Annotated in this window: 190 protein-coding genes and 4 pseudogenes (2 of these 194 cut by a window edge); 112 read left to right on the plus strand and 82 right to left on the minus strand. The window is 72.9% G+C overall.

Annotated elements, in window-relative coordinates; all coding sequences use genetic code 11:
- The 6 genes from SCWH03_RS03900 to SCWH03_RS03925 all read left to right on the plus strand — a co-directional run.
- Nucleotides 1-1,365 carry the 3' portion of a glycoside hydrolase family 13 protein gene (locus SCWH03_RS03900; RefSeq protein ID WP_173261820.1) on the plus strand. It extends 306 nt beyond the left edge of the window, so 1,365 of the gene's 1,671 nt are visible here — the last part of the coding sequence; its start codon lies off the left edge, out of view; the stop codon is at nt 1,363-1,365.
- 235 nt (nt 1,366-1,600) lie between these two features.
- Nucleotides 1,601-2,926: an ABC transporter substrate-binding protein gene (locus SCWH03_RS03905; RefSeq protein WP_173261822.1), complete on the plus strand. Its 1,326-nt coding sequence runs from the start codon at nt 1,601-1,603 to the stop codon at nt 2,924-2,926.
- Nucleotides 2,927-2,932: 6 nt separating this feature from the next.
- Nucleotides 2,933-4,294 (plus strand): carbohydrate ABC transporter permease, encoded by a 1,362-nt coding sequence (locus SCWH03_RS03910; protein ID WP_173261825.1) that lies wholly within the window; start codon nt 2,933-2,935, stop codon nt 4,292-4,294.
- Nucleotides 4,291-5,226, plus strand: a complete 936-nt coding sequence (locus SCWH03_RS03915) for a carbohydrate ABC transporter permease (RefSeq protein WP_254076544.1) — start codon at nt 4,291-4,293, stop codon at nt 5,224-5,226. The genes SCWH03_RS03910 and SCWH03_RS03915 overlap by 4 nt, the downstream gene beginning before the upstream one ends.
- A gap of 255 nt (nt 5,227-5,481) precedes the next feature.
- On the plus strand, nt 5,482-6,483 hold the full coding sequence (locus SCWH03_RS03920) for a glycosyltransferase family 2 protein (protein WP_173261828.1): 1,002 nt from the start codon (nt 5,482-5,484) through the stop codon (nt 6,481-6,483).
- On the plus strand, nt 6,480-6,896 hold the full coding sequence (locus SCWH03_RS03925) for a GtrA family protein (protein WP_173261832.1): 417 nt from the start codon (nt 6,480-6,482) through the stop codon (nt 6,894-6,896). The genes SCWH03_RS03920 and SCWH03_RS03925 overlap by 4 nt, the downstream gene beginning before the upstream one ends.
- Here the strand turns inward: SCWH03_RS03925 and SCWH03_RS03930 are convergent.
- From SCWH03_RS03930 to SCWH03_RS03950, 5 genes are all read right to left on the minus strand, one after another.
- Nucleotides 6,871-8,388 (minus strand): DUF6056 family protein, encoded by a 1,518-nt coding sequence (locus SCWH03_RS03930; RefSeq protein WP_173261834.1) that lies wholly within the window; start codon nt 8,386-8,388, stop codon nt 6,871-6,873. The two genes, SCWH03_RS03925 and SCWH03_RS03930, sit on opposite strands and share 26 nt — an antisense overlap.
- A 379-nt stretch (nt 8,389-8,767) precedes the next feature.
- Nucleotides 8,768-9,682: an amino acid ABC transporter permease gene (locus SCWH03_RS03935; protein WP_173261837.1), complete on the minus strand. Its 915-nt coding sequence runs from the start codon at nt 9,680-9,682 to the stop codon at nt 8,768-8,770.
- Nucleotides 9,679-10,344, minus strand: a complete 666-nt coding sequence (locus tag SCWH03_RS03940) for an amino acid ABC transporter permease (protein ID WP_173261840.1) — start codon at nt 10,342-10,344, stop codon at nt 9,679-9,681. Before SCWH03_RS03940 ends, SCWH03_RS03935 begins: the two co-directional genes overlap by 4 nt.
- Before the next feature lie 97 nt (nt 10,345-10,441).
- Nucleotides 10,442-11,284, minus strand: coding sequence for a glutamate ABC transporter substrate-binding protein (locus SCWH03_RS03945; RefSeq protein ID WP_173261843.1), 843 nt, complete (start codon nt 11,282-11,284; stop codon nt 10,442-10,444).
- Nucleotides 11,285-11,359: 75 nt separating this feature from the next.
- On the minus strand, nt 11,360-12,154 hold the full coding sequence (locus tag SCWH03_RS03950) for an amino acid ABC transporter ATP-binding protein (protein WP_272491040.1): 795 nt from the start codon (nt 12,152-12,154) through the stop codon (nt 11,360-11,362).
- A 336-nt stretch (nt 12,155-12,490) separates the two neighbouring features.
- Here SCWH03_RS03950 and SCWH03_RS03955 point away from each other — a divergent pair, with 336 nt between their 5' ends.
- The 9 genes from SCWH03_RS03955 (at nt 12,491) to SCWH03_RS03995 (ending at nt 23,414) form a co-directional block, all read left to right on the plus strand.
- Complete coding sequence (locus tag SCWH03_RS03955) at nt 12,491-13,030, plus strand: hypothetical protein (protein ID WP_173261846.1); 540 nt, start codon at nt 12,491-12,493, stop codon at nt 13,028-13,030.
- Nucleotides 13,031-13,788: 758 nt separating this feature from the next.
- On the plus strand, nt 13,789-15,969 hold the full coding sequence (locus tag SCWH03_RS03960; RefSeq protein ID WP_173261849.1) for a hypothetical protein: 2,181 nt from the start codon (nt 13,789-13,791) through the stop codon (nt 15,967-15,969).
- Between the two features lie 129 nt (nt 15,970-16,098).
- Nucleotides 16,099-17,610: a GT4 family glycosyltransferase PelF gene (gene pelF, locus SCWH03_RS03965; protein WP_173261851.1), complete on the plus strand. Its 1,512-nt coding sequence runs from the start codon at nt 16,099-16,101 to the stop codon at nt 17,608-17,610.
- Between the two features lie 8 nt (nt 17,611-17,618).
- Entirely contained in the window at nt 17,619-18,989 is a 1,371-nt protein-coding gene (locus SCWH03_RS03970) for a hypothetical protein (RefSeq protein ID WP_254076545.1), read from the plus strand.
- Nucleotides 18,990-19,292: 303 nt separating this feature from the next.
- Entirely contained in the window at nt 19,293-20,294 is a 1,002-nt protein-coding gene (locus SCWH03_RS03975; RefSeq protein ID WP_173261858.1) for an SDR family NAD(P)-dependent oxidoreductase, read from the plus strand.
- Nucleotides 20,295-20,334: 40 nt separating this feature from the next.
- Nucleotides 20,335-21,048 (plus strand): sugar phosphate nucleotidyltransferase, encoded by a 714-nt coding sequence (locus SCWH03_RS03980; protein ID WP_173261861.1) that lies wholly within the window; start codon nt 20,335-20,337, stop codon nt 21,046-21,048.
- Nucleotides 21,049-21,055: 7 nt separating this feature from the next.
- Nucleotides 21,056-21,967 (plus strand): NAD-dependent epimerase/dehydratase family protein, encoded by a 912-nt coding sequence (locus SCWH03_RS03985; RefSeq protein ID WP_173261864.1) that lies wholly within the window; start codon nt 21,056-21,058, stop codon nt 21,965-21,967.
- Nucleotides 21,964-22,626, plus strand: coding sequence for a spherulation-specific family 4 protein (locus SCWH03_RS03990; RefSeq protein WP_173261867.1), 663 nt, complete (start codon nt 21,964-21,966; stop codon nt 22,624-22,626). Before SCWH03_RS03985 ends, SCWH03_RS03990 begins: the two co-directional genes overlap by 4 nt.
- Nucleotides 22,623-23,414 (plus strand): endo alpha-1,4 polygalactosaminidase, encoded by a 792-nt coding sequence (locus tag SCWH03_RS03995; RefSeq protein ID WP_173261869.1) that lies wholly within the window; start codon nt 22,623-22,625, stop codon nt 23,412-23,414. The genes SCWH03_RS03990 and SCWH03_RS03995 overlap by 4 nt, the downstream gene beginning before the upstream one ends.
- A gap of 81 nt (nt 23,415-23,495) precedes the next feature.
- Here the strand turns inward: SCWH03_RS03995 and SCWH03_RS04000 are convergent, their stop codons facing one another.
- Nucleotides 23,496-24,851, minus strand: coding sequence for a hypothetical protein (locus SCWH03_RS04000; RefSeq protein WP_254076546.1), 1,356 nt, complete (start codon nt 24,849-24,851; stop codon nt 23,496-23,498).
- A 251-nt stretch (nt 24,852-25,102) separates the two neighbouring features.
- Here SCWH03_RS04000 and SCWH03_RS04005 point away from each other — a divergent pair, with 251 nt between their 5' ends.
- A complete protein-coding gene (locus tag SCWH03_RS04005; protein ID WP_173261871.1) occupies nt 25,103-27,175 on the plus strand; it encodes an ATP-binding SpoIIE family protein phosphatase in 2,073 nt (690 codons plus the stop codon).
- A gap of 70 nt (nt 27,176-27,245) precedes the next feature.
- Nucleotides 27,246-27,610, plus strand: a pseudogene (locus SCWH03_RS04010) (PP2C family protein-serine/threonine phosphatase); the annotation flags it as partial.
- Between the two features lie 128 nt (nt 27,611-27,738).
- On the opposite strand, the gene SCWH03_RS04015 reads toward SCWH03_RS04010, so the two are convergent.
- The 6 genes from SCWH03_RS04015 to SCWH03_RS04040 form a co-directional block, all read right to left on the minus strand.
- Nucleotides 27,739-30,774, minus strand: coding sequence for an alpha-mannosidase (locus SCWH03_RS04015; protein ID WP_173261874.1), 3,036 nt, complete (start codon nt 30,772-30,774; stop codon nt 27,739-27,741).
- Between the two features lie 45 nt (nt 30,775-30,819).
- On the minus strand, nt 30,820-32,880 hold the full coding sequence (locus tag SCWH03_RS04020) for an endo-beta-N-acetylglucosaminidase (RefSeq protein ID WP_173261876.1): 2,061 nt from the start codon (nt 32,878-32,880) through the stop codon (nt 30,820-30,822).
- Nucleotides 32,881-33,092: 212 nt separating this feature from the next.
- Complete coding sequence (locus SCWH03_RS04025) at nt 33,093-34,343, minus strand: glycoside hydrolase 5 family protein (protein ID WP_173261879.1); 1,251 nt, start codon at nt 34,341-34,343, stop codon at nt 33,093-33,095.
- A gap of 71 nt (nt 34,344-34,414) precedes the next feature.
- The gene (locus SCWH03_RS04030) at nt 34,415-35,323 is read right to left on the minus strand and encodes a carbohydrate ABC transporter permease (protein WP_173261882.1); all 909 of its coding nucleotides are present in this window, start codon (nt 35,321-35,323) and stop codon (nt 34,415-34,417) included.
- Entirely contained in the window at nt 35,320-36,297 is a 978-nt protein-coding gene (locus SCWH03_RS04035; protein ID WP_173261885.1) for a carbohydrate ABC transporter permease, read from the minus strand. The genes SCWH03_RS04030 and SCWH03_RS04035 overlap by 4 nt, the downstream gene beginning before the upstream one ends.
- A 25-nt stretch (nt 36,298-36,322) precedes the next feature.
- On the minus strand, nt 36,323-37,624 hold the full coding sequence (locus SCWH03_RS04040) for an ABC transporter substrate-binding protein (RefSeq protein ID WP_173261888.1): 1,302 nt from the start codon (nt 37,622-37,624) through the stop codon (nt 36,323-36,325).
- A 256-nt stretch (nt 37,625-37,880) separates the two neighbouring features.
- On the opposite strand from SCWH03_RS04040, the gene SCWH03_RS04045 reads away from it, so the two are divergent.
- Entirely contained in the window at nt 37,881-38,975 is a 1,095-nt protein-coding gene (locus tag SCWH03_RS04045) for a LacI family DNA-binding transcriptional regulator (RefSeq protein ID WP_254076547.1), read from the plus strand.
- A 108-nt stretch (nt 38,976-39,083) separates the two neighbouring features.
- On the opposite strand, the gene SCWH03_RS04050 is transcribed toward SCWH03_RS04045, so the two are convergent.
- Nucleotides 39,084-40,721, minus strand: coding sequence for an FAD-dependent oxidoreductase (locus tag SCWH03_RS04050; RefSeq protein WP_173261891.1), 1,638 nt, complete (start codon nt 40,719-40,721; stop codon nt 39,084-39,086).
- A gap of 202 nt (nt 40,722-40,923) precedes the next feature.
- On the opposite strand from SCWH03_RS04050, the gene SCWH03_RS04055 reads away from it, so the two are divergent.
- The 7 genes from SCWH03_RS04055 to SCWH03_RS04085 all read left to right on the plus strand — a co-directional run bounded on the left by SCWH03_RS04055 (nt 40,924) and on the right by SCWH03_RS04085 (nt 46,209).
- Complete coding sequence (locus tag SCWH03_RS04055) at nt 40,924-42,045, plus strand: SchA/CurD-like domain-containing protein (protein WP_173261893.1); 1,122 nt, start codon at nt 40,924-40,926, stop codon at nt 42,043-42,045.
- 79 nt (nt 42,046-42,124) lie between these two features.
- The gene (locus SCWH03_RS04060; protein ID WP_173261896.1) at nt 42,125-42,565 is read left to right on the plus strand and encodes a cupin domain-containing protein; all 441 of its coding nucleotides are present in this window, start codon (nt 42,125-42,127) and stop codon (nt 42,563-42,565) included.
- Nucleotides 42,562-43,830: a beta-ketoacyl-[acyl-carrier-protein] synthase family protein gene (locus tag SCWH03_RS04065; protein ID WP_173261898.1), complete on the plus strand. Its 1,269-nt coding sequence runs from the start codon at nt 42,562-42,564 to the stop codon at nt 43,828-43,830. Before SCWH03_RS04060 ends, SCWH03_RS04065 begins: the two co-directional genes overlap by 4 nt.
- Nucleotides 43,827-45,074 (plus strand): beta-ketoacyl synthase N-terminal-like domain-containing protein, encoded by a 1,248-nt coding sequence (locus SCWH03_RS04070; RefSeq protein WP_173261901.1) that lies wholly within the window; start codon nt 43,827-43,829, stop codon nt 45,072-45,074. The genes SCWH03_RS04065 and SCWH03_RS04070 overlap by 4 nt, the downstream gene beginning before the upstream one ends.
- Before the next feature lie 23 nt (nt 45,075-45,097).
- Nucleotides 45,098-45,364: an acyl carrier protein gene (locus SCWH03_RS04075; RefSeq protein ID WP_017948995.1), complete on the plus strand. Its 267-nt coding sequence runs from the start codon at nt 45,098-45,100 to the stop codon at nt 45,362-45,364.
- A 1-nt stretch (nt 45,365) separates the two neighbouring features.
- The gene (locus SCWH03_RS04080) at nt 45,366-45,848 is read left to right on the plus strand and encodes an SRPBCC family protein (protein WP_173261904.1); all 483 of its coding nucleotides are present in this window, start codon (nt 45,366-45,368) and stop codon (nt 45,846-45,848) included.
- 25 nt (nt 45,849-45,873) lie between these two features.
- Nucleotides 45,874-46,209, plus strand: coding sequence for a TcmI family type II polyketide cyclase (locus tag SCWH03_RS04085; RefSeq protein ID WP_173261907.1), 336 nt, complete (start codon nt 45,874-45,876; stop codon nt 46,207-46,209).
- Between the two features lie 110 nt (nt 46,210-46,319).
- Here the strand turns inward: SCWH03_RS04085 and SCWH03_RS04090 are convergent, their stop codons facing one another.
- The 3 genes from SCWH03_RS04090 to SCWH03_RS04100 form a co-directional block, all read right to left on the minus strand.
- On the minus strand, nt 46,320-47,399 hold the full coding sequence (locus tag SCWH03_RS04090) for a methyltransferase (protein WP_173261910.1): 1,080 nt from the start codon (nt 47,397-47,399) through the stop codon (nt 46,320-46,322).
- Nucleotides 47,396-48,457 (minus strand): right-handed parallel beta-helix repeat-containing protein, encoded by a 1,062-nt coding sequence (locus tag SCWH03_RS04095; RefSeq protein WP_173261913.1) that lies wholly within the window; start codon nt 48,455-48,457, stop codon nt 47,396-47,398. The genes SCWH03_RS04090 and SCWH03_RS04095 overlap by 4 nt, the downstream gene beginning before the upstream one ends.
- Before the next feature lie 154 nt (nt 48,458-48,611).
- The gene (locus tag SCWH03_RS04100; protein WP_371872606.1) at nt 48,612-49,502 is read right to left on the minus strand and encodes a (2Fe-2S)-binding protein; all 891 of its coding nucleotides are present in this window, start codon (nt 49,500-49,502) and stop codon (nt 48,612-48,614) included.
- A 189-nt stretch (nt 49,503-49,691) separates the two neighbouring features.
- On the opposite strand from SCWH03_RS04100, the gene SCWH03_RS04105 reads away from it, so the two are divergent.
- From SCWH03_RS04105 to SCWH03_RS04120, 4 genes are read left to right on the plus strand one after another with little or no spacing between them, the layout of a single operon-like run.
- Nucleotides 49,692-50,879, plus strand: a complete 1,188-nt coding sequence (locus SCWH03_RS04105) for an ATP-grasp domain-containing protein (RefSeq protein WP_173261916.1) — start codon at nt 49,692-49,694, stop codon at nt 50,877-50,879.
- Complete coding sequence (locus tag SCWH03_RS04110) at nt 50,876-52,654, plus strand: IucA/IucC family protein (protein WP_173261919.1); 1,779 nt, start codon at nt 50,876-50,878, stop codon at nt 52,652-52,654. The genes SCWH03_RS04105 and SCWH03_RS04110 overlap by 4 nt, the downstream gene beginning before the upstream one ends.
- A 6-nt stretch (nt 52,655-52,660) precedes the next feature.
- Complete coding sequence (locus SCWH03_RS04115; protein ID WP_173261922.1) at nt 52,661-54,463, plus strand: IucA/IucC family protein; 1,803 nt, start codon at nt 52,661-52,663, stop codon at nt 54,461-54,463.
- On the plus strand, nt 54,460-55,728 hold the full coding sequence (locus SCWH03_RS04120; protein WP_254076548.1) for a type III PLP-dependent enzyme: 1,269 nt from the start codon (nt 54,460-54,462) through the stop codon (nt 55,726-55,728). Before SCWH03_RS04115 ends, SCWH03_RS04120 begins: the two co-directional genes overlap by 4 nt.
- A gap of 558 nt (nt 55,729-56,286) precedes the next feature.
- Here the strand turns inward: SCWH03_RS04120 and SCWH03_RS04125 are convergent.
- Entirely contained in the window at nt 56,287-57,030 is a 744-nt protein-coding gene (locus SCWH03_RS04125) for a DUF2470 domain-containing protein (RefSeq protein WP_173261925.1), read from the minus strand.
- Between the two features lie 386 nt (nt 57,031-57,416).
- On the opposite strand from SCWH03_RS04125, the gene SCWH03_RS04130 reads away from it, so the two are divergent.
- Complete coding sequence (locus SCWH03_RS04130; RefSeq protein ID WP_173261928.1) at nt 57,417-58,886, plus strand: aldehyde dehydrogenase family protein; 1,470 nt, start codon at nt 57,417-57,419, stop codon at nt 58,884-58,886.
- A gap of 299 nt (nt 58,887-59,185) precedes the next feature.
- Complete coding sequence (locus SCWH03_RS04135; RefSeq protein WP_173261931.1) at nt 59,186-60,766, plus strand: GMC family oxidoreductase; 1,581 nt, start codon at nt 59,186-59,188, stop codon at nt 60,764-60,766.
- Nucleotides 60,767-60,888: 122 nt separating this feature from the next.
- On the opposite strand, the gene SCWH03_RS04140 is transcribed toward SCWH03_RS04135, so the two are convergent.
- On the minus strand, nt 60,889-63,108 hold the full coding sequence (locus SCWH03_RS04140) for an NADP-dependent isocitrate dehydrogenase (RefSeq protein WP_173261934.1): 2,220 nt from the start codon (nt 63,106-63,108) through the stop codon (nt 60,889-60,891).
- 385 nt (nt 63,109-63,493) lie between these two features.
- Nucleotides 63,494-64,471, minus strand: coding sequence for an SAM-dependent methyltransferase (locus tag SCWH03_RS04145; protein WP_173261937.1), 978 nt, complete (start codon nt 64,469-64,471; stop codon nt 63,494-63,496).
- Between the two features lie 649 nt (nt 64,472-65,120).
- Here SCWH03_RS04145 and SCWH03_RS04150 point away from each other — a divergent pair.
- From SCWH03_RS04150 to SCWH03_RS04160, 3 genes are all read left to right on the plus strand, one after another.
- Nucleotides 65,121-66,239 (plus strand): NAD(P)/FAD-dependent oxidoreductase, encoded by a 1,119-nt coding sequence (locus tag SCWH03_RS04150; protein ID WP_254076549.1) that lies wholly within the window; start codon nt 65,121-65,123, stop codon nt 66,237-66,239.
- Nucleotides 66,240-66,586: 347 nt separating this feature from the next.
- Nucleotides 66,587-67,084, plus strand: coding sequence for a peptidylprolyl isomerase (locus SCWH03_RS04155; RefSeq protein WP_173261940.1), 498 nt, complete (start codon nt 66,587-66,589; stop codon nt 67,082-67,084).
- A 520-nt stretch (nt 67,085-67,604) separates the two neighbouring features.
- Nucleotides 67,605-68,351 (plus strand): VOC family protein, encoded by a 747-nt coding sequence (locus SCWH03_RS04160; RefSeq protein ID WP_173261943.1) that lies wholly within the window; start codon nt 67,605-67,607, stop codon nt 68,349-68,351.
- Between the two features lie 111 nt (nt 68,352-68,462).
- On the opposite strand, the gene SCWH03_RS04165 is transcribed toward SCWH03_RS04160, so the two are convergent.
- Both SCWH03_RS04165 and SCWH03_RS04170 read right to left on the minus strand, forming a co-directional pair.
- Entirely contained in the window at nt 68,463-70,622 is a 2,160-nt protein-coding gene (locus SCWH03_RS04165) for a DUF1996 domain-containing protein (RefSeq protein ID WP_173262514.1), read from the minus strand.
- A gap of 288 nt (nt 70,623-70,910) precedes the next feature.
- The gene (locus tag SCWH03_RS04170) at nt 70,911-71,798 is read right to left on the minus strand and encodes a universal stress protein (protein ID WP_173261946.1); all 888 of its coding nucleotides are present in this window, start codon (nt 71,796-71,798) and stop codon (nt 70,911-70,913) included.
- 352 nt (nt 71,799-72,150) lie between these two features.
- Between SCWH03_RS04170 and SCWH03_RS04175 the strand changes: the two genes are divergently transcribed.
- Nucleotides 72,151-72,792, plus strand: a complete 642-nt coding sequence (locus tag SCWH03_RS04175; protein WP_173261949.1) for an LAETG motif-containing sortase-dependent surface protein — start codon at nt 72,151-72,153, stop codon at nt 72,790-72,792.
- A 100-nt stretch (nt 72,793-72,892) separates the two neighbouring features.
- Here the strand turns inward: SCWH03_RS04175 and SCWH03_RS04180 are convergent, their stop codons facing one another.
- Nucleotides 72,893-73,294, minus strand: a complete 402-nt coding sequence (locus SCWH03_RS04180) for a DUF5997 family protein (RefSeq protein ID WP_173261952.1) — start codon at nt 73,292-73,294, stop codon at nt 72,893-72,895.
- Between the two features lie 57 nt (nt 73,295-73,351).
- On the opposite strand from SCWH03_RS04180, the gene SCWH03_RS04185 reads away from it, so the two are divergent.
- Nucleotides 73,352-74,149, plus strand: coding sequence for a LysR substrate-binding domain-containing protein (locus tag SCWH03_RS04185; protein ID WP_173261955.1), 798 nt, complete (start codon nt 73,352-73,354; stop codon nt 74,147-74,149).
- A gap of 33 nt (nt 74,150-74,182) precedes the next feature.
- Here SCWH03_RS04185 and SCWH03_RS04190 read toward each other — a convergent pair whose 3' ends face one another.
- Nucleotides 74,183-74,353 carry a hydrophobic protein gene (locus tag SCWH03_RS04190; protein ID WP_173261957.1) on the minus strand — a complete coding sequence of 57 codons (171 nt, stop codon included), beginning with the start codon at nt 74,351-74,353 and terminating at the stop codon, nt 74,183-74,185.
- Between the two features lie 166 nt (nt 74,354-74,519).
- Between SCWH03_RS04190 and SCWH03_RS04195 the strand changes: the two genes are divergently transcribed.
- Entirely contained in the window at nt 74,520-74,693 is a 174-nt protein-coding gene (locus tag SCWH03_RS04195; protein ID WP_173261960.1) for a CsbD family protein, read from the plus strand.
- A gap of 329 nt (nt 74,694-75,022) precedes the next feature.
- On the opposite strand, the gene SCWH03_RS04200 is transcribed toward SCWH03_RS04195, so the two are convergent.
- The 4 genes from SCWH03_RS04200 to SCWH03_RS04215 form a co-directional block, all read right to left on the minus strand.
- Nucleotides 75,023-75,505, minus strand: coding sequence for an NUDIX hydrolase (locus SCWH03_RS04200; RefSeq protein WP_173261963.1), 483 nt, complete (start codon nt 75,503-75,505; stop codon nt 75,023-75,025).
- A 9-nt stretch (nt 75,506-75,514) separates the two neighbouring features.
- On the minus strand, nt 75,515-77,119 hold the full coding sequence (gene lnt, locus SCWH03_RS04205) for an apolipoprotein N-acyltransferase (RefSeq protein ID WP_173261966.1): 1,605 nt from the start codon (nt 77,117-77,119) through the stop codon (nt 75,515-75,517).
- 401 nt (nt 77,120-77,520) lie between these two features.
- Nucleotides 77,521-78,084, minus strand: coding sequence for a hypothetical protein (locus SCWH03_RS04210; protein ID WP_173261969.1), 564 nt, complete (start codon nt 78,082-78,084; stop codon nt 77,521-77,523).
- A gap of 154 nt (nt 78,085-78,238) precedes the next feature.
- Nucleotides 78,239-79,042, minus strand: coding sequence for a glutamate racemase (locus tag SCWH03_RS04215; protein ID WP_173261972.1), 804 nt, complete (start codon nt 79,040-79,042; stop codon nt 78,239-78,241).
- A gap of 58 nt (nt 79,043-79,100) precedes the next feature.
- Here SCWH03_RS04215 and SCWH03_RS04220 point away from each other — a divergent pair, with 58 nt between their 5' ends.
- Nucleotides 79,101-80,291: a glycosyltransferase gene (locus tag SCWH03_RS04220; RefSeq protein WP_173261975.1), complete on the plus strand. Its 1,191-nt coding sequence runs from the start codon at nt 79,101-79,103 to the stop codon at nt 80,289-80,291.
- 13 nt (nt 80,292-80,304) lie between these two features.
- Here the strand turns inward: SCWH03_RS04220 and SCWH03_RS04225 are convergent, their stop codons facing one another.
- Complete coding sequence (locus SCWH03_RS04225) at nt 80,305-81,597, minus strand: TerD family protein (protein ID WP_254076550.1); 1,293 nt, start codon at nt 81,595-81,597, stop codon at nt 80,305-80,307.
- Between the two features lie 297 nt (nt 81,598-81,894).
- On the opposite strand from SCWH03_RS04225, the gene SCWH03_RS04230 reads away from it, so the two are divergent.
- From SCWH03_RS04230 to SCWH03_RS04240, 3 genes are all read left to right on the plus strand, one after another.
- Entirely contained in the window at nt 81,895-82,347 is a 453-nt protein-coding gene (locus tag SCWH03_RS04230) for a DUF6643 family protein (protein ID WP_173261977.1), read from the plus strand.
- A 57-nt stretch (nt 82,348-82,404) separates the two neighbouring features.
- Entirely contained in the window at nt 82,405-83,229 is an 825-nt protein-coding gene (locus SCWH03_RS04235; RefSeq protein WP_173261980.1) for an MOSC domain-containing protein, read from the plus strand.
- 400 nt (nt 83,230-83,629) lie between these two features.
- Nucleotides 83,630-86,074, plus strand: coding sequence for a right-handed parallel beta-helix repeat-containing protein (locus tag SCWH03_RS04240; protein WP_173261983.1), 2,445 nt, complete (start codon nt 83,630-83,632; stop codon nt 86,072-86,074).
- Here SCWH03_RS04240 and SCWH03_RS28770 read toward each other — a convergent pair.
- Nucleotides 86,050-88,737 (minus strand): hypothetical protein, encoded by a 2,688-nt coding sequence (locus tag SCWH03_RS28770; RefSeq protein ID WP_443098653.1) that lies wholly within the window; start codon nt 88,735-88,737, stop codon nt 86,050-86,052. The genes SCWH03_RS04240 and SCWH03_RS28770 overlap by 25 nt on opposite strands.
- A 198-nt stretch (nt 88,738-88,935) precedes the next feature.
- Here SCWH03_RS28770 and SCWH03_RS04255 point away from each other — a divergent pair, with 198 nt between their 5' ends.
- Nucleotides 88,936-89,781, plus strand: coding sequence for a DeoR/GlpR family DNA-binding transcription regulator (locus SCWH03_RS04255; protein WP_173261985.1), 846 nt, complete (start codon nt 88,936-88,938; stop codon nt 89,779-89,781).
- Nucleotides 89,778-90,248 (plus strand): SRPBCC family protein, encoded by a 471-nt coding sequence (locus tag SCWH03_RS04260; RefSeq protein WP_173261987.1) that lies wholly within the window; start codon nt 89,778-89,780, stop codon nt 90,246-90,248. The genes SCWH03_RS04255 and SCWH03_RS04260 overlap by 4 nt, the downstream gene beginning before the upstream one ends.
- Before the next feature lie 197 nt (nt 90,249-90,445).
- Here SCWH03_RS04260 and cds1 read toward each other — a convergent pair whose 3' ends face one another.
- Nucleotides 90,446-91,561, minus strand: coding sequence for an L-cysteine desulfhydrase Cds1 (cds1, locus tag SCWH03_RS04265; protein WP_173261990.1), 1,116 nt, complete (start codon nt 91,559-91,561; stop codon nt 90,446-90,448).
- Nucleotides 91,562-91,743: 182 nt separating this feature from the next.
- Here cds1 and SCWH03_RS04270 point away from each other — a divergent pair, with 182 nt between their 5' ends.
- Nucleotides 91,744-92,091 carry a hypothetical protein gene (locus tag SCWH03_RS04270; RefSeq protein WP_173261993.1) on the plus strand — a complete coding sequence of 116 codons (348 nt, stop codon included), beginning with the start codon at nt 91,744-91,746 and terminating at the stop codon, nt 92,089-92,091.
- Nucleotides 92,092-92,289: 198 nt separating this feature from the next.
- Nucleotides 92,290-92,811: an ATP-binding protein gene (locus SCWH03_RS04275; protein WP_173261998.1), complete on the plus strand. Its 522-nt coding sequence runs from the start codon at nt 92,290-92,292 to the stop codon at nt 92,809-92,811.
- A 271-nt stretch (nt 92,812-93,082) separates the two neighbouring features.
- On the opposite strand, the gene SCWH03_RS04280 is transcribed toward SCWH03_RS04275, so the two are convergent.
- On the minus strand, nt 93,083-94,309 hold the full coding sequence (locus SCWH03_RS04280) for an ROK family protein (RefSeq protein ID WP_173262001.1): 1,227 nt from the start codon (nt 94,307-94,309) through the stop codon (nt 93,083-93,085).
- A 339-nt stretch (nt 94,310-94,648) separates the two neighbouring features.
- The gene (locus SCWH03_RS04285; RefSeq protein WP_254076552.1) at nt 94,649-95,944 is read right to left on the minus strand and encodes a geranylgeranyl reductase family protein; all 1,296 of its coding nucleotides are present in this window, start codon (nt 95,942-95,944) and stop codon (nt 94,649-94,651) included.
- Nucleotides 95,945-96,083: 139 nt separating this feature from the next.
- Between SCWH03_RS04285 and SCWH03_RS04290 the strand changes: the two genes are divergently transcribed.
- Together SCWH03_RS04290 and SCWH03_RS04295 are read left to right on the plus strand one after the other, a co-directional pair.
- Nucleotides 96,084-97,448: a dipeptidase gene (locus tag SCWH03_RS04290; RefSeq protein WP_173262007.1), complete on the plus strand. Its 1,365-nt coding sequence runs from the start codon at nt 96,084-96,086 to the stop codon at nt 97,446-97,448.
- 96 nt (nt 97,449-97,544) lie between these two features.
- On the plus strand, nt 97,545-98,237 hold the full coding sequence (locus tag SCWH03_RS04295) for an MBL fold metallo-hydrolase (RefSeq protein ID WP_173262010.1): 693 nt from the start codon (nt 97,545-97,547) through the stop codon (nt 98,235-98,237).
- Between the two features lie 161 nt (nt 98,238-98,398).
- Here SCWH03_RS04295 and SCWH03_RS04300 read toward each other — a convergent pair whose 3' ends face one another.
- Nucleotides 98,399-99,430 (minus strand): NUDIX hydrolase, encoded by a 1,032-nt coding sequence (locus SCWH03_RS04300; protein WP_173262014.1) that lies wholly within the window; start codon nt 99,428-99,430, stop codon nt 98,399-98,401.
- A gap of 152 nt (nt 99,431-99,582) precedes the next feature.
- Between SCWH03_RS04300 and SCWH03_RS30095 the strand changes: the two are divergent.
- Nucleotides 99,583-99,753 (plus strand): annotated as a pseudogene (locus SCWH03_RS30095) (DUF8839 family protein); the annotation flags it as partial.
- Nucleotides 99,754-99,770: 17 nt separating this feature from the next.
- On the opposite strand, the gene SCWH03_RS04305 reads toward SCWH03_RS30095, so the two are convergent.
- Both SCWH03_RS04305 and SCWH03_RS04310 read right to left on the minus strand, forming a co-directional pair.
- Nucleotides 99,771-100,700 (minus strand): peptidoglycan recognition protein family protein, encoded by a 930-nt coding sequence (locus tag SCWH03_RS04305; protein ID WP_173262017.1) that lies wholly within the window; start codon nt 100,698-100,700, stop codon nt 99,771-99,773.
- A gap of 752 nt (nt 100,701-101,452) precedes the next feature.
- A complete protein-coding gene (locus tag SCWH03_RS04310; protein ID WP_173262020.1) occupies nt 101,453-102,412 on the minus strand; it encodes an ROK family protein in 960 nt (319 codons plus the stop codon).
- A gap of 230 nt (nt 102,413-102,642) precedes the next feature.
- Between SCWH03_RS04310 and SCWH03_RS04315 the strand changes: the two genes are divergently transcribed.
- The gene (locus SCWH03_RS04315) at nt 102,643-103,626 is read left to right on the plus strand and encodes a LacI family DNA-binding transcriptional regulator (protein ID WP_173262518.1); all 984 of its coding nucleotides are present in this window, start codon (nt 102,643-102,645) and stop codon (nt 103,624-103,626) included.
- A gap of 139 nt (nt 103,627-103,765) precedes the next feature.
- Here SCWH03_RS04315 and SCWH03_RS04320 read toward each other — a convergent pair whose 3' ends face one another.
- The 6 genes from SCWH03_RS04320 to SCWH03_RS04345 all read right to left on the minus strand — a co-directional run bounded on the left by SCWH03_RS04320 (nt 103,766) and on the right by SCWH03_RS04345 (nt 108,678).
- Nucleotides 103,766-103,891, minus strand: coding sequence for a hypothetical protein (locus tag SCWH03_RS04320; protein ID WP_371872608.1), 126 nt, complete (start codon nt 103,889-103,891; stop codon nt 103,766-103,768).
- Nucleotides 103,892-104,001: 110 nt separating this feature from the next.
- A complete protein-coding gene (locus tag SCWH03_RS04325; RefSeq protein WP_173262023.1) occupies nt 104,002-105,291 on the minus strand; it encodes a DUF6986 family protein in 1,290 nt (429 codons plus the stop codon).
- A 159-nt stretch (nt 105,292-105,450) separates the two neighbouring features.
- Nucleotides 105,451-106,425, minus strand: coding sequence for an electron transfer flavoprotein subunit alpha/FixB family protein (locus tag SCWH03_RS04330; RefSeq protein ID WP_173262026.1), 975 nt, complete (start codon nt 106,423-106,425; stop codon nt 105,451-105,453).
- A gap of 58 nt (nt 106,426-106,483) precedes the next feature.
- A complete protein-coding gene (locus tag SCWH03_RS04335; RefSeq protein WP_173262029.1) occupies nt 106,484-107,269 on the minus strand; it encodes an electron transfer flavoprotein subunit beta/FixA family protein in 786 nt (261 codons plus the stop codon).
- A 238-nt stretch (nt 107,270-107,507) separates the two neighbouring features.
- A complete protein-coding gene (locus SCWH03_RS04340) occupies nt 107,508-108,014 on the minus strand; it encodes a flavin reductase family protein (RefSeq protein WP_173262032.1) in 507 nt (168 codons plus the stop codon).
- Nucleotides 108,015-108,282: 268 nt separating this feature from the next.
- Nucleotides 108,283-108,678 (minus strand): thioredoxin family protein, encoded by a 396-nt coding sequence (locus SCWH03_RS04345; protein ID WP_254076553.1) that lies wholly within the window; start codon nt 108,676-108,678, stop codon nt 108,283-108,285.
- Between the two features lie 661 nt (nt 108,679-109,339).
- On the opposite strand from SCWH03_RS04345, the gene SCWH03_RS04350 reads away from it, so the two are divergent.
- The gene (locus SCWH03_RS04350) at nt 109,340-110,062 is read left to right on the plus strand and encodes a lysophospholipid acyltransferase family protein (protein ID WP_173262035.1); all 723 of its coding nucleotides are present in this window, start codon (nt 109,340-109,342) and stop codon (nt 110,060-110,062) included.
- A 20-nt stretch (nt 110,063-110,082) separates the two neighbouring features.
- Here the strand turns inward: SCWH03_RS04350 and SCWH03_RS04355 are convergent, their stop codons facing one another.
- The 5 genes from SCWH03_RS04355 to SCWH03_RS04375 form a co-directional block, all read right to left on the minus strand.
- Complete coding sequence (locus tag SCWH03_RS04355; RefSeq protein WP_173262037.1) at nt 110,083-111,279, minus strand: cation:proton antiporter; 1,197 nt, start codon at nt 111,277-111,279, stop codon at nt 110,083-110,085.
- Between the two features lie 3 nt (nt 111,280-111,282).
- The gene (locus SCWH03_RS04360) at nt 111,283-111,762 is read right to left on the minus strand and encodes a cation:proton antiporter regulatory subunit (RefSeq protein WP_173262040.1); all 480 of its coding nucleotides are present in this window, start codon (nt 111,760-111,762) and stop codon (nt 111,283-111,285) included.
- 230 nt (nt 111,763-111,992) lie between these two features.
- Nucleotides 111,993-113,063 carry a threonine aldolase family protein gene (locus SCWH03_RS04365; protein ID WP_371872611.1) on the minus strand — a complete coding sequence of 357 codons (1,071 nt, stop codon included), beginning with the start codon at nt 113,061-113,063 and terminating at the stop codon, nt 111,993-111,995.
- Entirely contained in the window at nt 113,060-113,815 is a 756-nt protein-coding gene (locus SCWH03_RS04370) for an SDR family NAD(P)-dependent oxidoreductase (RefSeq protein WP_173262524.1), read from the minus strand. The genes SCWH03_RS04365 and SCWH03_RS04370 overlap by 4 nt, the downstream gene beginning before the upstream one ends.
- Before the next feature lie 26 nt (nt 113,816-113,841).
- A complete protein-coding gene (locus SCWH03_RS04375; protein ID WP_173262046.1) occupies nt 113,842-115,236 on the minus strand; it encodes a DUF6421 family protein in 1,395 nt (464 codons plus the stop codon).
- 470 nt (nt 115,237-115,706) lie between these two features.
- Here SCWH03_RS04375 and SCWH03_RS04380 point away from each other — a divergent pair, with 470 nt between their 5' ends.
- Complete coding sequence (locus SCWH03_RS04380) at nt 115,707-116,390, plus strand: glycerophosphodiester phosphodiesterase (protein ID WP_173262049.1); 684 nt, start codon at nt 115,707-115,709, stop codon at nt 116,388-116,390.
- A 76-nt stretch (nt 116,391-116,466) separates the two neighbouring features.
- On the opposite strand, the gene SCWH03_RS04385 is transcribed toward SCWH03_RS04380, so the two are convergent.
- A complete protein-coding gene (locus SCWH03_RS04385) occupies nt 116,467-117,042 on the minus strand; it encodes a GNAT family N-acetyltransferase (RefSeq protein WP_173262052.1) in 576 nt (191 codons plus the stop codon).
- Between the two features lie 189 nt (nt 117,043-117,231).
- Between SCWH03_RS04385 and SCWH03_RS04390 the strand changes: the two genes are divergently transcribed.
- The 5 genes from SCWH03_RS04390 to SCWH03_RS04410 all read left to right on the plus strand — a co-directional run bounded on the left by SCWH03_RS04390 (nt 117,232) and on the right by SCWH03_RS04410 (nt 121,499).
- Nucleotides 117,232-117,618, plus strand: coding sequence for a VOC family protein (locus SCWH03_RS04390; RefSeq protein WP_173262055.1), 387 nt, complete (start codon nt 117,232-117,234; stop codon nt 117,616-117,618).
- Nucleotides 117,619-117,829: 211 nt separating this feature from the next.
- Entirely contained in the window at nt 117,830-118,765 is a 936-nt protein-coding gene (locus SCWH03_RS04395; RefSeq protein WP_173262059.1) for a M56 family metallopeptidase, read from the plus strand.
- Between the two features lie 33 nt (nt 118,766-118,798).
- Complete coding sequence (locus SCWH03_RS04400) at nt 118,799-119,509, plus strand: phosphatase PAP2 family protein (RefSeq protein WP_173262063.1); 711 nt, start codon at nt 118,799-118,801, stop codon at nt 119,507-119,509.
- 194 nt (nt 119,510-119,703) lie between these two features.
- Entirely contained in the window at nt 119,704-120,402 is a 699-nt protein-coding gene (locus SCWH03_RS04405; protein WP_173262066.1) for an HAD family hydrolase, read from the plus strand.
- A gap of 269 nt (nt 120,403-120,671) precedes the next feature.
- Complete coding sequence (locus SCWH03_RS04410; protein WP_254076554.1) at nt 120,672-121,499, plus strand: TetR/AcrR family transcriptional regulator; 828 nt, start codon at nt 120,672-120,674, stop codon at nt 121,497-121,499.
- Here the strand turns inward: SCWH03_RS04410 and SCWH03_RS04415 are convergent.
- Nucleotides 121,493-123,004 (minus strand): LVIVD repeat-containing protein, encoded by a 1,512-nt coding sequence (locus SCWH03_RS04415; protein ID WP_173262069.1) that lies wholly within the window; start codon nt 123,002-123,004, stop codon nt 121,493-121,495. The two genes, SCWH03_RS04410 and SCWH03_RS04415, sit on opposite strands and share 7 nt — an antisense overlap.
- Nucleotides 123,005-123,064: 60 nt before the next feature.
- On the opposite strand from SCWH03_RS04415, the gene SCWH03_RS04420 reads away from it, so the two are divergent.
- Together SCWH03_RS04420 and SCWH03_RS04425 are read left to right on the plus strand one after the other, a co-directional pair.
- Nucleotides 123,065-123,736, plus strand: coding sequence for a DUF305 domain-containing protein (locus tag SCWH03_RS04420; RefSeq protein ID WP_173262071.1), 672 nt, complete (start codon nt 123,065-123,067; stop codon nt 123,734-123,736).
- 61 nt (nt 123,737-123,797) lie between these two features.
- On the plus strand, nt 123,798-125,174 hold the full coding sequence (locus tag SCWH03_RS04425; protein WP_173262074.1) for an FAD-dependent oxidoreductase: 1,377 nt from the start codon (nt 123,798-123,800) through the stop codon (nt 125,172-125,174).
- 68 nt (nt 125,175-125,242) lie between these two features.
- Here SCWH03_RS04425 and SCWH03_RS04430 read toward each other — a convergent pair whose 3' ends face one another.
- Complete coding sequence (locus SCWH03_RS04430; RefSeq protein ID WP_173262078.1) at nt 125,243-125,593, minus strand: ArsR/SmtB family transcription factor; 351 nt, start codon at nt 125,591-125,593, stop codon at nt 125,243-125,245.
- A gap of 260 nt (nt 125,594-125,853) precedes the next feature.
- Nucleotides 125,854-126,267 carry an organic hydroperoxide resistance protein gene (locus SCWH03_RS04435; protein WP_173262082.1) on the minus strand — a complete coding sequence of 138 codons (414 nt, stop codon included), beginning with the start codon at nt 126,265-126,267 and terminating at the stop codon, nt 125,854-125,856.
- Between the two features lie 114 nt (nt 126,268-126,381).
- Between SCWH03_RS04435 and SCWH03_RS04440 the strand changes: the two genes are divergently transcribed.
- From SCWH03_RS04440 to SCWH03_RS04465, 6 genes are all read left to right on the plus strand, one after another.
- On the plus strand, nt 126,382-126,876 hold the full coding sequence (locus tag SCWH03_RS04440; protein ID WP_173262085.1) for a MarR family winged helix-turn-helix transcriptional regulator: 495 nt from the start codon (nt 126,382-126,384) through the stop codon (nt 126,874-126,876).
- A gap of 452 nt (nt 126,877-127,328) precedes the next feature.
- Complete coding sequence (locus SCWH03_RS04445; protein ID WP_173262087.1) at nt 127,329-128,408, plus strand: NADH:flavin oxidoreductase/NADH oxidase; 1,080 nt, start codon at nt 127,329-127,331, stop codon at nt 128,406-128,408.
- Between the two features lie 194 nt (nt 128,409-128,602).
- Complete coding sequence (locus SCWH03_RS04450; protein WP_173262090.1) at nt 128,603-129,715, plus strand: WD40/YVTN/BNR-like repeat-containing protein; 1,113 nt, start codon at nt 128,603-128,605, stop codon at nt 129,713-129,715.
- Nucleotides 129,716-129,725: 10 nt separating this feature from the next.
- Nucleotides 129,726-130,403 (plus strand): uracil-DNA glycosylase, encoded by a 678-nt coding sequence (locus tag SCWH03_RS04455; protein WP_173262092.1) that lies wholly within the window; start codon nt 129,726-129,728, stop codon nt 130,401-130,403.
- Complete coding sequence (locus tag SCWH03_RS04460; RefSeq protein ID WP_173262095.1) at nt 130,400-131,413, plus strand: N-acetylglucosamine kinase; 1,014 nt, start codon at nt 130,400-130,402, stop codon at nt 131,411-131,413. Before SCWH03_RS04455 ends, SCWH03_RS04460 begins: the two co-directional genes overlap by 4 nt.
- Nucleotides 131,414-131,501: 88 nt before the next feature.
- Nucleotides 131,502-132,422: a sirohydrochlorin chelatase gene (locus SCWH03_RS04465; protein ID WP_173262098.1), complete on the plus strand. Its 921-nt coding sequence runs from the start codon at nt 131,502-131,504 to the stop codon at nt 132,420-132,422.
- A gap of 232 nt (nt 132,423-132,654) precedes the next feature.
- On the opposite strand, the gene SCWH03_RS04470 is transcribed toward SCWH03_RS04465, so the two are convergent.
- Together SCWH03_RS04470 and SCWH03_RS04475 are read right to left on the minus strand one after the other, a co-directional pair.
- Entirely contained in the window at nt 132,655-133,947 is a 1,293-nt protein-coding gene (locus tag SCWH03_RS04470) for a nitric oxide synthase oxygenase (RefSeq protein ID WP_254076555.1), read from the minus strand.
- 398 nt (nt 133,948-134,345) lie between these two features.
- On the minus strand, nt 134,346-135,860 hold the full coding sequence (locus SCWH03_RS04475) for an FUSC family protein (protein ID WP_173262530.1): 1,515 nt from the start codon (nt 135,858-135,860) through the stop codon (nt 134,346-134,348).
- Between the two features lie 906 nt (nt 135,861-136,766).
- Between SCWH03_RS04475 and SCWH03_RS04480 the strand changes: the two genes are divergently transcribed.
- On the plus strand, nt 136,767-137,249 hold the full coding sequence (locus SCWH03_RS04480) for an Lrp/AsnC family transcriptional regulator (protein ID WP_173262533.1): 483 nt from the start codon (nt 136,767-136,769) through the stop codon (nt 137,247-137,249).
- Between the two features lie 175 nt (nt 137,250-137,424).
- Here the strand turns inward: SCWH03_RS04480 and car are convergent, their stop codons facing one another.
- Nucleotides 137,425-140,910, minus strand: a complete 3,486-nt coding sequence (gene car, locus SCWH03_RS04485) for a carboxylic acid reductase (protein ID WP_308788856.1) — start codon at nt 140,908-140,910, stop codon at nt 137,425-137,427.
- A gap of 686 nt (nt 140,911-141,596) precedes the next feature.
- On the opposite strand from car, the gene SCWH03_RS04490 reads away from it, so the two are divergent.
- On the plus strand, nt 141,597-142,346 hold the full coding sequence (locus SCWH03_RS04490; RefSeq protein WP_173262101.1) for a ScbR family autoregulator-binding transcription factor: 750 nt from the start codon (nt 141,597-141,599) through the stop codon (nt 142,344-142,346).
- Between the two features lie 121 nt (nt 142,347-142,467).
- On the opposite strand, the gene SCWH03_RS04495 is transcribed toward SCWH03_RS04490, so the two are convergent.
- Complete coding sequence (locus SCWH03_RS04495; RefSeq protein WP_173262104.1) at nt 142,468-143,280, minus strand: aminotransferase class IV family protein; 813 nt, start codon at nt 143,278-143,280, stop codon at nt 142,468-142,470.
- Nucleotides 143,281-143,339: 59 nt separating this feature from the next.
- Complete coding sequence (locus SCWH03_RS04500; protein ID WP_173262106.1) at nt 143,340-143,993, minus strand: TetR/AcrR family transcriptional regulator; 654 nt, start codon at nt 143,991-143,993, stop codon at nt 143,340-143,342.
- A gap of 197 nt (nt 143,994-144,190) precedes the next feature.
- Between SCWH03_RS04500 and SCWH03_RS04505 the strand changes: the two genes are divergently transcribed.
- The 6 genes from SCWH03_RS04505 to SCWH03_RS04530 all read left to right on the plus strand — a co-directional run bounded on the left by SCWH03_RS04505 (nt 144,191) and on the right by SCWH03_RS04530 (nt 153,364).
- A complete protein-coding gene (locus tag SCWH03_RS04505; RefSeq protein ID WP_173262109.1) occupies nt 144,191-145,687 on the plus strand; it encodes an MFS transporter in 1,497 nt (498 codons plus the stop codon).
- Nucleotides 145,688-146,531: 844 nt separating this feature from the next.
- The gene (locus SCWH03_RS04510; RefSeq protein WP_443098654.1) at nt 146,532-147,650 is read left to right on the plus strand and encodes an IS701 family transposase; all 1,119 of its coding nucleotides are present in this window, start codon (nt 146,532-146,534) and stop codon (nt 147,648-147,650) included.
- A 172-nt stretch (nt 147,651-147,822) separates the two neighbouring features.
- Entirely contained in the window at nt 147,823-149,037 is a 1,215-nt protein-coding gene (locus tag SCWH03_RS04515; RefSeq protein ID WP_254076557.1) for an IS701 family transposase, read from the plus strand.
- A gap of 482 nt (nt 149,038-149,519) precedes the next feature.
- Nucleotides 149,520-150,722 carry a 3-deoxy-7-phosphoheptulonate synthase gene (locus SCWH03_RS04520; protein WP_173262115.1) on the plus strand — a complete coding sequence of 401 codons (1,203 nt, stop codon included), beginning with the start codon at nt 149,520-149,522 and terminating at the stop codon, nt 150,720-150,722.
- 72 nt (nt 150,723-150,794) lie between these two features.
- A complete protein-coding gene (locus tag SCWH03_RS04525) occupies nt 150,795-151,460 on the plus strand; it encodes an isochorismatase family protein (RefSeq protein ID WP_173262118.1) in 666 nt (221 codons plus the stop codon).
- Nucleotides 151,457-153,364: an anthranilate synthase family protein gene (locus SCWH03_RS04530; RefSeq protein ID WP_173262121.1), complete on the plus strand. Its 1,908-nt coding sequence runs from the start codon at nt 151,457-151,459 to the stop codon at nt 153,362-153,364. The genes SCWH03_RS04525 and SCWH03_RS04530 overlap by 4 nt, the downstream gene beginning before the upstream one ends.
- Before the next feature lie 154 nt (nt 153,365-153,518).
- Here SCWH03_RS04530 and SCWH03_RS04535 read toward each other — a convergent pair whose 3' ends face one another.
- From SCWH03_RS04535 to SCWH03_RS04545, 3 genes are all read right to left on the minus strand, one after another.
- Entirely contained in the window at nt 153,519-155,039 is a 1,521-nt protein-coding gene (locus SCWH03_RS04535) for an aminopeptidase P family protein (RefSeq protein WP_173262124.1), read from the minus strand.
- A 166-nt stretch (nt 155,040-155,205) separates the two neighbouring features.
- Nucleotides 155,206-155,640, minus strand: a complete 435-nt coding sequence (locus SCWH03_RS04540) for a YjbQ family protein (RefSeq protein ID WP_173262127.1) — start codon at nt 155,638-155,640, stop codon at nt 155,206-155,208.
- Between the two features lie 184 nt (nt 155,641-155,824).
- Complete coding sequence (locus SCWH03_RS04545; protein ID WP_173262130.1) at nt 155,825-157,654, minus strand: ABC transporter ATP-binding protein; 1,830 nt, start codon at nt 157,652-157,654, stop codon at nt 155,825-155,827.
- 95 nt (nt 157,655-157,749) lie between these two features.
- Here SCWH03_RS04545 and SCWH03_RS04550 point away from each other — a divergent pair, with 95 nt between their 5' ends.
- On the plus strand, nt 157,750-158,214 hold the full coding sequence (locus tag SCWH03_RS04550) for a MarR family winged helix-turn-helix transcriptional regulator (RefSeq protein WP_173262133.1): 465 nt from the start codon (nt 157,750-157,752) through the stop codon (nt 158,212-158,214).
- A 217-nt stretch (nt 158,215-158,431) separates the two neighbouring features.
- Here the strand turns inward: SCWH03_RS04550 and SCWH03_RS04555 are convergent, their stop codons facing one another.
- Together SCWH03_RS04555 and SCWH03_RS04560 are read right to left on the minus strand one after the other, a co-directional pair.
- A complete protein-coding gene (locus tag SCWH03_RS04555; protein WP_173262136.1) occupies nt 158,432-158,935 on the minus strand; it encodes a tetratricopeptide repeat protein in 504 nt (167 codons plus the stop codon).
- A 115-nt stretch (nt 158,936-159,050) separates the two neighbouring features.
- Nucleotides 159,051-159,842: a metal-dependent hydrolase gene (locus SCWH03_RS04560; protein WP_173262139.1), complete on the minus strand. Its 792-nt coding sequence runs from the start codon at nt 159,840-159,842 to the stop codon at nt 159,051-159,053.
- Between the two features lie 208 nt (nt 159,843-160,050).
- Here SCWH03_RS04560 and SCWH03_RS04565 point away from each other — a divergent pair, with 208 nt between their 5' ends.
- Entirely contained in the window at nt 160,051-162,564 is a 2,514-nt protein-coding gene (locus SCWH03_RS04565) for a DEAD/DEAH box helicase (protein WP_173262142.1), read from the plus strand.
- 140 nt (nt 162,565-162,704) lie between these two features.
- Here SCWH03_RS04565 and SCWH03_RS04570 read toward each other — a convergent pair whose 3' ends face one another.
- Nucleotides 162,705-163,118, minus strand: coding sequence for an LppU/SCO3897 family protein (locus SCWH03_RS04570; RefSeq protein ID WP_173262145.1), 414 nt, complete (start codon nt 163,116-163,118; stop codon nt 162,705-162,707).
- 91 nt (nt 163,119-163,209) lie between these two features.
- On the opposite strand from SCWH03_RS04570, the gene SCWH03_RS04575 reads away from it, so the two are divergent.
- Nucleotides 163,210-163,698: a glutathione peroxidase gene (locus SCWH03_RS04575; RefSeq protein WP_173262147.1), complete on the plus strand. Its 489-nt coding sequence runs from the start codon at nt 163,210-163,212 to the stop codon at nt 163,696-163,698.
- 72 nt (nt 163,699-163,770) lie between these two features.
- Here the strand turns inward: SCWH03_RS04575 and SCWH03_RS04580 are convergent, their stop codons facing one another.
- Nucleotides 163,771-164,997 (minus strand): acyl-CoA dehydrogenase family protein, encoded by a 1,227-nt coding sequence (locus tag SCWH03_RS04580; protein ID WP_173262148.1) that lies wholly within the window; start codon nt 164,995-164,997, stop codon nt 163,771-163,773.
- Nucleotides 164,998-165,157: 160 nt separating this feature from the next.
- Between SCWH03_RS04580 and SCWH03_RS04585 the strand changes: the two genes are divergently transcribed.
- On the plus strand, nt 165,158-165,832 hold the full coding sequence (locus tag SCWH03_RS04585; protein WP_173262150.1) for a TetR/AcrR family transcriptional regulator: 675 nt from the start codon (nt 165,158-165,160) through the stop codon (nt 165,830-165,832).
- Nucleotides 165,833-166,085: 253 nt separating this feature from the next.
- Here the strand turns inward: SCWH03_RS04585 and def are convergent, their stop codons facing one another.
- Nucleotides 166,086-166,631: a peptide deformylase gene (def, locus tag SCWH03_RS04590; RefSeq protein ID WP_173262152.1), complete on the minus strand. Its 546-nt coding sequence runs from the start codon at nt 166,629-166,631 to the stop codon at nt 166,086-166,088.
- Nucleotides 166,632-166,756: 125 nt separating this feature from the next.
- On the opposite strand from def, the gene SCWH03_RS04595 reads away from it, so the two are divergent.
- The 5 genes from SCWH03_RS04595 to SCWH03_RS04615 all read left to right on the plus strand — a co-directional run bounded on the left by SCWH03_RS04595 (nt 166,757) and on the right by SCWH03_RS04615 (nt 171,502).
- Nucleotides 166,757-168,004 carry a MurT ligase domain-containing protein gene (locus tag SCWH03_RS04595; protein ID WP_173262154.1) on the plus strand — a complete coding sequence of 416 codons (1,248 nt, stop codon included), beginning with the start codon at nt 166,757-166,759 and terminating at the stop codon, nt 168,002-168,004.
- An 82-nt stretch (nt 168,005-168,086) separates the two neighbouring features.
- Complete coding sequence (locus SCWH03_RS04600) at nt 168,087-168,815, plus strand: type 1 glutamine amidotransferase (RefSeq protein ID WP_173262156.1); 729 nt, start codon at nt 168,087-168,089, stop codon at nt 168,813-168,815.
- 260 nt (nt 168,816-169,075) lie between these two features.
- Nucleotides 169,076-170,101, plus strand: a complete 1,026-nt coding sequence (locus SCWH03_RS04605) for a 6-phosphofructokinase (protein WP_173262158.1) — start codon at nt 169,076-169,078, stop codon at nt 170,099-170,101.
- A 108-nt stretch (nt 170,102-170,209) separates the two neighbouring features.
- Entirely contained in the window at nt 170,210-171,169 is a 960-nt protein-coding gene (locus tag SCWH03_RS04610) for a cytochrome c oxidase assembly protein (RefSeq protein WP_173262160.1), read from the plus strand.
- 174 nt (nt 171,170-171,343) lie between these two features.
- Entirely contained in the window at nt 171,344-171,502 is a 159-nt protein-coding gene (locus SCWH03_RS04615; RefSeq protein ID WP_173262162.1) for a hypothetical protein, read from the plus strand.
- A gap of 356 nt (nt 171,503-171,858) precedes the next feature.
- Here the strand turns inward: SCWH03_RS04615 and SCWH03_RS04620 are convergent, their stop codons facing one another.
- Entirely contained in the window at nt 171,859-172,149 is a 291-nt protein-coding gene (locus SCWH03_RS04620; RefSeq protein ID WP_173262164.1) for a type II toxin-antitoxin system Phd/YefM family antitoxin, read from the minus strand.
- Between the two features lie 109 nt (nt 172,150-172,258).
- Between SCWH03_RS04620 and SCWH03_RS04625 the strand changes: the two genes are divergently transcribed.
- The 3 genes from SCWH03_RS04625 to SCWH03_RS04635 all read left to right on the plus strand — a co-directional run bounded on the left by SCWH03_RS04625 (nt 172,259) and on the right by SCWH03_RS04635 (nt 174,212).
- Nucleotides 172,259-172,894 (plus strand): ATP-dependent Clp protease proteolytic subunit, encoded by a 636-nt coding sequence (locus tag SCWH03_RS04625; protein WP_173262167.1) that lies wholly within the window; start codon nt 172,259-172,261, stop codon nt 172,892-172,894.
- A 7-nt stretch (nt 172,895-172,901) separates the two neighbouring features.
- On the plus strand, nt 172,902-173,210 hold the full coding sequence (locus tag SCWH03_RS04630) for a hypothetical protein (protein WP_173262541.1): 309 nt from the start codon (nt 172,902-172,904) through the stop codon (nt 173,208-173,210).
- 525 nt (nt 173,211-173,735) lie between these two features.
- Nucleotides 173,736-174,212, plus strand: coding sequence for a C40 family peptidase (locus SCWH03_RS04635; protein ID WP_173262170.1), 477 nt, complete (start codon nt 173,736-173,738; stop codon nt 174,210-174,212).
- A 222-nt stretch (nt 174,213-174,434) separates the two neighbouring features.
- On the opposite strand, the gene SCWH03_RS04640 is transcribed toward SCWH03_RS04635, so the two are convergent.
- Entirely contained in the window at nt 174,435-174,875 is a 441-nt protein-coding gene (locus SCWH03_RS04640) for an ATP-binding protein (RefSeq protein ID WP_173262173.1), read from the minus strand.
- A 346-nt stretch (nt 174,876-175,221) separates the two neighbouring features.
- Between SCWH03_RS04640 and SCWH03_RS04645 the strand changes: the two genes are divergently transcribed.
- Together SCWH03_RS04645 and SCWH03_RS04650 are read left to right on the plus strand one after the other, a co-directional pair.
- Nucleotides 175,222-176,079 (plus strand): helix-turn-helix domain-containing protein, encoded by an 858-nt coding sequence (locus SCWH03_RS04645; RefSeq protein ID WP_173262176.1) that lies wholly within the window; start codon nt 175,222-175,224, stop codon nt 176,077-176,079.
- A 15-nt stretch (nt 176,080-176,094) separates the two neighbouring features.
- Entirely contained in the window at nt 176,095-176,310 is a 216-nt protein-coding gene (locus SCWH03_RS04650; RefSeq protein WP_173262179.1) for a DUF397 domain-containing protein, read from the plus strand.
- A gap of 158 nt (nt 176,311-176,468) precedes the next feature.
- Here the strand turns inward: SCWH03_RS04650 and SCWH03_RS04655 are convergent, their stop codons facing one another.
- Nucleotides 176,469-177,623, minus strand: a complete 1,155-nt coding sequence (locus SCWH03_RS04655) for an 8-amino-7-oxononanoate synthase (protein WP_173262182.1) — start codon at nt 177,621-177,623, stop codon at nt 176,469-176,471.
- A gap of 143 nt (nt 177,624-177,766) precedes the next feature.
- On the opposite strand from SCWH03_RS04655, the gene bioB reads away from it, so the two are divergent.
- The 9 genes from bioB to purB all read left to right on the plus strand — a co-directional run bounded on the left by bioB (nt 177,767) and on the right by purB (nt 187,376).
- Entirely contained in the window at nt 177,767-178,948 is a 1,182-nt protein-coding gene (gene bioB / locus SCWH03_RS04660) for a biotin synthase BioB (protein ID WP_173262185.1), read from the plus strand.
- Nucleotides 178,941-180,242 (plus strand): adenosylmethionine--8-amino-7-oxononanoate transaminase, encoded by a 1,302-nt coding sequence (locus SCWH03_RS04665; RefSeq protein WP_173262188.1) that lies wholly within the window; start codon nt 178,941-178,943, stop codon nt 180,240-180,242. Before bioB ends, SCWH03_RS04665 begins: the two co-directional genes overlap by 8 nt.
- Before the next feature lie 117 nt (nt 180,243-180,359).
- Nucleotides 180,360-181,136, plus strand: coding sequence for a dethiobiotin synthase (gene bioD, locus SCWH03_RS04670; RefSeq protein ID WP_173262191.1), 777 nt, complete (start codon nt 180,360-180,362; stop codon nt 181,134-181,136).
- Between the two features lie 124 nt (nt 181,137-181,260).
- On the plus strand, nt 181,261-182,076 hold the full coding sequence (locus SCWH03_RS04675; protein ID WP_173262193.1) for an SGNH/GDSL hydrolase family protein: 816 nt from the start codon (nt 181,261-181,263) through the stop codon (nt 182,074-182,076).
- A gap of 819 nt (nt 182,077-182,895) precedes the next feature.
- Nucleotides 182,896-183,357 (plus strand): hypothetical protein, encoded by a 462-nt coding sequence (locus SCWH03_RS04680; RefSeq protein WP_254076558.1) that lies wholly within the window; start codon nt 182,896-182,898, stop codon nt 183,355-183,357.
- Nucleotides 183,354-183,941 carry a toxin gene (locus SCWH03_RS04685; protein ID WP_173262196.1) on the plus strand — a complete coding sequence of 196 codons (588 nt, stop codon included), beginning with the start codon at nt 183,354-183,356 and terminating at the stop codon, nt 183,939-183,941. The genes SCWH03_RS04680 and SCWH03_RS04685 overlap by 4 nt, the downstream gene beginning before the upstream one ends.
- A gap of 49 nt (nt 183,942-183,990) precedes the next feature.
- A complete protein-coding gene (locus SCWH03_RS04690; RefSeq protein ID WP_173262547.1) occupies nt 183,991-185,157 on the plus strand; it encodes an MAB_1171c family putative transporter in 1,167 nt (388 codons plus the stop codon).
- The gene (locus SCWH03_RS04695; RefSeq protein ID WP_173262199.1) at nt 185,154-185,729 is read left to right on the plus strand and encodes a phosphatase PAP2 family protein; all 576 of its coding nucleotides are present in this window, start codon (nt 185,154-185,156) and stop codon (nt 185,727-185,729) included. The genes SCWH03_RS04690 and SCWH03_RS04695 overlap by 4 nt, the downstream gene beginning before the upstream one ends.
- 213 nt (nt 185,730-185,942) lie before the next feature.
- On the plus strand, nt 185,943-187,376 hold the full coding sequence (purB, locus tag SCWH03_RS04700) for an adenylosuccinate lyase (protein ID WP_173262202.1): 1,434 nt from the start codon (nt 185,943-185,945) through the stop codon (nt 187,374-187,376).
- A 294-nt stretch (nt 187,377-187,670) separates the two neighbouring features.
- Here purB and SCWH03_RS04705 read toward each other — a convergent pair whose 3' ends face one another.
- Nucleotides 187,671-188,105 carry a hypothetical protein gene (locus tag SCWH03_RS04705; protein WP_173262205.1) on the minus strand — a complete coding sequence of 145 codons (435 nt, stop codon included), beginning with the start codon at nt 188,103-188,105 and terminating at the stop codon, nt 187,671-187,673.
- 345 nt (nt 188,106-188,450) lie between these two features.
- Between SCWH03_RS04705 and SCWH03_RS04710 the strand changes: the two genes are divergently transcribed.
- Together SCWH03_RS04710 and SCWH03_RS04715 are read left to right on the plus strand one after the other, a co-directional pair.
- Nucleotides 188,451-189,281: an alpha/beta fold hydrolase gene (locus SCWH03_RS04710; RefSeq protein WP_173262208.1), complete on the plus strand. Its 831-nt coding sequence runs from the start codon at nt 188,451-188,453 to the stop codon at nt 189,279-189,281.
- 626 nt (nt 189,282-189,907) lie between these two features.
- Nucleotides 189,908-191,374 (plus strand): GNAT family N-acetyltransferase, encoded by a 1,467-nt coding sequence (locus SCWH03_RS04715; protein ID WP_173262211.1) that lies wholly within the window; start codon nt 189,908-189,910, stop codon nt 191,372-191,374.
- Here SCWH03_RS04715 and SCWH03_RS04720 read toward each other — a convergent pair.
- Nucleotides 191,265-192,512 (minus strand): trans-sulfuration enzyme family protein, encoded by a 1,248-nt coding sequence (locus tag SCWH03_RS04720; protein WP_173262214.1) that lies wholly within the window; start codon nt 192,510-192,512, stop codon nt 191,265-191,267. The two genes, SCWH03_RS04715 and SCWH03_RS04720, sit on opposite strands and share 110 nt — an antisense overlap.
- Nucleotides 192,513-192,572: 60 nt before the next feature.
- On the opposite strand from SCWH03_RS04720, the gene SCWH03_RS04725 reads away from it, so the two are divergent.
- The gene (locus tag SCWH03_RS04725) at nt 192,573-193,136 is read left to right on the plus strand and encodes an Lrp/AsnC family transcriptional regulator (RefSeq protein WP_254076559.1); all 564 of its coding nucleotides are present in this window, start codon (nt 192,573-192,575) and stop codon (nt 193,134-193,136) included.
- Between the two features lie 4 nt (nt 193,137-193,140).
- Entirely contained in the window at nt 193,141-194,838 is a 1,698-nt protein-coding gene (locus tag SCWH03_RS04730) for a DUF885 domain-containing protein (RefSeq protein WP_173262217.1), read from the plus strand.
- A 316-nt stretch (nt 194,839-195,154) separates the two neighbouring features.
- On the opposite strand, the gene SCWH03_RS04735 is transcribed toward SCWH03_RS04730, so the two are convergent.
- From SCWH03_RS04735 to SCWH03_RS04750, 4 genes are all read right to left on the minus strand, one after another.
- Nucleotides 195,155-198,610, minus strand: a complete 3,456-nt coding sequence (locus SCWH03_RS04735; RefSeq protein WP_173262220.1) for an AAA family ATPase — start codon at nt 198,608-198,610, stop codon at nt 195,155-195,157.
- Nucleotides 198,607-199,767 (minus strand): exonuclease SbcCD subunit D, encoded by a 1,161-nt coding sequence (locus SCWH03_RS04740; RefSeq protein ID WP_173262223.1) that lies wholly within the window; start codon nt 199,765-199,767, stop codon nt 198,607-198,609. Before SCWH03_RS04740 ends, SCWH03_RS04735 begins: the two co-directional genes overlap by 4 nt.
- A gap of 243 nt (nt 199,768-200,010) precedes the next feature.
- Nucleotides 200,011-200,637 (minus strand): YigZ family protein, encoded by a 627-nt coding sequence (locus SCWH03_RS04745; protein ID WP_173262225.1) that lies wholly within the window; start codon nt 200,635-200,637, stop codon nt 200,011-200,013.
- A 104-nt stretch (nt 200,638-200,741) separates the two neighbouring features.
- Complete coding sequence (locus SCWH03_RS04750) at nt 200,742-201,314, minus strand: helix-turn-helix domain-containing protein (protein ID WP_173262228.1); 573 nt, start codon at nt 201,312-201,314, stop codon at nt 200,742-200,744.
- Between the two features lie 91 nt (nt 201,315-201,405).
- Between SCWH03_RS04750 and SCWH03_RS04755 the strand changes: the two genes are divergently transcribed.
- A complete protein-coding gene (locus SCWH03_RS04755) occupies nt 201,406-202,272 on the plus strand; it encodes a DMT family transporter (protein ID WP_173262231.1) in 867 nt (288 codons plus the stop codon).
- 37 nt (nt 202,273-202,309) lie between these two features.
- Here SCWH03_RS04755 and SCWH03_RS04760 read toward each other — a convergent pair whose 3' ends face one another.
- Nucleotides 202,310-203,092 (minus strand): acyltransferase, encoded by a 783-nt coding sequence (locus SCWH03_RS04760; RefSeq protein ID WP_173262234.1) that lies wholly within the window; start codon nt 203,090-203,092, stop codon nt 202,310-202,312.
- A 509-nt stretch (nt 203,093-203,601) separates the two neighbouring features.
- On the opposite strand from SCWH03_RS04760, the gene SCWH03_RS04765 reads away from it, so the two are divergent.
- Nucleotides 203,602-204,819, plus strand: coding sequence for an FUSC family protein (locus SCWH03_RS04765; protein WP_173262237.1), 1,218 nt, complete (start codon nt 203,602-203,604; stop codon nt 204,817-204,819).
- Between the two features lie 80 nt (nt 204,820-204,899).
- Here SCWH03_RS04765 and SCWH03_RS04770 read toward each other — a convergent pair whose 3' ends face one another.
- From SCWH03_RS04770 to SCWH03_RS28775, 7 genes and pseudogenes are all read right to left on the minus strand, one after another.
- A complete protein-coding gene (locus SCWH03_RS04770; RefSeq protein ID WP_173262554.1) occupies nt 204,900-205,436 on the minus strand; it encodes a gamma carbonic anhydrase family protein in 537 nt (178 codons plus the stop codon).
- 337 nt (nt 205,437-205,773) lie between these two features.
- On the minus strand, nt 205,774-206,229 hold the full coding sequence (locus SCWH03_RS04775; protein WP_173262240.1) for a DUF4442 domain-containing protein: 456 nt from the start codon (nt 206,227-206,229) through the stop codon (nt 205,774-205,776).
- A gap of 124 nt (nt 206,230-206,353) precedes the next feature.
- Nucleotides 206,354-207,199 carry a spermidine synthase gene (locus tag SCWH03_RS04780; protein ID WP_173262243.1) on the minus strand — a complete coding sequence of 282 codons (846 nt, stop codon included), beginning with the start codon at nt 207,197-207,199 and terminating at the stop codon, nt 206,354-206,356.
- 209 nt (nt 207,200-207,408) lie between these two features.
- A complete protein-coding gene (locus SCWH03_RS04785) occupies nt 207,409-208,350 on the minus strand; it encodes a patatin-like phospholipase family protein (protein ID WP_173262246.1) in 942 nt (313 codons plus the stop codon).
- A gap of 66 nt (nt 208,351-208,416) precedes the next feature.
- Entirely contained in the window at nt 208,417-209,586 is a 1,170-nt protein-coding gene (tuf, locus tag SCWH03_RS04790) for an elongation factor Tu (protein ID WP_173262250.1), read from the minus strand.
- 110 nt (nt 209,587-209,696) lie between these two features.
- Nucleotides 209,697-209,930, minus strand: coding sequence for a hypothetical protein (locus SCWH03_RS04795; protein WP_173262253.1), 234 nt, complete (start codon nt 209,928-209,930; stop codon nt 209,697-209,699).
- Nucleotides 209,931-210,085: 155 nt separating this feature from the next.
- A pseudogene (locus SCWH03_RS28775) lies at nt 210,086-210,301 on the minus strand (DNA alkylation repair protein); the annotation flags it as partial.
- A gap of 92 nt (nt 210,302-210,393) precedes the next feature.
- Here SCWH03_RS28775 and SCWH03_RS04805 point away from each other — a divergent pair.
- The 3 genes from SCWH03_RS04805 (at nt 210,394) to SCWH03_RS04815 (ending at nt 213,954) form a co-directional block, all read left to right on the plus strand.
- A complete protein-coding gene (locus SCWH03_RS04805) occupies nt 210,394-211,137 on the plus strand; it encodes a TVP38/TMEM64 family protein (protein ID WP_173262558.1) in 744 nt (247 codons plus the stop codon).
- 504 nt (nt 211,138-211,641) lie between these two features.
- Nucleotides 211,642-212,514: an undecaprenyl-diphosphate phosphatase gene (locus tag SCWH03_RS04810; protein ID WP_173262257.1), complete on the plus strand. Its 873-nt coding sequence runs from the start codon at nt 211,642-211,644 to the stop codon at nt 212,512-212,514.
- Between the two features lie 282 nt (nt 212,515-212,796).
- Complete coding sequence (locus tag SCWH03_RS04815; protein ID WP_254076573.1) at nt 212,797-213,954, plus strand: IS701 family transposase; 1,158 nt, start codon at nt 212,797-212,799, stop codon at nt 213,952-213,954.
- 13 nt (nt 213,955-213,967) lie between these two features.
- On the opposite strand, the gene SCWH03_RS04820 is transcribed toward SCWH03_RS04815, so the two are convergent.
- Complete coding sequence (locus SCWH03_RS04820; protein ID WP_254076561.1) at nt 213,968-215,551, minus strand: ATP-binding protein; 1,584 nt, start codon at nt 215,549-215,551, stop codon at nt 213,968-213,970.
- A 699-nt stretch (nt 215,552-216,250) separates the two neighbouring features.
- Between SCWH03_RS04820 and SCWH03_RS04825 the strand changes: the two are divergent.
- A pseudogene (locus SCWH03_RS04825) lies at nt 216,251-216,388 on the plus strand (undecaprenyl-diphosphatase); the annotation flags it as partial.
- A gap of 279 nt (nt 216,389-216,667) precedes the next feature.
- Here the strand turns inward: SCWH03_RS04825 and SCWH03_RS04830 are convergent.
- Nucleotides 216,668-217,948 (minus strand): cytochrome P450 family protein, encoded by a 1,281-nt coding sequence (locus SCWH03_RS04830; protein ID WP_308788858.1) that lies wholly within the window; start codon nt 217,946-217,948, stop codon nt 216,668-216,670.
- A 518-nt stretch (nt 217,949-218,466) separates the two neighbouring features.
- On the opposite strand from SCWH03_RS04830, the gene SCWH03_RS04835 reads away from it, so the two are divergent.
- From SCWH03_RS04835 to SCWH03_RS04865, 7 genes are all read left to right on the plus strand, one after another.
- Nucleotides 218,467-219,060, plus strand: a complete 594-nt coding sequence (locus SCWH03_RS04835) for an ATP-dependent Clp protease proteolytic subunit (protein ID WP_371872612.1) — start codon at nt 218,467-218,469, stop codon at nt 219,058-219,060.
- Between the two features lie 56 nt (nt 219,061-219,116).
- Nucleotides 219,117-219,785, plus strand: a complete 669-nt coding sequence (locus tag SCWH03_RS04840) for an ATP-dependent Clp protease proteolytic subunit (protein WP_371872609.1) — start codon at nt 219,117-219,119, stop codon at nt 219,783-219,785.
- 376 nt (nt 219,786-220,161) lie between these two features.
- Nucleotides 220,162-220,887, plus strand: coding sequence for a dienelactone hydrolase family protein (locus SCWH03_RS04845; RefSeq protein WP_173262260.1), 726 nt, complete (start codon nt 220,162-220,164; stop codon nt 220,885-220,887).
- A 457-nt stretch (nt 220,888-221,344) separates the two neighbouring features.
- Complete coding sequence (locus SCWH03_RS04850; RefSeq protein WP_173262263.1) at nt 221,345-222,397, plus strand: methyltransferase; 1,053 nt, start codon at nt 221,345-221,347, stop codon at nt 222,395-222,397.
- A gap of 234 nt (nt 222,398-222,631) precedes the next feature.
- Nucleotides 222,632-223,378: an SDR family NAD(P)-dependent oxidoreductase gene (locus SCWH03_RS04855; protein ID WP_173262268.1), complete on the plus strand. Its 747-nt coding sequence runs from the start codon at nt 222,632-222,634 to the stop codon at nt 223,376-223,378.
- A 70-nt stretch (nt 223,379-223,448) separates the two neighbouring features.
- A complete protein-coding gene (locus SCWH03_RS04860) occupies nt 223,449-224,549 on the plus strand; it encodes an SIS domain-containing protein (RefSeq protein ID WP_173262271.1) in 1,101 nt (366 codons plus the stop codon).
- 54 nt (nt 224,550-224,603) lie between these two features.
- Nucleotides 224,604-230,686 carry the 5' portion of a non-ribosomal peptide synthetase gene (locus SCWH03_RS04865; RefSeq protein WP_254076562.1) on the plus strand. 1,168 nt of this gene lie beyond the right edge of the window, so 6,083 of the gene's 7,251 nt are visible here — the first part of the coding sequence; it begins with the start codon at nt 224,604-224,606; its stop codon lies off the right edge, out of view.

Raw genomic sequence — 230,686 nt, forward strand, 5'->3', positions numbered from 1 at the left:
CACCGGCTCGGGATCAAGGTGCTGCTCGACATCGTCCCCAACCACTGCTCCAGCGAGCACACATGGTTCCGCGAGGCCCTCGCCGCCGGGCCGGAAAGCGCGGCCCGCGCCCGGTTCCACTTCGCCGAGGGCCGCGGCCCCGGCGGTGACGTGCCCCCCAACAACTGGCACGCGATGTTCGGCGGCCCGGCGTGGAGCCGGGTGACCGAGCCGGACGGCAGCCCCGGCCAGTGGTACCTGCACATGTTCACGCCCGAGCAGCCCGATCTGAACTGGCGCACGCCCGAGACCGGCGCCCACTTCGAGCAGGTGCTGCGCTTCTGGCTCGACCGGGGCGTCGACGGCTTCCGCATCGATGTCGCCGCCGGCCTGTTCAAGCACCCGGAACTGCCCGACTCCCCCGACCCGGAGGCCGACGCGCGCACCCGCGACTCCGTCAACCCCCTCGCCTGGAACCAGCCCGAGGTGCACGACGTGTGGCGCCACTGGCGGTCGCTGTGCGAGGAGTACACCGCGCGCGACGGCAGGGAGCGTCTGCTGGTCGGCGAGGTGTCCGTGCCCACCGCGCGCGAGCACGCCCGCTACGTCCGGCCGGACGAACTCCACCAGGCCTTCTTCTTCGACCTGCTGAGCGCGCCCTGGGACGCCGCCGCGTTCCGCAAGGCCGTCTCCGAGGCGATGCAGGACATCGCGGGCACGGGTTCCACCGTCACCTGGGTGCTGAACAACCACGACCAGGTCCGTACCGTGACCCGGTACGGGGAGTGCGGCACCGAGTCCAGCGGGCTCGGCTCGGCCCGCGCCCGGGCCGCCGCGCTGCTGATGCTGGCGCTCCCCGGCGCCGCCTACATCTACCAGGGCGAGGAACTGGGCCTTCCCGAGGTCGTCGACCTGCCCGACGAGGTGCTCACCGACCCGATCTTCCGCCGCACCGGCAGCCGGGCGCGGATCCGCGACGGATGCCGGGTCCCGCTGCCGTGGTCCGGCCACGCTTCGCCGTTCGGATTCACCTCCGGCGCCGAGGGCGCCAAGCCCTGGCTGCCGCAACCCGGCTGGTTCGCCCGGCACGCCACCGACCGCGCGCTCGCCGACACCCGCTCGTTCTGGCACCTCTACCGCGACGGGCTCCAGCTGCGCCGCGGTCTGCCGCAGCTCGGCGAAGGCAGCCTGCGCTGGCTCGAGTCCCCGCCCGACGTGCTCGCCTTCGTCCGGGGGGACGGGCTGGTGTGTGCCGTCAACTTCGGCACCGCGCCCGTACCGGCTCCCGTCTCCGGGGCTCCGCTGCTGGCCAGCGGCCCCTGCCCGGCCGGTGCGCTGCCGGGTTCGACCGCCGCCTGGTGGATCGGCGACGGGAGAGCCGAGTGAACCCCCGCCCTGCCGCACCCCTGACCGCGTCCCTCATCCGTGGCCCGGTTCCCCATCCTCCCGCCCTGCCGCACCCGCAGCTCCCCGCCCCGCCCTGCCGCACCTGTCCCCCGGCTCCGCTCCCGCCCTTCCCCTCCCGCAGCGCCGCACCCGCGCCCCCTCCGCGGCGGCCCCGGCCGCCGCGGCCCTTCAACGACGCTCCGCCCGTTTCCCCGACCGGTAAGGAAGCCCAGCCATGAACCCACGACGCACGATGCTCGCCGGATGCACCGCCCTGGCCCTCGCCCTCGGCGCGACCGCCTGCGGCGGCGACCCCGCCGCCCCGGCCGGCGGTGACGGCGGGGCCCTCGACGGCCAGACGATCACGGTTGCCGCCGTCTGGTCCGGCGCCGAGCAGAAGAACTTCCAGAAGGTGCTGGACGCCTTCACCGAGAAGACCGGCGCCACGACGCAGTTCGTCTCCACCGGCGACAACGTCTCCACCGTCGTCGGCAGCAAGATCGAGGGCGGCAACGCCCCCGACGTGGTGATGGTCCCCCAGGTCGGCGTGCTCCAGCAGTTCGCGAAGAGCGGCTGGCTCACCCCGCTGTCGGAGACCGCCGAGAAGTCCGTCGACGCCGACTTCGCCCCGGTGTGGAAGAACTACGGCAGCGTCGACGGGTCGCTGTACGGCCTCTACTTCAAGGCCGCCCACAAGTCGACGGTCTGGTACAGCCCGGACGCACTGGACCAGGCGGGCGTCAAGCCGCCGAGCACCTACGCGGACATGCTGAAGGCCGGCCGGGCCGTCTCCGACTCGGGTCTGCCCGCCTTCGCCGTCGCAGGCGAGGACGGCTGGACGCTCACCGACTGGTTCGAGAACATCTACCTCTCCCAGGCAGGCCCGGAGAAGTACGACCAGCTCGCCGCCCACACGCTGAAGTGGACCGACCCCAGCGTGGTGAACGCGCTGACCACCCTCGGCGACCTGCTCTCCGACGAGGAACTGATCGCCGGCGGCCGCAAGGGCGCCCTCGCCACCGACTTCCCCGGCTCCGTCGAGAAGGTCTTCGGCCCCGACCCCGAGGCGGGCATGGTCTACGAGGGCGACTTCGTCGCCGGTGTCGCCAAGGACCAGTTCGGCAGGAAGATCGGCGAGGACGCCGACTTCTTCCCCTTCCCCGCCGTCGACGGCGGCAAGGCCCCCGTCGTCAGCGGCGGCGACGCGGCGGTCGTCCTGAAGGACGGCAAGAACCAGAAGGCCGCGATGGCGTTCCTGGAGTACCTGGCGACCCCGGAGGCGGCCGCGGTCTGGGCCGGGGCCGGCGGCTTCCTCTCCCCCAACACCAAGCTCGACCTGGCCGCCTACGGCGACGACACCACCCGGGAGACGGCCGAGTCGCTGATCGGTGCCGGTGACTCCGTCCGCTTCGACATGTCCGACCAGGCCCCCGCGGCCTTCGGCGGCACCAAGGGCGCCGGCGAGTGGAAGCTGCTGCAGGACTTCCTGCGCGACCCGTCCGACCCGAAGGCCACCGCGGCCCGTCTCGAGGACGCCGCGGCCAAGGCGTACAAGGACTGACGGCCCATGACCGCAGTCTCCGCACCCGGCGCCGCCCCCTCCGCGGGGCGGCCCGGGGCCGCCGATCCACGGCACCGCGCCAGGCGGCGCCGTCGTCTGGCCGCCCTGGCCTTCGTCCTGCCGGCGCTGCTGCTGCTCGGCGCCCTGGTGGTCTATCCGGTGCTGTTCTCGGTGGGGCGCAGCCTCTTCGACGCCTCCGGCACCCGGTTCGTCGGCGCCGGCAACTACACCGAGATGTTCCGTGACCCGGTCACCCTCACGGCCGTGCGCAACAGCGCCATCTGGGTCGTCGTCGCGCCGACGCTGCTGACCGGACTGGGGCTGGTCCTGGCCGTCCTGGTGGAGAAGGTCCGCTGGGCCACGGCGTTCAAGCTGCTGCTGTTCATGCCGATGGCCGTCTCCTTCCTCGCCGCCGGCATCATCTTCCGACTCGCCTACGAGGAGGACCCGGACAGGGGCGTGCTCAACGCGGCCGTGGTCGGGGTGCACGACGTGTTCGCGGACTCGTCGCCGTACCCGACCGCACGCGCCCGGGAAGGCAAGGGCCTGGCCAAGGCGCCCGACGCGTCCTACACCACGGTTGGGTCCGCCTCACCGGGGGACACCCTCGCGCTCGGACTCGTGGGGGTGAAGCCCGCCGACCTCCCCGCGGAAGCCCGCCCGGCGTACGGGGCGGCATCGAAGAAGGACGCCGACGCCCTGTCCGGCGTGGTCTACCTGGACTTCACCCCGGGCGGCGGCGGTGAGCCGGGCAAGGTCGACCCGGCCGAGAGCGGGCTGCCCGGGATAACCGTGGAGGCGGTCCGGGACGGCAGGACCGCCGCCACCGCCACCACCGCTGCGGACGGCTCCTTCGCCTTCCGGGGCCTGGAGGCCGGCTCCTACTCGGTGCGGCTGCCCGCGGAGAACTTCGCCCCACCCCCCGAGGGGATCTCCTGGCTCGGGCCGGCGCTGATCACCCCGGCCATCATCGGCGCGTACCTGTGGATCTGGACCGGGTTCGCGATGGTGCTGATCGGGGCGGGACTGTCCGCGCTGCCGCGCGACGCGCTCGAGGCGGCCCGGATGGACGGGGCCAACGAGTGGCAGGTGTTCCGCAGCATCACCGTCCCGCTGCTCGCGCCCATCCTGACCGTGGTCTTCGTGACCCTGGTGATCAATGTGATGAAGGTCTTCGACCTCGTCTACATCATCGCGCCCGGGCCGGTGCAGCAGGACGCCACGGTGCTGGCGACCCAGATGTGGCTGGTGTCCTTCGGCGGCGGCAACGACCAGGGGCTGGGCAGCGCGCTCGGCGTCCTGCTGCTGCTGCTGGTGGTCCCCGCCATGGTCTTCAACGTCCGCCGCTTCCGCAGGAGCCAGTCATGAGCGCCGCCACCGAACCCGCCGTCGGCCGAGCCGCCGGCCAGGCCACGGGGAAGGGCCCGGCCGCCACCGGCGGGACGGCGCGGAACAGGTCCGGCGGCCGGCTGGGCCGCTGGCTCGGCAACGGCGCGGTGCAGGCACTCCTGGTGGTGGTCGGCCTGGTCTGGATCACGCCGCTCGCGGGTCTGCTGCTGTCCTCGCTCCGCTCCGCCCAGGACACGGCGAGCAGCGGCTGGTGGACCGCGCTGGCCCGCCCCGGGCAACTGTCGTTCGACAACTACACGCAACTGCTGGGAGACGCCGGGATCACCCAGGCGTTCTGGAACACCGTGCTGATCTCGGTGCCGGCGACCGTGCTGGTCATCGTCCTCGCGGCGCTCGCCGGATACGCCTTCGCCTGGCTGGAGTTCCCAGGCCGGGACTGGATCTTCCTGCTCGTGGTGGCGCTGCTGGTGGTGCCGGTCCAGGTGGGGCTGCTGCCGGTGGCCAAGCTCTTCGGCCAGCTCGGGCTGTTCGGCACGATTCCGGGTGTGGTGCTCTTCCACGTGGCCTACGGGCTGCCCTTCGCCATCTTCCTGCTGCGCAACTACTTCGCGGACATCCCCCGCGAGATGCTGGAGGCGGCGCGGATGGACGGGGGCAGCGAGTGGCGCATCTTCACCCGGCTGGTGCTGCCGGTGGGCCGTCCGGCGATCGCGAGTCTGGCGATCTTCCAGTTCCTGTGGGTGTGGAACGACATGCTCGTGGCGCTGCTCTTCGCGGACAGCTCCTCGCAGCCGCTCACGGTGGCCCTGCAGTCCGAGGTACGGCAGTTCGGCAGCAGCATCGACGTGCTGGCGCCGGGTGCCTTCCTGTCGCTCATCGTGCCGGTGGTGGTGTTCTTCGCCTTCCAGCGGCACTTCGTCCAGGGGGTGATGGCCGGTTCGGTCAAGTGAGCGCCCGCTCGGGTCCGGCCGGGCCCGCCGGTCTGCTCACGACCGGAAGGCGCGCGCCGCACGCCAGGACGCCATGACGCCCGCGGGGCCGCGGCCCCGCGGGCGTCATGGGGCCGCGGCCCCGCCGGAGGACATCGGCACCCGGGCCCACGACACCGGCGGCCCCGCCCGGGGACACCGGGACCGGTCGCCCCGACACACTCGTGCGGAGTAGGTACCGCGGCCTGCCGCCCCCTCCCGCGTTCCACTGGGGGGATGCCGCACCCCCAGCTGACGGTCGTCGTCCCCTGCTTCGACGAGAGCGAGGTGATCGACGCCTTCCACGCGGCGCTGGTCGCCGCACTGGAGCCCACCGGCACGCGCTTCGAGATCTGCTACGTCGACGACGGCAGCGGCGACGGCACGGCGGACCGGCTCAGAGCGCTGGCGGCGGGTTCCCCACGCGTCCGCTACACGTCCTTCAGCCGCAACTTCGGCAAGGAGGCCGCCCTGCTCGCCGGGATGCGGATGGCCCGGGGCGAGGCGGTGGTGCTGATGGACGCCGATCTGCAGCATCCCCCCGAACTGGTCCCCCGCATGCTGGAGCTGCACCGCAACGGCTACGACCAGGTCGTCGCCCGGCGCGACCGCGCGGGCGAGGGCGCCCTGCGTACCGCGGTGAGCCGCGCGTACTACCGGCTGGTGCGGCACTTCATGGACGTGGAGGTCACCGACGGGGAGGGCGACTTCCGGCTGCTGTCGCGCCGGGCCGTCGACGCCGTGCTGTCGCTCCCGGAGAGCAACCGCTTCTCCAAGGGGCTGTTCTCCTGGATCGGCTTCCCGACGGCCGGCTTCGCGTACCGGAACGCCGAACGGGCCGCGGGCGGCTCCAAGTGGGGCGGCCGCCGGCTGGTGGACTACGGCATCGACGGGCTGCTGTCGTTCAACACCCGCCCGCTGCGCCTGGCGATCCACACCGGCCTCTGGCTGTTCCTCTCTGCCCTGGGCTACGCCGGGTGGATCGTCGTGAACACGGTGGTCGACGGTGTCGACACACCCGGGTATGCGACGCTCATCACCGCCGTCGTCGGCCTGGGCGGCGTCCAGCTCGCGACCCTCGGTGTGATCGGCGAGTACGTCGGCCGGATCTACCACGAGGCGAAACGGCGGCCGCACTACGTCGTGGCCGAGACCGACGCCCCTGCCCCCGGTCACCCGGACGGCGTCCCCTCGGCGGCCGCGGCGCGGCCCCGGTCCCGGTCCCGGTCCCGCCGGTGAACGCCGCCGGTCTGCGGCAGTTCGCCGTCTTCGCGCTGGTCGGGGTGGTGAACACCGGTGTGTACTACGGCGTGTACGCGCTGCTGCTGAGGTGGCTGCCGTACCTGGCCGCGCACGCCCTGGCCTACGGCGTGGGAGTGACGGGATCGTTCCTGCTCAACTCCTGCGTCACCCTGCGCACCCGGCCGACCTGGCGCGCGTTCGTGCGCTATCCGCTGTCGGGGGCGGCCGGTCTCGTGGGCAGCGGGGTGCTGCTCCATCTGGCCGTGACCCGGCTGGGCATGGACGAGCATCTCGCGGCGATCGCCGCCGGGGTCCTCGCCACCCCCCTGACGTTCCTGGTCGCACGCTGGGCGATCATGTCCGGGGCCCGGCGGACGCCGACGGTCACGGAACCCGCGTCGAGCGAGTGACCGCGTCCAGCCGGTAGTACTCGGCGACGCACCGGGCGGGCCAGGCGCGGCGGCCCCCGTCGCGGAACGGTTCGAGCATCCCGGCGACCGGGGTCGGGGTGTACGGCGCCGCCTCGGCGCCGCGGGCGGCCGCCGCGCGCAGCGACGCGTCCTGGCGGTCCCACTGCCCGGCCCGCAGCCGCATCTCCTGGCCCAGGCGCTGCAGTGGGGGTGCCAGACCCACCACGGACACGGTGCAGAGCGCCGCGGCGGTGGCGGCCGCCACCGCCGTCCACCGCCGGGCGGCGCGGCGGCGCAGCGCCCGGCCCAGCAGGGCTCCGAGGCCGGCGAGCAACAGGACGTACAGCAGCAGGTAGTCGTTCCAGGTCCGGGCCGCGGTGACGACGCGCGGGCCGAAGACCGGATAGGTGATGACGGTGCACAGATAGCCCGAGACCAGGACGGCGAGCAGGCCGGCGCAGGCGAGCGGCAGCGGGCGGCAGGGGCGCAGCACGGCAGGGCCCGCGCGGTGGGGGCGGACGAGCAGGCCGAGCAGGATCCCGGCGGCGAGGACTCCTCCGTACTGCCAGGTCGTCAGGACGGTCTCCGCGATCCCGGCGAAGCCTCGGGCCGCGGCTGCCAGGGAGTCCGGGGCCAGGACCGATGCGGGCCCGGCGCCGAAGCGTTCGCGCCGGTGGCGGGACCCGGGCGAGGTGACGAGCACGGCGGTGCCGACGGCGACCCCGGCGGCGCCGGTCAGCGCCCAGGTCCGCAGGAACGGCCAGGCCCGGTCCGTGACCAGCCGGCGGCCGGACAGCAGAAGTCCCCCGAGGACCACGAGTGCCACGACCGAGGTCTCCTCGGACAGGGTGCCGGTGAAGGCACCGGCGGCCGCCGCCGCGGCGAGGGCCCCGGCCCGGCCCCGGCGCGTCCCGGCCGCCAGCGCGGGGAGGACGGCGGAGCAGGCCAGTACCGGGGCCAGGGTGTGCGAGACGGACCCCGCGGGCCAGTAGAGGGTCTTGTAGGTGTTGGGGGTGGCCAGGAGGAACACCGCGGTGGCCGTCGCGGCGACGAGCAGCGGGAGCCCGGGCGGGGACGACTGGCGGGCCCGGCGCAGTACGAGGGCCACCAGGGCCCAGAGCACGGCCAGTACGAGCAGCGCGCTCAAGGCCGCGTACCACTGGTGGCCCGCCACGGGGAACCTGGCGTACAGGCCCACGAGCAGGCCGTTGCCGACCCGGCCGTTGTCGGTGACGTAGAACTTCCCGATGATTGCGCCGATGCCCTGGTCGCGGACCACGGGAAGGAAGCACCATTCGTCGGCGCTGGGCCGCACATGGCGGCCGAGCGCGGCGGCGGCCGCCAGCAGCGCCAGCGGCAGCGCGGCGAGGAACAGGGCGACGGCGGTCGGTGGCGCGGGGCGACGCCACCGGCCGCCTCCGCTCCGGCCCTGCTGCCCTGAGGAGTCGCCCGGCTCCCGCGGAGCGGTCGTATGAGATGCACCGATGGCCATGTCCCTGACTCGTTGCACGGCATCGGGCCGCTCAACCGCCCCGCGGCCATCCGGAGCAGCAGGAAGCCCCGGGGGGATTCGGCCGGCCGGGCACGGTCGCGCGTCGCCGTGCCCGTGCCTGGGCGCGGACGCGGACGCGGCGCGGCTCGGCGGTTCCGGTGACCGGGCGGCACAGGCGGAGCGCACCGGGACGCGGTCGTTACCGCCACACGGACGGCGGAGCTACCGCCGCTCGGCGGCCGTACGACGGTGGCACGCGCGGCGTCTCCGGCCCGCGCGGCTCGGCGGACGGCGGGCCGGCGCCCCGCGGGCGGCTCCGGCGGACGGCGGGTCAGGACCGCGCGGGCGGCTCCGGCGGACGGCTCCGGCGGACGGCGGGTCAGGACCGCGCGGGCGGCTCCGGCTTGTGCCCGACGTGCTCGCCCGGCGTCGCCAGTTCCTCGACCGCGTCCGCGGCCACCACCGCGCCCGTGGACCTCCGGCCGCGCCGCAGCCGGCCCTCCAGCCGGGCGGCGAACGAGGTGAGCACGAAGTTCAGCACGATGAAGATCACGGCGACGACGGTGAAGCTGGCGATGGTGTTGGCGCCGTAGTTGGCGCTGATCGGCCGGACCGACGCCAGCAGCTCGGAGAAGCCGAGCATCGCGCCGCCGAGCGCGGTGTCCTTCACGATGACCACCATCTGGCTGACGATCGCCGGGAGCATGGCCGTCACCGACTGCGGCAGCAGTACGTACCGCATCGTCTGGCCCTTGCGCATGCCGATCGCCCTGGCCGCGTCCGACTGCCCCCGGGGGAGCGCCAGGATGCCGGCCCGTACGACCTCGGCCAGTACCGAGGCGTTGTACAGCACCAGACCGGTGACCACGGCGTACAGCGGCCGGCGTTCGGGGCTGACGTCGAAGAACGCGGCGTAGGCTGCGTTGGCGAACAGCATCAGGATCAGCACGGGGATGGCGCGGAAGAACTCCACCACCGTGCCCGCCGCGCCGCGCACCCACCAGTGGTCCGACATCCGGGCGATGCCGAGGACCGCGCCGAGCGGCAGCGCGATGACCAGCGCGAGTGCGGCGGCGATCAGGGTGTTCTCCAGGCCCGGCAGGAGAAACGTCGTCCACACCCGGGAGTCGGTGAAGAACGGCGCCCATCTGGACCACTCCAGCTGCCCCTTCTCGGCGAGGCCCGTGACCACCCACCAGGCCGCGGCGGCGAGGACCAGGAGAAAGCCCGCCGTGTACAGGATGCTGCGCCGCCTGGCCCGGGGCCCGGGAGTGTCGTACAGGACGGAACTCATCGCCTCACCGCCGCCTTTCTGCTCACCCAGCCCAGGAAGAGGCCGGTGGGGAGGGTGAGGACGAGGAAACCGGCGGCGAAGACGGCGGAGATGAGGATGAGCTGGGCCTCGTTCTCGATCATCTCCCGCATCAGCAGGGCGGCTTCGGGGACGCCGATGGCCGCGGCCACCGTGGTGTTCTTGGTGAGGGCGATCAGCACGTTGGCCAGCGGGCCCACCACCGAGCGGAACGCCTGGGGCAGGACGATGAGCCCGAGCACCTGGGTGAAGCCCAGCCCGAGGGCGCGGGCCGCCTCCACCTGGCCCAGGGGCACGGTGTTGATGCCGGACCGCAGTGCCTCGCAGACGAACGCGGACGTGTAGGCGATCAGCCCGAGCACGGCCAGCCGGAAGTTGATCACTGTGAAGGTGCCGGCGCCGAGGCTGACGCCCAGGGTCTGGAACAGGCCGAGCGACGTGAAGATGATGATCACGGTGAGCGGGATGTTCCGCACCACGTTGACGTACCAGGTGCCGAAGCCGCGCATCACGGGCACCGGGCTGACCCGCATCGCGGCCAGCGCGGTGCCCCAGAGCAAGGATCCGATGGCGGACCAGAGGGTGAGCTGGACGGTCGTCCAGAACGCCCCCAGCACGTCGTAACCCTGAAGGAAGTCGAACACGGTTGCGCCTCTTGAGGTGGTCTCGGGCTCGGCCGGCGGGGGGCTCGGCCGGCGGGGGGCTCGGCGGGCGGGGTGCCGGCCGGCAGGGGCGGCGGTGTCAGCCGGCCGGGGTCTCGGCCGCGGGGGCGCCGATGCCCGGCGGGGGCTCGCTGCGGTAGCCGGCCGGCCCGAAGTTGGCCTCGACGGCCCTCTGCCACGCGCTGTCCAGGACCATCTTCCGCAGCGCCGTGTCGATGTCGCTCCGCAGTTCGGTGTCGCCCTTCTTCACACCGATCCCGTACAGCTCGTCGCTCAGTTCGAAGCCGCCCAGCCGGAACTTCCCCTTGAAGTGGTCCTGCGCCGCATAGCCGGCGAGGATGGCGTCATCGGTGGTCACGGCGTCGATCGTGCCGTTCTCCAGGCCGGTCAGGCATTCGGAGTAGCCGCCGTACTCCTGCAGCTGGGCCCGCGGCGCGAGCTCGTTCTTGACGTTCTGCGCCGAAGTGGAGCCGGTGACCGAGCAGAGCTTCCTGCCGTTCAGGTCCGCCGGTGACGTGATGGAGTCGTCGCCGGCGCGGACGAGCACGTCCTGGTGGGCGAGGAAGTACGGCCCGGCGAAGTCGACCTTCGTGCGGCGCTCGTCGTTGATCGAGTACGAGGCGACGATGAAGTCGACGTCGCCGCGCTGGAGCAGCGTCTCGCGGTCGGCGCTCTTGGCCTCCTTGAAGACGATGTCGGAGGGGGCGTAGCCGAGCTGCCCGGCCACGTACCGGGCCACGTCGACGTCGAACCCCTCGTAGTCGCCGTCCGGCGTCTTCAGGCCGACGCCGGGCTGGTCGAACTTGATGCCGACGGTGACCTTCTTCCCGTCGTCCGACCCGCCGCCCGATCCGCAGGCCGTGGCGGCGAGTGCGAGCATGAGCACCGCGGTGGCCGCGGCGGGGACCTTGCGAGGCTTCATGGTGATCATCCCTGGGGATCGCTGGCGGGTGCGGGGCCCCGGGGCGGCGCACGGGGGCGACGCGGGCGCCGGGCGTCAGTGGTGGAGGATCTTCGAGAGGAAGTCCCTGGCGCGGTCGGTGCGGGGGGCGGTGAAGAACTCGTCGGGTGTCGTCTCCTCCACGATCCTGCCGTCGGCCATGAACACCACGTGGTTGGCGGCCGAACGGGCGAATCCCATCTCATGGGTGACGACCACCATGGTCATGCCGTCCCGGGCGAGCTGCCGCATGACCTCGAGCACCTCGTTGATCATCTCCGGGTCGAGGGCGGAGGTCGGCTCGTCGAACAGCATGATCTTGGGGTCCATGGCGAGCGCCCTGGCGATCGCCACCCGCTGCTGCTGGCCGCCGGAGAGCTGGGCGGGGTACTTGTCCGCCTGGGTGCCCACGCCCACCCGGTCGAGGAGGCCGCGTGCCCGCTCCTCGGCGGCCTTCCGGCCCTTCCTGCGGACCTTGATCTGGCCGAGGGTCACGTTCTGCAGGACGGTCTTGTGCGCGAAGAGGTTGAAGGACTGGAAGACCATGCCGACGTCGGCGCGCAGCCGGGCGAGTTCCCTGCCCTCGGCGGGCAGCGGCCTGCCGTCGATGGCGATCTCGCCGGAGTCGATGACCTCCAGGCGGTTGATGGCGCGGCAGAGCGTGGACTTGCCTCCGCCGGACGGGCCGATGACGACGACCACCTCACCGCGGTCCACGGTCAGACTGACGTCCCTGAGGACGTGCAGCGGACCGAAGTGCTTGTCCACATGGCGCAGCTCGACCAGCGCACGGCTGCTCGTGCCCGGGGTGAAGGTCTGCTCGCTCACGGCGGCTCCGCTCGTCGGCTCCATCGTCCATCCGGTCCGCACCGTCCGCACTCCGGGAGCCGTTGGCGTTCGCCCACCCGGACCGCCCACCCGGACCGCCGGTGCCCGGGCGAGGCGCGGGCCGTCCCCGGGCGCGGAACCGGCCATTGTCGCGCTCCCGCTGCGTGACGCCCCACGCACGGTGAGCGACCGGATCCGGAGTGCGCCGGCACCGGCTGTGTCCGGCGCATATGCGCCCAGGCGGACGGCGGCCCGGATCCGCAGTCCCGCCCGCGGCCGCGGCGGTTTCGGGCCGGGCGGTGCGCGAAGCTCCCGGAGCGGGGCAGACGCGGACACCGGCGTCTCCTAGCCTCCCGGCCCATGCGCATCACACATCTGACACGCCTCCTCCGGCCGGCCGCCCTCGCCACGGCCCTCGCCACGGCCCTCCTCTGCTTCGGACCGGCGCAGCCCGCCGCCGCCGACGCACCGGACTTGGCCTTCACCGTCGACCAGCCGGTGACCACTCCCGGGTCGGCCGTGTCACTGACGATGACCCTGACCAACAACCAGTCCACGGACATCTGGTTCGTGTACCAGTCGGTCCAGCCGACCTGGGCGACGACCCAGCGCAAGGACCTCGTGTACAGCTTCGTGTCCTGCACCGCCGAGGGCGCCGCGTGCTCGGGCATCGGTTCGACCGCGCTCGGCGTCGACTACGAGATCCCACTGGCCCCCGGCACGTCCCGGACCGTCACCCTCACGTACCAGGTCGCCGCCGACTCCGGCTGCAACGGCACCATCGGCTTCTACTCGTACCTGTACTACGAGTACGACAACGGGCAGAGCACCAAGGACGGCATCCACGCCATGCCGGAGACCCGGGTGGCCTGCGCGCCCACGGAACCGGCCGGCTCCTGACCGGCGGAACCGGTTTCGCCCGCCCCTGCGGGCACTGCCTCCGGGGAACCGGGAAACCCCGGAGACCCGGAGACCCGACCGGGGAACCGGAGAACCGGAGAACCGGGAAACCGGGAAACCGGGAAACCGGGAAACCGGAGAACCGGGAAACCGGGGAACCGGGGAACCGGGGAACGCGGCGGGCCGAACGCCGGGGTACTCCGCCGGACCGGCCCTGCCCTCCCCCGGACCCTCCGGCGGACGCCGGCGCGGGCCCGCGCCGGCGTCCGCCGGGGCGGGCCCGCACACCCCGGAGCGGACGGCACGCGGCCGACGGCGGAACCCGGCGGGCGCCGGGCACGCCATCGGCACTTTCCGGCCACCCACACCACATGCACCATCCACACCACACGCACCAGAAGAACCGCTCGCACCGTGCGGCACCCTCGGCACTTCAGGCCACCCGACCCCCCGGCTACCGCCTGCACCACCGGCATGACCGGCGCCGCTGGCCGAAAATGCACGTCCCCCTCGCCCCGGGCCTTGTCCGTCCTCCCGGCCGCTGCCAGCCTCTGGCTCCGTACCGGACGGGCTCCCGGGCCTACGGCCCCAGCCGCTGCGCCCGCAGAGCGCCTGCACTTTTCCGTCAACTTTCACCGTAGCCGCACGGAACCCACACGCAGCCTCCACTATGTCTCGGGACAGGGCATAGCAGCACGGCGTTCCGGGGGGAGCAGCCGCGCCGCTGTGCCGGGGGTCATGGGGAGGGACACCACCGCATGAAGCGGATCCGCGTCCGGCGGACCTTACGCACGACCGCGCTCGCCGCGGGAGCACTCGCCATCGCGCTCGGCGGACTGCCGGCGTCGCCGGTGCAGGCGGCCGAACCGGCGCCGAGAATCGACCTCAGGGTGCTCGTGGTCTTCGACGGGGGCCCGGCCACGGCCGCGATCGCCGCGGAGCTGGATGGCGCGGGCACCCCGTACACCGTGGTCGATCTCGAGGACGCGGGGCGGCCCGTCATCGACGCCGCCTTCCTCGCCGACGAGATCGACGGCCGGCCCCGCGCGAAGTACCAGGCCGTGGTCCTGCCCAACGACAACCCGTTCCCCGCCGGTTCACCGGAGATGGCCGCCCTCGCCGCGTACGAGCGGACCTACGCGATCCCGCAGGTCGACGCGTACACCTACGCGCGGCCCCAGGCGGGCCTGGAGTACCCGGTGAACGGCGGGTACGCGGGGCCGGTCGACGGCATCACGGCACAGGTGACCGCGGCGGGCGAGGACGGGCCCTTCGGCTATCTCGAGGGTGCCTTCACCTTCGAGGACAACGACCCCGCGGTCGACGAGAGCTGGGGCTTCCTCTCCAGGCCGCGGGCGGGCGCCGACTTCACCACCTATGTCGACGCCCCGCTCCCCTCGGGGACCGGCCGGGGCTCGCTCGTCGGGGAGTACCGGCACGACGGCCGCCGCGAACTGGTGGTCACCTTCGTGGCCAACCAGTACCAGCAGCAGTTCCGGCTGCTCGCCCGGGGGATCGTCGACTGGATGACGCAGGAAGTCCGGCTGGGCACCTCGCGCAACTGGTTCTCGGTCCATGTCGACGACGTGTTCGCGAGCGACGACCGCTGGGACACCGAACTCGACTGCACACCGGGGGACGTGGACTGCCGGCCCGGCGAGGGCACACCCGACCCGATCAGGATGACCCCCGGCGACGCCGCGCACGCGGTCGAGTGGTCGCGGTCCCGCGACTTCACCCTCGACCTCGCGTACAACGGCGGCGGCAGCGTGGAGTACCGGGAGGAGCACGGCGGCGCCGACCCGCTGGCGGACCGGCTGACCGAGGAGCCCGAGGCGTTCCGCTGGATCAACCACACCTACGACCACCCCTATCTGGGCTGCGAGCAGGACGTCAGTGTCGTGCCCTGGAAGTGCGCCGTGAACGCGGACGGCACCGTCCGCTACGTCGGACGGGACGAGATATCCCGGCAGATCGCCGACAACCGCCGGTGGGCGGAGGACGCGGGACTGCCGCTGGACAGCGGCGAGCTGGTCACGGGCGAGCACTCGGGGCTCAAGCTGCTGCCGCAGCAGCCCGAGGACAATCCGCACCTCGCCCCCGCGCTCGCGGACAACGCCGTCGGCTGGCTCGCCTCCGACAACTCCCGCGACCCGGTGCAGCGCCAGGTCGGTCCCGCGCTCACCGTCTCGCGCCACCCGATGAACGTGTTCTACAACGCGGGCCGCGAGGCGGAGCAGGTCGACGAGTACAACTGGATCTACACCAGCCGGGCCCAGGGCGGCAGCGGCATCTGCGAGGACTCTGCCACGACCACCTGTCTCGACGCCCCGCTCGACCCCGCGACCGGCTACCCGGACCACATCGTCCCCCTCGAGGCGCGGATCGCCATGGGGCACGTCCTGGCCAACGACCCCCGCCCGCACTTCATCCACCAGTCGAACCTCGCCGAGGACCGCATCGCGTACCCGGTCCTGGACCGGATCCTCGACCGGTACGCGGAGCTGTACGCGGACGACACCCCACTGGTGAACCCCCGGATGAGCGACGTCGGGGAAGAACTGCGCGAACGGGCCGCGTGGGACGGCGCGATGCAGGCCGGGCGGATCACGGCGTACCGGATCGGCGACACGGTGACCGTCACGGCCCCGCCCGGTACCGCCGTCCGCGCCACCATGCCGGCGGGCACCACCCGGGTCCTCCAGGACGGCGCGGCGGCCTTCGGCGAGCCCTACGCGGGCACCGTCTCCGGAAGTGCGCCGTCCAGACCCGGCCAGGACGGCGTGACCCTGTCACTGCCGTCGGCCCCCGCGGCGGGCGCCCCTTCCTCCGGTCCCGCCCGTGCCACGGCCCCCGCTCCGGACGGCCCGTTGCCGGCCGGCGCCGAACGGCCCGTGCCCCCCGGCGCAGAGCGCCGACCCGCCGGCGCCGAGCGCTGACCCGAACGACCCGGCCGCACCAGCTCGCCCCGCGAGGAAGCGGGTTCCGGACGCCGCACGCCGTCACCAGACCGGCTCGGCGTCCGGAACCCGCCGCAGACTCGCGCCCTCCTGCCGTGGAGCCCATCCATGCACGTATCGCCTCGTGCGCCGCGCCGAGACGCGGCGCACGTCACCCTGCTCACCGAAGGCACCTACCCGCACAGTCACGGCGGGGTGAGCGTCTGGTGCGACCAGCTCGTCCGCGGCATACCCGACATGGACTTCGACGTCATCGCGGTGACCGGCACCGGACGGGAGTCCGTCGCCTGGGAGCTGCCCCCGCACGTCGCCGAGCCGGTCACGATACCCATGTGGGGCCCCACGCCCCCCGGTTCGGCCCCGCGCGGCCGGCGTGAGCGCCTGCTGATGTCCGCCTACGAGCGGTTCCTGACGGCACTGCTGGACCCTGCGGCCGAGGACGGCTTCCCGCCCGCCCTGTACGAACTGGCGCACGCCGCCCGGGACGGGGTGCTCGGAGCGGCGCTGCGCGGGGACCGCGCCCTGCGCGTGCTGACCGCCGTGTGGAACCGCCGCGGTCTGACCGTCCGCGAGGCGCGACCCAGCCTCCATGACGCCGTCACCGCGACCGCGCTGCTCGAGCACGCCCTGCGGCCGCTCGCCGCCCGGCCGCCGGAGCGCGGAGTGGCGCACGCCGTCAGCGGCGGTGTCGCGGTGCTGCCGGGGCTGGCCGCCCTCGAACTCCACGGGGTCCCGCTGCTGCTGACCGAGCACGGGGTCTATCTGCGTGAACGCTATCTCGGCTACCGGACCGCTCCCTACCGCTGGCCGGTGAAGGCGCTGCTGCTCGGCTTCTTCCGGCTGCTGGCCGAGGAGAGCTACCGCCGGGCGGCCCTCATCACGCCGGGCAACCGCTACAACCGGCTGTGGGAGGAGCAGGGCGGCGCCGACCCCCGGCTCATCCGCACCGTCTACAACGGAGTCGATCCCGCGGCCTTTCCCGAGGCCGGCCCGGAGCCGGAGCAGCCGACGCTCAGCTGGGCCGGGCGCGTCGACCCCATCAAGGACCTGGAGACCCTTATCCGGGCGTTCGCCGAGGTCCGAAAGGCCGTTCCCGGTGCCGTGCTGCGGCTGTTCGGCGGCACACCGCGCGGCGGCGAGGCGTACCGGGAGCGATGCGAGGCGCTCGCCGCGTCGCTCGGCCACGGCGACGCCGTCACCTTCGAGGGCCGGGTGGACGACATCAGGGACGCGTACGCCGCGGGCAACGTCGTGATGCTCTCCAGCATCAGCGAGGGATTCCCCTTCACCCTCATCGAGGCCATGTCGTGCGGCAGGGCCACCGTCTCCACCGACGTCGGCGGCGTCCGGGAGGCGGTGGGCGGCGCCGGCCTGGTCGTCCCGCCCCGCGACCCGGGGGCCATGGCCGAGGCCGCGCTGGAACTGCTGGCCGATCCCCCGCGCCGGGCGGCCATGGGCCAGGCGGCGAGGCTGCGGGTGATCGAGCAGTTCACGCTCCGCCAGACCATCGACACCTTCCGCGCCATCTATCTGGAGCTGACCGTCCGCGGGACCAGACTCGCCGACCCCTGGGGCACCCCCCTCAGCGACGAGGTACCGCTGGGGAGCGTGGCCGGATGAGCGGGCCGATGGCGCTCGAACCCGACGGCGGGCAGGGCGACACCCTGGCCCTGCGGCTCGCCGCGCCCGACACCACCCTGTCGCTGCGCCTGCCCCGGCGCCGAAGGACGCCGGACGACCCGGTGGACGTACTGGCCGCCGAACTCGCCGACCGCATCGGCCCCGCGGTGCACGCCTACGAGGTGGCGGCCCTGCTGGAGTCCGAGGGCCTGACGGGCGAGCAGACCCGGGAGCGCTACGGGCACCCCGACCTGTTCTCGCTCGCGGCCGACCTGTACCGGCGGGTGCCGCGCAGCTTCCCCGAGCCGCCGCCCGGACCGGATCCCTGGGCGCCGGACCATGTCCGGTGCGCCCTGCGCGGGGCGCTGTTCGCCCTGCCGGGGCTGGCCTACCTGCTCACCGGCGGGCTGTGGAACTCGCCCCGGGGGGTGTACGCCCTGGTGGCCGCGGGCCTGCTGTCCTGGGCGTGGGGGCAGGCGCTCAGCCACCGCGCGTACCTCCGGCTGGCCGCGGGGCCCCGCGAGGCGGGCCGGACACTGCTCCTGGGTGCCCCTCCGGGCGCGCTGCTCGCCTCGACGGCCGCTCTCGCGGTCGCCGGGCCGGGGCCGGCGGCTCTGTTCGGCGCGGGGCAGTCGCTGTACCTCGCGGCGGCCGGGGTGCTCCTGGTCCGCGGCCGGGAACCGCTGCTGCTCGGCGCGCTCGCACCGATGGCCGCGGGCGCGGCGACACTGCCGTGGTGGGACCCGGGTGCGCCGGCGCGCATCGCGCTGCCGGTGCTGACGGTGGTGCTCGCCGTCACCGCCGCCTGCCGCGAGATCCGGGGGATGCTGGCCGCGCCCGCGGAAGGCGGCTCCACCCGGCCGCCGCTGGCGGCCTCGGTACCGTACGGGCTGTTCGGGCTGGCCGCGGGCACGCTGGTGGTGTCGGTGGGCCGGCACCAGCCCTGGGCCGTCATCGCGCTGACCCTGAGCATGGGCCCCGCGGAATGGCTGCTGTACCGCTACCGGGGACTGTCGGTCGCGGCGCTGCGGGCCTCGGCGAACGAGGCCGTCTTCCGGCTGCGGTCCGCCCGGACACTGGCCCTGTGCCTGGGCGGCTATCTGCTGCCGCTCGTCCTGGCGACGCTGCTCACCGGCGCCGAACCCGCGCCCCTGCTGACCCTCGCCGCGCTGCTCTGGACCGCCCTGCTGCTCCAGGCGTTCGGCCTCGCCTGGTTCCCGGCCCTGGTCGCGCTCACCGCGGCCGCCGCGGTGGCCGCCGTGACCCTGCTCGGCGGCCCACCCGGCACCGCCTGGCCGCTGGTCTGCTGCGGCACCGCCACCGCGGTGCTCGTCATAGGCGCCGTGCGGTGCCTGGGCCGGCCCACCGCGCACTCCTGACCCCGATGCCCGCCAGTCCCGTGCCACTCGCGGCGACCGCCGCGCCGGGGCCGCGGGCCCGCACAGCCGCGGGCGGCCCCGTCCTCACCAGCCGTCCTCACCAGCCGTCCTCACCAGCCGTCGCCATCAGCCGGACGCGACTGCCCGTCCGCCGCGCTCCCACCACCGCTCCCGGTCCGACGCGCCCCTACCACTGCCTCCGGTCACCACCACACAACCCCTCACCACCGCAGGACCGCACACCACACCGCCGCACACCACCCGCTGCTCCCTCCGGGGAGCCCCTTTCGAAAGGAAGACCACGTGACAACCGCACCGCTCGCCGCCGTCACCGGAGCCGAAGGCTTCATCGGCTCCCACCTCACCGAGGCCCTCGTCGCCTCCGGTCACCGGGTCCGGGCCATGGCGCAGTACAACTCCTTCTCCTCCTACGGCTGGCTGGAGACCCTCCCGCAGGACGTCCTCGACCAGGTCGAGATCGTGCTGGGCGACGTCCGCGACCCCGGCTCGGTACGCGCGCTCGCCGAAGGAGCCGACACCGTCTACCACCTGGCGGCGCTCATCGCGATCCCCTACTCCTACCGCGCTCCGCACAGCTATGTGGACACCAACGTCACGGGCACGCTCAACGTGCTGGAGGCCGTGCGGGCACTGGAGACCCCGCGGCTGGTGCACACCTCCACCAGCGAGACCTACGGGACCGCGCAGACCGTGCCCATCACCGAGGACCACCCCATCAACACCCAGTCCCCGTACGCCGCGTCGAAGGCCGGCGGGGACCGGCTGGCGGACAGCTACCACGCGAGTTTCGCCACCCCCGTGGTCACCCTGCGGCCCTTCAACACCTTCGGCCCCCGCCAGTCGATGCGCGCCGTCATCCCGACCGTCATCGGACAGGTCGCCGCCGGCAAGCACACCATCACCCTCGGCGACCTGCGCCCCACCCGTGACTTCACCTACGCCACGGACACGGCGGCGGCGTTCCTCGCCGTCGGTACGGCACCGGCCGAGGCGGTCGTCGGCCGGACCCTCAACGCCGGTACCGGCGGCGAGATCTCCATCGGGGACCTGGTGGGGCTGATCGGCAAGGTGATGGGCACCGACCTGGACATCCGGGAGGACGAACAGCGCATCAGGCCCGCGGACTCCGAGGTGATGCGACTCGTCGCGGACGCGACCCGGCTGCGGGAGGCGACCGGCTGGGCTCCGGCACTCGACCTGGAGCAGGGCCTCGCCAGGACGGTGGAGTTCTTCCGCGACCCCGCCAACCTCGCCCGCTACAAGACCGGCATCTACAACGTCTGATCCGGCGGACCACCGACCACCGTACTCACAGGGGGCTACCGTGCACGCAGTGATTCTCGCCGGAGGCAAGGGCATCCGGCTGCGCCCGTACACCACCGCGCTGCCCAAACCGCTCGTCCCGATCGGCGACCGGCACGCGATCCTGGAGATCGTGCTGCGCCAGCTGGCGGCGAGCGGCTTCACCAGCTGCACCATCGCCGTCGGCCATCTCGGCCACATCATCCGCGCCTACGTCGGGAGCGGTTCCCGATGGGGGCTGAGCGTCGACTACGCGACCGAGGAGAACCCACTGGGCACCATGGGGCCCCTGCTGACGATGCGGGACCGGCTGCCCGAATCGTTCCTGGTGATGAACGGGGACATCCTCACCGACCTCGACTTCGCCGACGTGCTGACCCGGCACCGGACGGGCGGTTCGGCGCTGACCATCGCCACCTACGCCCGGAAGGTGCACATCGACTTCGGGGTCCTCACCACGGACGCCGGGAAGGTGGTCGGCTTCGCCGAGAAGCCGTCCATGGACTACCGCGTCTCGATGGGCGTGTACGGGCTGTCCCTGGACACGCTCGACGGCTACACCGCCGGGCTGCCGCTCGGCTTCGACGAACTCGTGCTCGACCTGCTGAAGGCCGGCAAACCTCCGCAGGCCTACGAGTTCGACGGCTACTGGCTGGACATCGGGCGGCCGGACGACTACGACCGGGCCAACGCCGAGTTCACCACGCACCAGTCACTGCTGCTCAAGGGAGCCTGAACCCGCCATGCGCATCCTCGTCCTGGGCCACACCGGGTACCTCGGCCGCCATATCGCCGCACAGCTCGGCGCGCTGCAAGGCGTGCGGCTGTTCGGCGGCGGCCGGTCCCCGGACGCCGACCTCCACGTCGACCTCGCCACGGCCGACGCGGAGCGGCTGGCCGAGAACCTCTCGGACCTCTCCCCCGACGCAGTGGTCAACTGCGCGGGCTCCCTCGGCGCCGACCCGGTGACCGACGCCGAGGTCAACGCCCGCGGCCCGGCCGTGCTGTGCGCGGCGCTGCTGCGGGCCGCACCGACGGCCCGGCTGGTGCACCTCGGCTCGGCCGCCGAGTACGGGGCCTGCGAGCCCGGCGTACCGGTGGCGGAGGACGCGCCGACCCGGCCGGCGGCCTCGTACGGCGCCACCAAGCTGGCCGGCACCGTGGCCGTCGCCTCGTCGGGACTGGACGCGGTCGTGCTGCGCGTGGGCAACCCGGTCGGGCCGGGCGCCGCCCCGATGAGCCTGCCGGGCGGCACCGCTCTGCGGCTGCGCCGGGCCGGCGGGGACCGGGACGCGGTCGTGCGCTTCGGCGACCTCTCCGCGCATCGCGACTTCGTCGACGTGCGGGACCTGGCCCGGGCCGTCGCGGCGGCCGCAACGGCCGGGCCGCTGCCGCGGATCCTCAACATCGGCGGCGGCCGGGCGGTCCCCATCCGGGAGCTGGTGCGGGGGCTGGTGGCCGTGGCGGGGTTCCGCGGCCGGATCGAGGAGGCCGGCGCCGGGTCGTCCCGCTCCGCGGGCGTGGCCTGGCAGTGCTCGGACATCACAGCCGCGCGGGAGGCGCTCGGCTGGGAGCCGCGGTTCACCCTGGCGGACTCCCTCGCCGCGCTGTGGGCCTCGGTCGGCGCCCCCGGGAAGGCGGATCCGGTGGCATGACGCTGCTCGTCCCCCTCTATGTGCATCCCGCGACGGACCCCGAGGCCTGGCAGCTGGTCACGGCCTCGGGGGAACGGGTATACGGGGTGGTGCTCAACCCGGGCGACGGTCCCGGTGCGGCGCCCGACCCCGCGTTCGTCTCCGCCGCCCGCGCCCTGCGGGCGGCGGGCACACCGGTCTTCGGCTACGTCGACCTGGACTACGGGATGCGGCCCGACCCGGCGGTGACCGGCGACCTGGACCGCTACCGCGACTGGTACGGCCCCGACGGGTGCTTCTTCGACCAGGTGCCGGCCGACCGGTCCGCGCTGCCCCGCTGCCGCCGGCTCGTCCGCGCCGCGCGGCAGCGGGGCGCGGGCACGGTCGTCCTCAACCACGGGGTGCACCCCGCACCCGGATACGCCAGGGTCGCGGACCTGCTGGTGACGTTCGAGGGCCCGTGGCCGGTCTATCTCTCCTCCTTCACCCGGCCGCGGTGGACGGCCCGCCATCCAGCGGAGCGGTTCTGCCACCTGGTGTACGAGGTGCCGACGGCGCTGGCCGGGGTCGCCGCCCGGGCCGCAGTGGAGCGCGGGGCTGCGGTGTCCTGCGCGGTCACCGGCTCGCTGCCCAACCCCTGGGGCTCACCGCCGCCCGCACTGTACGGGGAGGCTCGGTGAACCGCCTCCGTGTCGCCCGGCTGTGCCTGGTGGCGGCCGTGCTGCTGCTCGCGGGCTGCGCGGGCGGTGCGCCGGTGCCGGACGGGGCCCGCTGGCAGCCGCGGCCCGGCACCGCGTGGCAGTGGCAGCTCGACGGCCGCGCGGATCCCTCGTCCGCCGACGTGCCCGTGTACGACATCGACGGCTTCGAGAACAGCGCGCGCGACGTCGCGCGGCTGCACCGGGACGGACGCAAGGTCATCTGCTACATCAACGCCGGTGCCTGGGAGCGTTTCCGCCCCGACCAGGGGGACTTCCCGGTCTCCGTGCGCGGGCGGCCGAACGGCTGGGAGGGCGAGCGCTGGCTCGACATCCGCCGGCTGGACGTGCTGCGCCCGCTGATGGAGAGGCGCTTCGACATGTGCCGGGAGAAGGGCTTCGACGCGGTCGAACCCGATCTGCTGGACGCCTATCTCAACGACACCGGCTTCCCCCTCACCGCCGCCGATCAGCTCGCCTACAACCGCATGATCGCCCGAATCGCCCATGACCGCGGCCTGTCCGTCGGGTTGAAGAACGACCTGCCCCAGGTGGCGGAGCTGGTCGGGGACTTCGACTTCGCGGTCAACGAGGAGTGCGCCCAGTACGGCGAGTGCGCGAAGCTCACGCCGTTCATCGCGGCGGGGAAGGCCGTTTTCCACGTCGAGTACGCGCTGGCCAACCAGGACTTCTGCGCCGAGTCCCGGCGGCTCGGGCTGTCCTCCATGCGCAAGCGGCTGGAGCTGGACGCGTGGCGCCGGCCGTGCTGAGCGGGCCACCGGGGCGGACCGGGTGCCCGGCGGACCGGGCGGACCGGGCGGACGGCCCCCGCCCGCAGGGCGGGCGGGCGCTCAGCGGGAGTCCGGGGAGCGGGGGGCGCCCGGCGGGCCTCCGCCTGCCGCGGGCTCCCGGTCCGCCGGCCCGGGGGCCCGGTCGGTGTCCTGGGCCAGGAACTCCACGACGGCGAGCGCGAGGAGCAGCGCGAGGGCCAGCCCGACGACGACCCAGGCGGTGGGGTACGGCCACAGGAGGTACGCCAGCACGGCGGCGGCGACCAGCACCCAGGTGATCCACGTCCGGTAGCGGCGGACCCAGGGGCCCACGGGGCCGGTGCGCAGGCCCGCGCGGTGCGCCGTGGCCCGGGTGGCGGTGATGCCCGAGGTCCACAGCTGGCGGACGAGACCCGCGTACCTGCCCGGCCCCGTGAGCCAGGCGGCGAGGGCGACGACGACACCGAGCATCACGATGTTGCGGATCGTGCTGCGCAGGAAGCGGACGAGCGTGTCGTACACGGCCTCCGCCGCGGGCTGGGACACGCCCTGGGGGAGGGAGTTCAGATAGGTCACCCGGAAGACCGTCAGCGCCGCGCCCAGCAGCGCGGTCGCGACCGCGACCCCGAGCGCCGCCGCCACCAGGGCCTTGCGGCGGTGGGCGGCCAGGAGCACCCCGGCGGCGATCAGCACCACGCCGACGACCGGCAGCCAGGCGCCCGCGAGCTGGAGCAGCCGGAACCCGGTCTTGACCCGGCCGATGTCCTCGGACTGCAGGACGGTGAAGTCGGTGTGGACCTCGGGGATGTTCTGGGCGATGGTGAGCCCCCCGTTCACCAGTTGCTGCTTGACCTCCTCGATCACGGGCGCGAGGTCGATCTGCACCGCGTTGTCGGTGAGCCTGATGGCGCCGTCGCCGCCCCCGGTGAGCGCCTTGACCACCGCTGCGTGGATCTCCCGGTTCGCCTCGGTCCAGATCCTGCGGAAGACATCGGAGGCGACGACGTCCTGGACGCGGGCCTTCACGAAGCTGCGGACGGCGTTCTCCAGGGCGCCGCCGACCCCGCCGATCAGGGCGTCCAGACGGGGGCGATCGGCCGGGGCCACCTGCTGAAGGAGCTCGGGGATGTCGATGTTCTCCATCACGACGTCCGTGACCCGGGCCGCGACGGCGGCCTGCACGGCGGGGTCGGAGGCGAGGGGGGCGACGGTGGCGACATAGCGGTCGGTGTCGGCCACCTCGCTGTCGGCCCAGGCCGCGACGGCGCTCAGCGGGGCCAGCAGGCAGCCGAGGACGATCAGCACCGCGGCGAGGGCCGAGCGCGCCCGGTGCCGCGGCGGCCGGGGCGGCGGCGGCTCCCGCGACTCCAGGGCCGCGATCCGGGCCCGCAGCTGCTCCAGGTCGCGGCCCTCGGAGCCGGTGGTTCCGTCCGGCATGCGCACTCCTCCGCTGTCGGCAGGCTGACCACAGCAGACCCCGGGAGGCGGTGGGGCGCGAGCCGGGAGGGCCGCTCAGGTGAGGCCCGCAACGGCCGCTGCCGCGGGTGGGGGGGCCGCAGGCGACGGGGGCCCCACCGGGCACGGGGGCGCTGCGGGGGCGGCCGCGGCCGCCCCCGGCTCGGGGCACCCGTTGCGGGCCGTGGGACGCGCCGACTTGCCCCCGGCTCATCAGGGGCGATCGTGGGTATGTGGACGGAGACGACGCGCGGCGGGAATCGGCCATCCTCGACGCCCTCTTCACACAGGCACCGTTCGGCCTGTACCTGTGTGACGCCGAGCTGCGGGTCGTCCGCTTCAACAGTGCCGCGCCCGGGGTGCACGGCATCCCCCCCGAGCGGATCCTGGGCAGGACCGTCGCCGAGCTCGTGGAGGGCCGCACGGACGAACCGGTCGCCGCGCTGGCGGAGGAGGCGCTGCGCACGGGCGCGGTCGTCCGCGACCGGCTGTTCACCGGCAGGTCCCCGGCCCACCCCGACCGGGACATGACCGTCTCGCTGTCGCTGTTCCGCCTTGAGGAGGCCGACGGCGAGCCGCTCGGCCTTGCGGTCGTCGTCGAGAACGTCACGGAGCGCGAGGCGGCCCTCGGGCGGCTCGCGCTGCTGAACTCGGCCCGGGAGTCCATCGGCACCAGTCTCGACGCGTACCGCACGGCCGGGGAGCTCGTGGACGTGCTCGTCCCCGGGCTCGCCGACGCCGCGGCGGTGGACCTCCTGGACGACGCGCTGCGCGGGCGCCCGCTGCGGCCCGGTGCCGTACCCGCGGACACGCCGCTGCGCCGGGCCGCGTTCCGGAGCGTCCTCGGCGACGAGCGGGGGCCGCCGAAGGGCGGGCTGAACACGTTCGGCCCCCACACCCCGTACTCGCAGGTGCTGAACGACCTGGCACCGCGCCTGATCACCGGCGTCGACGCGGGCGACGCCTGGCTGGGCGCCGACCCCTCGCGGGGGGATCCCATCGTGTCGGCGGGTGTCCACTCCCTCGTGGTGGTGCCGCTGGCGCTGCGGGAGACGGTGCTGGGAGTCGCTGCCCTGTACCGCTTCTCGCGTCCCGAGCCGTTCGAGGACACGGATCTCGCGCTGGCGGCGGAACTGATGGCCAAGGCGGCCGTGCACCTCGACAACGCCTGCAGTTTCGCCCGGGAGCGCACCGTGGCCAGAGCGCTGCAGCAGGGGCTGATGCCGGGGCGGCCGCCCGAGCTGACCGCGGTGGACACGGCCTGCGTGTATCTCCCCGAGAGCGCCGGAGGCGACTGGTACGACGTCATCCCGCTGTCCGGTGCCAGGGTCGCCCTGGTCGTGGGCGATGTCGCCGGGCACGGCATCGAGGCCGCCGCCACCATGGGGCAGCTGCGCACCGCCCTGCGGACGCTCGCGCTGCAGGACCTGGAGCCCGGTGAACTGCTCGGCCGGCTCGACGAGACGGCCGGTTTCCTCACCCGGACGCGTGCGCCCGTCGGCCAGGACGACGAGACGACCCACGACCACCTCGCCACCTGCGTCTGCGTGGTCTACGACCCGGTGTCCCGGGCGTGCACCGCCGCCCGGGCCGGCCATCCCCTCCCCGTGATGCTGGGGCCGGACGGCTCGGCGCTGGACTTCGGCGTACCCGACGGGCCGCCGCTCGGCGCGGGAGGCGGCGGCTACGCGTCCGCGACCACCGTGCTCGAGGAGTCCACCCTGCTGGCGCTCTACACCAACGGGCTGGTGAACACCGGTGGCCGGGACGGGCCGACGCCCCAGGAACGGCTGCACCGGATCCTCGCCCGGCCCGAGGAGTGCCTCGCCCGGCTCTGCGACTCCGCGGTCTACGAGCTGGTGCCGCGACTGCCGCGGGAGGACGCGGTACTGCTGCTCGCCCGGACCCGTGCCCTGCCCGCCGACCGGGTCACCAGCTGGACCCTGCCCCGGGACGCCTCGGTCGTCTCCACCGCCCGCCGACTGATCGAGCACCAGCTCCAGGCGTGGGACATGCCGGACGCCGTCTCCACCACCGAACTGATCGTCAGCGAGCTGCTGTCCAACGCGATCCGCTACGGGCGAGGCCCGATCAGGCTGCGGGTGATCCTCGACCGCTCGCTGATCTGCGAGGTCTCCGACACCAGCAGTACCTCACCGCATATGCGCCATGCCACCGAGACGGACGAAGGGGGCCGTGGACTGTTCATCATCATGCAGCTCAGCGACCGGTGGGGCACCCGGACCACCGGAGACGGCAAGACCATCTGGTCGGAACAGGTGATCCGGCACGGCCCCGCCCGGTAGGGTCCCACGCACACCGGAGCGGCCGAGGGCGTGTCCCGCCCTGCGCCCCCACTCTCCCGGGCTCGACAGCATGGAGGAGGGCACCGCCCGGCTGGTGCGGGCGGGCCCTCTGCATCCGGTGATCCGCCACCCCGACGGCAGCACCGGGGAACTGCCGGTGGGGGGCGGGCCGCCACTGGGTGTTCCGGCCGGCCAGGAGTACCCGATGACGGAGGCGGGTCTGGTGCCCGGCACCCTGCCGGCGCTGGTGACGGACGGTCTGGTGGAGTCGGCGGCCCTGCCCGTGGAGGAGGGGTGCGCCGGCTGTGCGACCCGCTCGCCGCGGCCGACCCCTCCGACGCCGGGCGGGTGGCCGACGAACTCGTCGCGGACGTGAACCGGCGCGACGACGACGTGGCCTTGCTGCTGCTCCGCTACGACGGCACCCGGGCCCGGCTGGACCGGAGGGGCCGGCGAAGGGCCGCGGCCCGAGCGGGCAGGGGCCCGAGTGGGCAGGGGCCGGCGCGCCGGATGCGCACCGGCCCTCCCCTCGCGGTGTCCTTCGTCCCCTCGCCGGACCCCGCTCAGGCCCTGGTCAGCCGGAGCGTCACGAGCTCGAACGGGCGCAGGGCCAGGGACACCGCGTCGCCGGCGCGCTCCACCGCGCCGCCCTCGGCCAGCGGACGCTCGAGCAGGTCCGTGGCCACCGCCGCGGCGAGCGGGAAGCCCGCCGTCAGCGTCGCGCGGGCGCGCCCGCCCCGGGACTCGTGGAAGCGGACCACCACATCGCCGCTTCCGTCGTCCGCGAGCTTGACCGCGGTCACCACCACGGCGTCGTCGTCCACCTCGACCAGCGGTGCGACGGCGGCGTCCGCGCCCGTCACCCGCCGCTCCGGGAGGTTCACGCGGTACCCCTCGCGTACCGCGTCGCCGATCGCCGCACCCGGCGCGAGAGCGTGGCGGAAGCGGTGGACGCCCTGGTCGGTCTGCGGATCGGGGAAGCGCGGGGCGCGCAGCAGGGACGCCCGGAACGTGGTCGTCGTCCCGGAGTCGGCGGCACGGACGGTACGGGTCACGTCGTGGCCGTACGTGGAGTCGTTGACCAGTGCGACGCCCCAGTCGGGCTCGCCGATGTGGACGAAGCGGTGGTTGCAGGCCTCGAACTTGGCCGCCTCCCAGCTGGTGTTGGTGTGCGTCGCCCGGTGGAAGTGGCCGAACTGGGTCTCGGAGGCGTAGCGCTCGGCGTGCACATCGAGCGGGAAGGCCAGCTTGAGGAACTTCTCGGTCTCGTGCCAGTCGACTTCGGTGTCGATGTCGAGCCGCTTGGCGCCCGGGGCGAGCGACAGCACCTGGGTCGCCCTGGACGACCCGAAGGAGCGCACGATCCGCACCGCGGCCGCGCCGGCGCCCGCCTCCTCTCCGGCGGGCTCCACCAGGTCGGCCTCCACCAGGTCCGTGCCGGTGTTGCGGTAGAACTCGTCCACGTCCCAGGCATCCCACATGTTCGGGAAGTCGGGGTGCAGCTGGAGCAGGTTGGCGGCGGCACCGGGCGCGACCGCCTCGCGTTCGGCACCGATGTCGTACGCCGAGACGACGAGGCCGCGTTCGTCGATCTCCACCCTGAGCAGCCCGTTGCCGAGGACGTACCCGCCGCCCTCGCGCGGCCGCAGGTGCGCCTCGCCGCCGCCGGCCGGCCGTCCGGCGCCGCCCGCGGGGACGCCGTGGCGGGCGTGCGGGGCCGGGTTGAAGACGAGTTCGGCGGTTCCGTGGCCGGCGAGTGCCCGCTGGGCGGCGTCGACGACGGCGTTCAGCTCGCCGGCGACCGCCGCGTACGTCTTCTCGGCCTCGCGGTGCACCCAGGCGATGGAGGAACCGGGGAGGATGTCGTGGAACTGGTGCAGCAGCACCGTCTTCCAGATCCGGTCCAGCTGCTCGTACGGGTAGCGGAACCCGGTGCGCACCGCGGCCGTCGCGGCCCACAGCTCGGCCTCGCGCAGCAGGTGCTCGGAGCGGCGGTTGCCCTGCTTGGTCCTCGCCTGGCTGGTGAGCGTCGCCCGGTGCAGTTCGAGGTACAGCTCCCCCACCCATACCGGCGGATCGGCGTACTCGGCCTCGGCCTTGGTGAAGAACGCCTCCGGGGTCTCCCAGACCACCGTCGCCGCGCCCTCCAGGTCCCGCATCCGGGCCGCCTTGGCCACCATCTCCCGGGTGGTGCCGCCTCCTCCGTCGCCCCAGCCGGTCGGCGCCAGCGAGTGCCGGGCGACTCCCTTGTCCTTGAAGTTCCGCGCGGCGTGCGCGATCTCGCTGCCCTTCATGGAGCAGTTGTAGGTGTCCACCGGCGGGAAGTGGGTGAAGATCCGGGTCCCGTCGATGCCCTCCCAACGGAAGGTGTGGTGGGGGAACTTGTTCGTCTGCGACCACGAGATCTTCTGGGTGAGCAGCCACTTGGAGCCGGCCGCCTTGATGATCTGGGGCAGTCCCGCGGCGAACCCGAAGGTGTCGGGGAGCCAGGCCTCGTCGTTCTCGATGCCGAACTCGTCCAGGAAGAACCGCTTGCCGTGCACGAACTGACGGGCCATCGCCTCCGAGCCGGGCATGTTGGTGTCGGACTCCACCCACATGCCGCCCGCCGGCACGAACCGGCCGTCGGCGACGGCCTTCTTCACCCTGGCCCACACCTCGGGCCGGTGCTCCTTGACCCAGGCCCACTGCTGCGCCTGCGACATGGCGAAGACGAAGTCCGGTTCGTCCTCCAGGAGGGCCGTCATGTTGGAGGTGGTGCGGGCGACCTTGCGTACGGTCTCCCGGAGCGGCCACAGCCAGGCGGAGTCGATGTGCGCGTGCCCGACGGCGCTGATGCGGTGCGCCGAGGGCTCGGCGGGGGTGGCCAGCACCTGCTCCAGGCAGGCCCGGGCGGCGGCGGCCGTGCCGGGGACGTCCTGGAGGTCGACGGCGTCCAGGGCCCGGTCCACCGCCCGCAGGATCTCGAAGCGCCGGGCGGAGTCCGCGGGGAGCTCCGCCATCAGCTCGCCCAGCACCTCGAGGTCCATCACCAGCTGCCAGACGCTCTCCTCGAAGACGGCGAGGTCCATCCGGGCCAGCCGGTACTGCGGCTCGCTGCCGGCGGTCTCCTTGTCGCCCAGCGGGGTGGGGAGGAAGGGGTGGTAGTCGAGGATGACCGGGTTGGACGCCGCCTCGATGTGCAGCCGCACCTCCTCGCCGCCTTCGACGGGCGCCCCGATCCGGACCCACTGGTTGCGCGGGTTCAGCCCCTTCACCGGGGTGCCGTCGGGCCGGTAGACGAGCCCTTCGCACTGGAACCCCGGCATGTTCTCGTCGAAGCCGAGGTCGAGGACCGCCTCGACGGTCCGGCCTGCCCAGGCCGCGGGGACGGTCCCGGTGACCCGGAACCAGCTGGTCCCCCACGGCGCGCCCCATCTCGTGCCGACCGCGATCGGCGACGGGTCGGCGGCCAGCCCCTCCTCGACCGGTACGGGCTCACCGGGGGCGTTCCACACGGCCACGTCCAGCGGGACGGACGCGGAGTACACGGCGGGTCGGATGCGCTCGTCGAGGACGCGCTTGAGTCGGGCCTCGACCAGGCTGCGGTCGTCATGCATGGGGTTCTGCTCCGTAAGGGGTCGGGGTGCGGGGGGTGCGGGCCGTCACCAGGGGTGGACGGCGGATGCGGCGGCGGAGGCCGTGTAGAGCTCGCCGACGGCGCGGACCTCGATGCGCAGGGCCGGTTCGCCCGGCTCCGGGCGCAGCCCGGCGACGTGGAACGCGGTCTGGCAGGTGCCGCCGAGGAAGCGCCGGGTGCCGTCGGGGAGGACGCGGTGCAGTTCGTAGTGGCGCAGGGGGCCGGGTGCCGCGGTCCAGCGCAGCCGCAGCCCGGTGCCCTCGTCGTCGGTGGCGCTGCCGGTGACGAGGAGCTCGGCCGGGGAGGCGGGCGATGCGGTTTCGTTCCGCACCGCCAGTCCGCCGAGCCGGTAGGCCACGGTGCCGTCGCCGGTGAGCCGGACCCCGAGGGCGTGCAGCTCGCCCGAGAGGCCGTTCAGCCGCAGGGCCGCGGTCGTCCAGCCGCTGCCGCCGGGCAGGGTCCCGGCGGGCACGTAGGTGTACGGGACCGGGTCGCCGGGCTGGTCCGGCTCCCGGGTGGCGACGGCGAGTTCGACGGTGACGGGGCCCTCGTCCGCCCGGTGGGCGAGCTCGACGACGGTGCCGGGGCCGAGCGGCAGCCGGGTCGCGTAGAGCTCGACCGTCGCCGGGGCGTCGAGCGGGCCGGCGACCAGGACGCTGCTGCCGCCGCGCCAGGCGTCGGCGAAGTCGAAGGAGACGGCCGGGCGGCGGCCTTCGGTCCGTACGACCCATCGGCGGCCCGGCAGCCTGTCCTGGAGGCCGAGGTGGTTCCACTCGCTGCCGGAGGTGACGGTGCCCTCCTCGTACCAGCGCAGTCCGTGTCCGGTGTTGAAGGTCGTGGCGAACGGCAGTGCGGTGACGGTGGAGCGGTCGGCGACGGCGGTCGCCGGGGCGCGCCATCCGCTGTCGCCGTCCGGGACGGACGGGTCGAGCGACTGCCCGGTCCAGAAGCGGTCGTCGGCGGCGTGGAACTGGCCCGGGGTACGGCCCGCGGGGAGGTGGTTGCGGGTCCACTCGGGGCGGTAGAAGCCGTAGGAGACGACGTGGTCCCGGTCGCGGGGGATGATCGCGTCCCAGTCGACGGCCTTGTTCCAGCCGTTCGCCTCGACGTCGACCCCGGCCCACAACGCGTAGCGGCTGCGGTCGAGCGCGGCCGCGCGGGTGGCGGAGGACGCGAGCCGGGACGGTGTCCAGCGGAAGTCCACGAACATCGAGTCGGCGGTCCGGAAGAAGTCCTGGTTGCGCTCGTTGAGCGCGCCCTGCCAGGACACCGTGCCGCCGGCCGTCATCGCGTCGTACCAGGTGACGCGCAGCCCGGCGGACTCGCCGCGGGCTTTGAGGTCCCGCACGAAGGCGAGCATCTCGGCGCCGAGGGCCGCGTCGCCGCCCTCCGTCTCCGCGTTGACGAACCAGCCGTCGAAGCCGTGGGCGGTGGCGACCTCGACCAGCTTCGCGGCGAGGGGGAAGCGGCCCAGGGAGTCGCGCTGCACCAGGTCGCGCGTCCACCGCAGGTCGCCGCCCCAGTGCACGGGCGGCAGGAACACGGTGCCGAGGACGGGGACGCCGTGGCGGTGGGCGGCGTCCACGACGGGAGCGTTCGGGGCCAGGATCAGGCCCTCCCCCGCCGAGCCGCCCCAGAAGACGAGTTCGTCGAGGTACGCCCAGTGCGTCAGTGCGTAGTGGTCGGCGGTCGGCGCGCCCTGGGAGGGGTTGCTTGAGGTGTGCCCGAAGGACACCAGCGACTGGACGCGGGCCTGGCCGGTGCGTGCCGTGCGGTTCGGCGGGACGGGTGTGAAGCGCGGGGCCAGCGGCACGGCCGCGGTGTTGAAGGGCAGGTCCGGGTCGTCCTCGGCCCGCCAGGTGCTGAGGCTGCGCCAGGTGACGCCCTCGCCGGGGGTCCCGGCGGGCAGCGAGTCGGGGAACCAGTAGGAGGCGTGCGGCCGGAGGTCCCCGGTCGCCGCGGCCTCGGCGGTGCTGCCGGCGCGCGGCGCGGCGGCGGCCCGCCCCAGGGGGAGGAGGGCGGCCGCGGCACCCGCCGCTCCCGCGATGACCACGCTGCGGCGGCGGGGGGCGATGGGCTGGGTCATGGTGTGCTCCGTGTCGGTGGCTGACGAGGGACGGTGCGGTGCGGGAGCGGTCTCCGCGCTGCGGGTCGGCTGCTCAGGGACGGTACGGGACGGCGCCGGGCCCGGGCACGTCCCCCCTCCCGTGATCGGGCGCCGGGCGGCCGGCCGGCCGCTGCCCCCGGGGGTCGGCGGCCGGCGGCCGGCACCACGGCCGCCGCCGGTGGCCGGGGGCGTCACCGGACCTCCTCCGGGGTGACCACCTCGGTGATGCCCCGGGCGGCGAGGTGCCCGGGGTCGGCGGCCCGTCCTGCCAGGACGGCGGCGGGCCTGGCCCCCTCCGCGGTGAGCCGGGCGAAGGCCTCGAAGACGGCGCCGCCCGGGGCGCAGACCGAGCGCCGCCGGGGGCCGTCCTCCTCGCCCGCGTCGACGACGAGCGCGGTGGTCCGGGGGGCCGGCCGGTGCGGGTGCTCCCGCTGCTCGCGGACGATGCGGGCGATGGCCCGCCCGATCGGCTTGACCTCGCGGTCGCTGGTCATCAGGCCCAGGCTGTACTCGAGTTCGGGGAAGTCCGCCAGCGAGCGCGACACGTCGTGCGAGCACCACCAGGTGACGCCCCACAGGTCCTCGCAGTCGAGGACGTTGGCGACGGTCGCCTCGGTGAAGGCGGCCGCGTGCTCGGCGGGGACCAGCGGTGCGGGCGCGCCGACCTCCTGCAGCCACACCGGGCGGTGCGGCTCGTCCGCCCACGCCTTGGAGAGTTCGACGAGGTACGCGGCGTGCTGCTCGGTCGCCGTCCCGGTGCGGCCGTGGCGCTGCGCCGTGCCGTTGAAGACCCAGGAGTGCACGGCGGTGACGGCGCCCAGCCGGGCCGAGTGCGCGGGCGTGAACGGCTGGTCGTCCTGGTACCAGGCGGCGTCGTACTCGGCGTGCAGGTGCAGTCTCCCGGGCGCGCCCTCCTCGCAGGCGGCCAGCAGGGCGCCGAGCCACTGCTCCGCCTGCGCCGGTGTGATCCGGTCGGGGTCGGGGTGCGGTCCTGCGGAGAACTGGTTGACCTCGTTGCCGACGGTCATGCCGATGAAGTTGGGCCGGTCGGCGAGGGCCTGGGCGAGGGTGCGCAGATACGCGGCCTGGCCCGCCACCACGTCGGGGTCGGTGAAGATGTTGCGGCGGTGCCAGGTCTGCGTCCACGACGGCAGGAAGTCGAAGCTCGACAGGTGCCCCTGGAGCCCGTCGACGTTGACGTCGAGCCCGCGCTCCGCGGCGGCGTCGGCGAGCTGGACGAGCTGTTCCACGGCCCGCGGGCGGATCAGGGTGCGGTTGGGCTGGAAGACGGGCCAGAGCGGGAAGACCCGGACGTGGTCCAGACCCAGTGCCGCGACGGAGTCCAGGTCGGCCCGTACGGTGTCGAGGTCGAAGTCGAGCCAGTGGTGGAACCATCCCCGGCTCGGGGTGTAGTTGGCGCCGAAGCGCACGCGTGAGGACATGGACGTCCGAGGCTCCTCGGAGGGTCGGGGCAGGGCCGCCGCTGCGGCGGCCCTGTCGTGTTGACGGTGCATCAGCCCTTGACGGCTCCCTCTCCCACGCCGCGGAAGAAGTAGCGCTGGAGGCAGGCGAACAGGACGACCAGCGGCAGTACGGCGATGATCGTGCCGGCCGCGACGAGGCGTTCGTCGTCGGCGAAGGTGCCGTGCAGGTAGTTGAGCCCGATGGTGAGGGTGAAGTTCTGCGGGTCGCTGAGCACGATCAGCGGCCAGAGGAAGTCGTCCCAGGCGCCCATGAAGGAGAGGATGGCGACGACCGCCAGGGTGCCCTTGACCGAGGGCAGCGCGATCCGGACGAACCGCTGCCAGACGTTCGCGCCGTCGACGAACGCCGCCTCTTCCACCTCGTAGGGCAGGTTGAGGAAGGCGTTGCGCATCAGCAGCACGTTCAGCGCGGAGATCGACAGCGGCAGCACCACACCGGCGAGGGTGTCGTTGAGTCCGAGCCCGCGCATGGTCGTGAACAGGGCGATGATGATGCCCTCGACGGGCACGAGCATCGCCAGGATGAACACGAGCGTGGCGGCCCTGCGGCCCCGGTAGCGCAGCCGGGCGAGGGCGTAGCCGGCGAGGGCGGCGCCCGCGCAGTTGGCCACGACGTTGACGACCGCGACGGTGAGCGAGTTGAGGGCGTAGTCCCACACGGGGATGGTCTCGGCGACGCGGGCGTAGTTGTCGAACGTGGGCTGTTCGGGAAGGAAGGACGGCGGGGAGGCGAAGATGTCCTCGTGCGGCCCCTTGAGCGAGGTGGACAGCTGCCACAGGAACGGTCCGACGGTCAGCGCGAGGACCGCCAGCAGCAGCGCGTACCTCAGCGCGATCTCCCACCCGGGCATCCGGCGGCCGGTGTCCCGGCTCCGGCGCCGGCCCGGGGCGGCCGCGCCCGCCTCCCGCCGCTCCGCGCGGTCCTTGAGCCGGCTCATGCGTCCTCCTTGCGGTCGGCGCGCAGCACCAGCAGCATCAGGGCGACGGTGACGACGAAGACGACCACCGATATCGCCGCGGAGTAGCCGACCCGGCCGGAGAGCCCGGTGCCGGTGCGCTGGACGAGCATGACGAGGGTGGTGTCCTCGCCCGCGGGGCCTCCGTCGGGGCCCGCCATCAGGTACACCTCGGAGAAGACCTTGAAGGCGGCCACCGAGGAGAGGGCACCCACCAGCACCATGGTGGAGCGGACCGCGGGCACCGTGACGGTGAGGAACCGGCGTACGGCTCCCGCGCCGTCCACGGACGCCGCCTCGTGGAGCTCGCGGGGGACGTTCCCCAGTGCGGCCAGATAGATGATCATGTAGTAGCCGAGGCCCTTCCAGACCGTGACCGCCATGGCGCTCAGCAGGAGCAGCCACTGGTCGCTGAGGAAGCCGACCGGGCCGGCCCCCACCACCTCCAGCATCGAGTTCACCAGGCCGCGTTCGTCCAGCAGCCACACCCAGATCAGGCCGACGACCACGATGGAGGCGACGACCGGGGTGTAGAACGCGGAGCGGAAGAACGTGATGCCCGGGATCTGCTTCTCCACGAGCAGCGCCAGCAGCAGCGGCAGGATGACCAGCGCCGGCACGACGCCCAGCACGTACAGCGTGCTGTTGCGCAGACCGATCCAGAACATCTCGTCGCCGAGCATCTCCCGGTAGTTGTCCAGTCCGACGAAGCTGCCGGGCAGCAGCGCCCGTCGGTCCGTGAAGGAGTTGGCCACCGTGGAGAGGAACGGGTAGAGGCTGAACGCGCCGGCGACCAGCATTCCCGGGGCCGCGAACAGCCAGGGACTCGTGGGCAGTTGCCGTCTGATCCGGCTCCTTCCGCCCCGCGGGCGGCCGGCGGGCGGCCGGCCGCCCGGGGCGCGCCTCTTCGCCGTCTTGCCGGGGGTCGAAACCGGTGAGGTGGTGGGGGTCGTCATGGCCGGGTCCTTGCTCGTCCGGGTCTCAGCTCTGCTTCAGCAGCCGGTTGCAGGCGTTGACAGCGTTGTCAAGCGCTTCCTTGGGGCTCTCCTTGCCCTGGAGCGCCCTGGCGACGGCGTTGCGCAACTCGGTCTTCATCTGCTCGCTCAGCAGCACCGGGGTGTAGTTGACCGCGGTCTTCAGGGACTTGGCCGCGGCGATGCGCACCCTGGTGGCGTCGGTGCCGTCCTCCTTGGTGAAGTACGGGTCGTCGAGGGAGCCCGCGGTGCTCGGGAAGATGGCGACCTGCTTGGCGAACTCCATCTGGCGCTGCGCGTCGGTGACGAAGTGCGCGAAGGCGACGGCGGCGGGCGTCTGCTTGGTCCTGGCGTTCACCATGACGCCCATCACGTACATGTTGTCCTTGCCGGTGTTGCTGATCTGCTCGGTGATCCCGATGTTGTCGTACAGCGTCGGGGCCTGCTTCCGGAACTTCTCCAGGTCCAGCGCGGAGCCCGGGTTCATCGCCACCGCCTCGGTGAGGAACTTCTTGCCCGCCGATTCGGGCGTCGCGGTGAGCGCCTGCGGGTCGAGCGCCTTGGCGTCGTACAACTCCTTGTACTTGGTCAGGAGTTCGACCCCCTTGGCGTCGTTGAAGGTGAAGGCCGTGCCCTCCTCGTTCATCAGCTGCACGCCGTAGCGGCCGAAGTCCTCGATGGTGGGGATGTTGGCCAGGGTGGCGATCTCGCCCTTGCTCTTCTCGGCGATCCGCAGCGACTGCTCGAAGAGCTCGTCGTACGTCGTGGGGGGCTTCTCCGCGTCGAGTCCGGCCTCCTCGAAGAGGCGCTTGTTGTAGAACAGCGGACCGGTGTTGAGGTACCACGGGAAGGCGTACGTGCCCTCCAGGCCCGGGACCCGGTGGCCGGCCCAGGCGCCCGGCAGGTACTCCTTCTCGTACTTCGCGGCCGCCTGGTCGAGGTCGAGCGCGAGGCCGGCCTTGGCGAGCGGGGCCAGCAGATCGGGGGAGACGTTCACGACGTCCGGGAGGGTGCCGCCGGCGGCGTCGGCGCTGAGCTTGTCGGCGTAGCCCTCGGCGGGCTGGTCGACCCACTTGACCTCGGTGCCGGGGTACTCCTTCTCGAAGTCGGCGATGAGATCGGTGAAGTAGGGCTTGAAGCCGGCCCGCAGGTTCCAGGTCTGGAAGGTGATGCTGCCCTCGACCTTGCCGGAGGCGTCCGCCTCGCCCCCGGTGTCGGACGCGCCCTGGCAGGCGCTGAGCGGGAGGACGACGGCGAGGAAGGCGGCGGTGGCGGCGGTTCTGCGGGCGGTACGGCGGGGGATAGGCACGGTGGATCGGCTCCTTTGCTCGGCCCGGCGTGGGCTGCATCCGGTGCACGGGATGCCGCGGACGCTGGGAGCAGACCCTGCATCGCGTTCCGGCAGAAAGTCAATGCACTGAGCGAAGAAAATTCCACCTCCCTGACATCTTCGCAGCTCAGAGAAGCTTGAACGCAGGGTTGCGTGATCGACTAATGCGCTTTAGAGTTCAGCCACTCAAGCGCTTTAGTGCACTGGACTGATCGAGGCCGGGAAGGGAGCACGGGTGGCAGCGAATCCTCCGTCCGCCGAGGACGCGCCGCAGCGGGGGCGCTCCCCCGCCCGCCGGCCGAGGATGAAGGACATCGCCCGCCGCGCCGGGGTCTCCGAGACCGCCGTGTCCTTCGCGCTCAACGACCGGCCGGGAGTCTCCGAGGCCACCCGCGACCGGGTGCGCCGGGTCGCCGACGAGCTGGGCTGGCGGCCGAGCACCGCCGCCCGCGCACTGTCCGGCGAGGGCGCGGCGACGGTGGGTCTGGTGGTCGCACGGCCCGCGGGGACACTCGGCGTCGACTCGTTCTTCCTCCAGCTGATCTCCGGAGTCCAGGAGGTGCTGTCCGAACGGCACCTCGGCCTGCTGTTCCAGGTGGTGGAGGATCTGGACGCCGAGTGCGCGGTCTACCGCCGCTGGTGGGCCGAGCACCGGGTGGACGGCGTCCTCGTCGTCGACCCGCGCTCCGACGACCCGCGGCCGGTGCTGCTCGCCGAGCTGGGACTGCCGGGTGTGGTGATCGGCGGCGCCCCCGAGGAGGGCGGCCCGGGGCTGTCCGCCCTCTGGGCGGACGACACCGCTGCGATGGCCTGCGTCGTCGGCAGGCTCCATGCGCTGGGACACCGCCGCATCGTACACATCGCCGGACTGCCCGGCCTCGCCCACACCGAGCGCCGCATCCGCTCGCTGCGGGCCCAGGCCGAACGGCTGGGGCTGACCCAGGTCCGCTCCGTCACCACCGACTACTCGGACGCGGAGGGCGCCGCGGTCACCCGCGGAGTGCTCTCGGACGAGGCACCGCCGACCGCTTTGGTGTACGACAACGACGTGATGGCCGTGGCCGGGGTCGCCGTGGCGACGAGTCTCGGCTGCGCCGTGCCCGATGACGTGTCGATCATCGCCTGGGAGGACTCGGCGCTGTGCCGTCTGGTCGACCCCTGGCTGGCGGCCCTCTCACGGGACACCGTCTCCTTCGGCCGCAGCGCGGCGGGGGAGCTCGTGGGCCTGCTCGACGGAGCCCCCGCACGGACGGTCCGGGCACCGGTCCCCGGGCTGATCGAGCGGGCGAGCATCGGACCGGCCCGCCGGCCGGTGGCCGGGCGGGGATGACCGCCGTGGCGGAGCGCGGGCGGCCGACCGGGGTCGGACCGCACCGGCTGCCGCCACGGCGGCCCCCAGGGCGGGGCCCCGCCGGCAGCGCCGGGAGGGCCCCGCCGGTCAGGGGCGGTGGAGCAGGGCCTTCATCGTGTCGAGCAGGACCGTCTCCGGGTCGCGCACCGCACCGGCCGCGCGCCAGGCCACAAAGCCGTCGGGGCGCACCACCACGGCGCCCTCGTCCGTCGTGCCGTGCAGTTCGGCCCAGTCACCCGACTCGGGGACGAGCTCCGCATGCGGTTCCGTGCCGATCCGGTAGGCGTCCAGGGTGATGGACAGCTTCTCGGCGACCGTGGCGGCCGCCGTGTGCCACGGTGTGCCGCCGGAGCCGGTGAGCAGCACGAAGTTGCGCTCGTACAGGTCCAGCGTGGACACCGTCCGCGTCGTGTCGTGCGGGTGCAGCCACATGTGCGGGGCACGGGTGCCGGGGTCCCCCGAGAGATCCATCCGATCGGGTACGACGGCCATGCCGGGATCGGCGCCGACGACGGCACCGCGCGGGTAGCGGTAGCCCATGGCGACCGTGAGCATGCCCCGCTGGCGTCCGCCGACCATCTCGGGGCCGGGGGTGTAGCCGGGATGGCTGTGCTCCGCCGAGCGTGCCGACGCGCGCTCGCTGGTGGCCTCCGCCACGGGGCGGCGCTCGGCCTCGTAACTGGACAGCAGGCCGGGGCCGGCCGAGCCGTCGAGGACGAGGGCGAGCTTCCAGGCGAGGTTGTGGGCGTCCTGGATGCCGGTGTTGGAGCCGAAGGCGCCGGTGGGTGACATCTCGTGGGCGGAGTCCCCGGCGAGGAAGACCCGGCCCCCGCCGTACCGCTCCGCGACCCGCTCGGCGGCGTGCCAGGGGGCCCTTCCGGTGATCTCCACGTCGATGTCCGGGGCGCCGACGGCCCGGCGGATGTGGGCGGCGCAGCGCTCGTCGGTGAAGTCCTCCAGCGTCTCGCCGGTGTCCGGCTGCCAGGGTGCGTGGAAGACCCAGTTCTCGGTGTTGTCCACCGGCAGCAGGGCCCCGTCCGCGCCCTCGGCTGTGAGGTAGCAGACGATGAAGCGCCGGTCGCCGACGACGTCCGCGAGCCCGCGCGAGCGGAACGTGATGCTGACGTTGTGGAACAGGTCGCCGTGCCCCGTCTGGCCGATGCCGAGCTGCCGGCGGATCGGGCTGCGGGGCCCGTCGGCCGCGATCAGGTAGCCGGCGCGCACGGTCCTGTGCCGCCCGGAGCCGCGGTCCCGCACCACGGCGGTGACGCCGTCCCCGTCCTGCTCGAACGACATCAGCTCGGTGGAGTAGCGCAGGTCGCCGCCGAGCTTGCGGGCGCAGTCGAGCAGCACGGGCTCGAGGTCGTTCTGACTGCACACGCACCACCCGGACGGGCTGAACCGGGCGATCCCGTTGCCGGGGTCGATCTCCTTCAGCAGCCACTCGCCGGCGTCGCCGCGGAGCGAGGGGGTCTGGAAGATGCCGTGGTTGCCCGCGAGGAGCGACGCGGCCCGGTGGATGAGCGGTTCCGCCCCGGCCACCCGGAACAGCTCCATGGTGCGGACGTTGTTGCCCCGGCCGCGCGGATGCCTCGACGTGCCCGCGTGTCTCTCCACCAGCATGTGCGCGACGCCGAGCCTGCCGAGGAACAGCGAGGAGGACAGCCCCACCAGGGAGCCGCCCACGATGAGTACCGGTACGCGCTCGTCGATGTGTTCTTCCATCAGTAGCTCCAGCTCCAGCCGCCGGTAGGGGGAATGGAGTTTCCATGCCCTGGCGGGGAGGGCTCGATCGCCCGGTTCACCCACCTGGTTCACACATCTCGCGCCACCCGTGGTACCGGCACAGGATCGAAGCCTGACGCCCCTGGCCGGCTTCGTGCACCGCACGCGGCGGCCCCACCGTCTCGAAGGAGATGCGTGCATCATGACAACGGTTTCCGAACGTATATCCCAGTCGGCCTTTGACGGGTCCAGGCTGCGTGTCGTACTGCTGCTGGACCTTCAGGACGGTGCTCAGCAGAACTTCCTCAAGGCCTACGAGCACATGCGCAACCAGGTCGCGTCGGTGCCGGGCCACATCAGCGACCAGCTGTGCCAGTCCATCGAGAACCCTTCCCAGTGGCTGATCACCAGCGAGTGGGAGAGCGCGCCGCCCTTCCTCGCCTGGGTGAACAGCGAGGAGCACGTCGAGACGGTACGGCCGCTGCACAACTGCGTCCGGGACACCCGTTCACTGCGCTTCAGCGTGCTGCGCGAGACGGGCAGGCTGCACACCCCGCCGGCCGCCGACGCCGCACAGGGCGGACTGCAACCGTTCCCCCGAGTGGGTGACAACGTGGTGCGCCACGCCCTCACCTTCACGGTCAAGCCGGGCAGCGAGGCCCTCGTGGCGGACATCCTCGCGGGCTACCGCTCGCCCCGGTCGAAGGTCGACGAGCACACCCGGCTCCGCAGGACCTCGCTGTTCATGCACGGCAACCGCGTGGTGCGGGCCGTCGAGGTGGAGGGCGACCTGATGGCGGCGCTGCGCCATGTGGCCAGGCAGCCCGAGGTGCGGGCCGTCGAGGAGGCCATCAACCCGTATCTGGAGCAGGACCGGGACCTCAACGACCCGGACTCCGCGCGGGTGTTCTTCACCCGGGCGGCGCTTCCCGCGGTGCACCACCTGGCCTCCGCGGGCACCGACGACGAGGCCGTCAGGCGGCATGCGCTGTACTACCCGGCCAAGCCCGGCTGCGGCATGGCGCTGGCCCGGCTGCTCGCCGGGCAGGACGAGGCGGCGGCGGGCGACCCGTCGACCCCGATCGACAGCAGCACGATCTTCCAGCGGGACGACATCGTCGTACGCCTGGTCGACGTGCGCGGTTCCGGTGACGCGGCGCCGCTGCAGGTGATCGGGGCGCACGGCCCGCGCAAGGCGGCCATGCTGTCCCGCCTGCTGGACAGCGAGGCGCTGGGCATCGACGCCCCGGCGACTCAGGAGGACATGTCCAAGCTGCTGTCGTCCGCGGACATGCGCCCGATCACCGACCGCCACGCCCCCTGACCCCTGCGGCCTGCCGCTCCGGTACCCGCACACCCCGAACCGCCGGCGCCACAGGCACGGCCATGTGGAGGAACCCGTCATGACCACACCCCATCGCATCGTCGACCTCGGCGAGACCCAGCACAACACCAAACGCGGCGGCGACCTGCGCGCCATGCTCACGCCCACGGCGGTGGGCGCCACGAGCGGCTTCATGGGCCTGGCGACCGTCGAGCCCGGCGACCGCATCGGCGAGCACTACCACCCGTACTCCGAGGAGTTCGTGTACGTCGTGTGCGGGGAGATGGAAGTCGACCTCGACGACGAGACGCTGCCGATCCGGCCGGACCAGGGTCTGTTCATCCCGCCCTATGTACGGCACCGGTTCCGCAACGTCGGCAGCACGCAGGCCCGGATGGTCTTCCATCTCGGGCCGCTGGCCCCGCGGCCGGAGCTGGGCCACGTCGACACCGAGGAGGCGCCGGGAGCGGGGGCAGGGGCCGCCCACCGGCCGCCGGAACGCACCGGGACGGCTTCATGACCCGGCGTGTGGCGGTCACCGGTGTCGGCATAGTCGCGCCGGGAGGTGTCGGGATACCGGCGTTCTGGGACCTCCTGGCCGGCGGCCGCACGGCGACGCGCGGCATCACCCTCTTCGACCCGGCCGGCTTCCGTTCGCGGATCGCCGCGGAGTGCGACTTCGACCCGCAGGAGCACGGACTGGGCCCGGAGGAGGTGCAGCGCGCCGACAGGTACGTCCAGTTCGCCATGGTCGCCGCCCGGGAGGCGCTCCGGGACGCCGGTCTCGACCCGGAGAAGGAGGACCCGTGGCGGATCGGGGTGTCGCTCGGCACCGCCGTGGGCGGCACCACCCGTCTGGAGCACGACTACGTCAGGGTCAGCGGTTCGGGCCGGCGCTGGGACGTGGAGCCGAGCGAGGCGGAGCCCCATCTGCACCGGGCGTTCTCGCCCAGCGCCCTCGCCTCCGAGGTCGCCGAGCAGACGGGCGCCCACGGTCCGGTGCAGACCGTGTCCACGGGCTGCACCTCGGGCCTGGACGCGATCGGGTACGCCTTCCACGCGATAGAGGAGGGCAGGGTCGACGTCTGCATCGCCGGGGCCTCGGACTCGCCCATCTCCCCCATCACCGTGGCGTGCTTCGACGCGATCAAGGCCACCTCGCCCAACAACGACGATCCGGCCCATGCCTCCCGCCCCTTCGACGCGCGCCGTGACGGGTTCGTGATGGGCGAGGGCGGAGCCGTACTCGTCCTGGAGGAGCTCGAGCACGCACGGGCCCGCGGTGCCACGGTGTACTGCGAGGTCGGCGGCTACGCCACGTTCGGCAACGCCTACCACATGACGGGTCTCACCCGCGAGGGTCTGGAGATGGCGCGGGCCATCGACAGCGCCCTGGACCACGCGCGGCTGGACGGGTCGGACATCGACTACGTCAACGCGCACGGCTCCGGTACGCAGCAGAACGACCGGCACGAGACGGCCGCCGTGAAGCAGTCGCTCGGGTCCCACGCGTACCAGACCCCGATGAGTTCCATCAAGTCCATGGTGGGCCACTCGCTCGGGGCGATCGGGGCGATCGAGGTCGTCGCCTGCGTGCTGGCGATGGCCCACCAGGTGGTGCCGCCGACGGCGAACTACGAGGCCCCCGACCCCGAGTGCGATCTCGACTATGTGCCGCGCACGGCGCGCGCCCTCAGGCTGCGCAACGTGCTCTCGGTCGGCAGCGGATTCGGCGGGTTCCAGTCCGCCGTGGTCCTGACCCGGCCAGGAGGGAGGACACCATGAGTCCTCGGCAGGACCGGCGACCGGTCGTCACCGGAATCGGTGTCGTCGCCCCCAACGGGGTCGGTACCGATGCCTTCTGGAAGTCCACCCGGGAGGGCGTCAGCGTCCTCGACCACATCACGCGTGAAGGCTGCGACCACATGCCGGTCCGGGTCGCGGGAGAGGTCCGCGGCTTCGACCCCGAATCCCTGGTCGAGGAGCGCTACCTCGTCCAGACCGACCGGTTCACGCACTTCGCGATGGCCGCGGCCGACATGGCGCTGGCCGACGCGCGGATCTCCGCGGGCGACTGCGGCGGGTCGCCGTTCGCCGTGGGCGTGGTCACCGCCGCCGGGTCCGGCGGCGGCGAGTTCGGCCAGCGGGAGCTGCAGCGGCTGTGGGGACAGGGCTCCCGCTATGTGGGCCCGTACCAGTCCATCGCGTGGTTCTACGCGGCGAGCACCGGTCAGATCTCCATCCGCGGCGGGTTCAAGGGCCCCTGCGGTGTGGTCGCCAGTGACGAGGCGGGCGGTCTCGACGCCCTCGCGCACGCGGCCCGGGCCATCGGCCGGGGCACGGACGCGGTCGTGATCGGGGCGGCGGAGGCGCCGCTCGCGCCGTACTCGCTGGTCTGCCAGCTCGGCTACCGGGAACTCAGCACGAGCGAGGACCCGGAGCGGGCCTACCGGCCCTTCACCGCGGGCGCGGGCGGCTTCGTGCCCGCGGAGGGCGGGGCCATGCTCGTCGTGGAGGCGGAGTCGGCGGCCCGCCGCCGCGAAGCCCCGGTCCGCGCCGTGGTGGCCGGTCACGCGGCGACGTTCACCGGGGCCTCCCGGTGGGAGGCCTCGCGCGAGGGGCTTGCCCGGGCGATCCGGGGAGCCCTGGCGGAGGCCGGGTGCGCGCCCGAGGAGGTCGACGTCGTCTTCGCGGACGCGCTCGGCGTCCCGGAGGCGGACCGCGCCGAGGCCCTGGCGCTCGCCGACGCGCTGGGGACGCACGGCCGGCGGGTGCCGGTGACGGCGCCCAAGACCGGTACGGGCCGGGCGTACTGCGGTGCGCCCGTGCTGGACACGGCCGCCGCCGTGCTCGCCCTGCAGGAGGGCGTCGTCCCGCCCACGCCGGGCGTCTTCGACGTGTGCCACGAACTGGAGGTGGTCACCGGCAGGCCGCGCCCTGCCGAACTGCGCACGGCCCTGGTGCTGAGCCGGGGACTCATGGGCTCGAACGCGGCGCTCGTGCTGCGGCACGGCGCCGACGCCCGGTGAAGAACCCTGAGAAGGAGGACCTCATGACCATGCAGATCTCCAAGCTGACCATCGAAGAGCTCGCCGCCCTGATGAAGAAGGGTGCCGGCGTCACCGTCGACCCCGCGGAGATGGGCGGCCGCCCCGAGGCGCGGTTCGACGAGTACGGCCTCGACTCCCTCGGCCTCCTCGGCATCGTCGGGGAGCTCGAGAACCGCTACGGCCGCGCGCTCCCCCAGGACGCCGACCGCTGCAAGACCCCGCGCGAATTCCTCGACCTCGTCAACAACTCCCTCATGGCAGGAGCCTGAAGTGTCCGGGCACACCGAGAACAAGATCGTCATCAACGCTCCCATGGACCTCGTCTGGGAGGTCACCAACGACATCGAGAACTGGCCCCGCCTGTTCAGCGAGTACGCCTCCGTCGAGATCCTGGAGCGCGAGGGCAACCGGACGAGGTTCCGGCTGACCATGCACCCGGACGAGAACGGCACGGTGTGGAGCTGGGTGTCGGAGCGCGTCGTCGACCCCGGTGCGAGGACCGTTCACGCCCGCCGGGTCGAGACGGGCCCCTTCCGGCACATGGACATCCGCTGGACGTACGACCGGACGCCCGACGGCGTCCTCATGCACTGGACCCAGGACTTCGCGATGAAGCCGGACGCCCCGGTCGACGACGACTGGATGACCGACAACATCAACAGGAACTCCAAGGTCCAGATGGCCCTCATCAAGGACAAGATCGAGCAGCGGGCGCGGGAACACGGCGCACCGGTCTCGGTCCACTCCGACTGACCGCCCACCGAAGGGAACGCCCTCGATGCACCACGCCCTCATCGTCGCCCGTATGGCACCGGACTCGGCCCCCGACATCGCCGAGGTGTTCGCGGCCTCCGACCGGGGTGAACTGCCCGACCTGGTCGGGGTGACCCGGCGCAGCCTCTTCCAGTTCGGCGATGTCTACCTGCATCTGATCGAAGCCGACCGGCCGCCGGGGCCGGCGGTGGCCAAGGTGGCGGACCACCCCGAGTTCCGCGACATCAGCGACCGGCTCTCCGCCTACGTCAGCGCGTACGACCCCGAGACCTGGCGCGGTCCCAAGGACGCCATGGCCCGCGAGTTCTACCGCTGGGAGCGTGCGGCGAAGGGACGCTGAAGGACGAAGGGATGAGCGCGTGAAAGGGAGCACGCGTGACGGGATGACACGGCTCGCCGGCTCCGCGTCCGGTCGCGGAGCCGGCGAGAGGGGGTGCGGCGGTCCGGTGGTCAGCCGCCGGGTGTGACGCTGTCGAACGCGTGGAGGTACGCGTTGACCGGACGGACGTCGCCGACGACGAGGCCGGCGTCCGCCATCCTGCCCGCCATGCTCTCCCGGGTGTGCTTCGCACCGCCCACGTTGAGAAGCAGCAGCAGGTCCATCGAGGTGGTGAACTTCATCGACGGGGTGTCGTCGACGAGGTTCTCGATGACCACCACCCTGGCCCCCGGGCGGGCGGCCGAGACGACGTTGGCCAGGGTCCTTCGGGTGCTGTCGTCGTCCCATTCCAGGATGTTCTTGATGATGTAGACATCCGCCTCGACGGGGATGGCCTCCCGGCAGTCGCCGGGGACGATGGTCACCCGGCCGGCGAGGGACCCGCCGTCCCGCAGCCGGGGATCGGCGCCCGCCACGACGCGCGGCAGGTCCAGCAGCGTTCCCCGCAGGCCGGGGTTCTTCTCCAGCAGGCTCGCCAGGACGTGGCCCTGGCCGCCGCCGATGTCCGCGACGGTGGCCGCTCCACCGAGGTCGAGCAGTTCCGCCACGTCCAGCGCCGACTGCATGCTGGAGGTCGTCATGGCCTGGTTGAAGACGTGCGCGGACTCGTGCGCGTCCTCGTGGAGGTAGTCGAAGAAGCCCTTCCCGTACAGGCCGTCGAACACGCTCCGGCCCGTGCGCACCGCCTCGTCGAGGCGCGGCCAGGCGTCCCAGGTCCACGGCTCGGTGCACCACAGGGAGATGTACTTCAGGCTGTGCGGGTCGTCCTCCCGCAGCAGCCGCGACATCTCGGTGTGTGCGAAGGTGCCGTCGGCCCGCTCGGCGAAGATGCCGTGGCAGGTCAGCGCCCGCAGCATCCGCCGCAGAGCCCGGGGGTCCGCCCCGGCGGCCGCCGCCAGTTCCTCGGCGGTGGCCGGGGACTCCCCCAGTGCGTCGGCGACACCGAGCCGGGCGGCGGCCCGGACCGATGCCGCGAGGGCGGCGCCGAAGACGAGCTCCCTCAGCCGCATCGACGGCGGGGTCGCGGTGCGGACGGCGCTCCCCGGGGTGTCCGCGCCGTGCGTGGCCGCGCCGGTGGTGCCGGTCGTCATGCGCAGGTCCCCGCGTTCTGGGAGATGCGGCAGTAGTTGCCGGAGAAGACGTTGCCGGTGCCGGTGTCCCGGTTGGCCAGGTCCGCGGGGCGGTTGGCCAGCAGCATGTTCGACTGGATCATGTTGCCGGTGTTGGGGGCGCCCACGATGCTCTTGAAGAGCACGATCCCGCCGGAGAACGGGGAGGTGCCGACGTTGCTCCAGACGGCGTTGGACGCGACGGTCGCGCCCTCGACGCCGGTGAGGACGATGCCCGCGCCCTGGATCCTCGGCAGCCGTGCGGTCTTGGCGCAGGCCTTGTTGTTGTGGTGCACGCGGTTGCCGCGCACGGTCAGGTCGCCCGTCCGCGGAACGCCCTCGTCGCCCACGATGAACATGCCCGCGCAGTTGCCGGTGACGACGTTGTTGTTCACGTACAGGTTGCGCAGGCGCCGGACGGTGACGCCGATGCGGTTGCCGGCCAGCAGGTTGTCCATGACCACGGTACGCCGGGTGTTGACGGCTCCGGCCTCGGTGTCGATGGTGTTCGACACGAAGATGCCCGCGTCCGCGTTGTCACGGGCCGCGTTCCCCCGGATCTCGGACCGCAGGGACCGCTCCTGGGCGATGCCCCAGTTGCCGTTGGCCACCGCGGTGACCTCACGGATGCTCAGCTTGTTGGTGCGCGAGGCCCAGATGCCGTTCTTCTTGAACTTCGACACCGTCAGCGAGTGGACCCGGACGTTGGTGGCGGGCTTCGCGTCGGTGCCGAGGACGCAGATGCCGTTGCCGCCCAGGCCGCAGACGTGTGTCGGCTTGGCCGTGGACGGCATGAGGACGGTGCGGTCGCCCGCGCCGCGCAGCGTCAGGTCGGACTTCCTGATGAGGACGCTCTCCCGGTAGACCCCGGGGGCGATGTCGATGGTGTCCCCGGGCCGGGCCCGGTCGACCGCGAGCTGGATCGACTGACCGGGCACCACGTCGTAGGTGGTGCGGGCGCCTGCCGGCGCCGCCGCGCCCAGACCCGAGGTCACCATGAGAGCCACACAGCCGAGGTACATGAACTGTCGTTTCGTCATGAGCTCAAATTATGTGGCGAATCGGACACGTCGCCACATGGCTCGCCCATCAGAAGCGTGTCGTGGAAACCGCCCCGGGACGGCCGGTTCGGTGGAGGTCGCCGTCCGCGAGCCGGCGCGGCCGCTCCGCTTCACCCTTCCGGGGGAATCCGGTTCAGCCGGAGGGATCGCCCTCCAGCCGGCGCAGGCGCTCCGCATCACCCGTCCGGGGGCAGGTGCCGCACGCCTCGGCCGGGCGGATCGTGTAGTGCAGGCAGCAGCCGGTCCGGGTGCGGGTCGGGTACGTCCGGCCCTCGCGACCGGCGAGGCGGCGGAAGTCCGCACCGCAGGGGAACGGGGGGACGGGCCCCGGCAGCAGTTCGGAGGCGGCCCGCACACCCCGCTCCTCCTCCCCCAGCATCCGGCCGAGGTACCAGACTCCCGAGACCAGATCGTCGCCCGCCATGCCCCACAGCGCGCGAGGCCCCCGGCGCACCAGCGGGGCGATCGCGGTCAGCAGCGGGCGCACATGGCCGGCGAAGCCGGCGCGCAACTCCGCACGCAGAGCCTCCTCGTGCGGCAGCACCCGCACGCCCGGCAGAGCGGCGGCCGGATCGCCGGGAAGGCAGGCGAAACCGCCGGGCACGACGGAGAACGCCCCCGTGGTGAGGCTGACGCGGACGTCCCGGGGCCGAAGCCGCGGGACGCGGCGCTCCAGGCACCAGGGACCGCTCATCAGCAGGCCGACGGACCAGAGGTAGTCGTGCAGCACGCGGGAGGCCGCGACGTCGGGACGCGGGGTGCGGCCATGGCCGTGCTCGACCCTCAGGGCCTCGGCGTCGAGCAGGGCGTCCAGGAAGCGGGGACTGCCGGCCAGTTCGGCGCCGTCGGCCCAGCCCTGCGGGGTCCGCGAACCGGGCTCCGCGATCCGCGCGTCGAGCGCGGGGCAGCGGGCGGCGAGCCCACCGAGCGCCGAGCCGGTCAGCGCGGAGGCGGTCGGGGCGGAACCGGTCAGGGCGGAGCTTCCCGCGGCGGGGGCAGAAGGGTACACCGGAGCCAGAGTCACGGGCGCTCCTCGACACGACGACGACACGAATGAGGTAAGGAAAGGCTCACCTTAACCACAGAGAAGATCTTTCCTGCCAACCGGAGCCGTGTCGACGCGAATTGACAGGGTTAGGTGTGCCTAACCTAGGCTCTCGCCCGGCGATCCGGAACCGTCGGATCACCGGATCCGAGCGCGGAGTGACCCCTCATGCGGTTGTACCTGCTTGCCCTGAACCCGACGGACTCCGTCACCGAGGGATTCCTCCCGGCCTCCCGCCGGCTGGGACTGGACGTCACCCTGCTCACCGACCGGCCCGCGGCCCACCGCGCCGCGTACCCGGACGTCGAGGTGCTGGACTGCGACGTACGCGACTTCCGCGCCGTGGTCTCCCGGGTGTCCGCCCACGGCGCCCCGGAGGCGGTCTTCACCAACAGCGACCATCTGCAGACCCAGGCCGCGCTCGCCGCGGACTACTTCGGGCTGCCCGCCAAGGACTGGCGGGCAGCGCTCCGGACGAAGGACAAGGCCGAGATGCGCCGCCGGCTGGCCGCCGCGGGCGCCGACGCCGTCCGGTCCGTGGAACTCGCCGCCTGGCAGGAACCGTCGACCGCCGCCGCGGGGATTCCGTACCCCTGTGTGGTCAAGCCGCGCGAGGGGGTGGCCAGCGAGGACGTCGTCATGGCCGGGAACCCGGCCGAACTCGTACGGCGCTGCGAGGAGATCCGGGCGCGGCGGCCCGGGGCCGCGCTGGTCGCCGAGGAGTACCTGCCCGGAGAGCTGTTCACCCTGGAGACCCTCGGCGACGGGCGGGTACGCCATGTGCTGGGGGGGTTCCGCACCGAACTGTCCTCTCCCCCGTACTTCGTCGAGGAGCGGCTCACCTACGTCCCCGGGCATCCGCCGGACGTCGAGAGGCAGGTGCTCGCCCAGCTCGACGCGCTCGGCGTCGGGTTCGGCGCCTGCCACACGGAGTTCGTCCTGCACCGGGGGCGCGCGCGCATCGTCGAGGTCAACTACCGTGCCATCGGGGACCAGTGCGACCTGCTGCTCGCCGGGCTGCTGGACATACCGTTCTTCGAGCACGTCCTGCGCACCCACCTCGGCGAGCCGCTCCCGCCCGAACTGGGGGCGCGGACCGGCGGAGCGGCCAGGCTCGACTACCCGTGCGCGGACCGGGCCGGGACCCTGACATCGGCGCCGGGTGCCAGCGAAGTGGAGGCGGACGGGGTGAAGCTGACATACCGGCCGCTGCGCGGCATCGGTGAACGCCACCCGGTGTACCGCACCAACCGCGACTTCCTCGGCGTGGTGCGGGCCACCGGAACCGACGCATCGGCCGTGGACCGGGCCGTGACCGGGTTCCTTGCCGCACAGCGCTGGGAGATCACCCCGTGACGCTCTCCCCCGCGGACCCCGGCGGCCCGGCCGGGGGAACGGGACCGGCGGGCGCCGGAGCCGAACTGCTGCTGCGGGTGCTGAGCGCGCTGCTGCGCGAGGACGTGGTGGGGCTGCGCAGCCGCGGCCGCCCGGTCCAGCGTCCCGACGGGACCTGGCTGCGGCTCGCGGCCCCCGGACCCGACGCGCTGCTGCTGCCCGTACGCGAGGACGGCTTCCAGTGCGCATGGGCGGCCAGGGAGCCGCTGCTGCGCCGGGAGTCCGACGGGGCCGAACTGACCGACCCCGACGCGGTCCTGGCCGCACTCCGCTCCCTCGCACCGCCGGTGGACCGCGCCGGCTTCGACGCGTTCGCCGAGGAGTGCCGCCAGGCCCTCGCCGCCGCGGCGCTGCACGACGCCACGGAGGAGGAGGTGCTGCGGACGCTCGGGGAGCACCACGGCGCCGATCCGGCCCACTGGACGGGACTGTCCGGCGGCCTCGCGCTGGACGCCCTCGCCGCCCGCCTGGACCATCCGGTCTACCCCACCGGGCGCGGCAGGTCGGGCCTCGGCAGCGCGGCGCTGCGGGCGTACGCACCCGAGTTCCACCCCCGCTTCGCGCTGCACTGGATCGCCCTGCCCCGCGAGGCCGTGACCGCCACGGGCCCGCTCGACGGCCCGGCGCCCTCGGCCCTCGGCCTGCCCGGGCTCGACGCCAGCCATGTGGCGCTGCCCGTCCACCCGCTCACGGCGGCGGGCCCGCTCGGCGAAGCGGTGCGCGCCGCGGGGCTCGGGGGCCGCGCGGTCCCGGCACCGCAGGCCTGCCTGGACGTCGTCCCCACCCTTTCCATGCGGACCGTCGCACTCGCCGGCCGGCCGGGAACCCACCTGAAACTGCCGCTGGCCACCTCCACCCTCGGCCGGCTCAACCGGCGCACCATCAAGCCGGGAACGCTCTTCGACGGAGCCGCCGTGCAGCGTCTGCTGCAGGCAGTGACCGACCGCGAACCGCGGTTCCGGGACACCGTCCTGCACGCCGACGAGACCCGTTTCGCGCACGCAGGGCACGAACTGCTCGCCGTACTGCTGCGCCGCCAGCCTGCGGGCCTCGACCGCTGCGTGGTGGTGCCGATGGCGGCCCTGCTCGCCCGGGCACCCGGCGGGCGACTGGTCGTCGACCACCTGGCCGACCGCTTCCACGGCGGCGACCCGCTCGCCCTGCTGGACGCGGTACTGGCCCTGCTGCTGGACTTCCAGGCCACCCTCTTCGGGTACGGGATCGCCCTGGAGTCCCACCAGCAGAACGTCTCGCTGGTCCTGGACCCGACCGGCCGCGGCCCCCGGCTGCGGCTGCTCCTGAAGGACAACGACGGCCCGCGCATCAACGGCGAACGGCTGCGCGCCGCGCTGGGCACCGGCGCACCCGGGCCCGGGGACTTCCACGACCCCCGCATACTCGGCGACGGCGACGGCCCGCCGGCCGATCTCTTCACCACCGTCACCGTCCATCTGTGCGCCGGGGCCTACGCCTTCGGACTCGCCCGGCACGGCCGCGCCCCGCTCGACCGGCTGCTGCGGCTCGTCCGCGACCGGCTGGCCGAGGCGGTGGAGCGGCTGGGGACCGGGCCCGGCGAGCCGGGGGCCGTGCTGCGGGCACGGGTGCTCGACGCGCCGACGCTGCCCGTCAAGGCGATGGTGACCGCGGGAACCCTGCTGGCCAAGGAACGTTCGGGAGCGTCCGACATCAACAAGTACTACACCACCGGCCCCAACTACCTGCTGCGGGGAGTGTGACCCGGGTTGGCCTCGACACCTCCTTCCGCGCACCGCTCGGCCCCGGCCGCCGCGCCCACCACGCCCACCGCCGGCGAGGCGGTGGCCCACACCCTCCTCAACTGCCTCCTGCGCGAGCTGTGCGGACCGGGGCACCAGAGCGCCGTCGCCGACGGGCACCTGCTGCTGCGGCTGCCCCACCGCGGGGTGCTGCTGCGCGTCGCGCTGCGCCGGACGTCGCTGCTCGGTGCCCACCGGTTCACCGGGCCCGTCACCGAGGAGGCGGCGGGCGGCTGGTCACCGGTCGGCTGGCGGCGGCTCGCCGAGCACATCCACGCGGAGCTGACCCTGCGCACGGGCGTGCGCAACGAGGAGTTCCTGGAGCAGGTCGCCTCCAGCCACCGGGGCGTCGCCGCCGCGCTCGCCGCCCGGCGCCCGGCCGCCGGGGGCCCCGGTCCACGCGGGCAGTCCCCCGACGGCGGCTCCGGCCCACACGGCGCATCCGCCGCATATCTGGCCTCCGAGCAGTCCCTCGCCCTGGGGCACCGCTTCCACCCCACGCCCAAGGCCCGCGGCGGGGACCCCTCGACCTGGGCGGCCTACGCCCCCGAGGCCGGAGCTTCGTTCCCGCTTCGGCTGCTCGCGGTGCGGGAGGATCTGGCCGCCGGGGACTCCGCGGGCCCGGGCGCCGGTACGGAGCTGGACCGGCTGGACCGGCTGGGCCGTACGCCGGACGGCTACCGGCTGCTGCCCGCGCATCCCTGGCAGTACAAGCTGCTGCGCGACCACCCCCGGCTGAGGACCGCCCTCGCCCGCGGCGAGGTGCTCGACCTCGGCCCGGGCCCGGCGGCGTTCGCGGCGACGGCCTCCGTCCGCACCCTGTTCGACGGCGACGCCTTCCTGAAGTTCAGCCTCAACGTCCGCATCACCAACTGCCTCCGCAAGAACGCGGCGTACGAGCTCGCCGGCGCCGTGGCGCTCACCCGGCTGCTGGAGCCGGTGCTCACCGAATTGACCGGCCGCTTCCCCGGCAGCGACATGCTGCGCGAACCCGCCTACCGCAGCCTCGCCCTGCCCGGCCCGGACGGGGTACCGGTGCGGGGGCTGCTGGAGGGCTTCGGGGTGATCGTCCGCGAAGGGCTCGGCAGGCGGCTGCGGCCCGGGCTCACCGCGCTGCTCGCCGCGGCGGTCGCCGACGAGTACCCCACCGGGCCCGCCCATGTCTCCCGGCTCCTCGCGGACACCGACCCGGGCACGGCCCTGTCCTGGTGGCACGCCTACCTCGCACTGCTGGTGCCTCCGGTCCTCGCCGCGTACTTCGACCACGGCCTCGTCCTTGAGCCGCATCTGCAGAACGTCCTCGTCTGCGTGGACGGCGGGGGCCGGCCCCGCCAGGTGCTGTTCCGCGACCTGGAGGGCACCAAGCTGCTCCCGGACCGGCACGCCGCCGCGCTCACCGCGCTGCCCCCGGACGTGGCCGGCCCCATGACGTACGACGCCGGACGCGGGTGGGACCGGGTGGTCTACTGCCTTCTGGTGAACAACGTGGCCGAGATGCTGGCGGCACTGGCCGATCTGCACCCCGGCACGGAGGCCGCCCTGTGGGCGGAGGTGCGGGCCGCGCTCCGCCGCCACACCGAGGAGCACGGGCGGCAGCCGCGGCTCGACGCGCTGCTGTCGGGCGCGCCGCTGCCCGCCAAGGCCAATCTGCTGACCCGCTGGGCGCGTACCGCCGACCGTGACGCGGGCTATGTGCGGCTGCCCTCCCCGCTCGCCGAGGACGTGCTGTCCGGGGCGGGCCGCACCGACGACACAGGGAGCACACGATGAGCCTCTCCCCGACGGCCCCGACGGCCCCGACCGCCCCCGGCGCCACCGCCGTCACCGCCCCCGCCGTCACGGCACCGGTGCGCGCGCTGGCGCTCTCCCTCCCGGCCGGCCGGCTCCCCGCCTATCTGTACGACCTGGGCGCACTGCGCGAGCACGCCGATGCGGTGCGCAGGGCGCTGCCGCCGCGGGTCGAGTTGTACTACGCGGCCAAGGCCAATCCCGAACCGGAGATCCTGACGGCCCTTTCCCCGTACGTGGACGGCTTCGAGGTGTCCTCGGGGGGCGAACTGGCCCATGTGGCAGCGGCCGTACCGGGGCGTCCGCTGGCGTTCGGCGGGCCCGGGAAGACACCGGCCGAGACGGCGGCCGCGCTGGCGGCGGGAGTGGCCCGCTTCCATGTCGAGAGCGCCCACGAGTTGCGGGTGCTGGCCGCTCTCGCGGCAGAGCGGCCGGCGCCCGGGCCGCCGGTCGAGGTGCTGCCGCGGTTCAACCTGCCGCTGTCCGCGGGCGCGTTGCACACCAGTGCGCTGTCCATGGGCGGCAGACCGACACCGTTCGGGCTGGACCCGTCCGAGGCCGGCGAGGTGATGCGCCACCTCACCGGCGGCTCCTGCCCCGGCCTGCGGGTGCGCGGGATCCACGCCCACCTCGCGAGCGGGCTCGGGGCGGCGGACCAGGTCGCCGTCGCCGAGTCCGTGGTGGACTGGGCCGTACGGCTCTTCGAACGCCACGGTGCGCCGCTCCACGAGGTCAACATCGGCGGCGGGATGGCCGTCGACTACGCCGACCCCGCCGCCCGCTTCGACTGGGCCGGCTACGGAGCAGGGCTGGCGCGGCTCGTCGCGGCCCACCCGGACCTGCGACTGCGCGTCGAACCGGGGCGTGCCCTGACCGCGTACTGCGGCTGGTACGCGACGGAGGTACTGGACGTGAAGCGCAGCCACGGCGAGGACTTCGCCGTGGTCCGCGGCGGAACGCACCATCTGCGCACACCGGCGGCGAAGGGCCACGACCAGCCCTGTGCGGTACTGCCCGTGGCGCACTGGCCCCATCGCTGGCCGCGCCCCGCGGCACGGGGAGACAGCGTGACCGTGGCGGGGCAGTTGTGCACGCCGAAGGACGTGCTGGCCCGCGGGGTGCCGGCGCCCGGCCTGCGGGCCGGGGACCGGGTGGTGTTCGCGCTCGCGGGCGCCTATGCGTGGAACATCTCGCACCACGGCTTCCTCATGCATCCCCGGCCCGGGTTCCACTTCCTGGGCGGGTGACGGTTTCCCGGGCAGGGGACCGCAGAGACTGCAGAGCTGCAGATGACGGCGGAGGACCGCGAGGACGGCGGAAACGGCAGGGGACGGCGGAAGACGGCAGGGGACGGCGAGGGCGGTCACCTGCGGCACGGCACCGCCTCCGCCTGCCCCGGCCCGCCACCGGCGCACGGTCCGCTGTCCGCCGCGCAGCCACCGGCACTCCCGGCCGCCGGCCTCCGCCACCTGGCCGGCTCCGCTGTTCCCGCGACGTCGAGCCCGCACCCCTGCCGCATCCGGCGCGCCCTGCCCGGGAAGCCAGCGGCCGGCCGGTGCACCCGTGTGGTCACGGCACCAGGCTGTGCGGGGGTCCCGGCGGGGTGCAGAGGGCGGCCGCCCGAGGGGCCGCGTGGATGATCGCGCCGACCAGGTCGGCGGCCGGCTCCCGGGTGGGACCCTCACCGGTCCTCCCGGAACGCTCCGCAGCAGGCCGTCCGGGGTAATCCCCACCGGGCCACCCGGGGTGCTCCGCAGCGGTCCGCGCGCCGCTGCGGGCGGGGAACCGCTCGGGGCGTCCGCCGGTCACGGCCGGCTCGGCAGCCGGCTGCCCCTGCGGCAGGCGCGGGCCGCCGCCAGGAGCGCCCCGACGCGGTCGCGGACCTGCCCGGGCTCGTCCACGGGGGCGGGGAAGCGCAGAGGGACGTCCTCGTCGCTGTGCGGGTACTCGAGCCGGAGGATGATCCCCCGGCTGTCCAGGGCCAGCGGCCACACCCGGACCACGCTCTGGAGGAGCCGCGGGTCCACCAGCCGGGTGAGCAGGGCCACGACATCGGCGTGGTCGTCGACGAGGTGGGTGAGCATCGCGGCCTCGTGGAGGGCGAGCACATCCGGCCGGGCCAGGGCGAGTTCGTCGAGGCCGACGGTCACCCGCTCCGCGGGCGTCTCCAGGGCGACATGCGCGGTGACCATCCGGAACGCGGCGGTGCCGGACTCCCCGCCTTCCGGCGCGGCCCGGGCCAGCCATCCGGCGATGGTGACGCGGGAGCGCACCCGGTCCCGGACCGCGACCGGCGCGACGTCGGTGAACTTGAGTACGACGGGGAGCGTGCCGCGCGGCGCGAGCGCGACCTCGCCGGCCAGCCGGCAGTCGGCGGGCAGCCGCAGCAGCGGCCTGCCGTCCTCGCCGACGCTGTGCAGACCGCCGCCGACCAGGTCCCAGGTGTGCCCGTCGGTGACGGCCGTGAACGATTCGGCGGCGGCCAGCACGGTGCGCACCCGTTCGGCCGGGCTCGCCTGCCCGTCCGCGCAGACGTCGTCAGCAGTCATTCCACACCCCTCGTCCAGTTAGGTAAGGCACACCTAACTTAACCCATGACCCGGTGTGTGCGCATCATGCGCCGAGGCCGGTGCCGGGCCTGCGCGCCGGGCCCGCTCCGCCCGGGTGGGGGGGCAGACCGCCGAGAGCGCGGCGCACCGAGCGGCGCACCGCTGTTGCGGAGCGCCGCTCGTACGATCGCGGCATGGCTGGACGGGATGAGCCCGCGCTGCGCACACGACCGGGCACTGCGGGTGACGCGGTCCGCGGCGCGGACGCCGCTCGCGGTGCAGAGCAGGCCCGGGCTCTCTAGCCTCGAATCAGAAGAGACGTGCAGGACCTCGCGCACCGGCGCACCCCGGTACGCCCGCCCGTCCCCTCCCGGAGGTGGCCCCAGATGCCCGAACTCTTCATCGGCGGCAGGTGGACAGCCGCGGCCGGCGGGGGGAAGCGGGAGATCCGCTGCCCGGCCGACGGCACACTGGTGGCGGCCGTCGACGAAGCCGGACCGGAGGACGCCGCGGCCGCCGTCGCCGCCGCCCGCGACGCCTACGACCGCGGGCCCTGGCCCCGCACTCCGGCCGCCGAACGCGGTGAGCTGCTGGTGCGCACCGCCGCCCTGCTCGAGCGCGACAAGGCGGAGTTCGCCCGCGCCGAGTCGCTGGACACGGGCAAACGGCTGGTGGAGAGCGTGTACGACATGGACGACATCGCCGAGTGCTTCCGCTGGTTCGGCCGTCTGGTCGCGGCCGGCGGTCACGACCGCGTCGTCGACACCGGCCGGCCGGACGTCGACAGCCGCGTGGTCCACGAACCCGTGGGGGTCTGTTCGCTCATCACCCCGTGGAACTACCCGCTGCTGCAGACCTCCTGGAAGGTCGCTCCGGCGCTCGGCGCCGGCAACACCTTCGTCCTCAAGCCGAGTGAACTCACCCCGCACACGGCGGTGCTGCTGATGCGGGTGCTCAGCGAGGCCGGGCTGCCGGACGGGGCAGCCAATCTGGTCCTGGGCGCGGGCGCCGTCGTCGGAGCCCCGCTCACCGAGGACCCCGGGGTCGACATGGTGTCGTTCACCGGTGGCCTGGTCACCGGCCGGCGCATCATGGCCGCCGCCGCGCCGACGGTGAAGAAGGTGGCGCTGGAACTCGGCGGCAAGAACCCGAACGTGGTGTTCTCGGACGCCGCGTTCGAGGCCGCGGTGGACTATGCGGCGACCGCCGTCTTCCTGCACTCCGGCCAGGTCTGCTCGGCCGGAGCGCGGCTGCTGGTGCAGGAGGGACTGCACGACGCGTTCGTCGCGGAGATCGTCGAACTGGCGGAGTCCATCAGGCTGGGCGGGCCGTTCGACGAGAACGCCCGCGCGAGTCCGCTGATCTCCGCAGGGCACCTGGAGAAGGTCGAGGCGTACGTCGAGGCCGGTCTCGCCGAAGGCGCGGTCCTGCGCTGCGGCGGCTCCCGGCCGGACGATCCGGGGCTCGCGAACGGCTTCTACTACCGGCCGACCGTGCTCGACGAGTGCACCCCGGACATGACGGTGGTGCGTGACGAGTCGTTCGGACCAGTGCTGACCGTGGAGCGGTTCCGCGACGAGGAGGAGGCCCTCGCCCTCGCCAACGACACCGTCTACGGTCTCGCCGGTGCCGTCTGGACCCAGGATCCGGCACGGGCCCACCGGGTGGCCGCGCGGCTGCGGGCCGGAACGGTGTGGATCAACGATTTCCATCCGTACGTACCGCAGGCGGAGTGGGGCGGGATGAAACAGTCCGGGTTCGGCCGCGAACTCGGTCTGGCCGGCCTGGCGGAGTACCGCGAGGCCAAGCACATCTGGCGCAATCTCGCGCCGGGCGCGCAGAGGTGGTTCGCATGACGGCGGACGGGGCCGGCACCGCGTGCGGCGGACCCCTGTCCCCACCGCCCGGAGCGGAGAGCCCCTCCCGCGGTCAGCGCCGGGCGGTACAGGCCCGCCGGTCGGTGCCCCCTGCCGACGCGGGCCCTGCCGACGCAGGCCCTGCCGGGAGCGTCCGGCGCCGGCCGACGGTCCCACCCGCCTCCCCGCAGTGCGCCCGCGCGCCCCGACCGGTGCCCCGGCGGCTACCCGACGAGCCGGGGGCAGGACCGCACTCGTCCGGTCGCGCCCCGGCGGCTCCCTGACGATCTGGAGATGCCATGCCCTCACCCACGTCAGCGCCGGAGTTCGACCATGTGGTCGTGGGCGGCGGCTCGGCCGGCGCCGTCGTCGCCGCACGACTCAGCGAGGACCCCGGCGTCAGCGTGTGCCTGCTGGAAGCCGGCCCTTCCGACGTGGGCGACGACAGCGTCCTGGTGCTCGACCGCTGGATGGCCCTGCTGGAGTCCGGCTACGACTGGGACTACCCGGTCGAACCGCAGGAGAACGGCAACAGCTTCCTCCGCCATGCCCGCGCGAGAGTCCTCGGCGGCTGTTCATCGCACAACTCCTGCATCGCGTTCTGGGCGCCCGCGGAGGATCTGGACGAGTGGGCCGCGGCGGGGTGCGCCGGATGGAGCGCCGCGGACTGCTTCCCGCTCTACCGACGGCTGGAGCAGAACGACGCGCCCGGCGACCACCACGGCCGCTCGGGCCCGGTGCATGTGCGGACGGTCCCCCCGAAGGACCCGTGCGGGCGCGCCCTGCTGGCGGCCTGCGCCGAGGCGGGCATCCCGACGACCCCGTTCAACGCCGGCACCACGGTGGTGCGGGGCGCCAACTGGTTCCAGATCAACGCCCGTCCGGACGGGACCCGCGCGTCCGCATCGGTGTCGTACCTGCACCCGGTGCTCGGCAGGCGGCCCAACCTGGAGGTGCGGACCGGAGTACGGGCGCGCCGGCTGCTGTTCCAGGGCGACGGCCGGTGCACGGGTGTCGAGTACCTGGAGCCGGACACCGTCCACACATCGGCGGTGACCGCCCGCGGTGAGGTGATCGTGGCGTGCGGGGCCATCGACTCGCCCAAGCTGCTGATGCTGTCGGGCATCGGCCCGGGCGGGCATCTGCGGGACGTCGGCGTCGACGTACGCGTGGACGCCCCCGGTGTGGGCTCCCATCTGCAGGACCACCCGGAGGGAGTGATCATGTGGGAGGCGAAGCAGCCCATGGTCACCACCTCGACCCAGTGGTGGGAGATCGGCATCTTCGCGGACACCGAGCCCGGCCTGGACCGGCCGGACCTGATGTTCCACTACGGCTCCATGCCCTTCGACATGAACACCTACCGGCAGGGCTATCCCACGTCCGGCAACGCCTTCACGCTGACGCCGAACGTGACCCGGGCCCGTTCGCGGGGGACGGTCCGGCTGCGCAGCCGGGACTTCCGCGACAAGCCGAGGGTGGACCCCCGCTACTTCACGGACGAGCACGACATCCGCGTGATGACCCACGGGCTGCGGCTGGCGCGGGACATCGTCTCCCGGACCCCGATGGCCGACTGGGCCGGGGCGGAGCTCGCCCCCGGGCCCGGGACCACGGGCGACGACGAACTGTTCGCGTATGTGCGCGCCACCCACAACACCGTCTACCACCCGGCGGGAACGGTGCGCATGGGGGCCGAAGGCGATCCGCGGTCCCCGCTCGACGCGCGGCTGCGGGTCAAGGGCGTACGGGGTCTGCGGGTGGCCGACGCCTCGGTGATGCCGCTGCTCACGACGGTCAATCCGGGTATCACCACGATGATGATCGGCGAGAGGTGCGCCGACATGGTCAAGGCGGACGCGGCCGCGGGGGACGGCTGAGCGGAACCCGGCGGGCAGCGGAGCGCGTCTGCGGGGCAGGGTGGCGAGGCCCCCTCCCGGAGTCCTGGCAGGGCCCGGGTGCCGGGGCGTCCCCGCGTGGGGACGCCCCGGCACCCACGGGTTCAGCCGAGCGTCGCCAGCGCCCGGTTGAGGGTCTGCGACGGGCGCATGACCGCCGAGGCCCTGGTGGCGTCCGGCTGGTAGTAGCCGCCGATGTCGGCCGACGAGCCCTGTACGGCGATCAGCTCGTCGACGATCCTGCCCTCCTGCTCGGTCAGCGTCCCGGCGAGCCCGGCGAACGCCTGCGCCAGCTGGGCGTCGTCGGTCTGCCTGGCGAGTTCCTGCGCCCAGTACAGCGCCAGGTAGAAGTGGCTGCCGCGGTTGTCGATGCCGCCGAGGCGGCGGCTCGGGGACTTGTTCTCGTTGAGGAAGGTGCCGGTGGCCCGGTCCAGCGTCTCGGCCAGGATACGGGCGCGTGCGTTGCCCGTGGTGGCGGCGAGGTGCTCGAAGCTGACGGCGAGCGCCAGGAACTCGCCGAGGCTGTCCCAGCGGAGGTAGTTCTCCTTGAGGAGCTGCTGGACGTGCTTCGGCGCGGAGCCGCCGGCGCCGGTCTCGAACAGTCCGCCGCCGTTCATCAGCGGGACGACCGAGAGCATCTTGGCGCTGGTGCCCAGCTCCAGGATCGGGAACAGGTCGGTCAGGTAGTCGCGCAGCACGTTTCCGGTGACCGAGATGGTGTTCTCACCACGGCGGATGCGCTCCAGCGAGAAGCGGATCGCGTCCACCGGGGCCATGATCTCGATCCGCAGGCCCTCGGTGTCGTGCTCGGTCAGATACCGGCGGACCTTCTCGATCAGCCGGGCGTCGTGTGCGCGGCCCTCGTCGAGCCAGAAGACCGCCGGGTCGCCGGTGGCGCGGGCGCGGGTGACGGCGAGCTTCACCCAGTCCTTGATCGGCGCGTCCTTGGTCTGGCACATACGGAAGATGTCGCCGGCGCTGACCGTCTGCTCGATCACCGCGTTGCCGTCGGCGTCGACCACGCGGACGGTGCCGGTGGCGGGGATCTCGAACGTCTTGTCGTGGCTGCCGTACTCCTCGGCCTTCTGGGCCATCAGCCCGACGTTCGGGACGGAGCCCATGGTCGACGGGTCGAAGGCGCCGTTGGCGCGGCAGTCGTCGATGACGACCTGGTAGATGCCCGCGTAGCTGCTGTCCGGGATGACGGCGAGGGTGTCCGCCTCCTGGCCGTCCGGGCCCCACATATGGCCGGAGGTGCGGATCATCGCCGGCATGGAGGCATCGACGATGACGTCGCTCGGCACGTGCAGGTTCGTGATGCCGCGGTCGGAGTCGACCATCGCCAGGGCGGGGCCCTCGGCGAGCTCGGCCTCGAAGGAGGCCTTGACGGCGTCGCCCTGGGGAAGCGACTCCAGGCCCTTGAGGATGCCGCCGAGGCCGTCGTTGGGGGTCAGGCCGGCGGCGGCGAGGGCGTCGCCGTACTCGGCGAAGGTCTTCGGGAAGAAGGCCCGTACCACGTGGCCGAAGACGATCGGGTCGGAGACCTTCATCATCGTGGCCTTGAGGTGGACCGAGAACAGCACGCCCTCGGCCCTGGCACGGGCGACCTGCTCGCCGAGGAACTCGCGCAGGACGGCCACCCGCATCACGGACGCGTCCACGACCTCGCCGGCGAGCACCGGCACCGACTCGCGCAGCACGGTGGTGCTGCCGTCGTCACCGGCGAGCTCGATGCGGAGGGTGCCGTCCTCGGCGACGACGGTGGACTTCTCGGTCGAGCGGAAGTCGTCGCCGGTCATGTGCGCGACGTTGGTTTTGGACTCGGGGCTCCATGCGCCCATGCGGTGCGGGTGCGCCTTGGCGTAGTTCTTCACCGAGGCGGGGGCCCTGCGGTCGGAGTTGCCCTCGCGCAGCACCGGGTTGACGGCGCTGCCCTTGACCTTGTCGTAGCGGGCGCGGATGTCGCGCTCCTCGTCGGTCTTCGGGTCGTCCGGGTAGGCTGGCAGCGCGTAGCCCTGCTCCTGGAGTTCGGCGACCGCCGCCTTCAGCTGCGGGATCGACGCCGAGATGTTGGGCAGCTTGATGATGTTGGCGCCGGGGGTCTTGGCCAGTTCGCCGAGCTCGGCGAGGGCGTCGTCGATGCGCTGGCCCTCCTGAAGGTACTCGGGGAACTGGGAGATGATCCGTCCCGCCAGCGAGATGTCCCGGGTCTCCACGGCGACTCCGGCCGTCGAGGCGTACGCCTGGATCACCGGCAGGAACGAGTACGTCGCCAGGGCCGGGGCCTCGTCAGTGTGTGTGTAGATGATGGTCGAGTCACTCACCGGGTGCTCCGCTCTCCACGTCTGCAACATTGCTCGACATCAAGATATCTCGGTGCGACTCGGCACTCGACAGTGGCCTGCCCCACAGGCGGCGCGAAACCGCCTGCCCGCGCTCTCGCGCTCGGCGCCCCGCACCCCGGGGGCAGGGGGCAGGGTTTGCGCGTCCGAAGGAGGCGGGTCCCGGGGCAGGTGGACAGGTGGGCACCGAGGCCCCGCGCGGACACCGGCAGACACCGGCGGCACCAGCGCGGGGCCAGGCCGCACCCAGACCTGGAGCACGGCCCGCACTGGACCAGGACCGGAACCGGAACCAGAACCAGAACCAGAACCGGAACCAGGACCAGGACCAGGACCAGGACCGGAACCGGAACCGGAACCAGGGAAGTCAGACCTTCTGGAAGACCATCCGCAGTGCGGTGTAGCGCCGCTCGCGCAGGAACTTCAGCGCGGTGCGCTGCTCCCTGATGATGTCCGCGACCGCGTCCTCCCCGATGAGTTCCGCTCCTCTGCCCCGGTTGGCCTGCGCCCGCTCAAGCCAGGTCGCCACCGTCTTCACACCGTCGTCGGGATCACTGCGCACTTCCGGGATCCGGAACAGGCCGCGTGCCGCCTCGGTGAGCTCGCTCCGGGTCGGGAGAAAGACCTCGGGGAAGACCTTGCGGGAGGCGTGCATGCCCTCGCGGAGGTTGCCGAAGCCGTCCCGGACGTCCTGCAGGGCCGTGCGCACCCGCGCGCGCCCGTGTACGTCGCGGCCGGCGGGCCGGCGCGGCGGGAGCGCCAGGGACGTGAACCATCCGCCGCTGTTCCACGCATTGGCCTGGAGGGAGATGCGTCCACCGGGCCGCAGCCAGGTGTGGCAGCGCTCGAAGAACGTGCGGTAGCTGGCGACCCGCCTGCGCCTCAGCATGGTCGTGCCGGCGAAGTGCTCGATGGCCTCGATCGCGATGATGGCGTCGTACGGGGCGTCCGGCTCGTGGTCGAACCAGTTCTCCGCCAGGATCTCGCAGTTGGGCCAGCCCCGCTGGCGGATCCAGGCCGCCTGGCCCGGACTCATCGTGAGCCCGACGGCATGGCCCACTCCGTGGTTCTCCACCAGGCGCTGCATGAGGCTGCCCCACCCGCAGCCGACGTCGAGCACCCGGCCGGCGCCCGTCGCCCGCGCGGCCTCGGCGTGATGGTCCAGCTTGCGGATCTGCGCCGACTCGAGCGTGTCGCCGTCCTCCCACATGGCGTAGGAGTAGACGAGTTCGGGGCCGAGGGTCAGCCGGTAGAACTCACCCAGGAAGTCGTACTGATGAACGATCGCCTCGGACGATGTGCCCTTGTACGCGGATGTTCTTCGCGACCCGGTCAACGCGATCACCTGCCTGCCTGTCGATTCGGTGCGGGTTTCCGACGGCCGCGGGCGGGCCGGATCGGGAACGGCGGCAGCCGTTCGTGGGAGGTGTGCGTGCACCACGGCCGGGCGAGGCGGTTCTGACCGGAGTACGGGGCTCCACCCGGCCGCCGGCCCACAGGCGCCCCGGCCCGCGGTTCGCGGAACGCACCCTTCGATCACCCTAACCCTGCGCGCCCGGTCCGGCACGCTGGGCAAGCACCCGGGCGACGGGGCGAAGGCGGCGGGCTGCCCGGCGGCAGTCCGACCCGCGACCCGGCTCGCCGTCGCCCGGGGCGCCGGGATCCACGTCGCCACCTGCTCACCGGCGGCGCGGCGCCCGGCGGTGGAGCCGGATGCCGCGTCCGCCGGAGCGGACGCCCCTCCGTTCCGCGCGCCCCGGACCCGGCCCTCCTGTTCACCTTCCGCCGGAAGCCCGGCACCAAGGGCCCTGGAGGCCCTCCCGGACGGCCCCGGACACGGCCGCCGACCGCCGACCGCCGGACGCGGACAACAGGCACCGGCACGGGCACGGGCACGGGCACCAGCCGGACACCCGTACAGGCGACACCTGAGGTGTTTGCCGATTCGGCAAGGGGGATTGCCACTCTGCTCGGGCGAAGCGCAGAGTGGAGCCATGGACGGGACGAACGAGGCACACGCCATGGACGGGATGAACCAGACGCCCGGGAGGGACGCGATGGACGGGGCGGATCCGGTACACAGGACGGACACGACGCACAGGACGGGCGCGGCCCGCGGGACGGACGCGAGGGACCTCGCCGAGCTGGATGTCGTGGTGGTGGGAGGCGGCGCCGCCGGGCTGTCCGCCGCGCTGACGCTGGCCCGGGCCAGGAGGACCGTGCTGGTCATCGACTCCGGCGAGCCGCGCAACGCCCCCGCCGCAGGCGTCCACGGCCTGCTGGGCCGGGAGGGGATGCCGCCGGGAGAGCTGGTGCGGACGGGGCGCGAGGAGGTCAGCCGGTACGGCGGTGTGGTCGTAGCGGACACGGTGACCGGTACGCACCGGGACGGCGACCGTTTCGTCGTGGAGACCGCCGGCGGCCGCAGCCACCGGGCACGGCACCTGCTGGTGGCCTCCGGCCTGGTCGACGAGCTGCCCGCGGTTCCAGGACTGCGCGAACGCTGGGGCCGCGATGTACTGCACTGCCCGTACTGCCACGGCTGGGAGGTACGGGACGAGCCGATCGGGGTGCTCGCGAGCGGCCCCAAGGCGGTGCACCAGGCGCTGCTGTTTCGGCAGTGGACGCCCGATGTGACCCTCTTCCTGCACACGGCGGACGCCCCGGACGGGGAGCAGCGGGAGCAGCTCGCGGCACGAGGCGTCACCGTGGTCGACGGTGAGGTGGCCGGGCTGCTGATCGAGGACGACCGGCTGTGCGGCGTGCGGCTGGCGTCGGGACGGCGGGTGGCGCTGAGGGCCCTGGCCGTGGCACCCCGCTTCCTGGCACGCGGGGACGTGCTGGCCGGGCTCGGCGTGACACCCGTCGAGCACCCCATGGGCGTGGGCCGGTATGTGGAGGCCGACGCGCGGGGGGCGACGGAGGTGGAGGGGGTGTGGGTGGCCGGCAATGTCGGCGACCTCATGGCGAGCGTGGCCGCGGCTGCGGCGTCCGGCGCCCAGGCGGCCATGGCGATCAACGCCGAGCTGATGGCCGCCGACACCGCGGCGGCGGTGTCGGCGCGCCGCTCGGCGGCCCCTGCCCCCGGGGTCTTCGCGGCGCCCGCGGAGTGAGGGCGCCGGACCCGGCCTCCGTCAGCCGGTGCCCGCAGGACCGAGTCGGCGGTCGGCGAACGGGTGCTCGGGGAACGCCGTCACGGGCTCGATTCCCTGCTCGGCGGTGGTCGCGGCGGAGAGGGGTGGGACACCGGGCGTGCGGGGCGGAGCCGGGCACGCCGCAGTCGCTGCGGCCCGTCCGGTGTACGGGGCCGACTCCGCCACGGGACCGTGCCGCGCATTCGCACAGACCGGTGCATCGCCGGCGCGCTGCCACGAGCGCGCCCGGCGTGGGCACCCTCCCGGCTCCCGGCCGGAGGGGTCTGGTGTGACCCCGTACCAGCGCGGATGACAGCATGGGCCCCATGAGCAATGACGTTTTCTTCGACATCACCATCGACGACGAGCCCGCCGGGCGAATCGTCTTCACTCTGTTCGACGATGTGGTACCCGAGACCGCGCGGAACTTCCGCGAGCTCGCCACCGGTGAGCACGGCTTCGGATACGAGGGCTCCGGCTTCCACCGTGTCATCCCGGACTTCATGCTGCAGGGCGGTGACTTCACGGCCGGAAACGGCACGGGCGGCAAGAGCATCTACGGTGAGAAGTTCGCCGACGAGAACTTCCAGATCAAGCACACCAAGCCCGGCCAGCTGTCCATGGCCAACGCGGGCCCGAACACCAACGGCTCGCAGTTCTTCATCACGACCATCGTCACCGACTGGCTGGACAACAAGCACGTCGTGTTCGGCGAGGTCGTCGAGGGCATGGACATCGTGAAGCGGATCGAGTCGCTGGGCTCGCGCAGCGGCGCCACCCGGGCGAGGATCAGCATCGCCAAGTCGGGCGTCGTCGGAGGCTGACTCCGGCGGGCTGCCGCCCCGGCCCCGGCACGGGTCCCCGACCCACCGGGGCGGGGCGCGGCCCTCCCCTCCGAACGCCGTGCCTGCGCGTGGGCCGCCACCGCGCTGGCCGGTGGCCATGTGCTGTACGAGGGTCGCAAGCACCGGCGACAGCACCTGACGCCACGTCAGGTCGACAGCGGGTGAGACCGCCGGCCGCCCGCGAGCGGCGACGACCGATCGGCGCCTCGGCCGAACCGGCAAGATCCGCACGGGTCGGGGGCCGATGAGGTCCGGTGCGGGACCGGGACACGGCCCGGGCTGCTCAACCCGGAGTCTCACGACGAGACACGACGAGACGCGACGAGACGCAGGGTGAAGCGGGGTGACACGGGGTGACGCGCCACGGCGGGCCCCGGACGAGCGGAGTAGCGTGGAGGTTCCAGTCTCGCGTGTCCAGACGCGTGCGGCATGGAGATGGGCGGCTGCCGTGTCTACGTCAAGTCATGCGCTGTTCGGCGCTCCGTGCTGGGTGAGCCTGATGGCTCGCGATCTCCCGGCGGCGGAGCGGTTCTACTCCGAGGTGCTCGGGTGGGCCTTCCGCCCCACCCGGCTCGGTGACGAGTTCTCCGTCGGCTTCCTCGACGGCACTCCGGTCGCCGGTGTCGGAGCCGTCGCGGACAGCCTCTCGGTCGCGGTGGCGTGGACACCGTACTTCGCGGTCGACGACGCGGACACGACCGCTGCCCGGATACGGGAGCGCAGCGCGACGGTGGCAGTGGGCCCGCTCAGCTTCGGCACCGGCCGGGCGGCGCTGGCCGCGGACCGCGACGGCGCCGTGTTCGGCATCTGGCAGGGCAAGGCCATCCCCGACTGGAGCATGGGCACCGACAAGGCCCCGGCCTGGCTGGAGTTGCGCACCCGCGACGCCCTCGAGGCGGCGATCTTCTACGCCGAGGTGCTGGACTGGGCCTGCGCACAACCCGGTTGCTGCCAGGTGGCCTACGAGGGCGGCCATGTCGTCCTACGGCACCAAGGCGACATGGTCGCCCGGATCACCGGCGGCGCGGTCGAAGAAGCCCCCGACCCGCACATCCGCCCCCGCTGGCACGTGTACTTCTATGTACCGGACGTGGACTCCGCCGTACGGACGGCCGTCGGGCTCGGCGGTCGGATCAGCGCACCGACCGGCCCTTCCGGCGCGGACGACTGGGTGACCCTCCGCGATCCCGACGGCGGCCTGTTCACCGTCACGTCAAGCGACCCGCTGCCGGGGTCCCCGCGCTGAACCGCCGGCCCGCCGAGGGGCACGGGGCGCTGCGGCACGGCCCGGCCGGTCCCCGTCCCGAGGGGGACCGGCCGGGCCCGAGGCGTATCGGGGACCGGGAAAGGATCCGCGTCAGCCGCGCCCGGCCGCCCCACGCTGCGGACGGCGACGGGTACGCAGCAGCAGCGCACCCGCCGCGAGCAGCACGGCCCCGGCCGCGGACGGCCACAGCTGCGCACCGGTCTCGGCGAGTCCGCCACCCTGGCTCCCCGCGCTCTGGCCGCCGGCCAGAGGGCTGCCGCCGCCGTTGGGCTCGGCGGCGTTGGGCTCGGCGGCGTTGGGCTCGGCGGCGTTGGGCTCGGCGGCGTTCTCCGCCGCGGCCTCGGTGGGCTCGGCGGCGGTCTCGCCGTCGCCCGCATCCGTCTGCGCGGAGTCGTTCCTCCCGGCGGACGAATCCGAACCCGAATCCGAACCCGAGCCCGAGGACGAACCGGCAGCGGAATTGGCCAGGACCTCGGGATTCTTCACCTCGCCGCCGCCCTCAGGCGCGGTCCGGTCCACGGGGCCGCCGTCGGCGCTGTCGTCGGCGCCGCTGTCTCCCGAGCCGTTCTCAGCGGAACCGGAATCCTTCTGGACTCCACCGTCCTGCCCGGAACCCTCCTGCCCGGCACCGTCCTGCCCGGCATCGGGCTCGCCGTCCCCGCCGGGGGCACCCGGTGCGTCCTGGCCGCCCGCCGCGCCGTCGCTGGGCGGAGCCTGGTCGCCCGGATCCGCCCCGTTGTCCCCGTCACCGCTGTTGCCGTCACCGCTGTTGCCGTCAGCGCCGTTTCCGTCACCGCCGCCGTCCGCAGGAGGTGCGCCGGTGTCCTCGGGGCCGCACTGGCGGTTCCCGTTGATGCAGCTCACGAGCTCCTCCATCAGGTTGTCGTCGAAGACGTTGATGAAGTCGCCGTGGTCGGTGATGGGCTTGTGCAGCTGCTCCGGGAAGGAGTCGACCGCGTAGACGCTGGGGTCGGCCCCGTCGAAGACCGGCGGCGGCACGTCGTACACGATGCGCTGCACGAGCTTGGGTATGGCGCGGAAGCCGCTGGGGCAGGCGCCGTTGGCCTGGGCGAAGGCGACATGGGTGCGGTGGTTGGCGCTGTCGGTGTTCTGCCCGTCCCAGCAGCTCTGGAACGTGAACGTCCGCACCACCTGGCTGCCCTGGGGGCAGATCGGGTACTTGTCCTTCAGCTGGCGGTTCTCGAAGCCGGTGCAGCTCCAGGAGGCGTTCGCGTTGGCGTCGCCGTTGACGAACGCCTTGGCGTCGCCGGTGATGATCCGCAGGAACCGCGGCATCGCGGTCACCTTGGACCGCGGGTTGCCCACGAAGTCCATGGTGACCTCCGAGGGCGTCTGGATCTCGCCGACGTTCTGGTCCCTGCCGCCGCCGTCGGCGTCGGCGTCGGCCTCCTGCTGTCCGTTCTGCAGCCGCAGCACCGGCCAGAAGTACGACGACTTGTCGCCCTGGTCCACACACGTCGTCTCGCCTGCCGCGAGGTCGTCGTCGCTGGCGAAGGCGTCGTTGGCCTGGTTGCCGATGTAGTCGTGCATATGGTGCGCGCCGTTGGCGACACCCGGCGCGACGATCACGTTGTCCGGGTTGAAGTTGCCGTTCTCGTTCACCCCGCAACTCGTCGTGAAGACACCGCGGGAGACACCGCGCCGGTTGCCCCGCGGGTCACCGGCGTTCGGCCGGACGGACGTGATGTCGACGAAGTCCGACTGCTCCGGACCGTTCCCCGCCTGACCGCCACTGCCACCATCCTGACCGGCGTCGTCCTGACCACCGCCCTGGCCCTGATCCTGTCCCTGGCCGTTGCCGTCCTGACCCTGGCCGCCGTCGTCGGCCTCGTCCTGCTTCAACTCGCACGCGGCCAGGTCCTCGAGGCCCTTGGGCCGATCGCCCGCACGGCCGATCGCCGTGGCGATGCGGTCGAGGCTGGCCGTCCGCTTGTCTTCCAGCGGACCGAGGAGGGCGTTCTGGGCGAACCCGGGGTCCTGCGCGACCTGCTCCCGCTGCTCGGCGAAGCGCTGGTACGCCTCCGTGATCTGGCTGTCCATCGCGGCCAGTTCCCTGTCGACCTCGCGCCGCGCCGCGTCCGGGACCTCCGAGAGCCCGTTCACCGCCTCGGGGCACTTGATGGTGGAGGCCGAGGCGCCGGCTCCCAGGGTCCGGTCCTGCGACTTCCCCCATCCCTCGCCGGCCGAGGCATAGGTGTTGACGGCGATCAGCCCGCCACCGCCCAGCATGAGCGCGATCGAGGCCGCCACTGCTCTCCTGCCGCCCGTCGAGCGCCTGCGTACACTTCTTCTCAATGGAACTCCTGTGCGTCTCTGCCGGTTCGCGCGTGGACGCGAACGGCTGTGGGGATCCGCTGAGTTCCATACGGACATCGGTCGGCGGGCGTTCAGATCGGGCGGCAGCTCTTCGCCCCGCCGCGGCGGGACAGCCCATGGGCACGCTTCGCCCGCGCCTGTCCCGGGGGCCGCCCGGCCCGAGCACACAAGGCACGCCCCTGGACCGCGGCAGCAGGCCCCTCAGGTGCCGGTGCCGCCTGCGCGTACGACGGCGACGGGGCAGTGTGCGTGATGGAGCATGGCCTGGCTCACCGATCCCAGCAGCAAACCCGTGAAACCTCCGCGCCCGCGGGCGCCGACGACCAGGACCCGCGCCCATGCGCTCGCCTCGATCAGCAGCTTCCGGGTGTCGCCGCGCACCGGCCGGTGCTCCACCGGGACGCCCGGGTACCGCTCCCGCCTGCCTGCCAACGCCGCGGCCAGCAGAAACTCCTCAGGCTCCGCGGCGCCTGGTGAATTCGCGCCGGGCATGGAGGGGTCCCGGGGCGCAGGCGACGGCGACGACCTCCAGGATGTCCACGCGTGCAGGGCGAGAACTCCTGATCCGCGCAGTGCGGCCTCCGCGAAAGCGAAGTCGACCGCCGCCTCGCTCGCGGGAGAACCGTCGACGCCCACCAGCACGGGACCGGCGGCCCTGGATGCCTCCCGTACCACAAGCACCGGGCATCGTCCGTGCGCGGCCAGATGCACGGCCGTCGACCCCACGAGGAGGCCGACGAAGCCGCCCGTTCCCCGGGAACCCACCACGACGAGTTCCGCTCCCTGGGACTCCGCCTCGAGCACCGTGCGCGGCTCGCCCGGGACCACCACGGAGGCGACCTCCACCTCGGGTGCCGCTGCCGCGGCACGCCGGACCGCTTCGGCCGCGAGGCGGTCGGCCATGTTCCGCAGCCCGCCCTCGGGCGGCCCGTACGACGGCGGGCCGAGCGGCACCTTCATCCTGGCCCAGATGAACGCGTGCACCAACCGGAGAGAGGCACCGCGCCACCGGGCCTCCCTGGCCGCCTCCTCCACCGCGACCAGTGCGGACTCCGATCCGTCCACTCCCACCACCACCAGGCCGCCCATGACGCCACCTCTCGCACCGGGGGTCCGTGCTCACTACCAGGCTCACCCCGTTCGCACCCGGCCGCCAGACCACGGAGGTCCCCGGCCCCGCGGCCGGTGCCGGGGTGGTGCCGCTGCACAGGCGCGGTCACACCTCCGGTTCCGGCCGCCCAGTGCGGCCGGAACCCGGCTCGGTGCCGCACCAGGCGCCGTACGCCCCGGCACGGCCGGCGGGTGGATCGCCGCGCCGCCGAACCGGCCGAGCAGGCCCACTACGCGGAGCCGGTCGTCGGGGGCGGAGTGAACCGCGCTGCACGGAGGGAGTACTGTGCGCTGCCGTCAGACCATGTGTCAGGACAACCATGGAGGATTGATGAATGCACCCACCCGTGCGTGGAAGCGCTCGGGCGCTCTTATAGCGGGCGCTGCCCTCGGACTTGCCGGAGTGGGCGTGAGCGCGGTTCCGGCGTCGGCCCACACGCCCGTCTGGACGGTGACCTGTTCCGAGGTCACCGTCGAACTCAAGGCGTACAGTCCCAGCGTCACCAACACGGTGACGATCACCGCCGACGGCAAGGACCTGCTGCCCACGCAGGAGTTCGGGCGCGAGTTCAGCGAGACCCTGCAGCTGCCCGAGCACAACTCCGAGGTCCGGGTACGTCTCGTCGTGAAGGCAGGCGACGGGGACCGCTTCTCGCGTGACGAGACCAAGACCGCGCCCGTCTGCGAGACCCCGGAGCCCTCCGAGCCGCCCCAGGAACCGGAGCCCTCGGAGCCCCCGAACTCCGAACCGCCGAACTCCGAACCGCCGAGCACGGAACCTCCCGGCTCCGAACCGAGCACCGAGCCTCCCGGCTCCGCGGCTCCGCCCGCACCGGAACCGAGCACGCCGCCCCTGGCGGAGACCGGCGGCTCCAGCGCCACACCGGTGGTCGCGGGCGCCGCTGCGGCTGCGGTCGCGGCGGGTGCCGGCATCCTCGTGGTGACGCGCAGGCGCCGCGCCGGCCGCGGCTGACCGAGCACCGCCATGACCGTGCCCCGGGGTCCGGAAGGCCCCGGGGCACGGTCATGGCCTCACCACGCCGGAACCCCGGTGCCGTGGCGCCATCCGCCCCTCAGGAGCGCTCTTCGGCCTCGGCGTCCTTCCCGGCCCGCTTCTCCTTGAGGCGCACGGTCTCCTTGCGCACCTCTGCCTGGGTCGCGCGCTCCCGCCGGAGCCACTCGGGCCCCTCCTGCTTCAGCGCCTCGATCTGCTCCGTCGTCAGGGCCTCGGTGACCCCGCCCCTGGCCAGGCCCGAGATGGAGACGCCCAGCTTCGCCGCGACGACGGGCCGGGGGTGCGGGCCGTTGCGCCGCAGCTCGCGGAGCCACCCCGGCGGGTCGGCCTGGAGCGCGTTGAGTTCGGCGCGCGAGACGGTTCCTTCCCGGAACTCCGCGGGTGTGGCCTCGAGGTACACACCCAGCTTCTTCGCCGCCGTGGCGGGCTTCATGGTCTGGGTGCCGTGGTGCGACGTCATGGCTCCAGGATATCGAGCGTGTGCACCAGCCCGGACCACGCCGGATACCCTGGAGCGGTGACCGCCCCGGAAGCTCCCCCCTCGTTCAGGCTCGCCTACGTCCCCGGCGTGACCCCCGGCAAATGGGCGCGGATCTGGCAGGAGCGGCTGCCCGGCACCCCTCTGGATCTCGTCGCGGTACCGGCTGCCGAGGCACAGCGGCTGCTGCGTGACGGGAAAGCCGACGCGGGGGTGGTGCGGCTGCCCGTCGACCGCGCCTTCTTCAGCGCCATCCCGCTGTATACGGAGACGACGGTCGTCGTCGTGCCGAAGGACCACGCGGTCGCCGCCGTCGACGAGGTCTCCCTGGACGACCTGGCCGAGGACGTCGTGCTCCACCCGCTGGACGACACTCTCCAGTGGGAGGGTCCGCCGGGCCTTCCCGCGGTCGAACGGCCGGCGACGACAGGGGACGCGATCGAGCTCGTGGCCGCGGGGGTGGGTGTGCTGGTGGTGCCGCAGTCCCTCGCCCGTCTGCACCACCGCAGGGACCTCACCTACCGGACGGTGACGGACGCCCCTCGGTCGGGCGTCGCCCTGTCCTGGCCCGAGGACCGGACCACCGATCTGGTGGACGACTTCATCGGCATCGTCCGCGGGAGGACCGTCAACAGCACGCGGGGCCGGCGCCCCTCCCCCGCCGACCGGCCGGAGGGCACCGCGAAGGACCAGCCGAAGGACGGGGCCCGGCGCTCCGGCCGCCCGGCGGGCGGCGCGTCCGCGGCGGGCGGCCGGCGCGGTGCAGCCACCGGGCGTGGCGGTACTCAGGCCGGGCGCCGGGGAACCAGACCCGGCAGGCCGCGCCGCCGTTCCTGACCGCCGGAGCGGACTCCGGCGGTCGGAGCCGCCTTACCAGCGGTACCAGCGTCCTCGACCGCCCCCGGGCCCGGCCGGCCTGACGACGAAACCGAGCAGCCATACGACGAGAACGATCGCGGCGATCCACCAGAGCGCTTCGAGAGCGAATCCGGCGCCGAAGAGCAGCACGGCGAGTAGGAGAACCAGAAGCAACGGGACCATGTCTATCAACCTCCGACGCCACGGTTGCCCCGGCTCCGCGCATTCACACCCGGGGAGCGGACGACCGCTCGCTTGCCTCCTCCCCCGGGTACCGGGGGTTTGACGCGGCGGGCTCCGGTTACTCGACGCGGTGCACCTGTTGTCGAGCAACCGGGAAGTGAGAGTCATGGCCGCGGACGAGAAGGCACAGGCCCGCATCGAGCAGGCCAAGGGCAAGGTGAAGGAGATCGTCGGACGCGCCGTCGGCAACGAGCGGCTGACCGCCGAGGGCCGGGCCGGGCAATCGAAGGGCGACATCCGCGACGCGAAGGAGAAGACCAAGGACGCCTTTCACCGCTGAGCGGTACGGTGCGCCCTGACGCCCGGTGCCCGGTGTCCGTACGCGGACACCGGGCCCGCGCCTTTTCCTGCGCCGCCGGGCGGCGGACCGCCCGCGGCAGGCCCGCTCGCACCCGATCGACCCCGTGCTCCACCCGCGGGCGAGCCGTGCCGGGTGGGATGGCCGGCCCCGGTGACCAGAGCGGTGCGGCCGCCGAGGTCAGGGGTGCCGGGCGGATTCAGAGCGGATACGGCGGAGGGGACGGGACGGGGGCGGGACCCGGGTCGATGGCCACGGTCCGCACCCTGGGAAGGGAGGAGACGCCTGCCGGTGTGGTCGGCGGCCACAGGTCATCCGCCGGCCGTGGTGTCGAACCACGTCGGGCCGTCCGTGAGCGCGTGCCTGATCCGGAAGAGCGCGAACTCCTGGAGTTCCGGCAGCGCGTCGAGGTGGAACCACCCCACCTCCAGGGACTCCTCGTCGTGGACGCGCGCCTCGCCGCCCACCGCCCGGCAGCGCAGCGAGACGTCCATGAACTGACAGCGGTCCCCGTTGGGGTAGACGACCGGCCGCGTGAGCGTCTGGACGAGCACGATGCGCTCGGCGACACAGCGTACGGCGGTCTCCTCGTACACCTCGCGTACCGCCGCGGCCGCGGGCTGCTCCCCCGGGTCGGGGATGCCGCCGATGATCGACCAGCCGCCGGTGTCGGCGCGTCGCCCCAGGAGCACCCGGCCGTTGCCGTCGAAGACCACCGCGCTCACCCCCGGCAGGAAGAGCAGCCGGTGGCCGGCGGTGCTGCGGATCTCGCGGATGAAGTCGGGGATGGCCATGGCCCGACCCTAACGGGCCGCGGCCGCCCGCTTCTCCGCACGGGTGCGGCCCGCCCATCCCAGGGCGCCGAGCGCCAGTGCGGCGAGCACACCCTCGGGCACGGCGCCCATCCGGGTCGCGGGCGTCAGGGAGGAGCGCAGCGGCACCTCGGCGACCAGGGCGTCCGGGGTGAACATCCGGGTCTGCTGCGCGATCGTCCCGTCGGGCCGGATGATGGCGCTGACACCGCTGGTGACCGGCACCACGACGGCCCTGCTGTGCTCGACCGCCCGCACCCGGGACATCGCCAGCTGCTGGTAGGTCATCTCGCTGCGGCCGAAGGTGGCGTTGTTGCTGGGTACCGTGATGAGCTGACCACCGTGGGTGACGGTGTCCCGCACGGCCCAGTCGAAGGCCGCCTCGTAGCAGGTGGCGAGGCCCACCCTGGTGCCGGCCAGGTCGAAGACGCCCACCCGGTCGCCGGGGCCGAAGTCGCGGCTGACCCGGTCCACGTCGGAGCTGAACAGGCGGACGAACGGCCGCATCGGGATGTACTCGCCGAACGGCTGCACATGCCGCTTGTCATAGGTGGCCACCGGCCCCTTCCCGGGCTCCCAGGCGATCAGGGTGTTGCGCAGCGGCCCGGTCTCCGGGGTGAGGACCGCCCCGACCACGATCGGCACGCCGACGGCCCTGACGGCCCGGTCGATCGCGAGCCGTGCATCGCTGTTGCGGTAGGGGTCGAGGTCCGAGGAGTTCTCCGGCCAGAGCACGAAGTCCGGCTTGGCCGCCTTGCCCGCGGCGACGTCCTCGGCGAGCTGCTCGGTGCGGGCGGCGTGGTTGTCGAGGACGGCCCGGCGCTGGGCGTTGAAGTCGAGACCGAGCCTCGGCACATTGCCCTGGATCGCCGCGACGGTCGCGGTGCCGTCCTCGGCGGAGTCGTCGACGAGGGGCAGCGCGGCGAGAGCTGCGGTGACCGGGAGCAGGACGGCGGTGGCGGCGGCGGCGACCGGTCCGCGCGGAAGCCGGCCGGTGCTCCGGTACTCACGGATGCGGCGGGCCGTCTCGTACAGCCCGAAGCCGCACAGCGCGACCGCGAAGCCCAGCACGGGGGTGCCGCCCACTGCGGCGAGCGGCAGGAAGGCGCCCTCCGCCTGCCCGAAAGCGATCTTGCCCCAGGGGAACCCGCCGAACGGGACCCGCGCCCGCAGCCCCTCGCCGAGGATCCATACGGCGGCCGCCCACACCGGCCACAGCGGCAGCCGGGACACCAGGGCGATCCCGACACCGGACACCGCGACGAAGAGCGCCTCGACGGCGGCCAGGGCCAGCCAGGGGACGGGGCCGACCTCCTCCCCCGTCCAGACCAGCAGCGGCAGCAGGAAGCCGAGCCCGGCGAGGTGGCCGAGCCCGAACGCGGCCCGCGCGCGCCGCCCGTGAAGGCTCCAGCCGAGCAGGGCGAAGGCGGGGAGCGCCAGCCACCACAGCGGGCGCGGCGGGAAGCTCAGGAACAGCGCGGTCCCGGACAGCACCGCCGCGGCGGGCCTGGTGAGCCGCCGCAGCAGCCGGCGGGCCCGGTCGGGCGAGGCGGGCAGTGGCGGCCGGGTGCCGGCGGGAGTGATGGTGGCGCTCACGTGCCGGAGTCTACGGCGGCGCGAGCCGCTCCCGTCGGCCCGGCCCCGGCGGCCCCGGGCGGCCGGTACCGGCGGCCGGTGTGCACCGGGCACGCGGCCGCGCGGCGGGGGCTCGTCCCGGCCGGAGCGTGCCTCGACCGGGACCGGTCCCGCCCGCAATCGGCGCGCGGCGGGGGACGTACCCGGCGAGCGGATGCGTACCGGTGAACGGGGCCGGTACAGGCGATCGCCCGGGGCCGCACACGGCGGGAGCCCGTACGGCCGGCCCCCACGGCCGGGAGCCCGTCCCCGCTCGGGGCGGGCCGCGCCGCGAGAGACGTGCCGCGCCGCGAGAGACGTGCCGCGCCGCGAGGGACGTGCCAGGGGGGTCGCTGCGCACCGGAGGGACCGGGCTGCCGGGGTCAGAGCGCCCGCGCGGGACCGGTGGCGGCTCCCGGCCGCAGGTGGTCGCGGATCACCCGGACCGCCGTCTCGGCGTCGTCCACCGTGACGGTGTAGGTGCGGCCGTCGCCGAGGGTGAGCGCGATGCCCTCGCCCCGGCGGACGATGACGGCGGTGCCCTGCTCCGGGCGCCAGCGGCAGCCCCAGCCTCCCCAGTGGCGGGGGGTGACCCGGGGAACGAACTCGGCGCCCGCCACCTGGTCGAGCAGGATCCTGCGGCGGGGCACGCCCAGGTGGCCGCAGCGCACCTCCATGGCGTCCCTGTCGATGCGTACCGCCACATGGACGAAGGCGAGGGTCCCGAAGAGCATCAGCAGCCCGGCGGCGACGCAGCCCACGACCGCCATCAGCAGCGGCACGGTGCCGGACGTCCACGGCTCGTCGACGGCGAGTTCGATTCCGAGGGCCATGCAAAACCCTCCGGCGGCGGCCAGCACCCACTGGAGGCGGTTGGTGGCGCGGCCGGTCCAGAGGGCGGGCGGTGGTTGTCCGGCCTGACCCTTGCCACGGGGGTGGTCCGTCATGCCCCGCACAGTACCCACCTCAGGGCGCGGGAGCATCGCCCGGTACGGAGTCCCGGATCCGGCGGTTCCGTTCCTCTGCGCGCTGCCGCCCGGATCGTCCGGGGGGCGTCGCCCGGATCGCCACGGGCCGGCCCGGTCCGCCGCCGGCTGCCGCTCAGGGGGCGGGCGTGACCGGTTTCGCCGCTTCGAGCAGCCTGCCCTCCGCATACGCCCGGGCCTCCGCGGGAAGCCCCGACTCACGTCCGCCGAGCAGTACCGTGAGCCCGCCGTCCGCGGCGGCCGAGGGCGCCGGGCGTGCACCCGCGCGCCGCAGCGCCTGGGCCGCGACGGCGACGGCGGAGCCGTGCAGCACCACCGGCGGGAGCCCTTCCGGGCGGCGCTGCGCCACTGCCGAGCGGATCCGCCCGGCGACGAGTTCGTAGTGGGTGCAGCCGAGCACCACGGCACGTACGTCCGAAGGGGTGAGCGCGGCGGCGGCGGCCACGGCGCGGGCCACTCCCGCCTCGTCCGCCCACTGGACGGCGTCGGCGAGACCGGGGCAGGGCACCTCGGTGACCCGGGCTCCGTCGGCGAACTCCGCCATGAGCCGGCGCTGGTAGGGGCTGCCGGTGGTGGCCGGGGTGGCCCAGATGGCGACGCGCCCGCCCCCGGCGGCCGCGGGCTTGATCGCGGGTACCGTTCCGACGACCGGCAGGCCGGGCTCCAGGGCGGCGCGCAGGGCGGGGAGGGCGTGCACGGAAGCGGTGTTGCAGGCGACGATCAGGGCGTCGGGGCGGTGTGCGGCCGCGGCCGCGGCGACGGTGAGAGCGCGGTCGGCGACGTCCTCCGGGGTGCGCGGGCCCCACGGCATGCCGTCGGGGTCGGAGGAGAGGACGAGATGCGCGTCGGGCCGCAGCCGGCGCACCGCGACGGCCGCCGCGAGGAGGCCGATTCCGGAGTCCATGAGCGCGATCTTCACCCGGTCACCCTAGCCGACCGCCCTTGCGGTCCCCGCGATGTGGTGCAGACTGCGGCGGATGAGCCCCCTTGCCTGGATCGCCCTGACCTCTCTGGCCGCGTGGCTGTGGCTGCTGCTCGGGCAGGGCTTCTTCTGGCGCACGGACCAGCGGCTGCCCCGGTGGACCGCACCGGCGCACTGGCCGTCGGTGGTGATCGTCGTGCCGGCCAGGGACGAGGCCGGCGTGCTGCCGGAGAGTCTGCCCTCGCTGCTGCGGCAGAGCTATCCCGGCAGGGCGGCGGTGGTGCTCGTCGACGACGGCAGTACGGACGGCACGGGCGAACTGGCCCGCAAACTGGGCGAGCAGGGCGAGGGGCTGCCGCTGACCGTGACCTCGCCCGGCGACCCGGAGCCGGGGTGGACGGGCAAGCTGTGGGCGCTGCGGCACGGCATCGAGCTGGCCCGCGCCTCCGGGCCCGACTATCTGCTGCTCACCGACGCCGACATCGCACACGAGCCGGACAGCCTGCGCGAACTCGTCGCGGCCGCGACGGCCAACGGCCTCGCTCTGGTGTCGCAGATGGCGCGGCTTCGGGTGGCGACGGGCTGGGAGCGCCTGGTCGTACCCGCGTTCGTGTACTTCTTCGCCCAGCTCTACCCGTTCCGCTGGGTCAACCGGGAGCCCGCACGGGCCACAGCGGCCGCGGGCGGTTGTGTGCTGCTGCGCACGGAGGTGGCCGAACGGGCCGGGATCCCGGAGTCGGTGCGGCATGCCGTGATCGACGACGTCGCGGTGGCGCGGGCGGTGCGCCGGGCCGGCGGACGGGTCTGGTTGGGGCTCGCCGAGCGGGTGGAGAGCGTCCGCCCCTACCCGCGCCTGGCGGATCTGTGGCGGATGGTGTCCCGGAGCGCCTACACCCAGCTGCGGTACAGTCCGCTGCTCCTGGCGGGGACGGTCTTCGGCCTCGCGGTGGCCTATCTGGTGCCGCCCGTCGCGGTGTGCGCCGCGGTGGTGCCGGGAGTTCCGGGGGGCCCGGGGTCCGCGGTGGCCGGCTGGGCGGGACTGCTGGCCTGGGCGGTGATGGCGGGGACGTACGTCCCGGTGCTCCGCTACTACCGGCAGACGCTGTGGCTCGCCCCGCTGCTGCCGTTCACCGCCCTGCTCTATCTGCTGATGACGGTGGACTCGGCGGTGCGGCACCGCAGGGGGCGGGGCGCGGCCTGGAAGGGGCGTACGTATTCCCGTCCGGAGGCCGCACCCGACCGTTGACGCCCGGTGCGGCTCACTTCCTGCCGGGTGTCCAGTTCATGCCCCATCCGTAGGCGTGGTCGACGGTGCGCTGGGGGCTGACTCCGCGTTCCGGCACCAGGTAGCGGGCCTCCCGCCGGACCACGAGATCGCCGCCCTGGTTGGTGATCAGCGCGAGGGCGCAGACGGTGGCGGGCACGGTGCACTCGTCCAGGGAGAACTCGACGGGGGCGCCGTGCTGCGGCTGGAGGGTGACCGAGGCGCGCAGATCGGCGAAACTGCGGGCGCCCTCGTAGATGGTGACGAAGACGACCACGCGGCGGAGCTTGTCCCGGTGGTCCAGGTTGACGGTGAGGTTCTCTCCGGCGGCCACCGCGCCGGTGCGGTCGTCGCCGTCGAGGTGGATGTACGGAGGCTGGTGGAGTGCGCCGAACGCGTTGCCCAGAGCCTGGACGACTCCCTTGCGGCCGTCTGCCAGTTCGAAGAGTGCGCAGAGGTCGAGATCGAGATCGGAGTGCATCGCCATGGCCCGGCCGAGCTTGGCCCCCCATCCCCTGGACTGCTTGCGCACCTCCCAGTTGAGGTTGACCCGCAGGGCGCCGGATGTGCCGCCCTGCTTGGCGAGCGAGACGGTCGGCACCTCCTTCGTCAGGGTGACCTTGGTGAGGCGTACCGGTCCGGTGGCAGGCACCGGCCCGGGGACGGCCGGCCCGGGCGCGGAGGTGTGCGCCGGTGCCGGCGACGCAGCGGGTGCGGGAGCGGGAGACGCCGGTGCCGAGGGAGGGGCTGCCTGCCGGGGTTCGTCGACCGTGATGCCGAAGTCGGTCGCGAGGCCCTCCAGCCCGCTGTCGTACCCCTGCCCCACCGCCCGGAACTTCCAGGCGCCGTCGCGTCGGTAGAGTTCACCGAGGACGAACGCCGTCTCGACCGTCGCGTCCCGGCTCTCGTAGCACGCGATCTCGGTGCCGGCCGCGGCATCCAGGACCCGTACGTACAGTCCCGGGACCTGACCGAAGCTGCCTCCGTCGGCGGAGGCGGCGAGCACGATGCGTCCGACGGCCGGCTCGACGCGCCCCAGGTCGACCGTGATCCGGTCGGTCGCGGCACCGTCCGCGGCGTGCTTGCCCTCGTGGCGAACCGCGCCCGAGGCGTGCGCCGGCTGGTTGTAGAAGACGAAGTCGCCGTCGGAGCGGACCCTCCCTGATCCCGAGGCGAGCAGGAGCGCCGACGCGTCGACGTCCGGGACCCCGGCGCCCGGGCTCCACCCCAACTCGACCCGAACGCTCGGTGCGGGTACCGGAACATTGGCCCCCTTGAGCATGGGCATCCTCGCCCCCATCTGCCTCGCCCCCATCGTGCTCGTCTTGCTCGTCTTGCTCGTGCCCGGAGAAGTCCGGGCCCGGAGAAGTCCGTGCGGACAAGGTAGCCGCGGCATCGCCGGAACGCCCCGCAGAACCCGCGGGAAACCCCTTCCCAGCTCGCTCTTTACACGATCTGAACATCGAGGCGCGACCGATTTCCCCACGTTCGCTCGGATTGGGGATTCCGGGTCACCAGGCAGTACGTCAAACAACCCTCTTATCGGGCTCCCCAACCAGCACATCCTCCGCTTAACTTAGGTCCCATGACCTCCCCCCGCTCCACCTACGGCGGCGGTTACCAGTCCGCGCCGTCCTTTCCCGACACCCCGATCTACGACTCCCTGGTCGCCGAGCGGGGCACGCCTCAGATCGCGCCGATCCGAGTGCCCTCCGCGTACGACACCGGCAGCAGCCAGCCGCCGGCACTGCCCGCGGCCCTGCCCGCCCTCCCGGCGGCCCCCGCCCAGCCCGGCCCGGCCTACGGCTACCCCCAGCCCGCGTCGCCACCGGTACCGCTGCAGCAGGCGGCCGCCCCGTACATCCCCCAGCAGTCCGCCGGCCCGCGCGGCTACCCGGGCGGCCAGCAACAGCACACGCCCCGCCCGATGGCAGGCGGGTACGAGGCGATGCGGCCGGCCGCATCGCCGCGGCCGATGCCCGCGCCCCCGCCGTACGACGACCCGTACCACCGGCCCTACCAGGGCGGTGGCTACTGAGACCGGCCTGACCGCCGCGACCGGCGGAAGACGCGGGGCACCTGGCAGGATGCCCGTATGGCGACTCCCGTGCTGCGCTCCCTCCACGTTCACCCGGTCAAGTCCCTCCGCGGATACGCCCCGGCCGAAGCCGCCGTGGAACCGTGGGGGCTCGCGGGCGACCGCCGGTGGATGCTGGTGGACACAGCGGGCCGGGCCGTCACCCAACGCCAGCAGCCGCGGCTGGCGTTGGCCGCAGCGGAACCGCTCGCGGACGGCGCCGTCCGGCTGACCGCACCCGGCAGGACGCCGCTGACCGCGGTGGTGCCCGAGCCGTCCGGCACCACCGTCGTGGAGCTCTTCGGGGAGAAGGCGGAGGCGGTGCCCGCGGGCGCCGCCTGCGACCGGTGGTTCAGCGCGTATCTGGACGCACCGGTCCGGCTGGTGCACCTCGACGACCCGGCGTACCGCCGCCCCGTCGACCCGGACTACGCGCTACCGGGCGAGACCGTGTCGTTCGCCGACGGCTTCCCGCTGCTGCTCGCGTCGGCCGCCTCGCTCGACGCGCTCAACTCGCTGATCGCCCAGGGCGGCCACGCGGACGAGGGCCCGCTGCCGATGGACCGCTTCCGTCCCAACCTGGTCCTGGACGGCACCGCGCCGTGGGACGAGGACGGCTGGAAGCGCGTCGCCGTCGGCGAGGTGTCCTTCCGGGTGGTCAAGCCCTGCGGCCGCTGCGTGGTCACGACCACCGACCAGGCCACGGCGGCACGGGGGAAGGAGCCGCTGCGCACCCTGGCCCGGCACCGCCGATTCGGCGACCGGCTGGTCTTCGGGCAGAACCTGGTGCCCGAGCACACCGGGACCGTACGCGTCGGCGACCCGGTGCGTGTCCTGGCCTGAGCCGGGCGGTACGGGGGACCGGGCCGCCGGTACCGCGTCGCCAGGGGGTGTTCGCCCCGTCGCGACGCCCGGGTCGGCCCGGCCGCCCCGGCGGGCCCGGCGGGCCCAGCACACCCGGCACACCCGGCACAGCGCATCGCGGCGTCGCCGAACCGGCCGGGCAGGCCCGCAGCGAGGTCGGTGCGGTGCCGTGCACCGCACCGCACCGGACGCCGTGCCGTGCCCCTCCCCGACGGGCGACCGCTGCCTGACGCTGCGCCAGTCGCCGGGAGCCGGTCCCGGCCGGGGCCGCACGGACCCGTGCGGCCGACCGGTCAACCCCCGGTTCCCCCGCACGCTACGGTGGTGCGACGCGCGGCACGGGCGCGACCGACGCACGAGGTGGGGGCAGATCAGCACCATGGCACAGGGCACGGTCCAGGTGACGCACACCGGCACATCGCGGTGGCGGCGCCGCACGGGTGAGTACGCCTCTCTCGCCGCGGCCCTGGAGGCGGCGGCCGACGGCGACGTCCTCACCGTCTCACCCGGCACCTACCGGGAGAACCTCGTACTCCGGCAGGCCGTGACGCTGCGCGGGACGGACGGCTCCGCCGGATCGGTGCGGATCGCCCCCTCGGACGGAGTGCCGCTGACGGTCCGCGCGTCGGCGACCGTGCAGGACCTGCACATCGAGGGGCAGGACGCCACGGCGCCCGCGCTGCTCGTCGAGGACGGCACCCCCGAGCTGACCGACCTGCGGATCGTGACGCGCTCGGCGGCGGGCATCGAGGTCCGCGGGGTGGCCCGCCCCACCGTGCGGCGCTGCACGGTGGACAATCCGGCCGGCGTCGGGATCGGCGTACTGGACGGCGCGGGCGGGGTGTTCGAGGACTGCGAGGTCGTCGCCGCCGCGCAGTCCGGGGTGTCGGTGCGCGGCGGCGCGCACCCGCGGCTGGAGCGCTGCAAGGTGCACCACGCCTCCGGTTCCGGGCTGAGCGTCACCGGGGAGAACAGCTCCCTGGAGGCGCTGGGCTGCGAGGTGTACGAGATCAGGGGCGCCGGCGTGCAGGTCACGGCCCGGGCGACGGCCCATCTGACGGACTCGCGGGTGCACCGCACCTCCTCCGACGGCATCACGCTCGACACGGACGCGGTGCTCACCCTCGCCGACTGCGATATCCACGACGTGCCGGAGAACGCCGTGGACCTCAGGTCGCGTTCGGTGCTCACGCTCACCCGCACCGCGGTGCGGCGGTTCGGCCGCAACGGCCTCTCGGTGTGGGACCCGGGGACGCGGGTGGACGCCAACCAGTGCGAGATCCACGACAGCACCGGCGACTACCCGGCCGTCTGGGTCAGCGACGGCGCGACCGCCGTGCTCGACTCCTGCCGGGTGCACGACGTCCCGGACGCCCTGTTCGTGCTGGACCGCGGCTCGCGTGCCGACGTGGTCGACAGCGATCTGACCCAGGTGCGGAACACGGCCGTGTCCGTCAGCGACGGGGCCACGGCGCAGCTCGACGACTGCCGGATCAGGGACGCCTCGACCGGCGCCTGGTTCCGCGACCACGGCAGCGGCGGCACACTCGGCAACTGCACCATCGACGGCGCCCAGACGGGCGTCATCGTCACCAAGGGCGCGGACCCGTCGATCGAACGGTGCACGGTGACCTCGCCTGCCGAGGCCGGTTTCTACGTCTCCGCCGAGGGCCGCGGCACCTTCCACGACTGCCGGGTCGCCGGCAGCGGCGGATACGGCTTCCACGTCATGGACGGCTGCCGTGCCACCCTGACACGCTGCCGCACGGAGCGGTGCGCACGCGGCGGCTACGAATACCCCGAGGACGGCACGGCCGTCGAGGACTGCACCAGCGACGAGAGCGCCGTGCGCCCGGCGCCGCCCGCCACCGCTGCGGTGGTCGCCACCGCCACCCGTTCGCCGGGCCTGCTGTCCGTGATCCCCGGCCAGCGGAGCGCCGGGCCCGAGCTCGCCGCCTCCGCACCTGCCTCCCTGTCTGCCTCCGCGTCTGCCTCCGCGACCGCCCCCGCCGCCAGGACGTCCGAAGCGGTACTCGGCGAACTGGACGCCCTGGTAGGCCTGGAGAGCGTCAAGCGCGAGGTAAGGACGCTCACGAACATGATCGAGGTGGGCCGCCGCCGGCAGGAGGCGGGCCTGAAGGCCGCATCCGTCCGACGCCATCTGGTCTTCACCGGCTCCCCCGGCACCGGCAAGACGACGGTGGCGCGACTGTACGGAGAGGTCCTGGCGTCCCTCGGGGTCCTGGAGCGGGGACATCTGGTCGAGGTGTCCCGGGTCGACCTGGTCGGCGAGCACATCGGATCCACCGCGATCCGCACCCAGGAGGCCTTCGAACGGGCCCGCGGCGGTGTGCTGTTCATCGACGAGGCGTACGCACTCTCCCCGGAGGACTCCGGCCGGGACTTCGGCAGGGAGGCCATCGACACCCTGGTGAAGCTCATGGAGGACCACCGGGACGCCGTGGTGGTGATCGTCGCCGGGTACACCGCGGAGATGGAGCGGTTCCTCACGGTCAACCCCGGTGTCGCCTCACGTTTCTCACGGACCATCACCTTCAGCGACTACCTGCCAGGCGAACTGCTGCGGATCGTCGAGCAGCAGGCCGAGGAGCACGAGTACAAGCTGGCCGAGGGCACCACCGAGGCGCTCGGCGCCTACTTCACGGCACTGCCGAAGGGCCCGGCGTTCGGCAACGGCAGGACCGCGCGCCAGACCTTCGAGTCGATGGTCGAGCGGCACGCGGGCCGGGTGTCCGAACTCGCCGAGCCGAGCACCGACGACCTGTCCCTGCTCTACCCTCAGGACCTGCCCGAACTCCCCTGATGCGGGACGGCGGCGGCGCGCCGGCGGGGCAGCGCGGGCGGTAGCCGTTCCAGGAGGGCGCGGCGTTCCTCGGCGAACGCCGGGTCGGCCTGGTAGCCGGAGTGCCCGAGAACGGGCTCCGGCAGGGGATGGGCATCCGTACGCCCGTACACCACGGGGTCCCTGAGCGCCTCCCGGTCGACCGCGGGCCTGCCGTCCTCCGCCGCGAGCCGGACCGGCCCGCCTATCGGGTCGGTGTACCGCCAGAGGTTGCGCCAGCAGTGCAGTTCCCGGTACAGGCCGCGCAGCTGCCCGGCCCCGAAGTAGGCGGGGAACCAGCGTCCGTAGAGCCGCTCAAGCGGTGAGCCGAAGGTGAGCAGGGCGACGCGCCGGCGGGTGGCCGCGGGCAGCTGCCAGACCGCGGCCGCGGCGAGCACGCTGCCCTGCGAGTGGCCGGAGATCACGAGCCGTCCGCCGGTGGTGGAGGTCCAGGACGCCATGCGCCAGGTGAGGTCGGGGACGGCCCGTTCGGCGTAGCAGGGCGGGGCGAAGGGGTGGGCTGCGCGGGGCCAGAAGGTGCCGACGTCCCAGAGTATTCCGATGGTGCGCCGGGCCGAGGCGTCCCGGTAGGCGCGCCGGCCCCAGGTGACGAAGAGGACGAAGCCCAGTCCGACCAGCCAGGAGCCGAGGGCCTGCGCGGCATCGACGGCGGCCTCGAGGAGCGGATGGGCGCTGTCGAACGCCTCGCCGGGCACCTCTCCGCTGATCCACGCCCCGGCGACCGCGCCCGCGCCGAGCAGCAGCGTCGCAAAGGACAGGATGGCGATGAGGGTCGGGGCGGCGTCGGTGAGGCCCGCGCGGGCGCGGACGGTCGCGATCCGGCGGGTGCGGACCCGGTCGGGCCGCTCGTCGGGGTAGTCCCGCTCGACCCGGTCGCCGAGGGCGCGCGCGGCGCGCCGGGTCCGTACCCCGAGGACGCAGAGCGGCACCACGAGCAGGAGCAGCAGGACCGGGATGACCGAAGCCTGCCAGCTGAGCAGCACCGGCGGACCGGGAATCGCCTCTCCCCCCTCCCCCGGGGTACCCGCGCCGTCGAGCCAGCCGGCGACCCGCTGGGCGACGCCTCCCGCCATCACGCCCCCGAGCGCACAGGCGAGCAGGGCGACCGCGGGGCCGCCCAGGCCCCGCATGGCGGTGCGGCCGTGCCGGACACGCAGGTGCATCACCCCCGCGGCGACGGCGAGCAGGACGACGAGGCCCCCCTGGGCGACGGCGATGACGCGGAAGGCGACCTCACCGGGGAGCGTGCCCTGGGAGGCCCAGCCGGGGCGCGACCAGGACGCGTACACCATCGCCACGGCGAGCAGGACGAGCGAGACGAGGGGCAGCCTGCTGACGACGGCCCGGTCCGTCCGGTTGTCGAGGACGTCCTCGCTGCGCCCGCGGCGGAGCACGACGGCGACGACGAGGACGCCGGCCAGTACCAGTACCCCTTCGAGGAGCCACCCGGCGACCTCCAGCGCACGGACACCGGCGCTCCGGTCGTGGCGGGCGGCGGCGCCGGCCACGGCGGCCGCGATGACCAGGAATCCCGCGGCGGTGTGCGCGGCGCGGAGCCGGGCGACCAGCCGGCGGCCGTACCAGAAGCCGGGCCGCCCGAGCGCGGGCCCGGCGGGGTCCCGGGTGCGGGCGGCGGCGCCGCGCTCGCCGTCCGCGGTGGCGGGCAGGCTCCCGCGGCTTCCGGCGGCGGGGGACTCCCCGCGGCCCGGCGTGTCGCGGGCGTTCTGCCCCGGCCCGGGTGCGCCCGGGATCCGGGACGCCGCGCGGGCGTCGGGGGCGGAAGGGGCCGAAGAGGTCGAAGGGGCCGAGGGGGCCGAGGGGGCCGAGGGGGCCGAGGCGGCGGAAGAGGCGGCGGAAGAGGCGGCGGGGGCGGAGGCCGAGGTGGCGGAGGAGGAGTCGCCCTGGTTCCCGGGGTTCGCAGCACTCGCGGAGTCCCCGTTCTCTTCGGGGCCGGCGGCCCGCCGCGCGGCCGCGGTGGCGGTGTCCGGCGGGCGCTGGGTCTCGTAGGCGCTCCAGGTTCGGTTGGACAGATACCAGAGCAGGCCCACCAGCGCGGCCGGCACCAGTGCCGCGAGGGACAGCCGGCGGCCGGGCTGCGACCACCAGCCGTCGTTCACGGCGGAGAGGAAGCCGATCCAGGAGCTGTCCCGGGAGCAGCGGGCGGACCCGGCGCACTGCCAGGCCGTCAGATCGAGGGCGACCTCGCAGGCCGCCGCGGTGAACAGCACCGTCAGGCTGAGGGCGATCAGCCGAACGAGCGTCCCGTACAGCCGTGACGTCCTGGTCCTACCCGTGGTGGCGGGCCGCATCCAGTGGGCCAGGTTGACGACCATGAACGGCAGCAGGAGCAGCCACAGGGCCCTGGCTCCGTCTCCCGAGGTGAGGTTGGACCAGCAGTACGCCTCGCGGACGGGCCCCTCGGGGCCCCGCCGGCGGCCGGGGCGGAGGTCGGCTCCGGCGTCCTCGGCGCGCCGGTACACGGCGGCGGTCGCGTCGCCGGTCACCCGCACCGTACGCGGATCGCCGAGCATGCCCTGGGGGGTGGCTCCGCCGACGCCGTGGACCATCAGTTCAAGGGCCGGCCCGCCGGGCTGCGGGACGGGGCCCGATGTGGCAGGGGACACTTCCGCGGCTCGCTTTCTGCCTGCGGGATCGAGGCGGTGGAGGAATCCCCGGCGCCCGGGACCCCGGACCACGGCGCGCGGCCGCGCGCCCCTGTATGTCATCTCCCCTCCGCCGGGGCGATCCCACCGTGGCAGGATGAGAAACCTCGGCGGACAGCGGTGGCATCCCGGCGCACGACGGAAGGACCGGCCCCAGCGGTGAGCAACCATCAGAACCTCCTCGGGGAACAGCGGCGCGCTCTGATCGTCGACGAGGTGCGGCGGCACGGAGGCGTGCGCGTCAACGAACTCACCCGCCGGCTGAACGTCTCCGACATGACCGTCCGCCGCGACCTGGACGCCCCCGCCCGGCAGGGCCTGCTGGAGAAGGTGCACGGGGGTGCCGTGCCGGCCTCGGAGGCGAGCACCTGCGAACCCGGTTTCGAGGCCACGTCGTCGCTCGAGCCCGGAGCCGAGGAGGACATCGCCCGGGTGGCGGCGGCGATGGCCGTCCCCGGGAGCGCCGTCGCGCTGTCGGGCGGCACGACGACGTACGCGCTCGCCCATCGGCTCCTCGACGTGGCCGATCTGACGGTGGTGACCAACTCGGTACGGGTGGCGGATGCGTTCCACACGGCGCAGCGGCCGGGCGGGGCGGCAGAGGGGCGCCCCGGCGCGCCCACGGTGGTTCTCACGGGAGGCGTACGCACGCCGTCGGAATCGCTGGTGGGCCCGGTCGCCGACCAGGCGATCCGCTCCCTCCGCTTCGACCTGCTGTTCCTGGGGGTCCACGGCATCTCGGTGGAGGCGGGGCTGTCGGCGCCCAGTCTCGCGGAGGCCGAGACCAACCGGCGTCTGGTCCGCTCGGCCCGCCGGGTGGTGGTCGTCGCGGACCACACCAAGTGGGGCACGGTCGGGCTGAGTTCATTCGCCCGGCTGGACGAGGTCGACACACTGGTGTCGGACGCGGGGCTGCCGGGCGGGGCGCGCGAGGCGCTCGCCGAGTACCTGCCGAACCTCGTGGTCGCCGGTGAGGCGGCGGATCCCCCCGAGGCGCGGGCATGACCGTGTTCCGTATCGTGCGGACGGCACCGCTGCCTGCCGCGGAGGCCTGGCGCCGGCTCACCGACTGGCCGGCGCACGCCGCGCAGGTGCCCCTGACCCGGATCTTCGTGGTGACGGAGGGGCCGAGCGCCGAGGGCACCCGGTTCGTCGCCCGGACGGGGGTCGGCCCGGTCCGTTTCGACGATCCGATGGAGATCGTGCGATGGGAACCGCCGGAGGGCGGACGTGCCGGTCACTGCCGGCTGGAGAAGCGCGGCCGGGTCGTGCTGGGCTGGGCGGAGATCGCGGTCCGGCAATCGCCTCCCGGGGCGGAGGCGACCTGGACGGAAGTCACCTGGACGGAGGAACTGCGGGTGCGGGGATTCCCCGGCGCGGCAGGACCGGTACTGGCGCGGGCCGGACGGCACGTCTTCGGCCGCGTGGTGGACTCTCTGCTGAGCGGCGTTCCGCGGTCGCCCGGGCGGTGACCGTCCGGTGGGCCGGGGACCGCGCCGTCGCGGCCTCGCGGCGTCCCGGCGTCCCGGCGTCCCGGCGTCCCGGCGTCCCGGTCAGAGTCCCGTGGAAGCCCCGCCAGGGCCGCGCACGGGCGGCTGTCCGCGGTCGTGCGTGGCGGCGGTCGAGCGTGGCGGCGGGCCCCGCCGCTCGCCCTCTCCCGGTGCCCGGTTCAGCCGGGCCAGACTCCGGTGTGCAGGAACTGCTCGATGGCGGCGGTGTAGGGGGCGATGTCGAGGCCCTGCTCCGCCAGCCAGTCGTCGGAGTAGTACTTGTCCAGGTAGCGGTCTCCCGGATCGCAGATCAGGGTCACGACGCTCCCCTGCTCCTGCCCGGCCACCATCTCAGCGACGATCTTCAGCGCGCTCCACAACCCGGTCCCGGTGGAACCGCCGGCCTTGCGGCCGATGGCGTCCTCCAGCGCCCGTACGGCGGCGATGCTCGCCGCGTCCGGCACCTTCATCATCCGGTCGATGGCACCGGGCACGAAGCTCGGCTCCATCCGGGGCCGCCCGATGCCCTCGATGCGGGAGCCGCAGTCGCTTGTGGCCAGTGCGTCCCCCCGGGTCCAGCCGTCGAAGAAGCAGGAGTTCTCCGGGTCGGGGACACAGACCCTGGTGTCGTGCTGCATGTAGTGGACGTAGCGGGCGATGGTCGCCGAGGTGCCACCCGTGCCTGCGGTGGCCACGATCCACGCGGGCTCGGGGTAGCGCTCCAACTTCAGCTGCTGGTAGATCGATTCGGCGATGTTGTTGTTGCCGCGCCAGTCGGTGGCCCGCTCGGCGTAGGTGAACTGGTCCATGTAGTGGCCGCCGGTCCGGGCGGCGAGCGCCGCCGACTCCTCGTACATCTTCCGGGGGTCCTCCACGAAGTGGCACCGTCCACCGTGGAATTCGATGAGGCGGCACTTCTCCGAGCTGGTGGTGCGGGGCATCACGGCGACGAAGGGCACCCCGATGAGCTTGGCGAAGTACGCCTCGGAGACGGCGGTCGAGCCACTGGACGCCTCGATGACCGGCTTGCCCGGCCGGATCCAGCCGTTGCACAGCCCGTACAGGAACAGCGATCGCGCCAACCGGTGCTTGAGGCTGCCGGTCGGGTGGGTGGACTCGTCCTTGAGGTAGAGGTCTATGCCCCATCTCTCGGGCAGGGGGAAGCGCAGCAGATGGGTGTCGGCCGAGCGGTTGGCATCGGCCTGGACCTTCCGGACGGCTTCTTTGAGCCATGCCCGGTACTCGGGGTCGCTGCGGTCCACATCGACGGTGGCCATCGCCTCATAGGTGGTCATGCGCCCCGCTCCTTACTCTCCAGCCGGCAGTTCCCATAGTCCACAATATGCCCCTCACCTGCATAAACATTGACTTGGGGGTGCTATAGGGGTTGCTTGGGGGATGCGGCGGGGAAGCGCTCTGGTGCCCACGCGGATGGCTGTGCAGACTGAGGTGCAGGAACGGCGTGAAGGGGGCGTCCATGTCGGAGGCGGATTTCACGGCACCCGTGCGGGACCCGGAGTTCAGCGCCACGGGCGTGCGGATCGAGCGGTGGCCCCGCTCGCTCACGACGGCCGGCCAGGTCCTGGTCGAGGGCGGCACCCTCGCCCTGCTGACCAGCTACGGCAGGGTCATCGACAGCGCACCCGTGCAGGCGGTCCGGGTCGGCAGGCCCTGGTTCGGGGCGGGCTCCGACAGCGCAGTCGCCCTGGTCAACGGCACCCGCTACCGGCTGACCCTGAGCGGCTCCGGCCGGGGCCGCGACGGCAGGGCGCTGACGGGCCGCCTCCTGGAGGTGCTCCGCAAGGCAGGCGACGGTTCCGGTTGATCCGGCGGACCGCCCCACCTGCGCCGCATGTGCGCGGAGTTGCGCATGCCTCACACCGGGTTCACTCTTGACTCATCACTCAGGGTTCACCGGCGGTGACACTGTGACCCAGCTCCGCCGGCGCAGACAGCAGTCGGCAGCCAACTGCTGGATCCGATCCTTCGTCTTCTTCCGGACCTATTTCGGGGAGTCGCAGCCGTGATCAGCGAGGCAAGCAGGCATTGCACGGTAGAGCTCCAGGCTCTGCCGCCGCGGATCGGCCAGATCCGCAGAATCGTTTCAGCGCAACTGCGCTACTGGCAGCTCGATCGCCTGATCGACCAGGCGGCTCTCGGCGTCACGGAGCTCCTGACCAACGTCCACCGGCACGCACAGCCCGACAAGCTGTGCACCGTGGAGATGGAGCTGCTCTTCGACCGGCTCACCGTGTCGGTGCACGACCACGACCCCCGGATACCGATGCTCGGATCCGCGGGGCCGCTCGAGACCACCGGCCGTGGACTCGCGCTGGTCGAGGCCGTGAGCGAGAGCTGGGGAGTCCGGCCCAAGGGCGATGACGGAAAGGCCGTCTGGTTCACGCTGCCGACGGCCCTCCCGCCCCCCGCGGGGCCGTCGCCGTACGCGGCCGACACCGTCTTCGGCAAGGCCACCACGGCCTTCCCCGTCGTCGGGGCGGAGCCGCGGGACCGCGCCCCGGCGCGGGCCGCGGCCACGACCTGACCAGGCGGGTCCGCCGGGCGCGTCAGCCGCACGGGACACCGCTCGGGCGGGGCGTCAGGCATCAGGCATCAGGCATCAGGCATCAGGCATCAGGCATCAGTGTGAGGTACGCGGGGCCGGCCGAGGACACCCCGGTGGCCGCGCAAGCAGCTCGCCCGGTGACGGTCCACCCGCTCACGGGTGCTGCCGGCGCGGCGATGCGGACCTCCGGGACGCACTCACCGGCAGAACCGTGCCGATCGCACACGGGTTTCGTGCCGCGCGGGCGCGCTCACGGAACACGCTGCGCCAGCACGCTCTGCGGATCGTCCAGCACCGGTTGCCAGGCCAGTTCCGCCGCACCCACCAGGCTGTTGTGGTCGAGGGTGCACGGCAGGATGGGCACACTGCCGCTGCGGCCCCAGAGGCTGCGGTCGGCGACCACCGCCCGCAGGCGCTCCGGGTCGGCGTCGAGCAGTTCGCGGTGCAGACCGCCCAGGATGATGCGGTCCGGATTGAGGATGTTGACGAGCCCCGCGAGCCCGAGGCCGAGCCGGTCCACGATCTCCTCGGCCGCCGTCCGCACCGCCGGGTTGTCGTACTCCTCGCGCAGCAGGTCCCTGGCCTGCTGGAGCAGTGACACCTCGGGACCGGGGTCGATACCCGCCGCGGTGAGGAACGCGAGCGGGTCGGCCTCCACGTCGAGGCAGCCCCGGCTGCCGCAATGGCAGGCGCGCCCCTCGGGGTTGACGGTCAGATGGCCGACCTCGAGCGCGAGGCCGGAGCTGCCCGTGTGCAGTCTGCCGTCGAGCACGAGCGCACCGCCGACGCCGCGGTGGCCGGTGGCGACGCAGAGGAGGTGCCGGGCTCCGCGGCCGGCCCCGTGCCGGTGTTCGGCGAGGGCGGCGAGGTTGACGTCGTTGCCGGTGAAGGCGGGCCCCGTGAGGCCGGCCGCCCGCACGCACTCGGTGAAGAGATCGCGGACCTGAGCACCCGCGGGCCAGGCGAGATGCAGCGGGTTGAGGGCGGTGCCGTCGGGTTCGGCGACCGCCGAGGGCACGGCGAGTCCCGCGCCGACACAGCGGCGACCGGACTCCTCCAGCAGCGCCGCGCCCGCCTGGACCACGTCGCCGAGCACCTGAGCCGGATCGGCCGACACGGTGACGCAGCCGGGTGCGGTCGCGGCGATCGTCCCGCCGAGTCCGACCAGCGCGGCCCGGAATCCGTCCGCGTGCACCTGGGCGGCAAGGGCGACGGGCCCGTTCCCGTCCACGGCGAGCCGGTGGGAGGGGCGGCCCTGGGAGCCGGAGGCAGCCCCGGGGCGGGAGTCCACCCGGATGAGACCGAGCGCTTCCAGTTCCGCTGCGACCGCGCCGGCCGTGGCCCTGGTGACGCCCAACTCGGCGGTCAGCACGGCCCGGGTGGGCGCACGCCCCGTATGGACCAGCTCCAGCGCGGGGCCGAGGGCGCCGCGGCCACGCTCCAGCCGCGTCCGGGTGCTCGTCGCCTTGCCGTTCATGGGCGAAGTCTCCCATGATCTTGCAGGCCGGGGGACACTGCGGGGGCCGCCCGCAGCGGCGGCAGGGGCGGCTCCCGCGGCGCCGCTCTCCCCACCCCTGGGGGGCACCGTCCCCCGTACCCGGGCCGCTCCTGCGGCGGCACACGCGCGAGACGGTGCGGGAAGTTCCGCCGGGTCGGCCGGACGGGACCGCCCGCGGCGCGCAGACGGGGTGACGGGTCGGGCCGGGTCCCGTAGGACGGCAGCGGTAGCCGCTGGACGCCAGGCGGCCGGATCAGCACCGCTACCGGGCGCGCGGCTCACCGCGTCCGGCGCACGGAGCGGTCGGCCGCGCGCAGTTCAGGACGCGGCCCGCACCCCGCCCGTCCCCTCCCGTCCGTCAGCGGCGTCAGCGGCGCCGTCCCCCACCGCCGGCGCGGGACGGGAGCGGTCCATCGCCTCCAGGGCCCGCCTGGCCAACCCGTGCGTACGCACCATGCCGGCCAGTGTCGTGGCCCCGCGCGTGATGTCCGCGAACGCCTTCCAGGCCGGACGGAAACCCGTGATCGCGGCATGCAGGATGCCCGGGCGACGCTCGAACGCCGAGAGCATCCGACTGCCGACGCCCATCTCCACCCCGAGCCCCGCCTTGACCGCGAAGGCGTAGTTCAGTGCCTGGCGGCGCGCGTCGACCGCGTCGCCGGCCTCCGCGACCCGCACCGCCCAGTCCCCGGCCAGCCGGCCCGAGCGCAGTGCGAAGGAGATGCCCTCCCGGGTCCACGGCTCCAGCATCCCCGCCGCGTCGCCGCAGACCAGCACCCGCCCGCGGGACAGCGGGGAGTCGTCGCTGCGGCAGCGGGTCAGATGCCCTGAGGAGACGGCCGGCTCGAACCCTGCCAGCCCCAGCCGGGCGATGAAGTCCTCGAGATAGCGCTTGGTCGCGGCACCCTCGCCGCGTGCCGAGATCACCCCGACGGTGAGCACATCGCCCTTGGGGAAGACCCAGCCGTAACTCCCGGGCATCGGGCCCCAGTCGATGAGCACCCGGCCCGCCCAGTCCTCGGCGACCGTTGCGGGCACCGGGATCTCGGCCTCAAGACCCAGGTCCACCTGGTCCATCTTCACCCCGACGTGTGCGCCTATGCGGCTCGCGCTGCCGTCCGCCCCGACCACGGCACGGGCGAGCACGGTCTCCCCGCCGGCGAGCACGACCGCGACGGTGCGGCGGTCGGGCACGGCCGGCCCGTGCTGCTCCACCCGGACGACGGCGGCACCGGTGCGCAGGACGGCGCCGGCCTTCTTGGCGTGCTCCACCAGTGCGGCGTCGAACTCCGGGCGGTTGACGAGCCCGAACAGCATCCGCCGTGAGCGCCGCGTCCGGGCCAGCCGGCCGTTCATCGAGAACGTGACCGCGTGCACCCGGTCCCTCAGGGGCAGTTCGAAACCGGGTGGCAGCGCATCCCGCGAGGGGCCGATGATCCCACCGCCGCAGGTCTTGTAGCGGGGGAGTGCGGCCTTCTCCACAAGGAGCACCCGCCGGCCCGCCACCGCGGCCGCATAGGCCGCCGATGCTCCCGCCGGCCCCGCGCCGACCACGACGACGTCCCACACCGGCTGGTCCCGCCCGCTGGCGGCATCTGCGTTCTCGCTGCTCACGATGTGCTTCTGCTCCCGATCCGACGCTCGGCCCAAGGTCTCCACGGCATCCTACGGCGCTGCCTCCACCCGTTCCGCTGTGGGAGGATCGCCGTAACTTCGCCCTCCACACAACGTCGCACCCACAAGGAGCGTGCCCATGGCCGGGAATCCGATCGCCGAGACCGTCGCGTCCCTGATGCCCCGCGCGAAGGCGGAGCTCGCGGAACTGGTGGCGTTCGAGTCGGTGGCGGATCCCGCGGTAGCGCCGGGGAGCGAGTGCGAGGCCGCCGCCGGCTGGGTCGCGGACGCGCTGCGCTCGGAGGGCTTCCGGGACGTGGCGCTGCTCGACACCCCCGACGGCTCGCAGTCGGTCTACGGCCTCCTCCCTGGCCCCGAGGGCGCTCGCACCGTGCTGCTGTACGCCCACTACGACGTGCAGCCGAAGCTCGAGGAGTCGGCGTGGGTGTCGCCCCCGTTCGCGCTCACGGAGCGCGACGGCCGCTGGTTCGGACGCGGGGCCGCCGACTGCAAGGGCGGCTTCCTCATGCATCTGCTCGCGCTGCGTGCCCTCAAGGCGAACGGCGGTGTGCCCGTCTCGGTCAAGGTGATCGTCGAGGGCTCGGAGGAGCAGGGCACCGGCGGCCTCGAGCGGTATGCCGAGGCGCACCCGGGACTACTCGCCGCAGACGCGATCGTCATCGGCGACGCCGGGAACTTCCGGGTGGGACTGCCCACCGTCACCGCGACGCTGCGCGGTATGACGATGGTCCGGGTCACCGTCGACACCCTGGAGGGCAATCTGCACTCGGGGCAGTTCGGCGGAGCCGCCCCCGACGCCCTGGCGGCGCTGATCCGCGTACTGGACTCACTGCGCGCCGAGGACGGTTCTACGGTGGTCGAGGGGCTGGACGCCGGCGCCGCCTGGGACGGACTCCAGTATCCCGAGGCGGACTTCCGCAAGGACGCCAGGGTCCTCGACGGGGTCGATCTGATCGGCCGCGGCACCGTCGCGGACCGGATCTGGGCGCGCCCCGCCGTCACGGTGATCGGCATCGACTGCTCCCCCGTCGCGGGCGCCACCCCCTCCGTGCCGGCGAGTGCCCGCGCACAGATCAGCCTGCGGGTACCGCCCGGCCAGGACGCCGCTGAGGCGACGAAGCTGCTCTTCGCCCACATCGAGAAGCACACGCCGTGGAACGCGCGGGTGAGCGTCGAACAGATCGGCCAGGGCCAGCCCTTCCTCGCCGATACGGGCAGCCCGGCGTACAAGGCGATGGCGGACGCCATGCGCGTCGCCTATCCCGGGCAGGAGATGCAGACCGCCGGCATGGGCGGTTCGATCCCGCTGTGCAACACTCTCTCCGAGCTGTACCCGTCGGCCGAGATCCTGCTGATCGGGCTGAGCGATCCGGACGCCCGCATCCACGCCGTCAACGAGAGCGTTTCCCCGGAGGAGTTGGAGCGGATGTCCGTGGCCGAGGCTCACTTCCTGGTCAACTACGCCCGCTCTCAGCCGGCTTGACGGGAGGGCGGCCTCGGCCGGGGCCGCCCTCCCGGCGAGGCACGCCGAGGGCGAAACGCCCGGTCGCGAGCCGCCGCCACCGCGTACGTTCGCCGTATGGACATCGTCGAGATACTGCCCCGGCTGCACATGCTCCGGTTCCGCGTCGGCCAGGCGTACCTCTGGCGCGACGGGGACGAACTCACCCTGGTCGACGCCGGGGACGTGACCGCCGCACCGGGCGTCGAACGGGCGATCCGCTCGCTCGGCGACGATCCGGCAGGGCTGCGCAGGATCGTGCTGACGCACTGCCACCGGGACCACATCGGTGCCGCTGGGGAACTCGCGGGCCGCTACGGGGCCGAGGTGCTGGCCCACCGGCTCGACGCACCGGTGATCCGCGGCACGGCGCCGGCGCCCGAACCGGCCATGCCGGACTGGGAGATCTTCCTGTACGAGCAGACTCTCCCCGTCCCCGAGGCTCCGCCGGTGCGGGTGGACCGGGAGGTCGCGGAGGGCGACGAGCTGGATTTCGGCGGCGGCGCCCGGGTGGTGCACGTCCCGGGCCATACGGACGGCTCGATCGCGGTCCATCTGCCGGCCCACGGTGTGCTGTTCACCGGGGACACCGTCGCGAGGGCCGGCCAGGTCATGCCGGGCGTCTTCAACGTGGACCGCGAGCGGCTGGTGGACTCGGTACGGCGGCTGGCCTCCCTGGCACCGTCCGCGGTGTGTTTCGGGCACGGCGCCCCCCTCACAGAGGACGCGGCCGCCGCGCTGAGCGCCGCAGCGGCCGGTGCGGTCCCGTGAGCGCGCGGCGCCGTGGACCCGGGGCCGGCACGGTTCGTCTCCTGGCGCGAGACCACGCGGGTGGCGAGGCGGTACCGTCCGGTGGAGGTGCGGCAGACCGCCCCGCCCGCTCCTCGCACCACACCACACCGCACCGCACCGGCGGCCGGTCCCGTACTCGTTCAGACGGGCACGCCGGCCTCCAGGTTGAGCACCGTCCCGCGTTCCCTGGCGCGCAGCGCCCAGCGCAACCGCTCGTAGCGCACCGGGGGCAGCATCCCCGCGGCCTCCTCCTCCGAGGCGAAGCGCCAGCCCCGCAGCTCGGCCCCCGGCAGGCTCACCCGCGCGGCCGCGTCGTCGCGGCTGAGCCGTCCTCCGTCGAAGAGCAGCCGGAGCCCTCCGTAACCGGGTGGGCGGGGCGGTTCCCAGTCGACGACGAGCAGCCGCGGTACGGAGTCGAGTTCGATCCCTATCTCCTCGGCGACCTCCCGGACGCCCGCGCGGGCCGGGGCCTCGCCGGACTCCACGACCCCGCCGGGGAACTCCCAGCCGGGTTTGTAGGTGGGATCGACGAGGAGCACCCGGTCCTGCTCGTCGAAGAGCAGGACCCCGGCCGCGAGGGTCTCGGACGTCGGTTCCGCCGTCTGCACGATGTCGCTGGCCGCGGCCTCGCCGGAGCGGACGGCGCGGGCCACCGTCCTCGCCGTCTCCCTCGGTGTGAGGAGGGAGTTGTCGACGACGTGGGCGTCGGCGAGCAGCCACTGGAGTGCGGTGCGGTAGCGCTCGACGTGGTGCTGGGCGTCGGCCTCCCCCGGGCTTCCGCCGGGGACGCCCAGGTCATCGCGGGTGGCGATCCGGTTCCGCAGGATCGTTTCGTCCGTGCGGAGCAGCACATGCCGGACCGGGATCCGGCGCGCGGCGAGACCACCGAAGATCTCGTCGCGGTGTTCCTGCCTCAGCAGGGTCATCGGGACCACCAGCACCCCGCCGACCTCGGCGAGCAGCGCGGCCGCGGTGTCCACGACCAGCCTGCGCCAGATCGGCAGGTCCTGGTGGTCCGTGACTTCGGCGAGCCGCTTCTGCGGCAGCAGGGCCCGCATCGCACCACCGGTCACCTCGGGGTCGTACAACGTGCTGTTCGGGATCAGATCGATCAGCTCGCGAGCGGTGGCCGTCTTGCCCGCGCTGAACGCACCGTTGATCCAGACGATCACGGTTCCCCCTCCTCCGTAGCCCCCTGTGGACTGCCCGCAACACCCTGCCACGGAAACGTCACTCCGGTTGCGTCAGGCCCGTCGCGCGGCCGGGCCGTCACACATCCGTACGGAGGTTCGTTGGAGATCGGGGACGAGCAAGGGGGTGCGAGGTGCGCCGCACGGTGCTGGAGAGGTTGCCCGCCGATGGCCCGCGAGGCAGCTGAGCGGCCGAGGAGTTCGCGCGGGCGCGCCGGGACGAGGGCGTCCCGGCGGAGGTCGTGATGGACCTGGACTCCGACGCGTTCCTCGTCGTGATCCCCCGGCAGGACTCCGGTACCGCCGAGCGGTCAGCCCGGGATCACACGGCCCAGTACGGTCCCGAGAGCACCCGGTGGAGCAGCTGCACCGAGGACCCGTCCGGTGTGGTGGCCCGGACCTCGAACCGCAGGTGACGGCCGCTGGGCACGTCGGCACTGCACTGGAACTGATGGCCGCCGGGCCCTTGCCCGGTGACGGTGAGGTACGCGGACGGGTTCCTTCCTGCGGTGTCCGTGAGATAGAAGCGGCCCTCGATGCGCGCTTCCTCATGGGTGCTGTCGGCGAACAGCAGGTGGACCAGGGTCGAGTGACGGCGCGGTCCCGCGTGCACCACGGCGTCCGTGAAGGCCAGGCCCGTCCACACGCCGGAACGGAGCGGGACGTCCACGGCGTTGGACTCGTTCAGCATCAACGGCATGTCGGGATCCTCCAGAAGTGGGCTCTGTCCGGTCGCCCGGGCGACGATTCCGGGAAAGACGACGTCTCTGAACTGGCTCACCCGGGTGTCACCCGGGCAGACGGTGCCGGACAACGACCAGTCGGTGTACAGGCGGTGGTAACCGTAGCCGGGGTCGGCAGCCGAGCGGCAGACCCGCAGCGGAATGCCGTGCCGCTGGTGCAGCCAGCTGCCGAGGGCGATCAGCTTCTCGACCTGCTTGTCGGTCCAGGGGTCCGACGCGCTGGTGTTCGAGGCCGTCTCGATCGAGACGGCGCCCGTCCCGTCAGCGCGCCGGTTGGCCCCGGCGTTGGCGTCGGCCCGGGTCTCGGTGCCGATGTACTGCCCCAGGTCGCCTGCGTAGTCGAGGCCGAAGTGGCTTTCGAGTGAGGTGGACTGCCAGTACTCGTAGAGCCGTTCCACGCTCCACGGGGCGGCGATGCTGTGGAAGATCATCTGTGTCGGCCGGATCGCCGGCTGGCCGTCACTCTCGGGTTGGAGCTCCATCTTTCTGGCGAACGGGCACCAGGCCATCGGGTTCCTCCTTCCTCTGCCCCACGAGGGGCAACGGCGTGAGCGGTCGTCACCTGCACTGCCGGCGGATGCGCGCACCGGTGCCCGGGCGGGGCCTGCGGCGGCGATCGGGCACCGCGCCCGGTCGCGGGCGTCCGGGGGAACGGGCCGCCGCCACCGGCGGTCCGGGTCACGGGCCCCGGCAGCGCCCGCGCACCGGCACGGCGGTGCGAGGTCCCCGGCTGCCGGCGGCCGTCCGCCGGCAGGGGGCCGTGCGCGAGCCGCGGTCGGCAGCGCAGCACGGGACGCTGTATCACGTGGCCGCCGGACCGGCGGGATGCGGTCCGGCCGGGCTGCGACGCGTTGGGGGTGGGCGGCACCCGGGACCGGTGCTACAGGAGCACCCCTCTGCGTCGTGCCCATGTCCGTGATGCCGCAGGCGGCGTCCCGGGAAACCCGCGGCCGGGGTCTTTCGGCCCGGTACGCCTCCGTGCCCGTGCGGCGCACGCATCGCACCGCCGGCCCGAGCGGGCGCATCGGCGCCCGCCCCCGGCGCAGTCGGGTACCGCGCGGGCCGGAGCCGCGGCGACCGCGCGGCGGGGAGCCCGGCCGTGCGAAGGGGGGCACGCGGAAAGAGCCACAGTCGCTGCGGCCCTGTTCGCCGCGACCACGCAGGCCCCGCCGCCGCTCGGAGCGGCGGCGGCCACGGGCCCGGCGGCGGCGACCGACCTGCCGCTCCGGTGCGCGGCCCGGCGTCCGCGCACCGGCGGCGCTCAGCCCGCCGCGGTGGCCGCCGCCCCGCCCCGCAGGCGGGGTGACACCGCCGCGGCCGCGCCGAGCAGACCCGCGTCGGTGCCCGTCAGGGCCGGGGCGACGACCAGTCCCTGGACGAAGGAGAGCCTGGCGTAGTCCTGCAGGGCACGGCGCAGGGGGGCGAAGAGGACCTCGCCCGCTCCCGCCACTCCCCCGCCGATCACGGCGATGCGGATCTCGACGAGCGTGGCGGTGGCAGCGATTGCCGCTGCCAGCGCCTGCGCCGCGCGCTCGAAGGAGGCGGCGGCCACCGGATCGCCCGCAGCGGCGGCCGCGGCTACGGCGGCCGCGGTGGCGTCGCCGTCCTCGCCGGGACGCCAGCCCTCCTCCAGGGCCCGGCGGGCGATGTTGGGGCCGCTCGCGATCCGCTCCACACATCCCCGCGATCCGCACGGGCAGAGGTCCCCGTCGAGATCCACACTGATATGGCCGATGTGGCCGGCGTTCCCGGTCGGCCCCGGGTGCAGCCTGCCGCCGAGTACGAGCCCGCCGCCGACTCCCGTGGAGACGACCATGCACAGGGCGTTGTCGTATCCGCGGGCGGCGCCCTGCCAGTGCTCGGCCGCGGTCATGGCGACGCCGTCCCCGACCAGTTCCACCGGCAGTCCTCCGGTGGCCCTCCGCACCCTGTCCACCAGCGGGAATCCCCGCCAGCCGGGGATGTTGACCGGGCTGACGGCGCCTGCGGACGCGTCCACCGGGCCCGCGCTGCCGATGCCGACCGCGGCGACGCGGAGCCAGTGCGGCGAGCGGCGGAGTTCACCGAGGACCGCAGCGACCGCGCCCATCACGGTCTCCCCGTCCTCACGCGCCGGCGTCGGCCGCTGCGCCCTGGCGTGAATCCCGCCGCTGCCGTCCACCAGTGCGCCGGCGATCTTGGTTCCGCCGATGTCGAGCGCGGCGACGAGGTCGTTATGCATCGGTGTGGATCTCCCGGGGACTGGTGACAGCGGCTGGTACGACCAGTCTCCCTGCCGATGACAACGTTGTCCAGGCTCTATGCTCGACGCCATAGCCTCGCACAGCCCCGAAGCGGGCACGCACGGCACCCGGCAGGTGGCCCGGACGGGCACTCCCGACGACGATTGGACTGCGCATCGTGGCCGAGTTCGCCCTCCGCAACGAGACCCGCTACGGCAACCGGCCCACCATGAAGGACGTGGCCGCGCGTGCCGGAGTGGGGCTGAAGACGGTCTCGCGGGTGGTGAACGGCGAGCCGGGCGTCACCCCGGACACCGAGCGCCGGGTGCAGGAGGCCATCGAGGCACTGGGGTTCCGCCGCAACGACAGCGCGCGCGTCCTGCGCAAAGGCCGTACCGCCTCGATCGGACTGGTCCTGGAGGACCTGGCCGACCCCTTCTACGGGCCGCTGAGCCGAGCCGTGGAGGAGGTCGCCAGAGCACACGGGGCACTGCTGATCAACGGATCCAGCGCGGAGGACCCCGACCGCGAGCAGGAACTGGTACTCGCGCTGTGCGCGCGGCGGGTGGACGGTCTCATCGTGATCCCCGCCGGTCACGACCACCGCTATCTGGAGCCCGAGATCAAGGCGGGCGTGGCGACGGTGTTCGTGGACCGGCCCGCCGGCCGGATCGACGCGGACGCCGTGCTCTCCGACAGCTACGGCGGCGCCCGGGAGGGCGTCGCGCATCTGATCGCCCACGGCCACCGGAGCATAGGGTTCATCGGCGACCAGCCGCGCATCCACACCGCGGCGGAGCGGCTGCGCGGCTACCGGGCCGCGATGGCGGACGCCGGGCTGCCGGTGGACGAGCGCTGGGTGTCCCTGGGGTCGACGGACCCCGCACGGGTGAGGGCGGCGGCGGAGGAGATGCTGTCCGGCCCCGAGCCGGTCACCGCCCTCTTCGCGGGCAACAACCGGGTGACGGTGACGGCGGTGCGGCTGCTGGCGGGACGGGACACCCCGATCGCCCTCGTCGGCTTCGACGACATCGAACTCGCCGATCTGCTCGGCATCACGGTGATCGCCCAGGACTCCGCCGCACTGGGCAGGACCGCCGCGGAGCGGCTGTTCCGCCGGCTGGACGGGGTGCACGAGGCCCCGACGCGGGTGGAACTCAGCACCAGGCTCCTCGCCCGCGGCTCGGGCGAGGTCCCTCCGCCCGGCGCCTGAACCGCGGTCGGCGCGCCGGGCGTTCCCGCCTCACGGGCCGGGGCGCCCGGCGGGTGCGCACAGCCCGCCCCGGTCGGACCGGGGCGGGCTGTGCGCACCCCGGTCGGCGACTCCCCTGCCGCGACGCTCAGCCGTGAGCCTACGAGGACGTGTCGAACGAGATCCAGACGTCAGGAGGCACGTCGGGCCGGGCGGGTACCGGTCTGCGCTCCTCGGTCCAGGCATCGTCGGCGACCTCCGTGGCGACGCGGCGCCAGAAGTGCACCGCGGCGGTGTCGGCATCCTGAAACGCGATCTCCCACGGGCCGGGGCGCGTTCCGCCGGCGGAGCGGCCGGTGCGCGCCGCAAGGCGTCGAGTCGGGCGGGCGGTTGCGGCTACCGGGGGGTGGCCGTCAGATCGCCGCGGCGCGGCCGGGCGAAGGCGTCGAGTTCGGCTCGGGTGAGGCCGGTGAGGTGTGCGACCTCGGCGTCGTCGAGCGCCCCGCAGTCCAGTCCGCGCAGCAGGTAGCCGCTGAGCGCCTTCGCCGTGGCGGGCTCGTCCATGATGTCGCCCCCGGCCCGTGCCGCGTAGGCGGCGAGGCGCCCGGCGGCGGCCTCCATACCCTCGCGGTAGAAGGCGAACACGGCTGCGTAGCGGGTCGGGAGGTGGCCGGGGTGCATGTCCCAGCCCTGGTAGTAGGCGCGGGCCAGGGCGCGGCGCGTGAGCCCGTAGTGGAGCCGCCAGGCCTGGTGCACCTGGTCGGTGCCGCCGACCGGCAGTACGTTGGTGGAGCCGTCCGAGACGCGTACGCCGGTGCCGGCGGCGGCGACCTGCATGACCGCCTTGGCGTGGTCGGCGGCGGGGTGGTCACCGGCCTGGTGGGCGGCGCTGACGCCGAGGCAGGCGCTGTAGTCGAACGTGCCGTAGTGCAGCCCGGTGGCGCGGCCCTCGGCCGCGTCGATCATGCGGGCGACGGTCGCGGTGCCGTCGGCGGCGAGGATGGCCTGGCCGGTCTCGACCTGGATCTCGAACCCGATCCGTCCGGTGTCGAGTCCATGGGCCTTCTCGAAGGCCTCGAGCAGCCGGGCGAAGGCCGTGACCTGCTCCGGGTAGGTGACCTTGGGGAGGGTGAGGACGAGGCCGCCGGGCAGTCCGCCGCGCTCCATGAGCCCGGTCAGGAAGACGTCGGTGGTGCGGATGCCGCGGTCGCGTACGGCGGCCTCCATGCATTTCATGCGGATGCCGGTGTAGGGCGCCGCCGCTCCCCGGTCGTGCGCATCGGCGACCAGCCGGGCGGCACGGGCGGCGTCGGCGTCCTCGTCGCGGCCGTGGTAGCCGTCCTCGAAGTCGACGCGGAGGTCCTCCACGGGCTCGCGTTCCAGCTTGGTCCGCACCCGCGTGTAGACGGCCTCCGCGAGGCCGCCGGGGAGCCCGAGCACCCGGGCGAGGGCCGCTGCGTTGGGGGCGTGCTCGTCCAGCAGGGCGAGCGCCTGGTCGCCCCAGGACCGGATCGTTCCGGGGGCGAAGGCGTCTCCGGGCACATAGACCGTGTGGACGGGCTGGCGGGTGCCGGGGTCTCCCGGGTACCGGCGGGCCAGCTCGGCGTCCACCGGTGCGAGGGAGGCGCTGATGCGCTCGCCGACCGCGCCGGCGAGGCTCGTCGACACCTTCTCCTGCTGACCCATTTCGGCACCCTCCACAACTCACTTCATTCCGCCTGACGGAATCGACGATCCGCATAGTGAAGCTATAGGGGTGACTGATCTGCGTCAATCGCCCTCCGGAACGCCGCGGGGCCGCGCGGTGGTTTCACCGTGCGGCCCCGGACGGGCGTGCTGCCCCACTCAGCCCTTGCGGGCCTTGATCTCGTCGGTCAGCTGCGGCACGACCTCGAAGAGGTCACCGACCACGCCGTAGTCGACCAGGTCGAAGATCGGGGCCTCGGGGTCCTTGTTGACGGCCACGATGGTCTTGGAGGTCTGCATACCGGCCCGGTGCTGGATCGCGCCGGAGATCCCGGACGCGATGTACAGCTGCGGCGAGACGCTCTTGCCGGTCTGGCCGACCTGGTGGGAGTGCGGGTACCAGCCCGCGTCCACGGCGGCGCGGGAGGCGCCGACGGCAGCGCCGAGCGAGTCGGCGAGCGCCTCGATCACCGAGAAGTTCTCGGCTCCGTTGACACCGCGTCCGCCGGAGACCACGATCGCGGCCTCGGTCAGCTCGGGGCGGCCGGTCGACTCGCGCGGGGTGCGGGAGACGACCTTGGTGCCGGTCGCCTTCTCACCGAAGACGACGTTCAGTGCCTCGACGGCGCCTGCGGCCGGGGCGGCCTCCACGGGGGCCGAGTTCGGCTTCACCGTGACGACCGGGGTGCCCTTGGACACGCGGGACCTGGTGGTGAAGGCGGCGGCGAACGCGGACTGCGTGGCCACCGGACCCCCGTCGCCGGCCTCCAGGTCGACCGCGTCGGTGATGATGCCGGAGCCGATGCGGACCGCGAGACGGGCCGCGATCTCCTTGCCCTCGGCGGAGGACGGCACCAGCACCGCGGCCAGGGAACCGCCGGCGGACGCCGCCTCGTAAGCGGCCTGCAGCGCGTCCACCTTGGGCACGACCAGGTAGTCGGCGAACTCCGGCGCGTCGGCGGTGAGGATCTTCACCGCTCCGTGCTCGGCGAGGGTGGCGGCGGTCGCCTCGGCGCCGGAGCCGAGCGCGACGGCGATCGGCTCGCCGATGCGGCGGGCCAGCGTCAGCAGCTCCAGGGTGGGCTTGCGGACGGCGCCGTCCACGTGGTCGACGTAGACGAGAACTTCAGCCATGGGACTTCTTCTCTCCTGCTTGCGAAGTGTGCGGGGCGGTTGGGGTGGTGACCGGAGCTCAGATGAACTTCTGGCCAGCGAGGTACTCCGCGAGCTGCTTGCCGCCCTCGCCCTCGTCCTTGACGATCGTGCCCGCGGTACGGGCCGGGCGCTCGGCCGCCGAGTCCACCGCGCTCCAGGCGCCCTCCAGGCCGACCTCCTCCGCCTCGATGCCGAGGTCGGACAGGTCCAGCGACTCCACCGGCTTCTTCTTCGCCGCCATGATGCCCTTGAAGGACGGGTAGCGCGCCTCGCCCGACTGGTCCGTCACGGACACGACCGCCGGCAGGGCCGCCTCCAGCCACTCCGACGCGGTGTCGCCGTCACGGCGGCCCTTGACGGTGCCCTCCTCGACGGAGACCTCGGACAGCAGGGTGACCTGCGGAACACCGAGCCGCTCGGCGAGGATCGCCGGAAGGACGCCCATGACGCCGTCGGTCGAGGCCATGCCGCACAGGACCACGTCGTAACCGGTCTTCTCGATCGCCTTGGCCAGGACCAGCGACGTGCCCATCACATCGGTGCCGTGCAGGTCGTCGTCCTCGACGTGGACGGCCTTGTCCGCACCCATGGACAGCGCCTTGCGCAGCGCGTCCTTGGCGTCCTCAGGACCGACGGTCAGCACGGTGATCTCGGCGCCGTCCGCCTCCTCGGCGATCTGCAGCGCCTGCTCGACGGCGTACTCGTCGAGCTCCGACAGCAGGCCGTCGACATCGTCGCGGTCGACGGTCAGGTCATCGGCGAAGTGCCGGTCGCCGGTGGCGTCGGGCACGTACTTCACACAGACAACGATCCTCAAGCTCACGCCGGCTCTCCTACTGCATCGTCATTACCGAGCTGCCTTGTGCAGGCAGCATAGGCGCCTGAAGGCGGGGTTCTCCGGTCGGGGCGACCGGCGCTCCGAACGAAATATTACTCGCCAGTACATCCACTGCGTACCCGGTGAACAAGCGCTTGGAACTGTGACCTTGCCAACGCTGAGTAACCGGGATCCCCCGCTCCCCCGCTCCCTCAGTCCCTCAGTCCCTCAGTCCCTCAGTCCCTCAGTCCCTCAACGCGTTGAAGCTCCCCTGGTGGTACAGCAGGGGGCGACCCGTCCCCTCAGGGTTGCCGGCGACCGCCTCGGCGATGACGACGCGGTGGTCCCCCGCCGGTACCCGGGCCACCACCCGGCAGACCAGCCACGCCAGCACGCCGTCCAGGAGCGGAACACCCTCGGGCCCGGTGCGCCAGCGGGTCGGCGGGGCGAAGCGGTCGGCGCCCCCGCGGGCGAACGTGGCGGCCAGATCGCGCTGCTCCTCGGCGAGTATGTGCACCCCGACATGGTCGGCGCCGGAGATGACCCGCCAGCTGGAAGAGCCGGTACCGACTCCGAACGACAGCAGCGGGGGCTCGGCCGCGACGGAGCTGAGCGAGGTGGCGGTGAAGCCCACCGGGCGATCGCCCTGAGCGGTGATGACCGCCACTCCGGCGGCGTGGCGCCGGAACACGGAGCGCAGCAGATCGGGGGAGGCGAGTCGAGGGGTGCCGAGGCCGGGCCTGGCCGCCATGGAGGGGTCCTTCCGCGAGGGGATCGGTCGGGGTCGCCGCGGCTCAGACGCCCGGGCGGCGAGCGCTCGCGGCTGGCGCAGGAAGGGCGATCCGGTGCGGTCTCCGGCCGGAGGGAAAGGGCTTTGTCGGCACATCGTCAGACTGACGAGAGCGAGTGCGTGCAGTCAAGTGGGTCCGAGGCGATGGGAGCTGCGTCACGGACCGTCACCCGGCCGTCGCCGGACCGGACCGCTCCGTGTACTCGCCGCGTCTCCTCGCGGCGCGCCCTCACCGCGTCTCCTCGCCGGACCGGACCGCCGCGCCGAGGGCCGCGATGACGTCCGCCCTGCGCGGCAGGCCCGATGCCCTGCGCACGATCCGGCCACAGGAGTCGAGCACCAGCACGGTCGGGGTGCGCAGGACGTCCAGTTCGCGGACGAGCCCCAGACTGCCCTCGGCATCGATCTCGACATGGGCCACGCCGTCGACCATCCCCGCGACCTCCGCGAGTGTGCGGCGCGTCGCCCGGCACGGCTGGCAGAAGGCGCTGGAGAACTGGACGAGCGTCGCCCTCTCCCCCAGCCCGGCCCCCAGTTCGGCAGCACCCAGCCGCCGCGCCTCGCGCTGCTCGCCCCCCTCGTGCGCCTCGCACCCCTCGTGCGCCTCGTGCCGCCCGATCACCATCGGCCCTTCTTCCGTCCGCCGGTACGCCGGTGCACCGGCGTACGTCACCGGCTCCGTCGGCGCGGGCACCGTCATGCTGCCGGCCCCGTCGTCGCCCTCGGTCCAGCGTTCCGGCGGCCGCGATGATTCCCGTACCCCGCGCGCGGGACCGCGGCGTACCGCCTCGCACTCCGCACGGCCAGGGGAGCACGGGACCGCGACGGCCGTCGGGCCCCGTGCTCCCGCGACCTGAGGGAAGGGGCCCGGCTCCACCGCGGCGGCATCCGCCGGGGTGTCCGCCGGATCGTACACACGCCGGCCGCCCGGCGGCGCACACCTGCCGCGTTCCCCGCCGCGGCGCCCCGCACCGCGAAGTACGGCGGAGTTCCGTGAAACACCGCGAAACACCGCGAAGACCGACCCACCCCGCCCCCGCCACGGCGCGCGGGCGAGCCGGGGAAGGCGGCACCAGGCCGGGCGCGACCGGGCGGGACCCGGCGGCGGACACCATGGCGGCGTCCCAGGTGACACGACGTGACGAGAATCTCGCCGGACGACGCGCCGAGGACTGGCCGTTGCGCCGCACATGGGGCAGCATCTGCCCAATGCCGAATACCTACGGCTGCGTAACCTCCGCTGGGAGAACCCTCCCCGGGACTCAGAAGGAAGGGCCTCTCCCGACATGGCAGAGCTCGTCTACCGGCCGGTCATCGGCGCCGCACTCACGATGTTCAAGGCGCTCGACCTGAAGATCGACTGCCAGGGTTCGGAGAACATCCCCCGCTCCGGCGGGGCGGTGCTGGTGAGCAATCACATCGGCTACCTGGACTTCATCTTCTCCGGTATGGCCGCGCTGCCCCAGAAGCGCCTGGTGCGTTTCATGGCGAAGGAGTCCGTCTTCCGGCACCGGGTCTCGGGCCCGCTGATGCGGGGCATGAAGCACATCCCGGTGGACCGGCGCCAGGGCGAGGATGCGTACGCCCACGCGCTGGACTCGCTGCGCGCCGGCGAGGTGATCGGTGTCTTCCCGGAGGCCACGATCTCCCCGTCGTTCACGTTGAAGGGCTTCAAGTCCGGCGCGGCACGGCTCGCCCAGGAGGCCGGTGTGCCGCTCGTCCCGATGGCCCTGTGGGGCACGCAGCGGCTGTGGACCAAGGGCCGGCCGAGGAACCTCAGGCGCAGCCACATCCCGGTGACGATCCGCGTCGGCGAGGCCATGGAGGCACCGACCGACCAGTACGCCGGCGCGATCACACGCCGGCTGCGGGAGCGTGTGCAGGAACTGCTGGAGTCGGCGCAGCGCGCCTATCCGGTGCGCCCCAGGGACGCCTCCGACACCTGGTGGGTGCCCGCTCACCTCGGGGGCACGGCCCCCACTCCCGCGGAGGTCCGCGAGGCCCGCTGAGGGCCCGGGGGCCGCGCCCCTCACCCGGACCCGGTAATGACGGGGTGCCCGCCGCGGCGCCCTGCCCCCGCCCCCGGGACCGGGCGGGCCCCGGCGAACCGGGTGATCACGGGTCCGGCGACGGCGAGCAGCAGGACGTAGGCGGCGACCAGGGCGCCGAGCCGGTCCTGCCGCACACCCACCAGGCCGATCATCACGATGGAGAACTCGCCGCGCGCGATGAGCGCGGTGCCGGCCCGCAGCCGGCCCCGTGGCCCCGCGCCCTCGCGCCTCGCCGCGTACCAGCCGGTCATCACCTTGGTCAGAGCCGTGACCACCGCCAGCAGCAGGGCGGCGGGAAGCACCGGCAGCAGGGCAGGGGGGCTGATGGCCAGACCGATGGCGAGGAAGAAGACGGCGGCGAACAGGTCCCGCAACGGGCTCAGCACCTGGCGCGCCCGCTCGGCCGCCTCCCCGGTGAGCGACAGTCCTACGAGGAACGCGCCGACGGCGGCGGAGACATGGACGGCCTCGGCGAGAGCCGCCACGACCAGTGTCACACCGAGCACCCGCAGCAGCAGTTGCTCCGGGTCCGGGCGCAGCCGCAGCAGCGCCCGCCCCAGCCGGTGCCCCCACCAGTACGACACGGCGAACGCGGCGAGCAACGCACCAAGCGCCAGCAGCACGCCCAGCAGAGCCTGCCGCCAGGTGCCCCCGGCGGCGACGACGGACAGCAGCGGGAGGAATCCCGCCATCGCGAAGTCCTCGAGCACCAGTACCGACAGCACGGCGGGGGTCTCCCGGTTGCCGAGCCGGCGCAGATCGCCCAGCAGACGGGCGACGATGCCCGAGGAGGAGATGTACGTCACCCCCGCGAGGGCCAGAGTCCCGGTCGCGTCCAGCCCGAGCAGCCACCCCGCAACGGCCCCCGGGGTCGCGTTCAGCACCAGGTCCACCACCGCGCTGGGCAGATGGCGGCGCAGGCTGACGGCGAACTCCGGCACGGTGAACTCGAGGCCCAGCACCAGCAGCAGGAGGACCACCCCGATGCCGGCGCCGGTCTCCACGAACGGGCCGGCGGCGGGAACCGGGGCGATGCCCCCTTCGCCGAGCGCCAGCCCGGCCAGGAGGTACAGCGGGATCGGCGAGAGGGCGAAACGCCGGGCAAGCGCCCCGAGCACGCTCAGCGCGGCGAGGATGGCGCCCAGCTCCAGCATCAGGGCGACCGAGACGTTCACGGCTCAGCCCTGGATGATCTGTTCCACCGCGGAGATCCCGTCGCGGGTCCCGATCACCACCAGCACGTCCCCGGCGCGCAGCAGCTCCCCCGGCCCCGGGGAGGGGATCACCTCCTCGCCGCGCACGACCGCCACGATGGACGCCCCGGTCCGGGTCCGGGCCCTCGTCTCCCCCAGCGGACGGTCGGCGAAGGGCCCGGCCGCCCGCACCTCGACCTGCCCGGCGCTGAGTCCGGGCACCTCCTTGGTCAGGTCGGCGAACCGCTCGGCGATACGCGGCGCACCCAGGATCTCGGCGAGGGTGTCCGCCTCCTCGTCGGTGAGCCGGAACACGACCCGCGCCTCGTCCGGATCCACCCCCTCGTAGACCATCAGTTCGAATTCGCCCGACCGGCGGGCGACGACGCACATCCGGTCCCCCTCCCGGTTGGCGAACTCGTAGCGCATCCCGACCCCGGGCAGCAGCACCTCGTTGACGTCCATGCGGCCATCATCACGTCGCACGCGGCCCCTTGCGCACACAGACGAAGGAGGCATACGGGGGTTTCACCGGCGGCCGGGGGACAGGCCGGCCCGTCCTCGACGGCGCGCGGGCACGGCGGATCCGGGCGGGGGACGGCCATCCCCCGCCCCTTCGCACCGCCGTGCCGCAGCCTCAGCGGATCCGGGCGGGCACCAGGGGCCGGGCACCGGAACGCCCCCCGTGGGCGCCGTCAGCGCGCCATCTCCTCCTTCAGCGCGAGGACGAAGGCGTCCACGTCGTCCTCGGCCGTGTCGAACGAGCACATCCAGCGGACGTCCCCGGCGGCCTCGTCCCAGAAGTAGAAGCGGAAACGCTTCTGCAGCCGACGGCTCACCTCCTGCGGCAGCCGGGCGAAGACCGCGTTCGCCTGGACCGGGTAGAGGACCTCCACCCCGTCCACCGCCCGGACGCCCTCGGCGAGCCGCTGGGCCATGGTGTTGGCGTGCCGGGCGTTGCGCAGCCACAGGTCCTTGGCCAGCAGCGCCTCCAGTTGTACGGCGACGAAGCGCATTTTCGAGGCGAGCTGCATGGACATCTTGCGCAGATGCTTCATATGGCTGACCGCGTCGGGGTTGAGCACGACGACCGCCTCGCCGAACATCATGCCGTTCTTGGTCCCGCCGTAGGAGATGACGTCCACGCCGACGGCATTGGTGAACGCACGCATCGGCACGTCAAGCGAGGCCGCCGCGTTGGCTATCCGCGCACCGTCGAGATGGACCTTCATCCCGAGACCGTGGGCGTGGTCGACGATCGCGCGGACCTCGTCCACCGTGTAGACCGTGCCGAGTTCGGTGTTCTGGGTGATCGAGACGACCTGCGGCATGGCGCGGTGCTCGTCCTCCCAGCCCCAGGCCTGCCGGTCGACCAGCTCGGGGGTGAGCTTGCCGTCCGGGGTCGGCACGGTCAGCAGCTTCAGCCCGCCCATCCGCTCCGGAGCGCCGCCCTCGTCCACGTTGATGTGGGCGCTCTCGGCGCAGACGACCGCGCCCCACCGGTCGGTGAGGGCCTGCAGGGCGGTGACGTTGGCGCCGGTGCCGTTGAAGACGGGGAACGCCTCGGCGCCGGAGCCGAAGTGGCTGTGCATGATCCGCTGGAGGTGGTCCGTGTACGCGTCCTCCCCGTAGGCGACCTGGTGGCCGCCGTTGGCCAGGGCGAGGGCGGCAAGGACCTCCGGGTGGGCCCCCGCGTAGTTGTCGCTGGCGAAGCCCCTTACGCCGGGGTCGTGGTGCCGTCGGGCATCGGTCCTCGTCGGGATCACGGCTCGGGGGTCAGCCACAGGCGCTGTCCATTCACTTCCGGGGCGGGCCGGTCCCAGACTCCGGCAATGGCCTCGGCCAGTTCCCCGACGTCCGTGAAGCCCGCGAACTTGGCGTTCGGGCGCTCGGCGCGCATCGCGTCGTGCACGAGCGCCTTGACGACCAGGATGGCAGCCGCGGAACGGGGGCCGTCCTCGCCCCCGGCCTTCCTGAGGGAGTCGGCGAGCGCCAGGGTCCAGGCCTCGGCCGCCGCCTTGGCGGCCGCGTAGGCCGCGTTGCCCTCGGTGGGCTTCGCCGCCCCGGACTGGCTGACCAGCACGAAGCGCCCCCTGTCGCTGCGCTTCAGCGCCTCGTGGAACGCGAGGGAGGTGTTCTGCACCGTGCGGATCAGCAGCTTCTCGAGCAGCTGCCAGTCGCCCAGGTCCGTCTCGCCGAAGGTGGCGCAGCCGCGCCAGCCGCCGACCAGGTGGACCAGGCCGTCGACGCGGCCGAACTCCTTCTCGGTCTGGGCGGCCCACTCGCGGGTGGCGGCCGGGTCGAGCAGGTCTACGGTGTCGCCAGTGACGGTCGCCCCGCCGTGCGCGTACCGGGCCTCGTCGACCGCCTGGGCGAGCCGCTCGGTGTCCGCGTCCGACGCCACGACGATCGCGCCAGCCTCGGCGAGGCGGAGCAGGGTGGCGCGGCCGGCCGGGCCGGCCGCGCCGGCAACCGCGATCACCGTACCGTCGAGGGCTCCGTTGCCGTTCACATTCATCGTGCTGGTCTCCTCCGTACGAGAGCTCACGCGGCGACTCGCTCGGCGGACCGGGCCGTGATCCCCTGGGTGGAGGCGATCACGCCCTTCAGCTTCTTGGAGAGCGCCTCAAAGAACATGCTGAGCGGAAACTCGTCCGGAAGCACGTCGTCCACGAGCTTGCGCGGCGGCTGGCTCAGGTCCAGGGCGTCGGGGCCCTTCGCCCAGCGGGAGCCCGGGTGCGGGGGGAGGTAGGTCGAGACCAGCTCGTAGGCCTTGAACCAGTGGACGAGCTTGGGGCGGTCGATGCCGTCGCGGTAGAGCTTCTCGATCTCGGCGCAGAGCTGGTTGGTGACCTGCGGGGCCCGCTCCCAGTCGATCCTCAGCGTGTTGTCCGTCCAGCGCACCACATCGTGCCTGTGGAGGTAGGCGAAGAGCAGCTGGCCGCCGAGCCCGTCGTAGTTGCGCACCCGGTCGCCGGTGACGGGAAAGCGGAACATCCGGTCGAACAGCACCGCGTACTGGACGTCGCGGCCGTGCGCGTTGCCCTCGGCCTCCAGCTTCACGGCCTCCTTGAAGGCGGTGAGATCGCAGCGCAGCTCCTCCAGGCCGTACATCCAGAACGGCTGCCGCTGTTTGATCATGAAGGGGTCGAACGGCAGGTCGCCGTGGCTGTGGGTGCGGTCGTGGATCATGTCCCACAGGACAAAGGCCTTCTCGCACCGCTCCTGGTCGTGGACCATGGAGGCCACGTCCTCGGGGAGGTCGACGGAGAGGACGTCCACCGCGGCCTCGGTCACCCGGCGGAAACGGGCGGCTTCGCGGTCGCAGAAGATGCCGCCCCAGCTGAACCGATCGGGGGCCTCGCGCACGGCTATGGTCTCGGGGAACAGCACAGCCGAGTTGGTGTCGTAGCCGGCGGTGAAGTCCTCGAAGGTGATCCCGCAGAAGAGCGGGTTGTCGTAGCGGGTCGCCTCCAGCTCCGCCAGCCAGTCGGGCCAGACCATGCGCAGGACCACGGCCTCCAGGTTGCGGTCCGGGTTGCCGTTCTGCGTGTACATGGGGAAGACCACCAGGTGCTGCAGGCCGTCCACGCGGTCGGCGGCGGGCTGGAAGGCCAGCAGCGAGTCGAGGAAGTCCGGCACGGCGAAGCCGCCGTCGGCCCACTTGCGGAGATCGGCGACGAGCGCGCGGTGGTACGCGGCGTCGTGCGGGAGCAGCGGGGAGATCTCCTCCACGGCGGCGGTCACACGCTCGACGGCGTACTCGGCTGCGGCGGGCACCGGGGCGCCCTCGGCGCCGAAGTCGATGGAACCGTCCTCGGACTGCCAGGGCCTGATCTCCTCGACGGCCTCCTTGAGCGTCCGCCAGGCAGGATGCCCGACCACCGCCGTGGCCGTCGCCGCGTCCGCCGCAGCGTTCTGCACAAGAGTTTCCGTCATGTCACTTCCTCCACGGGAGAACCTCGCGTCAAGACACCGTATCTATGCCCGGTTCTCCCACACAAGGGGAACCCTGGGAAATTATCCTGCCCCACCCCCATGGTCACCGCAGATTTTTCCGTGATCTGGGCCATACGAGACGATGGCTACGGCAATCCCCACAGGAGACCCCGCCCGGGGCACTCCAGGGACGGGAGCCGTCCGGGACGCGGCAGCGGCTTCGTCAAGCCCCCCAGGACTCGCCCACGCCCGAGTGAGCCGACGAGGGGCCGCTGAGTCGCTGAATCGCCTTCCCCCAAGCCCGGCACCCCATGCACGACCGGTTACGGCCGTGGTGGAGGCCACTAGGCTGCGGCCGTGCCGCGCGGCGCCGGGAGCCGCAGCGCGGGCCGCGCGGGGCGGTGGCCACCTCGCGGGAGCCGCCGGCACGAACGGCCCGAGCCCGACACATCGACGGAAGCGAGAAGATCTTGAGTTTCCTCACCATCGGTCATCGCGGGGTCATGGGTGTCGAACCGGAGAACACCCTGCGTTCCTTCGTCCGGGCGGAGCGGGCGGGGATGGACGCGATCGAACTGGATCTCCATCTCAGCAAGGACGGCGCGCTGGTCGTCATGCACGACGCCGCTGTGGACCGCACGACCGACGGCACCGGGCCGATCGCCGAGAAGACCCTCGCGGAGCTGCGGGAGCTGGACGCAGGTCAGGGCGAGCGCATCCCGGTCTTCGAGGAGGTGCTCGACGCGGTGGGCCTGCCGCTCCAGGTCGAGATCAAGGACGCGGCCGTGGCACGGGTCCTCGCGGACGTGATGGTCAAGCGCGATCTAGTGGACCGGATCGAGGTCACCTCGTTCCAGGACGACGCCGTGCGGGAGATCAACGCATTGGTGCCCGGGGTACGCACGGCCCTCGTCGCCAGCCGCTGGGGCAGCGACATCGTCGAGCGCGCTCTGGCCGTCGGCGCTCCCGCGCTGGCGCTGAACATCCGCCGGCTGACCCTGGAGACGGTGGAGCATGCCCACGACGAGGGGCTCAGGGTCATCGGATGGGTCGTCAACACCCAGGACCACCTGCGGCTGGTGCGTGCCCTCGAGCTCGACGGCGCGACCACCGACTTTCCGGAGATCCGGCGCACCGGCCGCTTCACCGCCTGACGGCGCGGCGGCGCCGGACCCGGCCGCCGGCGGGCCCGGCTGACCGGCCCACCAGCCCGGTGCCCCGGCCGGGAGGTCAGCCGCCCGGCGTCGCCGCGTCCAGGTCCAGGTCCTTCACCAGCAGTTCGAACCGCAGATCGTCCCGGCGCGGAAGCCCGAAGCGCTCGTCGCCGTACGGGAACGGCGTCATCCGCCCCGTACGGCGGTACCCGCGCCGCTCGTACCAGGCGACCAGTTCCTCGCGCACCGAGATCACCGTCATATGCATCTGGCTGACTCCCCAGTCCTCCCGCACGATGCGCTCGGCCTCGGCGAGCACCCGCCGCCCGAGCCCGCCGCCCTGAAGTCCCGGCCGCACGGCGAACATGCCGAAGTACGCCGCGTCACCCCGGTGTTCGAGCTGGCAGCAGGCCACGAGCTCGTCGCCGCGCCGGACCGTGAGAAGCCTGCTGCCCGGGGTCACGACCACCTGGCGCACGCCCTCGGCATCGGTGCGCTGACCGCCCAGGATGTCCGCCTCGGTCGTCCATCCGGCCCGGCTGGAGTCCCCGCGGTAGGCCGACTCGATCAACTCGACCAGGGCCGGCACATCGGCAGGTCTCGCGTCGCGGTAGCGCAGCTGCACCGGGTCCCGGGGCGGGGCGGTCTCCATAAGGGTCTCCGTTCTGCGTTCTTCGCCGTTCACCGCTGTTCCCCGCCGTTCACCGCAGTTCGGCGGGGCCCTGTCCGCGATCCGGCAGCGGCGCGGCGGACGCACACGGCGGCGGTCGGACGCGGACGGTCGCGGCGGGCCGTCCACGCCCGACCCTACGCGAGGCCCGGGCGGTCTACCGTGGTGGCCATGATGCATGTGCTGAGCAGCCGCATCCTGCTGCGGCCGACCCATCCCGAGCGGTCCAGGCGGTTCTACGAGGACGTCCTGGGCCTCCAGATCTACCGCGAGTTCGGCACCGGGCCCGACCGCGGAACGGTCTACTTCCTCGGCGGCGGCTTCCTGGAGATCTCCGGGCGCTCGGCCGCTCCCCCCGGCCCCGGCCTCTCGCTGTGGCTCCAGGTGCCGGACGCCAAGGCGGCCTACGGCCAGGTGCTGTCGCACGGGGTCACCGTCGACAGACCGCCGCTGCGCGAGCCCTGGGGCCTTGTCGAGATGTGGCTGACCGACCCGGACGGGGTGCGGATCGCGGTGGTGGAGGTGCCGGAGGACCACCCGCTGCGCCATCGGCCCTGACCCGCGCTGCCGGGCCTGGTCCGCGCCGCTGCAGGTGATCCGCGCCGGCCGGGCCGCCGCGCACCGTGGGTGCCACTGCGCCGGTCCGCCGGTCCGCTGCGGTCCGCGGGTGGGGCGCCCCGTGGGGCGCCCCACCCGCGGACCGTGGCGTGCGTCACTTGCCGGGTGAAGCCGTACCTGCGGGTAGCGCGGCGCTCATACCCTGGTGCCCATGATGGTCTCCCTCGCGCTGCTGTCGCTCGGCGCACTGGCCGCCGTCCTCGCGCCGCGGCTGATGTCACGGGCCGACTGGCCGGAGCGCGAGCCGGTGGTGGCGCTGTGGGTGTGGCAGTGCGTGGTCGCGGCGGTGCTGCTGAGCTTCGGGCTCTCCATGACCATCAGCGCGGCCGCGGCCTGGCAGGCGGTGCGGGGCCCGGTCTTCGCGCCTGCGCCGAGTGCCGTCGTCGAGGCGTACGCGCTGGGTGCGGGCGGCCCGTGGTCCGCGGTGCTCGCCGTCGTCCTGGCGGGCGCGGGGCTGTGGAGCGGTGCGATGCTCACCCGGGAGATCCACCGGGCACATGTCCGGCGCAAGCGGCGCAGGGCGGAACTCCTCGTACGCGCCCCTCTGCTGCCGGGCGAGGACCCGGGGGACGATCCGGTGGTGGTGCTCGAGGGCGAGCGGCCCGACGCGTGGTGGCTTCCCGGGGCCACGCCCCAGCTGGTCGTCACCACGGCGGCCCTGCGGCGTCTGAAGGGCCGCCAGCTCGACGCGGTACTCGCCCACGAGCAGGGCCATGCCAGAGCCCGCCACGACTGGCTGCTGCACTGCTCGGCGGCGCTCGCCAACGGGTTTCCCCAGGTCCCGGTGTTCGCCGCGTTCCGCGACGAGATGCACCGGCTGGTCGAACTCGCCGCCGACGATGTCGCCTCGCGCCGGTTCGGCCGGCTCACCATCGCCCTGGCGCTGGTCGAACTGAACGAGCACCGCGGAGTCTTCGGTCCCTGCCCCGCCCCCGACGCCCAGCTCCGCCACCGGGTCGACCGGCTGCTGGCCCCGGTTCCCCGGCTCACGGCGGGCAGGCGGCTGCGGTTGACCGCGGCCGCGGCGCTGGTGCCCGTCGTACCGCTGCTGGTGGCATTCGTGCCGGGCCTGAGCGCTCTGGCGTAACTGGCGAGGCGGATCGGGGGCAGGATCCTCCCCATGCCTCCCCCCACCCCCACCCGTATCCCGCACCGCCTCTCCCCGGAGCCCGGGGTTCCGTTCCCCTGGGCGCGCGCCGCCTCACTGGCGGCGGTGTCCTCCCTGCTCCTGCTGGTGACGGTGTCCGTCGGCTGGGCCCCCCTGATGTCGGCCGACCGTTCGGTCGCGGTCGAGCTGCACGAGTGGGCGCTGGCCGATCCGGGGCTGACCCGGGTGAACCGGATCCTCAGCGACTGGGTGTGGGACCCCTGGACGATGCGCGCCCTGGTGCTCTCGGCGGTCCTCGTGCTGTTGCGGCGGGGCGAGGGACTGCTGGCCCTGTGGGTGGCGGCGGCGAGCCTGCTGGGCTCGGCCGTGCAGCAGGCCCTCAAAGCGCTGGTGGGGCGGCAGCGCCCGGTCTGGGCGGACCCCGTCGACTCCGCCCAGTACGCCGCCTTTCCGTCCGGCCACGCGATGACCGCCGCCGTGACCTGCGGGCTTCTGCTGTGGCTGCTGGCCAGGACCGGGGCCGGGGTCCGGCTGCGGCGGGCGGCGGCCCTGCTGGCGGTGGTCTCGGTACTGGGTGTGGGCTTCACCAGGCTCTATCTGGGTCTGCACTGGTTCACGGACGTGCTCGCCGGCTGGCTGCTCGGGGCCTGCCTGGTGGCGGTGGCGGCCGGCTCGTACGAACGGCTCGCCGCACACCGGGGGCCCTGGCACCCGAAGCGGTAGGCGCCTCGTCGGACCGGGTCTCCGGCACCGGCGGGCAGCGGGCGCGCACCCCCGGGCAGGGCCGCCGGCAACGCTTCGCCGCACGGTGGCCAAGCGGATGACCTCCTGCGGGCGATGCCCATGCTCGGCCGGCGGGTGCCCGGAGGCGACCGGACACCCTTGAACCCGGCCCCCCGCAACGGGAGGATCGCCGGATGGCGATCAAAGGCGTGCTCTTCGACTTCTCGGGAACGCTCTTCCGGATCGAGTCCGTCACCAGCTGGCTGCGGGCCGCCCTCGACAGGACGGGCATCTCCGTCGGCGAGGACGCGTTCGCGCGCTACGCGCGCGAACTGGCGGCGGCCGGGGCGCTGCCCGGCGGCTCCGCACCCGAGGCGGTCCCGGATGATCTGGCCGATCTGTGGTGGACTCGCGATCAGGACAGCCGGCGGCACCGGGCCGCCTATGTGGGCCTCGCCCGCCGCGTGGAGCTGCCGGACCCCCGGCTCTACGACGCCCTCTACGAGCGGCACAAAGCGCCCTGCGCCTGGCGGCCGTACCCGGACGCCGCCGAGGTGCTCGGCGAGCTGCGAAGGCTCGGGACCGGCGTCGCGGTCGTCAGCAACATCGGCTGGGACCCGCGGCCGGTGTTCCGGGCACACGGGCTGGACGGGTTCGTGGACGCGTATGTGCTGTCCTACCGCCACGGGGTGCAGAAGCCGGATGAGCGGCTGTTCCGGGCGGGCTGCAAGGCGCTGGGGCAGGAGCCCGGGAACGTCCTGATGGTCGGCGACGACCGGCACGCGGACGGCGGGGCCGCGCGGCTGGGCTGCGCGGTGCACTTCGTGGACCATCTGCCGGTCGAGGAGCGGCCCGGGGGGCTTCGCCCGGTCGTCGGACTCGTGGCGGGGTGAAGCGGACCGCAGGGGCGGGGCAGCGGCGGGGCAGGGGCGGCCGCCCGCGGGGTCCGGGCCGGCTGAGCCGGCCGGCCGCCCCGGAAGCCGCGCACCGGGCAGAGGCGATCCGCGCGGGTGCCGGGGGGAACGGCACGGACCGGACGGACCGGACGATCCCCCGCGTCGCCCGGTCGATCCGGTCCACCCCGCTGACCAGGCGCACCGGCGCCTCGCAGCGAACCGCGCTGAGTATATTGGCTCCGAGCCAGTCAACGCAGGAGTCAAGCATGTCCCCGCGGAGCGCATCGGTCAATGAACAGCTCCGTCGGCGTTCCCGGGAGCGTCTGCTCCAGGCGACGGTGGAACTCGTCGCGGAGCGCGGCTACGAGGCGACCACGCTGGGGGACATCGCCGACCGGGCCGGCTCGGCCCGCGGACTGGTCTCGTACTACTTCCCAGGCAAGCGCCAGCTGTTCCAGTCCGCGGTGCACCGGCTGATGCACCACACGCTGGAGGAGGCGCTGGAGCGTGAGCCCCGCACCGTCGACGGGCGGGAGCGGCTGGCCCGCGCGGTGGATGCGATCCTGGGTCTCGCGGTGGACCGTCCGGTGCTGATGCGCGCGCACATGGCGGGCATTCTGCAGGCCGAGGGGTTCGTCCAGTGCCCAGAGCAGCAGCGCCTGGCCGCTCTGCTGCGCGACACCGTCGAGCGGTACGGGTCCCCGGACGTGGACGCGGACTACCCCCTGCTGCGCGCGCTGCTGATGGGGGCGGTCTTCGCGGTGGCGCTGCCGGGCGCGCCGATGCCGCACACCCGGCTGCGTGCGGAGCTGTTCCAGCGGTACGGGCTGGACTGGGAGCTCGGCCTGCCTCCGGTCGGTCAAGCGCCCGGAGGGAGCGCGCCCCCGCGCGAGGTTCCTCCGGTCGGTCAAGCGCCCGGAGGGAGCGCGCCCCCGCGCGAGGTTCCTCCGGGCGCGGTCCGGTCCGCCGACGGGCCGGGGTCCGCAGGCACGGCGGCGGCCCGTGAGGCGGGGTCACCCGCACGGCGGACGCGGCCGGCCGCCGGGGAAGCGGTGCCGCCCGCCGGGGCGGCACCGCGGGGGTGCGGTCAGTAGCCGGAGCGGTCGAAGTAGTCCGGCTGGGTCTGCACGTTGAGTTCGCGCGCCCGGACGCGCTTGGCCGGGTCGGTGCGCCGGTCGTCGAGTCTCAGCACGTCCAGGCCCTTGGCGATGTCGTTCGAGTAGATGTGGCCGTTGTAGTAGTACGCGGACCAGGAGCCGCCGGTGGCCACGGTGTCGGTGGAGAGCGGGCCCCGTTCGAAGTAGGCGATCTCCTTGGGCTTCGTGGAGTCGGTGAACTCCCACACCGACACCCCGCCCTGGTACCAGGCCTGGACCATGATGTCGCGGCCCTTCACCGGGATCAGCGAGCCGTTGTGCGCCACGCAGTTCTCGGTGGGGGCCTGGTGCCGGTCGATCTTGTAGTAGCCGCGGAAGACCAGTGTGCGCTCGTCGCCCTTGCCGACGATGTCGTAGATGCCGTCGGCCCCGCGGTGGGGACCGGTCTCCGCGTTGCAGGTGGCGCCCCCGCCGCCGCCGAGTTCGTCGGTGAAGACGACCTTGCGGGCGTCCTGGTTGAACGTCGCGGAGTGCCAGAACGCGAAGTTGACGTTGTCCTGGACCTGGTCGATGACCTTCGGCCGCTCGGGGTCGCGGATGTCGAACAGGAGCCCGTCGCCCATGCACGCCCCGGCCGCGAGGTCCTTGGAGGGCAGCACGGTGATGTCGTGGCAGCCGGTGGTCTTGGAGACACCGGGGTTGGTGGGTCCGCCGGGGTTGCCGCCGCCGTCCGGGCCCTCGCCCGGGAACAGCACCGGGAAGCCGACGACCCTGGACTTCTCCGGGGCGTTCCGCGGCACCTTGACGACGGAGATCCCGTCATGCGGCGGCCGGCAGTCGGGGAACAGCGCGTTCGGCGAGTACGACGACACGTACACGTACACGTTGCGCCGCTCGGGCACCAGGGTGTGGGTGTGCGAGCCGCAGGCGGTCTCGACGGCGGCGACGTACCTCGGGTTGCGCTTGTCGCTGATGTCGAAGATCTTGATGCCCTCCCACGAGGACTTCTCCGTGGCCGACTGGCTCGTGCTGGCGCAGGAGTCGTCGCTTCGGGAGGAGTCGGTGGAGAGGAACAGCAGGTCCCCGGAGACCGAGACGTCGTTCTGGGCGCCGGGGCAGAGCACCTGGGCGACGGTCTTCGGGGCGCGCGGGTCGCGGATGTCGAAGATGCGGAAGCCGTCGTAGTTGCCCGCGAACGCGTACCTCCCCTGGAAGGCCAGGTCGGAGTTGGTACCCGGGAGTGCGTCCTTGGGGACGTTGGCGAGATGGCGGATGTTGCCGCTGTGGACGACCTCGTCCACGGCGGGTATGTCGCCGCTCTCCGCCAAGGCCTCGGTGGCCGCCTCCTGTTCGGACGAGAGCCTCCTCTCGGCCGGGGCGTCCCCGGGGTCGGGCGTGGCGGCCGCGGGTCCGGCCGTGAACAGTGTGGCCAGCAGCCCTGCCGCGGCTGCCGCCACGCCCAGGCGTCTGCGCCGCACCTTCGTGGTGTGCAACGGGGTCACCTATTCCTCCCCTGCTTCATGGGTCGAGCGATGAACTGCCCTCGGCAGTATCGTCTAGACATGCCCACATCAATAGATGGCAACAGTTACACGGTGAAAGTCGCCGCGGCCGTCGCGGCGGCCGTGCTCGCGCTCGGAGCCTGCGAGTCGGTATCCGCTTCCGGCGGCCCGGGGGCCGAGGGGGACCGCGGCACCGCGGTCGTGGCGCCGGGAAAGCCCGGCGAGCCCGCCAGGACGCTCTCGCCCGAGCAGGCCGCGCAGGAGCTGCCGGACGACAGTCCGAACGCGGCGGACGTCCTGTACGTCCAGATGATGATCGTCCATCACCGGCAGGCACTGGAGATGACGGCGCTCGTCCCGGACCGGGCCGCGGCCACCCCGGTGAAGCGCCTCGCCGAGCGCATCGCGGCCGCCCAGCAGCCGGAGATCGGGGCGATGCGGGGCTGGCTGAAGAGCCACGGCGAGGACGAGGCGGCGGGCGGCCACGCCCACGACCACGACCACGGCGCGATGCCCGGCATGGCGACCGAGGAGCAGCTGGCGCGGCTGCGCGCCGCCGAGGGTACGGCCTTCGACGAGCTGTTCCTGAAACTGATGATCACTCATCACCAGGGCGCCCTGACGATGGGGACCACCGTGCTGTCCGAGGGCAACAACGTCCGGGTGGGCGAGATGGCCAATGACGTGGTCGCCTCGCAGACGGCCGAGATCAGCCGGATGCGTGCCATGTGAGGCTTACCGGCCGGTCTTCCCGGTGCCATGCTGGAAAGCACCCTGCGGAAGGAGCGCGGCCGTGCTTCGAGTCGCCGTCGTCGGATCCGGGCCGAGCGGGGTGTACACCGCTCAGGCCCTCGTCCAGCAGTCCCTTGTGCCGGATGTCCGCGTGGACGTCCTGGACCGGCTCCCGTGCCCCTACGGGCTGGTGCGGTACGGGGTCGCGCCCGACCACGAGAAGATCAAGTCCCTGCAGGGCACACTGCGGACGGTCCTGGAGGACGACCGGATCGGCTTCGTCGGCAATATCGAGGTGGGCGCGCGCGGTCTGGCTCCGGGTCGCCTGCTGCGGCTCTACCACGCGGTCGTCTACTGCGTCGGGGCCGCGAGGGACCGCAGGATGGGGATTCCCGGGGAGGATCTGCCGGGGAGCTGCTCGGCCACCGACTTCGTGTCCTGGTACAGCGCCCACCCGGACGCCGCGGGCAGCGGGTTCACCCTCGGTGCCCGGTCGGCGGTGGTCATCGGGGTGGGCAACGTCGCCGTCGACGTGACCCGGATCCTGGCGCGGGGCGCCGCGGAGCTGCGGCCGACCGACGTACCGCACGACACGCTGGGCGCCCTGGCCGGCAGCCGGGTGCGCGAGGTGCACATGGTCGGCAGACGGGGCCCGTCGCAGGCGAAGTTCACCACGAAGGAGCTGCGGGAGCTGGGCTCGCTGCCGGACGCCTCCGTCCGCGTCGAACCGGCCGACCTCGCCCTGGACCCCGGCTACGCCGACGCGTCGGCGCTGCCGGCGGTCAACCGGCGCAACCTCGACGTGGTGCGCGGCTGGGCGGCGGCCGGCGAGGACACCGCGGGGGCGCGGGCCCGGAGCATCCGGATCCGCTTCTTCCTGCGCCCGGCGGAGCTGCTCGCCGAGGGCGGGCGGGTCGCCGCGGTGCGCTTCGAGCGGACGGTCCCGGACGGCTCGGGCGGGCTGCGCGGTACGGGCACATACGAGGAGGTCGAGGCCCAGCTGGTGCTGCGGGCGGTCGGCTACCGCGGCGCGCCCCTGGAGGGGCTGCCCTTCGACGCCGCACGGGGCACGGTGCCGCACCGGGCCGGCCGGGTCGTCCGGGAGGACGGCGCGTCCTCCGGGGAGTACGTCGCGGGCTGGATCAAGCGGGGCCCCACCGGGGTGATCGGCACCAACAGGCCCTGCGCCAAGGAGACGGTGGCGTCGGTCCTCGAGGACGCCCCCGCGTTGTCGGCGCGCCCGCTGCCGGACGAACCGCTGGACGTGCTCAGGGACTGGGGGCATCGCCCCGTGGAGTGGCCGGGCTGGCTGGCGATCGAGGAGGCCGAGTACGCACTGGGCCGGTCGCTGGGGCGCCGCTCGGTGAAGATCGCCGACTGGGAGGGGCTGCTGAGCGCGGCCGGTGTCGACATGGCTCCGCAGCTGCCCGCGGCATAGCGTCTGCTGGCCGCACTCCCGTGACCGAGTGGGCGAGGCACCCGTGACCGGGCGGCACGGGTGCCAGGTCAGCCGCCGGCGCGGCGGGCCGCCTCCCCGGCGGCGGCGTTCAGCACGCTGTCGAGGAGGCCGGGGAACAGCGCGTCCAGATCGTCCCGGCGCACCCCGTTCATCTTCGCCGTACCGCGGTAGTCCTGCCGGATCACCCCGCTCTCCCGCAGCACGCGGAAGTGGTGCGTCGAGGTGGACTTGGTCACGGGCAGATCGAAGTACGAGCAGGACAGCTCGGCGTCGGCGGTCGCCAGTTCGGTCACCACCCGCAGCCGCACCGGGTCGGCGAGCGCGTGCAGCACGCCCTCGAGCCGGATCTCGTCGCGCGGGGGGTGGGCGAGTTCGCGGGGATGTGCGGCGGTGGTCACGAGAACTCCACTTCGGCTGGGGCTTCCATTGTACGAAGGCCGCCGTAGTCGACCGGCGCGTGCGGGCCGGTGCGGGGCCTCGACGGCCCCGTGCGGGCGCTCGCGCGGGACGGCCGACTCCGGTTTCGGCCCGCCGCCGCCGGCCTCGGCCCCGCCCGCCGTTCCCCGCCCCTGCCGCGCCCTGCCGCGCCCGGCCGCGGCGGGCCCGGAGGGACCGGAGCGGACCGGGCGCACGGCGGGGCACCGCCGGACCGAGCGGGCTACTCGACGACCAGTTCGACCGGGATGTTGCCGCGGGTGGCCTTGGAGTACGGGCAGACCTGGTGCGCCTGCTCCACCAGCCGCTCGCCGGTACCGCCCTCGAGCGACGCGGGCAGCTCCACCCGCAGGACCACGGCCAGCCCGAATCCGCCGTCCTCGTCCTTGCCGATGCCCACCTCCGCGGTCACCGAGATCTCCCCGGTGTCGACCTTCGCCTGGCGGCCGACGAGGCCGAGCGCGCTGGCGAAGCAGGCCGCGTATCCGGCCGCGAAGAGCTGCTCCGGATTGGTGCCCTCGCCGCTGCCGCCCAAGGCGACGGGGGTCGCGAGCGGCAGGTCCAGCCGGCCGTCGGAGCTGACGGCGCGCCCGTCACGGCCGTTGGCAGTGGCGGCGGCGGTGTACAGCGCGTTCATGGAAAACCATCCCTTGGTCGGTGGGCAGGGCCCGTGCGGTGGGCCGCATGAGCCACTAGAGCACACAATTCAATTGCACACAACCCAAAGACCGGGGGCAGGTAACCTGACCCCATGAAGACGACACCGGACACCGAGGAGGCCCTCCGCCTCGACCGCCAGATCTGCTTCTCGCTGCACACGGCCTCACGGGCCTTCAACGGCGTGTACCGGGCGGTGCTGAAGGACTTCGGCCTCACCTACCCCCAGTACCTCGTACTGCTGGTGCTCTGGGAGGACGGCGAGCTGCCGGTGAAGGCGATCGGCACCCGCCTCCGACTGGACTCCGGCACCCTGTCGCCACTGCTCAAGCGCCTGGAGGCGATCGGCCTCGTGGAGCGCCGACGCAGCACCGAGGACGAACGGTCGGTCACCGTGCGTCCGACGCCCGAGGGCGCCGCCCTGCGCAAGCGGGCCCATCTCGTGCCGCACAGGATCGCCGCCGCCACCGGACTCTCCCTGGAGGAGATCGGCGACCTGCAGGAGCGCCTGTCCGCACTGACCGCCAAACTCGACGGCGCCGACCTGGACCTCGACCCGCTGGACGGCTGCGCCGACCCCACCCACTGACCCCACCAGCCTCACGAGCCTCACCAGCGCCGCACCGACCGGCCCCGCCGCCCGCGGCGCCGAGCGACACCGGCAGCCCGGCAGCCCGACACCGGGACAGGACCGGACCGCCCCCGACGGGGACGAGCAAGGCCGGACGGGGTGGGGCCCCGTTCGACGACCACCGCCTGCACCGCCGCGGGACGGGCACGGCGGACGGGGCCGGACAGCCCCGGACGGGGAGGGACGAGGAGAGGCAAGGCGTGACGAGGGAGACGGGGGCGAACAGGGGCGAGGAGGGACGAGGAGGGGCGAGGAGGGACAGCGGCGAGCGGGGAGGGACGGGACGGGCGGAGGCGAACGGGGACCGGCCGGGCGCCGCCCGCATGACCGGCACTCTAGTTTGACAATTACCGTACTACGAGGGGTATCGTACGAGCGTCTTGTTCGACCCGCCGTAAATGGAGCCCCCCGTGAGCGCACTGTTCGAGCCGTACACCCTCCGGTCCGTGACCATCCCGAACCGCGTATGGATGGCCCCGATGTGCCAGTACAGCGCCGAGGCCGCCGGACCGGACGCCGGCGTCCCCACCGACTGGCACTTCGCCCACTACGCCGCGCGCGCCGCCGGCGGCACCGGGCTGATCCTGGTCGAGGCGACCGCGGTCGTCCCCGAGGGCCGGATCAGCCCGCACGACCTCGGCATCTGGAACGACACCCAGGCCACCGCCTTCCGCAGGATCACCCGCTTCCTGAAGGACCAGGGCACCGTCCCCGGCATCCAGATAGCCCACGCGGGCCGCAAGGCCAGCACGGACCGGCCCTGGACGGGTGGCGCACCGGTGGGCCCCGACGCCCGCGGCTGGCAGCCGGTCGCGCCGAGCCCGGTCCCGTTCGACGAGGGGCACCCGGTGCCCGACGAGCTGACCGCCGATCAGATCGCCGAGCTGCCCGGCCGGTTCGCCGAGGCCGCGCGGCGGGCACTGGACGCGGGCTTCGAGGTCGTGGAGGTGCACGGCGCACACGGGTATCTGATCGGCGAGTTCCTCTCCCCGCACAGCAACCACCGCACCGACGCCTACGGCGGCTCGTTCGAGAACCGCACCCGGTTCGCGCTTGAGGTCGTCGACGCCGTACGGGCGGTGTGGCCGCAGGAGCTTCCGCTGTTCTTCCGGATCTCCGCGACCGACTGGCTCGAGGAGAACGGCTGGACCGCCGACGACACCGTCCGTTTCGCGGCGCTGCTGCGGGAGCACGGCGTGGACCTCCTCGACGTCTCCTCCGGTGGCAACGCGCCGCGGGTACGCATTCCGGCGGGTCCGGGATACCAGGTGCCGTTCGCCGCCCGGGTCAGGAACGAGACGGAGCTGCCGGTGGCCGCGGTGGGTCTGATCACCGACCCGGCGCAGGCCGAGAAGGTCCTGGCGAACGGCGAGGCCGACGCGGTGCTCCTCGGTCGGGAGTTGCTGCGCAGCCCCTCGTGGGCCCGCAGCGCCGCTCGGGAACTCGGCGGGGCGGTCCGGATCCCCGAGCAGTACCACCGCTCGGTCTGAGCCCGTGCCCGGCGTGCGGCCGGCGGCCGGCGGCCGGCAGGCCCACATCGGCACCGGCACGACCGGGCACGGGCTGCGCCGGAGCCGGGCGCGGCCGGTCCCACCTGCGGATACGCCGACCCCGGGGGCCGCTGTCAGTGGGTGGGTGCAGACTGGCCCCTGTCCGCGACAACGGCGTCCTGGAGGTGTCGTCGATGACCGAGGTTCTGCTGGCGGTAGGCACGCGCAAGGGGCTGTTCCTGGGGCGCCGGAAAGACGGCCGGTGGGAGCTGGACGGCCCCCACTTCAACGCCCAGGCCGTGTACTCCGTCGGGATCGACACGCGCCGCGGCGCCGTGCCGCGGCTGCTGGCCGGCGGGGACAGCGCGCACTGGGGCCCCTCGGTGTTCCACTCCGACGACCTCGGGGCGACCTGGGCGGAACCGGCCGTGCCCGCGGTGAGGTTCCCCAAGGACACCGGGGTCTCCCTGGAACGGGTCTGGCAGCTCCATCCGGCCGGGCCCGCGGCTCCCGGCGTGGTCTACGCGGGGACGGAGCCCGCGGCGCTGTTCCGCTCGGAGGACGCCGGGGAGACGTTCGACCTCGTCCGGCCGCTGTGGGAGCACCCCACCCGCCCGAAGTGGATGCCGGGCGGCGGCGGGGAGGCCGTGCACACCGTGGTCACCGACCACCGGGACCCCCGCCGGGTGATCGTGGCGGTCTCCGCGGCCGGGGTCTTCCGCAGCCTGGACGGCGGAGCCGCCTGGACCCCGTCGAACGACGGGGTCCAGGCGGCCTTCCTGCCCGACCCGAAGCCGGAGTTCGGCCAGTGCGTACACAAGATCGCCCAGGACGCAGGCGATCCCGACCGGCTCTACCTCCAGAACCACTGGGGGGTGTACCGGAGCGACGACGGGGGCGCCACCTGGACGGACATCGGCGCGGGCCTGCCGTCCGACTTCGGCTTCGCCGTCGTCGCCCATCCGCTCCGCCCCGGCGTCGCCTATGTCTTCCCGATCAACGCCGACGCCGACCGGGTGCCCGCCGGGCGGCGCTGCCGGGTGTACCGGACGGTGGACGCGGGCGGGACATGGGAGCCGCTGTCGCGAGGGCTGCCCGAAGGGGACCACTACGGCACCGTGCTGCGGGACGCGATGTGCACCGACGGCGCCGACCCCGCCGGGATCTACTTCGGCAACCGGAACGGCGAGCTGTACGCGAGCACGGACGACGGCGACAGCTGGCAGCAACTCGCCTCCCACCTGCCGGATGTGCTCTGCGTCCGGGCTGCGGCGGTCGGTGGAAGAGACGCCGCGCGCGGCCAGTAGAGTGACGACCGTGGCAGCACGACCATTGAAGGACATCGTCGATTCCGGGTGGGCCGAAGCCCTGGAACCCGTGGCCGAACGCATCGCCGCGATGGGCGACTTCCTCCGCGCGGAGATCGCCGCGGGGCGGACGTACCTGCCGGCGGGCGCGCATGTGCTGCGCGCCTTCCAGCAGCCTTTCGAGGACGTGCGTGTCCTGATCGTCGGTCAGGACCCCTATCCGACGCCAGGGCACGCCGTGGGGCTGAGCTTCTCGGTGGCCCCCGAAGTGCGGCCGCTACCGGGCAGCCTGGAGAACATCTTCCGGGAGATGCACGGCGACCTCGGGCTCCCCCGGCCGTCGAACGGCGATCTGACGCCGTGGACCCGGCAAGGAGTGCTGCTGCTCAACAGAGCGCTGACCACCGCGCCCCGCAAACCCGCCGCCCACCGCGGCAAGGGGTGGGAGGAGGTCACCGAACAGGCCATCCGCGCCCTCGTCGCCCGCGGCACACCGCTCGTGTCCGTCCTGTGGGGGCGCGACGCGCGCAATCTGCGGCCGCTGCTCGGCGAACTCCCGGCGATCGAGTCGGCGCACCCCTCCCCCATGTCGGCCGACCGGGGCTTCTTCGGCTCCCGGCCGTTCAGCAGGGCGAACGACCTGCTCGTCCGCCAGGGTGCGCGACCGGTGGACTGGCGCCTCCCATGACCGGCGGCGGTGCGGGCGACTGGGTCCTGGGAGTGGACTCCGGGGGCTCAGGCCTGCGCGTCGCCCTCGCCCCCGCCGCCGCACCGTCGTCCTCGCTGAGCTCGGCGCCCGGGGAACCGGTGCGCACGGGCGGCTCCGGGATCGAAGCGGCCCATCTGCTCCAGCAGTTGCTGCCGATGGCACGGGAGCTGCTGCGGCGGGCCGGGGTGGCGGTGCCGGCCGCCGCCGCCGTCGGAGCCGCGGGGATGGCCTCCCTCGGGGACGAGTTGGTGGCCGTGCTGCCCGGGGCGCTGTCGCGCGAACTGGGCGTGCGGCAGGTGGCGCTCGCCGCGGACGCGGTCACCGCGTACGCGGGTGCGCTCGGCCAGCGGCCCGGCGCGGTCGTCGCCGCCGGCACGGGGATGATCGCGACCGGTACGGACCTGGCGAGCTGGCAGCGTGCCGACGGCTGGGGCCATCTCCTCGGGGACTGCGGATCGGGCGCCTGGATCGGGCGGGCGGGACTGGAGGCGGCACTTCGGGCCCACGACGGGCGCGCGGGGGGTTCCCCGGCGCTGCTTCAGCGGCTGGAGGACGTCTTCGGGCCGGCCGCGTCGCTCCCCGGGGTGCTGTATCCGCGCACCGACCGGCCGGCGGTGCTGGCCTCGTTCGCCCCCGAGGTCGCCCGCTGCGCCGACGACCCGGTCGCCGCGGGTATCCTCTCCGCCGCGGCGAGCCACATCGCGCAGACGGCCGCCGCAGTCTGTCCGCCCCCGTCGGCCGGTGACTGCCGAGTCGCCCTCACCGGAGGGCTGTTCGCGATGGGCGATCCGCTCCTTGTGCCGCTGCGCGGCGCCCTCGCCCGGGAACTCCCGCATGCCGAACCGGTGCCGGCGGCCGGAGACCCGCTCTCCGGCTCACTGACCGTCGCGGCAGCGCTCGCCGACGGGACGCTGAAGCTGCCGCACGATCCGCGGCTGCTCGTCCTCACAACCCCCCTTACCCGCCAGACCGGCACAGGCGACCGTTAACGAACTCATCGGGTAAACACGGACAGACGGCACTCGACCACCCCCTCCCTGATCAGGCACGACGACGAAACCAGTAGCATGCGGCGCCATGAGCTCCCCCACTGGGCCCGCATCCGGCCTGCCCGTACGAATGCCGCGACCCCGCCAGCCCGGGCGGCACCGCCGCCCGGAGCCCGTGGTGGCACCCGAGGGCGCGCCGACCCTCGTTCTCGCCGTGCCCGGTACTCCCTCGTCCGCGATACGCGGCCTCGCCGAGGAAGTCGTCAGCATCGCCCGTTCCGAGCTGCCCGGCCTCGAGGCCGCCATCGGCTACATCGACGGCGACGACGCCGAGTACCCCACGCTGGGGAGCGTGCTGACCGGTTCCGCCGCGCTGCGCGAGGAGCGCTACGCACTGGCGAGGGCGGCCGGCCGCGAGATCGACGTGCCCGAGGGCCCGGCCTCCGTCGTGGTGCCGCTGCTCGCAGGCCCGGACGGCGCCCTGATCCGCCGGATCCGCCAGGCCGTCCTGGACAGCCGGGCGACGGCGGAGCTGACCGACGTCCTCGGCCCCCATCCGCTGCTCGCCGAGGCCCTCCATGTGCGGCTGTCCGAGGCGGGGCTGGCCCGAGCGGACCGGGCCCGCCTGTTCACCGTCGCCACCGCCGCGGACGGTATCGTCCTGGCCACCGTCGGCGGAGAGGAGGCGGTCCAGGCCGCGGGGATCACCGGGATGCTGCTCGCCGCACGGCTCGCCGTGCCCGTCATGGCGGCCGCGCTGGACCAGGAGGGCGCCATCGCGGCGACGGCTCGGGAACTGCGTACCGCAGGCTCCTCCCAGCTGGCACTGGCCCCCTACCTGGTCGGTCCTGAGCTGCCCGAGGGCCTGCTCGCGGCAGCCGCCGCCGAGGCGGGCTGCCCCACCGCGGAACCGCTGGGCGCCTACCCCGCGATCGGCAGGCTGGTGCTGTCGCAGTACACGACGACGCTGGGCATCTCACCCCAGCCGCAGGGCGCCCAGGCGCGCTGACCGCCGCCGCCCCGCCCAGCGCAGTGCAGTGCAGTGCGGGAGGCCCCGGCGCGGGAGGCCCCGCCGCAGAAACCCGCGAGGGAAAGCCCGGCGCGGGCCTCCTCGCGGACGCGGAGCACGGCCGGATCGGCCTCGCCGTGGGCCTGCCCGGTGGCGGCCGGCAATGCGGCGACTCGCCGGGCAGGCCGTCGCGCCGGGCGTCCCGACGGGGCGAACGCCGACTGGCGCGGCACTAGATCGGGCCCGGCACCGGCTCCTCCCCGCGGGCCCGGGCGAGCGCCTCCGGGTGGTGGACGAACTCGGGTCGTGCCTGCACGCTGTCGTAGGTGCGGTGGAAGACCGGGGTCGCCGCTCCGGAGACGGGCGGCACGATCCAGGACCAGTCGGCCCCCACCCTGCGCCCCCGCGCCGCTTCCTGCTCCAGGTGGACGAGGAAGCGGCGCGACTCCTTGTGGTGGTCGGTGACGGTCACGCCGGCGCTGTCGAAGGAGTGCAGCACGGCCCGGTTCAGTTCGACCAGTGCCCGGTCCTTCCAGAGGGTGCGGTCGGTGGAGGTGTCGAGGCCCAGCCGCGCGGCGACGACCGGGAGCAGGTCGTAGCGGTCGGTGTCGGCGAGGTTGCGGGCGCCGATCTCGGTGCCCATGTACCAGCCGTTGAAGGGAGCGGCCGGATAGCAGATGCCGCCGATCTCCAGGCACATGTTGGAGATGGCGGGCACCGTGTGCCAGCGAAGCCCGAGGGAGGCGAACCAGTCGTCCTCCGGGTGGCGCAGGAGCACCTCGTGCACGGCGTCCTCCGGCAGTTCGAACCAGCGGGGTTTGTCGTCACCGCCCTGCAGTACCAACGGCAAGACGTCGAACGGCGTACCGGGACCACCCGGCCAGCCGAGGCCCGTCGCGTACGCGGTGAGCCCGGCGTTGCGCGGGTCGCCGGTGCACCGGCCGCCGGTGCCGGCGTAGCCCGCGTACCGCACCAGCTGCTCGTTCCAGATCCGCGGGCCGGGCCGGCCCGGGGCGTCGGGCGCGAAGACGGTGATGACGGGCCGGATCCGGCCGCCGTTGGCCGCCTCGCGAAGATGGGCGGCGGCCTCGGCTGCGACGGTCTCGGCGTCGCGCACATCGCGGCGGTCCCTCACCCGCAGGGAGCGCCAGTAGAGACGGCCGATGCAGCGGTTGCTGTTGCGCCAGGCGACGCGCGCCCCATGGGCGAGTTCGGCCGCGGTGTGGCGGTACGTTCCCGTGGCGTCGATCTCGGCGCACACGGCGGCTATCCGGGGTGCCGGATCGCCCGCGCCGCGCTCCTCCCGGTGATAGAGCCGGAGGAACTCCTCGGCTTCCCGGCGCAGTCGCCCAAGGTCGGCCGCCGGTGCGGAACGCTCCGGGACCGTTCCGGCCGACCCGGGGCGGCCGACCGGGCACTGCCCCTGCGCAGCCGCGGGCTCCGGTCGGACGAGCTGTGCCCCGGCCTGCGGCGGATCCGGCGGGCGGAACTCGCGTACGCCGGCTCTACGAAGGAACTTCCGCATGGTGCGCACCCCGGTGTGTGAAGGCGTCGTGGATGCCGCCCGATCTACCCCGGACCGGTCCTGATCCACCCTGTGAATGCCGGATGCACGTGCCCGACCGGGAGCCGCCGCCCGGCGCACGCGGGTCCGCCGTGCACCGGCGTGCGTCCAGACGCGCGCCCGGGGCAAGCGCGGGCAGGCCGGCTCACAGCCGTGCTGGGTGCGCCGGGCTGCCGGCCGCGGGTCCGGGGTCGGGCCCGAGTCCGGGATCGGGTCCGGGATCGGGATCGGGGCCGGGGCCGTGCGAGCGCCTCCTGCAGTGCAGGGCCGGCGGCCGGTGACACAACGGCCCCGCGCAGCCGGCGGCCGGTCGTACGGGACCGCTGGGCACCGCGCGCGGATGGGCACCCCGGGCGCGTTCAGACGGCGGTGAGCGGCGCGCGGTGGGAGCTGCGCAGCGGCGTGGCGAGTCCGGAGAGGGCCCGTTCCAGAGCGTCGAGGTGCGAGAGCGCGGCCTCGGCGCCCGGGTGCGGCCCCGCCGCACCCGGTCCGGCGGGAGCGGGCGCACAGCCGGGCCCGGACTCCGGCTCCAGTGCGTGCACGGCGGCCTCGACCCGCCAGCAGGCCGCGGCCAGCCGGGCGTCGTGGGAGGCGTACGGATCCGCCGCGACGGCCGCCAGGCCGCGTACCTCCCTGGCGCAGTCGTCCAGCAGGGCGAGGACCTGCCGGGCCCGGGCCTTTCGCGCGCGCAGCGGGCTCAGCGGGTGGACCAGGGGCGCCAGGGACATCCGGACCCGGGCGAGCAACTGCTCCAGCTCCGCGGCCCGCGGCGCCGGATCGGCGGTCTCGTCCCCCGCCAGCCTGCGCATCGCGGTCGTGGTGCACTCGTGGACGCAGCGCACCGCCAGCCGGATCCAGGCATCGGTCACCGAGTGGGTGGTGACGGGCAGCACGAACGCCACCGCCAGCGCCGCGCCCAGAGCGCCGACCGCAGTCTCGGCGAGGCGCAGCGCGAGCAGCGCGGGCCCCAGCGCCCCGAGCAGCCCGTACAGCAGCGAGACCAGCAGTGTCACCGCGAACGTCATCCAGCTGTACGAGACCGGGGCGCTGTAGAAGATCCCGAAGACGCAGGCCAGGGCCAGGACGGTCGTCGGGAGCAGCGCGCCCTGGAGGGGTACGGCGACGACCAGGCCGGCGGCGATGCCGAGGACGGTGCCGAGAAGCCTGCGAAAGCCCCTGACCAGGGTCTCTCCGCGTGCGCTGGTGTTGACGAAGATCCACCAGGCGGCGCCCACGGCCCAGTACCAGCGCTCGTCGGAGAGCAGCTGGCCGGCGGCGAGGGCCAACGTCCCGGCGACGGTCACCTGGACGGCCTGCCGGGTGGTCGTCCGGGCCAGCCCCGTCCCTCCCGGCAGCACGGGCGCGACGGGCGGCGGCAGGCGCCGTTCGAAGCACCAGGCGCCGAAGCGGACGGCGGAGGCGGCCAGGACGCCCAGGACGACGGAGGAGCAGAGTTCCGGGAGCTGTGCGGGCACCGCCCGCAGGAACTGCGTCACGAAGAAGGCCATGAACGCGAAGACCCCGAGGGCGTGCCCGCGCGGGCCCCAGCGCCGCGCGTACACCGCGGCTCCCGCGACGGCCACGAAGGCCGCGTCGCGCGCCCCCGGGGCGGCGTGCAGGCTGATCGCGAGGGCCAGCACCGGAAGGCCCGCCACGGGCAGCAGGGCGGTGGTGACGGCCTGGTCGCGGACCCTCGGGTCGGTGACGGTGAAGAGGGCCAGCAGCGCTGCGAGCCCACCCGTCATGACCGCGGTGAGCGGGTGGCCCGTGAGCGCGCACCCGGCCACGGCCACCCCGATGCCGAGGACGGCCCGCGTGGCGCTGCGCAGTCGCAGCAGCCCCGGGTCGGGGGCCGCGAACACCCTCTTCAGCACCACCTACCGCCCCTTTCACGGTGTTCCTGCTTGTGCCTGATGGTCCTGGAGACGGACGAAGATCTTCGATGCGCTTGAGCGGGTGCCGATGTGCGCCGGGCGCGCATCGGCGCTGCGGGACGCGCTGACACGCACGCGACATCTGCAGATACCTGGAAATATCTGCAGATACCCATCGGATGTCCGTCATGAGAATGGCGCCGCGGAGTCCGCAGCGCCATCGACGGGTCTATGAGAGCACCTCACACCCCAGTGGCTCAAGTCGATGCCGATTCAATGGTCCATTGGCCCAGTCGCGAAGCTCCTCGGTTTCGGCCCTGCGGGCCAACGGTCCAGCCCGGAGGGAAGCCCGGCAGCTGCCGGGGCGGCCTCCGGTTCGGCGCCGGGTCCACCGGTCGACGGCGCGTCGCCGCCCTCCGCCCCCCGGCAGCACTCCGGTCCACGAGCCTCGGCAGCAGCCACCGCAACCCGGTACAGACGAGCAGCGTCAGCGCGGTGGCGGCGTCCCCGCCGGCGTTCCGCACACGGCGTCGACGGCGAGCGCAAGCGGCACCGTGCGCAGGCCAGGGCGAGCGAGAGCGCCGTGAGGCCGATACCGGCGAGTCGCGACGACACCGACCGGCCTCCCGCTTCGCGCCTCGGCGGAACGGCACGCGCGGACCGCGGCCGGCGCGGTGAACAGGGCCGCGGCGATCGCCCGGCCGGGGGCCGGGGGGCCAGCCGCACCAGGAAGCGCAGCGGTGAGGCCCCGGGGCAGGGTGCCCCGGGAATCCGGGCGAACCGGGGCGGCCGTCCGGCGGAGCGCCGTTTCCCTGCGGGGTCCTGGCCCGCCTCCGACTGGGCCATTGGTACAGTCGACGGGAAGAACGGCGGGCTACAGGGAGGCCGACGGCGGTGGCCATGGCAGTGGCAGTGGACGAGCTCGACACCCGCATCCTGCGGCTGATGATCGATCAGCCGCGCACCAGCGTAAGGGAGTACGCCCGTCTTCTCGGCATCGCCCGCGGAACCCTCCAGGCCAGGATCGACCGGCTGGAGCGAACCGGCGTGGTCACGGGTACCGGCCCGGTGCTGTCCCCCGCCGCGCTCGGCCACCCGGTGCTGGCGTTCGTCCATATCGAGGTCACCCAGGGGCGTCTGGACGAGGTGGGCGACGCGCTGGCCGAGGTGCCGGAGATCATCGAGGCGTTCTCCATCACGGGCGGCGGAGATCTGCTGACCAGGGTGGTCGCCCGGGACAACGGCCATCTGGAGGATGTGGTCCAGCGTCTGATCAGCCTTCCGGGGGTCGTCCGGACGCGGACGGAGATGGCGCTGCGCGAACGGGTGCCGCACCGGATGCTGCCACTGGTGGAGTCCGTCGGCCGGGCCGCCCGCACGGCGCGCTGACCCGAGCCGGGCGTCCCGCCGCGGCGGGACGCCCGGTCTCCGGCGAAGGCGCCGCCCTCAGGCCGAGTAGGTGGCGGCCGGCCGAGGTGCACGCGGAGGTCCGCGCGCGAGGCGGCACGTACGTCGTCGGCCGCCCCTGGGACCGGGGCGGCCCTCCCGGCGGTACGGGCACGACTCACGGCAGAGTCCCCGCCCCGGCGGGCCGGGGACCCGTCAGATCGGCCGCGTACTTCGCGACAAGCTCGCGAGTGAGGCCCGGAATATCCGCATGGCCACTGATTCTCCCGGCCCGGACCGCGGCGCGGAAGCGCTTCGACGGGATGACCGATCCGTGCACCGGTGCCTCGGGTTCCTTGAAGCCGTGCAGGATGGGCAGCGCCGTGTACTGCCGCTGCGCCTGGGGCAGGGCGCGCATCGCCGACTCGAACCTCCCGTACCAGTCCGTGTAGTCCTCGACCCGCTCGATGCGGTGGCCCGCCTCTTCGAGCCAGTCGGCGAACGTGTCGAGGGAGATGCCGTCGTCGTTCGGATTCACCAGGCTGAAGGTCCGGTGGCCGCTCTCCGCTCCGGTGCCGCCGCCCAGGGCGGCGACGGCCGCGGCGGTGAAGTCGACGGGCAGCCCGTCGTAGTGGGCGCGGGCGCCGTCGCCACGGTAGAAGGTGCGCGGTGCGATCCCGGTGGCGAGCACGCTGAACAGCAGGCGGCTGAACATGTCGGGGACGTTGAGCTGCCCCCCGTACCGGCTGTGCGCCAGGATCATGTTGGAGCGGAACGTCGTGACGGGCAGTCCGCACAGGTCGTGCGCCTCGCGCAGCAGTACCTCGCCGGCCCACTTGCTGGTCGCGTATCCGCCGGCGTAGCCGCCGTCGACCCCCAGCTCCGGTATGGCCGTGCGGACGTCGGAGTCCTCGTCGAGGGCCGGACGGTCCGGGCGGGCGGTCGCGACGGCGACGCTGGAGATGTAGGTGAACCGCTTCATCCGGCGGCTCAGGGCCAGCCGGATCAGCTCGGCGGTACCGACGACATTGGCCTCGAACAGCTCCGGGTACGGCAGGACGTGGTTGACCAGCGCACCCGCGTGGACGATCAGGTCGACCTCGCCGGCCAGCCGGTCCCAGGCGGCCTCGTCCAGGCCGAGCCGCGGCTCCGCCATGTCGCCGGCCAGCACGTCCAGACGGCCCGCGGCGAGCTCCCCGTACATGCGGACCAGCTCCGGGTCGCCGCTGTCGAAGGCCGCGTCCAGGCGACGCCGGGCCGCGGCGGCGTCCTTGCCCCGCACCAGGGCGACCAGCCGGCCGCCTGCCGGAGCCAGCTTCTCCAGCCACTCCAGGGCGAGGAACCGGCCGAGGTAACCGCTCGCGCCGGTGAGGAGCACCGTCCGGGGATCACCCGTCGCGCGGGGCAGCGCCCGTGCGTCGACGAGGGTGCCCGCATCGATGAACTTGTCGAGGGTGAGGTCCTTGGCCCGTACTTCGATGGCGTCCGTGCCGTGCACCGTGTCGAAGGTGGGCCGCTCGCCGGACCGGCCGCGCCGGGTCTCGATGTGCTCGGCGAGGTGGCGCAGGTCGTACGCGGGGCTGATGACCATGTCGACCGGGACGCGGACGCCGAAGGTCTCCTGGAGTAGGCCGGAGAAGGACACCGCGGAGAGCGAGTCGCCGCCCAGGTCGCGGAAGTGGGCGTCCGGGCCCACCCGGGCACCCGATCCGGCGAGCAGGGCCCGTGCGGCGCGCAGCACCGTCTCCAGCACCGGCCGGTCGCCGCCCGCGCGGCGGATCTCCCGCAGCTCCTCGTCCTCGCGGTCGGCGATCTCGGTGTAGAGCCGTTCCAGCCGCGGTCCGTACCGCTCCACCAGGCGGGGCCACAGCAGCTTGCGGTGGTCCGAGAGCAGCCCGTTGGCCTGGCTGAACGGCTCGGTCTCGATCAGCACGTCGCGGGGTATCTCGTACGAGTTGAGCCCGGCCTCCTTGGCCAGCTCCTGGAACGAACCGCTCAGCCGCCGCTTCAGGCCGGGCTCGTCCGCGCCGTACTCGCGCAGCGCGTCGGGGGTGGGGACGACCACGGCGAGAAGATGGGAGCGTTCGCTGTTGCCGTACACGAAGACCTGCCGGACCATCGGGCCCGCGGCGAAGATCGCCTCCAGCCGGGACGTGGCGACGAACTCGCCCTGGGACAGCTTCAGGACGTTGCTGCGGCGGTCCACGATGGCGATCCGGTCCGGTGCCAGCTGCGCGACGATGTCGCCGGTCCTGTAGTAGCCGTCCTCGTCGAGGAGTTCCGCCGTCAGCTCCGGCTGCTTGTAGTAGCCGGGGATGACGGCGTCCGTCTTCAGCAGGAGTTCGCCGCGCGGGTGGGGGGTGTCGGTGCGGAAGTAGCCGAGTTCGGGCACGTCGGCGAGCTTGTGGTCGATGACCGGCGGGCGGAGCAGCATCCCGTCGACGGAGACCCCGGCGGCCTCGGTGGAACCGTAGACGTTGTGGAGTTCCAGGCCCAGCAGGGACTCGGTGAAGGCGGTCAGTTCGGCGGACAGGGGCGCGGAGCTGCAGCTGGCCCAGGTGACCCGGCCGCCCAGCACGTTCTCCCGGATGTCGGCGCGCGCCTCGGCCTCGGCCGCCTCACGCTCGGCGCCCGCGGCGACGCGCCGGTCGGCCTCGCTCCGGAACCGCTGGTGCAGCATCGCGCACACCCGGGGCACCAGGGAGAGTTCGGTGGGCCGGGCCAGCGCGATGTCCTCGAAGAACGTCGACAGATCGCTGCTCGCCGTGAAGTAGCTGGTGCCGCCGCGCACCAGGGTGGCCTTCAGCGAGGAATGCCCGGCGACATGGCTCATCGGCATGTAGTGGAAGGTGACCGCGTAGGTCTCGTCGAACAGCTTGGCCCAGGCGCCGCCCCACATCGCGCCGGCCAGCCGCTCGGTGTACATGGCGCCCTTGGGCACACCGGTGCTTCCGGAGGTGTAGATGAGCATCGCCAGCGGGTCCTCCCCGTCCGGCGCCGCGTGCAGAGGGGGCGAGGGCAGGCCGGCGCCCCGCTCGGCGACGTCGGCGAGGGTGTCCACCAGCACGCCCGGGCGTGCGCCGGCCAGCCGGGCGCGTGCCGCGGACAACCTCTCGCGGTGGTCGTCGGCCTCCGGGTGGTAGTCGAAGACCACCAGCCGCCGCACCGCGTCGCTGTCGCGTACCAGGTCGACGGCCGCCTCCAGCCGTTCCAGGCTCGCGGTCACGGTGAACGGCCCGGTCTCCGCGACGATCGCCCTCAGCTGCCCGGGCGAGGCGCTGGTCTGCAACGGCACGGCGACGGCACCGAGATGGATACAGGCAAGGTCGATCGTCGTGTAGTCGCGGCTGGTGAAGCCGAGCAGGGCGACGCGCTCGCCGGCCCGCAGCGGACGGTCAGGGTGATGGTGCCACTCACCGGCCACGGCCCTGACCCGGGCCCACAGGTCGCGGTAGCTGGTCGTCTCGTAGGCGGGCCGCAGCCGGGTCACGGTCCGGCCCGTCTCGGGGTCGCGGACGAACTCCTTCATCCGTTCGCCGATGGCGGGTCGGTCCGCGTAGCGCTCCATGACGGATGCCACCACTTGCGCAAGTCGCATTCTGGATCTCCGCGTCGCATGATTGGCCGGCTGCCGGGAGGGCGATCCGGGACGTCCGGTGCGCATCCCTGCGGTGCCGGGTGGCGCACGGCGGCCCGCGGACCGCCGTGCGCGGACCGGCTTCCCGTGCCGGTTCCAGCTCGTCACCCGATGCTAGGCACGGGTGAACGGGCCCCCGGCGAAACGAACGGCGATCTGTCAGGTCTCCGCGAGGATCCGTCAGGTCGGCCCGAGGGCAGGCCGGGGCGGAGGCCGGCCCGAGCAGCCCGGCCATCGGGGCGCGGAGATCCTGCGCCCGGAGGCTGCGCGGTATCCGCCGCGGGGCGCCGTCCGGCAGGTCCCTCGGGCGCGCCGGGACTCGGTGAGCGGGGAGAGGCCGGGAGGAGGACCGGCCTGATCCGGCCCCGGCCGGCCGGGGCCGGGGTGCCGCGAACGCGGGAAACGCGCCGGGCGGGGCCGCTGCAGCGCACAGTCCGGGAGCCGGGCGGCAGCCGGACCGGGGCGATCCGTGACCCAGCGGTACTCGCCGGGACCGCCGCGGCGCTCGAACCGTGTGGTGGCGATCCCGGCAGGCGCCATATCCCGCCAGGCGCGGTAGCGGACCGTTCATCCCGCGTTGTCCGCGTGGTAGTTGTGGAACCGGTGGCCGGACGCGGACGTGCGCCCGCGACTCCGCCCGGGCCAGGCGCCCCGCACGTCCGCGTCCGGCCACCTCTGCTCACCCCCCTCCCCCTCCCGGAGTGCGCATCGTCATGCAGGACCGTGCCGCGAAGACACGCCGACAACTGATCCGAGCCGCAGCCGAGGCCTTCGACCGGGCCGGGTTCGCGGGTTCCTCCATCTGGCAGATCTGCGCCCTGGCCGGGGTCAGCCAGGGCGCCCTGCACTTCCACTTCGGAAACAAGCAGGGCCTCGGCGGGGCGGTCGAGGCGACCGCGGCCGGCATCCTGCGCTGCGTCACGGCACCGGATCCCGCCCGGCACCCCTCGCCGCTCCAGCTGCTTGTGGACACCTCGCACGCACTGGCCTCGCGGATCGCCTGCGACCAGGTGCTCCGCGCCGGTTTCGGCCTCGCGCACGACCCGGCGTGGAGCGGCGAGACCAGCCTTTGGCTGCTGTGGCGGGACTGGGTGCGCGGACTGCTCACGGTCGCCCGGCAGGAGGGCGGCCTGGCTCCGCGCATCGACCTCGACGACGCCGTTTCGGCCGTCACCGCGATGATGGCCGGCGTGGAGGGCCTGGGGCGGGACCGCGGGTACGGCGGCCCGTCCACGCGGTCGGTCACCCCCTTCTGGCGCCTGGTGCTGCCGCAGCTGTCGGCGGAGTCCTTGCGCGGCCGGATCGACGCGGCGGGCAGCCGCAGCGCCGGGCCCGGCGAACCGCCGCTCGGGGAGTGGCCGTTCGACGACCGGCCGGCGCCCGACGCCTGCGGTGCTCCGTCCGTGTGGGGGGTGTGCTCGGTGCCCGGCGGCGAGCTGAGCGGTTCGGGCTCGCAGGCCTGAGGAACTCCGGCGGGGCGGGCGCGGGGACCGGTCGGCCATGATGTCCCGGCCCGAGGCTCTGGCCGCTCTGCGCCCCGGCCGGGGGCGTGGCCCCCTGCACTTCGGCCGGCGCACCGGCCTCCTACACCTCGGCCGGCGTCTCGGCCTCGTACGCCCGGTGCAGCAGCCGCAGGAAGTCCGGGGCGTCCGGCAGGGTTGCGGTGCCGAGCCGGCGGACGGGGATGCCCGGGGTCCAGGAGTTCATGACGGCGGCACCCCCGAGGCCGGGGAGGTCCGCGGTTCGGATCTCCCGGAGGCGCTGGGCGACGCCGAGGCGGTCCAGTTGGCGGCGGACGACGCCCATGGTGACTCCGCCGAGCATGCCGGCGGCGGGCCACACCACCGCGGACCCGTCCCAGAAGGCGAGGTTCCAGATGGACGCCTCGCTCAGCCGGCCGCGGCGGTCGGCGAAGGCGGCGTCGTCGTATCCCCGGACGACGGCCTGCCGCAGGAAGTACGTCTTCGCCGGCTCCCCGACGTGCTTCACCGACGGCAGGAAGCGCTCGTGCTCCACCACCGCGAGCGCCAGCGGTCCCGGGGGGCCGGACACCGGCGGGGCCGTGCGGACGAGCAGTGCGGGCTCCTCGTCGGCGGCGGCCGCGGTGAACTCACCGGACGTCGGGTAGACGGTCGCCGTCAGTGAGCAGTCCGCGGGGGCCTCGTCCAGTGCGGCGCGCAGCCAGAGCCGCACCCGGTCGTCGGGCAGAGCCCGGCCGAACAGTTCGGCCGAGCCGTACCGCAGGCGCTCGAGATGCAGATCGAGGCCGCGCACCCGACCGTCGCGGACCTGCATTGCGGTGAAGTGGGCGTATCCGGAGAAGGCGAGCGGGGTCAGGTCGGCGGCGGTGGCCTGGCGTCCGTTGCGCCGTGCGCTCATCGCATGCGTGGTCGTCATACCGTGCCAAACGACCCGGCCACCGGTCGGACACCCGAGTCCCGGACGCCGGGGTTCGGTCAAGGGCGGGTGAAGGTGGCGAAGCGGCGGGCGGAACCGGTCCCGGCGCGGGGCGCCCCGGCCCGCTCGGCCCGCTGCTCCATACCGTCGAGGAGGATCTCCAGGCCGAGTTCGAAGTCCTCCTCGGTCGCCCTCAGCGGGGACTGCTCCGCCTTGTCCCCGCCGGGCAGCAACTGCTGCGAGACGTGCTGGATGCACACGCCCTGCACATACGACCACACCGCGATGGAGAAGGACCGCGCCAGGTCGGGGTCGTCGGTGAGGCCGACGAGGGCGTCCTCCATCCAGTCCAGGCACGAGGTGTCCGAGAAGTGCCGGGCGGAGCTTGAGGTGACCAGCGCCCAGGGGTGGGCGCGGTACACCTCCCAGTCCAGGCGGGCCGCGAGCCGCATCGCCTCCCGCCAGTCCGAAGGGGCGGGTTCGGGATAGGGGTGCTCCTCGCAAGCCGCCCGGGTGATCGCGGTGAGCAGCGCGTCCTTGTTCGCGACATGCCGGTAGAGCGACATGACGCCCGAATCCAGCTCGGTTGCGAGGCGCCGCATCGAGAGGGCGCCGACACCCTCGGCGTCGGCGACCCGCATGGCGGCCGCCACGATCGCGCTCCGTGACAGGCCCGGTGAACTCACGTGCCTGCCTTGTGTCTTGATGGCCATGAGGTAGTATACCCAGCAGCTTGCGTACGCCGTACGCATGGAATTCGCATACAGCGTACGCACTCCCGCGCGAAAATCCCGCCGAACTCGTCGCGTACGATGCACGCACCCTGTTGCGTACAGCGTACGCGACGTCATGAGCGTACGCCGCAAGCGCAGTTGACATTTCTCGCACCTTCTCGTGAAAGGACGCCCCCGTGGCTTCCCTCGACTTAGTCGCGGAACGTGCCGACCGACGGGCCTGGCTCGGTCTCGTCATCGTGCTCGGACCCGTCGCACTCGTCGCGATGGACGGCTCCGTGCTCTATCTCGCGATGCCGAGCATCACGTCGGCGATCACGCCGAGTACCGATCAGGCACTGTGGATCCTGGACATCTACGGTTTCGCGGTCTCGTCGCTGCTCATCGCCTTCGGCAACCTCGGCGACCGGTACGGTCGGCTCAAGTTTCTGCTGACCGGCGCGATCGTGTTCGGCCTGGGCTCGGTCGGCGCCGCGTTCTCGCCCAACCCCGAAGCGCTCATCGCCTGCCGCGCGCTGATGGGGCTCGGCGGCGCAACGCTGCTGCCGTCCGGTCTGGCGATCATCAGCAACCTGTTCCCCAACCCGCGTCAACGCTCCCAGGCCATCGGCATCTTCGCGGCGACCTTCGCCGCCGGGTTCGCCGTCGGGCCGGTGCTCGGCGGACTGCTGCTGAGCCGGTTCGACTGGGGTTCGGTCTTCCTCATCAACATCCCCGTCGTCGTGCTGTTCCTCGCCTTCGCGCCGGTGCTGCTGAAGGAGGTCCGCACCACCAATCCCGGCCGGGTCGACGCGCTCAGCGTGGTGCTGTCCGCGGTCGGCATCCTGCTGGCCGTCTACGCGGTCAAGACGGCGGCCGCGGAGGGGTTCTCCGCGACGCAGGCCGCCACCGGCCTCCTCGGTCTCGCGATCCTGGTGTGGTTCGTACGGCGGCAGCTGACCCTGGAATACCCACTGCTCGACCTGAGGCTGTTCAAGGACCACGTGTTCACCGTGGCGATCCTCACCGGTCTGCTGTCGCTGGTCGCGTGGGCGGCCGCCGGCTATCTCACCGGCGTCTACCTGCAGTCGGTCCTCGGGTACAGCGTCCTCGCGGCGGCCCTGCTGGTGCTCCCGGGCGCAGCGGTCCTCACCGCCGCGTGCATCGGCGCCCCCGGTGTCGTCGAGCGGATCGGGATGCGCTCGGCGCTGATCGCCTCGCACTTCTTCATGGGTGCCGGCTTGCTGATTCTGCTGCTGACGACCACCGAGCACGGGGTGGCCGCGTTCATCGCCTCCTCCGTCGTCACCGGCGTCGGCTACGGATTCTCCTTCAGCCTCGTGGCGGACACGGCCGTAGCGGCGGTGCCCGCGGAACGCGCCGGGTCGGCCGCGTCGCTCGCCGAGATGAGCAACGAGCTGGGCAACGCGCTGGGCATCTCGCTGCTCGGCTCGCTCGCGGCGCTGCTGTTCCGGCTCACCGGACCCGGTGCGGCGGGCACTCTCGACGAGACACTGGACATCTCGGGCATCGCCTCCGGCACCATCGCAGAGGCCAAGGACGCCTTCGTCACCGGTATGCACGGGGCCGTCGGCGTCGCCAGCCTGCTCTGCCTGGGCCTCGGGTTCCTGGCCCTGCGCTGGGTGCCCAAGGAGCGGAAGGCCGAGGCCGAGGAGGCCGCGGTCACCCCATAGGCAACCCGGAGTCGAGACGGACCAGCGGACCCGCCCTGCGAGAGGCGGTCCGCCGGTCCGCCGCGTCGGGCGGCCGCGCCGCCGCGAAGGCCCGGCCGCGCGGCCGGACGGTCCAGCGCCCGGCAGACGGGGCCCCCTCCGGGTGAGCGCCTGCCCCGGGCAACGGCGGAGCGGACCGGAGCCGGGGCGGCGGCAGCGGCAGCGGCAGCGGCAGCGGCAGCGGCAGCGCGGTATTCCCTCCGCGCCGGTGGATCTATGATCACCCGATCTCCGATGTCGCGTACCCGATCTCCGCACTGTTTCGGTCAAGATCATGTGTGTACACGGAGGCGGGCGGCAGACCCGGCCGGGACCGCCGTCGACGGGACGGCAGGAGCGGGCTGAGGACCGTCCGATCCCCGGTGGACGAGCGCGGCGCCAGGGCCACGGAGCCCCGGACCTCGAGGGCCCGGGGGACGACCGCAGGGCGGAGGGTCCTCCTCGTACCCGGTGCGTTCGGAGTGCTCGACAGCGCGGCTGGGTGCCGCAGCCTTCGTCCTACGCCCGACGGGGACTGCGGTGACCGGCCCCGACCCACGCGGGACACTCATCCTGCACCGCGCGGCCGGCGGAGTGACGCCGCCCGCCCACCGGCCGCCCTGGCCGCCCCTCCCGGTGCGAGACCCGGCCGCCACCGCACGACTGGCGCGAATGTGCGGTCGTCGCGCGCGTGCCCCGTATAAAGAAACAGACCGTCAGTCCTTTTTCGACGGCACGGGGGGCAGCATTGGGGAGCAGTCCGGAACAGGAGCCCGGCGGCGCGGCGGGCGAGGGGCCGACCGCAGCGGGCGAGGGCTTCGAGAGGATCCGTCCGTCCGCGACGGCGGCCCTCGACGCGGAAGTCTGCCGACGGCTGTTCGGCTCGCTGCACCGCAACAGCCAGCGGGTGAAGGCCGAGCAGTATGTGCGGGGCCTGCTCACCGTACGGGGCCGCAAGACGCTGCACAGCCTCGCGGCCCAGTTCGACGGGGTGGCGGCGCCGCAGAATGCGCATCACTTCATCAGCGCCTCGCCCTGGGAGTGGATGCCGATCCGGCACGCCGTGGCCCGGCAGGCGCAGCGCACCCTCGCTCCGGAGGCCTGGGTGATCGGAGCCACGCTGATCCCCAAGTCCGGTCCCCACTCCGTCGGATCCGACCCCCAGGTCACCGCCCTGGGCACGGTGAACGGCCAGCAGGCGGTGGGCACCTGGCTGGTGTCGGAGCGGTCGGCGGTGCCGGTGGACTGGCAGTTGCGGCTTTCCGCGCGCTGGACGGCCGATCCACTGCGGCGGCGGGCCGGAGTGCCCGCGGAGGCCGCGCTCGGCACGGTCGAGGAGTGCGTCCGGCGCGCCGTCTCCGGGCTCACGGACATGGCCGAGGTGGCGGGGCTGCCGGTGGTCGTGGACGTCGCGGAGGCGGACGGCGCCGCGGCCGCGCGTTTCCTGGCGTCCACGGGGCTGCCGTTCGTGGTGCGGGTCGGCCCGGCGGCTCCGGCGCGGATCGACCGGTCGGAGCTGCCGAACTACGGTGACCGGCTGCGGAGCGCCGGAGAGCTGGCCGAGTCCCTGCCGCAGCTGCGGCAGTGGGTCAACTCCGGCGACGGTGGCACCACGGCACTCGCGGTGCCGGTGCTGATCTCACCGGCACGGCGGAACGCGATGACGCTGCTCGCCGAATGGCACCCGGGCCGGCACGGCGACCGGCGGCTGTGGCTGACCAGCCTTGGCGCCGCAGCAATCGCGGCGGCGCTGCGGCTGACCCGACTGCCCGGCGTCGTGGCCCGGGACTTCGCCGAGATATCCGAGGCCGTCGGTCTGCGGGATTTCGCGGGCCGGTCGTTCCCCGGCTGGCACCGGCACATCACGCTGGCCTCCGCGGCCCATCTGGTCGCCGCCTGGGCGCGGGGCGGCGCCCGAACGCGGCCCGCAGGTGATCCGAAGTGAAGCCACCCACATATACGGGACTACCGTTCGGTAACTTGACACTCTCACTCGGCCGGTGATGGATCACACGGCGCCCTGCCCCTTACTCTCGGGCCTGGCCCCACCCGGTCACGCCAAGTGACCATCCGTCAGAGGCGCCACAGCACGCGTTGGAACGGTAGTTAGGAGTTTCATGCTCTGCCTCCATCTGCGTCCCACTACCGCAGCACGAGGGGAACCCTCCACTCCCCTTCCCTCCGGCTCCCAGGACGCCCTACTCGCCGAGATCTCCTCGATCCTCTTCGCCTCGCTGTCGCGCAGCGACCAGTGCAGAAAAGCCATGCAGTACCTGAGGGGCCTGCTGGAGACACCGGGCCGCAAGTCCATACGCAACATCGCCGCGCTGCTCGGCGACCAGGTCTCGGAACAGAACCTCCACCACTTCATCTCGTCCTCGACCTGGGCCTGGAAGCCCATCCGCCAGGCACTCGCCCGCCACTGGATCGACGTCGCCCCGCCGCGGGCCTGGGTGGTCCAGCCGGTCATCATCCCCAAGACCGGACGGCATTCGGTCGGTGTGGACAAGCACTTCTTCCCCACCCTCGGCCAGGTTCTCAACGCCCAGCGTGCGATCGGCGTGTGGGCCGCCTCCGACGACATGAGCGCCCCGGTCAACTGGCGGCTTCATCTGCCCCAGACCTGGCTCACGGACAAGCTGCGGCGCAGCCAGGTGTCCATTCCGGACGGGGCCGTCGTGGAGACGCTGAGCGAATGCGTGGTCGAGGCCTGCCAGGAGGTGGTGACCCGCTGGCGGCTGCCGGTCAGACCGCTCGTGCTCGACTCCTGCGAAGTGCACGCCGTCCCCATCTTCGTGCGGCTCAACGCCGCCGGTCTGCCGCTGCTGGTGAGCGTGTGCGAGGACCAGCCGCTGACCGTCACCGACCCGGCCATGCCCCACTCGGACCGGGGGCCCCTGACCGCCGAACAGATCATGCTGATGGCCAGGGGCATGCGCCGGCCGGTGGTGGCCGGAGGCCGCGGAAGCGGCACGGCGCCGAGCACCCACTGGGCCGCCGCCGTCCGGGTGGCCGGTCTCCCGAACCCGCCCGGGCCGCCCTCGGAGCCGGGCGAGGTGCTGCTGCTCGGCGTGGGCGACGAGGACGGGCACTGGCCCGCCAAACTGTGGCTGACCAACCTCACCACCGCGCCGGCGGCCTCCCTGGTGCGGCTGAGCAAGCTGGCCGACCGGGTCGACCGGGACTTCGCGGGGATCGCCGACCGGGTGGGTATCCGCGACTACTCCGGGCGGTCCTTCAGCGGCTGGCACCGCCATGTCACTCTCGCCTCGGCCGCGCACGCGGTCGTCGCCCTCGCCCAGAACACGGTGCACCACTGCGACGCTCAGTGAAACACCGCTGAGTGTCCGCTCCGCCGGGACCGGCGGGCAGCGCCCTCACCGGGCCTCGCCCGCCGGTCCTTTCACATGAGCCGGTTTCACATGAGCCGGTCCTCTCGCAGGACGGCTCCCTCTCTCACGCACAGGCCCTCTCGTATGGACGGGCCTTTCGCCTGCACGGGCCCTTTCGTCCGCACGATGCGTCCCGCCTTCGCCGTTCCTTTTGCGAGCGGCGATCTGACGCATCGTCGGCCACTTGACGGATTTCCCGTCATCTGACGAATCCTGCGTCACCTGACGAACCCCGTGTCACCTGACGGATCAGCGCCCATCTTGTTGGTGGCGCCGGGGAACCCGTCGGACGATCGGTGAGCCGCACAGGGAATCGCGAAATTCGGCCACCTTTTCGGAATCCCCCATTCCCGCCCTCTGCCGTCTGTTCCCTCTTTTGCGCCCTGCACCGCCTTACCGGTTCTTGTGATGGGAGAAAACCAGTGGACAACGCCCTGCTCGATATGCGGTATGAACAGGCGTTGCACCAGCCACCCTGGGAGGACGAGGCGGAGGTGCTGCGGGTGCGCAAGGAACTCACCGCGCTGCCCGCACTCGTCGCCGCCGAGGACGTGAGCTCCCTGCGATCCATGCTCGCCCGGGTGGCCGCGGGCGAGGCCCATATCGTGCAGGCGGGCGACTGCGCGGAGGACACCGCCGAGTGCACCCCCGGTCACGTCGCACGCAAGGCGGGCCTGCTGAACATGCTCGCTGGGGCACTGCAGATGGACACCACCCGGCCGGTGGTACGCGTCGGCCGGATAGCCGGGCAGTTCGGCAAGCCCCGGTCCCACCCCACCGAGCGTGTCGGAAGCCTCGAACTGCCGGTCTACCGAGGCCACATGGTCAACAGCCCCGAGCCCACCCCCGAGTCGCGCCGCCCCGACCCCCGGCGGCTGCTCACCGGCTACCGGTCCGCCCGGGACGCCATGGGGTACCTCGGCTGGCCCGGCGCCCACCGGCAGGCCCGTATCGGGGCGCCTGTGTGGACCAGTCACGAGGCGCTGCTGCTGGACTACGAGGTACCGATGCTGCGCCGGCAGCCGGACGGCCGGCTGCTGCTCACGTCCACTCACTGGCCGTGGGTCGGGGAGCGCACCCGGCAGCTCGACGGCGCCCATGTCGCCCTGCTCGCCGAGGTCGTGAACCCGGTGGCCTGCAAGGTCGGTCCCGGGATGACCGTCGACGAGGTACTGGCCCTGTGCGAACGGCTCGACCCCCGCCGCGAAGAGGGCAGGCTCACGCTGATCACGCGGATGGGCGCGGAGGCGATCGCCGAGCGGCTGCCCCCGCTGGTGGCCGCCGTACGCGCCGCCGGGTTCCCGGTGGTCTGGCTGACCGATCCGATGCACGCCAACACCGTCAGCACACCGGACGGCCTCAAGTCCCGGTTCCTGGAGACGATCCTTCGCGAGGTGGACGGATTCCGGTACGCGGTCGCCGCGGCGGGCGGGGCCGCGGGTGGGCTGCACCTGGAGACCACTCCCGACGACGTCACCGAATGCGTCCGGGACGACTCCGAGATCGGCCTTGTCGGCACCCGCTACACCACCTGCTGCGACCCGCGCCTCAACCCGGCCCAGGCCCTGTCGGTGGTCTCGGCCTGGTGGACGACCGACCGCCGCACCCGCCCGGCGGCGGCGTAGGAGGCACGCACGGCCCCGCGCACACGGCCCCCCCGTACGCCCACAGCCCTTCGCACTGAGGAGAGAACAGTCATGGCGGGCATCCCCCCCATCGAACCGTATCCGCTGCCGTCGGCCGACGACCTGCCCGGGAACACCGCACGGTGGTGCGCCCACCCGGACCGTGCGGTGCTGCTGCTCCACGACATGCAGCGCTACTTTCTGCGCCCGCTGCCCGCGGCCCTGCGCGACCCGCTGGTACGCAACGCCGCGCGCCTGCGCGAGGGGGCCGCTGCGGCCGGTGTGCCGGTGGCGTACACCGCGCAGCCCGGCGGCATGACCGACGAGCAGCGCGGTCTGCTCCTGGACTTCTGGGGTCCGGGCATGCGCGTCGACCCGGCGGACCGGAACGTCGCCGAGCCGCTGTCACCGGGGCCTGGCGACCGGGTGTTCACCAAGTGGCGCTACAGCGCCTTCTTCCGCTCCGGCCTGCTGGACTGGATGCGCGAGCTGGGGCGCGACCAGCTGATCGTGTGCGGGGTGTACGCCCACGTCGGCGTCCTGATGACGGCGGTCGAGGCCTTCACCCACGACATCCGGCCGTTCCTCGTTGCGGACGCGGTCGCGGACTTCTCCGCCGAGTACCACCGGATGGCCGTCGAGTACGCCGCGCAGCGGTGCGCCATGGTCACCAGTACCCGTACCGTCCTCGCCGAACTGGGGACCACCACCGCCGCACCAGCCGGAGCCGTCGCATGACCGTGCCCGCCGACCTGCTCACCCGGGTGCTGGCCCCGCACCCGCCCGCCTTCGCCCTGCTGCACCGCCCGGAGTCGGGCGACCCGGGCACCGTGGACTTGCTCCTCGGCGAGATCACCACACCGGCGTCCCTCGCCGAACTGCCGCTGCCCGAACAGGCGCCGGCCGCCGGCGGCCCCCGGCACGAACTGCTCACGCTCATCCCCTACCGGCAGATCACCGAGCGAGGCTTCGCCGCCCCCGACGACGGCGAGCCGCTGATCGCGATGACCGTCACCGAGCAGTCCCCGCTGCCGCTCGGCGAGGTGCTGTCCCGGCTCCCGGATGTGCCGATCGACCTCTCCGGCGGCCACTTCGATGTGGACGACGCAACGTACGCCGCCACGGTCCGCAGGATCATCGCCGACGAGATCGGTACCGGTGAGGGGGCGAACTTCGTCCTCAAGCGCTCCTTCGTCGCCGACATCGCCGACTGCACCCCGCACAGCGCGCTCTCGTTCTTCCGCCGACTGCTGCGCGGCGAGTCCGGTGCGTACTGGACGTTCGTCGTCCACACCGGCGACCGCACCTTCGTGGGAGCCACCCCGGAGCGGCACATCAGCCTGTCGGGCCGTACGGCCGTGATGAATCCGATCAGCGGAACCTACCGCTACCCCGCCACCGGACCGGCCCTGCCCGAAGTGCTCCGCTTCCTGGCCGACCGCAAGGAGGCCGACGAACTGAACATGGTCGTCGACGAAGAGCTGAAGATGATGGCCGGCATCTGCGACACCGGCGGCCGGGTGGTGGGCCCGTACCTGAAGGAGATGGCGCGGCTCGCCCACACCGAGTACGTCATCGAGGGCCGCAGTACCCGCGACCCTCGGGAGATCCTGCACGCGTCGATGTTCGCGCCCACCGTCACCGGCAGCCCGCTGGAGAGCGCCTGCCGGGTGATCAGCCGCTACGAGCCCGCGGGCCGCGGCTACTACAGCGGCGTGGCCGCCCTCATCGGCCACGACGAACGGGGCCGCCGTGCCCTGGACTCGTCCATCCTGATCCGCACCGCCGACATCGACACCACGGGCCGGGTGAGCATCGGCGTCGGAGCCACCCTCGTCCGCCACTCCGACCCGGAATCCGAGGTCGCCGAGACACGGGCCAAGGCGGCCGGGCTGCTCGCGGCGCTCCGGCCGGACGGCCCGGGGGCGCACCAGGCGCCCGCCGCCGTGCGTTTCGGCGACCACCCGGACGTGCGGGCCGCCCTGGAGCGGCGCAACGCCACCCTGGCCGGTTTCTGGCTGGCCGACGACAGCGGGGAAACACGGCCCTCGGCTCTTGCGGGGCAGCGGGTGCTGGTGGTAGACGCCGAGGACGCCTTCACGTCCATGATCGGCCACCAGTTGCGTGTGCTGGGGCTGGAGGTGGCGATCCGCCGCTTCGACGAACCGTATTCCTTCGACGGCCACGACCTCGTCGTCATGGGCCCCGGGCCCGGCGATCCGCGCGAGACGGAGCATCCGAAGATCGCCCATCTGCGGTCCGCGATCGACACCCTGCTCGCGGAGCGGCGGCCGTTCCTCGCAGTGTGCCTCAGCCATCAGGTGCTGAGCCGACGGCTCGGCTTCGAGCTGGTCCGCCGGGACGTACCCCACCAGGGCGTGCAGCGGGAGATCGACCTCTTCGGCGCCCGGGAGCGCGTCGGCTTCTACAACACGTTCGCCGCGCACAGCACCGAGGACAAGGCCGACCGCGAGGGTGTGGGCCTGATCGAGGTGAGCCGCGACCCGGGGACCAGTGAGGTGCACGCTCTGCGAGGCCCGCACTTCGCCTCCTTGCAGTTCCACGCCGAGTCGGTGCTCACCGAGGACGGCGTACGGCTCGTCGGCGGCCTGATGAGCGAGGTTCTGGGCGTCCGGCGGTGAACCGTGCGGGCCGGCCGCCCGCCCGCGGACAGGGCGGGGCGTCGCGCCCGCCCGACGGCCGGCCGCGCGGTCCCGGAGGGGGCCACCGCCCGGACGTGCCCCTGGCGGACCCCATCCGCAGGCGCACGGCCGGTGCGGGGCGTGCGCCGGGCCGCTACCGCGGGCTCCGGTCTCCTGCCGCATCCGACACCCGCGCCATCCACTCCTCCACTTCACGGGAAGCGCTCGGCATCGCGGCGGACAGGTTCTCGCAGCCGTCCCCGGTCACCAGCACGTCGTCCTCGATGCGCACCCCGATGCCGCGGAACTCCTCCGGTGCGAGCAGGTCGTCCGCCTTGAAGTACAGGCCCGGCTCGACGGTGAGGACCATGCCCGGCTGCAGCTCGCCGTCCATGTAGTCCTCGCGCAGCAGCAGCTGGCAGTCGTGCACGTCCATGCCCAGGTGGTGGGAGGTCCCGTGGACCATCCAGCGGCGGTGCCAGCCCCCGTGCTCCGGATCGAGGGTCCGCTCCGGCGTGACCCCGTCGGGCAGCAGCCCCCACTCGTGCAGGCGGCGTGCGATGACCTCGTTCGCCGCGGCGTGGACGTCGCTGAACCTGTTGCCGGGCCGCACCGCCGCCATCCCGGCCTGCTGCGCCTCGTGGACCGTGTCGTAGATCCTGCGCTGCACATCGGTGAAGCGGCCGTTCACCGGCAGGGTGCGGGTGATATCGGCGGTGAACAGGGAGTCGACCTCGATCCCCGCGTCGATGAGGATCAGGTCGCCGTCCCGGACCTCGCCGCTGTTCCTCGTCCAGTGGATGGTGTTGGCGTGGTCACCGGACGCGCAGATGGACTCGTATCCGACGCCGTTGCCCCGGTGCCGGGCATGGAGGCCGAACATCCCCTCGACCCACCGCTCGCCGCGCCCCTTGCGCACGGCCTCCGGCAGGGTGGCGATGATCGCCTCGAACCCCTGGTGGGTGGCGGCGATCGCCTTGCGCATCTCGCCGACCTCCCAGTCGTCCTTGACGATCCGCATCCCCGACAGGTGGCGGGCCAGTTCCTCGTCGGCCTCCTCCTGCTGCTCCGCGGACAGCGGCGTGCCCGCCTGGGCGCGGGTGGTGTCCACCAGCCCGGCGAGCAGCGGATCGGCCGAACGGACCACGCGCAGCCGGACGGCGGCATCGTCCTTGGCCAGGTCGTCGGCGAGGGAGTCGATAGGGCGGGCGGTCAGACCGAGTTGCGACTCGACATCGGCGACGGCGGGCCGGGCCCCGACCCAGAACTCCCCGTACCGGGAGTCGGTGGAGAACTCCTCGGAGTCCCGCGGGGCCGGCGGCCGGAAGTACAGGACGGCGTGGTGGCCGCCCTCGGGGCCGGGATGCAGCACCAGAACGCTGTCGGGCTCGGCGTGTGCGCCGAGCCCGGACAGGTGGGCGAAAGCCGTGTGCGGACGGAAGGTGTAGTCGGTGTCGTTACTGCGCACCTTCAGGCCGCCGCCGGGGATGACGAGCCGCTCGCCGGGGAACCGCAGGGACAGGGCCGCCCGCCTGCGGGCGGCGTGGTCGGCGACCTCGGCACGGGGGGTGGGCGACCGCTCGCCGGCCGCCCACCCGGAGGCCATGAACTCGCGGAACGCGGTGCTGGTGGGAGTGCCGCGGTGGCCGGCCTTCGGTTGGTCCTCGCTCGTCATGCCGGCCATCCTGTCAGACCGGCCAACCGCCCGGGCCCCTTGTGGACAACTGCGGACCCCTGCGGGCGGTCGGGTACGGCGGACCTTCGCAAAGGGGCGCCGGGGCCATGGTGCCGGTCGAAGCGGAGGGGGAGGGGAGGCCCGAGATCGGGCCCGCGCTCCCCCGTCAACCGCTACCCGGCCCGAGGAACGACAGGCGGACCTGACGCTCAGGATTGCCCCTGTTGGTGTCGACCAGGCAGACCGACTGCCAGCCGCCGAGTTGCAGGCTTCCGCCGACGACCGGCAGGGTGGCGTGGGGCGGCACCAGCGCGGGAAGGACGTGGTCGCGGCCGTGGCCAGGCCTGTCGTGGCGGTGCTGGTAGCGGTCGTCCGCGGGGAGCAGCACATGCAGCGTGGAGAGCAGGTCGTCGTCGCTGCCCGCGCCGGTCTCGATCAGCGCGATGCCCGCGGTGGTGTGGGGCACGAACACATGAAGCAGACCGTCACGGCCGCCGGCGGCTTCCGCGAGGAACTTCTCGCAGGCCAGGGTCAGATCGGTCACGGTCTCCGCCGTGCCGGTGGTGAGGTCGAGAACACGGGTGGTGAAGGCTTCGGGCATACCCCCATACTCCCTCCGCGTCCGCAAGATCGCGCGTTCGGTTCCGGGCCACCGTCGACGTGCCGGCGTGGACCGGCCGTCGACCGGGTCCCCCGGCCGGCGCGCCCCCTTGCACGGCCGGTGACGGATCACTCCGTGCGGCGGCCGGGCGGCATCGTCCCGGGCCGGAAGGCTCTCTCCCGGCTCAGGTCACGGCCGGCGCCAACCGGCCGCTCCTGCGCACCAGGGCCGCATAGCGCCCGTTGCGCTCGATGAGTTCCCCGTGTGTCCCGCGCTCGGCGATCCGGCCCCGCTCGAGGACGACGATCTGGTCGGCGTCCCGCACGGTGGAGAGCCGGTGGGCGATGGTGATCGTCGTGCGCCCGGCGGAGAGCGCCTCCACGGCGCGCTGCACGGCGAGCTCCGTGCGGGTGTCGAGCGCGCTGGTGGCCTCGTCCAGGATGAGCACCGGCGGGTCGCGGAGGATCGTGCGGGCGATGGCGAGCCGCTGCTTCTCTCCCCCGGAGAAGCGGTATCCCCGCTCGCCCACCAGCGTGTCGTAGCCGTCGGGCAGCGAGGCGATGTGGTCGTGGATCTGCGCGGCCCGCGCCGCCGCCTCGACCTCGCCGTCGGTCGCGTCCGGTTTGGCGAACCGCAGGTTGTCGGCGACCGAGGCGTGGAAGAGGTACGTCTCCTGGGAGACGACGCCCACGGCCCGGGAGAGGCTGTCGAAGGCGAGGTCGCGGACGTCGACGCCGTCGAGGGTGACCCGGCCTTCGGTGACGTCGTAGAGCCGGGGCACGAGATAGCTGAGGGTGGACTTCCCGGAGCCGGTCGCTCCCACCACGGCGAGACTGCTGCCCGCCGGGACGGTGATCCCGATGTCCTGGAGGGTCGGCCCGCTCCCGGCGTCGTAGCGGAAGCCGACGCTCTCGAACCGGACCTCCCCGGCGACTTCGTCCAGCCGGACCGGGTCGTCCGGCTCGGTGATGTCCACTCGCAGGTCCAGATACTCGAAGATCCGCTGGAACAGGGCGAGCGACGTCTGGATCTGGACGCCCGTGGACAGCAGGCTCACGGCCGGACGGAACAGTCCCTGCTGCAGCGAGACGAAGGCGACGAGGGTGCCGATCGAGATCGCGGACCCGCCGGACGCCAGGGTCAGCCCCGCCGCCCAGTACAGAACGGCGGGCATCGCGGCCATGACGATACCGATGACGGCCATCCGCCACCGCCCGGCCATGCTGGAGCGGACTTCCAGGCCGACGAGCCGCTCCGACTCCTCGGCGAAGGACCGGGTGAGCGAGTCGGCCCGGCCCATCGTGCGGCCGAGCAGGATGCCGCTGACCGACAGCGACTCGGTGACCGTCGCGGCCATGGCAGCCATCTGCTTCTGCCGCCGGGTGGTGATGGCCTTGCGCTCGCGGCCGACCCGGCGGCTGATCCAGACGAACACGGGCAGCAGCACCAGCGAGACGGCGGTGAGCCGCCAGTCGAGCGCGAGCATCGCGACGACGGTGGCGACCACGGCCGTGGCGTTGGAGACCAGGGAGGTCGCCGTGGACGTGACGGTGGCCTGCATGCCGCCGATGTCGTTGGCGATACGGGACTGGACCTCGCCGGTACGCGTCCGGGTGAAGAACGCGAGCGGCATCCGCTGGAGCCGGCCGTACACGCCGGTGCGCAGGTCGTGCATCACCCGCTGGCCGACCGTGGTCGATATCAGGGTCTGCAGCACGCCGAGGACACCGGTGGTCACGGCGGCGGCGATCATCCCGAGGGCGAGCAGCGCCAGCAGGCCCGTGCGGCCCTGCGGGATCGCGGTGTCGAGGATCTCGCGCAGCAGGAAGGGCGAGGCGACGGTGACCAGCGACGAGGCTGCCACGAGCAGCCCGACCGCGGCGAGCCGTGCACGGTAGGGCCGGAAGAGCCGGAGAATGCGCCGTACCTGGGCGGGCTGGGCGGGCTGGGCGGAGCGCGCGGGGTCGAGCGGGCGGTCGGGAGGTGTCCAGGAAGGACCGTCGTGGTCGCGCATGGGCTCCCTCAGCGGGTCGGGGACCGGACAGCTCGAAGAGCGTAGCTCATTATTACCTATGTCCATCATGAGCGTCGTCCTGATATCGTCCGGGCATGACCACTCCGGGCCCCGCCACGGACGCGGACGGCGTGCTCGCCGAGCAGCTGCTGCGGCTGACGCGCCGGCTGCACCGCGTGCAGCGGCAGCATCTGCAGCCGGTCGGTATCACTCCCGCCCAGGCCCGGCTGCTGCGCGTCGTCGCCCAGTACGACACGGCCCCGCGGATGGCCGATCTGGCCGCCCGTCTGGAAGTCGTTCCCCGGGCGGTCACCACGCTGGTCGACGGGCTGGAGGGAGCCGGCCGCGTCCGCCGGGTTCCCGATCCGGCGAACCGCCGGGTGGTGCGCGTCGAGCTCACCGGTCCCGGGCGCTCCACGCTAAGGGAGTTGCGCGGCGCCCGCCGCGCCGCCGCCGACGACATCCTGGCGCCGCTGACCACCGAGCAGCGCGAGGCGCTGGGGGTGCTGCTGTCGGCGCTCATCGACGGGGGGACGGGGGCGGCCCGCCGGGAGCCGTGACGGCGCCTGTCCGTCCCGTCCCGGAGGTCGGAACGTGCGGCGCGTGCAGGGAAGGCGGCGCGTGCAGGGAAGGCGGCGCAGGGCGGCTCGCGCGCGTCCGCGTCCCGGCACGGCTCGCACACGGCTGCGGGCGGGCGAGGGGGCGCCCGGCGTTCCCCCCAGCCGATCGCCGGGACGCATGTCGCCGTCGCCTCCGGTGAGCCCCCGCAGACGGGGGCTAGAGCACTCCGTCGAGATCGTCGGCGTAGTGGTCGATCGCCCGCCGGTAGGCCTGCACCCGCTGATCGCTGCTGGTGGCCGCCAGCACCTTCAGCAACGTCCGCACAGCTTCCCGGCCTTCCCCGGTGCTGTACAGGGCCATGGCCAGGAAGGCCTGCAGGGCCGGATCGAGCGGGAACTCCTCCAGGCCGCGACGCAGCGTGCGCAGCGACTGCTCGGCACGGCCGAGCACGCGATACGTGCTCCCCAGCCCCAGGAACGCCCCGTGCCGGTCCTCCTCCACCAGCCCCGGACCGCTCAACGAGCGTTCGTAGAACGGGACGGCCTCCTCCTCGAGGCCGAGCACATCATGCACCCACGCGGCCTGGTAGGCGATTTCGACATCCTGCGGATACTGCTCGGCCAGCGCCACCAAGCGCTCGCGAGCCTCGACGGTCTGCCCGTGCTCGCGCAGCCGTACCGCCCGCGCAAGCGCCGCATCCCGCTCCTGGTCCCTGTTCATGGCGCCCCACGCTGGCACAACGCGACGCGGCGGGCAAACCGTCGCTCCCGGCAGCCGGCCGGTGGGCCGCTCGCCGCGCGTGACCGGCAGCGACGCTCCCCGTCCGCGCCGGCGCTCAGATGAAGTTCAGGGCCGCCGCCGCCCCCACTCCCCCGAGCAGCATGAACGCCGGCATGAGGACCTTCAGCTCGACCCAGCTGCCGGCCCGGAAGCGCATTCCCCTGGGCGGCCCCACGGGGTACCAGCGCTTGTTGCCGACGGGTATGGGCCACAGTACGGGGCAGCCCGAGACCGTGAGCGCATCCCCGATGTCGTGCACCAGGGCGCCGAGCACGACGGGAAGCCCCAGCCACAGGTACTCCTGGCCGGGCCCGGTGAAGAGCCATCCGGCGCCGCCGCCCGGCTCGTCGAGGAGGCCGGCCAGGATCCAGGCGCTCGTCGCCCCGAGCAGCCACACCAGGACGTCGCTGGACACCCGGGCGGCCCGCCAGAGCAGGCCCTCGACGGCGAGCACCAGGTGGACGAAGAGGACGGCGAGGACCGCCCATCGCCCTCCGGTCGTCGCCAGCAGCGAGGTGCCGCCGCCGATCAGCACCGCCCACAGCCAGGTGTGGGTGAGCGTGCGGTGACCGCCGGTCCGGCGCTTGTCCCCCGGCTTCCTGGTCGCCTGGTAGACCGCGGACGAGAGCTTGTCGACGACTTCGCACAGGCCGCGGGAGAACGGCCCGAAGGCGCGGGAGATCGTCGCCGCCTTGTGGTCGAGGTCCGGCGCGAGCGCGGCGCCCGCGCAGACCAGCGCACCCACGACCAGGACGGGCCAGGGCATCGGATGGCCCAGCCCGGCCGCCACCGCCCCCGCCCCCAGCCAGGCAGCCGCCCCGGACAGGGAGTGCGCCGGTCCCATCATGCTCGTTCCCGCCCCATCTGCCGTTGTCCGCCGGGCCTGTTCGGCCCAAGCGCCCTTGCCCCGGGCACCGTTGGCACCCGAGCGCCGGTGGCCCGCGCCGCGCCGAGCGGCCCGAGCCGAGCAGCGCCGAGGGGACAGGCTACCGGTGGCGATCTTCCTCCCGGCGACCGGTTCCCCGTACCGGCGGCAGGCCAGGCAAGATGGTGGGGTGACCCTTATCGATCAGCTGCCGCCGGACGCCGACCCCGATGCCCTCTTCGAAGCCTTCACCTCATGGGCCGGGGACCGGGGCATCTCCCTCTACCCGGCCCAGGAGGAGGCGCTGATCGAGGTGGTCTCGGGGGCCAACGTGATCCTCTCCACACCGACCGGCTCCGGAAAGAGCCTGGTCGCCGCGGGTGCGCACTTCGCGGCCCTCGCCCGCGACGAGGTCACGTTCTACACCGCGCCGATCAAGGCCCTGGTGTCGGAGAAGTTCTTCGACCTCTGCAAGATCTTCGGCACGGAGAACGTCGGCATGCTCACCGGCGACGCGTCGGTGAACGCGGACGCGCCCGTCATCTGCTGCACCGCCGAGGTCCTGGCGTCGATCGCGCTGCGGGACGGCAAGGACGCCGACATCGGCCAGGTGGTGATGGACGAGTTCCACTTCTACGCGGAACCGGACCGCGGCTGGGCCTGGCAGATCCCGCTCCTCGAACTCCCCCAGGCGCAGTTCGTGCTGATGTCGGCGACGCTCGGCGACGTGTCGATGTTCGAGAAGGACCTCACCCGCCGCACCGGCCGCGAGACCGCCGTGGTGCGCTCGGCGACCCGGCCCGTACCGCTCTCCTACGAATACCGCACGACCCCGATCACGGAGACGCTGACCGAGCTGCTGGAGACGAAGCAGGCGCCGGTCTACATCGTGCACTTCACCCAGGCGCAGGCGGTCGAGCGGGCGCAGTCGCTGATGAGCATCAACATGTGCACGCGCGAGGAGAAGGACCGCATCGCCGAGCTGATCGGCAACTTCCGTTTCACCACCAAGTTCGGCCGGAACCTCTCCCGGTACGTCCGCCACGGCATCGGCGTGCACCACGCCGGCATGCTGCCCAAGTACCGCCGTCTCGTGGAGAAGCTGGCGCAGGCCGGACTGCTGAAGGTGATCTGCGGTACGGACACCCTCGGCGTGGGCGTCAACGTCCCCATCCGCACCGTGCTGTTCACCGCACTCACCAAGTACGACGGCAGCCGCGTCCGTACGCTGCGCTCCCGGGAGTTCCACCAGATCGCGGGCCGGGCGGGCCGGGCCGGCTTCGACACCGCCGGCTTCGTCGTCGCCCAGGCGCCCGAGCACGTCGTCGAGAACGAGAAGGCCCTCGCCAAGGCCGGCGACGACCCGAAGAAGAAGCGCAAGGTGGTACGCAAGAAGGCTCCCGAGGGTTTCGTGGGCTGGACGCGGAACTCCTTCGAGAAGCTGATCGCCTCCGACCCCGAGCCGCTCACCTCCCGCTTCAAGGTCACCCACGCCATGCTGCTGTCGGTGATCGCCCGTCCGGGCAACGCCTTCGAGGCGATGCGCACGCTGCTGGAGGACAACCACGAGCCCCGCAGGCAGCAGCTCCGGCACATCCGCCGGGCCATCGCCGTCTACCGCTCGCTGCTCGACGGCGGCATCGTCGAGCGCCTCGGCACCCCCGACGCGCAGGGCAGGACCGTCCGGCTCACCGTCGACTTCCAGCAGGACTTCGCCCTCAACCAGGCGCTGTCCACGTTCGCGCTCGCGGCGTTCGACCTGCTGGATCCCGAATCGCCCTCGTACGCACTGGACATGGTGTCCGTCGTCGAGTCGACGCTCGACGACCCGCGGCAGATCCTCGCCGCGCAGGAGAACAAGGCGCGGGGCGAGGCCGTCGCCGCGATGAAGGCGGACGGGGTCGAGTACGAGGAGCGGATGGAGCGGCTCCAGGAGATCTCGTACCCGAAGCCGCTGGAGGAGCTGCTGTGGCACGCCTACGGCACCTACCGGACGTCGCACCCCTGGGTGGGCGACCACCCGGTGTCCCCGAAGTCGGTGATCCGGGACATGTACGAACGGGCCCTGTCCTTCACGGAGTTCACGTCGTTCTACGAGCTGGCCCGCACCGAGGGCATCGTGCTGCGCTATCTGGCGAGCGCGTACAAGGCCCTGGAGCACACCGTCCCGGACGACCTGAAGACCGAGGACCTGCAGGATCTGATCGCCTGGCTGGGCGAGATGGTCCGCCAGGTCGACTCCAGCCTCCTCGACGAGTGGGAGCAGCTGGCCAATCCCGAGGTGGAGACCGCGGAGGAAGCACAGGAGAAGGCCGACCAGGTCAAGCCGGTCACCGCCAACGCCCGCGCCTTCCGGGTGCTGGTGCGCAACGCGCTGTTCCGCCGGGTGGAGCTGGCGGCGCTCGACCGCGTCGGCGAACTGGGCCGGCTGGATGCCGACGCGGGCTGGGACGAGGAGGCCTGGGGCGAGGCGATGGACGGGTACTGGGACGAGTACGACGACCTCGGCACCGGTCCGGACGCGCGCGGCCCGAAACTGCTCGCCATCGAGGAGGACCCGGGGCACGGCCTCTGGCGGGTCCGGCAGACGTTCGCCGACCCGGACGGCGACCATGACTGGGGCATCAGCGCGGAGGTCGACCTGGCGGCCTCCGACGAGGAGGGCCGGGCCGTCGTGCGCGTGACGTCCGTGGGCCGGCTGTGAGACGGGGGCCGCACGGCACGCCCTGCCCTGGTGGGCCGGCCGCTGGTCCCGGTCGGGCCGGGGCGGCCGTCTTGCCGGCCGGGCGGCCGAGGGCCGCCGGCCGGCGCCACCACCGTTGCGGGGTCACGTCCCCGGGCGGGTCAGTTCCCGACGGGGCCGAGGCAGAGAACGAACTTGTCGGCGTCCCACTGCTGGGCGAGAGCGGCCTCGCCCACCGTGCACGCGTTGACGTCGAAGGTGTTCTCGACGACCTTGACGACCTTGTAGTTGGCGCCCTCGTCGTCGCACCCCTTGGTCTCGACCTCGGGGTCGTTCTCCTCGCCGGTGACCCTGACGCAGTCGCCGGCCTCGGCGCGCACGGGCGCGTCGAAGACGTAGCCGATGCCGAGCTTCACCACCACGGCGACGACGATGAGCCCGGCCACCCTGAGAAGCTTCCTGAGCTTGCTCTTCTTGGCGGGCGCGGGCGCGGGCACGGGCGCGGCGCCGGGCACGGGGGAGCCCTCCGGGAGCCGGGGTTCCTGGGGGGCGGGGGAGGGCGTGGGTGCGCTCATCTGCGGTCTTCCTCGGGACATGGAGTTCGAACGCGCGCACGCTACACGAAGAGTAAGAATCATATAAACACGAGATACCAAGGAGTCTTTGATGTCCGTTGACGACATCCCGCTGCGCACGCTGTCCGGCGAGGAGACGTCGCTGGCCGACCACCGGGGCAAGGCCGTGCTGGTGGTGAACGTGGCGTCCCGATGCGGTCTCACCCCCCAGTACGAGGGGCTGGAGCGGCTGCAGAAGACGTACGCGGACCGCGGTTTCACGGTGCTCGGAGTGCCGTGCAACCAGTTCCTGGGACAGGAGCCGGGCAGCGCCGAGGAGATCGCCGCGTTCTGCTCGGCCACCTACGGGGTCACGTTCCCGCTGCTGGAGAAGTCGGATGTGAACGGCGGGCAGCGGCATCCGCTCTACGCCGAGTTGACCCGCTTCCCGGACGCCGACGGGGAGGCCGGCGATGTGCAGTGGAACTTCGAGAAGTTCCTCGTCTCCCCGCGGGGCGAGGTGGTCGCCCGCTTCCGGCCGCGGACGGAGCCCGAGGCGGCGGAGGTCGTCGCGGCGATCGAGGCCCACCTCGCCCAGTGACCCTGCCGCTGAGGCGACGGGGCGCCGACCGGACGAGCGGCCGGCGCCCCGTCGCGTGCGGGAGCCCGCGCCTCACCGGATGGGCAGGCCGGAGAGGGTGCGGGCGATCACCAGACGCTGGATCTCACTGGTGCCTTCGAAGATCGTGTAGATGGCGGCGTCCCGGTGCATGCGCTCGACGGGGTACTCACGGGTGAAGCCGTTCCCGCCGAGGATCTGGACGGCCTGGGCCGTGACCTCCCGGGCCGTCTCGCTGGCGAAGAGCTTGGACATCGAGCCCTCGGCCGCGGTGAAGGGCTTGCCGCTGACCGCCATCCAGGAAGCGCGCCAGACCAGCAGCCGGGCGGCGTCGATCCGGGTGCGCATGTCCGCCAACTGGAAGGCGACGCCCTGGTTGTCGATGATGGGACGGCCGAACTGCCTGCGCTCCCGGGCGTATGCGAGAGCGTAGTCGTACGCGGCCCGTGCGGTGCCGACCGCCATCGCGCCCACGGCCGGGCGGGAGGCCTCGAAGGTGGCCATGGCCGCGTTCTTCACCCGCTCGTCGCCCGTCCGGGCGCTCTCGCGGGCGCGGGCCAGCCGCCCGTCGAGCCTCTCCTTGCCGCCGAGCAGGCACGAGCCGGGGACGCGCACGTCCTTGAGGACGACCTCGGCGGTGTGCGAGGCGCGGATGCCGTGCTTCTTGAACTTCTGGCCCTGGGAGAGGCCCGGGGTGTCCGGGGGCACGATGAAGGAGGCGTGGCCCTTGGTGCCGAGGCCGGGGTCGACGACGGCCACGACGACATGGACGTTGGCGATTCCGCCGTTGGTGGCCCAGGTCTTGGTCCCGTTGAGCACCCATTCGTCCCTCGCCTCGTCGTAGACGGCGCGGGTGCGCATCGCGCCGACGTCGGAGCCGGCGTCGGGCTCGGAGGAGCAGAACGCGGCGACCTTCACATCGTCGGCATCGCCGTACATCTGCGGGATCCAGGTACCGATCTGCTCCTCGGTGCCGTTGGCGAGGACCCCGACCGCGGCCAGGCCCGTACCGACGATGGACAGGGCGATACCGGCGTCGCCCCAGAACAGCTCCTCCAGGGCCATCGGGATACCGAGCCCGGTGGGGTCGAAGAACTGCTGGGCGTAGAAGTCCAGGGAGTAGATACCGGCCTTGGCGGCCTCCTGGATGACGGGCCAGGGGGTCTCCTCGCGCTCGTCCCACTCGGCGGCGGCCGGACGGATCACGTCCCTGGCGAAGCCGTGCAACCAGTCGCGGACCTGCTTCTGATCGTCGTTGAGATCGAGCGCGAACTCGGTCATGTCCCCTCCTGATGCACGCAGTACACATGTTACTACCGGTAACCGCAGTCTGTTACCGGTGCGTAGCAGCTGTCAACCGCCAACGGCCCGATCGACGGGCCGGACTCGGGGAGTGTTACGTTGCGCAGGCCTCAGGATTCAGCACGGGCGGGGAGAGACCATGGAGACCACCACCACTCAGCAGGAGCAGGGGGACCCGCGTCGTTCGCCCGACCAGCGGCGCTCGGCCGACCGGCGTCGGCGCGAGCTGCTCGAGGCCGCGGACCGCGTGGTGCTCCGGGACGGCCCACAGGCCTCCATGAACGCGATCGCCGCCGAGGCGGGGATCACCAAGCCCATCCTGTACCGGCACTTCGGCGACAAGAGCGGACTGTACCGCGCACTCGCCGAGCGCCACACCGACGGACTGCTGGCCGCACTGCGCACGGCGATCGACGCCAGCTCCGACCGGCGGGAACGCGTGGAGCACACCCTCGACACCTACCTCGCCGCGATCGAGACCAGGCCGCAGGTCTACCGCTTCCTGATGCACCCCGCCGAGGACTCCCACCACTCCGAGCAGGGCTTCGACGTCGGCAGGCACACGGCGCCGCTGCTGCGCAGACTCGGCGAGGAGCTGGGCACCGTGATCGCCGAACGCGTGGACCTCGGACCCGGCGGGGACGAGCTGGCCCGGATCTGGGCCCACGGCATCGTCGGCATGATGCACGGCGCCGGCGACTGGTGGCTGAGCGAACGCCCCTGCTCGCGGCAGCAGTTGGTGCGCAGCCTCGCGGACCTTCTCTGGGGCCGCCTCTCCGTCGCCGAGGACCGCCCGGGCAGCCCGCGCTTCTGACACCGCAGACACCGGCAAAGCGGCGGGGCATCACCCGCACACAGCACAGACACGAGCACCGGCACAGACACCGGTACCGGTAGTCTCACCGGCGCGTGCCGCCCGGGGGCTCCGGGCGCCGGCACCAGCCGCACCTGCGGCACCCGCAGCGCCGGCTCCCGGCACCGGCGAGCACCGCCCGCCGCCCGGGGCCGACCGCTCCCGGCACCAGACGGCAGCGGGACGGCCCGGCCGCACCGGCCGAAACGGGACGCTACCGCCGCCCCCACGGAGCGCGGCGGACCGCGCGCAGGGCACGGGCCCGGCGCAGGCCGGTGAGCCGGTCCACATACACCCCGCCCTCCAGATGGTCGCACTCGTGCTGCAGGCACCGCGCGAAGAAGCCCGTGCCCTCCACTCGCACCGGCGCGCCGTCCCGTGTGACGCCCTCCACCACCGCGTGGTCGTACCGCGGCGTCCCCGCCTCGACGCCGGGCAGCGACAGACAGCCCTCCGGGCCGCGCACCTCGATACCGCCGGCGGCGGCGAGCCTCGGGTTGACCACATGCCCGAGACGGCGGACGTCCTCGTCGTCGTCGGGGCAGTCGTAGACGAACACCCGCAGCGGCACGCCGATCTGGTTGGCGGCGAGGCCCACGCCGTTCGCCGCGTACATGGTGGCGTACATGTCCTCGATCAGGCCGCCGAGGGACGGGCCGAAGTCGGTGACGGGCTCGCACGGCGCGTGCAGCACCGGATCACCGAACAGGCTCACGGCCCGGACCAGACCGGAACTGCCGGGGATCGGACGGTTTCGCATGGCGTTAAGGTTACGTTCCGTGCATCGCGCCGGTGACCTCCGGGTTCCTGACGGAGCCGCAGTTCGGGCCGCTGCCCGGAGGTCGATAGGCTGAGCCCCGACCGACGCGAGGAGGATCAAGGACGATGGCAGGACACCCTGACAACGCAGAGCCGCTGTCGCCGCGCGCCAAGCTGGCCGTGACGGCCGGCAAGGCAGCGGCGGCGGTGTCGCGCGCCGCGGGACGCGGCAGCGGATCGGTCATCGGCGGTCGGGTCGCCCTGAAACTCGACCCCGATCTGCTGAGCAGGCTCGCACAGCACCTGGACGTGATCCTGGTGTCGGCGACGAACGGCAAGACCACCACCACACGGCTGATCGCCGAGGCCCTGCGGGCCGCCGGCCCGGTCGTCTCGAACGCTCTCGGCGCGAACATGCCGGCCGGCATCACCTCGGCCCTGGCGGGTGGATCGGACGCCCGCTTCGGCGTGATCGAGGTCGACGAGAAGTACCTCGCCGGGGTCGCCCGCGACACCACGCCCAGGGCCATCGCCCTGCTCAACCTCTCCCGCGACCAGCTGGACCGCGCGGCGGAGACCCGGATGCTGGCCGAGAAGTGGCGTGAGGGCCTGTCCGGCGCCAAGGCCGTCGTGATCGCCAACGCGGACGACCCCCTGATCGTGTGGGCCGCGTCCTCCTCCCCCAACGTCGTCTGGGTCGCCGCGGGCCAGGAGTGGAAGGACGACGCCTGGTCGTGCCCCGCCTGCGGCGGTGTGATGCAGCGCCCCGGGGACGAGTGGTTCTGCGGCGAGTGCGGGTTCCGCAGGCCGCCGGTGACCTGGGCCCTCAGGGGCGACAACGTCCTCGACCCGCACGGGTCGGCCTGGCCGATCCACCTCCAGCTGCCGGGCCGGGCCAACAAGGCCAACGCCGCCACATCCGCCGCCGTCGCCGCGGTGTTCGGCGTTCCTCCGCAGGTCGCCCTCGAGCGCATGTACCAGGTGCAGGCCGTGGCCGGCCGGTACGATGTGGTGTCCTTCCTCGGCCGTGAGGTGCGGCTGCTGCTGGCGAAGAACCCGGCCGGCTGGCTGGAGACGTTCTCCCTGATCGACCCACCGCCCACCCCGGTGATCCTTTCCGTCAACGCGCGCGGCGCCGACGGCACCGACACCTCCTGGCTCTGGGACGTCGACTACACCCGGCTCGCCGGACATCCGATCGTCGTGATCGGCGACCGCAGGCTGGACCTGGCGGTACGCCTGGAGGTCGCCGGACTGGACTTCCGCGTCGCCGAGGACATGGACGAGGCGGTACGGCTCTCCCCACCCGGGCGGATCGAGCTGATCGCCAACTACACCGCCTTCCAGGACGTCCGCCGCCGCGTCGGCAACTGACCGCACCGCGCGCCCAGCGCACCACCGACCGCACCGACCGCACCGACCGCACCGACCGCACTGACCGCAGAGGAACACGAGCATGAGCGACAGCAGCCTGCGCCTGGTGTGGGTCTACCCCGACCTGCTCAGCACGTACGGCGACCAGGGGAACGCCCTGGTCGTGGAGCGCCGCGCCCGCCAGCGCGGCCTGGGCGTCACCCGAGTCGACGTCCGCAGCGACCAGCCGGTGCCGACATCCGGCGACATCTATCTGATCGGCGGCGGCGAGGACCGGCCGCAGCGGCTGGCGGCCGAGCGGCTGCGGCGCGACGGCGGGCTCTCCCGGGCCGCCTCCAACGGTGCGATCATCTTCTCCGTCTGCGCCGGCTACCAGATCCTGGGCCACGAGTTCATCAACGACCTCGGCGAGCGGGAACCGGGCCTCGGCCTGATCGATGTGGTCTCCACCCGGGGCGAGGGCGAGCGGTGCGTCGGCGACGTACTGGCGGACATCGACCCGCGGCTGGGCCTGCCGCAGCTGACGGGGTTCGAGAACCACCAGGGCATCACCCACCTCGGACCGACGGCGCGTCCCTTCGCCCGGACCGTCCTCGGCAAGGGCAACGGCACCGGCGACGGCACCGAGGGCGCCTACAACGACACCTTCTTCGGCACGTATATGCACGGGCCGGTGATGGCCCGCAACCCGCAGATCGCGGATCTGCTGCTGAAGCTGGCGCTCGACGTGAACGCGCTGCCGCCCACCGACGACCGGTGGTACGAGGCGCTGCGCGCCGAGCGCATCGCCGCCGCCACCCAGCCCGCCTGACACCGGCCGCCCGAGCACATCGCCGGCTTCCCCGGCCGCCCCTCCCCCGACCGCCTCACCAGCGGCTCACCAGCGACTCACCAGGCCGTGCGGAACGGGCCCCGGCAGGCGTCTGCGGGGCAGCCCGGGCAGCGCGGGGCAGGGTGTCCACGGTTCGGACGCCCGGTTCGGCTCCCGCCGCCCCGCGCCGGTAAGGTGGCACCGATCCAACCGGACGACGTGGTCCGGGAGTCGGCCCACGTTGCAAAGGTTTTCGGGCTATGCGCATTGGTGTCCTCACCTCCGGCGGCGACTGCCCCGGGCTCAACGCGGTCATCCGCTCCGTCGTGCACCGCGCCGTCGTCGACCACGGCGACGAGGTGATCGGCTTCCACGACGGCTGGAAGGGCCTGCTGGAGGCCGACTACCGCAAGCTCGATCTGGACGCCGTGGCCGGCATCCTCGCCCGCGGCGGCACGATCCTCGGCTCTTCCCGGGTGCAGCCCGCGCATCTCGTCGACGGCGTCGAGCGGGCCAAGGGGCACGTCGCCGAGCTGGGCCTCGACGCGATCATCCCGATCGGCGGCGAGGGGACCCTGAAGGCCGCGAACCTGCTGGCCCAGGCCGGTCTGCCGATCGTCGGCGTGCCCAAGACCATCGACAACGACATCGCCTCGACCGACGTCACCTTCGGCTTCGACACCGCCGTCGGCGTCGCGACCGAGGCCCTCGACCGGCTGAAGACCACCGCCGAGTCCCATCAGCGGGTGCTGATCGTCGAGGTCATGGGCCGGCACACCGGCTGGATCGCCCTGCACTCCGGGATGGCCGCCGGTGCACACGCCATCGTCGTGCCGGAGCGCCCCTTCGACATCGACGAGCTGACGCGGCGGGTCGGCGCCCGGTTCGAGGCCGGCAAGCGGTTCGCCATCGTCGTGGCCGCCGAGGGGGCCAAGCCGCGGGAGGGCTCCATGGAGTTCGACGAGGGCGGCAAGGACGTGTACGGCCACGAGCGCTTCGCCGGTGTCGCCCGGCAGCTGTCCGTCGAACTGGAGGGACGGCTCGGCAAGGAGGCCCGGCCGGTCATCCTCGGCCATGTCCAGCGCGGCGGCACGCCGACCGCGTACGACCGCGTACTCGCCACCCGGTTCGGCTGGCACGCGGTCGAGGCGGCGCACCGGGGCGAGTTCGGCATGATGACCGCACTGCGCGGGACGGACATCACCATGGTGCCGCTCGCGCCGGCGGTGGAGACGCTGAAGACCGTCCCGCAGGAGCGGTACGAAGAGGCCGAGACGGTCCTCTGAGCACGGCTCCCGAGCGGTGGAGCCGCCCCCGGTCGCAGCGGCGGCCGGGGGCGGTTCTAGTCTTGCCCGGACAACAAGCGCGCATCAGGACGTCCCAGGAGTACGCAGATGGATCACAGCGGACACGGCGAGCACGGGATGCAGATGGACCTGCCGCCGTTCACGCTGGGCAGGGGGCTGGAACTCTCCGTCGATCCGGTCTTCCTGACCGGCTGCCTCCTGGCACTGGCGCTCTACGGCTGGGGCGTGGTGCGGCTGCGCCGGCGCGGGGACGCCTGGCCGGTGAACCGGACGATCTTCTTCACCGTCGGTGTGCTGAGCATCGCGCTGGTGATGTGCACCGCGCTGAACGACTACGGCATGGTCATGTTCAGCGTCCACATGGTCCAGCACATGGTGATCAGCATGCTGTCGCCGATCCTGCTGCTGCTGGGCGCGCCGGTGACTCTGGCGCTGCGCGCCCTGCCGCCGGCGGGGCGCGGCCGCAGGGGCCCCCGCGAGCTGCTGCTGGCCCTGCTGCACAGCCGCTATATGAAGGTCATCACGCACCCGGCGTTCACGATCCCGATGTTCATCGCGAGCCTGTACGGCCTCTACTTCACCCCGCTGTTCGACCTCCTCATGGGGTCCAGGGCCGGGCACATCGGGATGATGGTGCACTTCCTCGCCGTCGGGCTGGTCTTCTTCTGGCCGATCATGGGCGTGGACCCGGGTCCGCACCGCCCCGGCTATGTGATGCGGATGCTGGAGCTCTTCGCCGGCATGCCCTTCCACGCGTTCTTCGGCATCGCGTTGATGATGGCCTCCGAGCCGATGGTGGGGACGTACGCCGATCCCCCCGCGTCGCTCGGGATCAGCGCGCTCTCCGACCAGAACGCGGCGGGCGGCATCGCCTGGGCGTTCAGTGAGATCCCGTCGGTGCTGGTGCTGATCGCCCTGGTGTTCCAGTGGTACCACTCCGAGCAGCGTCAGGCCGTCCGCAAGGACCGGGCCGCGGACCGGGACGGCGACAGGGAACTCGAGGCGTACAACGCGTATCTCGCCTCGCTGGGGGCACGCAGCCGCTGAACGCCCTGGCGATGCCGCCCGCCGCTGCGGAGGGATCGCCGGGGGGAGGGGCACCCCTCCCCCGGTGACCGCCTCGGGCCGGAGAGTAGCGCACCCCCCTCGTGAGGGGCGACGATGGCTGCACGGCCCCGGCCGCGGGTCCCGCCGCGGCGCCGGACCTGGAGGAGGGCGAGCATGTCCGGTTCCACGAAGACGATGGGTGTGCTGACCGTTGTGTCCCTGGTGGTCGTGACGGCCTACACCGCGGCCCTCGGCGGCAGCGGCTGGTTGTGGTTCGCCTGGGTCGTACTGGGTCTCGTGACGCTGGGGATGCTGGTGTCGAATCCCACCTGAGGTCCGCGGCCCGGTCCCGGCGGTGGGCGGAGTGCGCGACGGGCAGGACGGTTGCGGCACGCGGGGCGCGGATCGCCACCGGTCACCTCGCTCAGGGCGGCGCCGAGCAGCCGGCATGGGCGCAGTGCCCGGGGGGCCACCGGGGAGCGGGCGGGGCATCACCGACCCGCGTGCACAGGACCGCGTGCACAGGACCGCGTGCACAGGACCACGGGCACAGGACCACGGGCTCGCCGCGATGCCACTGCGATCGGTGATCCGGTTGCCTTGCGGCGGCACCCGCTGCGCCCGACGATCCGGTTCGCGGTCGGCGGGCGGGTATCGCGGGGCCACGGGCGCGCTCCGGACCCCGTGGCTCAGGCGCCGTCGCCCGTGCCCGGAGCCCGGTGCTCGGCCGCGATACCGAAGCGGCCGCGTTCGCCGGCAGCGGACGGCGGGCCGGGGGCCGCCGACACCACCGAGGTGATCGCGGAGCCCTCTGCCGAGTGCCCGCCCGCTTCCAATCTCTCCAGGTCAGCGGCGGAAACCAGCGCCACGAGCGGTTTTCCGTGGCGGGTGACGACAACCCGCTCGCCACCGTAGACGACGCGGTTGATCAGGTCGGCGAGTTCAGCTCGCGCTTGCGTCACCGGAATCTCGTAGGCCATGCTCCCCATCATAACGCTCTGTACATCCTGTACGTTCTGTACGTTTATGGGTCACGGAAGAGGCCGCGCATATGACGGCCCCCGTAGGCCGCCGGAGGAGTGATACGTCGTGAAGCGTCCGTCCGCCCGCCATGTCCTGCCCGAGTTCACCGAGCATCCGAGCGGCGGACAGCGCACGCTCGATCCCTACTCCAAGCTGCTGTCCGAGCGGATCGTCCTCCTCGGGGCTCCCGTCGACGACACCTCGGCCAACGACGTCATCGCGCAGTTGCTGTACCTGGAGTACTCCGCACCGGACCGCGACATCGCTCTCTACATCAACTCGCCCGGCGGCCCGGTCAGCGCCATGTCCGCGATCTACGACACGATGCAGACGGTGGCCTGCGACATCGCCACCACCTGTCTGGGACGGACCTCGGCGACCGCCGCCGTACTGCTCGCGGCCGGCACCCCGGGCAAGCGCACGGCCCTGGCCGGGGCCCAGGTGGTCATCCGGCAGCCCTCACTGCCGGAACCGGTGCACGGGCAGCCCACCGATCTGGACCTCCAGGCACGGGAGTTGCTGCGACTGCGCGCGCAACTCACCGCCATGCTCGCCCGCCACTGCGGCCGGAGCCCTGAGCGCGTCGCCGCCGACCTGGAACGCGACACCGTACTCGACGCCGCCGGGGCCCGGGAGTACGGGCTGATCGATGCCATCATCGAGAACCGGAAGTCCGCCCCGGCTTCCGCCGATGGACGGTGAGTGGGTGGTGCTGCCACCGGAACTGCCGCCGCTGCCCGCCCTGACCCGCGCCGAGAGCGAGGTCATCGACAGCTATCTCCAAGTGGTCGACCAGCTGGGCAGGATCAACCCGGCTCGCGGGAGTCACACCTACGGGGCTCTGCGCGCCGCGCAGGCGCTGGTCTCCGGGGCCACGGCGCTCCGCGATGCCCTGACGGTCATGCACACGCGCGGTGAGAACGAGCTGCACGCCACCACATTGGCGCGCGCACTGCGGGTGTTGGACGGAGCCCGCAGAGCATCGCTTATCAGCATACCGCCGGAGGAAGCGAGTTGACGAACCCCCTTGTCACGCCCTGCCGTGAGCCCTCCGACACGCCCGCGATACGTACGACCGGGTGTCGCCCATCCGGACCACCTGCGGCTTCGGCTTTCGTCCCGGGCAAGTTGCGCGACAACGTGGCCCGATCGGCCCAACGAACGGCTCCGCCGCAGGTACGGGGCTCATCGCCGGAGGACGCCGGGTCCCCCGAACGGCCCCCTCCACTCGAACAGATCAGTGGTGAGGAGCCTCACAAACCGCCGTTTCCACTCGGAAATCGGGCAGTTCATGGGTCAAGATCCCTGAGACGACAAGCCCCCGCCACCGCGGCGGGGCGGTCCGGGCGGACGCCGAGTCCTGCCGCCGCGCCGGATGCCTGGTCGACATGAGGGCTTCGGCAGGAGTGGAGGACCCAGCAGTACGGGCCGGCCGCCGGATCGGTGGCGGGTCCTCGGGGTGAAGCCGCGCAGGCGGCCGGGCGTCTTCGCCGGCCCGAACCCGACAGGTCATCCTTCACAGGCGGCTGACGAAGGGTTGCGCATGACTGCGCAGACGCATCTCCCGTCCCTGCTGTCCCGGACGGGCGCCGTCTCGGCACTCACGATCGCCGCCGTCGGCGGCTCGCTGATCGTGCCGGGCGGTGCTCAGGAGGCCCACGCCGCCTCGGCTCACGCGACGAAGGCTCTCAAGGTCGCCGCGTCGAAGAAGGGAGCCCCGTACCGGTACGGAGCCACCGGTCCGAACCGCTTCGACTGCTCGGGGCTCACGCTCTACGCCTACAAGAAGGCCGGCAAGAAGCTGCCCCGTACGGCCCAGCAGCAGTACAACCGCACCCGCCATGTCTCCTCTTCCCAGCGCGAGCGCGGTGACCTGGTGTTCTTTCACTCACATGGACACGTCTACCACGTCGGCATCTACGCCGGGGCGGGCAGGATCTGGCACTCGCCCAAGACCGGCTCCGTGGTGAAGCTGACCAAGATCTGGTCCAAGAGCGTCCGTTACGGGCGGGTTCGCTGACGGGCTCGCTCAGCGGCTCCCCTGCTCGGTACTCCGCCGACCGGCAGGCACGGCCACCGGGCTCTGCGCCGCCGAGCGCGCCTGGTGCACCGGAGCGGGGGAGAGGGCGGCGCGGTCCCGTCCCGCCCGGCCCCCGGGGCGGGCGGTCCCCTCGTGGGCACGGTACGGGCCCCGGCGGTCATCCGCGGTGAGCGCCGGCGGACCGGTCCGGTCCGCCGGCGCTCACCGCGGATGACCGCCGCCGGCCGGCCTCCAGGGCAGGGCAATCCAGACCGTCTTGCCGCCCTCGGGCGTGGGATCGACATACAACCTGCCCCCGCATTCCGCGGCGAGCCAGCGGATGATCACCATGCCGCGGCCGTTGTCCTGCTGCACGGCCGCCGGCAGGCGCTGGGGCCTGCGCGGATGGCTGTCCGTCACACCGATGCGCAGGCGCTCGTGGCGATCGAGGCGGATGTCGACCGTGAAGGTGGGGGACAGTCCGAAGGTGTGCTGGACGGCGTTGGTGGCGAGTTCGGAGACGATGAGACGAACCGTGTCGGCGGTTTCGCCCTCCCCCGGTAGTCCCCATTCGGCGAGGACATCGGAGACGTATCTGCGCGCGGCGGATACCGAGGCGGGATCGCTCGGCAGTGTGACGGCGGCTTCCTGATGGTCTGCCATGATGAGCTGTCCCTTTCCCACCAAGGCTGCCGGAGCACGGCACACAGCGGATTGGATGCCGGAACAGCCTCGGACTGCGCTTCGCGCCAGACTGCCACTGTTACCCGCCGCATGGGAGCCGATCCACCGGGACGTGCATATATCTGTCGCTCAATGCGGTGAACTCTGCAACTCGGGAGTGTATTTGGGCCCAGACTGGGCGCTTGGCTACGAGGAGGCACCGCGCGGCACGGCGCCTGCCGGGGCCCACCGCCGGTCATCCGTGCCGAACGGCCCGGCGGCCCCGGCGGCTCTGGGGTCCCGGCGGCCGCCCGGGGAGACACGAGGAGACACAAGGAGACACGGCATGCGGCAGGGTCCCGCGGTACGCCGGCGCAAGCTCGGGGAGGAACTGCGGGGGCTGCGGCTGGGAGTCGGCCTCACGAGCCGGGAGGCGGCGCTCCTGGTGGGCTGGAACCAGTCGAAAGTCAGCCGCATAGAGACCGGAACGAGCGGCGTGAAACCGGCCGATGTCGCACGGCTGCTCGACGTCTACGGGGTGGCCGACGAGCGGCTGCGCCGGCTTCTCGGAACGCTGGCCGACACGGCGGACAGCAGGGGAAAGGGCTGGTGGCACACGTATCGCGGAGTGATTCCCCCGCAGTACCGGGACTTCATCAGTCTGGAGTCCCAGGCGAGCGGGGCCCGCACACTGGAGACCTCCGTGGTCCCCGGGCTGCTGCAGACGTCCGACTACGCGCGGGCGGTGACCCGTTCCGCGCTGGAGGGAGTGCCGACGGCGACGGTGGACTCGCTGGTCGAAGTGCGCGTCGAACGGCAGCGCGTCCTGCGGTCGGAACGCCCGCTGGCCTTCAGTGCCGTACTGGACGAGGCGGTCCTCCGGCGCCGGGTGGGCAGTCGTGAGGTGATGCGTGGTCAGCTGCGCCGGATGCTGGAGATGGCCCAACTCCCGCACGTGTGCCTGCAGGTGCTGCCCTTCTCCCTGGGCGGTTACATAGGACTGACCGGATCCTTCGTTATTTTCTCCTTTCCGAGCACTTCTGATCTGGACGTGGTTGCTCTCGACCATTTGACGAGTAGTCTCCACCTCGAACGCAAGGAAGACCTCGAGACGTACGGCGCCGCCTTCCACACCATGCAGGCGCATGCGCTCTCACCGGCCGACTCGCTGGATCTCGTCGCACGGATCCGTGACGGCGTGTAGGGAAGAGGCACCCCCATGTCTGCTCACGACGCACGTCTACGCCCGCTACCCGGCACCCCCTGGCGGCGCAGCAGCCGCAGTGTCGGAACGAACAACTGCGTGGAGACCGCACGGTGCCCCGACGGCGCCCTGTCCGTCCGCGACTCGAAGAACCCAGGACTGCGGTACCTGGTGTTCTCCCCCGGCGCCTGGACGGGATTCGTCCGCGGACTGGACGATGCGCAGCGGTGACCGGCCGGCGGGCGGAAGGGCGCACGGCGCCGGACCCGCGACCCGCCCAGACCGCCCAGACCGCCCAGACCGCCCAGACCAGGCTGCGTGGCTGCGGGCTGCCGACTCCCGCCCGGTCCCGGCGCTCGGCACCCAGCGCCCAGCACCCGGCACCCGGTTCACACTCCCGGTGCCGTCTCCAGGACGGCGGCCACCGCCGCCCCGATCTGGCGATCGGTGAGGTCCGCGCGCGCGGTCAGTCTGATCCGTGAGATCCCGTCCGGCACCGACGGCGGCCGGAAGCACCCCACGGCGACCCCGGCGGCCCGGCAGTCCGCCGCCCAGCGCACCGCAGCCTCCGGTGAGGGCGCCCGCACGGAGACGACGGCCGCGTCCGGCCGGGCGGCGGTCAGCCCGGCCTGCGTCAACCGCGCGTGCAGGGTGCTCGCCACGCGCCGGGAGCGCTCCGCGAGGCCGGGCTCGCGGCGCAGCAGCCGCAGACCCGTGAGGGCCGCGCCCACCGCGGCCGGTGCGAGTCCGGTGTCGAAGACGAACGTACGGGCGGCGTTGACGAGATGCTCCACGACCCGCGCCGGGCCCAGGACCGCTCCGCCCTGGCTGCCCAGGGACTTGGACAGGGTGAGCGTGGCGACGACACCCGTGGCCCCCGCCAGGCCGGCCGCGTGCAGGGCCCCCCTGCCGCCCTCGCCGAGGACACCGAAGCCGTGCGCGTCGTCCACGACCAACGCGGCCCCGTGCGCACGGCACACACCGGCGTGGACGGCCAGCGGCGCGGCATCGCCGTCCACCGAGAACACCGAGTCGGTCACCAGCAGGGCACGCCTGCCGCGGTGGGCGTCGAGCGTCTTGGCCACGGCCTCCGGATCGGCGTGCGCCACTACGGCGGTCTCCGCCCGGGACAGCCGGCAGCCGTCCACGATCGAGGCGTGGTTGCCGGCGTCCGAGACGATCAGGGATCCGTGCGCGCTGAGCGCGGTGAGCGCGGCGAGGTTCGCCGCGTACCCGGAGGAGAACACCAGGGCGGACTCGAATCCGCAGAACCGGGCCAGTTCGTGCTCCAGTTCCGCGTGCAGTTCGGTGCTGCCGGTCACCAGCCGGGATCCGGTGGCCCCCGCGCCCCAGCGCCGGGCGGCCGAGGCAGCCGCCTCGGTGACCTCGGGCCTGCGGGTGAGGCCGAGGTAGTCGTTGCTCGCCAGGTCCAGCAGAGCCGAGTCCGCGGGCCGGGGGCGGAGCACGCGGACGAGGCCCGCGTCCGCCCGGCGGCGGGCCGCGTCGTCCGTCCAGTCGAAGGGATCCTGCGGCGCTGGGGGCATGTTCCGGTCCTTTTGTAGGCAGCGAACAGACCCTAGCGGGGGACGCCGGAGGGCAGAGTGTGGTCATACACACACCTCGAACGGGGGGCCGTTGTGGGGTTCCTCCTTGGCCGGGGGGTGTCCGGTAGGCGAGGATCTGCGCTATGGACCTCCTGAACACGCTGGTGGACAAGGGCCTGCGGCGTGAGCTGCCGACCCGCGAAGAAGCGCTCGCCGTGCTGGCGACCTCCGACGATGATCTGCTCGATGTGGTGGCAGCCGCCGGAAAGGTGCGCCGCCAGTGGTTCGGGCGGCGGGTGAAACTGAACTACCTGGTCAACCTCAAGTCCGGGCTCTGTCCTGAGGACTGCTCGTACTGCTCCCAGCGGCTCGGTTCCACGGCGGAGATCCTCAAGTACACCTGGCTGAAGCCGGACGAGGCGTCCCAGGCCGCCGCCGCCGGGGTCGCGGGCGGCGCCAAGCGGGTCTGCCTGGTCGCCAGCGGCCGCGGCCCGACCGACCGGGACGTCGACCGCGTCTCGAAGACCATCGAGACCATCAAGGAGCGGAACGAGGGCGTCGAGGTGTGCGCGTGCCTGGGACTGCTCTCCGACGGCCAGGCGGAGCGGCTGCGCGAGGCGGGCGCCGACGCCTACAACCACAACCTCAACACGTCCGAGGGGACGTACGGGGGCATCACGACCACCCACACCTACGCGGACCGTGTGGACACCGTCCGGAAGGCGCATGCGGCCGGGCTATCCGCCTGCTCGGGGCTGATCGCGGGCATGGGCGAGAGCGATGAGGACCTGGTCGACGTGGTGTTCGCGCTGCGGGAGCTGGACCCCGACTCGGTGCCGGTGAACTTCCTGATCCCGTTCGAGGGCACTCCCCTGGCGAAGGAATGGAACCTCACGCCCCAGCGGGCGCTGCGGATCCTCGCCATGGTGCGGTTCGTCTGCCCGGACGTGGAGGTGCGCCTCGCGGGCGGCCGCGAGGTCCATCTGCGCACCCTGCAGCCGCTGGCACTGCACCTGGTCAACTCGATCTTCCTCGGCGACTACCTCACCAGCGAGGGCCAGGCCGGGAAGGCCGACCTGGAGATGATCGCGGACGCGGGCTTCGAGGTGGAGGGCGCGGACACCGCCACGCTCCCGGCGCACCGGGCGGACGCCGCCTCCGGGGGCTGCGGTTCGCACGGCGGCGGGGGCTGCGCCCCGTGCGGGGACAGCGCCGGGGAGACCGGGGAGACCGGGGAGCAGGCGGCCGGCACGTCCGCGGCACGCCCCGATCTGGTGGCCGTCCGCCGCCGCGGCGCGGGAACCGGCCTCGCCCCCAATGCCTAGCTCCGGCGCCCGTGAACTGGTGGCCCTCGACCGGGCCCACGTCTGGCATCCGTACGGTCCCATGCCGGGACGCACGGATCCGCTGGTCGTGGAGTCCGCGTCCGGAGTGCGGCTGCGGCTCGCAGAACCGGTCCACGGGCACACCGAACTGGTGGACGGCATGTCCTCCTGGTGGTCGGCGGTCCACGGCTACAACCACCCCGTACTCAACGCCGCCGCGCACAGCCAGCTGGAGCGGATGAGCCATGTGATGTTCGGCGGGCTCACCCACGAGCCCGCCGTACGGCTCGCGACCCGGCTCGTCGAGATCACTCCGGAACCCCTTCAGCACGTCTTCCTCTGCGACTCGGGCTCGGTGTCCGTCGAGGTCGCGGTGAAGATGTGCCTCCAGTACTGGCGCTCGACGGGCCGTCCGGACAAGCGCAGACTGCTGACCTGGCGCGGCGGCTACCACGGCGACACCTGGCAGCCCATGTCGGTGTGCGACCCCGAGGGCGGGATGCACGACCTGTGGGCGGGCGTGCTGCCCCGGCAGGTCTTCGCCGACGCGCCCCCGGCCGGCCACGACCTGCCCTGCGACCCCGCGTACGGGGACCATCTGCGCGCACTCGTCGCCCGGCACGCGGACGAGCTGGCCGCCGTGATCGTGGAGCCGGTGGTGCAGGGCGCGGGCGGGATGCGCTTCCACTCCCCCGACTATCTGCGGGTGCTGCGGGAGGCGTGCGACGCGCACGGCGTGCTGCTGGTCTTCGACGAGATCGCCACCGGGTTCGGGCGCACCGGCAGGCTCTTCGCGGCTGAGCACGCAGGGGTCTCACCCGATGTGATGTGCCTCGGCAAGGCACTGACCGGCGGCTATCTGACCATGGCGGCGACGCTGTGCACGGGGAGGGTGGCCGAGGGGATCTCGCAGGGCGAGGTGCCCGTGCTGGCCCACGGGCCGACCTTCATGGGCAATCCGCTGGCGGCCGCGGTCGCCTGCGCGTCGATCGGCCTGCTGCTCTCCCAGGACTGGGAGCGGCAGGTCAAGCGCCTGGAGGCCGGGCTCCGCGAGGGGCTCGCTGAGGCGGCGGGCACCGGCGGCGTCCGGGACGTCCGCGTGCTCGGCGGCATCGGCGTCGTCCAGCTCGACCACCCGGTGGACATGGCGGCGGCGACCGGGGCCGCCATGCGCGAGGGCGTGTGGCTGCGGCCCTTCCGCGATCTGGTCTACACCATGCCGCCGTATGTCACGGACGACGCGGATCTCGCACGCATCACCCGGGCGGTCCTGGCCGCGGCCGCGGCCGGCTGAACCGGGGCCTCCACGGGGCCTTTTGCTTCCACGGGGCCCCTCCCCCTTCCCGCGGGGCCCTTTCCTTCCGCGGGGCCCCTCCCCCCTTCCGCACGGTCATCACCAGCAAGGAGAGCCATGGGTGTCATCGTCGTCAGCGGAACCGGTACCGAGATCGGGAAGACCGTCGTCACCGCGGCCGTCGCCGCGGCGGCCATCGCGCGGGGGCGGACCGTGGCGGTGCTGAAACCCGCCCAGACCGGGCTGTCGCACGGCGAACCGGGGGATGCCGAGGAGGCGGCCCGGCTGGCCGGTCCCGGCGTCACCGGGACCGAACTCGCCCGGTTCCCCGAACCGCTCGCCCCCGCGACGGCCGCCCGCCGGGCGGGCCTGGCCCCGGTGGCACCGCACGAGGTCGCCGAGGCGGCCGCGAAACTGACCGAGGAGCACGACCTGGTACTGGTCGAGGGCGCCGGCGGGCTGCTCGTACGCCTCGACGGACAGGGCGGCACCCTCGCGGACGCCGCCCGCCTCCTGGGCGCGCCCGTGCTGGTCGTGGCCCCGGCCGGGCTCGGCACGCTCAACGCGACCGCGCTCACCACGGAAGCCCTGCGCTCGCGGTCCCTGGACCCGCTGGGGATCGTGGTCGGCAGCTGGCCCGCGGCGCCGGACCTCGCCGCCCGCTGCAATCTCGCCGATCTGCCGGAGTCGGCCGGGGCGGCGCTGCTCGGGGCCGTCCCCGAGGGGGCCGGATCGCTCGCTCCCGAAGCGTTCCGGGCGGCGGCGCCAACCTGGCTGGCGCCCGTGCTCGGCGGGTCCTGGGACGGGGAGGCGTTCACGGAGACGTTCGCCGCGCAGTCCGCGGCCGGGTCGGCGGCCGGGTCCGCGGCGGAGCGCGGGACGGCCGGGCGGTGAGCGCACGGCCGGCCGGCTCGCGGTGACGCAGGACCGGAAGGGGGACGGTCCCGGATACCCCGCGCACGCCCGCAGCGGGGACGCGGCGGGGACGCGGCGTACCGAGCGGTAGGATCGCACCGCCATGGAGATGAACGCCTCATACAGCAGTTTCGTCGCGGTAGGCGACTCGTTCACGGAGGGCATGTCGGACCTGCTCCCCGACGGCACGTACCGGGGGTGGGCAGATCTCCTCGCCGCCCGACTGGCGGCCCGCTCCCCCGGCTTCCGGTACGCGAATCTGGCGGTCCGGGGCAAGCTCATCGGCCAGATAGTGGAGGAGCAGGTCGGCCTCGCCGCCGCCATGCGGGCGGACGTGGTGACGATGGTCGGCGGCCTCAATGACGCACTGCGCCCCGGGTGCGACCTGAGCCGGGTTGGGGACCGGCTCGAGGAGGCCGTGGAGCGCCTCGCGCCGAGCTGCCGCCGGCTGGTGCTGATGCGCAGCCCGGGACGGCGGGGCCCGGTCATGGAACGTTTCCGGCCCCGCATGGAGGCCCTGTTCGAGCACATCGAAGGACTGGCGGCCCGGCACGGCGCACTGGTGGTCGACCTGTACGGGGCCGAGGTGCTCGGCGATCAGCGCATGTGGGACGCGGACCGGCTGCATCTCACGGCCGAGGGCCACCGGAGGGTCGCCGAAGCCGTCTGGCAGGGACTCGGTTTGGCCGCCGAGGGCGACTGGCGGTCCCCTCTGCCGCCGCCGGTGCCCCTGCGCTGGGCGGCCCGGCGGACCGCGGACGTCCGGTTCGCCCGGGAGCATCTGGCCCCGTGGATCGGCCGCCGGCTCACCGGCCGCTCGTCGGGCGACGGACTGCGCCCGAAGCGGCCCGAGCTGCTGGCGTGGGAGGCGGACGGAAGCCCGTGGGACGGACTCCACACACCGGGCCTCCCCGAGTAGCACCGTTGCGGCGAACCGGCGCGGGCGGCGCAGGGGTTCGGCGATCTCACGCTCGGGGCCGGGTCGAAACCCCACGGTGCGCGCCGGGTCGAGAAGCCGAGGCACGGCGGTGTTCCGCCCGGCCGCGGGAGTCCGCGGGCCGGAGGCCCGGAGCGGTGGCTCTGCCCCGGAGTCCGCCGCGGTTCGCCCGTCAACTCCATCGCCTCGGATGGACGCACGGAGCTGCCCGCTCCCCCGAGCCGGGCAGTCCCGTGCGCAGCTTCACAGGAGACGGCGAAATCCGGCCGCTCTCCCCACCCTGCGAGCCGCCCCGTGTGTCATCGAGTTAACAGTGACGTAGAGTGTTTGCGCAAGCTGGCTGAGAGTCAGGCGCATCACGAGGCCGGGCTCTGCATCCACCGCGTGGGTCCGGTCTTCGGTGTCCGGTGGGTTCGGGGCGGCCCTTTCGGATGCGGGCAGGACGACGGGCCGGACAGCCCTCCGGTGCGGGGTCTGCGAGGCTCTCCGGTTCGCGGTCGGACAGAGGGGTCGCATGGTTCAGGTGCGCATGCGCGCGATCATCTCCGGGCATCGGACACGGCGGACGGCCCCGCGGGCCTGTGGGAGACTCCCGCTTCAGAGATGCCTTGCCGATCGTGCGCGCCGGACGCGCAGGAACTCCCGTCGCCTGAGGTCGGCGGGGCGTCTTCCCGCCCCTTCCGCCACGGGCCGACCACCGCGCGGCGGCTGGAGGCAGAACGCAGACGTGAGGCGAACTCCCGTCCGACAGGGTGGACTAGGGTGACGAAGCCATGCGAAGAAGACAACGCAGAATCGGACATGAGTAGCCTGGGGGCGAAGATGAGCGCCGGCGAGAAGGATGGGCCACGCACCTTGCAGGAGAAGATCGACTACCTGCTGAAGGAGTCGTTCCCCGACGGCGCCCCGAGCGACCGCCAGTTCTGCCGCATCGTGGAGGCCCGCGGCGGCTCCTTGTCCCACAGCTATTTCGGCAAGCTCCGCAAGGGCCAGCTCACCGAGGTCAGGGAGGAGACCCTGCAAGCCCTGGGATTGGGCTTCGACTGCGACTGGCGCTTCTTCAAGCCGGAATCGCAGGTCGAGGCGGAAGTCGCCGCCGGACTGCGCTTCCTGGCCGACAAGCGCGCCGGCGGCATCAGCGGAATCGCCGGGCGGGGCCTCGCCGAAGAGGGACTCTCGCCCGATCTGCTCAACTTCGCACTCGACCTCGTGGAGAAGGCGCGCCAGGAGGCGCAGGAGCGTCCGGCGGACCCGCAGACATGACGGACGCAGCTTCCTCCGAGCCGTCGCTGAGTGAGGTGCAGGAGCTGTGTGAGGCCGGACTGGCCGACCTTCCGATCCCCCACCCCTTCTCGGTAGAGCAGCTGCGGATCAACATGGAGAAGGCCCGCGGCCGCCGGATCATCATGCGGCCCATCCCCCACTCGATGGTCACCGCGAGCGCGGCGTGCGGGCTGAGGATCAAGGACACCGACTTCAGCGTCGTCCTCTACCGCAAGCGCCCGTCGGCCTATCTGACCGAGCACGTCATGCTGCACGAGCTGGTCCACGAGTGGCTCGACCACGGCACCCGGCTCGACCCCGACGAACTCAGGGCACTGCTGCCCGTCTTCGGACCGGACCTGATCAAGCGCGTCACGGCGGGCGAGGCCACCGTCCAGGCACGCTCCAACTACCACACCGTCGAGGAGAAGATCGCCGAGGTCGGCGCCTCCCTCATCACCCGCATGGCCCGCGATGTGCCGAGCGACGACATGCTCGGCCGCCTGGGCGACACCCTCTCCCGGCCCGCCGGAGGCGGCTGCCGGCCAGGACGCCGCCTTCGCCGCCTCTTTCGCCGTTCGTAACCGAAGGACCCCCGTGCTCGACATAGCCGGCTACCTCGTAGCCGCCCTGATGACCGCTGTCGCCATCTGGCGTGCGCTCGGCGGTTCCGATGCCCGTCGGCGGTCCCTCTGGGGCTGCTTCGTGGGCTTCTCCATCGCCCTGTGGACCAAGACCGAGATCGTACGGACCGGGCTCAACAACAGCTCGATCACCGACGCCTCGATCCTGCTCAAGCACTACTCGGCGGGCGCAGCGATCTTGGCGATCATGTACTACATCGTCGCCGTGTACGGGCAGTACCCCGCCGACGGCGAGATGGCCCGCGCCGTGCGAGTGGCCCGCGTCATCCAGCGCGCAGCGACCAAGACGGCTCTCGCCAGCTTCGCCCTGATGACGATCACGTTCTTCACGATCGTCGACCGCTCGGTGCCGAGCGACCGCTTCGTCAGCGACCACGCCGGGCAGTGGGGCGCCACCGCCTATATGACCGTCTTCTACGTCTATCTGGGCTCCGCGTCCGCCATCTGCCTCTACCAGTGGGCCGGAGCGTTCCGCCGTGAGGAACGCAGGCTGCTGCGCGTCGGCCTGGGCATGATGGCGTTCGCCATGGCCCTCGGCGTCCTCTACTCCTTCGGCCGCATGCTGGCCATGTGGGTCTGGCTCGCCGACCGGCCCAGCGTCACCGCCGCCCGCGGGATCGAGTCCTCCACCGAGGCGATGCAGCTTCTCCTCTTCGTGCTGTTCGCGCTCGGGGTATCGGTCCCGGCCTCGGAACAGGGCCTCCGCCGCGCCCGCGCCTGGTGGGCCCTGTCCCGCCTGTATCCGATGTGGCACGAGCTGATGACCGCCTTCCCCGCCATCCCGATGGAGCCGCCGCGCTCCCGCTACCGCGAGCTGACCCGCCGCGACATGGACGCCGAGCTCCGGCTCGACAGGTGGATCCACGATGTCGCCGACGCGATCGAGAAGCTGCGCCATCACGTCCCCGACGACCTGATGGCGGCCGCCAAGGAGCAGACCGCACACGGTGCCGCCGCCCAGGCGTACTGGATCAGGGCCGCACTCGCGGCGAAGGCGGGAGGGGCGCCCGCGGGCCCGGTCGCTGCGTTCGAGCAGCCCGCGGCAACCGACCAGGACGGAGAGGTCGCATGGCTGCGCCGAGTGGCCAGGGAGTACGGGAAGAGCAGCCCGGCCCGGGCGCAGGGCCTGCTCGCCGCCGCGGAGACGGCCGCATGACGGACGACGGCACGACGGCCCGGACCGTCACCGATGTCCTCCAGCCGCGCAACGTCCTGGTGGCCGGCATGGTCGGTATCGGCCTGGCGGCCGCCGGCGACTGGACCGGCGTCCCGTGGGGCCTGCTCGGCGCGCTGTGCGCCGGACTCGTCCCGGCGGGGTACATCGAGTGGGAGCGCAAGCGCGGAACGTGGGGGGACCGGCACGTGGTGGACCGCACGAAGCGGGCACCGATCTTCCTCGTCATTCTGGCGTCGATCGGCTGCGGCTCGCTCGTCATGGTCCTCGGCCGCGCACCGAGCGGGATCCTCGTCGCCATGCTCGCGCTGTGGGCCATGACCGTCGTGCTGCTGACGGTGAACACCGTATGGAAGATCAGCGTGGACAGCGCGGTGGCCTCCGCCGTCCCCACGCTGCTGGCCGTCGTCCACTCACCGTGGTGGCTGCTCGCCTACGCGCTGACGATGGCGGTGTGCTGGTCTCGAGTGGCACTGACCTACCACACCGTGGCCCAGACCGCGGCGGGCGCCTCACTCGGCGCAGCCACCGCGACGGCTTTCCTGTTCGCGTAGGACCCCGGACGCACCGGAGCCCGGCCGGTCGGCCTCGGTTCGCCGGTGGCCTGACCGGTCCGACCGGCCCGGCGGCAGCGCCCCGTGTGACCCGGTTGAGGCCAACAGCGCAGATCCGTACCCCGAACCGAGGTCAGAGCAGTATGGAGATGCACTTCACCTCCCCCGTGAAGGGGGGAGCACTGCGTAAGATCAAAGGTAGACTCGGTGCACGTGACTGCAAAGCCTCGCATCCCCAACGTCCTGGCCGTCCGCTACGCCTCCGCGGAACTCGCCGAGCTGTGGTCCCCCGAGCACAAGGTGAGGCTGGAACGCCGGCTCTGGCTGGCGGTGCTGCGTGCACAGCAGGACCTGGGGATCGAGGTGCCGGACGCCGCCCTCGCCGACTACGAGCGGGTTCTCGACCAGGTCGACCTCGCGTCGATCGCCGAACGGGAGAAGGCCACCCGGCACGACGTCAAGGCCCGTATCGAGGAGTTCAACGCCCTCGCAGGCCATGAGCACGTGCACAAGGGCATGACGTCCCGCGATCTGACCGAGAACGTCGAGCAGCTGCAGATCCGGCTCTCGCTCGAGCTGATGCGGGACCGTGCGGTCGCCGTGCTGGCACGGCTCGGCAGGCTGTCGGCCGAGTACGCGGAGCTGGTGATGGCGGGCCGCTCCCACAACGTCGCGGCGCAGGCCACGACGCTGGGCAAGCGGTTCGCGACGGCGGCGGACGAGCTGCTGGTCGCCTACGCCAGGGTCGAGGAACTCCTCGCCCGGTACCCGCTGCGCGGTATCAAGGGACCGGTCGGCACCGCCCAGGACATGCTGGACCTCCTCGGCGGGGACGGGGCGAAGCTGGAGGAGCTGGAGCAGCGCATCGCGGGCCATCTCGGCTTCGCCCACGCCTTCACCTCCGTGGGCCAGGTCTATCCCCGATCGCTGGACTACGAGGTGGTGACGGCGCTGGTGCACCTGGCCGCCGCACCGTCGTCGGTGGCGAAGACGATCCGGCTGATGGCCGGGCACGAACTCGTCACCGAGGGCTTCAAGCCCGGCCAGGTCGGTTCGTCCGCGATGCCGCACAAGATGAACACCCGCTCCTGCGAGCGGGTCAACGGCCTCATGGTCGTCCTGCGCGGCTATGCCTCGATGACCGGCGAGCTGGCGGGCGACCAGTGGAACGAGGGCGATGTCTCCTGTTCCGTCGTGCGCCGGGTCGCTCTTCCGGACGCGTTCTTCGCCCTCGACGGCCTGCTGGAGACCTTCCTGACCGTACTGGACGAGTTCGGCGCCTTCCCCGCTGTGGTGTCCCGCGAACTCGACCGCTACCTGCCGTTCCTGGCCACCACCAAGGTGCTGATGGGCGCCGTGCGGGCCGGAGTCGGCCGCGAGGCCGCCCATGAGGCGATCAAGGAGAACGCGGTCGCCTCCGCCCTGGCCATGCGGGAGCAGGGCGCCGAGCGCAACGAGCTGCTCGACAGGCTCGCCGCCGACGACCGCGTGCCGCTGGACCGGGCCCGGCTGGACGCGCTGATGGCGGACAAGCTGTCCTTCACCGGTGCGGCGAGCGGCCAGGTCGCCTCGGTGGTCGCCCGCGTCGAGGAGATCGTCAAGCGCCGTCCGGAGGCCGCCGCGTACACGCCGGGTGCCATCCTCTGAGCCGCTCCGCCCGGGCCACCGCGCGGGCCGAGGAACCCACCGACGGGGAACTGCGCGAGGGCGGTCGGATTCTGCGGGAGAAGGGGGAGCACCATCGGCCCCGCCGGCCTCAGGGCCCGCGACGCCCGGCACGCGCTCCCCCGTCGGCCTTCGGGCACGGGAGGCAACCCGCGCCGCGTTACCGGATGCGCCCGAGGACGTCCGGTACGAGGCGGTCCTCCGCCTGGCGATCGCCCGCACCGGACGCCGCACGGCCCGCCGCGCGAGCAGGCGGAGCAACTTCCGCAATCCGCCTCAAGGCGGATCGACCTCGGTGACGGTGGCCAGCAACTGGTAGGTCAGTTCGGTGCCCCACCGGGAGACTCCCAGCACCACCCACCGTCCGCCGGCCCGCCACAGATGGACGTCCGGCACCGATGCGCTCAGCATGCCCCAGGGCTCCGGTATGTGCTCCTCCCCGACGGATCTGGCGAGCACCGAGCCCAGGCCGAATACCTGGGGAGGACCCCATCGTGTGCTCAGAACGGCGGCGAGGGCCTCCCGCTCCGCTTCGAACTGCTCCTCGACGGCCTCCCCGTCCGATCGGTCGCCCCAGATCTGCCCGCTCCGGCCCAGCTCGGCCGTGTGGTACCCCGGAGCACTGGCGCCCACCTCCGACCGGCCAGGAACGACGGGGAACGGCCGGGAGCACAGGATTTCGATGATCGCCAGGTGCCGTGCGATGGTCATGCGTCCAGTACACCGCCTCCCACTGACATATGACGGGTCATCATCTGCTTTCGGTGACGAATTCTCCGCCACCGGCTGTGCGTTGCGTCCCCTGAGATGGGGCAAGCGATCATGCGCCTCGCCGTCCGGTACCGGACTCGCGGTGGTCTTTCCGCCGAACGCGGCTCGCGACGTGGACAACGGCTGCCGTCGCCGGCCCTGGTCACCGCGGTGGCCACCCCGGCGCCTGCTCATGGCGGGCGTCTCGGCCGCAACGCGGCTGCCGCCCCTCTTGCCCATCGGCGCTACCGAACGGTAGTTATTGTGGGCAAGGCGCGTGACGAAGTCATGGTCAGGAGCGGCAGCATGGTCTCGAAGGTCTCTTTCCCGGTCGGCTCCCCCGGCGGTCCCCGCACCATGTCGGTCGCCTACGAGCGGCGCGGCACGGGTGAGCCGCTGCTGCTGCTGCACGGCATCGGCCACCACTGGCAGGCGTGGGAGCCCGTACTCCCGCTGCTGACACCGGAACGCGACGTGATCGCGATCGACCTGCCCGGCTTCGGCTCCTCCCCGGCGCTACCGCACGGCATGTCGTACGAACTTCCCGCCGTCGTCCCCGTACTCGGCGCCCTCTGCGAGGCGCTCGGCGTCCAACGGCCGCATGTCGCCGGCAACTCGCTCGGCGGACTGCTGGCGCTGGAACTCGGCAGGCAGAAGCTCGTGCGGTCCGTCACCGCCCTGTCGCCCGCGGGGTTCTGGTCGCAGGCCGAGCGCAGATACGCGTTCGGCACGCTGCTCGCCATGCGCCGCGGTGCCCGGCTGGTGCCCGAGCCGGTACTCGGCAGGCTGTCCCGTACCGCCGCCGGGCGGGCGGCGCTGACCAGCACCATCTACGCCCGCCCCGGGCGTCGTTCACCGCAGGCGGTCGTGGCGGAGACCCGCGCCCTGCGCGACGCCACCGGCTTCGGCGAGACGCTCGACGCCGGCCGCGAAGTGCTGTTCACCTCCGACGTGCCCGGTGTCCCCGTCACCGTCGCGTGGGGGGACCGGGACCGGCTGCTGCTGCGCCGTCAGGGCATCAGGGCCAAACAGGCCATCCCCGGGGCCCGGCTCGTCCGGCTGCCCGGCTGCGGCCATGTGCCGATGAGCGACGATCCCGCCCTGGTCGCCCGGGTCATCCTCGACGGCAGCCGCTGACCGGCGCGGGGCGGGGGCGCGGCCCGGCCCGGCCCGGGCACTCGGATCTTCTGGAGCCTGCGCCGGGCCGGCGAGCCGTCCACCGGGCCGCCGGGTCTCCCGGTCGCCGGGGACGGCGTGCCGCGGGGTGCCGCAGGGTGCCGCAGGGCGTGGACGCAGGTCGGCCGGGACATGACGTACCCGGGCTCGCCGCCCTTGATACGGTCGAGCCGAACCGGCCCGCGGACACGGCCCGATCGGCTTCCGCGACCGGTACCCGCGCGGCGACGTGGCCGGTGCCCCGGAAGCACAGTCCCACCCGCCGGGCCGCGGCGATCACCCGCGGCCCACGGAGGGAGACCCTCTCAGGGGCCGCCGAGTGCGCGGAGCGACACATGGCGGTCCCCGGGCGGCCGGCTCGGGCCGGCTTCGGGCAGGTCCGGGGCGGCCCCCACGAGCCGGCCGGGTGGAAGCGCTCCGCCCCGCACATCGCCCGAGCGGGCGGGCCGCCGACCGCCTTGCGTCGTCAGCGCGACCCTTCAACGACAGACTCGAAAGAAAACGGGCTAAACATGCCAGAATCGGCCTTAACCCATCAGTCACAGAGCGTTCGTGATCACGCAACACCACTCCACCAGAGTGACGCCATGACCGATGTGAACTCCGCGACGCGCATCCGCCGCCACCACTGGCGGCGGGACCTCGTCGAACTGGCCGCGCTCTTCACCGCCGTCGCCGTGGCGGACGCCCTCGCGAACCTGATCGCCCACGGCCCCGACGGCCCCTATCTGCTGGCCGCCTCGGCCGTCACGCTCGTCGCCACGGCCGCGTTCCACACCTGGTGGGCGCGCCGCCACAGCCATGCTCCTCCGGCCGCCGATACCGGCGGCCCCGGAGGCGCCGGCGGCGAGGCCGCCGGGGCGCCTGCCACCACCGGCCCGTCCGGCACGCGGGGGCCGTCCCCTGAGACCGCGCTGTGGCGGATGCGGTCGACCGTCCGGGACGAGCCGGGCAGCCTCGCCGCCCTGTGCGGGGCCCTGGCGCGCCACCGGGTGGACATCCTGACACTCCAGACGCACCCGCTGGCGGACGGCACCGTCGACGAGTTCCTGCTGCGGGCACCCGCCGCCCTCCGTGCCGAGGAGATCACCCGGGCGGTCTCGTCCGCGGGCGGCGGCGGCACCTGGATCGAACGCGCCGACGCCCACGACCTGGTCGACCCCCCGACGAGACTGCTGGGCCTCGCCACTCGGACCGCTCTGGACGCGGCGGAACTCCCGCTGGCACTGCGCCAGTTGCTGGGCCGATGCACCATCCGCTCGCGGCCCGCCGAGACCCTCGGGGCCCGGCCGGGCGGCGGGCAGGTCCCCGAGGAAGGCGTCCTGGACGAGACGGTGATCCGGCTGCGCGACCCGAACGGCGGCACCATCACCATCGAGCGCCCCTGTCCGCCCTTCACCCCGACCGAGTACGCCCGGGCCCGCGCCCTGGTCGAACTCGACGCCCGCCTCGGCCCGCGCGTTCCGCGCGCCCATGACGTGCTGACGCTCCCGGAGGGAAACGAGATCACCGTCCGCCGCGCGGACCAGGGCGACGTCGATGCCGCCCGCGCGATGCACGACCGCTGCTCCGCCCGCACCCTGAGGTCGCGCTACCACGGGCCGGTCGCCGACGCGGACCGCTATCTGAACCATCTCCTCAGCCCCCGGTTCGGCCGCACCCTCGCGGTGGAGACGGCAGCCGGCCGGATCGTCGCCCTCGGCCATCTGCTCTGGGACGGCGACGAGACCGAGGTCGCGCTCCTCGTCGAGGACGAGTGGCAGCGGCGCGGGATCGGCGCCGAACTGCTGGGCCGGCTGGTGGCGCTGGCCGTCGAGTCGGGATGCGGAAACGTCTACGCCGTGACCCAGTCGTCCAACACCGGCATGGTCGCCGCCATGCGCCGGCTGGGCCTCCCGCTCGACTACCAGATCGAGGAGGGCACCCTCGTGATCAGCGCACGCCTCAACGCGGCTCCGGCGTGCTCAGGGCTTCCGCGGGACGCCTCGTGTGCGCTGCCCCCGGAGCGGGGGACTGGGCCCGAGCGGTCCCGGCCGGGTCACGCCGGGCGCTGAGCGCCCCGCCCAGGTCGTCCCAGAGGTCCTCGACGTCCTCCAGCCCGACCGACATCCTCAGCAGCCGGTCACCGACGCCCGCGGCACGCCGGTCCCCCTCGGCCACGATCCGGTGGCTGATGGAGGCCGGGTGCTGGATCAGCGTGTCGACGCTGCCGAGGCTGACGGCGGGGGTGATCAGCCGGACACCGGCGATCACTTCGCGGGGGTCCCCGTACACCTCGAAGGAGACCATCGCACCGCCGACCGACGGGTAGTGGACCCGGGCGACGCGCGGGTCGGCGGCGAGCCGGCCGGCGAGGTCGGCGGCGGTCGCCGACGCGGCCCGGACCCGCACCGGCAGCGTGGAAAGCCCCCGGAGCAGCAGATATCCGGCCATCGGGTGCAGCACACCACCGGTCGCGAAGCGCACCTGCCGCAGCGCTGCGGCGAACTCCTCGTCGCAGGCGACGACGCCTCCCATCACGTCGCCGTGGCCGCCGAGGTACTTGGTCGCGCTGTGCAGCACGAGCCGGGCGCCGTTCTCGGCGGGCCGCTGGAGCACCGGGGTGGCGAAGGTGTTGTCGACGAGCAGCGGGACCGCGCCGCAGGAGCGGGCGAGCGCGGCGATGTCGGCCTCGGCCAGGGTCGGGTTGGCCGGGCTCTCGACCATCACGAGCCCGGTGTCGGGGCGGATGGCGGCCGCGGCGCCCGCCGGGTCGGTCCAGGTCACCTCGGTGCCGAGCAGTCCGCCGTCCAGCAGATGGTCGCTGCACCCGTACAGCGGCCGGACCGCCACCACATGGCGCAGCCCCATCGAGGCCCGGACCAGCAGTACGGCGGTCAGGGCGGCCATGCCGCTGGCGAAGGCCACCGCGCTGTCCGTACCCTCGAGCCGGGCCAGCGCGGTCTCGAAGCGGGCCGTCGTCGGGTTGTCCAGCCGGGCGTAGACGGGCGGGCCGTCCAGCCGCCCGCCGGTGGAGGCGAAGGCGTCGATGCGCGCCGCCTCCCCCGCCGCGTCGTGGGAGGGGTAGGTGGTGGACAGGTCGATCGGCGCGGCGTGCAGGCCGAGTTGCACGAGGTCCTCGCGTCCGGCGTGCACGGCTTCGGTGGCGAGCGCCCGGGTGGGTGCGGGGGCGTTCGATGCGGAGGGTTCCATGGCGCGCACTCTGGACAATTACCGGCCGGTAGGATGATTGCTCCGTGTTACGTTCGGGCCATGGCTGATTCTGTCGTCCTGGACCCGGTGGATCTCCACATACTGCGCATCCTGCAGAACGACGCCCGGACCACCTACCGGGAGGTGGCGGCCGAAGTGGGCGTCGCTCCTTCCACATGTCTGGACCGGGTGGGCCGGCTGCGCCGCAGCGGGGTCATCCTCGGGCAGCAACTGCGACTGGATCCGGCCAAACTCGGCAGAGGACTCGAGGCGCTCCTGATGGTTCAGGTGCGTCCGCACCGCAGGGAGCTGATCGGTCCCTTCGTCGAGCGGATCCGGGCCCTGCCGGAATCACGTGCGCTCTTCCATCTGACGGGGCCCGACGACTATCTGGTCCATGTCGCCGTGACCGACACGGCGGACCTGCAGCGGCTGGTGCTGGACGAGTTCACGTCACGGCGTGAAGTCGCCCGTGTGGAGACCCGTCTGATCTTCCAGCAGTGGGACTGCGGCCCCCTGCTCCCGCCCGCTCAGGAGCCTGCCGGGCATGCTCATTTGTCAGCCGACCCGGACGCCGCGAGATCCGCCGGTGATGGCGCCGGCCACCCGCGCGTATCAGGATGAGCGCATGCCAGAGACACCGAGCAGCGTGCTGCCCCGCCAGGTCGCCGACGCCTATGTCGATGCCCTCGTCGCCCTCGACCCGATCATCGGTACCTACCTCGGAGTCCCGGAGAGCGCGGGCCTCCTCCCCGATTTCTCCCCGGCCGGCCGGGAGGCCGCGGCCGGACTCGCCCGCGCGACGCTCGTCCGGCTCGACGAAGCCGAGAAGCTGCCCGGCGCCGGCTCGGACGCCGAACGGCGCTGCGGCCGTCTGCTGCGGGAGCGGCTGACCGCCGAACTCGCCGTGCACGAAGCCGAGGAGAGCCTGCGCACCGTCAGCAACCTGCGGTCCCCCGCACACAGTGTCCGCAATGTGTTCACCGTGATGCCGACGGCGTCCAAGGAGGACTGGACGGCGGTCGCCGAGCGGATGCGGGCCGTTCCGGACGCCCTCGCGGGCTACCGCGCCTCGCTGGCCCTCGGCCTCGAACGCGGGCTTCCCGCCGGTCCCCGCGCCACGGCCGCCTTCCTCGCCCAGCTCGACCAGTGGACGGGCGGACCGGACGGGACGGGCGGCCGGGGCTGGTTCGAGGACTTCGCCGCCGCCGGGCCGGACGGGCTCCGCGCCGAACTCGACGGCGCCGCCGCCGTCGCCACCTCCGCCTTCCGCTCGCTGCGTGACTGGATGCGCGAGGTGTACGCCCCCGGGATCAAGGGCGCCCCCGACACGGTGGGCCGCGAGCGCTACGCCCGGTGGGTCCGCTTCTTCAACGGTACGGACATCGACCTCGACGAGGCCTACGCGTACGGCTGGTCCGAGTACCACCGGCTGCTCGGTGAGATGAGGGCCGAGGCGGACAAGATCCTTCCGGGTGCGGGCCCCTGGGAGGCGCTGGCCCACCTCGATGTGCACGGCACCCATATCGAGGGCGTGGAGGAGGTGCGCGAGTGGCTGCAGAGGCTCATGGACGAGGCCATCGACGCCCTCGACGGCACGCACTTCGAACTCGCCGACCGGGTACGGGTCGTGGAGTCCCGGATCGCGCCCGCCGGCAGCGCGGCCGCCCCCTACTACACGGGCCCTTCGGAGGACTTCTCGCGCCCCGGCCGGACCTGGCTGCCGACCATGGGCGAGACCCGTTTCCCCGTGTACGACCTGGTCTCCACCTGGTACCACGAGGGCGTACCCGGTCACCATCTGCAGATCGCGCAGTGGGTCCACGTCGCCGACCGCCTCTCCCGCTACCAGGCGACCGTCGGCGGGGTGAGCGCCAACGCGGAGGGCTGGGCGCTGTACGCCGAGCGGCTCATGGACGAACTCGGCTTCCTGCCGGACGCCGAGCGCCGCCTGGGCTATCTCGACGCCCAGATGATGCGTGCCTGCCGGGTCATCGTCGACATCGGCATGCACCTGGAACTGGAGATCCCCGCGGAATCGCCGTTCCGTCCCGGTGAGCGCTGGACGCCGGAGCTGGCGCAGGAGTTCTTCGGCAGGCACAGCGGACGGCCCGCCGACTTCGTCGAGAGCGAGCTGACGCGCTATCTGTCCATGCCCGCGCAGGCCATCGGCTACAAGCTGGGCGAACGGGCCTGGCTGCTGGGGAGGGAACGGGCCCGTGAGGCGCACGGGGACGCCTTCGATGCGAAGGCGTGGCATATGGCGGCGCTGTCGCAGGGTCCGCTGGGCCTGGACGACCTGGTGGACGAGCTGTCGAGGCTGTGACGGCGGGATGCGTGCCGTGAGGTCCGGCTGCACGGGCCGCCGGGCGGTCCGCCCGTACAGCCGGACCAGCCGGACCAGCCGGACCAGCCGGACCGGGTGAGGATCCAGTGGTACGGCGGCGCCCGGCGAGCGCCGCCGTACCGCGATCGGCGTCCGCGCTTCGCCGACGCGCCCGCCGGGGCCCCGGCTCCCGTCGACGCGAGAGGAGGTCCCGGGCCGGTCGGCGGCACGCCGGATCAGCGGCCCCGGGCGCGCCGCGGACCCGGGCGCGCTGACGACGGGCGTCGCGCGCTCCCCGCCCTCCCCCGGCGGCCGGTCAGCCGCGGTCGGCCGCCGACCGCAGCCGTACGGCCGAGCCGTCGCGTTCCTTGACGACCTCGAGCCGGGCGGGGATCCGGCGGCGCAGGTCCGGCACATGGCTGACGATGCCCACGCTGCGGTCGCGTTCCCGCAGCGAGTCCAGGACGTCGAGCACCTCGTCGAGGGTCTGGTCGTCGAGGCTGCCGAAACCCTCGTCGATGAACAGCGTGTCCAGCCGCGCGCCGCCGGCCTCGTCGGTGACGACGTCGGCGAGGCCCAGGGCGAGGGCGAGGGAGACGAAGAAGGTCTCCCCGCCGGACAGCGTCGCCGTGTCGCGCTCCTTGCCGGTCCACGCGTCGACGACGTGCAGACCGAGTCCGGAGCGCTTGCCGCCGGAGCGGGCGTCGGAGTGGACCAGCGTGTAGCGGCCACCGGACATGCGCCGGAGCCGTACGGTGGCCGCCGCCGCCACCTGTTCCAGCCGGCCCGCCAGGACGTAGGACTCCAGGCGCATCCTGCGTCCGTTGTCGGCGGAGGTCCCCGCGGTGAGGCCGGCGAGCCGGGCGACGCGCTCGTACTCGTCGCGCAGCGGGCCGAGCCGGCGCGCCTCAGCCTCGGCGAGACGCGACAGCCGGTCGAGCTCCACACAGCGTTCCCGGGCGGAGTCCAGCGCCGAGACCGCGTCGCGCAGTGCGCTCTCGGCGGCGTCGAAGGCGCGCAGCGCGGCCTCGGGCCGGGCGGGCGGCCGGGCGGCGGCGGAGCGCGGTTCCGGCTCGGCGAGGCGGTCGGCCACCGCCGCCTCCTCGGCCTGCCAGGCGTCGAGCCGCCGCTGCAGGTCGCGCTGTGCGTCGTCGTCCAGCAGCGCGGTGGCCGCGTCGGCCGGGGTGCCGTATCCGGCCCGGAACGCCGCGTCGGAGAGCCGGTCGTCGGCTTCCTTCAGACGGCCCGCGGCGGCGTCCACCGCGCGTACGGCCTCCGCGGCCTCGTGGAGCAGGGCGATACGCCGGTCCAGCAGCGTGGTCCGCTCGGCGACGGTGCCACTGCCGCCGACGGCCCGCGCCACCTCCGCATCCAGCGCCGTCCGCTCGCTCTCGAGGGCCTCCCGCCGGGACGTCCGGGCGACGGCGCGCCGTTCGGCCTCCTGCCGCTCGGACAGCCACTCGCCGTGCTCCCGCTCGGCGCGGGCCAGTTCCTCACGGGCGTCGTGCGTCCCGGCCGCCAGCGCGTGGGCGTGCCGGTGCTCGCGCTCCAGCCGGGCGACGACCGCCGCCAGGGCCGTGACGGCGGGTTCGGGGAGCGCGGAGGACGCAGGGGACGCAGGGGACGCGGAGGACGCGGAGGACGCGGAGGAGGCAGGGGACGCCGACGGCACAGGAGGCACGAGGGACGCCGAGGGCGCCGTGCCGCCGTCCTCGTGCCCGGCGTCCGCCACGCCCCCGGGGGACCCGCCCACCGCGCTGGAGTCCTCTGCGGTAGCGGTGCCCGGCCAGACGTCCTCGGCGCCGCCGGCCGGTACCCGAGCCTCGGCGCCCGAGCCCTGCCGCGCACGGGAGCCGGTCGCCGCCACTCCGCCGCGCAGATCGTCGGGGGCCGCGGACGGTGCCGGAACGCCCGGCTCCCCCCTGGGCGGCGGCGCGGTGCCCGGCTCCGGCGCGGAAGGCGACGGGACACCCGGCTCCGGCACGGACCGCGCCGCGCGCCCGCCTCCGCCGCCACCCGCGTCCTCGGCGGCCGGGGGGCGCGCCGCGTCCCTGGCGGCAGCCAACGCCTCGCGCAGCACGGCCAGTTGCCGCTCGGCCTCGGCACGGTCCTGGTCGGCGTCCGCATACTCCCGGTATGCCGCGTCCTCCGCGACCCGGTCGACATGGGCCTGCCCCGGCCTGGCGGGGGCGGGGTGGTCGATGGAGCCGCAGACGGCGCAGGGTCGCCCGGGAACGAGCCCGGCGGCGAGTTCGGCGGCGATGCCGCGGAGCCGGCGCTCCTTGAGGTCGAGCCAGTGCTCATGGGCCGCGCCGGCCCGCTCGCGCGCGGCGCGGTGGTCGTCCTCGACGGCATCGGCCCTGGCCGCGAGGCGGTCGCGCTCACGGGCGGCGGTCACCCGGCGGCGGGCCGGCTCCAGCCGTCCGGCGAGGTGTTCGGCGCGGGTGGCGGCCTCCTGCGCGGCCTCGATCCGGTCCTGCAGCGAGCGGCGCGCCGTGTCCCAGTCGGCGAGCCGGCCCTCGGCGTCCCGGAGGATCACGTCGTCGCAGCGGGCCTGGCGCTCCAGTTCCCCGAGTTCGCGGGCGAGGTCGGCGCTGCGCAGTTCGGCGCGGCGCGCGGCGTCCAGGCCTCCCCGTTCCTGACGGAGTTCGTGCTCCAGTTCCGAGAGCCGCTCGGCTCCCGCGTCCGCGAGTGCCGAGGGGAGGGCGGCCCTGGCCCGCCGGGCGGCGGTGTCGGCCGAGTCGTGCTCCCGCTCGGCGTCCTCGCGCAACCGCAGCGCTGGCGCGACCAGTTCGGCCCTGCGGGCCTGCTCCAGACGTGCCCGTGCGCGTTCCGTCGCGGGCCGCCGCTCCTCCAGCTCTCCGGCCCGCCGCACGGCGTCGTCATGCCGCCGCTGGAGTGCGGCCAGTTCCCGTTCCGCGTCCAGTTCGCGCCGGGCGGCGGACTGCCGGGTCCGGGCCGCGGACCGGACCGACGCGGTGACGGCGAGGGCTTCGCGAGCGTCCACGCGGGCCACGGCGGCCCACTGCAGCACCGCGTCGGCGAGTCCGGGTTCTCCCGGCCGGTGGGCGGGGGCGGGCCAGCCGGGTGCCGCGTTCCCGGCCGCCTGGCCTATCCGGTGGGCGAGGGCCAGCAGCCGCTCGTCACCGTCCCGCACCTGCTGCTCGGCGGCGCGGCGCAGTTCGGCGAGGCGCTCCTCGACCAGAGCGAACCGGCGGGTGTCGAAGAGCCTGCCGAGCAGCTTTCCGCGGGCTTCGGCGTCTGCCCGCAGAAAGCGCGCGAAGTCGCCCTGCGGGAGCAGGACGACCTGGCAGAACTGGTCCCGGCTCATGCCGACGAGCTGGGCGATCTCGTCGCCGATCTCCTGGTGGGAGCGGCTGAGCGCGGTCCATTCCCCGCGCGCCGCGTCGTACTCCCGCAGTCGGCTCTGCGCCTTCTCGGTGGTGACGCCCGTGCCCTTCTTCTTGGGGCGCGGCTGTGCGGGGCGCCGGGTGATCTCCAGCCGGCGGCCGCCCGCCGTCAGGTCCAGGCACACCTCGGTGCAGGTGCCGGCGGGGGCGTGGTCGCTGCGCAGCGAGGTACCGGGGCTCTGCCGGTCACCGGGCACCGCGCCGTAGAGGGCGTAGCAGACGGCGTCGAGTACGGAGGTCTTGCCCGCCCCCGTCGGTCCGTGCAGCAGGAAGAGGCCGGCGGCGGACAGCCTGTCGAAGTCGATCTGCTGCCGCGCGGCGAAGGGGCCGAAGGCGGTGATCTCCAGGCGGTGCAGTCTCACCCGGCCACCTCGGTCGCGGCCGTGTCCACCCGCACATCGTCGAAGGCACCGCGCAGCAGGGCCCGTTCGAGCCGGTCGGGGCCGCCCCCGCGGACATGGGACACGAAGTCCTCGGCGATCTGGTGGTCGTCACGGCCGCGCAGCCGCTCCGCGTAGGAGGCGTGCGAGTCCTCACCGCTGCGCTCGGGGGCGAAGACGAGGCTCAGGGTGTGGGGGAAGCGTGTGGTGAGCCGTGCCATGGGGTCGGCGGGCCGTACCGGATCGGTGAGGGTGGCCTCCACCCAGGCCTCCTCGTGGCGTGCCAGCGCGGGATCGGCCAGCAGGTCCTCGATCCGGCCCTCGATGCGGGCGAGGGGCCGGGGCACCGGGCAGTCCAGCCGCTCGGCGGCGATCTCCCCGGCCGGGCCGAGTTCGACGAGCCACATGGTCTTGCGGTGGCGGGACTCGGAGAAGGAGTACGCGAGCGGGGAACCGGAGTACCGCACCCGCTCGTCGACGGTCTGGCAGCCGTGCAGATGGCCGAGGGCCGTGTAGTCGGCGCCGTCGAAGAGCGCGGCGGGGACGGCCGCGACACCGCCGACGGTGATGTCCCGCTCGCTGTCGCTCGGTTCGCCGCCCGCGACGAAGGCGTGTGCGAGGACGACGGAGCGGGTGCCCGGCGCCCGCTCCGCGAGGTCCGCCCGTACCCGTTCCATCGCCGCGCCCAGCACCGCCTCATGGCCCGCCCCCGTGCCGAACTCCTCCCGTACGAGGGCGGGTTCCAGATAGGGCAGACCGTAGAACGCGACATCGCCGTGCCCGTCCCGCAGCACCACGGGGGTGGCGCAGCCCGCCGGGTCGGTCCGCAGATGGATCCCGGCGCGCCCGATCAGCCCGGAGGCCACACCGAGCCGGCGGGCCGAATCGTGGTTTCCGGAGATCATCACGGTGGGCACACCCGCGTCCGCCAGCCGGTGCAGTACGTCGTCGAACAACTCCACGGCGGCCAGGGGCGGTACGGCCCTGTCGTAGACGTCTCCCGCCACGAGCAGCGCGTCCACGTCGTGGGCGCGCGCCGTGGCGACCAGATGGTCGAGGAACGCCTTCTGTGCGCCGAGCAGGCTCACCCGGTGGAACGAGCGCCCCAGATGCCAGTCCGAGGTGTGCAGGAATCTCAAGAAAACGGCTCCGAACTGATCGTGTCCCCTCCTCGGCCCGAAAGCCGGCGCCCGGCCCGGACGCGAGGCCCACCGGACGGCGCGTCCGAGGGCCCACCGGACGGCATGCCGGAGAACCCCACGGACGGCCCCACGGACGGCATCGACCACGTTAGCGCCGGTGGTCCCCCGCCTGCCCCGGAGCCTCGGTTTTCACCCGTTTCCGGGAACGGTGCCCTCGATCCGGACCGGTCCGTCCGGCCCTCAGGCTTCTCCGTACGCCTCACCGCCGAGTTCCAGCACGGCCGTGCCGGCGGTGGTGTCCGCGAGCCAGGCGCGGAAGGCGTCCACGTCGGAGTCCGGCAGGCCGATCTCGATCGTCACCGACTGCCCGTACCGGACGTCCCGCACCTCGCGGCCGGTCGCGCGCAGATCGTTCTCGACCTTGCCGGCGCGCTGGTGGTCGACGGTGACCGCGGCGAGCCGGAAGCGCCGCCGGGTCACGGTGCCGAGCGCGTCCAGCGCCTCGCCGACCGCACCGCCGTAGGCGCGGATGAGCCCGCCGGCACCGAGCTTGACCCCTCCGTAGTAGCGGGTGACCACGGCCACGGCGTAGCGGACGTCGCGGCGGAGCAGCATCTGCAGCATCGGCACCCCGGCCGTGCCGCCCGGCTCGCCGTCGTCGCCCGCCTTCTGCACGGCGGCGTCGGCGCCGAGGACGTACGCGAAGCAGTTGTGGGTGGCGGTCGGGTGCGTCCGGCGGATGCGCGCGACGAAGTCGCGCGCATCCCGCTCGGTCGCCACCGGGGCGATCGCGCAGATGAAGCGCGAGCGGTTGGTCTCGGTCTCGTGCACGCCCTCGCGGGCGGGCGTCCGGTACTGCTCCTGCATACCGCCACCCTATGCCGCCGCCCGTGGCGGCGGTCGCCCGCGTCCACCGGGAACGCGGAGCACCGCCCGCCGTTGCGCCGGCGCCCCCGCCGGGGCGGCTCCCGTCAGCGGACGGGCGGGACGGAGACCGCCATGGTCATCTCGACCGTCTCGGCGCCCGCGTTGCGGTAGACGTGCGGCACGTTCGCCTCGTAGGTCGCCGAGGTTCCGGCAGGCACGGTGTACGGCTGCCCCTCGACGACGAGGGTGAGCTGCCCGGACGTGACGTGCAGCAGTTCGACGGTGCCGTCGGGGTGGGGATCGGAGGCGCTCTCCTCACCCGGCGCCAGTGTCCAGGCCCAGAGCTCCAGCGGGCCGCGGGCCTCGGCGCCGACCAGCAGCGTGGTCGAACTGCCACCGGGCGTGGACCACATCCGCACGGCCTGTTCCCGCGGCACGAGCTGGACCTGCGGGCCCTGGTCGTAGTCGAGGAGCGTGCTGATGCTGACGCCGAGCGCGTCGGCGAGTTTGACCGTGGTGCCCACGCTGGGATTGGTACGCGCCTGCTCGATCTGGATGATCATGCCGCGGCTGACACCCGAGCGGGCGGCGAGGGCGTCGAGCGTGAAACCCCGCTCGCCGCGCCAGCGCTTCAGGTTGCGGGCGAGCGATTGCGTGAGCTGTTCGAGGTCCGACACATTCCGTCCAATATTTTAATAGACCGGTTCAACTGGTTGTACTACGGTGTGGTGCACTCGATCGTTCACCGAACTGTACTGCGAGGCATCGATGACAGCGCTGTTCGCCCTGGCCACCAGTCTTCTGTGGGGGCTGGCCGACTTCGGCGGCGGACTGCTGACCCGGCGCACTCCCGCGCTGACGGTCGTGGTGGTCTCGCAGACCATCGCCGTGGCCGTCCTCGGCACGGTCGTCGCGTTCACCGGCGGGTGGAGCGAGGCGGGGCCCCTGCTCTGGTACGCGGTGGCGGCCGGCGTCGTCGGCCCGGTGGCGATGCTGAGCTTCTACAAGGCGCTGGCCCTCGGCCCCATGGGAGTCGTGTCCCCCCTGGGGTCGCTCGGGGTCGTGGTGCCGGTCTCGGTGGGCCTGCTCCTCGGCGAGCGGCCCGGGGTGCTGCAGTTCGCCGGGATCGGCGTCGCCGTCGCGGGCGTCCTGCTCGCCGGCGGCCCGGAACTGCGGGGCGCGCCCGTGCAGCGGCAGGCGATCTGGCTGACCCTGCTCGCCGCGTTCGGGTTCGGCTCCGTGATGGCGCTCATCGCCGAGGCGTCGACCACGATCACCGGACTGTTCCTGGCCCTGTTCGTGCAGCGTGTCACCAACGTCCTGGTCGGCGGCGCGGCGCTGTACGTGTCGGTGAAGCGGGGCGGCCGCGCCCTCCCGGAGGGCGGCGGGCCGGGCCTGGTCGTCCGCTCGCTGCCGGCACTCGCCTTCGTCGGCCTGGCGGACGTCGCCGCCAACGGCACGTACTCGATAGCCGCGCAGCAGGGCCCGGTGGCGGTCGCGGCGGTACTCGCCTCGCTCTACCCCGTGGTCACCGCGCTGGCCGCTCGCGGTGTGCTCAAGGAGCGGCTGCGCGCGGTGCAGGCCGCCGGCGCCGGGCTGGCGCTCGTCGGCACGGTCCTGCTGGCGACGGGCTGACCCGCCGCCGTCCGCGGTCCCGCCAGGCCCCGGCCGGTCAGCGCTCATCGAGGTCGGCGAGGTCGGCGGCATCCGCCAGGTCTGCCAGGTCAGCGGCATCGGCGAGGGCGACCAGCTGCTCCGGTGTCACCCCTTCCGGGATCGGCAGCGGCGCGGGCGTCCGCATCGGCGGCCGCCAGCCCTCGGCCGGGTCCCAGCGGCGGACCACCCTGGCGGGCGCGCCGGCGACCACCGCGTGGTCGGGCACCTCGCCTCGGACGACGGCCCCCGCCGCGACCACGACGTTGCGGCCGAGGCGGGCCCCGGGCAGGATCACGGCGCCCGTGCCCAGCCAGCAACCGGGCCCGATCTCCACCGGCTCGGCGCGGGGCCACTGCTTCCCGACAGGCGTGCACGGATCGTCGTAGCTGTGGTTGGTGGAGGTGATGTAGACGTACGGGCCGCAGTACGTGTCGGAGCCGATCCGGACCCTTGTGTCGGCGATGACGTGGCTGCCGCGCCCGAGGACCACGCCGTCGCCGAGGGTGAGGATCGGTCCGGGTCCGAGGTCGAGGTCGGGCATCATGCCCGCGGTGAGCGTCACCTGCTCCGCGATGATGCAGTGCTCGCCGAGTTCGATCCACGCCTCCCCGAACACCGTCCCCTGAGGGAAGGCCAGCCGGGTGCCGGTGCCGATGGCGCGGAACCGCAACGGGCCGGGCCGCTCCGCGGTCACCGCACCGGCCTCCCGGGCCCAGCGCCAGCCGGCGTGCACGGCCCGCGACACAAGACGCCGCCACCAGGAGGCTCGCGGGAGGAACGTGTTTCCGTTTTTCGGCACCAGGCCACGTTAGTAGGACCGGACGGGGGCAACCGGGGACGTGTGCTGTGAGCTTCACCCCAACGTCGTGCTGCGGATGCAGTCGGGCGGGGAACGCGGTGGATGTGCGAGGGGCTGCCCAGACGGCAGTCTGGGGGGAGCGCCGGGGCCTGACGAAACGGGAGCAGACACCGAAGAGCGCAGAGGAACGCGGAGGAGTACCGAAGCGCCGGGCAGGCCGCATGGGGACGGGCAGGGCGGACAAGCTGCACGAGACGCACGAGACATGTGGAGAGAGGCGGGCACGAGCGGCCGAAGGGGCAGCAAAGTGGGGAAGGAAGACGGAGAGCGGGGACAGAAGGGGGAGGGAAAGCACGGTAGGGGACGAACCAGGGACGCGAAGGATGAAGGCGAAGGAGGCGCCGAAGAGGCCGGTGGGGACGGAGGAAGCGCAGGGGGCCGGTGGGACACGAGGACGAGCACGAGCACGAGCACGAGGACGAGGACGAGGACGAGGAGAGGGGACCACGGTGGCGGCAACCAGCGAACCCTTCCGTGACCTGGTACGGCGTCATCGGGAACCGGCAGTCGTCCAGACGGTGCGATCCACCGCCGCCGCGGTCATCTCCTATGTCGTCGCCCTGCAGTTGAGCGGTGAGGCGGTGCCTCTGACCGCGCCGCTGACGGCTCTGCTCGTCGTCCAGGTCACGCTCTACTCGACGCTCACCACCGGTATCCGGCGGGTGAACTCGGTCGTCGCCGGTGTGCTGATCGCGATCGGTTTCAGCGCCCTGGTGGGACTGAGCTGGTGGAGCCTGGGACTGGTGATCCTCGCCTCACTGGTGATCGGGCGGTTTGTGAAGGTCGGCGAGTTCGTGCCCGAAGTGGCGATCAGCGCCATGCTCGTCCTCGGAGTGACGCAGGTGACGGAGACCGCCTGGGACCGGGTGCTGGAGACCCTGATCGGTGCGGTGGTGGGGCTGCTCTTCAACGTCCTCTTCGTCCCGCCCGTGTGGGTGGGCGACGCCAGCGCGGCGATCAACGACCTGTCGGGGCGGATGCGCGGCCTGTTGGCGCACATCGCCGAGGAACTCGGCGGGCACACCCCGGTGGCACGGGCAGCTGCCCGGCTGCACGAGGCCCGCCGGCTCGACCACGACATCGTGCAGGTGGACGCGGCGCTGCGGCAGGCGGAGGAGAGCCTGCGGCTCAATCCGAGAGTCAAGGAGCCGGTGCTCTCGCGGGTCGCGCTCCGGACCGGTCTTGACACCCTGGAGATCTGCGCGGTAGTCCTCCGGGTGTCCTGCCGCACGCTCACGGACCTGACGAAGACCCGGCCCACCGGAACCCTCTTCCCGCCGGAGGCGACCAGGGGGCTGCAGGACCTGTTCGGCCATCTGTCCGATGCCATCGGGTCCTTCACCGCCCTGGTCACCACCCAGATGTCCGCCACGGGCGCGGACGCCGAGGCCCGCCTCTCCGAGGAACTCGCCGAGGGCCGCGCCTGCCGGGATCGCGTCGCCGCGCTGCTCCTCGCCGGCCTCCGCGAGGACCAGCGGAACTGGCAGCTGCACGGGGCACTCCTGGCCGAGGCCGACCGGATCCTCGATGAGCTGGACGTCGAGAAGCGGTCCGAGCGCCTCATCGAGGAACTCGACCGGCACGCCCGCGGGCGCCTGACGCGCGGCAAATGGCTCGACGATGCCAAGGTCCGCGCCCGCCGCGCCCTGGGGCGGAACGGGGAATGAGGCGGGGCGTGCGGGGCGCCGCTGCGGCCACCGGGGCCAGGGCCAAAGCCAGGGCGGCGGCGCGGACGCCCGCCGGGGCGTCAGCCCTCGACCGCCGCCCGGTGGTTCCTCACCAGCTCCAGGTACGTCGTGGCGTTGAGTGCGACCCCCTCGCGCTCCTCGTCCGTCAGCTCCCGCCTGATCCTGGCCGGAACCCCGGCGACGAGGGAGCCCGGCGGCACGCGCATGCCCTGCGGCACCAGCGCCTGCGCGGCGACGAGGGAACCGGCGCCGATGTGCGCTCCGTTGAGGACGGTCGCACCCATACCGACGAGGACGTCATCCTCGACGGTGCAGCCGTGCAGTACGGCGTTGTGACCCACGGAGACGCGTTCACCGATGGTCACGGGGAAGCCGGGGTCGACGTGGACGGTGCAGTTGTCCTGGATGTTGCTGTCGGCGCCGAGGACGATCGGGCCGCAGTCGGCACTCAGCACGGTGTGGTACCAGACGCTCGCGCCATCCGCCATGGTGACGTCGCCGATCACGACGGACGTGGGCGCGGTGAACGCCTCCGGGGAGATCCGCGGGGCCTTGCCTCCGACCGCCGAGACCAGTGCCCGCCCGCGCTCTGCCATCGTCGTCTCCTCACCCGTGCCGCCCGTGCTGCCCATGCTGCCCATGCTGCCTTGACATGCACGGTAGGCGATGCCGGGGCCCGGACCGCCCGCCGGGGGTGCGGCAGCGGAACCGGGGGCTGCCGGGCCCCGGTCGAAACAGCCGCCGCCCGTACGCGTACGGCGTGCCCTGCCCCGCTGCGCGGCCCCGTGCGACACCGCTCGGGCCCGTCCGCGGACGGGCCCGACTACCCGGCGTTCACTCGCGGCGGCGCACACCGGGCGCCCGCCTCGGGCCGAGTGCCGCGCCCCGGGCGCGGGCGCGGGCGCATTCCGGGACGCGGCTCTGCGGGGACGGTCAGCCGTTCGGACGGAGCGTCCAGACGACCGTCATCTCACCGGTCACCGCGCCGTCGGAGTCGCGGGTGATCTGGACGGCCACGGGAAACTCGGGGCGCCCCCCGGCATCCAGCTCGGCGACGACCTCCGCCGCGGGGCGCCCGAGGGTCGCGGTGGCGGTGACGACGCCCTTGGCGAGCTTCCGGTAGGCGATCTCGGCCTTCACCGCGAGCGGAACGGCCCTTGACAGCTGCTCGCCGAAAGCGGCGAGCACGATCGCCCCGCTGGCGGACTCGGCCAGCGTGAACATCGCACCGGCATGCGGTCCCCCCACGTGGTTGTGGTAGTCGACCTGGTCCGGCAACCGGACGGCGGCACGCTCGGCGGAGGTCTCAAGGAACTCCAGGTTCAGGGTCTTGGCCATCGGGACCGTGGCGGCCAGCAGCTCACCCGCGGACATCTGGTCTGCACTCATGGGACCGGACGTTACCCGCGAGTAGAACACTTTGGCCATCCCCGTCCGCGTCGGACCGGGCACCGGGGCCCGGCGAGACGCGGCGCGCCCGTCGGCGGCACCTCGACGCGTGGCACGGTCCCGGTCAGCCGATGCCGAACGACCCGTCCGGCGGCTCGGGGGACCCGGTCGCGTCCTCGTCGCCCACGGGCCGGGCGTCGCCGACGAAGCGCCGCAGGCCGTCGCCGTACTCCACCCGGGCCGGGAAGACGTCGGACGCCGTCCGGCGGGCCAGGCCGACGGCGTCGATCGGCGCATGCGAGGCCAGCAGAACGGCGTTGCCGAAGCGGCGTCCCCGCAGCACTCCCGGCTCGGCGATCAGAGCGAGCTCCGGGAACACGGTCGCGAAGGTGGCCAGTTGCGAGCGGAGGAAAGCGAAAGGGGCGCTGTCGGCGAGGTTCGCCGCGTACACGCCGCCGGGGCGCAGGACACGGTCTGCGGCCCCGGCGAACTCCCCCGAGGTGAGGTGCGCGGGGACGCGCGAGCCTCCGAAGACGTCGGCGATCAGCACATCGGCCGAGTCCTCGGGCGCCCGCTCGAGCCACGTGCGCGCGTCCGCCGCGTGCACGGCTATCCCCGAGCCGGACGGCAGCGGCAGCCGCTCGGCGACGAGTGACAGCAGGCCGCGGTCCGCCTCCACCACGTCCTGCCGTGAGCCGGGACGGGTGGCCGCGACGTAGCGGGGCAGGGTGAGGGCCCCGCCGCCGAGGTGCACGACATCGAGCGGTGTGCTCTCCCCCGCCCTGCCGTCGAGGACGTGAGCAAGACGCCGGGCGTACTCGAACTCCAGGTGCGTGGGGTCGTCCAGGTCGACGTAGGACTGCGGCGCTCCCTCCACGGTGAGCAGCCAGGCCCGGGGGCGGTCGATGTCCGGCAGCAGCCTGGCGGTTCCGTGGTCCACGGCGCGCTCGACGGGAATCGGTTCGTCCACCCTGCCCATTGTCCGCCTCTCGGCGAGCGTGCGAACGGCGGGGGATGCCGGGGGCGGCGGGGCCGGGCCGGGGGCGGCGGGGCCGGGCCGGGGGCGGCGGGGCCGGGCCGGGACCAGGGCGAGACCGCGGCGGAGCCGGCCCGGGACCGGGTCCGCCGACGGGGTTCCGGGTCCGGCCCGGGACCGGGTCCGCCGACGGGGTTCCGGGCTCAGACCGGCAGTGCCGCCCGTACCGCGTCCGCGTGGGCGACCGCCTGGGCGCGTCCGGCGCGGGCGGAGGGCGCCCGGCGCGCGGGGTCGAGGACATTGCGCCCGAACGCCCTCCTGGCGGCACGGTCCGGGGTGATCAGCACGACCCGGGTCCCGGTGGCGGCGAGGCGGGACGCCTGGGCGCGCGCCGACGGCACGGGTCCCCCGCCGACCGAGAGGGGCGCGACGATGACGACGGTGCCGTGCCCGGTCGCGAGGTCCGCGTTCGTGGACGAGCGCACCCCGCCGTCGATGAAGCGGCGCCCGCCGATGGTGACGGGCGGCCAGACTCCGGGTACGGCGCAACTGGCGCCGACGGCGTCGAGCAGCTCCACCCCGCTGCTCCGGTCGAACGCGTGGAACCGTCCCGTGAGCGCGTCCACCGCGGTGACGACGAGGCGGCGCGCCTGCGGCCATTCGTGGGTGAGGAGCCGCGCGGCGAAGACGGCACGGCGGGCCTCCTCCGGTTCGGTGCGGGCGGACAGCGCCAGGCGCCCCATGCGCGCGCCGTACGCCTCGGCGTCACGGGAGCGGAGCACCCCCCAGACGTAGCGCGCGAGCACGGTGGGACCCATTCCGGCGGGCACCTCGCCCTCGGGATCCGCGAGCTGACGCTCATACAGCTCCGGAAGGGTGAGCAGCCCTGACGAGAGCTGGGCGCCGACCACGGACCCCGCCGACGTGCCGACGATCAGATCGGCCCCTGAGACGTCCGCCCCGGCCTCGGCGAGGCCGTGCAGAATGCCCACCTCCCAGCCGATACCGGCGAGTCCCCCGCCCCCGAGCACCAGGGCGGTCCTCCCCTGCTCCGACGGCCCGCACCCGCACCCGGGTCCGTCCGTTCCCGTGTCAGCACCCGTGTCAGCGCCCGTGTCAGCGCCCGGGCGATCCCTGTCCGCCATGCCTGCAGTGTGACGTCCCCGGGGCCGTTCCGCCGCCCGCCCACGGCGGGCGGCGGAACCCGCGACTCAGACCAGGGCGGTGACGGTACCCGCTCCCACGGTCCGGCCGCCCTCGCGGATCGCGAAGCCGAGCCCGGGCTCCAACGGCACGTCCCGGCCCAGTTCGACCGTCATGTGGACCGTGTCGCCGGGCCGGGCGACCGCCGCCTCGCCCAGGTCCACGTCCCCGACGACGTCCGCCGTCCGGATGTAGAACTGCGGCCGGTAGCCGGTGCTGATCGCCGTGGTCCGTCCTCCTTCACGGCTGGAGAGCACATACACCCGGGCGGTGAACCGGCGACTCGGCGTCACACTGCCGGGCGCGGCCACCACATGGCCGCGGCGGACCGCGTCGCGCGGCACGCCCCGCAGCAGCAGGGCCACGTTGTCCCCGGCCTCGGCGGAGTCCATCGGCTTGCCGAACGTCTCCAGACCGGTGACGACCGTGGTCGTGCCGGACCCGAGCAGCTCCACCCGGTCGCCGACGCGTACGGTGCCCCGCTCGACCGCTCCGGTGACGACCGTGCCCCGGCCGGTGATGCTGAGGACGTTCTCCACCGGGAGGAGGAACGGCGCGTCCGTGTACCGCACCGGCATCGGCACATAGGTGTCGACGGCGTCCAGCAGGGCCTCCACGGCGGCCGTCCAGCGCGGGTCGCCCTCGAGCGCCCGGAGGCCGGAGACCCGCACGACCGGCACCGAGTCCCCGCCGTATCCGTGCGCGGTGAGCAGCTCGCGCACCTCGAGCTCGACGAGGTCCGTCAGCTCGGGGTCGCCCGCGTCGGCCTTGTTGAGAGCCACGACGATGTGGTCGACGCCGACCTGGCGGGCCAGCAGGACGTGCTCGGCGGTCTGCGGCATGATCCCGTCCAGCGCGGAGACCACGAGGATCGCCCCGTCGAGCTGGGCCGCCCCGGTCACCATGTTCTTGACGTAGTCGGCGTGCCCGGGCATGTCGATGTGGGCGTAGTGGCGGGTGTCGGTCTCGTACTCCACGTGCGCGATGTTGATGGTGATGCCGCGGGCGGCCTCCTCGGGCGCGCGGTCGATCCTGTCGAAGGGCACGAAGGTGCCGGTCCCGCGCTCGCTGAGGACCTTGGTGATGGCCGCGGTCAGAGTGGTCTTGCCGTGGTCGACATGGCCCATGGTGCCGATGTTGAGGTGCGGCTTGGTGCGCACGTATGCCGTCTTGGGCATGGCTGTGTCAGTTCCTTCCCGGAACTCGAAAGGTGACTCCGGTCGCGGAGGGGACCCCTGGGCCGTACCGACCCTCCCCCTGCGGGGTCTGCCGGACGATCCGGGGAGGGTCAGCTTCGGGCGCCGTCGGCGAGCACCGCCGCGGCAGCCGGGGCGGCGGCTGCCACGGCCGTCGCCTCGGCGACGCCCATGGGCAACGCCGCGAACGCCGCGAACGCCGTGGGAGCCGTGAGGGCCGTGAGGGCCGTGAGGACGGAGACGGCCACGAGGGCGGGGAGGAAGCGGGCAGCCTTCGGCGCGTCCGCGACTGCGGACGGCGCTGCGGGGAAGGCGTGCCGGAACATGCGTCGATACTCGCCGACGCGGGTGCGGACGTCGACTGGTTTTCCGCGGGCCGGGGGCGACGGCATCGGCCGGGGGGACCGCCCGCCTCAGGGGTGCTGCGGCGCTTCCCGTACCGGCGACGGCGCGAAGCCGGTCCCGGGCCCGGCTCGACGAAGCCCCGCACGGTCCCCGGGTCGGTCCCGGCGTCCTCGCGCAGGCTCCAGCCGGTCGCCTTGCGGGGGAAGACGTCCGGGTGTGCGGACCGGCGAGGGCAGTGCCGGAAGAGCCGGTGCGCCTCCGTGGTCTCCCCTGCGGCGCGGCCGGTGGAGCAGGGCCGCCCGTACCACCACCGGTACGGGGTGCGTGACGTGCCGCACCTTACGGCGATCACATGGCGCGGTCGGCTAGCCTCCCCGGATGCCCGTCCCCGCCGCCGTGCCCGTCCCCGTGCCTGTCCCCGGGCACGACACAGCCCCTGCCCCGATGCCCGTCACCGCCTCCGTCGCCCTCACCGCTCCCGTCGTCTCTTCCGTCGCCGGGCGGCGCGACGGCCTCGCCCTCCGCGCCGGCCGCGTCCTCCTCTCCCCCCGGTCCCGCCTGGCCCTGCTCGTCGCCGTCCTGGCGTCCGCAGCGTCGGCGGTGGTGGTGTACGAGCCGCAGCGGCTGCTGTCGGCGGGCTGGCCGCCGCAGGTCGGCGGCGCGACGGCCGTCGCGCTCTTCGCCGTGGCGTACGGGCTGTGCACCGCGGCCTTCGTGCCGCGTCCCCTGCTGAACCTGGCGGCCGGCGCGCTCTTCGGTTCGCACGCGGGTCTGGCCGCGGCGATCGCGGGCACCGTGCTGGGCGCGGGACTCTCCTTCGCTCTGGGGCGGCACCTGGGCCGGGAGGCGCTGCGCCCACTGCTCCGCGGACGCTGGCTCAAGGCTGCGGACGGTCAGTTGAGCCGGCACGGGTTCCGGTCGGTGCTCGCCTTGCGGCTCTTTCCCGGCATCCCGTTCGCCGCCTCCAACTACTGCGCGGCGGTGTCCCGGATGGGTTACCTCCCCTTCCTGCTGGGCACCGGCCTCGGCTCGGTCCCGAACACCGCGGCGTACGTGTTCGCCGGGAGCAGCGCGGCCTCGCCGACATCGCCCGTCTTCCTCGCCTCGGCGGGCTTTATCGCCGTCTCGGCGCTGTTCGGGGCCGCTGTCGCCTGGTGCAAGCGCCACCGGCTCACCCGCGGCGCCTGAACGGCGTGGACGGCCGGCATCGTGGGGCAAAAGGGCAAAGGGGCAACGGGGCCGGGCCGGGGTTGCACCGGGTCCTCCGCGGCGGGCACCGGGCACCGCAACCCCGCGGCCCGCCCGCACCGCCCCGGTGGCGCGCACCGACAGCGCGGTCCTCCCGGGCCGCTGCGCCCGCCGTCACCCGCCTGCCCCTCGCTCCGGACGGTCTGCGCGGATCCGCACCCGCGCAGCCGGCGCCGCTCGGTCCCCGGACGGTTCGGATACGCCCCGGAGCCGGTCAGCGGCCGGCCGGAGAGCCGCTCAGGGCGGCATGAGTGCAGCTCCGAAACCCCTGCGGAACCACTCCGGTGCAGCTCCCCGACGGCTCCCGCACGCGCGCGGCCCCCGCCGAAGCAACCCGCCCTCCGCCCCGTAACCCGCTGCCGCTACGCTGCCACGCGATGGGCGCATGATCGCGGCCCGTACCGTACGTTCCGACCTGACCAGTGCTTGGACGGCTTAGCTTTCATGTCGTGGTTCGAATCACTCATCCTCGGGCTCGTCCAGGGGCTGACGGAGTTCCTCCCCATCTCCTCCAGCGCGCATCTGCGCCTGACCGCCGCCTTCGCCGGCTGGCAAGACCCTGGCGCGGCGTTCACCGCGATCACCCAGATCGGCACCGAGGCGGCCGTCCTCATCTACTTCCGCAAGGACATCGCCCGCATCCTCAGCGCCTGGTTCCGGTCGCTGACGGACAAGGCGATGCGGCGGGACCACGACGCCCAGATGGGCTGGCTGGTGATCGTCGGATCGATCCCGATCGGGGTGCTCGGCCTCACTCTCAAGGACCAGATCGAGGGTCCGTTCCGAGATCTGCGCCTGACCGCCACCATGCTCATCGTCATGGGCATCGTCCTCGGTGTGGCGGACCGTATGGCGGCCCGCGACGAGACGGGCGGCAAGCACCGCGTGGTGCGGGAGCGGAAGTCGCTGCGGGACCTGTCCGTCAAGGACGGCCTGATCTTCGGTATGTGCCAGGCGATGGCCCTGATCCCGGGCGTCTCCCGGTCCGGCGCCACGATCAGCGGCGGTCTGCTGATGGGTTACACCCGCGAGGCGGCGGCCCGCTACTCGTTCCTGCTGGCGATCCCCGCCGTGCTCGCCTCGGGCGTCTTCGAACTCAGGGAGGCGGGCGAGGGGCATGTGTCCTGGGGGCCGACCGTCTTCGCCACGGTCGTCGCCTTCGCCGTCGGCTACGCGGTCATCGCCTGGTTCATGAAGTTCATCACGACCAAGAGCTTCATGCCGTTCGTCTGGTACCGCATCGCACTCGGCATCCTGCTGTTCGTGCTGGTGGGAGCAGGTGTCCTGAGCCCGCACGCGGGCGAATCCGGCGGCTGAACCAGGGCCGTACAGGTAGCGCTATCGAGCATTTCCTAGCACCTGATTGCAGCACCACGCCATGATCATCTCCCACTTGTCTCCCACCCATCTCCCACCGGGGAGCCGGGACGCACTCCCCCTAGTACTCCAGCTGTAGTTCGTGATCTTGCTGGTCGGGGCCGGTGCGGAGACGGGTGCGGCCACCGTTGATCATCGTGACTTGTGTGGAGTAACGATGAGACGGTGGCCGCAGGTCACAGCATAGATCCCGTCCGTTGGCGGGAGGCGTTCGAGGTGGCCATGGGCCGGATCGCGGGCCGGTTCACCCGGGTCGAACCCCGGCTGCGGGCCGGGCGGCTGGTACTGGGCCTGCTGTCGGACCTGCCGCGCAAGAACTGCTGGACGATCGCGGAGTGGGCCGGGGAGGCCGCCCCGCACGGCATGCAGCATCTACTGTCCCGGGCCTCCTGGGATGCCGATGGCGTCCGTGACGACGTGCGCGAATACGTCGTCGAGCACCTCCATGACGAGGCCGCGGTCCTGGTGGTCGACGAGACCGGCGACGTGAAGAAGGGCACCCGCACGGTCGGGGTCCAGCGCCAGTACACCGGAACGGCCGGACGGATCGAGAACTCCCAGGCAGCGGTCTACCCGGTCTACGCCGGGATACGCGGGCACGCGGCGGTGGACCGGGAACTGCACATCCCGCGCTCCTGGACATGCGACCCGGACCGCTGCCGGGCCGCCGGCCTCGGCGAGGACACCGCCTTCGCGACCAAGCCGGACCTGGCCCGCACGATGATCGAACGGTTCCTGGACGCCGGACACCACGTCGGCTGGGTCACCGGCGACGAGGTCTACGGCGGCAACCCGAAACTCCGTACGGCTCTGCAGGAACGCGGCACCGGCTACGTCCTCGCGGTGGCCTGCTCAGCCGAAGTGCCCACCGGAGCAGGCAAGTTCCGCGCGGATGCCCTGGCGGCGAAGGTGCCGAAGCGGGCCTGGCAGAAGCTCTCGGCCGGACGCGGCGCGAAGGGGCAGCGGTTCTACGACTGGGCCGTCATCGACCTCGCCGAGCCGGCCCCCGGCCGCCACCAGCTGCTGATCCGCCGCAACCGCAGCACCGGTGAACTCGCCCACTACCGCTGTCACTCCACCACGCCGGCATCCCTGGCCACCCTGGTCAGGGTCGCAGGTTCCAGATGGCGGGTGGAGGAGACCTTCCAGAGTGAAAAGGGACTGGCCGGGCTGGATGAGCACCAGGTCCGCCGCTACCCCTCGTGGGCCCGCTGGGTCACCCTCGCGATGCCGGCCCACGCCTTCCTGGCCGTCGTCCGCGCCGACGAACACGCACACCGACCCAAGGCCCTGGCCGAGCCCCTCCAGCTCCCGCACCGAACCCGTGCTGCTCCGGGAACACAGCCACGGGAGGAAGATCCGGGGGGCGCTCCTGGCTGAGGTCTCCCGGCCGTCAGGCGCGCAGCAGGGTGACGGTGCGCCCGGAGGGCGTGGTCTGCTGCGAGAAGGCGGTGCGCTCGTGGACCGGAGCTGCCTGCGGGCGGGTGTCGAAGACGACGAGGGTGCCCGTGGACAGCTCCATGCGGTCCAGGTAGTCGTCCAACTGTGCCAGCCCCTCGGCGAGGGGGTCTGTGCGGCCCTGGCGCCACACCTTCAGCTCCAGCGCCTCGCGCTGCACCGCCCGCGAACCGTCGGCAGCGGTGTACGGCTGGCGAATCAGCAGGTCCACGCGCCGCCGGCCGACCCCGTACTCCCGGTCGATGAAACCCGCCCCGTTCACGATCCGGTGCAGGTAGGCCATCGTCACCAGCTGTGCTGCGGCCTCCGGGTAGGTCGAGGCGGTGGCCAGGATCTCGCCGTTCTCCCGCCAGAACTCGGCGAAGGAGCACAGCAGCTTGTCCATGTCGATCCGGCCGTCCGGCAGCCGGAAGCTGCTCGGGGCGGCGACGACCTGGCCCTCCGTGTTGTTTCCCAGGACCCGGACAATGACCTCCTGGTAGATCGGATTGGCCACCCGCACCGGCGCGTCCGGAGCGACCAGCCCCAGGTCGCGCACGTACGCCAGATCGTCGTCGTACGTGTCCGTCTGCAGGAGCAGCTCGCCCGCGATCACCGGCTGGATCACCCGCCGCACCCGGTCCTCGCCCAACCTGGCGGCCAGCGAGTCCAGATGCGTCGCACGCGCCAGGATCAGCCGCTCCTTCGCCTCCTCCATGTGCTCGGCCGTGATCGGCGTGTCCGACGGCACCCCCATCTCCTCGACGACCTCCCGGGCCAGCGCGTTGACCAGCCACGGCTGTCCCTGGGTAAAGCCGAAGGCACGCTCCAGCGCATCCACCGTGAAATCCTGGCCCGTCTCCGTGGTGTGCTGCCCGTACAGCTCGGCGACCTCGGCCTCGGCGAAGTCGCCCAACCGCAGCGACGCCACCTTGATGTTGAACGGACTCGACGTACCAAGGCGCCCCGGATCCCCGCCCGAGGCCGCCTTGTAGTCACGCACATCCCGCAGCCCGGACAGCACCACCGCATGCGGGAAGCCGACACGGCTGACAGTGAAGCCATCGCGCAACTGGCGCAGCACACTGCGCAGGCTCTCCCCCCGCAGCGCGTCAATCTCGTCGAAGAACAGCACCAGCGGACGCGGACAGTTCCGCACCCACTCAGTCAGCCCCCGCGTGAGCCGGGACCCGGGCACCGCGTCGGGCCAGGAGGCGGGGGGCGCGAGCTCATCAGGAAGCCCAGCGGACTCCGCGGACCGCCGAATCGCCTCCAGCACCAGCAGCTCGGCCTGGCCGTAGTCCTCCCCGGCCACCTCCGCGCTCTCGCACGAGAAGTGCAGCGCCGCGTACCGGCCCGAGGCCGTCAGTTCCCGGGCCATCGCCGCCAGCACCGTCGTCTTCCCGGTCTGCCGTGGCGCGTGCACCACGAAGTACTGGCCCTGCTCGATGTACCCGCGGGCCCTGGGCAGCCGCTCCTGGGCCGGCACCATGTAGTGACGCGTGGGGACGCACGGCCCGGCCGTATTGAAGTAGCGCATACCTCGCACGCTAGCCGACGGCACGGACAACCTGAGGCGACCGTGCACCCGACCACCGGCTGCACAGCCCCGTACGGGCACGAGTGCCAGAGCAGCGGTGCCCCGGTGCGGAGATCACCCGGCGGGCAGACGCAGAAACGCGGCCAGCGCCCGCTGGGGTCCAGTGACCGCTGGAGCGCCTCCGGCGACCGCCAGGGCATGCAGGTCACCGCGGCGCACAGCTCTTCGCGTGCCGATCAGCTCATCCGGGGCACCGTTGTCGTCCCAGTCGGCCTCATGCATCCTGCCCTTGCCGAAAATCTCACCCGTGCTGGTGAGCGACCGAGGCGCGCACTGCGGCCAGTGCCTTGTTGGACATTTTGGCCGCGGGTCAGGGGCCGGTCCCCCGCGACCCCGAACGCCCGGAAAGCGGCTGTACCTGCTTCGTCACGGCGGCAAGGAGTGGCTGGATGAAGATCGACACAGTCGCATCGCCGTGGAGACCCGCATGGGCCACGAGGTCGCCGGCGTGGAAGGCCTCTACTCGCACGTTGCCCTGACGCTGGAGCAGGAGATTGCCGATTCCCTGCAAAGCAGGTGGCTGCGCCGTTCGTGGTCGGCGAGGTAGAGCACTGGAAAGCGCCATCTCCCACTGCTCTACCATTCGATCTTGAAAGTTGGTGGAAAACAGCAGGTCAAAGCCGCTCAGGACACGTCGACATAGTTTCGTTCATGAAGTTCATCACCACCCGGAGCTTCATGCCCTTCGTGGTCTACCGGATCATCCTCGGCATCGTGATCTTCGTCCTGGTCGGCACCGACGTGCTGAGCCCGCACGCGGGTGAGTCCGGCGGCTGAAACCCGGGCAGCGCAGAGAGCGTCGTCCGGCACTTCCTCGCGCCTGACTGCAGCATCACGCCATGATCATCTCCCATTTGTCTCCCACCGGGGAGGCGGGCCCTGACTCCCCGCCGGACGCCCGGGGGCGCGGCTTCACGGGCTGCGAGCCGCCTCACGGCCCCGCGAGGACGAAGGCGAACAGTTCCGCGGGGGTCGCAGCGGCCCCCGCAGCACGTGCTCTTGTCCTCGCCGGGCGCGGCGCGAACCCGGTCGATACCGCTGGCCGCGTCCGGTGTGTCACCAGCGCACCGGCAGGGTGCGCCTCCCGCGGATCAGCATCCCCGGGAGCCACTCGCCCGGCTCTCCGTCCTCCGCCAGCTCCGGGCAGCGCTCCAGCAGTGTGCGCAGCGCCACCTCGCCCTCGAGGCGGGCGAGCGGGGCGCCCAGGCAGAAGTGGACGCCGTGCCCGAAGGAGACATTGCTCCGGGCGTCGCCGCGCCGGACGTCGAAGTGCTCCGGGTCGGGGAAGCGCTCCGGGTCGTGGTCCGCGGCGGCCATGGCGATCAGCACGATGGCACCGCGCGGCACCCGTACGCCGGCGATCTCGGTCTCCTCGAGGGCGATGCGCGGCGTGGTGGTCACGACCGGCCCGTCGTAGCGCAGGGTCTCCTCCACCAGCCCCGCCGCCAGCCCCGCCGGATCGGCCCGTACGGCCGCCAGCTGCCCGGGGTGGGCGAAGAGGGCGCGCACCGCGTTGCCGAGCAGGTTGACCGTCGTCTCGTGCCCGGCGACGAGCAGCAGGAAGGCCAGCGAGACCAGCTCGTCCCCGGTGAGCCGGTCGCCGCCCTCGTCAGCCGTGTGGACGAGGGCGCTGAGGAGGTCCTCCCCGGGGTTCTCGCGCTTGTCGGCGATGAGCCCGGCGAGGTACGGCATGATCTGCTCGTACGCCTCCCTCTCCGCCTCGGGGCTGGTGGGCGCGAGGGTCTCGTTGGACCAGGCGTGGAAGGCGGCGCGGTCCAGGTCGGGGACGCCGAGCAGTTCGGAGATGACGATCATCGGGAGTGGGGAGGCGAACGCCTCGATGAGGTCGGCGCTGCGGGCTCCGTCCTTCGTCATCCCGTCCAGCAGCTCGTCGGTGATCTCCTGGACGCGCCTGCGCATCCCCTCGACCCGCCGGGCCGTGAACTCCTGCGCCACCAGCTTCCGCAGCCGGGTGTGGTGAGGCGGGTCGCTCATCAGCATGTTGGCATTGCCGAGCATGTTCAGGGCGTACGGCGGGGTCCAGCCGGGCTGCCGGTACTCGCGATGCCAGTCCCGGCTGAGGCGCGGGGAGACGAAGGCCTCGCGCGCGGCCTCGTAGCCGACCACGAGCCACACCACCCCCCGGTCGGGCCCCAGGACCCGGTGCACCGGACCGCGCTCGCGCAGCCGGCGGAAGGCGGTGTACGGGTCGGCGACGAAGTCGGGGCTGAGCGAGGCGAGTACCTCGATGTCTTCGGGGATGCCTTCGGGGTCGACGGGACTGCCGGTTTTGTCGGATGCGGCGGGATCGGCGGCGGATTTCTCGGTCTTGGCCACGACGGAATTCCTTTCCCTCAGGCCCGGGTCAACCGGCCCCCCGCCGACCACTCCGGGCACGGCCGGTCACTCTAATCCGGGGCCAACACCCGCACAACCGGCCACTCTTCCGGCCTTTCCTGCGTCCGGCCGTCCGCGCTGCCCCCAGGGGGGCGAGCGACCGTTTTGCGCCTGGCCGGATTCAAGCGTCGATTACTCTCCTATGCACCCTTTTCAGCCAGCATCCCAGCTCCATCCCCCTTGGGAGCCCGAGGCTGCGATGTCCAGGCGATTTCAGGCCAATTGAAATCAGTCACACCCTCCGCTCTGAGCGAACGACCTCCCAACTCCCCCTGGAGAGCGGCTGAGTGCGTGTTAGCTTCGATAGGCGTGAGGGGGCGAGCGGGTTGCTGCTTCCGTCTCCCATTGGGTGGACAGCAGTCGAGTGGACTCGGTCCAGACCCTTTAGCGGACACGCAACGACAGAGGAGTGGAATCGCATGAGCTCTCGGCAGTTTCCTCTCGAAGCAAGCCAGATGATGCCCCATGCCCGCGGCGGTGCCGGTGATGGAGTCAGCGTGGATGCGGTGTACAACCGCCTTCTCGAGGACCGCATCATCTTCCTCGGCAAGGAAGTCGACGACGACATCGCCAACCGCATCACCGCGCAGATGCTGATGCTCGCCACGGATCCGGTCCGTGACATCTACTTGTACATCCACTCACCGGGCGGCTCGGTCACCGCCGGCATGGCGGTCTACGACACCATGCAGTACATCAAGAACGATGTCGTGACCATCGCGATGGGATTCTGCGCTTCCATGGGCCAGTTCCTTCTCACCGCCGGCACGAAGGGAAAGCGGTTCGCACTGCCGCACACCAAGATCCTGATGCACCAGCCCTCGGCCGGATTCGCCGGCTCGGCCTCGGACATCAAGATCTACGTGGACCAGCTGGTCCGCACCAAGCGGGAAATGGCCGAGCTCATCGCGCAGCACTCCGGCCAGGACACCGAGACGATCACCCGTGACTCCGACCGGGACCGCTGGTTCACCGCCCAGGAGGCCAAGGAATACGGCCTGATCGACGAGGTCATGACGGTGGATCACCCGGGCCTCGGCGCTATCGGCTAGTCCTCCCCGCCCCTCAAGGGCCCGGCAATCCATCCACCTCGGGAGGACCACACCCAGTGAGCATTTCTCCGCCCGCATCAGCCTCACCGCCGTTCGGGTACGGTCACGCGCGTCCGGAAAGCCGTTATGTCGTACCGCGTTTCGTGGAACGTACGTCGCAGGGCACCAGGGAATACGATCCCTACGCGAAGCTCTTCGAGGAACGCGTCATCTTCCTCGGCACCGCGGTCGACGACGTCGTGGCGAACGACATCATGGCCCAGCTCCTGTGCCTCGAGTCGCAGGACCCGGAACGGGACATATCCCTCTACATCAATTCGCCCGGCGGTGACCTCACTCCGCTCACTGCCGTCTACGACACCATGCAGTTCGTGCGTCCCGATATCCAGACGGTATGTCTCGGGCAGGCCAATTCGGTGGCGGCGGTGATCCTCGCGGCGGGTACTCCGGGGAAGCGTCTGGCCCTGCCGAGCGCCCGGATCCTCCTCCAGCAGCCGCACAGCGACGGCACCCAGGGCCAGGTGTCCGACCTGGAGATCCAGGGCCGCGAGGTCCAGCGCCAGCGGGAGCTGATCGAACAGCTCCTCGCCAAGCACACCGGCCGTGACGTCGAGCAGATCAGCAAGGACGTCGACCGGGCCCACGTCCTCACCGCGGATCAGGCGCTGCAGTTCGGACTCGTCGACCAGGTGGTCACTCCCCGCACCATCGCGGGTGTGCGTTGACGCAGCGGAGCGCGGCGTCCTGAGCCGGTTCCGCCCCTCCTCCCGGCGTCCTCCGGGTACGGGCGGAACCGCGCATGCCGGGCCCGGCCCCGGACGGCCGTCGTCGGTGAACTTCACGATCGCGCCGACGACGGCCATCGTGCCGGACGGACCTCTCCGATGTCCCGCAGTCGTCGAGGCTGCCGGCGCAGGACGCGGAGCGTCGTGATGCCGGCGGCTGCCGAGGCCGCCGGCCGCCCTTGGGCCATACCGGTGATCCGCCGAAACCGCGACCGGCGACCCGGCGGCCGTCGTCGCACGTCAGCGAGATCGTGGGGGGTGCGGTCGGTTCTGTCGCTCCGGTCGTCCTCACCCGGAGTCGCTACAGTGCGCTCCCATGACCACGGTTACCACACGCTCGGTCGCCTACCCGGCCGACGGTCTGACGATGGTCGGGCACCTGGCACTCCCGGCCGGCGCGGACCGGCGGCCCGCAGTCCTGATCGGGCCCGAGGGGACCGGACTGAACGACTTCCAGCGCGGCAGAGCCGACGCCCTGGCCGACATGGGGTACGTGGCGTTCGCCTTCGACATCCACGGCGGACGGTGGTTCACCGACCCCGAGGAGATGATGGCCCGGGTCATGCCGCTGCTCGCGGATCCCGACCGGATGCGGGAGATCGGTCACGCGGCGCTCGACGTGCTGCGTGCCGAACCGCGGGCCGACCCCGGCCGGATCGCCGTCATCGGCTACGGCACCGGGGGCGCCATCGGGCTGGAACTCGGGCGCGACGGTGCCGACCTGCGTGCGATCGGGACCGTCAACGGCCTGACCACGGGCCGGCCGGGTGAGGCGGCGCGCATCCGCTGTCCTGTGTGGGCGGGGGTCGGATCGGAGGATCCCATCATGCCGCCCGCGCAGCGGGACGCCTTCGCCGCCGAAATACTGGCCGCGGGAGTCGACTGGCGTCTCGTGGTCTACGGCGGTGCCTTGCACGCCTTCCACCACCCCCCGGTGAACCAGCGCGTGCGCCCCGGAGTGGGCCACCACCCTGTGCACGCGCGACGTGCCTGGAGTGATGTCGTCGGTCTGCTCGACGAGTGTCTGCCCGTGGCGAAGTGATCCCTGCTCCCCCCGGAGGCGAATTCCGGTCCCTTGACCGCTGAGGCTGAGGCTGAGGCTGAGAACAAGGTTGGGGGCTCTTTCAGCCAAAGATAAAGGCACGCAGAAGCTGAAATGATCGATTCACGCCATCAACGGGCGGGGTAGGGATGTGAACGGTCTTGTGTGGCTCTCGGGTTTGGTGTTGCCTCGTAGTGCATCGCGGCCTGAACGGATTCACCATGCGGCCAGGACGCGTCAACGGGGAGGAACGTTCGACGACGCAGGTGAAGGCGACCCTCTAGCCCTGCCTGCTTGGCGCCGCGTCCCCGGAGCGGGATGCGGCATGCCGCGGGGGTCCCGCTCGCCCTGTCTGCCTCTGTGCTGCCCCTCGGTACCACCGGACGTTGCCTGATTTCGCCACGACACAGTCGAGGGCTGCCCGCCCGAGACTCGTAGCACCGTGAAGGAGATCATCATGACCCAACCGTCGGCGACCGCCCTTGACGAACTGTGGAAGCTGGTGTACACCAGCTTCCGGTTCCCCTTCCTGCACGCCGCGCTGCGGCTGAAGTTGTTCGCCCTGCTCAGGGAGCGGCCAGGCATCACGCGCGAAGAGATAACCCGGGCACTGGGGTTGGAGGAACGTGCGGGTCATGTGCTGCTCCTGGGGTGCAGCACCTTCGAGCTCGTGCGCAAGGAGGACGGCGGATACCGCAACACCGCAGCGACCGACATCCTTGCGGGCGATCCGGACGAGTTCATGCCGGTCATCGTCCGCTACACCCACGAGATGCTGTACCGCCCGATGGCCTGGCTCCACGAGTCGCTGGTGGAGGACAGCAACCTGGGGCTGGACCGTGAGCTGCTCGCCGGCTCGTCGGCGACCACGCTCTACGAGCTGCTCGGTGAGGACAAGAACCTCGAAGAGGTCTTCACCGCCATGATGGAGCATCAGAGCCGCTCAGTGGTGCAGGACTTCGTCAATTCCGTGGACCTCTCCTCCTACCGGCACGTGCTCGATGTCGGCGGCGGCACCGGAACGAACGCCATTGCCTTCGCGCGGCGCTGGCCGAACCTCCGGGCGACCATCCTCGAACTTCCCCACGTGGCGGCGATGGCGGAGGAGCAGATCGCCGAGGCGGGTCTCGCCGACCGCGTGCACGCTGTCGGAGCCGACATCTGGCAGGAGGAGTTCCCCACCTCCCACGACTGCGTCGTCTTCTCCCGGTTCCTTGAGATCTGGTCGCCGGAGCAGGTCCGCGAGCTGTTCGCGAAGACCTACCGGGCGCTGAGGCCGGGAGGAGACCTGGTGATCGTCGCGTGTGCCCAGGACGACGACGAGACCGGTCCCGAGCACGCCGCGTTCATGTCGGCCTATGTGCACACGATCGCGTCGCCCACCGGCCGCGTCTACACCCCGCGGGAATTCGAGCAGTGGTACACCGAGGCGGGGTTCGAGCCGATGGACCGGCAGTACCCCGGGCGGTTCGACGTCATCCTGCGCGCCCGCAAGCCCGACGCCGGCTGAGTCATCCCCCGGCCCGGGGCATCCGGCGCCGTATGCGGTGGGGGCGTGCCGCCGCGCCATCGGGCCGATTCCCGGCAGGCCCCTGTCCGTCGCCATCCGTGCGCCCTGCCGCGACCCCGCCGGCGCAAGCCCCGGCGGCGTTCCGGCGGCCGTGCGGCGGGGTGGTGCCTCCCCGGCCACGGCGATGTCGCCACGGCAAGGGAGACAACGAGCAACCCACGATGCGGAGCATGAATGAAGTCGCCTGACAAACTGGCCGTCGTCACCGGTGGAACCAAGGGGATCGGGCTCGAACTCAGTCGCAGGCTCACTCGGATGGGATACCGGGTCGTCGCGACCTTCCGCAGTGACGAGGAGTCGGCGAACCGGGCTGCGCAGGAGATGAAGAAGAACCTCTCGGTCATCCGGTCCGACGTGTCGGATCCGGATGACGTGGCGCGGCTGGCCGACCGGGTACGTGCCGGCCACGGAACGCCCCAGGTGCTGGTCAACAACGCCGGACTGAACATAGACCGGCCGGTGCTCGGGATATCCGACAGCGACTGGCGCCGGGTGCTGGACACCAATCTGTCGGGGCCCTTCTACATGGCCCGGGCGTTTGCACCGCACATGCTGGAGGCCGACGGTGGTTCCATCGTCAACATCGGTGCGACCACGGCGATCCGCCCCCGGCTGAACGGCGCCAACTACTGTTCGAGCAAGGCGGGGCTGCTCCATCTGACGAAGTGCCTGGCCATGGAGCTGGCCCCCACCATCCGGGTGAACTGCCTCATTCCGGGGATGATCGACACCGAGGAGATGCGGACTCGCTACCGCGTCGCCGAGCCGGAGTACATGAATGCGCTCCTGGACGAGATCCCGCAGCGGAGGATCGGCTCCCCGGAGGAGATGGCGGACGCCCTGGAATTCCTCGTGGGCGCGGGAGCAGCCTATGTGACGGGCCAGAAGCTCATCGTCGACGGCGGCCAGTTCATGTGGTAGGCGCCTCGGCCGCCGCGCGGAGTTCGTGAATCAATCGCCGACGCACTGGACCACGGAGAAGGAGAAGCTCATGCGACCGCGCCTCGAACGCTATCAGGAGTTCCTGGAGCAGGAGTACCGATCCGGATTCACGAAGTCGGACGAGTACGACATCTCCGGGGTGTCGGAGGAGCTCGCGAAGAAGATGCGAGGCGGTCATTTCACCCGCATCGTCTTCAGCGGCATGGGCTGCTCGGCCATCGTGTCGGACGCGATCAGGGTCTTCTTCAACTCGATCAGAAACGATCTCGAGGTCCATGTCTTCAACGACTACGATTTCGCGTACCTGATACCGCGCTCGGTGATCGAGGACGACCGGACGCTCATCGTCCTGAGTTCGTACAGCGGCCACTCCAACGAGCCCGTCCTGGCCTTTCACGCGCTGAGCCCGATGCACCACCGGGTGCTGCTGCTCACCTCGGGTGGCCGGCTCGGCGAGCTCGGGGAGGAGCACGGTGTGTCCCTCGCGCGCTGGACCCTGGGCCGGCCGGACCGCGAGTACCCGCTGTTCCACGTCGGCCAGTACTTCTCGATCCTTGTCGACATGTTTTTGAAGCTCGGGCTCCTGGACAAGGACCACGGTCCGGAGGTCCGCGCCCTGGCCCAGGACCTGGAGACCGACTTCACCCCCGCTCTGCGCGAGTTGGCGGCCGACGCCGCTGTCCGGAGCGAGGACTCCAACATCATCATGATCGGCTCGCCCAAGTGGCACGAGAGCCTGCTGAAGCTCGCCAAGATGCATTTCAACGAGATCGCCATGGTGCCCGCGACGCGGAACTACTTCCACGAGTTCTGCCACAGCGAGGTGGCCACGCTGTCGGATCCCGTCCGCCGTCACAGCATCCTCATCTTCTCCGACCCGGAAGAGGACGACTACACCCGCGCCAAGCGCGAGAACCTGGTGTCGCTGCTGACCGCGCCGATCCCGCAGAACGGGAATGTCACCGTGACCGAGGTCGAGCTTGACCAGCCGACGTTCATTCGCCAGTACTTCACCGCTCTGGAGTTCGTCCAGTACCTGGTCCTGGACCTCGGAAAGGCGCGGGAGACGGCGTCCCGGAACCTCATCTCGGAGGCGGCGGGGAACCCCTGGTACCACGGCACCACGATCGAGGCGGAGAACACCGGCTGACCTATGCGCACATCCCGGGGATCGAAGGCAGCGGCCAAGGACAATGGAGGGATCGTGGCTATCCGTGGGCGTAGCACTCTCACGGCCTATCAGCAGGACATCTGGGCGGCGAATTCTCTCTTCCCCGACCTCCCGCAGTTCAACTGCTTCATCGTGGACCGTTTCACCGGCGAGGTCGACGTCGATCTGCTCAAGGAGTGCCTACGCCGAGCGGCAGACCGCAACGACGCGTTCCAGCTCCGCATCGACCCCGAGGACGGGACCCCGAGCCAGTGGGTCGAGCACGAGGCGTTCGACATTCCGACGATCGACCTGTCCGGAGCCGACGCGCCGCGTGCGGCCTGTGAGGCGTGGATCACCGACGCGTTCGATGTCGCGTTCGATGTGGAACGTCGCCGGCTGTTCGCGATCGCCGTGCTCAGAGAGCGCGAGGACACCGTCCACGCCTACGTCAAAGTGCACCACATCGTCGCGGACGCCTGGGGGCTGAACCTGTTCATGTCCCAGGTACGTGCCGAGTACGACCAGGTGCGGCGGACCGGGAAATTCGACGGCCGGCCCGCGCCGTCCTATCTGGACTTCGCCGAGGACGAGCGCCGCTACCGGGACTCGGCCGGCCACGAGCAGGACCGCGCGTTCTTCCAGGAGCGGTTGAAGGGCGTCGCCCCGGCCTTCTTCCGCCGCACCGCACCGGCCGGTTCCCGGTGGAGCGCCCGCCACAGCTTCCGGATCGAGCGCTCTCTCATCGAGCGCATACGGGAACGCGGCCATTCCGTCTTCGCGTTCGTCGCGAGCGCCTTCTCCGTCTATCTCTCCCGCATCCACGGCAGCGACGAGGTCGTTCTGGGCGTACCGCTGCTGAACCGGCCCACCGGCGGTCAGAAGCGCACCGTCGGGCACTTCGCCAACACACTGCCCTTGCGGGTGAACCCCCGCCAGGACCGCTCGATGAGCGAACTGGTCGCGGAGGTGCAGTCCGCCACCCGGGCGCTCAAGCCCCACGAGCGGTTCTCCCTCGGCGATCTGCTCCGCGCGGTCCCGCTCCAGGACAGCGGCCGCAAGCGACTGTTCGACACGACCATCGCCTACCTGCGCTGGCCGAGTCCGGCCGTCGTGCAGGGCGTGGCGTACGAGACCGTCGTGCAGGCCCGGGCCCATGACGACGACGTGCTGGCGGTCGTCGTGAACGAGCTGGACGACGTCAGTGACGTCCTCGTCGACATGGACTACGCCGTCGACGTCTTCGACGCGGACTTTCCCATCGAGTCGGTGGCCGTCCACCTGGAGGCGATCCTCAAGGGCGCACTCGACCGGCCGGACCGCCCCCTGGCGGAGATATCCATGGTCGGGGCCGCGGACCGAGCCGCCCTGCTGGCCGCGGGCAGCGGTCCGGTGACCGACTACACGCGGGACTCCACGGTCCACGCCCTCTTCGAGCGGCAGGCGGCCAGGACTCCGCACGCGGTGGCCGTCCTGGCGGAGGACCCTGCCGATTCGCTCACCTTCGCCCAGTTGGACGCCTGGGCGGACCACGTCGCACACCAGCTGGTGGGCGACGGCGTGGCCACCGGCGACCGGGTGGCCGTGGCGGTCGAGCGCGGCCCGCAACTCGTCGTCGCGGTGCTGGGGGCACTCAAGGCGGGCGCCGCGTACGTACCGGTCGACCCGGGCCATCCCCCGGAACGGGTCAGGTTCCTGCTGACCGACAGCGGGGCCAGGTCCCTCCTGCTGGGCACCGCGGTGTCCGGGACCGTGGTGGGCGGCACCGCACCGGTGCGCCGCCTCGAAGCGGCCCCGAGCGCCGCGCCCGAGCCGCTCGTGCCCGCAGGCGGCCCGCTGGATCTCGCGTACGTCATCTACACCTCGGGGTCCACGGGGCAGCCCAAGGGCGTGCAGGTCGAGCACCGGTCCGTGGTGAACCGGCTGGAGTGGATGCAGCGCCGCTATCCGGTCGGCCCCGGCGACGTCCTGCTGCAGAAGACACCGGCGACCTTCGACGTCTCGGTGTGGGAGCTGTTCTGGTGGTCGATCACCGGTGCCGGACTGGCACTCCTTGCGCCCGGGGGCGAACGCGATCCCCATGCCATCCTCACGACGATGCGGGAGCACCGGGTGAGCGTGGCCCACTTCGTGCCCTCGATGCTCGGCCCCTTCCTCGACCTGCTCGAAGAGGCCCCGGCGCTGCTCGGCGAGATCGCCTCCCTGCGGCTGGTCTTCTGCAGCGGTGAGGCGCTGACACCCGCACATGTGCACCGGTTCAACCAGGTCTTCGCGGCGGCCGGAACCGCGGCGCCGCAGCTCGTCAATCTCTACGGTCCGACCGAGGGGACCGTCGACGTCACGTACCACGACTGCCCGGCGGACCCGGCCGACGAACCGCGGCGCATACCGATCGGCCGGCCCATCGACAACATCCGGCTCTACGTGGTCGGTGCGCACGGCGACCTCCAGCCCACCGGCGCGCCCGGTGAGTTGTGCATCTCGGGCGTCGGCGTGGCACGCGGCTACCTGGGCCGGCCCGGTCCGGACGCCGCGGCGTTCGTCGACGACCCCTTCACCCCGGGCGAGCGGATGTACCGCACCGGGGACCGCGCGCGATGGCTCGCGGACGGCGCCCTCGAGTACCTGGGCAGGCTCGACGACCAGGTCAAGATCCGCGGGAACCGGGTGGAGCCCGGAGAGGTCCGCAACCATCTGACGGCCCTGGCCGGGGTCCGGGACGCGGTCGTGGTGGACCGGACCACACCCTCCCGGGGCACCCACCTGGTGGGCTACTGCGTGGTGGACGAGGGAGTGCGGCTCACCGATCTCCGGCCCCGGCTGCTGGAGACCCTGCCGGAGTTCATGGTTCCCGCGTTCTTCGTGAGGATCGACTCGATACCCCTCACGGCGAACGGGAAGGCCGACCGCAGCAGGCTGCCCGCCCCCGCCGTCGAGGCGGATGCCGCACCCGCGGCACCCGCCAACGAGGTCGAGGCGAAGATCGCGGCGGCCTGGGCGGCGGTGCTGGGCACCGAGGAGATCGGCGTCGACCAGGACTACTACTCCCTGGGCGGCGACTCGATCATGATGCTCCGCATCCAGGCCGAGGCACGCCGCGCGGGCGTCCACTTCACCCTCGCCGACATGGTCCGCAACCCCACCGTGGCGGCGCTCGCCGCCCGCGCGGCCACGTCGCCGACCGACGTGCGGGACGCACCGCCTGAGCCGTTCGCGCTGGTCTCCGGAGTCGACCGCGCCCGCATGGCGGGCCTGGCGGACGCCTACCCGGCGACCCGGCTGCACCTCGGCCTGCTCTACCACAGCCGGGAGCACGAGAGGACGGCCGTGTACCACGACGTCTTCCGCTACTCCCTCAGGACTGCCTGGAACGGGAGGGCGCTGCGCACCGCCTTCGACGACCTGGTACGACGCCACCCCGTGCTGCGCTCCGCGTTCGACCTCGGCGGGTTCTCCGAGCCCCTGCAGCTCGTGTACCGGGAGGCCGTCGGCGGGCTGGAGATCGCGGACCTGCGCGGTGTCGGCGGCCAGGAGGCGCAGGCCGAGATCGCCCGGCACATCGAGGAGCGGAGGTACCACGCGTACCGGCTGGACAGGCCGCCGCTCTACCTCTTCCGCGCGCACGTCCTGAACGACGACACCCTGGAGCTGGTGTTCAGCTTCCACCACGCGATACTGGACGGCTGGAGCGTCGCCACCCTCGTGCGCGAGCTGCTGCAGGACTACCTCCACCACGCCGGCCGTCCGGTCGAAGCCGTACCGTCCGGCCCCCTGCCGTCCCCCGCCCTCCATGTACGCGAGGAACGGCGGGCCCTCGCCTCCGACGAGACCAGGCGGTACTGGCAGCGGCTGCTCACCGGCGTCGAACTGGCCCAGATCGACGGACTGAGGCCCCACGAGCCCTCCGGCGTCGAGGGCGTCGTCCACCACCGGGTGGAACTGCCGGACGGCCTCGGCACCGGGCTGCGCCGCCTGGCGCGCACCCACGGCCTGCCCGTCAAGTCCCTGCTGCTCGCGGCCCACTGCCTGACCCTGCGGCTGTTCTCCGACACACAGGACATCGCCACCGGTCTCGTCACCGGCGGGCGGCCGGAGGAGGCCGGCGCCGAGAGGATCGCCGGGCTCTTCCTCGAGACGCTGCCGCTGCGCCTCGACACCCGGCCGCGCAGCTGGATCGACGCGGCGCGTGAGGTCTACCGGCAGGAGCAGGACAGCCACCCCCACCGCCACTATCCGCTCAGCGCCATCCAGGAGGACCGCGGCGGCGGCGTCCTCTTCGAGACGGCCTTCAACTATGTGAACCCGCACGTCCTCAGCTCGCTCTTCGAGGGCACCGGCATGGAGCTGACCGGCTTCAGGACGTGGGAGGAGACGAACTTCAAGATCCTGGTCAACGCGATCACCGACCCGGTGGACGAACGCCTCTGGCTGCGCATGGACTGCGACGGGCGCACCTTCTCACCATCGCAGGTGGAGGGCATCGCACGGACGTACCTGGCCGTCCTCCGGCGGATGACCGACCACCCAGGGGAGCCGGCCGATTTCGCCTTCCTGCGCGTTCCGCCGGCCGAGGCGGTGCTGCGGAGCGGCGCTGGGCCCCGCACCCCCGGGAAACCTCATCGGAACGTCGTAGAGCGCTTCGACGAGCACGTCGCGGCCGCCCCGGACGCGATCGCGGTCTCCTGCGGAACCCGGAAGTGGACGTACGCCCGGCTGCACGAGGCGGCGCATCGCATCGCCCAGGGCCTGATCGGCGCCGGAGCGCGGCCCGGATCGACCGTCGGCATCGCCATGGACCGCTCTCCCGAGACACTGGCCACCGTCCTGGGCGTCGCCAAGGCGGGCGCCACCTGTGTCCCGCTCGACGTGGGCTATCCGCCGGCCAGGCTCGCGGCGATGGTCGCGCAGGCCGATCCCGTGCGGATCCTCACGCACGAGGCGCACGCGCACCTCTTCGAGGACTCCTCGCGGCTGCTGTACGTCGCGGGCCTGCTCGCCGCGGAGCCGGCGCCCGGGAGCGCGCCCGAACTGCCGGAGATCGCGGGCGAAGCCGTCGCCTACCTCCTCTTCACCTCCGGATCCAGCGGGGAGCCCAAGGGCGTCGAACTCCCGCACCGCGTGCTCGCCAACTACCTGGAGTGGCAGATCCCCTCGGCCAGCGGAGCGGCCGGAGGCAGGACCCTCCAGTTCGCACCGCTCAGCTTCGACGTGGCGTTCCAGGAGATCTACTCCACCCTGTGCGGCGGCGGCACCCTGCAGCTGCTCGCCGAGGACGAGCGCAAGGACATGCCGGCCCTGCTGCGGCTCCTGGACCGCGAGGAGGTGGAGCGGGTCTTCATGCCCTACGTCGCGCTCCAGCAGCTCGCCGAGACGTCCCGGGCGCTCGGCATCCGGCCCGCCGCCCTGCGGGTGGTCATCTCGTCCGGAGAGCAGCTGAGGGTCACCGACGAGATCCGCCGGTTCTGTGCGGCGCGGCCGGACACGGTCCTGGAGAACCAGTACGGACCCACCGAGACCCACCTGCTCACCCATCACACCATGACCGGTGACCCGGCCCTCTTCCCCGATCTGCCGCCCGTCGGCGTACCCGTGGACGGCATCGAGCTGCACCTGCTCGACGGCCTGATGCGGCCGGTGCCGCCGGGCGCGAAGGGCGAGATCTACGTCGGAGGGGTGTGCCTGGCACACGGCTACCGCAACCGCCCCGACCTGACCGGGCAGCGGTTCGTCACCGACCCGTCCGGTGAGCCGGGCGCCCGTCTGTACCGCACGGGTGACCTCGCCAGGGTCATGCCCGACGGCAACCTCGTCTGGCTCGGCCGCGTCGACTCCCAGGTGAAGGTGCGCGGCTTCCGGGTCGAGCTGGCCGAGGTGGAACTCGCCCTCGGCAAGGTCGCCGAGGAGCAGGCCGCGTCCGGCGTCCGCGAGGTGGCGGTGGTGTCCCGGCACCGGGAGAGCGGAGACGCGTTCCTCGCGGCGTTCCTCGTCGGCGACCCCGGCGCCGTGGACCTGGAGGAGGTGCGCGGCCGGCTGCGCGCGGTGCTGCCCGACTACATGATGCCCGCGCACCTGGAGTGGCTGCCGAGCCTGCCCCTGACGCCCAGCGGCAAGCGGGACGACGCGCTGCTGCGCCGCAT

The sequence above is a fragment of the Streptomyces pacificus genome, from assembly GCF_011766325.1.
Taxonomy (GTDB): Bacteria; Actinomycetota; Actinomycetes; order Streptomycetales; family Streptomycetaceae; genus Streptomyces; species Streptomyces pacificus.

Coding starts and splice junctions, on each gene's coding strand:
- SCWH03_RS03905 (WP_173261822.1), top strand. CDS start 1,601: ATGAACCCACGACGCACGATGCTCGCCGGATGCACCGCCCTGGCCCTC.
- SCWH03_RS03910 (WP_173261825.1), top strand. CDS start 2,933: ATGACCGCAGTCTCCGCACCCGGCGCCGCCCCCTCCGCGGGGCGGCCC.
- SCWH03_RS03915 (WP_254076544.1), top strand. CDS start 4,291: ATGAGCGCCGCCACCGAACCCGCCGTCGGCCGAGCCGCCGGCCAGGCC.
- SCWH03_RS03920 (WP_173261828.1), top strand. CDS start 5,482: ATGCCGCACCCCCAGCTGACGGTCGTCGTCCCCTGCTTCGACGAGAGC.
- SCWH03_RS03930 (WP_173261834.1), bottom strand. CDS start 8,388: ATGGCCATCGGTGCATCTCATACGACCGCTCCGCGGGAGCCGGGCGAC.
- SCWH03_RS03935 (WP_173261837.1), bottom strand. CDS start 9,682: ATGAGTTCCGTCCTGTACGACACTCCCGGGCCCCGGGCCAGGCGGCGC.
- SCWH03_RS03945 (WP_173261843.1), bottom strand. CDS start 11,284: ATGAAGCCTCGCAAGGTCCCCGCCGCGGCCACCGCGGTGCTCATGCTC.
- SCWH03_RS03950 (WP_272491040.1), bottom strand. CDS start 12,154: ATGGAGCCGACGAGCGGAGCCGCCGTGAGCGAGCAGACCTTCACCCCG.
- SCWH03_RS03955 (WP_173261846.1), top strand. CDS start 12,491: ATGCGCATCACACATCTGACACGCCTCCTCCGGCCGGCCGCCCTCGCC.
- SCWH03_RS03960 (WP_173261849.1), top strand. CDS start 13,789: ATGAAGCGGATCCGCGTCCGGCGGACCTTACGCACGACCGCGCTCGCC.
- pelF (WP_173261851.1), top strand. CDS start 16,099: ATGCACGTATCGCCTCGTGCGCCGCGCCGAGACGCGGCGCACGTCACC.
- SCWH03_RS03970 (WP_254076545.1), top strand. CDS start 17,619: ATGGCGCTCGAACCCGACGGCGGGCAGGGCGACACCCTGGCCCTGCGG.
- SCWH03_RS03985 (WP_173261864.1), top strand. CDS start 21,056: ATGCGCATCCTCGTCCTGGGCCACACCGGGTACCTCGGCCGCCATATC.
- SCWH03_RS03990 (WP_173261867.1), top strand. CDS start 21,964: ATGACGCTGCTCGTCCCCCTCTATGTGCATCCCGCGACGGACCCCGAG.
- SCWH03_RS04000 (WP_254076546.1), bottom strand. CDS start 24,851: ATGCCGGACGGAACCACCGGCTCCGAGGGCCGCGACCTGGAGCAGCTG.
- SCWH03_RS04015 (WP_173261874.1), bottom strand. CDS start 30,774: ATGCATGACGACCGCAGCCTGGTCGAGGCCCGACTCAAGCGCGTCCTC.
- SCWH03_RS04020 (WP_173261876.1), bottom strand. CDS start 32,880: ATGACCCAGCCCATCGCCCCCCGCCGCCGCAGCGTGGTCATCGCGGGA.
- SCWH03_RS04025 (WP_173261879.1), bottom strand. CDS start 34,343: ATGTCCTCACGCGTGCGCTTCGGCGCCAACTACACCCCGAGCCGGGGA.
- SCWH03_RS04030 (WP_173261882.1), bottom strand. CDS start 35,323: ATGAGCCGGCTCAAGGACCGCGCGGAGCGGCGGGAGGCGGGCGCGGCC.
- SCWH03_RS04035 (WP_173261885.1), bottom strand. CDS start 36,297: ATGACGACCCCCACCACCTCACCGGTTTCGACCCCCGGCAAGACGGCG.
- SCWH03_RS04050 (WP_173261891.1), bottom strand. CDS start 40,721: ATGGAAGAACACATCGACGAGCGCGTACCGGTACTCATCGTGGGCGGC.
- SCWH03_RS04055 (WP_173261893.1), top strand. CDS start 40,924: ATGACAACGGTTTCCGAACGTATATCCCAGTCGGCCTTTGACGGGTCC.
- SCWH03_RS04060 (WP_173261896.1), top strand. CDS start 42,125: ATGACCACACCCCATCGCATCGTCGACCTCGGCGAGACCCAGCACAAC.
- SCWH03_RS04065 (WP_173261898.1), top strand. CDS start 42,562: ATGACCCGGCGTGTGGCGGTCACCGGTGTCGGCATAGTCGCGCCGGGA.
- SCWH03_RS04070 (WP_173261901.1), top strand. CDS start 43,827: ATGAGTCCTCGGCAGGACCGGCGACCGGTCGTCACCGGAATCGGTGTC.
- SCWH03_RS04075 (WP_017948995.1), top strand. CDS start 45,098: ATGACCATGCAGATCTCCAAGCTGACCATCGAAGAGCTCGCCGCCCTG.
- SCWH03_RS04085 (WP_173261907.1), top strand. CDS start 45,874: ATGCACCACGCCCTCATCGTCGCCCGTATGGCACCGGACTCGGCCCCC.
- SCWH03_RS04090 (WP_173261910.1), bottom strand. CDS start 47,399: ATGACGACCGGCACCACCGGCGCGGCCACGCACGGCGCGGACACCCCG.
- SCWH03_RS04095 (WP_173261913.1), bottom strand. CDS start 48,457: ATGACGAAACGACAGTTCATGTACCTCGGCTGTGTGGCTCTCATGGTG.
- SCWH03_RS04105 (WP_173261916.1), top strand. CDS start 49,692: ATGCGGTTGTACCTGCTTGCCCTGAACCCGACGGACTCCGTCACCGAG.
- SCWH03_RS04120 (WP_254076548.1), top strand. CDS start 54,460: ATGAGCCTCTCCCCGACGGCCCCGACGGCCCCGACCGCCCCCGGCGCC.
- SCWH03_RS04125 (WP_173261925.1), bottom strand. CDS start 57,030: ATGACTGCTGACGACGTCTGCGCGGACGGGCAGGCGAGCCCGGCCGAA.
- SCWH03_RS04130 (WP_173261928.1), top strand. CDS start 57,417: ATGCCCGAACTCTTCATCGGCGGCAGGTGGACAGCCGCGGCCGGCGGG.
- SCWH03_RS04135 (WP_173261931.1), top strand. CDS start 59,186: ATGCCCTCACCCACGTCAGCGCCGGAGTTCGACCATGTGGTCGTGGGC.
- SCWH03_RS04150 (WP_254076549.1), top strand. CDS start 65,121: ATGGACGGGACGAACGAGGCACACGCCATGGACGGGATGAACCAGACG.
- SCWH03_RS04155 (WP_173261940.1), top strand. CDS start 66,587: ATGAGCAATGACGTTTTCTTCGACATCACCATCGACGACGAGCCCGCC.
- SCWH03_RS04160 (WP_173261943.1), top strand. CDS start 67,605: ATGGCTCGCGATCTCCCGGCGGCGGAGCGGTTCTACTCCGAGGTGCTC.
- SCWH03_RS04165 (WP_173262514.1), bottom strand. CDS start 70,622: ATGCTGGGCGGTGGCGGGCTGATCGCCGTCAACACCTATGCCTCGGCC.
- SCWH03_RS04170 (WP_173261946.1), bottom strand. CDS start 71,798: ATGGGCGGCCTGGTGGTGGTGGGAGTGGACGGATCGGAGTCCGCACTG.
- SCWH03_RS04175 (WP_173261949.1), top strand. CDS start 72,151: ATGAATGCACCCACCCGTGCGTGGAAGCGCTCGGGCGCTCTTATAGCG.
- SCWH03_RS04180 (WP_173261952.1), bottom strand. CDS start 73,294: ATGACGTCGCACCACGGCACCCAGACCATGAAGCCCGCCACGGCGGCG.
- SCWH03_RS04190 (WP_173261957.1), bottom strand. CDS start 74,353: ATGGTCCCGTTGCTTCTGGTTCTCCTACTCGCCGTGCTGCTCTTCGGC.
- SCWH03_RS04195 (WP_173261960.1), top strand. CDS start 74,520: ATGGCCGCGGACGAGAAGGCACAGGCCCGCATCGAGCAGGCCAAGGGC.
- SCWH03_RS04200 (WP_173261963.1), bottom strand. CDS start 75,505: ATGGCCATCCCCGACTTCATCCGCGAGATCCGCAGCACCGCCGGCCAC.
- SCWH03_RS04210 (WP_173261969.1), bottom strand. CDS start 78,084: ATGACGGACCACCCCCGTGGCAAGGGTCAGGCCGGACAACCACCGCCC.
- SCWH03_RS04220 (WP_173261975.1), top strand. CDS start 79,101: ATGAGCCCCCTTGCCTGGATCGCCCTGACCTCTCTGGCCGCGTGGCTG.
- SCWH03_RS04225 (WP_254076550.1), bottom strand. CDS start 81,597: ATGCCCATGCTCAAGGGGGCCAATGTTCCGGTACCCGCACCGAGCGTT.
- SCWH03_RS04230 (WP_173261977.1), top strand. CDS start 81,895: ATGACCTCCCCCCGCTCCACCTACGGCGGCGGTTACCAGTCCGCGCCG.
- SCWH03_RS04235 (WP_173261980.1), top strand. CDS start 82,405: ATGGCGACTCCCGTGCTGCGCTCCCTCCACGTTCACCCGGTCAAGTCC.
- SCWH03_RS04240 (WP_173261983.1), top strand. CDS start 83,630: ATGGCACAGGGCACGGTCCAGGTGACGCACACCGGCACATCGCGGTGG.
- SCWH03_RS04260 (WP_173261987.1), top strand. CDS start 89,778: ATGACCGTGTTCCGTATCGTGCGGACGGCACCGCTGCCTGCCGCGGAG.
- cds1 (WP_173261990.1), bottom strand. CDS start 91,561: ATGACCACCTATGAGGCGATGGCCACCGTCGATGTGGACCGCAGCGAC.
- SCWH03_RS04270 (WP_173261993.1), top strand. CDS start 91,744: ATGTCGGAGGCGGATTTCACGGCACCCGTGCGGGACCCGGAGTTCAGC.
- SCWH03_RS04280 (WP_173262001.1), bottom strand. CDS start 94,309: ATGAACGGCAAGGCGACGAGCACCCGGACGCGGCTGGAGCGTGGCCGC.
- SCWH03_RS04290 (WP_173262007.1), top strand. CDS start 96,084: ATGGCCGGGAATCCGATCGCCGAGACCGTCGCGTCCCTGATGCCCCGC.
- SCWH03_RS04295 (WP_173262010.1), top strand. CDS start 97,545: ATGGACATCGTCGAGATACTGCCCCGGCTGCACATGCTCCGGTTCCGC.
- SCWH03_RS04305 (WP_173262017.1), bottom strand. CDS start 100,700: ATGGCCTGGTGCCCGTTCGCCAGAAAGATGGAGCTCCAACCCGAGAGT.
- SCWH03_RS04310 (WP_173262020.1), bottom strand. CDS start 102,412: ATGCATAACGACCTCGTCGCCGCGCTCGACATCGGCGGAACCAAGATC.
- SCWH03_RS04315 (WP_173262518.1), top strand. CDS start 102,643: ATGAAGGACGTGGCCGCGCGTGCCGGAGTGGGGCTGAAGACGGTCTCG.
- SCWH03_RS04325 (WP_173262023.1), bottom strand. CDS start 105,291: ATGGGTCAGCAGGAGAAGGTGTCGACGAGCCTCGCCGGCGCGGTCGGC.
- SCWH03_RS04330 (WP_173262026.1), bottom strand. CDS start 106,425: ATGGCTGAAGTTCTCGTCTACGTCGACCACGTGGACGGCGCCGTCCGC.
- SCWH03_RS04340 (WP_173262032.1), bottom strand. CDS start 108,014: ATGGCGGCCAGGCCCGGCCTCGGCACCCCTCGACTCGCCTCCCCCGAT.
- SCWH03_RS04345 (WP_254076553.1), bottom strand. CDS start 108,678: ATGGTGATCGGGCGGCACGAGGCGCACGAGGGGTGCGAGGCGCACGAG.
- SCWH03_RS04350 (WP_173262035.1), top strand. CDS start 109,340: ATGGCAGAGCTCGTCTACCGGCCGGTCATCGGCGCCGCACTCACGATG.
- SCWH03_RS04360 (WP_173262040.1), bottom strand. CDS start 111,762: ATGGACGTCAACGAGGTGCTGCTGCCCGGGGTCGGGATGCGCTACGAG.
- SCWH03_RS04370 (WP_173262524.1), bottom strand. CDS start 113,815: ATGAATGTGAACGGCAACGGAGCCCTCGACGGTACGGTGATCGCGGTT.
- SCWH03_RS04375 (WP_173262046.1), bottom strand. CDS start 115,236: ATGACGGAAACTCTTGTGCAGAACGCTGCGGCGGACGCGGCGACGGCC.
- SCWH03_RS04385 (WP_173262052.1), bottom strand. CDS start 117,042: ATGGAGACCGCCCCGCCCCGGGACCCGGTGCAGCTGCGCTACCGCGAC.
- SCWH03_RS04390 (WP_173262055.1), top strand. CDS start 117,232: ATGATGCATGTGCTGAGCAGCCGCATCCTGCTGCGGCCGACCCATCCC.
- SCWH03_RS04395 (WP_173262059.1), top strand. CDS start 117,830: ATGATGGTCTCCCTCGCGCTGCTGTCGCTCGGCGCACTGGCCGCCGTC.
- SCWH03_RS04400 (WP_173262063.1), top strand. CDS start 118,799: ATGCCTCCCCCCACCCCCACCCGTATCCCGCACCGCCTCTCCCCGGAG.
- SCWH03_RS04405 (WP_173262066.1), top strand. CDS start 119,704: ATGGCGATCAAAGGCGTGCTCTTCGACTTCTCGGGAACGCTCTTCCGG.
- SCWH03_RS04410 (WP_254076554.1), top strand. CDS start 120,672: ATGTCCCCGCGGAGCGCATCGGTCAATGAACAGCTCCGTCGGCGTTCC.
- SCWH03_RS04420 (WP_173262071.1), top strand. CDS start 123,065: ATGCCCACATCAATAGATGGCAACAGTTACACGGTGAAAGTCGCCGCG.
- SCWH03_RS04435 (WP_173262082.1), bottom strand. CDS start 126,267: ATGAACGCGCTGTACACCGCCGCCGCCACTGCCAACGGCCGTGACGGG.
- SCWH03_RS04440 (WP_173262085.1), top strand. CDS start 126,382: ATGAAGACGACACCGGACACCGAGGAGGCCCTCCGCCTCGACCGCCAG.
- SCWH03_RS04450 (WP_173262090.1), top strand. CDS start 128,603: ATGACCGAGGTTCTGCTGGCGGTAGGCACGCGCAAGGGGCTGTTCCTG.
- SCWH03_RS04460 (WP_173262095.1), top strand. CDS start 130,400: ATGACCGGCGGCGGTGCGGGCGACTGGGTCCTGGGAGTGGACTCCGGG.
- SCWH03_RS04465 (WP_173262098.1), top strand. CDS start 131,502: ATGAGCTCCCCCACTGGGCCCGCATCCGGCCTGCCCGTACGAATGCCG.
- SCWH03_RS04470 (WP_254076555.1), bottom strand. CDS start 133,947: ATGCGGAAGTTCCTTCGTAGAGCCGGCGTACGCGAGTTCCGCCCGCCG.
- car (WP_308788856.1), bottom strand. CDS start 140,910: ATGCGCACCGGACGTCCCGGATCGCCCTCCCGGCAGCCGGCCAATCAT.
- SCWH03_RS04490 (WP_173262101.1), top strand. CDS start 141,597: ATGCAGGACCGTGCCGCGAAGACACGCCGACAACTGATCCGAGCCGCA.
- SCWH03_RS04495 (WP_173262104.1), bottom strand. CDS start 143,280: ATGACGACCACGCATGCGATGAGCGCACGGCGCAACGGACGCCAGGCC.
- SCWH03_RS04500 (WP_173262106.1), bottom strand. CDS start 143,993: ATGGCCATCAAGACACAAGGCAGGCACGTGAGTTCACCGGGCCTGTCA.
- SCWH03_RS04515 (WP_254076557.1), top strand. CDS start 147,823: ATGCTCTGCCTCCATCTGCGTCCCACTACCGCAGCACGAGGGGAACCC.
- SCWH03_RS04525 (WP_173262118.1), top strand. CDS start 150,795: ATGGCGGGCATCCCCCCCATCGAACCGTATCCGCTGCCGTCGGCCGAC.
- SCWH03_RS04530 (WP_173262121.1), top strand. CDS start 151,457: ATGACCGTGCCCGCCGACCTGCTCACCCGGGTGCTGGCCCCGCACCCG.
- SCWH03_RS04535 (WP_173262124.1), bottom strand. CDS start 155,039: ATGACGAGCGAGGACCAACCGAAGGCCGGCCACCGCGGCACTCCCACC.
- SCWH03_RS04540 (WP_173262127.1), bottom strand. CDS start 155,640: ATGCCCGAAGCCTTCACCACCCGTGTTCTCGACCTCACCACCGGCACG.
- SCWH03_RS04545 (WP_173262130.1), bottom strand. CDS start 157,654: ATGCGCGACCACGACGGTCCTTCCTGGACACCTCCCGACCGCCCGCTC.
- SCWH03_RS04550 (WP_173262133.1), top strand. CDS start 157,750: ATGACCACTCCGGGCCCCGCCACGGACGCGGACGGCGTGCTCGCCGAG.
- SCWH03_RS04555 (WP_173262136.1), bottom strand. CDS start 158,935: ATGAACAGGGACCAGGAGCGGGATGCGGCGCTTGCGCGGGCGGTACGG.
- SCWH03_RS04560 (WP_173262139.1), bottom strand. CDS start 159,842: ATGATGGGACCGGCGCACTCCCTGTCCGGGGCGGCTGCCTGGCTGGGG.
- SCWH03_RS04570 (WP_173262145.1), bottom strand. CDS start 163,118: ATGAGCGCACCCACGCCCTCCCCCGCCCCCCAGGAACCCCGGCTCCCG.
- SCWH03_RS04575 (WP_173262147.1), top strand. CDS start 163,210: ATGTCCGTTGACGACATCCCGCTGCGCACGCTGTCCGGCGAGGAGACG.
- SCWH03_RS04580 (WP_173262148.1), bottom strand. CDS start 164,997: ATGACCGAGTTCGCGCTCGATCTCAACGACGATCAGAAGCAGGTCCGC.
- SCWH03_RS04585 (WP_173262150.1), top strand. CDS start 165,158: ATGGAGACCACCACCACTCAGCAGGAGCAGGGGGACCCGCGTCGTTCG.
- def (WP_173262152.1), bottom strand. CDS start 166,631: ATGCGAAACCGTCCGATCCCCGGCAGTTCCGGTCTGGTCCGGGCCGTG.
- SCWH03_RS04595 (WP_173262154.1), top strand. CDS start 166,757: ATGGCAGGACACCCTGACAACGCAGAGCCGCTGTCGCCGCGCGCCAAG.
- SCWH03_RS04600 (WP_173262156.1), top strand. CDS start 168,087: ATGAGCGACAGCAGCCTGCGCCTGGTGTGGGTCTACCCCGACCTGCTC.
- SCWH03_RS04605 (WP_173262158.1), top strand. CDS start 169,076: ATGCGCATTGGTGTCCTCACCTCCGGCGGCGACTGCCCCGGGCTCAAC.
- SCWH03_RS04610 (WP_173262160.1), top strand. CDS start 170,210: ATGGATCACAGCGGACACGGCGAGCACGGGATGCAGATGGACCTGCCG.
- SCWH03_RS04615 (WP_173262162.1), top strand. CDS start 171,344: ATGTCCGGTTCCACGAAGACGATGGGTGTGCTGACCGTTGTGTCCCTG.
- SCWH03_RS04620 (WP_173262164.1), bottom strand. CDS start 172,149: ATGGCCTACGAGATTCCGGTGACGCAAGCGCGAGCTGAACTCGCCGAC.
- SCWH03_RS04635 (WP_173262170.1), top strand. CDS start 173,736: ATGACTGCGCAGACGCATCTCCCGTCCCTGCTGTCCCGGACGGGCGCC.
- SCWH03_RS04640 (WP_173262173.1), bottom strand. CDS start 174,875: ATGGCAGACCATCAGGAAGCCGCCGTCACACTGCCGAGCGATCCCGCC.
- SCWH03_RS04645 (WP_173262176.1), top strand. CDS start 175,222: ATGCGGCAGGGTCCCGCGGTACGCCGGCGCAAGCTCGGGGAGGAACTG.
- SCWH03_RS04650 (WP_173262179.1), top strand. CDS start 176,095: ATGTCTGCTCACGACGCACGTCTACGCCCGCTACCCGGCACCCCCTGG.
- SCWH03_RS04655 (WP_173262182.1), bottom strand. CDS start 177,623: ATGCCCCCAGCGCCGCAGGATCCCTTCGACTGGACGGACGACGCGGCC.
- bioB (WP_173262185.1), top strand. CDS start 177,767: ATGGACCTCCTGAACACGCTGGTGGACAAGGGCCTGCGGCGTGAGCTG.
- SCWH03_RS04665 (WP_173262188.1), top strand. CDS start 178,941: ATGCCTAGCTCCGGCGCCCGTGAACTGGTGGCCCTCGACCGGGCCCAC.
- bioD (WP_173262191.1), top strand. CDS start 180,360: ATGGGTGTCATCGTCGTCAGCGGAACCGGTACCGAGATCGGGAAGACC.
- SCWH03_RS04675 (WP_173262193.1), top strand. CDS start 181,261: ATGGAGATGAACGCCTCATACAGCAGTTTCGTCGCGGTAGGCGACTCG.
- SCWH03_RS04680 (WP_254076558.1), top strand. CDS start 182,896: ATGAGTAGCCTGGGGGCGAAGATGAGCGCCGGCGAGAAGGATGGGCCA.
- SCWH03_RS04685 (WP_173262196.1), top strand. CDS start 183,354: ATGACGGACGCAGCTTCCTCCGAGCCGTCGCTGAGTGAGGTGCAGGAG.
- SCWH03_RS04690 (WP_173262547.1), top strand. CDS start 183,991: ATGACCGCTGTCGCCATCTGGCGTGCGCTCGGCGGTTCCGATGCCCGT.
- SCWH03_RS04695 (WP_173262199.1), top strand. CDS start 185,154: ATGACGGACGACGGCACGACGGCCCGGACCGTCACCGATGTCCTCCAG.
- SCWH03_RS04705 (WP_173262205.1), bottom strand. CDS start 188,105: ATGACCATCGCACGGCACCTGGCGATCATCGAAATCCTGTGCTCCCGG.
- SCWH03_RS04710 (WP_173262208.1), top strand. CDS start 188,451: ATGGTCTCGAAGGTCTCTTTCCCGGTCGGCTCCCCCGGCGGTCCCCGC.
- SCWH03_RS04715 (WP_173262211.1), top strand. CDS start 189,908: ATGACCGATGTGAACTCCGCGACGCGCATCCGCCGCCACCACTGGCGG.
- SCWH03_RS04720 (WP_173262214.1), bottom strand. CDS start 192,512: ATGGAACCCTCCGCATCGAACGCCCCCGCACCCACCCGGGCGCTCGCC.
- SCWH03_RS04725 (WP_254076559.1), top strand. CDS start 192,573: ATGGCTGATTCTGTCGTCCTGGACCCGGTGGATCTCCACATACTGCGC.
- SCWH03_RS04730 (WP_173262217.1), top strand. CDS start 193,141: ATGCCAGAGACACCGAGCAGCGTGCTGCCCCGCCAGGTCGCCGACGCC.
- SCWH03_RS04745 (WP_173262225.1), bottom strand. CDS start 200,637: ATGCAGGAGCAGTACCGGACGCCCGCCCGCGAGGGCGTGCACGAGACC.
- SCWH03_RS04755 (WP_173262231.1), top strand. CDS start 201,406: ATGACAGCGCTGTTCGCCCTGGCCACCAGTCTTCTGTGGGGGCTGGCC.
- SCWH03_RS04770 (WP_173262554.1), bottom strand. CDS start 205,436: ATGGCAGAGCGCGGGCGGGCACTGGTCTCGGCGGTCGGAGGCAAGGCC.
- SCWH03_RS04775 (WP_173262240.1), bottom strand. CDS start 206,229: ATGAGTGCAGACCAGATGTCCGCGGGTGAGCTGCTGGCCGCCACGGTC.
- SCWH03_RS04785 (WP_173262246.1), bottom strand. CDS start 208,350: ATGGCGGACAGGGATCGCCCGGGCGCTGACACGGGCGCTGACACGGGT.
- tuf (WP_173262250.1), bottom strand. CDS start 209,586: ATGCCCAAGACGGCATACGTGCGCACCAAGCCGCACCTCAACATCGGC.
- SCWH03_RS04795 (WP_173262253.1), bottom strand. CDS start 209,930: ATGTTCCGGCACGCCTTCCCCGCAGCGCCGTCCGCAGTCGCGGACGCG.
- SCWH03_RS04805 (WP_173262558.1), top strand. CDS start 210,394: ATGCCCGTCACCGCCTCCGTCGCCCTCACCGCTCCCGTCGTCTCTTCC.
- SCWH03_RS04810 (WP_173262257.1), top strand. CDS start 211,642: ATGTCGTGGTTCGAATCACTCATCCTCGGGCTCGTCCAGGGGCTGACG.
- SCWH03_RS04815 (WP_254076573.1), top strand. CDS start 212,797: ATGGGCCGGATCGCGGGCCGGTTCACCCGGGTCGAACCCCGGCTGCGG.
- SCWH03_RS04820 (WP_254076561.1), bottom strand. CDS start 215,551: ATGCGCTACTTCAATACGGCCGGGCCGTGCGTCCCCACGCGTCACTAC.
- SCWH03_RS04835 (WP_371872612.1), top strand. CDS start 218,467: ATGCCCCATGCCCGCGGCGGTGCCGGTGATGGAGTCAGCGTGGATGCG.
- SCWH03_RS04845 (WP_173262260.1), top strand. CDS start 220,162: ATGACCACGGTTACCACACGCTCGGTCGCCTACCCGGCCGACGGTCTG.
- SCWH03_RS04850 (WP_173262263.1), top strand. CDS start 221,345: ATGACCCAACCGTCGGCGACCGCCCTTGACGAACTGTGGAAGCTGGTG.
- SCWH03_RS04855 (WP_173262268.1), top strand. CDS start 222,632: ATGAAGTCGCCTGACAAACTGGCCGTCGTCACCGGTGGAACCAAGGGG.
- SCWH03_RS04860 (WP_173262271.1), top strand. CDS start 223,449: ATGCGACCGCGCCTCGAACGCTATCAGGAGTTCCTGGAGCAGGAGTAC.